The sequence below is a fragment of the Acinetobacter chinensis genome, assembly GCF_002165375.2.
GTDB lineage: Bacteria > Pseudomonadota > Gammaproteobacteria > Pseudomonadales > Moraxellaceae > Acinetobacter > Acinetobacter chinensis.
Genome location: NZ_CP032134.1, coordinates 1,557,131 through 1,787,816, shown reverse-complemented (window position 1 = coordinate 1,787,816; position 230,686 = coordinate 1,557,131). Strand labels below are relative to the sequence as shown.

Annotated in this window: 226 protein-coding genes, 1 tRNA gene and 8 pseudogenes (1 of these 235 only partly in view); 94 read left to right on the top strand and 141 right to left on the bottom strand. The window is 40.2% G+C overall.

Translation table 11 applies throughout. From position 1 onward, the window contains the following. The first annotated feature begins 516 nt into the window (after positions 1-516). On the top strand, positions 517-1,572 hold the full coding sequence (locus CDG60_RS18545; protein WP_087514066.1) for a 3-deoxy-7-phosphoheptulonate synthase: 1,056 nt from the start codon (positions 517-519) through the stop codon (positions 1,570-1,572). After that, a pseudogene (locus CDG60_RS18540) lies at positions 1,566-2,360 on the top strand (PilT/PilU family type 4a pilus ATPase); the annotation flags it as partial. The gene CDG60_RS18545 and the pseudogene CDG60_RS18540, both read left to right, overlap by 7 nt. A 39-nt stretch (positions 2,361-2,399) precedes the next feature. Here CDG60_RS18540 and CDG60_RS09320 read toward each other — a convergent pair. Beyond that, on the bottom strand, positions 2,400-3,578 hold the full coding sequence (locus tag CDG60_RS09320) for an MFS transporter (protein ID WP_087514065.1): 1,179 nt from the start codon (positions 3,576-3,578) through the stop codon (positions 2,400-2,402). Positions 3,579-3,838: 260 nt separating this feature from the next. Here CDG60_RS09320 and CDG60_RS09315 point away from each other — a divergent pair, with 260 nt between their 5' ends. Beyond that, positions 3,839-4,168: a CREC-EF hand family protein gene (locus CDG60_RS09315; RefSeq protein WP_087514064.1), complete on the top strand. Its 330-nt coding sequence runs from the start codon at positions 3,839-3,841 to the stop codon at positions 4,166-4,168. 66 nt (positions 4,169-4,234) lie between these two features. Here the strand turns inward: CDG60_RS09315 and gcvH are convergent, their stop codons facing one another. The 11 genes from gcvH to plsB form a co-directional block, all read right to left on the bottom strand. Beyond that, positions 4,235-4,609: a glycine cleavage system protein GcvH gene (gene gcvH, locus CDG60_RS09310; RefSeq protein ID WP_087514063.1), complete on the bottom strand. Its 375-nt coding sequence runs from the start codon at positions 4,607-4,609 to the stop codon at positions 4,235-4,237. A gap of 88 nt (positions 4,610-4,697) precedes the next feature. Continuing rightward, positions 4,698-5,729, bottom strand: a complete 1,032-nt coding sequence (locus tag CDG60_RS09305) for an AraC family transcriptional regulator (RefSeq protein WP_087514062.1) — start codon at positions 5,727-5,729, stop codon at positions 4,698-4,700. A 143-nt stretch (positions 5,730-5,872) separates the two neighbouring features. After that, positions 5,873-6,322: a MaoC family dehydratase gene (locus CDG60_RS09300; RefSeq protein WP_087514061.1), complete on the bottom strand. Its 450-nt coding sequence runs from the start codon at positions 6,320-6,322 to the stop codon at positions 5,873-5,875. Then, positions 6,322-8,175 carry an ABC transporter ATP-binding protein gene (locus CDG60_RS09295; protein ID WP_087514060.1) on the bottom strand — a complete coding sequence of 618 codons (1,854 nt, stop codon included), beginning with the start codon at positions 8,173-8,175 and terminating at the stop codon, positions 6,322-6,324. The genes CDG60_RS09300 and CDG60_RS09295 overlap by 1 nt, the downstream gene beginning before the upstream one ends. A 249-nt stretch (positions 8,176-8,424) precedes the next feature. Continuing rightward, positions 8,425-9,696, bottom strand: a complete 1,272-nt coding sequence (locus CDG60_RS09290) for a mechanosensitive ion channel family protein (protein ID WP_171405446.1) — start codon at positions 9,694-9,696, stop codon at positions 8,425-8,427. Positions 9,697-9,852: 156 nt separating this feature from the next. Next, positions 9,853-10,389, bottom strand: coding sequence for a DUF2058 domain-containing protein (locus CDG60_RS09285; RefSeq protein ID WP_087514059.1), 537 nt, complete (start codon positions 10,387-10,389; stop codon positions 9,853-9,855). A 15-nt stretch (positions 10,390-10,404) separates the two neighbouring features. Beyond that, the gene (locus CDG60_RS09280) at positions 10,405-11,079 is read right to left on the bottom strand and encodes a YoaK family protein (protein ID WP_087514058.1); all 675 of its coding nucleotides are present in this window, start codon (positions 11,077-11,079) and stop codon (positions 10,405-10,407) included. Between the two features lie 42 nt (positions 11,080-11,121). After that, on the bottom strand, positions 11,122-12,318 hold the full coding sequence (gene sstT / locus CDG60_RS09275) for a serine/threonine transporter SstT (RefSeq protein ID WP_087514057.1): 1,197 nt from the start codon (positions 12,316-12,318) through the stop codon (positions 11,122-11,124). A gap of 211 nt (positions 12,319-12,529) precedes the next feature. Continuing rightward, the gene (sulP, locus tag CDG60_RS09270; protein WP_087514056.1) at positions 12,530-14,260 is read right to left on the bottom strand and encodes a SulP family inorganic anion transporter; all 1,731 of its coding nucleotides are present in this window, start codon (positions 14,258-14,260) and stop codon (positions 12,530-12,532) included. 103 nt (positions 14,261-14,363) lie between these two features. After that, positions 14,364-14,681, bottom strand: coding sequence for an ArsR/SmtB family transcription factor (locus CDG60_RS09265; protein WP_087514055.1), 318 nt, complete (start codon positions 14,679-14,681; stop codon positions 14,364-14,366). Positions 14,682-14,964: 283 nt separating this feature from the next. Continuing rightward, the gene (gene plsB / locus CDG60_RS09260; RefSeq protein ID WP_087514054.1) at positions 14,965-17,466 is read right to left on the bottom strand and encodes a glycerol-3-phosphate 1-O-acyltransferase PlsB; all 2,502 of its coding nucleotides are present in this window, start codon (positions 17,464-17,466) and stop codon (positions 14,965-14,967) included. Positions 17,467-17,754: 288 nt separating this feature from the next. Here plsB and cysK point away from each other — a divergent pair, with 288 nt between their 5' ends. The 3 genes from cysK (at position 17,755) to CDG60_RS09245 (ending at position 20,325) form a co-directional block, all read left to right on the top strand. Continuing rightward, entirely contained in the window at positions 17,755-18,753 is a 999-nt protein-coding gene (gene cysK, locus CDG60_RS09255) for a cysteine synthase A (protein WP_087514076.1), read from the top strand. A 148-nt stretch (positions 18,754-18,901) separates the two neighbouring features. Continuing rightward, positions 18,902-19,795 (top strand): LysR family transcriptional regulator, encoded by an 894-nt coding sequence (locus CDG60_RS09250; protein WP_087514053.1) that lies wholly within the window; start codon positions 18,902-18,904, stop codon positions 19,793-19,795. Between the two features lie 194 nt (positions 19,796-19,989). Then, positions 19,990-20,325 carry an immunity protein Imm33 domain-containing protein gene (locus tag CDG60_RS09245; RefSeq protein ID WP_087514052.1) on the top strand — a complete coding sequence of 112 codons (336 nt, stop codon included), beginning with the start codon at positions 19,990-19,992 and terminating at the stop codon, positions 20,323-20,325. Positions 20,326-20,405: 80 nt separating this feature from the next. On the opposite strand, the gene yddG is transcribed toward CDG60_RS09245, so the two are convergent. Beyond that, the gene (yddG, locus tag CDG60_RS09240) at positions 20,406-21,338 is read right to left on the bottom strand and encodes an aromatic amino acid DMT transporter YddG (protein ID WP_087514051.1); all 933 of its coding nucleotides are present in this window, start codon (positions 21,336-21,338) and stop codon (positions 20,406-20,408) included. Between the two features lie 524 nt (positions 21,339-21,862). Here yddG and CDG60_RS09235 point away from each other — a divergent pair. The 3 genes from CDG60_RS09235 (at position 21,863) to CDG60_RS09225 (ending at position 27,184) form a co-directional block, all read left to right on the top strand. Beyond that, complete coding sequence (locus CDG60_RS09235) at positions 21,863-24,865, top strand: peroxisomal multifunctional enzyme type 2 (RefSeq protein ID WP_087514050.1); 3,003 nt, start codon at positions 21,863-21,865, stop codon at positions 24,863-24,865. 98 nt (positions 24,866-24,963) lie between these two features. Further along, on the top strand, positions 24,964-26,145 hold the full coding sequence (locus tag CDG60_RS09230; protein ID WP_087514049.1) for a lipid-transfer protein: 1,182 nt from the start codon (positions 24,964-24,966) through the stop codon (positions 26,143-26,145). Positions 26,146-26,293: 148 nt separating this feature from the next. Next, positions 26,294-27,184: a metal-dependent hydrolase gene (locus CDG60_RS09225; RefSeq protein ID WP_087514048.1), complete on the top strand. Its 891-nt coding sequence runs from the start codon at positions 26,294-26,296 to the stop codon at positions 27,182-27,184. A 345-nt stretch (positions 27,185-27,529) separates the two neighbouring features. Here the strand turns inward: CDG60_RS09225 and CDG60_RS09220 are convergent, their stop codons facing one another. Both CDG60_RS09220 and CDG60_RS09215 read right to left on the bottom strand, forming a co-directional pair. Beyond that, positions 27,530-28,534, bottom strand: coding sequence for a fatty acid desaturase family protein (locus CDG60_RS09220; RefSeq protein WP_087514047.1), 1,005 nt, complete (start codon positions 28,532-28,534; stop codon positions 27,530-27,532). Positions 28,535-28,656: 122 nt separating this feature from the next. Further along, complete coding sequence (locus CDG60_RS09215) at positions 28,657-29,451, bottom strand: PaaX family transcriptional regulator (RefSeq protein WP_087514046.1); 795 nt, start codon at positions 29,449-29,451, stop codon at positions 28,657-28,659. A 416-nt stretch (positions 29,452-29,867) separates the two neighbouring features. On the opposite strand from CDG60_RS09215, the gene CDG60_RS09210 reads away from it, so the two are divergent. Further along, positions 29,868-32,072 (top strand): OsmC domain/YcaO domain-containing protein, encoded by a 2,205-nt coding sequence (locus tag CDG60_RS09210; protein WP_087514045.1) that lies wholly within the window; start codon positions 29,868-29,870, stop codon positions 32,070-32,072. A gap of 128 nt (positions 32,073-32,200) precedes the next feature. Here the strand turns inward: CDG60_RS09210 and CDG60_RS18295 are convergent, their stop codons facing one another. Further along, the gene (locus tag CDG60_RS18295) at positions 32,201-32,341 is read right to left on the bottom strand and encodes a hypothetical protein (protein ID WP_171405445.1); all 141 of its coding nucleotides are present in this window, start codon (positions 32,339-32,341) and stop codon (positions 32,201-32,203) included. Between the two features lie 221 nt (positions 32,342-32,562). Here CDG60_RS18295 and CDG60_RS09205 point away from each other — a divergent pair, with 221 nt between their 5' ends. Further along, complete coding sequence (locus CDG60_RS09205; protein ID WP_087514044.1) at positions 32,563-33,189, top strand: XRE family transcriptional regulator; 627 nt, start codon at positions 32,563-32,565, stop codon at positions 33,187-33,189. A 256-nt stretch (positions 33,190-33,445) separates the two neighbouring features. Here CDG60_RS09205 and CDG60_RS09200 read toward each other — a convergent pair whose 3' ends face one another. The 4 genes from CDG60_RS09200 to CDG60_RS09185 form a co-directional block, all read right to left on the bottom strand. Next, positions 33,446-34,168, bottom strand: a complete 723-nt coding sequence (locus tag CDG60_RS09200; RefSeq protein ID WP_087514043.1) for a pirin family protein — start codon at positions 34,166-34,168, stop codon at positions 33,446-33,448. A 194-nt stretch (positions 34,169-34,362) separates the two neighbouring features. Beyond that, positions 34,363-35,061 (bottom strand): DUF1826 domain-containing protein, encoded by a 699-nt coding sequence (locus tag CDG60_RS09195; RefSeq protein WP_087514042.1) that lies wholly within the window; start codon positions 35,059-35,061, stop codon positions 34,363-34,365. A 149-nt stretch (positions 35,062-35,210) separates the two neighbouring features. Next, positions 35,211-35,405: a helix-turn-helix domain-containing protein gene (locus tag CDG60_RS18610; protein ID WP_406565312.1), complete on the bottom strand. Its 195-nt coding sequence runs from the start codon at positions 35,403-35,405 to the stop codon at positions 35,211-35,213. Between the two features lie 386 nt (positions 35,406-35,791). Continuing rightward, a protein-coding gene (locus CDG60_RS09185; protein ID WP_223155595.1) for an IS3-like element ISAba14 family transposase occupies positions 35,792-36,924 on the bottom strand; the annotation gives its coding sequence in 2 pieces (ribosomal slippage) (positions 35,792-36,672 and positions 36,672-36,924; 1,134 coding nt in all). Between the two features lie 846 nt (positions 36,925-37,770). On the opposite strand from CDG60_RS09185, the gene CDG60_RS09180 reads away from it, so the two are divergent. Continuing rightward, on the top strand, positions 37,771-38,928 hold the full coding sequence (locus CDG60_RS09180) for an NADH-dependent flavin oxidoreductase (protein ID WP_087514459.1): 1,158 nt from the start codon (positions 37,771-37,773) through the stop codon (positions 38,926-38,928). Positions 38,929-39,189: 261 nt separating this feature from the next. Here CDG60_RS09180 and CDG60_RS09175 read toward each other — a convergent pair whose 3' ends face one another. Both CDG60_RS09175 and CDG60_RS09170 read right to left on the bottom strand, forming a co-directional pair. Then, a complete protein-coding gene (locus CDG60_RS09175) occupies positions 39,190-39,723 on the bottom strand; it encodes an NAD(P)H-dependent oxidoreductase (protein WP_227542948.1) in 534 nt (177 codons plus the stop codon). Between the two features lie 63 nt (positions 39,724-39,786). Further along, positions 39,787-40,686, bottom strand: coding sequence for a nuclear transport factor 2 family protein (locus CDG60_RS09170; RefSeq protein WP_087514456.1), 900 nt, complete (start codon positions 40,684-40,686; stop codon positions 39,787-39,789). Between the two features lie 192 nt (positions 40,687-40,878). Here CDG60_RS09170 and CDG60_RS09165 point away from each other — a divergent pair, with 192 nt between their 5' ends. After that, positions 40,879-41,793, top strand: coding sequence for a LysR family transcriptional regulator (locus CDG60_RS09165; protein WP_087514457.1), 915 nt, complete (start codon positions 40,879-40,881; stop codon positions 41,791-41,793). Positions 41,794-41,900: 107 nt separating this feature from the next. Here the strand turns inward: CDG60_RS09165 and CDG60_RS09160 are convergent, their stop codons facing one another. Beyond that, a complete protein-coding gene (locus CDG60_RS09160; RefSeq protein ID WP_087514458.1) occupies positions 41,901-42,872 on the bottom strand; it encodes an LLM class oxidoreductase in 972 nt (323 codons plus the stop codon). A gap of 286 nt (positions 42,873-43,158) precedes the next feature. Continuing rightward, a pseudogene (locus tag CDG60_RS18395) lies at positions 43,159-43,422 on the bottom strand (site-specific integrase); the annotation flags it as partial. Between the two features lie 117 nt (positions 43,423-43,539). On the opposite strand from CDG60_RS18395, the gene CDG60_RS09150 reads away from it, so the two are divergent. From CDG60_RS09150 to CDG60_RS09125, 6 genes are all read left to right on the top strand, one after another. Beyond that, positions 43,540-44,672, top strand: a protein-coding gene (locus CDG60_RS09150; protein ID WP_223155595.1) for an IS3-like element ISAba14 family transposase whose coding sequence is annotated in 2 segments (ribosomal slippage) — positions 43,540-43,792 and positions 43,792-44,672 — 1,134 coding nt in all. Because the reading frame shifts where the segments join, the coding sequence is not laid out codon by codon here. A gap of 570 nt (positions 44,673-45,242) precedes the next feature. After that, positions 45,243-46,375 (top strand): IS3-like element ISAba14 family transposase gene (locus tag CDG60_RS09145; RefSeq protein WP_223155595.1). Its coding sequence is split into 2 segments (ribosomal slippage): positions 45,243-45,495 and positions 45,495-46,375, totalling 1,134 coding nucleotides; the frame shifts between segments, so codons are not numbered across the junction. Positions 46,376-46,452: 77 nt separating this feature from the next. Then, entirely contained in the window at positions 46,453-51,594 is a 5,142-nt protein-coding gene (locus CDG60_RS09140; protein ID WP_087514362.1) for an AAA domain-containing protein, read from the top strand. Further along, entirely contained in the window at positions 51,591-53,015 is a 1,425-nt protein-coding gene (locus tag CDG60_RS09135; protein ID WP_087514361.1) for a hypothetical protein, read from the top strand. Before CDG60_RS09140 ends, CDG60_RS09135 begins: the two co-directional genes overlap by 4 nt. Before the next feature lie 633 nt (positions 53,016-53,648). Next, a complete protein-coding gene (locus CDG60_RS09130) occupies positions 53,649-55,523 on the top strand; it encodes an ATP-dependent nuclease (RefSeq protein WP_087514360.1) in 1,875 nt (624 codons plus the stop codon). Beyond that, positions 55,516-57,369 carry a UvrD-helicase domain-containing protein gene (locus CDG60_RS09125; RefSeq protein ID WP_087514359.1) on the top strand — a complete coding sequence of 618 codons (1,854 nt, stop codon included), beginning with the start codon at positions 55,516-55,518 and terminating at the stop codon, positions 57,367-57,369. The genes CDG60_RS09130 and CDG60_RS09125 overlap by 8 nt, the downstream gene beginning before the upstream one ends. Before the next feature lie 205 nt (positions 57,370-57,574). Here CDG60_RS09125 and CDG60_RS09120 read toward each other — a convergent pair whose 3' ends face one another. Both CDG60_RS09120 and CDG60_RS09115 read right to left on the bottom strand, forming a co-directional pair. Continuing rightward, positions 57,575-59,305 carry a hypothetical protein gene (locus tag CDG60_RS09120; RefSeq protein WP_087514358.1) on the bottom strand — a complete coding sequence of 577 codons (1,731 nt, stop codon included), beginning with the start codon at positions 59,303-59,305 and terminating at the stop codon, positions 57,575-57,577. 276 nt (positions 59,306-59,581) lie between these two features. Then, positions 59,582-60,358: a hypothetical protein gene (locus CDG60_RS09115; protein WP_087514357.1), complete on the bottom strand. Its 777-nt coding sequence runs from the start codon at positions 60,356-60,358 to the stop codon at positions 59,582-59,584. 281 nt (positions 60,359-60,639) lie between these two features. Between CDG60_RS09115 and relB the strand changes: the two genes are divergently transcribed. Continuing rightward, positions 60,640-60,825: a type II toxin-antitoxin system RelB family antitoxin gene (gene relB, locus CDG60_RS09110; protein WP_087514356.1), complete on the top strand. Its 186-nt coding sequence runs from the start codon at positions 60,640-60,642 to the stop codon at positions 60,823-60,825. A gap of 354 nt (positions 60,826-61,179) precedes the next feature. Here relB and CDG60_RS09105 read toward each other — a convergent pair whose 3' ends face one another. The 8 genes and pseudogenes from CDG60_RS09105 to CDG60_RS09070 all read right to left on the bottom strand — a co-directional run bounded on the left by CDG60_RS09105 (position 61,180) and on the right by CDG60_RS09070 (position 69,880). Continuing rightward, positions 61,180-61,617, bottom strand: coding sequence for a hypothetical protein (locus tag CDG60_RS09105; RefSeq protein ID WP_016656270.1), 438 nt, complete (start codon positions 61,615-61,617; stop codon positions 61,180-61,182). A 1-nt stretch (position 61,618) separates the two neighbouring features. After that, positions 61,619-62,701 (bottom strand): annotated as a pseudogene (locus CDG60_RS09100) (hypothetical protein); the annotation flags it as partial. 63 nt (positions 62,702-62,764) lie between these two features. Further along, a protein-coding gene (locus tag CDG60_RS09095; RefSeq protein WP_223155595.1) for an IS3-like element ISAba14 family transposase occupies positions 62,765-63,897 on the bottom strand; the annotation gives its coding sequence in 2 pieces (ribosomal slippage) (positions 62,765-63,645 and positions 63,645-63,897; 1,134 coding nt in all). Between the two features lie 84 nt (positions 63,898-63,981). Continuing rightward, positions 63,982-65,229, bottom strand: a pseudogene (locus CDG60_RS09090) (hypothetical protein); the annotation flags it as partial. Next, positions 65,219-66,802: a site-specific integrase gene (locus CDG60_RS09085; RefSeq protein WP_087514036.1), complete on the bottom strand. Its 1,584-nt coding sequence runs from the start codon at positions 66,800-66,802 to the stop codon at positions 65,219-65,221. The pseudogene CDG60_RS09090 and the gene CDG60_RS09085, both read right to left, overlap by 11 nt. Positions 66,803-66,805: 3 nt before the next feature. Further along, positions 66,806-68,143 carry a site-specific integrase gene (locus tag CDG60_RS09080; protein ID WP_087514035.1) on the bottom strand — a complete coding sequence of 446 codons (1,338 nt, stop codon included), beginning with the start codon at positions 68,141-68,143 and terminating at the stop codon, positions 66,806-66,808. Between the two features lie 169 nt (positions 68,144-68,312). Continuing rightward, positions 68,313-68,648 (bottom strand): hypothetical protein, encoded by a 336-nt coding sequence (locus CDG60_RS09075; RefSeq protein ID WP_087514034.1) that lies wholly within the window; start codon positions 68,646-68,648, stop codon positions 68,313-68,315. An 11-nt stretch (positions 68,649-68,659) separates the two neighbouring features. Further along, positions 68,660-69,880 carry a phage/plasmid replication protein, II/X family gene (locus CDG60_RS09070; protein ID WP_087514033.1) on the bottom strand — a complete coding sequence of 407 codons (1,221 nt, stop codon included), beginning with the start codon at positions 69,878-69,880 and terminating at the stop codon, positions 68,660-68,662. Positions 69,881-69,999: 119 nt separating this feature from the next. Here CDG60_RS09070 and CDG60_RS09065 point away from each other — a divergent pair, with 119 nt between their 5' ends. Next, complete coding sequence (locus CDG60_RS09065; protein WP_087514040.1) at positions 70,000-70,200, top strand: hypothetical protein; 201 nt, start codon at positions 70,000-70,002, stop codon at positions 70,198-70,200. A 230-nt stretch (positions 70,201-70,430) separates the two neighbouring features. On the opposite strand, the gene CDG60_RS09060 is transcribed toward CDG60_RS09065, so the two are convergent. Then, a complete protein-coding gene (locus tag CDG60_RS09060; RefSeq protein WP_087514034.1) occupies positions 70,431-70,766 on the bottom strand; it encodes a hypothetical protein in 336 nt (111 codons plus the stop codon). A gap of 11 nt (positions 70,767-70,777) precedes the next feature. After that, on the bottom strand, positions 70,778-71,998 hold the full coding sequence (locus CDG60_RS09055) for a phage/plasmid replication protein, II/X family (protein ID WP_087514033.1): 1,221 nt from the start codon (positions 71,996-71,998) through the stop codon (positions 70,778-70,780). Positions 71,999-72,117: 119 nt separating this feature from the next. Between CDG60_RS09055 and CDG60_RS09050 the strand changes: the two genes are divergently transcribed. Beyond that, on the top strand, positions 72,118-72,318 hold the full coding sequence (locus CDG60_RS09050; RefSeq protein WP_087514040.1) for a hypothetical protein: 201 nt from the start codon (positions 72,118-72,120) through the stop codon (positions 72,316-72,318). Between the two features lie 395 nt (positions 72,319-72,713). On the opposite strand, the gene CDG60_RS09045 is transcribed toward CDG60_RS09050, so the two are convergent. The 3 genes from CDG60_RS09045 to CDG60_RS09035 all read right to left on the bottom strand — a co-directional run bounded on the left by CDG60_RS09045 (position 72,714) and on the right by CDG60_RS09035 (position 77,055). Further along, positions 72,714-74,852 carry a TonB-dependent receptor domain-containing protein gene (locus CDG60_RS09045; RefSeq protein WP_087514032.1) on the bottom strand — a complete coding sequence of 713 codons (2,139 nt, stop codon included), beginning with the start codon at positions 74,850-74,852 and terminating at the stop codon, positions 72,714-72,716. A gap of 301 nt (positions 74,853-75,153) precedes the next feature. Next, positions 75,154-75,915, bottom strand: a complete 762-nt coding sequence (locus CDG60_RS09040) for an alpha/beta fold hydrolase (RefSeq protein WP_087514031.1) — start codon at positions 75,913-75,915, stop codon at positions 75,154-75,156. A 156-nt stretch (positions 75,916-76,071) separates the two neighbouring features. Beyond that, positions 76,072-77,055 carry a DUF6607 family protein gene (locus CDG60_RS09035; RefSeq protein ID WP_087514030.1) on the bottom strand — a complete coding sequence of 328 codons (984 nt, stop codon included), beginning with the start codon at positions 77,053-77,055 and terminating at the stop codon, positions 76,072-76,074. A 166-nt stretch (positions 77,056-77,221) separates the two neighbouring features. Here CDG60_RS09035 and CDG60_RS09030 point away from each other — a divergent pair, with 166 nt between their 5' ends. Then, on the top strand, positions 77,222-79,246 hold the full coding sequence (locus CDG60_RS09030; RefSeq protein ID WP_171405444.1) for a TonB-dependent receptor plug domain-containing protein: 2,025 nt from the start codon (positions 77,222-77,224) through the stop codon (positions 79,244-79,246). 43 nt (positions 79,247-79,289) lie between these two features. Continuing rightward, a complete protein-coding gene (locus CDG60_RS09025) occupies positions 79,290-80,516 on the top strand; it encodes an HmuY family protein (protein ID WP_087514029.1) in 1,227 nt (408 codons plus the stop codon). 85 nt (positions 80,517-80,601) lie between these two features. Here CDG60_RS09025 and CDG60_RS09020 read toward each other — a convergent pair whose 3' ends face one another. From CDG60_RS09020 to CDG60_RS09000, 5 genes are all read right to left on the bottom strand, one after another. Further along, the gene (locus CDG60_RS09020; RefSeq protein ID WP_087514028.1) at positions 80,602-81,483 is read right to left on the bottom strand and encodes an MBL fold metallo-hydrolase; all 882 of its coding nucleotides are present in this window, start codon (positions 81,481-81,483) and stop codon (positions 80,602-80,604) included. Then, a complete protein-coding gene (locus tag CDG60_RS09015; RefSeq protein ID WP_087514027.1) occupies positions 81,483-81,902 on the bottom strand; it encodes a DUF6691 family protein in 420 nt (139 codons plus the stop codon). The genes CDG60_RS09020 and CDG60_RS09015 overlap by 1 nt, the downstream gene beginning before the upstream one ends. A gap of 1 nt (position 81,903) precedes the next feature. Next, the gene (locus CDG60_RS09010) at positions 81,904-82,320 is read right to left on the bottom strand and encodes a YeeE/YedE family protein (RefSeq protein WP_087514026.1); all 417 of its coding nucleotides are present in this window, start codon (positions 82,318-82,320) and stop codon (positions 81,904-81,906) included. Between the two features lie 227 nt (positions 82,321-82,547). Then, the gene (locus CDG60_RS09005; protein WP_087514025.1) at positions 82,548-83,903 is read right to left on the bottom strand and encodes a sensor histidine kinase; all 1,356 of its coding nucleotides are present in this window, start codon (positions 83,901-83,903) and stop codon (positions 82,548-82,550) included. After that, positions 83,904-84,572, bottom strand: a complete 669-nt coding sequence (locus CDG60_RS09000; RefSeq protein ID WP_087514024.1) for a response regulator — start codon at positions 84,570-84,572, stop codon at positions 83,904-83,906. 105 nt (positions 84,573-84,677) lie between these two features. On the opposite strand from CDG60_RS09000, the gene CDG60_RS08995 reads away from it, so the two are divergent. The 4 genes from CDG60_RS08995 to CDG60_RS08980 all read left to right on the top strand — a co-directional run bounded on the left by CDG60_RS08995 (position 84,678) and on the right by CDG60_RS08980 (position 90,396). Beyond that, positions 84,678-86,684, top strand: a complete 2,007-nt coding sequence (locus tag CDG60_RS08995) for a protein-disulfide reductase DsbD (RefSeq protein WP_171405443.1) — start codon at positions 84,678-84,680, stop codon at positions 86,682-86,684. A 1-nt stretch (position 86,685) separates the two neighbouring features. Then, positions 86,686-87,519, top strand: coding sequence for a TlpA disulfide reductase family protein (locus tag CDG60_RS08990; protein WP_087514022.1), 834 nt, complete (start codon positions 86,686-86,688; stop codon positions 87,517-87,519). A gap of 1 nt (position 87,520) precedes the next feature. Further along, positions 87,521-88,282, top strand: a complete 762-nt coding sequence (gene dsbG / locus CDG60_RS08985) for a thiol:disulfide interchange protein DsbG (RefSeq protein WP_087514021.1) — start codon at positions 87,521-87,523, stop codon at positions 88,280-88,282. A 173-nt stretch (positions 88,283-88,455) separates the two neighbouring features. Next, positions 88,456-90,396, top strand: a complete 1,941-nt coding sequence (locus tag CDG60_RS08980; protein WP_087514020.1) for an esterase/lipase family protein — start codon at positions 88,456-88,458, stop codon at positions 90,394-90,396. Positions 90,397-90,499: 103 nt separating this feature from the next. Here CDG60_RS08980 and phnX read toward each other — a convergent pair whose 3' ends face one another. The 7 genes from phnX to CDG60_RS08945 all read right to left on the bottom strand — a co-directional run bounded on the left by phnX (position 90,500) and on the right by CDG60_RS08945 (position 98,624). Continuing rightward, positions 90,500-91,315, bottom strand: coding sequence for a phosphonoacetaldehyde hydrolase (gene phnX / locus CDG60_RS08975; RefSeq protein WP_087514019.1), 816 nt, complete (start codon positions 91,313-91,315; stop codon positions 90,500-90,502). A 39-nt stretch (positions 91,316-91,354) separates the two neighbouring features. Beyond that, the gene (gene phnW, locus CDG60_RS08970) at positions 91,355-92,467 is read right to left on the bottom strand and encodes a 2-aminoethylphosphonate--pyruvate transaminase (protein WP_087514018.1); all 1,113 of its coding nucleotides are present in this window, start codon (positions 92,465-92,467) and stop codon (positions 91,355-91,357) included. A gap of 68 nt (positions 92,468-92,535) precedes the next feature. Further along, positions 92,536-93,690 (bottom strand): TIGR03364 family FAD-dependent oxidoreductase, encoded by a 1,155-nt coding sequence (locus CDG60_RS08965; RefSeq protein WP_087514017.1) that lies wholly within the window; start codon positions 93,688-93,690, stop codon positions 92,536-92,538. Between the two features lie 123 nt (positions 93,691-93,813). Next, entirely contained in the window at positions 93,814-95,526 is a 1,713-nt protein-coding gene (locus tag CDG60_RS08960; protein WP_087514016.1) for a putative 2-aminoethylphosphonate ABC transporter permease subunit, read from the bottom strand. Beyond that, positions 95,520-96,713 carry an ABC transporter ATP-binding protein gene (locus CDG60_RS08955; RefSeq protein WP_087514015.1) on the bottom strand — a complete coding sequence of 398 codons (1,194 nt, stop codon included), beginning with the start codon at positions 96,711-96,713 and terminating at the stop codon, positions 95,520-95,522. The genes CDG60_RS08960 and CDG60_RS08955 overlap by 7 nt, the downstream gene beginning before the upstream one ends. Before the next feature lie 33 nt (positions 96,714-96,746). Beyond that, a complete protein-coding gene (locus CDG60_RS08950) occupies positions 96,747-97,730 on the bottom strand; it encodes a putative 2-aminoethylphosphonate ABC transporter substrate-binding protein (RefSeq protein ID WP_406565311.1) in 984 nt (327 codons plus the stop codon). A gap of 156 nt (positions 97,731-97,886) precedes the next feature. Next, on the bottom strand, positions 97,887-98,624 hold the full coding sequence (locus CDG60_RS08945) for a UTRA domain-containing protein (protein WP_087514013.1): 738 nt from the start codon (positions 98,622-98,624) through the stop codon (positions 97,887-97,889). Between the two features lie 263 nt (positions 98,625-98,887). Between CDG60_RS08945 and CDG60_RS08940 the strand changes: the two genes are divergently transcribed. After that, positions 98,888-99,670 carry an HD domain-containing protein gene (locus CDG60_RS08940; protein WP_087514012.1) on the top strand — a complete coding sequence of 261 codons (783 nt, stop codon included), beginning with the start codon at positions 98,888-98,890 and terminating at the stop codon, positions 99,668-99,670. After that, positions 99,667-100,494 carry an alpha/beta fold hydrolase gene (locus tag CDG60_RS08935; protein WP_087514011.1) on the top strand — a complete coding sequence of 276 codons (828 nt, stop codon included), beginning with the start codon at positions 99,667-99,669 and terminating at the stop codon, positions 100,492-100,494. The genes CDG60_RS08940 and CDG60_RS08935 overlap by 4 nt, the downstream gene beginning before the upstream one ends. Here CDG60_RS08935 and CDG60_RS08930 read toward each other — a convergent pair. Then, positions 100,485-101,384, bottom strand: coding sequence for a LysR family transcriptional regulator (locus CDG60_RS08930; RefSeq protein ID WP_087514010.1), 900 nt, complete (start codon positions 101,382-101,384; stop codon positions 100,485-100,487). The two genes, CDG60_RS08935 and CDG60_RS08930, sit on opposite strands and share 10 nt — an antisense overlap. Before the next feature lie 102 nt (positions 101,385-101,486). On the opposite strand from CDG60_RS08930, the gene CDG60_RS08925 reads away from it, so the two are divergent. Together CDG60_RS08925 and CDG60_RS08920 are read left to right on the top strand one after the other, a co-directional pair. Next, positions 101,487-101,933: a CidA/LrgA family protein gene (locus CDG60_RS08925; RefSeq protein WP_087514009.1), complete on the top strand. Its 447-nt coding sequence runs from the start codon at positions 101,487-101,489 to the stop codon at positions 101,931-101,933. Between the two features lies 1 nt (position 101,934). Continuing rightward, the gene (locus CDG60_RS08920; RefSeq protein ID WP_087514008.1) at positions 101,935-102,636 is read left to right on the top strand and encodes an LrgB family protein; all 702 of its coding nucleotides are present in this window, start codon (positions 101,935-101,937) and stop codon (positions 102,634-102,636) included. Positions 102,637-102,726: 90 nt separating this feature from the next. Here CDG60_RS08920 and CDG60_RS08915 read toward each other — a convergent pair whose 3' ends face one another. The 5 genes from CDG60_RS08915 to CDG60_RS08895 all read right to left on the bottom strand — a co-directional run bounded on the left by CDG60_RS08915 (position 102,727) and on the right by CDG60_RS08895 (position 106,481). Next, positions 102,727-103,485, bottom strand: a complete 759-nt coding sequence (locus CDG60_RS08915) for an adenosylcobinamide-GDP ribazoletransferase (protein ID WP_087514007.1) — start codon at positions 103,483-103,485, stop codon at positions 102,727-102,729. Beyond that, on the bottom strand, positions 103,482-104,111 hold the full coding sequence (locus CDG60_RS08910) for a histidine phosphatase family protein (protein ID WP_227542947.1): 630 nt from the start codon (positions 104,109-104,111) through the stop codon (positions 103,482-103,484). The genes CDG60_RS08915 and CDG60_RS08910 overlap by 4 nt, the downstream gene beginning before the upstream one ends. A 6-nt stretch (positions 104,112-104,117) precedes the next feature. Then, positions 104,118-105,182 carry a nicotinate-nucleotide--dimethylbenzimidazole phosphoribosyltransferase gene (gene cobT / locus CDG60_RS08905; protein ID WP_087514006.1) on the bottom strand — a complete coding sequence of 355 codons (1,065 nt, stop codon included), beginning with the start codon at positions 105,180-105,182 and terminating at the stop codon, positions 104,118-104,120. Positions 105,183-105,272: 90 nt separating this feature from the next. Then, positions 105,273-105,800, bottom strand: a complete 528-nt coding sequence (cobU, locus tag CDG60_RS08900) for a bifunctional adenosylcobinamide kinase/adenosylcobinamide-phosphate guanylyltransferase (RefSeq protein ID WP_087514005.1) — start codon at positions 105,798-105,800, stop codon at positions 105,273-105,275. A gap of 48 nt (positions 105,801-105,848) precedes the next feature. Next, the gene (locus CDG60_RS08895; RefSeq protein ID WP_087514004.1) at positions 105,849-106,481 is read right to left on the bottom strand and encodes a 2'-5' RNA ligase family protein; all 633 of its coding nucleotides are present in this window, start codon (positions 106,479-106,481) and stop codon (positions 105,849-105,851) included. Positions 106,482-107,332: 851 nt separating this feature from the next. On the opposite strand from CDG60_RS08895, the gene aroQ reads away from it, so the two are divergent. From aroQ to accC, 3 genes are read left to right on the top strand one after another with little or no spacing between them, the layout of a single operon-like run. Further along, positions 107,333-107,788, top strand: coding sequence for a type II 3-dehydroquinate dehydratase (gene aroQ / locus CDG60_RS08890; RefSeq protein WP_087514003.1), 456 nt, complete (start codon positions 107,333-107,335; stop codon positions 107,786-107,788). Positions 107,789-107,804: 16 nt separating this feature from the next. After that, positions 107,805-108,221 carry an acetyl-CoA carboxylase biotin carboxyl carrier protein gene (locus CDG60_RS08885; RefSeq protein ID WP_087514002.1) on the top strand — a complete coding sequence of 139 codons (417 nt, stop codon included), beginning with the start codon at positions 107,805-107,807 and terminating at the stop codon, positions 108,219-108,221. A 17-nt stretch (positions 108,222-108,238) separates the two neighbouring features. After that, positions 108,239-109,609: an acetyl-CoA carboxylase biotin carboxylase subunit gene (gene accC / locus CDG60_RS08880; RefSeq protein WP_087514001.1), complete on the top strand. Its 1,371-nt coding sequence runs from the start codon at positions 108,239-108,241 to the stop codon at positions 109,607-109,609. Between the two features lie 72 nt (positions 109,610-109,681). Here accC and CDG60_RS08875 read toward each other — a convergent pair whose 3' ends face one another. Further along, positions 109,682-110,155 (bottom strand): hypothetical protein, encoded by a 474-nt coding sequence (locus CDG60_RS08875; RefSeq protein ID WP_087514037.1) that lies wholly within the window; start codon positions 110,153-110,155, stop codon positions 109,682-109,684. A gap of 345 nt (positions 110,156-110,500) precedes the next feature. Between CDG60_RS08875 and CDG60_RS08870 the strand changes: the two genes are divergently transcribed. Beyond that, positions 110,501-111,853 (top strand): GGDEF domain-containing protein, encoded by a 1,353-nt coding sequence (locus CDG60_RS08870; protein WP_087514000.1) that lies wholly within the window; start codon positions 110,501-110,503, stop codon positions 111,851-111,853. A 44-nt stretch (positions 111,854-111,897) separates the two neighbouring features. Further along, positions 111,898-113,388 carry an amidase gene (locus CDG60_RS08865; protein WP_087513999.1) on the top strand — a complete coding sequence of 497 codons (1,491 nt, stop codon included), beginning with the start codon at positions 111,898-111,900 and terminating at the stop codon, positions 113,386-113,388. A gap of 29 nt (positions 113,389-113,417) precedes the next feature. Here the strand turns inward: CDG60_RS08865 and CDG60_RS08860 are convergent, their stop codons facing one another. Continuing rightward, on the bottom strand, positions 113,418-114,575 hold the full coding sequence (locus CDG60_RS08860) for an MFS transporter (protein ID WP_087513998.1): 1,158 nt from the start codon (positions 114,573-114,575) through the stop codon (positions 113,418-113,420). Positions 114,576-115,101: 526 nt separating this feature from the next. Further along, positions 115,102-115,455: a hypothetical protein gene (locus CDG60_RS08855; protein ID WP_160117019.1), complete on the bottom strand. Its 354-nt coding sequence runs from the start codon at positions 115,453-115,455 to the stop codon at positions 115,102-115,104. 324 nt (positions 115,456-115,779) lie between these two features. Between CDG60_RS08855 and CDG60_RS08850 the strand changes: the two genes are divergently transcribed. Then, a protein-coding gene (locus tag CDG60_RS08850; protein ID WP_223155595.1) for an IS3-like element ISAba14 family transposase occupies positions 115,780-116,912 on the top strand; the annotation gives its coding sequence in 2 pieces (ribosomal slippage) (positions 115,780-116,032 and positions 116,032-116,912; 1,134 coding nt in all). A 73-nt stretch (positions 116,913-116,985) separates the two neighbouring features. Here the strand turns inward: CDG60_RS08850 and CDG60_RS18170 are convergent. Both CDG60_RS18170 and CDG60_RS08840 read right to left on the bottom strand, forming a co-directional pair. After that, the gene (locus CDG60_RS18170; protein WP_160117017.1) at positions 116,986-117,135 is read right to left on the bottom strand and encodes a hypothetical protein; all 150 of its coding nucleotides are present in this window, start codon (positions 117,133-117,135) and stop codon (positions 116,986-116,988) included. Positions 117,136-117,977: 842 nt separating this feature from the next. Next, a pseudogene (locus CDG60_RS08840) lies at positions 117,978-118,304 on the bottom strand (aminoacyl-tRNA deacylase); the annotation flags it as partial. Positions 118,305-118,473: 169 nt separating this feature from the next. Between CDG60_RS08840 and CDG60_RS08835 the strand changes: the two are divergent. Next, positions 118,474-119,706, top strand: coding sequence for a tyrosine-type recombinase/integrase (locus CDG60_RS08835; RefSeq protein ID WP_087514430.1), 1,233 nt, complete (start codon positions 118,474-118,476; stop codon positions 119,704-119,706). A gap of 85 nt (positions 119,707-119,791) precedes the next feature. On the opposite strand, the gene CDG60_RS08830 is transcribed toward CDG60_RS08835, so the two are convergent. Then, entirely contained in the window at positions 119,792-121,192 is a 1,401-nt protein-coding gene (locus tag CDG60_RS08830) for an iron-containing redox enzyme family protein (protein ID WP_087514431.1), read from the bottom strand. Positions 121,193-121,598: 406 nt separating this feature from the next. Here CDG60_RS08830 and CDG60_RS18165 point away from each other — a divergent pair, with 406 nt between their 5' ends. From CDG60_RS18165 to CDG60_RS08815, 4 genes are all read left to right on the top strand, one after another. After that, positions 121,599-121,754, top strand: a complete 156-nt coding sequence (locus CDG60_RS18165; protein ID WP_160117015.1) for a hypothetical protein — start codon at positions 121,599-121,601, stop codon at positions 121,752-121,754. A 77-nt stretch (positions 121,755-121,831) separates the two neighbouring features. Then, positions 121,832-122,128, top strand: a complete 297-nt coding sequence (locus CDG60_RS08825) for a hypothetical protein (protein ID WP_087514432.1) — start codon at positions 121,832-121,834, stop codon at positions 122,126-122,128. Between the two features lie 67 nt (positions 122,129-122,195). Next, positions 122,196-122,861, top strand: coding sequence for a DUF421 domain-containing protein (locus tag CDG60_RS08820; protein WP_087514433.1), 666 nt, complete (start codon positions 122,196-122,198; stop codon positions 122,859-122,861). A gap of 107 nt (positions 122,862-122,968) precedes the next feature. Then, complete coding sequence (locus CDG60_RS08815; protein ID WP_087514438.1) at positions 122,969-123,607, top strand: SOS response-associated peptidase; 639 nt, start codon at positions 122,969-122,971, stop codon at positions 123,605-123,607. A gap of 8 nt (positions 123,608-123,615) precedes the next feature. Here the strand turns inward: CDG60_RS08815 and CDG60_RS08810 are convergent, their stop codons facing one another. Then, the gene (locus CDG60_RS08810; RefSeq protein ID WP_087514439.1) at positions 123,616-123,810 is read right to left on the bottom strand and encodes a hypothetical protein; all 195 of its coding nucleotides are present in this window, start codon (positions 123,808-123,810) and stop codon (positions 123,616-123,618) included. A gap of 313 nt (positions 123,811-124,123) precedes the next feature. On the opposite strand from CDG60_RS08810, the gene CDG60_RS08805 reads away from it, so the two are divergent. From CDG60_RS08805 to CDG60_RS08775, 7 genes and pseudogenes are all read left to right on the top strand, one after another. Further along, the gene (locus CDG60_RS08805) at positions 124,124-124,756 is read left to right on the top strand and encodes a LexA family protein (protein ID WP_087514434.1); all 633 of its coding nucleotides are present in this window, start codon (positions 124,124-124,126) and stop codon (positions 124,754-124,756) included. Then, positions 124,753-126,048: a Y-family DNA polymerase gene (locus tag CDG60_RS08800; protein ID WP_087514435.1), complete on the top strand. Its 1,296-nt coding sequence runs from the start codon at positions 124,753-124,755 to the stop codon at positions 126,046-126,048. The genes CDG60_RS08805 and CDG60_RS08800 overlap by 4 nt, the downstream gene beginning before the upstream one ends. Positions 126,049-126,061: 13 nt before the next feature. Next, a complete protein-coding gene (locus tag CDG60_RS08795; protein WP_087514436.1) occupies positions 126,062-126,271 on the top strand; it encodes an acyl-CoA thioesterase in 210 nt (69 codons plus the stop codon). A gap of 78 nt (positions 126,272-126,349) precedes the next feature. Beyond that, positions 126,350-126,904 (top strand): lipocalin family protein, encoded by a 555-nt coding sequence (locus tag CDG60_RS08790; protein ID WP_087514437.1) that lies wholly within the window; start codon positions 126,350-126,352, stop codon positions 126,902-126,904. Positions 126,905-127,276: 372 nt separating this feature from the next. Further along, positions 127,277-127,744 (top strand): annotated as a pseudogene (locus CDG60_RS08785) (catalase); the annotation flags it as partial. Between the two features lie 73 nt (positions 127,745-127,817). Next, positions 127,818-128,977 (top strand): IS3 family transposase gene (locus tag CDG60_RS08780; protein ID WP_087514482.1). Its coding sequence is split into 2 segments (ribosomal slippage): positions 127,818-128,052 and positions 128,052-128,977, totalling 1,161 coding nucleotides; the frame shifts between segments, so codons are not numbered across the junction. A 2-nt stretch (positions 128,978-128,979) separates the two neighbouring features. Further along, a pseudogene (locus CDG60_RS08775) lies at positions 128,980-130,545 on the top strand (catalase HPII); the annotation flags it as partial. A 21-nt stretch (positions 130,546-130,566) separates the two neighbouring features. Here CDG60_RS08775 and CDG60_RS08770 read toward each other — a convergent pair. The 34 genes from CDG60_RS08770 to CDG60_RS08605 all read right to left on the bottom strand — a co-directional run bounded on the left by CDG60_RS08770 (position 130,567) and on the right by CDG60_RS08605 (position 154,418). Beyond that, positions 130,567-131,151 (bottom strand): N-acetylmuramidase family protein, encoded by a 585-nt coding sequence (locus CDG60_RS08770; protein WP_087514471.1) that lies wholly within the window; start codon positions 131,149-131,151, stop codon positions 130,567-130,569. Further along, positions 131,132-131,392 (bottom strand): DUF7940 domain-containing protein, encoded by a 261-nt coding sequence (locus CDG60_RS08765; RefSeq protein WP_227542946.1) that lies wholly within the window; start codon positions 131,390-131,392, stop codon positions 131,132-131,134. Before CDG60_RS08765 ends, CDG60_RS08770 begins: the two co-directional genes overlap by 20 nt. Next, entirely contained in the window at positions 131,389-131,670 is a 282-nt protein-coding gene (locus tag CDG60_RS08760; protein ID WP_087514470.1) for a phage holin family protein, read from the bottom strand. The genes CDG60_RS08765 and CDG60_RS08760 overlap by 4 nt, the downstream gene beginning before the upstream one ends. Before the next feature lie 64 nt (positions 131,671-131,734). Beyond that, entirely contained in the window at positions 131,735-132,478 is a 744-nt protein-coding gene (locus tag CDG60_RS08755) for a hypothetical protein (RefSeq protein WP_119023827.1), read from the bottom strand. Continuing rightward, the gene (locus tag CDG60_RS08750) at positions 132,479-134,215 is read right to left on the bottom strand and encodes an SGNH/GDSL hydrolase family protein (protein WP_160117013.1); all 1,737 of its coding nucleotides are present in this window, start codon (positions 134,213-134,215) and stop codon (positions 132,479-132,481) included. 51 nt (positions 134,216-134,266) lie between these two features. Next, entirely contained in the window at positions 134,267-137,074 is a 2,808-nt protein-coding gene (locus CDG60_RS08745; RefSeq protein ID WP_087514327.1) for a host specificity factor TipJ family phage tail protein, read from the bottom strand. Further along, the gene (locus CDG60_RS08740) at positions 137,031-137,423 is read right to left on the bottom strand and encodes a hypothetical protein (protein ID WP_087514328.1); all 393 of its coding nucleotides are present in this window, start codon (positions 137,421-137,423) and stop codon (positions 137,031-137,033) included. The genes CDG60_RS08745 and CDG60_RS08740 overlap by 44 nt, the downstream gene beginning before the upstream one ends. Beyond that, positions 137,423-137,920 (bottom strand): DUF1833 family protein, encoded by a 498-nt coding sequence (locus CDG60_RS08735; RefSeq protein ID WP_087514329.1) that lies wholly within the window; start codon positions 137,918-137,920, stop codon positions 137,423-137,425. Before CDG60_RS08735 ends, CDG60_RS08740 begins: the two co-directional genes overlap by 1 nt. Continuing rightward, complete coding sequence (locus CDG60_RS08730) at positions 137,908-138,384, bottom strand: hypothetical protein (protein WP_147387780.1); 477 nt, start codon at positions 138,382-138,384, stop codon at positions 137,908-137,910. The genes CDG60_RS08735 and CDG60_RS08730 overlap by 13 nt, the downstream gene beginning before the upstream one ends. An 81-nt stretch (positions 138,385-138,465) precedes the next feature. Further along, the gene (locus CDG60_RS08725; RefSeq protein ID WP_147387779.1) at positions 138,466-138,963 is read right to left on the bottom strand and encodes a hypothetical protein; all 498 of its coding nucleotides are present in this window, start codon (positions 138,961-138,963) and stop codon (positions 138,466-138,468) included. A gap of 251 nt (positions 138,964-139,214) precedes the next feature. Beyond that, positions 139,215-142,142 carry a tape measure protein gene (locus CDG60_RS08720; RefSeq protein ID WP_087514332.1) on the bottom strand — a complete coding sequence of 976 codons (2,928 nt, stop codon included), beginning with the start codon at positions 142,140-142,142 and terminating at the stop codon, positions 139,215-139,217. Positions 142,143-142,196: 54 nt separating this feature from the next. Beyond that, a complete protein-coding gene (locus CDG60_RS18605) occupies positions 142,197-142,337 on the bottom strand; it encodes a hypothetical protein (protein ID WP_394373891.1) in 141 nt (46 codons plus the stop codon). Between the two features lie 92 nt (positions 142,338-142,429). Beyond that, positions 142,430-142,867, bottom strand: coding sequence for a phage tail assembly chaperone family protein, TAC (locus tag CDG60_RS08710; protein ID WP_087514334.1), 438 nt, complete (start codon positions 142,865-142,867; stop codon positions 142,430-142,432). 1 nt (position 142,868) lies between these two features. Then, positions 142,869-143,348 carry a phage tail tube protein gene (locus CDG60_RS08705; RefSeq protein ID WP_087514335.1) on the bottom strand — a complete coding sequence of 160 codons (480 nt, stop codon included), beginning with the start codon at positions 143,346-143,348 and terminating at the stop codon, positions 142,869-142,871. A 78-nt stretch (positions 143,349-143,426) separates the two neighbouring features. Next, positions 143,427-143,786 carry a DUF3168 domain-containing protein gene (gene gp17, locus CDG60_RS08700; RefSeq protein ID WP_087514336.1) on the bottom strand — a complete coding sequence of 120 codons (360 nt, stop codon included), beginning with the start codon at positions 143,784-143,786 and terminating at the stop codon, positions 143,427-143,429. Beyond that, positions 143,783-144,238, bottom strand: coding sequence for an HK97-gp10 family putative phage morphogenesis protein (locus CDG60_RS08695; RefSeq protein WP_087514337.1), 456 nt, complete (start codon positions 144,236-144,238; stop codon positions 143,783-143,785). Before CDG60_RS08695 ends, gp17 begins: the two co-directional genes overlap by 4 nt. Before the next feature lie 3 nt (positions 144,239-144,241). After that, positions 144,242-144,574 (bottom strand): phage head closure protein, encoded by a 333-nt coding sequence (locus CDG60_RS08690; protein ID WP_087514338.1) that lies wholly within the window; start codon positions 144,572-144,574, stop codon positions 144,242-144,244. 3 nt (positions 144,575-144,577) lie between these two features. Then, positions 144,578-144,898 carry a head-tail connector protein gene (locus CDG60_RS08685; protein ID WP_087514339.1) on the bottom strand — a complete coding sequence of 107 codons (321 nt, stop codon included), beginning with the start codon at positions 144,896-144,898 and terminating at the stop codon, positions 144,578-144,580. Beyond that, positions 144,855-145,058, bottom strand: a complete 204-nt coding sequence (locus CDG60_RS08680; protein ID WP_087514340.1) for a hypothetical protein — start codon at positions 145,056-145,058, stop codon at positions 144,855-144,857. The genes CDG60_RS08685 and CDG60_RS08680 overlap by 44 nt, the downstream gene beginning before the upstream one ends. A 53-nt stretch (positions 145,059-145,111) precedes the next feature. Next, positions 145,112-146,311: a phage major capsid protein gene (locus CDG60_RS08675; RefSeq protein WP_087514341.1), complete on the bottom strand. Its 1,200-nt coding sequence runs from the start codon at positions 146,309-146,311 to the stop codon at positions 145,112-145,114. A 6-nt stretch (positions 146,312-146,317) separates the two neighbouring features. Beyond that, a complete protein-coding gene (locus CDG60_RS08670) occupies positions 146,318-146,983 on the bottom strand; it encodes an HK97 family phage prohead protease (RefSeq protein ID WP_087514342.1) in 666 nt (221 codons plus the stop codon). Further along, complete coding sequence (locus tag CDG60_RS08665) at positions 146,964-148,190, bottom strand: phage portal protein (RefSeq protein ID WP_087514343.1); 1,227 nt, start codon at positions 148,188-148,190, stop codon at positions 146,964-146,966. Before CDG60_RS08665 ends, CDG60_RS08670 begins: the two co-directional genes overlap by 20 nt. Beyond that, positions 148,190-149,911, bottom strand: coding sequence for a terminase large subunit (locus CDG60_RS08660; protein WP_087514344.1), 1,722 nt, complete (start codon positions 149,909-149,911; stop codon positions 148,190-148,192). Before CDG60_RS08660 ends, CDG60_RS08665 begins: the two co-directional genes overlap by 1 nt. Before the next feature lie 12 nt (positions 149,912-149,923). Continuing rightward, positions 149,924-150,370 (bottom strand): phage terminase small subunit P27 family, encoded by a 447-nt coding sequence (locus tag CDG60_RS08655; RefSeq protein WP_087514345.1) that lies wholly within the window; start codon positions 150,368-150,370, stop codon positions 149,924-149,926. 75 nt (positions 150,371-150,445) lie between these two features. Beyond that, positions 150,446-150,814, bottom strand: a complete 369-nt coding sequence (locus tag CDG60_RS08650) for an HNH endonuclease (protein ID WP_087514346.1) — start codon at positions 150,812-150,814, stop codon at positions 150,446-150,448. A gap of 3 nt (positions 150,815-150,817) precedes the next feature. Then, positions 150,818-151,033: a hypothetical protein gene (locus CDG60_RS08645; RefSeq protein ID WP_087514347.1), complete on the bottom strand. Its 216-nt coding sequence runs from the start codon at positions 151,031-151,033 to the stop codon at positions 150,818-150,820. Between the two features lie 119 nt (positions 151,034-151,152). After that, positions 151,153-151,509: a hypothetical protein gene (locus CDG60_RS08640; RefSeq protein ID WP_087514348.1), complete on the bottom strand. Its 357-nt coding sequence runs from the start codon at positions 151,507-151,509 to the stop codon at positions 151,153-151,155. A gap of 197 nt (positions 151,510-151,706) precedes the next feature. Continuing rightward, entirely contained in the window at positions 151,707-151,925 is a 219-nt protein-coding gene (locus CDG60_RS08635; protein WP_087514349.1) for a hypothetical protein, read from the bottom strand. Positions 151,926-152,229: 304 nt separating this feature from the next. Next, positions 152,230-152,511 carry a hypothetical protein gene (locus CDG60_RS08630; protein WP_087514350.1) on the bottom strand — a complete coding sequence of 94 codons (282 nt, stop codon included), beginning with the start codon at positions 152,509-152,511 and terminating at the stop codon, positions 152,230-152,232. A gap of 191 nt (positions 152,512-152,702) precedes the next feature. Then, a complete protein-coding gene (locus tag CDG60_RS08625) occupies positions 152,703-152,999 on the bottom strand; it encodes a hypothetical protein (protein ID WP_160117011.1) in 297 nt (98 codons plus the stop codon). Positions 153,000-153,128: 129 nt separating this feature from the next. After that, positions 153,129-153,470 carry a hypothetical protein gene (locus CDG60_RS08620; RefSeq protein ID WP_087514352.1) on the bottom strand — a complete coding sequence of 114 codons (342 nt, stop codon included), beginning with the start codon at positions 153,468-153,470 and terminating at the stop codon, positions 153,129-153,131. Between the two features lie 170 nt (positions 153,471-153,640). Then, positions 153,641-153,853 (bottom strand): hypothetical protein, encoded by a 213-nt coding sequence (locus CDG60_RS08615; RefSeq protein ID WP_087514353.1) that lies wholly within the window; start codon positions 153,851-153,853, stop codon positions 153,641-153,643. Positions 153,854-153,856: 3 nt separating this feature from the next. Continuing rightward, entirely contained in the window at positions 153,857-154,072 is a 216-nt protein-coding gene (locus CDG60_RS08610; RefSeq protein ID WP_087514354.1) for a cold-shock protein, read from the bottom strand. A gap of 124 nt (positions 154,073-154,196) precedes the next feature. Then, positions 154,197-154,418, bottom strand: a complete 222-nt coding sequence (locus CDG60_RS08605; protein ID WP_087514355.1) for a transposase — start codon at positions 154,416-154,418, stop codon at positions 154,197-154,199. Positions 154,419-154,889: 471 nt separating this feature from the next. Between CDG60_RS08605 and CDG60_RS08600 the strand changes: the two genes are divergently transcribed. Next, positions 154,890-155,915: an IS30-like element ISAba125 family transposase gene (locus CDG60_RS08600; RefSeq protein WP_010326927.1), complete on the top strand. Its 1,026-nt coding sequence runs from the start codon at positions 154,890-154,892 to the stop codon at positions 155,913-155,915. Between the two features lie 117 nt (positions 155,916-156,032). Here CDG60_RS08600 and CDG60_RS08595 read toward each other — a convergent pair. The 10 genes from CDG60_RS08595 to CDG60_RS08550 all read right to left on the bottom strand — a co-directional run bounded on the left by CDG60_RS08595 (position 156,033) and on the right by CDG60_RS08550 (position 160,299). Continuing rightward, positions 156,033-156,109: transfer RNA gene (locus CDG60_RS08595), tRNA-Met, on the bottom strand. Positions 156,110-156,201: 92 nt separating this feature from the next. Beyond that, positions 156,202-156,495, bottom strand: coding sequence for a hypothetical protein (locus CDG60_RS08590; RefSeq protein WP_087514387.1), 294 nt, complete (start codon positions 156,493-156,495; stop codon positions 156,202-156,204). A gap of 277 nt (positions 156,496-156,772) precedes the next feature. Then, complete coding sequence (locus CDG60_RS08585) at positions 156,773-157,027, bottom strand: hypothetical protein (protein WP_087514388.1); 255 nt, start codon at positions 157,025-157,027, stop codon at positions 156,773-156,775. A gap of 151 nt (positions 157,028-157,178) precedes the next feature. Continuing rightward, entirely contained in the window at positions 157,179-157,592 is a 414-nt protein-coding gene (locus CDG60_RS08580; RefSeq protein ID WP_087514389.1) for an antiterminator Q family protein, read from the bottom strand. 10 nt (positions 157,593-157,602) lie between these two features. Continuing rightward, positions 157,603-158,016, bottom strand: a complete 414-nt coding sequence (locus CDG60_RS08575; protein ID WP_087514390.1) for a hypothetical protein — start codon at positions 158,014-158,016, stop codon at positions 157,603-157,605. After that, positions 158,013-158,966: a helix-turn-helix domain-containing protein gene (locus CDG60_RS08570; protein WP_087514391.1), complete on the bottom strand. Its 954-nt coding sequence runs from the start codon at positions 158,964-158,966 to the stop codon at positions 158,013-158,015. The genes CDG60_RS08575 and CDG60_RS08570 overlap by 4 nt, the downstream gene beginning before the upstream one ends. After that, positions 158,963-159,259 carry a hypothetical protein gene (locus CDG60_RS08565; RefSeq protein WP_087514392.1) on the bottom strand — a complete coding sequence of 99 codons (297 nt, stop codon included), beginning with the start codon at positions 159,257-159,259 and terminating at the stop codon, positions 158,963-158,965. The genes CDG60_RS08570 and CDG60_RS08565 overlap by 4 nt, the downstream gene beginning before the upstream one ends. After that, a complete protein-coding gene (locus CDG60_RS08560) occupies positions 159,256-159,513 on the bottom strand; it encodes a hypothetical protein (RefSeq protein ID WP_087514393.1) in 258 nt (85 codons plus the stop codon). The genes CDG60_RS08565 and CDG60_RS08560 overlap by 4 nt, the downstream gene beginning before the upstream one ends. A gap of 47 nt (positions 159,514-159,560) precedes the next feature. After that, entirely contained in the window at positions 159,561-160,061 is a 501-nt protein-coding gene (locus CDG60_RS08555; protein ID WP_087514394.1) for a phage regulatory CII family protein, read from the bottom strand. A 58-nt stretch (positions 160,062-160,119) separates the two neighbouring features. Further along, complete coding sequence (locus tag CDG60_RS08550; RefSeq protein ID WP_087514395.1) at positions 160,120-160,299, bottom strand: Cro/CI family transcriptional regulator; 180 nt, start codon at positions 160,297-160,299, stop codon at positions 160,120-160,122. A gap of 75 nt (positions 160,300-160,374) precedes the next feature. Here CDG60_RS08550 and CDG60_RS08545 point away from each other — a divergent pair, with 75 nt between their 5' ends. The 6 genes from CDG60_RS08545 to CDG60_RS08525 all read left to right on the top strand — a co-directional run bounded on the left by CDG60_RS08545 (position 160,375) and on the right by CDG60_RS08525 (position 163,113). After that, positions 160,375-161,052, top strand: a complete 678-nt coding sequence (locus tag CDG60_RS08545; protein WP_087514396.1) for a LexA family protein — start codon at positions 160,375-160,377, stop codon at positions 161,050-161,052. A gap of 84 nt (positions 161,053-161,136) precedes the next feature. Further along, on the top strand, positions 161,137-161,619 hold the full coding sequence (locus tag CDG60_RS18160; protein WP_160117009.1) for a hypothetical protein: 483 nt from the start codon (positions 161,137-161,139) through the stop codon (positions 161,617-161,619). A gap of 476 nt (positions 161,620-162,095) precedes the next feature. Further along, complete coding sequence (locus CDG60_RS08535; RefSeq protein ID WP_087514398.1) at positions 162,096-162,338, top strand: hypothetical protein; 243 nt, start codon at positions 162,096-162,098, stop codon at positions 162,336-162,338. After that, the gene (locus CDG60_RS08530; protein ID WP_087514399.1) at positions 162,335-162,619 is read left to right on the top strand and encodes a hypothetical protein; all 285 of its coding nucleotides are present in this window, start codon (positions 162,335-162,337) and stop codon (positions 162,617-162,619) included. The genes CDG60_RS08535 and CDG60_RS08530 overlap by 4 nt, the downstream gene beginning before the upstream one ends. Next, positions 162,616-162,759 (top strand): hypothetical protein, encoded by a 144-nt coding sequence (locus tag CDG60_RS18290; protein ID WP_171405441.1) that lies wholly within the window; start codon positions 162,616-162,618, stop codon positions 162,757-162,759. Before CDG60_RS08530 ends, CDG60_RS18290 begins: the two co-directional genes overlap by 4 nt. A 66-nt stretch (positions 162,760-162,825) precedes the next feature. Continuing rightward, on the top strand, positions 162,826-163,113 hold the full coding sequence (locus CDG60_RS08525; protein WP_087514400.1) for a DNA-binding protein: 288 nt from the start codon (positions 162,826-162,828) through the stop codon (positions 163,111-163,113). Here CDG60_RS08525 and CDG60_RS08520 read toward each other — a convergent pair. Then, on the bottom strand, positions 163,110-164,129 hold the full coding sequence (locus CDG60_RS08520; RefSeq protein WP_087514401.1) for a tyrosine-type recombinase/integrase: 1,020 nt from the start codon (positions 164,127-164,129) through the stop codon (positions 163,110-163,112). The two genes, CDG60_RS08525 and CDG60_RS08520, sit on opposite strands and share 4 nt — an antisense overlap. A 277-nt stretch (positions 164,130-164,406) precedes the next feature. Here CDG60_RS08520 and tusD point away from each other — a divergent pair, with 277 nt between their 5' ends. From tusD to CDG60_RS08500, 4 genes are read left to right on the top strand one after another with little or no spacing between them, the layout of a single operon-like run. Next, a complete protein-coding gene (gene tusD / locus CDG60_RS08515; protein ID WP_087514402.1) occupies positions 164,407-164,775 on the top strand; it encodes a sulfurtransferase complex subunit TusD in 369 nt (122 codons plus the stop codon). Between the two features lie 44 nt (positions 164,776-164,819). After that, positions 164,820-165,170 (top strand): hypothetical protein, encoded by a 351-nt coding sequence (locus CDG60_RS08510; RefSeq protein ID WP_087514403.1) that lies wholly within the window; start codon positions 164,820-164,822, stop codon positions 165,168-165,170. A 17-nt stretch (positions 165,171-165,187) separates the two neighbouring features. After that, the gene (locus CDG60_RS08505; protein ID WP_087514404.1) at positions 165,188-165,472 is read left to right on the top strand and encodes a DsrH/TusB family sulfur metabolism protein; all 285 of its coding nucleotides are present in this window, start codon (positions 165,188-165,190) and stop codon (positions 165,470-165,472) included. Positions 165,473-165,481: 9 nt separating this feature from the next. Next, positions 165,482-165,793 carry a TusE/DsrC/DsvC family sulfur relay protein gene (locus CDG60_RS08500; protein WP_087514405.1) on the top strand — a complete coding sequence of 104 codons (312 nt, stop codon included), beginning with the start codon at positions 165,482-165,484 and terminating at the stop codon, positions 165,791-165,793. A 17-nt stretch (positions 165,794-165,810) separates the two neighbouring features. On the opposite strand, the gene CDG60_RS08495 is transcribed toward CDG60_RS08500, so the two are convergent. The 3 genes from CDG60_RS08495 to prpB all read right to left on the bottom strand — a co-directional run bounded on the left by CDG60_RS08495 (position 165,811) and on the right by prpB (position 168,780). Then, on the bottom strand, positions 165,811-166,293 hold the full coding sequence (locus CDG60_RS08495; RefSeq protein WP_087514406.1) for a winged helix-turn-helix transcriptional regulator: 483 nt from the start codon (positions 166,291-166,293) through the stop codon (positions 165,811-165,813). A gap of 463 nt (positions 166,294-166,756) precedes the next feature. Next, a complete protein-coding gene (gene prpC / locus CDG60_RS08490; protein ID WP_087514407.1) occupies positions 166,757-167,893 on the bottom strand; it encodes a bifunctional 2-methylcitrate synthase/citrate synthase in 1,137 nt (378 codons plus the stop codon). A 2-nt stretch (positions 167,894-167,895) separates the two neighbouring features. Next, positions 167,896-168,780: a methylisocitrate lyase gene (gene prpB / locus CDG60_RS08485; protein WP_087514408.1), complete on the bottom strand. Its 885-nt coding sequence runs from the start codon at positions 168,778-168,780 to the stop codon at positions 167,896-167,898. Between the two features lie 252 nt (positions 168,781-169,032). Here prpB and CDG60_RS08480 point away from each other — a divergent pair. Then, positions 169,033-169,341, top strand: a pseudogene (locus tag CDG60_RS08480) (TetR/AcrR family transcriptional regulator); the annotation flags it as partial. A gap of 59 nt (positions 169,342-169,400) precedes the next feature. On the opposite strand, the gene CDG60_RS08475 reads toward CDG60_RS08480, so the two are convergent. After that, positions 169,401-170,533, bottom strand: a protein-coding gene (locus CDG60_RS08475; protein ID WP_223155595.1) for an IS3-like element ISAba14 family transposase whose coding sequence is annotated in 2 segments (ribosomal slippage) — positions 169,401-170,281 and positions 170,281-170,533 — 1,134 coding nt in all. Because the reading frame shifts where the segments join, the coding sequence is not laid out codon by codon here. Between the two features lie 156 nt (positions 170,534-170,689). Between CDG60_RS08475 and CDG60_RS18600 the strand changes: the two genes are divergently transcribed. The 4 genes from CDG60_RS18600 to CDG60_RS08455 all read left to right on the top strand — a co-directional run bounded on the left by CDG60_RS18600 (position 170,690) and on the right by CDG60_RS08455 (position 173,354). After that, entirely contained in the window at positions 170,690-170,965 is a 276-nt protein-coding gene (locus tag CDG60_RS18600; protein WP_406565301.1) for a TetR/AcrR family transcriptional regulator C-terminal domain-containing protein, read from the top strand. Positions 170,966-171,085: 120 nt separating this feature from the next. Beyond that, the gene (gene argF, locus CDG60_RS08465) at positions 171,086-172,006 is read left to right on the top strand and encodes an ornithine carbamoyltransferase (protein ID WP_087511688.1); all 921 of its coding nucleotides are present in this window, start codon (positions 171,086-171,088) and stop codon (positions 172,004-172,006) included. Between the two features lie 60 nt (positions 172,007-172,066). Further along, on the top strand, positions 172,067-172,834 hold the full coding sequence (locus tag CDG60_RS08460; protein WP_087511733.1) for an NAD-dependent epimerase/dehydratase family protein: 768 nt from the start codon (positions 172,067-172,069) through the stop codon (positions 172,832-172,834). 46 nt (positions 172,835-172,880) lie between these two features. Next, positions 172,881-173,354: a hypothetical protein gene (locus tag CDG60_RS08455; RefSeq protein ID WP_087511687.1), complete on the top strand. Its 474-nt coding sequence runs from the start codon at positions 172,881-172,883 to the stop codon at positions 173,352-173,354. Between the two features lie 45 nt (positions 173,355-173,399). Here CDG60_RS08455 and CDG60_RS08450 read toward each other — a convergent pair whose 3' ends face one another. The 7 genes from CDG60_RS08450 to rpiA all read right to left on the bottom strand — a co-directional run bounded on the left by CDG60_RS08450 (position 173,400) and on the right by rpiA (position 180,480). Then, positions 173,400-173,753 carry a YnfA family protein gene (locus tag CDG60_RS08450; protein ID WP_087511686.1) on the bottom strand — a complete coding sequence of 118 codons (354 nt, stop codon included), beginning with the start codon at positions 173,751-173,753 and terminating at the stop codon, positions 173,400-173,402. A gap of 87 nt (positions 173,754-173,840) precedes the next feature. Next, positions 173,841-176,117, bottom strand: coding sequence for an ATP-dependent Clp protease ATP-binding subunit ClpA (clpA, locus tag CDG60_RS08445; RefSeq protein WP_087511685.1), 2,277 nt, complete (start codon positions 176,115-176,117; stop codon positions 173,841-173,843). A gap of 9 nt (positions 176,118-176,126) precedes the next feature. After that, complete coding sequence (gene clpS, locus CDG60_RS08440; protein WP_087511684.1) at positions 176,127-176,540, bottom strand: ATP-dependent Clp protease adapter ClpS; 414 nt, start codon at positions 176,538-176,540, stop codon at positions 176,127-176,129. Between the two features lie 17 nt (positions 176,541-176,557). After that, on the bottom strand, positions 176,558-177,307 hold the full coding sequence (locus CDG60_RS08435; RefSeq protein ID WP_087511732.1) for a DUF6776 family protein: 750 nt from the start codon (positions 177,305-177,307) through the stop codon (positions 176,558-176,560). A gap of 80 nt (positions 177,308-177,387) precedes the next feature. Further along, positions 177,388-178,437: an N-acetyl-gamma-glutamyl-phosphate reductase gene (gene argC / locus CDG60_RS08430; protein WP_087511683.1), complete on the bottom strand. Its 1,050-nt coding sequence runs from the start codon at positions 178,435-178,437 to the stop codon at positions 177,388-177,390. Positions 178,438-178,963: 526 nt separating this feature from the next. Beyond that, positions 178,964-179,638, bottom strand: a complete 675-nt coding sequence (locus CDG60_RS08425) for a YgjP family zinc-dependent metalloprotease (protein WP_087511682.1) — start codon at positions 179,636-179,638, stop codon at positions 178,964-178,966. Between the two features lie 170 nt (positions 179,639-179,808). After that, positions 179,809-180,480, bottom strand: a complete 672-nt coding sequence (gene rpiA / locus CDG60_RS08420) for a ribose-5-phosphate isomerase RpiA (RefSeq protein WP_087511681.1) — start codon at positions 180,478-180,480, stop codon at positions 179,809-179,811. 115 nt (positions 180,481-180,595) lie between these two features. On the opposite strand from rpiA, the gene ilvA reads away from it, so the two are divergent. Together ilvA and CDG60_RS08410 are read left to right on the top strand one after the other, a co-directional pair. After that, positions 180,596-182,134 carry a threonine ammonia-lyase, biosynthetic gene (gene ilvA, locus CDG60_RS08415; RefSeq protein WP_087511680.1) on the top strand — a complete coding sequence of 513 codons (1,539 nt, stop codon included), beginning with the start codon at positions 180,596-180,598 and terminating at the stop codon, positions 182,132-182,134. 122 nt (positions 182,135-182,256) lie between these two features. Beyond that, on the top strand, positions 182,257-182,640 hold the full coding sequence (locus tag CDG60_RS08410; protein WP_087511679.1) for a hypothetical protein: 384 nt from the start codon (positions 182,257-182,259) through the stop codon (positions 182,638-182,640). 283 nt (positions 182,641-182,923) lie between these two features. Here CDG60_RS08410 and CDG60_RS08405 read toward each other — a convergent pair whose 3' ends face one another. Then, positions 182,924-183,466, bottom strand: a complete 543-nt coding sequence (locus CDG60_RS08405) for a hypothetical protein (protein ID WP_087511678.1) — start codon at positions 183,464-183,466, stop codon at positions 182,924-182,926. 206 nt (positions 183,467-183,672) lie between these two features. Here CDG60_RS08405 and CDG60_RS08400 point away from each other — a divergent pair, with 206 nt between their 5' ends. Beyond that, positions 183,673-184,323 carry a potassium channel family protein gene (locus tag CDG60_RS08400; RefSeq protein ID WP_087511677.1) on the top strand — a complete coding sequence of 217 codons (651 nt, stop codon included), beginning with the start codon at positions 183,673-183,675 and terminating at the stop codon, positions 184,321-184,323. A 10-nt stretch (positions 184,324-184,333) separates the two neighbouring features. Next, entirely contained in the window at positions 184,334-185,686 is a 1,353-nt protein-coding gene (locus CDG60_RS08395; RefSeq protein ID WP_087511676.1) for a TrkH family potassium uptake protein, read from the top strand. 84 nt (positions 185,687-185,770) lie between these two features. Here the strand turns inward: CDG60_RS08395 and CDG60_RS08390 are convergent, their stop codons facing one another. From CDG60_RS08390 to CDG60_RS08365, 6 genes are all read right to left on the bottom strand, one after another. Further along, entirely contained in the window at positions 185,771-186,898 is a 1,128-nt protein-coding gene (locus tag CDG60_RS08390) for a phospholipase A (protein WP_087511675.1), read from the bottom strand. 22 nt (positions 186,899-186,920) lie between these two features. Continuing rightward, the gene (locus tag CDG60_RS08385) at positions 186,921-189,860 is read right to left on the bottom strand and encodes an insulinase family protein (RefSeq protein ID WP_087511674.1); all 2,940 of its coding nucleotides are present in this window, start codon (positions 189,858-189,860) and stop codon (positions 186,921-186,923) included. A 146-nt stretch (positions 189,861-190,006) separates the two neighbouring features. After that, entirely contained in the window at positions 190,007-190,228 is a 222-nt protein-coding gene (locus CDG60_RS08380) for a hypothetical protein (protein ID WP_087511673.1), read from the bottom strand. 177 nt (positions 190,229-190,405) lie between these two features. Continuing rightward, positions 190,406-191,179: a COG4705 family protein gene (locus tag CDG60_RS08375; RefSeq protein WP_087511672.1), complete on the bottom strand. Its 774-nt coding sequence runs from the start codon at positions 191,177-191,179 to the stop codon at positions 190,406-190,408. 201 nt (positions 191,180-191,380) lie between these two features. After that, the gene (locus tag CDG60_RS08370; RefSeq protein ID WP_087511671.1) at positions 191,381-191,800 is read right to left on the bottom strand and encodes a nucleotide triphosphate diphosphatase NUDT15; all 420 of its coding nucleotides are present in this window, start codon (positions 191,798-191,800) and stop codon (positions 191,381-191,383) included. Positions 191,801-191,847: 47 nt separating this feature from the next. After that, positions 191,848-192,297: a GNAT family N-acetyltransferase gene (locus CDG60_RS08365; RefSeq protein ID WP_087511670.1), complete on the bottom strand. Its 450-nt coding sequence runs from the start codon at positions 192,295-192,297 to the stop codon at positions 191,848-191,850. A gap of 137 nt (positions 192,298-192,434) precedes the next feature. On the opposite strand from CDG60_RS08365, the gene CDG60_RS08360 reads away from it, so the two are divergent. From CDG60_RS08360 to CDG60_RS08320, 9 genes are all read left to right on the top strand, one after another. Further along, positions 192,435-193,439 carry an adenosine kinase gene (locus tag CDG60_RS08360; protein WP_087511669.1) on the top strand — a complete coding sequence of 335 codons (1,005 nt, stop codon included), beginning with the start codon at positions 192,435-192,437 and terminating at the stop codon, positions 193,437-193,439. Between the two features lie 15 nt (positions 193,440-193,454). Next, positions 193,455-193,760 (top strand): Rieske (2Fe-2S) protein, encoded by a 306-nt coding sequence (locus CDG60_RS08355; protein WP_171405495.1) that lies wholly within the window; start codon positions 193,455-193,457, stop codon positions 193,758-193,760. 23 nt (positions 193,761-193,783) lie between these two features. After that, positions 193,784-194,401: an OB-fold-containig protein gene (locus CDG60_RS08350; protein WP_087511667.1), complete on the top strand. Its 618-nt coding sequence runs from the start codon at positions 193,784-193,786 to the stop codon at positions 194,399-194,401. Positions 194,402-195,065: 664 nt separating this feature from the next. Further along, positions 195,066-195,257, top strand: coding sequence for a cytochrome oxidase putative small subunit CydP (cydP, locus tag CDG60_RS08345; RefSeq protein WP_087511666.1), 192 nt, complete (start codon positions 195,066-195,068; stop codon positions 195,255-195,257). Then, complete coding sequence (locus tag CDG60_RS08340) at positions 195,257-196,843, top strand: cytochrome ubiquinol oxidase subunit I (protein ID WP_087511665.1); 1,587 nt, start codon at positions 195,257-195,259, stop codon at positions 196,841-196,843. Before cydP ends, CDG60_RS08340 begins: the two co-directional genes overlap by 1 nt. Next, positions 196,840-197,985, top strand: coding sequence for a cytochrome d ubiquinol oxidase subunit II (cydB, locus tag CDG60_RS08335; RefSeq protein ID WP_087511664.1), 1,146 nt, complete (start codon positions 196,840-196,842; stop codon positions 197,983-197,985). Before CDG60_RS08340 ends, cydB begins: the two co-directional genes overlap by 4 nt. A gap of 23 nt (positions 197,986-198,008) precedes the next feature. Then, positions 198,009-198,110 carry a cytochrome bd-I oxidase subunit CydX gene (cydX, locus tag CDG60_RS08330; RefSeq protein ID WP_087511731.1) on the top strand — a complete coding sequence of 34 codons (102 nt, stop codon included), beginning with the start codon at positions 198,009-198,011 and terminating at the stop codon, positions 198,108-198,110. 3 nt (positions 198,111-198,113) lie between these two features. Beyond that, on the top strand, positions 198,114-198,410 hold the full coding sequence (locus CDG60_RS08325; RefSeq protein ID WP_087511663.1) for a cyd operon YbgE family protein: 297 nt from the start codon (positions 198,114-198,116) through the stop codon (positions 198,408-198,410). A gap of 201 nt (positions 198,411-198,611) precedes the next feature. After that, entirely contained in the window at positions 198,612-199,145 is a 534-nt protein-coding gene (locus CDG60_RS08320; RefSeq protein ID WP_087511662.1) for a hypothetical protein, read from the top strand. A gap of 201 nt (positions 199,146-199,346) precedes the next feature. Here CDG60_RS08320 and CDG60_RS08315 read toward each other — a convergent pair whose 3' ends face one another. Continuing rightward, positions 199,347-200,870, bottom strand: a complete 1,524-nt coding sequence (locus tag CDG60_RS08315; RefSeq protein WP_087511661.1) for a TerC family protein — start codon at positions 200,868-200,870, stop codon at positions 199,347-199,349. A gap of 884 nt (positions 200,871-201,754) precedes the next feature. On the opposite strand from CDG60_RS08315, the gene CDG60_RS08310 reads away from it, so the two are divergent. Continuing rightward, positions 201,755-202,219: a MarR family winged helix-turn-helix transcriptional regulator gene (locus CDG60_RS08310; protein ID WP_087511660.1), complete on the top strand. Its 465-nt coding sequence runs from the start codon at positions 201,755-201,757 to the stop codon at positions 202,217-202,219. Between the two features lie 291 nt (positions 202,220-202,510). On the opposite strand, the gene CDG60_RS08305 is transcribed toward CDG60_RS08310, so the two are convergent. Continuing rightward, positions 202,511-204,673, bottom strand: coding sequence for a malate synthase G (locus tag CDG60_RS08305; RefSeq protein ID WP_087511659.1), 2,163 nt, complete (start codon positions 204,671-204,673; stop codon positions 202,511-202,513). 453 nt (positions 204,674-205,126) lie between these two features. Between CDG60_RS08305 and CDG60_RS08300 the strand changes: the two genes are divergently transcribed. Beyond that, positions 205,127-205,828 (top strand): glycosyltransferase family 2 protein, encoded by a 702-nt coding sequence (locus CDG60_RS08300; RefSeq protein WP_160117005.1) that lies wholly within the window; start codon positions 205,127-205,129, stop codon positions 205,826-205,828. Positions 205,829-205,901: 73 nt separating this feature from the next. Here the strand turns inward: CDG60_RS08300 and zapE are convergent, their stop codons facing one another. Continuing rightward, positions 205,902-207,053, bottom strand: a complete 1,152-nt coding sequence (gene zapE / locus CDG60_RS08295) for a cell division protein ZapE (RefSeq protein WP_087511657.1) — start codon at positions 207,051-207,053, stop codon at positions 205,902-205,904. Between the two features lie 83 nt (positions 207,054-207,136). Continuing rightward, complete coding sequence (locus tag CDG60_RS08290; protein ID WP_087511656.1) at positions 207,137-208,144, bottom strand: AraC family transcriptional regulator; 1,008 nt, start codon at positions 208,142-208,144, stop codon at positions 207,137-207,139. A 155-nt stretch (positions 208,145-208,299) separates the two neighbouring features. Here CDG60_RS08290 and CDG60_RS08285 point away from each other — a divergent pair, with 155 nt between their 5' ends. Further along, positions 208,300-209,808, top strand: a complete 1,509-nt coding sequence (locus CDG60_RS08285; protein WP_087511655.1) for a flavin-containing monooxygenase — start codon at positions 208,300-208,302, stop codon at positions 209,806-209,808. A 47-nt stretch (positions 209,809-209,855) separates the two neighbouring features. Next, positions 209,856-210,764, top strand: coding sequence for a LysO family transporter (locus CDG60_RS08280; protein ID WP_087511654.1), 909 nt, complete (start codon positions 209,856-209,858; stop codon positions 210,762-210,764). Positions 210,765-210,843: 79 nt separating this feature from the next. On the opposite strand, the gene pyrF is transcribed toward CDG60_RS08280, so the two are convergent. Continuing rightward, positions 210,844-211,524, bottom strand: a complete 681-nt coding sequence (gene pyrF, locus CDG60_RS08275) for an orotidine-5'-phosphate decarboxylase (RefSeq protein WP_087511730.1) — start codon at positions 211,522-211,524, stop codon at positions 210,844-210,846. Between the two features lie 518 nt (positions 211,525-212,042). Here pyrF and CDG60_RS08270 point away from each other — a divergent pair. Then, positions 212,043-212,285 (top strand): hypothetical protein, encoded by a 243-nt coding sequence (locus CDG60_RS08270; RefSeq protein ID WP_087511653.1) that lies wholly within the window; start codon positions 212,043-212,045, stop codon positions 212,283-212,285. A gap of 111 nt (positions 212,286-212,396) precedes the next feature. On the opposite strand, the gene CDG60_RS08265 is transcribed toward CDG60_RS08270, so the two are convergent. Next, entirely contained in the window at positions 212,397-212,855 is a 459-nt protein-coding gene (locus CDG60_RS08265; RefSeq protein WP_087511652.1) for a hypothetical protein, read from the bottom strand. A 118-nt stretch (positions 212,856-212,973) separates the two neighbouring features. Between CDG60_RS08265 and CDG60_RS08260 the strand changes: the two genes are divergently transcribed. Next, positions 212,974-213,837 carry an alpha/beta hydrolase family protein gene (locus tag CDG60_RS08260; RefSeq protein ID WP_087511729.1) on the top strand — a complete coding sequence of 288 codons (864 nt, stop codon included), beginning with the start codon at positions 212,974-212,976 and terminating at the stop codon, positions 213,835-213,837. An 83-nt stretch (positions 213,838-213,920) separates the two neighbouring features. Here the strand turns inward: CDG60_RS08260 and CDG60_RS08255 are convergent, their stop codons facing one another. The 5 genes from CDG60_RS08255 to CDG60_RS08235 all read right to left on the bottom strand — a co-directional run bounded on the left by CDG60_RS08255 (position 213,921) and on the right by CDG60_RS08235 (position 217,769). Then, positions 213,921-214,460 carry a GNAT family N-acetyltransferase gene (locus tag CDG60_RS08255; protein ID WP_087511651.1) on the bottom strand — a complete coding sequence of 180 codons (540 nt, stop codon included), beginning with the start codon at positions 214,458-214,460 and terminating at the stop codon, positions 213,921-213,923. Positions 214,461-214,548: 88 nt separating this feature from the next. After that, on the bottom strand, positions 214,549-215,643 hold the full coding sequence (gene aroC / locus CDG60_RS08250; RefSeq protein WP_087511650.1) for a chorismate synthase: 1,095 nt from the start codon (positions 215,641-215,643) through the stop codon (positions 214,549-214,551). A gap of 12 nt (positions 215,644-215,655) precedes the next feature. Then, complete coding sequence (gene prmB / locus CDG60_RS08245; RefSeq protein ID WP_087511649.1) at positions 215,656-216,666, bottom strand: 50S ribosomal protein L3 N(5)-glutamine methyltransferase; 1,011 nt, start codon at positions 216,664-216,666, stop codon at positions 215,656-215,658. Positions 216,667-216,753: 87 nt separating this feature from the next. Further along, positions 216,754-217,134: a lysozyme inhibitor LprI family protein gene (locus CDG60_RS08240; protein ID WP_087511648.1), complete on the bottom strand. Its 381-nt coding sequence runs from the start codon at positions 217,132-217,134 to the stop codon at positions 216,754-216,756. A gap of 248 nt (positions 217,135-217,382) precedes the next feature. Further along, positions 217,383-217,769: a hypothetical protein gene (locus tag CDG60_RS08235; protein WP_087511647.1), complete on the bottom strand. Its 387-nt coding sequence runs from the start codon at positions 217,767-217,769 to the stop codon at positions 217,383-217,385. A 144-nt stretch (positions 217,770-217,913) separates the two neighbouring features. Between CDG60_RS08235 and CDG60_RS08230 the strand changes: the two genes are divergently transcribed. The 5 genes from CDG60_RS08230 (at position 217,914) to CDG60_RS08210 (ending at position 223,097) form a co-directional block, all read left to right on the top strand. Further along, positions 217,914-218,219, top strand: a complete 306-nt coding sequence (locus CDG60_RS08230; protein WP_087511646.1) for a hypothetical protein — start codon at positions 217,914-217,916, stop codon at positions 218,217-218,219. 145 nt (positions 218,220-218,364) lie between these two features. Beyond that, on the top strand, positions 218,365-219,738 hold the full coding sequence (locus CDG60_RS08225; protein ID WP_087511645.1) for an ABC1 kinase family protein: 1,374 nt from the start codon (positions 218,365-218,367) through the stop codon (positions 219,736-219,738). Positions 219,739-219,958: 220 nt separating this feature from the next. Then, entirely contained in the window at positions 219,959-221,254 is a 1,296-nt protein-coding gene (locus CDG60_RS08220) for an acyl-CoA dehydrogenase family protein (RefSeq protein WP_087511644.1), read from the top strand. Between the two features lie 30 nt (positions 221,255-221,284). Next, positions 221,285-222,484 (top strand): acyl-CoA dehydrogenase family protein, encoded by a 1,200-nt coding sequence (locus CDG60_RS08215; RefSeq protein WP_087511643.1) that lies wholly within the window; start codon positions 221,285-221,287, stop codon positions 222,482-222,484. A gap of 127 nt (positions 222,485-222,611) precedes the next feature. Beyond that, on the top strand, positions 222,612-223,097 hold the full coding sequence (locus tag CDG60_RS08210; protein ID WP_087511728.1) for a GNAT family N-acetyltransferase: 486 nt from the start codon (positions 222,612-222,614) through the stop codon (positions 223,095-223,097). 25 nt (positions 223,098-223,122) lie between these two features. Here CDG60_RS08210 and CDG60_RS08205 read toward each other — a convergent pair whose 3' ends face one another. Then, positions 223,123-224,022 carry a LysR family transcriptional regulator gene (locus CDG60_RS08205; protein ID WP_087511642.1) on the bottom strand — a complete coding sequence of 300 codons (900 nt, stop codon included), beginning with the start codon at positions 224,020-224,022 and terminating at the stop codon, positions 223,123-223,125. A gap of 111 nt (positions 224,023-224,133) precedes the next feature. Here CDG60_RS08205 and CDG60_RS08200 point away from each other — a divergent pair, with 111 nt between their 5' ends. After that, positions 224,134-224,784 (top strand): NAD(P)-dependent oxidoreductase, encoded by a 651-nt coding sequence (locus CDG60_RS08200; protein ID WP_087511641.1) that lies wholly within the window; start codon positions 224,134-224,136, stop codon positions 224,782-224,784. 71 nt (positions 224,785-224,855) lie between these two features. Here CDG60_RS08200 and CDG60_RS08195 read toward each other — a convergent pair whose 3' ends face one another. Next, the gene (locus CDG60_RS08195; RefSeq protein ID WP_087511640.1) at positions 224,856-226,082 is read right to left on the bottom strand and encodes an alkane 1-monooxygenase; all 1,227 of its coding nucleotides are present in this window, start codon (positions 226,080-226,082) and stop codon (positions 224,856-224,858) included. A 192-nt stretch (positions 226,083-226,274) separates the two neighbouring features. Here CDG60_RS08195 and CDG60_RS08190 point away from each other — a divergent pair, with 192 nt between their 5' ends. Beyond that, entirely contained in the window at positions 226,275-227,207 is a 933-nt protein-coding gene (locus CDG60_RS08190; RefSeq protein WP_087511639.1) for an AraC family transcriptional regulator, read from the top strand. A 1-nt stretch (position 227,208) separates the two neighbouring features. Here CDG60_RS08190 and lpxB read toward each other — a convergent pair whose 3' ends face one another. Further along, positions 227,209-228,387, bottom strand: a complete 1,179-nt coding sequence (gene lpxB / locus CDG60_RS08185; protein ID WP_087511638.1) for a lipid-A-disaccharide synthase — start codon at positions 228,385-228,387, stop codon at positions 227,209-227,211. Positions 228,388-228,741: 354 nt separating this feature from the next. Between lpxB and CDG60_RS08180 the strand changes: the two genes are divergently transcribed. After that, complete coding sequence (locus tag CDG60_RS08180; protein ID WP_087511637.1) at positions 228,742-229,623, top strand: sulfite exporter TauE/SafE family protein; 882 nt, start codon at positions 228,742-228,744, stop codon at positions 229,621-229,623. 129 nt (positions 229,624-229,752) lie between these two features. Next, on the top strand, positions 229,753-230,686 hold the 5' portion of the coding sequence (locus tag CDG60_RS08175; RefSeq protein WP_087511636.1) for a 3-deoxy-7-phosphoheptulonate synthase. Its footprint extends 158 nt past the window's final position; only the first 934 of its 1,092 coding nucleotides appear in the window; the start codon lies at positions 229,753-229,755; its stop codon lies beyond the right edge, outside the window.

The following is a 230,686-nucleotide window of genomic DNA, read 5'->3' as shown; positions in this document are numbered from 1 at the left end:
ATGAATAAATATGCAGTTGCATCCATTTTTTGATAGACATCCACTTAAATCAGATTCTATGTATGCTGATGCAAAAATAAACTGAGCTGAATCACATTATCCTGCGCTTCAGGAACAGATAAATTACGGCTTTTTTTACAAAAGCTATTGTCAAGCTTCGAAAGAGAGCGTATTTTGTTTTTTAACACTTAATATTTTTGTAGAAGCAGAAATGAAAGCGCATTCAGTACAGGTATCTTATTACTTTTGGCAATTTAAATAGTTGCCTGGATGTGTTCGGGCAATGAAAAGTTGCCCACCAGTTAATACCTGATCGGCAACCCTGATCAGGTTTTTTTATGCTTCTTATTTACAGATCTCTGGAGATTATCATGAACAAATTTAACTATTCATACTTTAGCAATGTTTACTGGTTTTACTTTAGTCAGGTGATGACTCTTATCAAGCAATCGAACAGACCCATAACGCTCAAATAAAAGTTCGGACTGCGACAGCAACAGTCCAAAGGAAAAATCAATGAACGCATTAAATACATCACTGAAACATACAGATAATTCAGAACTGACATTAAGCCTGCCACAACAATTAAAGGCAAAATTTTCTTTATCTCCAGAAATTGCACATCAAATCAAAGAACAGCGCGAGACAATTCAGAATATTCTTAATGGAACTGATCCACGACTGCTTGTGGTGACAGGCCCATGTTCAATTCATGACGAAAAATCAGCCCTCGAGTACGCAGGGCATCTACAGAAATTACAGCAGCTGGTAGGTGATCAGATCTATCTTGTGATGCGTGCTTATATCGAAAAACCAAGAACCACTGTGGGCTGGAAAGGGTTTATGTACGATCCAGAACTGAACGGTTCTTCTGACTTACAACAGGGACTGGAGCGTTCAAGATCACTGTATTTAAAAATTGCTGCACTGGGGTTGCCACTGGCAAGTGAAATTCTGAGCCCTATGGCAACGGCATATTTTGACGATCTGCTGGCATGGGGAGCAATTGGTGCCCGTACCAGTGAGTCGCAGATTCATCGTGAAATTTCCAGTCACATGGATTTCAGTATTGGATTCAAAAATGGTACTGATGGTTCAGTTCAGATTGCACTGGATGCCATTGAATCTGCTTCCCGTCCGCATCAGTTTCTGGGGATGAGTCAAAGTGGTTTACCTTCAGTACTCCAGTCTAAGGGAAACCCTAAAGCGCACCTGATTTTACGTGGCTCCAATAAAGGAACCAATTTCCATCTGGCAGATATCAGGCAGATTAAAGATTCAATAAAAGGTGAAATGCCGGCTCTGGTTGTGGACTGCAGTCATGGAAACAGCAGTAAAAATCCAATGCTGCAGCCGGATGTCCTTAGAACAGTGATCAGTGAACGTCATCAGACCCAGGTTCGAGGGGTTATGATCGAAAGTCATCTGGTTGATGGAAATCAGAAAATTTCTTGTGATATGGTCTACGGTCAGTCTGTAACTGATGGATGCCTGGGTTGGGATAAAACCAGTGCGGTACTGATTGAGGCTGCGGAACAGTTAAGAATGGATTTGCTGAAACACAGTGCCTGATTCTGGTGGTGGGTGGAACAGGCTCAGGTAAATCAACGTCGCTTGCTGCAATGATTGACCATCGGAATGAAAACTCAGCAGGACATATTATTACTGTTGAAGATCCAGTCGAATATGTCCATAAACATAAAAAATCCATGATTACGCACCGTGAAGTCGGGGTCGATTGTCACTCATGGCACAATGCACTGAAAAATACTTTAAGACAGGCACCCGATGTGATTCTGATCGGAGAAATCCGAGATACAGAAACCATGGAACACGCCATTGCCTTTGCTGAAACAGGGCATCTGTGTTTAGGGACTTTACATGCCAATAATGCCAATCAGGCTCTGGACCGGATTATTAACTTTTTCCCTGAGGAGCGTAAAAACCAGCTGCTGATGGATCTGTCCTCAAATATGAAAGCTATTATTTCACAGCGGTTGATTCGGACACAGGATGGTCGGGGCAGACGTGCAGCCGTAGAAATACTGCTGAATACACCTTTGATAGCAGATAACATTCTGAAAGGGCAGTTTCATGCACTGAAAGAGATTATGACCAAATCCCGTGAACTGGGCATGCAGACTTTTGATCAGGCATTATTTGATTTATACAATGATTCTTCAATTTCCTATGAGGAAGCAGTGCGTAATGCCGACTCAATGAATGAACTGAGGCTTCAGATTAAACTGCGTTCAACCCGACAGGATCAGGCTGTGCCTGGTAGTGCAGCAGTATTTTCGGTAAAATCTGAAGAAGCTGAAACAGCAGAAGATACAGGCTCTGCACAGCCTGCATCATAATATCTTTGCAGGAGCGGCAGTTCTGCACTCCTGCAGATTTCATACAGCTTTGGGTGCAACGATATATCTGTAAAACAGCAGACTGCCTGCTGTAAGCAGTGCACACAACAGATAAGCAAAACTGTAACCCTGAGCTGCAATAATAACTCCCAGCAATATAGAACCTAGAGCAATACCGATATCATAAAACGTGAAAAAAGTGGATGTTGCATGTCCAATGCGGTGCTTAGGTGCACGCTGGATTGCCAGTGTCTGTAAACAGGGCTGCACAGAACCAAAACCTATACCAATAAATACTGCAGCGATCATTAAGCCTGTCAAAGTGTTGATCTGGCTTAAAACAGCCAGTCCAATAGAAAAGAGTATAAGTGCAGGATAAATCACATAATGTGGACCTTTATTATCGTACAGTTTTCCTGTCAGCGGTCTGAGGCTCATCATTGAAACAGCAAAAACAATAAAGAACAGACTGGCATAAGACAGCAGGTTTTTAGATGCGGTAAAAGTCGAAATAAAGGACATAATACTTGCATAGGAAAATGAAACGATCATGGCAAGTGCCGCAACAGAAAGTGATTTCTTCTCTATAAAATCATTGATGCTTAATGACTTTTTCTCAGTAACAACTGGTCGTTGATGCTGTTCATTCTGGACAGGAATCATAAAGCAGAAAACATATCCCAAACATACAATAGCTGCCAGTATTGCTGCAACAGACAGATAGGAAAGTGGTTGAATTAAGGTCAGACCAATCAGTGGACCTAGGACAATCCCTAAATTGATGGACATGACAAAATAGCCCATACCTTCACCTTTACGCTGCTCAGGGATAAAATCATTGACGATTGGAACCACCACTGTAGTCAGTATGCTGAACCAGATGCCATGTAAAAAACGGATCACCAGTAGGGCTGTTAAATTATCTGCAAACAGATAAGCGACTGAAAACAGGCAGAAGAATCCTTCAGCAATAAATAAGGTTTTTTTCCTGCCAAATTTTTCAATAATCAGACCACTGAAAGGACGTACAGCAATGGATGAAACCATAAACAGCGTCATCGCAAGCCCTGCCTGTGTCAGTGAGCCATTCAGATCATTTACAATATAAACAGGCAAAACCGTTGTCTGAGCAAAGTAAAATATGAATAAAAACAGGTTGTTTGTCAGGCACAGAATAAAAGACTTATTCCATAGTGACAGCGTATTTTCCACAGACATAATATTTCCACATTGAGTAAAACAGCGGTCGCTTTTATCTGTACTGGCTTTTAATGATGTTTTTATATTTATTTCAGAATATAGCTTTGCTGCATATATGTTTAAATTTTAACTCAAATTACGTGAAATATAAAATAAATATTTGCTTTGGGTCAATGTACTGATATTAAGGGAAACATAATTCAAATGGTTTTAGCCGCTAAATTATTATACTGATAGTGAAATCATAGACAGTTTTACGCTGCTTACAGGATATTGAGATGAAAATAATCAGTTTAGTGGTGGGATTACTATGTTTTCAGGCATCAGCGGTATTTGCCTGTGAGCCTGCTGAAATCGGCTGGACGGCGCTTTTTAAGCAGTACGATATGAATAAAAATAAAATGTTTGAATGGTCTGAGTTTAAAAAAATTCAGGATTTTTTACCCTATGAATGGCCTGATAATCCTGAGTTCAAAGGAGAAGATGGACGTCGCAAGTTATTTCAGCTCATGGATAAAAATAAGGATGAACAACTTGATCAGACCGAGCTGTATGAAGTGTATACGTATCTGGAAAACCCATGTGCTGGGTGGCCATGGACTTCGTAAATGTTATAAAAATGAAGGTGATAAAAAAATCAGCCATCAAGGCTGATTTTTCTTAAAACAGCGATCTTACAAACCTGCTTCATATTCTTCACTTGAAAGCAGTTTTTCAACATCAGCCATATTGTCCGGCTTAATTTTATAAATCCAGCCTTTGCCATAAGGTTCATCATTTACAAAATCAGGATCATCTTCAAGGGCAGTATTTACTTCAACAACTGTACCTGATACAGGGGCATGAATATCTGAAGCAGTTTTGACAGATTCAACGACACCTGACTGAGCACCTGCGCTAAGTTGCTGACCAACTTCTGGTGCTTCTACATAAACCAGGTCACCTAAAGCATCCTGTGCATGGTCAGAAATACCTGTTACAACCAGATCACCTTCAATTTTTACCCATTCATGAGTTGCAGCATACTTCAGTTCTGAAGGATGATTCATAATGACTCCTTAAATGCTTTGCATTATTTTTGCCAAGAGTTATACATGCTTTTGTTACAAAACAAAAGACTTTCGCCAGTCATAAAACTTATAAGTATGGATCTTTACGCCAGTTACTTGGGCTACGACCGCTCCAGCGCTTAAATGCACGACTGAAATTTGCGACATCACTGTAACCCAGTTCATCAGCAATTTGCTCAAGCGTATAATCAGTACGGGACAGTAAAGAGGTTGCATGACGGTAACGGACTTCATCCACGAGCGTGGAAAATGATGTGCCTTCAGCTGCCAGCTGACGTTTCAGTGTCCGGTCAGACATATGCAGACGGTCTGCAACATTTTCAATACTCAGATAATGCTGTTCAGAGTTGGTGAGAATATCGCGTACACGCATGGAAACACGGCGACGCTCTCCAAGAGCAGACAGTTCAGCCTCACACTGATTGATCGCAATCTGGCTTGCAATTGGGTCTGCATTGACCATTTTCAGTCCCAGATATTTTTTATCAAAACTGGCAAGCAGATGAGGTTGATCAAATAGCATATTGTAGCGGTTCTGAAACTTATCAATATATTTATCAAAGCCTTCAGGTTTGGGGAAATCGAAGTCGATATCACCATAAAGCTCATCAATGCCTGTCAGAGCCTTTGCCATGGTCATGATGCCAAAAGTCAGCCCCATCACGATTTCAGTTCTGAGAGGTTCAATTTCGACTTCACACTGCAGCTGCAGGGTTGCTTTTTCGCCAAATGTAGAAAAATACAGCTGCAAGAAGGGCATGCGTAACTGAATGAAGCGGTTGGCAAGTACCAAAGCATCTGTTATGTCACCAGCAGTCATAATGGCATAGCCAATAAACCCATGAATGGAAATCCGCATCTGAGTTCCGATATGAAAACCCAGAGTAGCTTCACCTGTCATTCTTAAGGCATGTTTGATCAGTTCATTAGCAACAGTGGTTGGAATCCTGAAATCAGGCTCAGCAAGTTGTTCACTTGTGAAATTAAAAGGGGAAAACAGGGTTTCATCGTTATATCCCCAGCGGGAAACAATATCAAGAAGTAATAAGCCATAAACTCCAGGTATACCCTGATCCTGGCGAGGGGAAACTGCTTTCATGCGCGATCCGTTGCAATCAATTTTTTCTAATATGCTCATGTTTATACTGACATGAATCAATGACGTATTTCTTTAAAATTGTTTGACAATATCAGGAGCTAAACGAAAGTAGTATATCCTGATACCGCTATATTCTAACAGGATTATTCGGGTTTAAAGTCTTTTTTAAATACAACAATTTTAGTTGTGGAAATCAAAAGGACGTCATCATGCTGATTTTTAGCCTGAGTCACATAACTGACAATTGCACGGTCAGTACGGGTCTTTGAGGGTGTGATGGCTGTAATTTCAACTTCAACATGAATCCGGTCACCCGGACGGGTCGGTCGTGGCCAGCGCAGGGAAGATTCTGAGCCAATCAGACCATAGGCAACAGGAAAACATTCTGTCCAGAGACGCATGGTTACTGCAGAGGTATGCCAGCCACTTGCTGCAATGCCCTGAAAAACAGGATGTGATTTTGCCTGTTCTTCATCGGTATGGAAAACCTGAGGATCATATGCACCGGCAAACTGTTTTATTTCCTGCAATGACATTTCATATTCACGGCTTTTGAAATGATCCCCAACTTTAAGGTCTTCTAAATACAGCATTAATCAACTTCCTTTTTTTTAAGTGCCTGTTGTTCTATCAGAAATCCACCGGTCTGACGTTGCCATAACTGAGCATAGATCCCATTTAATGCAACAAGTTCATCATGCGTACCCTGTTCGGCAATTTTACCTTCATCCAGCACAATCAGCCGGTCCATCTGTGCAATTGTAGATAATCGGTGCGCGATAGCAATGACCGTTTTACCTTCCATCAGGTCGTCAAGGCTCGACTGAATTGCTGCTTCCACCTCTGAATCCAGTGCACTGGTCGCTTCATCTAAAATAAGAATGGGTGCATCTTTTAAAAATACACGGGCAATTGCGATACGCTGACGCTGACCACCTGAAAGTTTTACACCACGCTCACCGACATAGGCGTCATAACCCTGTTTACCACGTAAGTCAGTCAAAGCAGGAATAAATTCATCGGCTTTGGCTTTACGTACCGCAGCATACATTTCTTCATCTGTTGCATCGGGACGACCGTATTTAATATTTTCAGCCACAGAGCGGTGCAGCAAAGACGTATCCTGAGTAACCAGGGCAATATTTTTACGTAAACTGTCCTGGGTCACATCTTCAATATTTTGATTATCAATGGATATACGACCTTGGTTGATGGTATAAAAGTGTAGTAACAGCTGAATAAGAGTGGATTTACCTGCACCAGAACGTCCCACAATACCAATTTTTTCACCGGGATGAATATTCAGATTCAGATGATCAATCACATTTTTATCGTTATAGGCAAAAGTGACATCACTGAACTGAATATTGCCTGCTGTCACCTTTAATGGTTCTGCATCGGGCTTGTCCTGAATGCTGATGGCTTTACCCATGGTTGTCATACCATCCTGAATGGTTCCAACATTTTCAAACAGTGCAGAAGTCTGCCACATCATAAATTCAGCCATGCTGTTCAGTTTCAGAATCATGGCAGTTGTAGCAGCAATAACACCAATTGCAGCCTGACCGTTTAACCATAGCCATACAGCCGTTCCGAGTACTCCAAAGAAAAGTACCGCAGTCAGCAGATTAATACAGATCTCATACAGCGTGCCTAAACGCATCTGCTTGAAAACAGTGACCATGAACAGCTGCATGGACTCTTTGGCATACTGACTTTCACGACCAGCGTGTGCAAACAGTTTGACTGTCTGAATATTGGTATATGCATCCGTTACACGCCCAGTCATGACAGCACGGGCATCTGCCTGTTCTTTGGAAATACGCCCCAGACGTGGAATAAAAAACAGTGCTGCTGAAATAAAAAGAACCAGCCAGAGCAGTAATGGAACCAGCAGGACAGGGGAAATACTACCCAGCACCACACTGATCGTAATAAAGTAGATCACAACATAGGTCACCATGTCACCCAAAATGACCCAGAACTCACGGACCGCAAGGGAGGTCTGCATGACTTTTGCTGACAGACGTCCTGCAAAGTCATTATGGAAAAAATCAAGACTCTGCTGTAACAGTAAGTTATGAAAACGCCAGCGTAGGCGCATCGGGAAACTGCTGTATAAAATCTGATGTCTGACGACAGACTGCAGACTGGAAAACAGAATATTACCCAGCAGGAAAAGACTGAGTATAATCAGATTACTTTTATGATTTTCATAGAAGTTCTGTGGCGTGGACTGAGTTAACCAATCGACAAGGTGTCCAATCTGAGCAAAGAAAATCGCTTCGAAACTTGCCGTGGCTGCTGTCAGTAAAATCAGTAAAATCAGATAACGACGTACACCATATGCTGCTTGCCAGACAAATGGGAAAAATTTGACAGGCAATGGTTCATTTAAGCCTTTGGTGGGATATGGGTCAACCAGACGTTCAAACCATTGCAGCATAGTTTCTCACTTTTTTAACAGTCGTTTTGATCATGGAAAATTTGATCAGGAAATGTGGGAGTCAGGAGATTTTAAATCGCTGCTATTTTAGCATGTGCTTAAATCGTATTTCATCAATATAAGTACTTATATTTTTATCCGTGTACATTTACAGAAATGTATCGGAATTTAGCTGACATTTCATTTGTTCAATGTACAGATACAGGAAATGTCAGCAGTCTAAAAAAATCTATGCAGCCGTTTGATAAATCAACTGTTTATAGACGTTTTCTGAGTTTCTGAAAGAGCAGGCTGTGTCAATGCTTTCATATCAGAACCAGACGGTGCCTGATAGATTCTTAATCCAAACTCCGGAAGTATCGCAATCAGATGATCGAATATATCTGACTGAATGGCTTCATAATCTTTCCAGACCGTTGTATTTGCAAAGGCATAGATTTCAAGAGGCAACCCTTCGTTTGTAGGCTGCATCTGACGGATGATCAAAGACATATTATGAGCAATACCCGTATGCTGTCTTAAATAGAACTCTACATAGGCGCGGAACGTTCCAAGGTTGGTCAGTCTTCGCTGGTTATAGACTGACTGGTTGGAAAGCTGCTGATTGAACTGTTCAAGCTCTTCGGTTTTTGTATCCAGATATTGATCCAGTAACAGGAACTCTTTCAGTTTCTGCTGTTCATCTGTTGTCATAAAATGAATACTGCTTTGATCAATATAGATGGAACGCTTGATTCTCCGGGCACCGGCATTTGCCATACCACGCCAGTTTTTGAAGGTATCGGTCACCAGTTTATTGGTTGGAATCGTGGTAAATGTTTTATCAAAATTCTGCACAGTGATGGTATGTAATGACATATCAATGACATCACCATCTGCATTTAGGCTTGGCATTTCAATCCAGTCACCAATCCGGACCATGTCGTAAGAAGAAATCTGAACTGAAGCGACAAGGGATAAAATCGTGTTCTGAAAGACAAGCATGAGAACGGCAGCCATAGCACCGAAACCAGCCAGCAATGTGAAAACATCCTTTTTCAGGAATGTACCCAGAATCATCAGTCCACAGACAACAAAAATAATCAGTTTGACCAGCTGAAGATAACCTTTGATCGGTTTATTTCTGGACTTGGGATTACGCTGATAAATTAAATTGAAAACATTTAAGAATTCACTGATTGCCAGGGCAATGGTCAGGAAAATAAATGCCTGAGCACCCATCTGTACAAAAGTAACCACTTTTTCAGAGAGGTGCGGAACCGTTACAATACCATTCAGAATAACAATGGCAGGCACAATATTGGCGACCCGACGGATGACACTGTGCTGAGCAAATATGGAGTTATTAGACGGAGAAAACTTCGTGATCAGTTTACGTATGCCTCGTACAACAACCTGTTTTGCAATAAAGTTCGCTATAAACGCAAACAGAATCAGTATTCCTAGTGATGTCAGCATTTCCAGCCACGGGTACTGATCTGACCATTCCTGAATACGCTGTATGTATGCAAAATGATTCAAAACATTGCCTCAAGATATTTAAAACTGAGGTGAATTGTATAGATTTAACAAAAACAGATACTTAGGCTTAACATTTTATATACATTTTATAATCTAAGCTTACGCATTGGAGGTATGAAAAAACCGGCAGTAGCCGGCTTTCATTCACTGTCTCAATTACCACATCAGATCATCTGGAATGACATAAGCAGCATACGGATCTTCTTCATCGGTTACAGCTTCATTTTTCTCGGAATTATTGACGATAATAAATCCCTGCATTTTTTCATTGATACGGTCAGCAAGTGCTTTTGGCAGGAAACTGTATGATTCTTTATCTTTGGCTATGACCAGACTGCCAGATACGAGGGCATTGTAAATCTGCTGGTTGATGTAGACTTTTTTGATTTTATCTTCATCAATAAACTGATAGGTTGAATCACCGTTCGTTTCACGTATTTTGTGCTGATTAATCATCTGAACAATGGCAGCTTTGAGTTCTTTCTCATGCAGCGCTTTTTTCTTTTCAAGATCCAGTGCCTGATCTTTGGCTTGTTTTTCCTGCTGATCCTGCGCAATTTTTGCTTTTAGATCTGCTTCATTGCTCTGACCAGTGCGTTGCTCATGCTGTGCCTGTTTGCTCAGTTTTTTCGCTTTTTTATTATCGACCAGGCCCGCTTTTAATAACTGGGCTGCTAAAGCATTTTTGACCATAAGAGTTCCTGAAAATTACCTGTGTAGTTGCCGATAACGAAAATAGAGTATCCAGTATACCATGCTCATGGCCAGGCTCAGAGCGGCTGGTATAAGAAAAGAATTTAATTTTAATAAAGGATAGATGAATGATGCAATCAGTCCACCGGTTAAAAATCCGCTGAGAATCAGTAGATGCAGAATTATTCTGCGATTTTCAACTTTAAGACCACGAAGACGGTAGCCCATGGCCAGTCCTAAATCTGTCAGGACACCGGATAAATGGGTTGTACGTATGATCGTACCTTTGTAATGACTGACCATTGCATTCTGAACACCCATTGCCAGACATGACCAAAGCAGCGCATAACGTGGAAACCAGGGAAGGAACAGCCAACAGAGCAGTATGGAAAAAGCCACAAGGCTTAAGGGAATGCCGTAGCGACGTCCCAGGCTGAAATGGCTGTTTCCTAAAATAAACCCACTATAAAATGAACCAATGACATAGCATAAAATAACAAGGGTCAGATAAATAACAGTTTCAGAGCGCCATTCCAGGATTGCCATTGCAAGTACACTGACATTTCCGGTCATATGGGAAACGGACTGATGAAGTACGGTCACTAGTCCCAGTACGTTTATGATTCCTGCATTTATCGCAAGAAAAAATGCCCCGGCCTGAACCCAGAAGGGCAAAGATTGTAACGGCATAATGAATATACTGATAAAATTAAGAATTATCAGTATATTAACTTATTTTTTTAGGCCGCGGTCAACTGCTGCTGTAAACAAAACATCGGTAGATGAATTCAGAGCAGTTTCTGTTGAGTCCTGAAGCACACTGATAACCATACCGATAGCCACTACCTGCATCGCAATATCTGAAGAAATATTGAACAGACCACAAGCGACAGGAATCAGTAACAGCGAGCCTCCAGCAACGCCTGAAGCGCCACAGGCAGAAATAGTCGCGACGACAGACAGGAAAAGCATGGTTGTAAAATCAACATGAATGCCCAGAGTATGTGCAGCCGCTAGTGTCAGAACTGTAATGGTCACTGACGCACCTGCCATGTTAATGGTTGCACCCAGAGGAATCGCTACACTCGCTGTTGATTCATCAACACCCAGACGCTTTGCAAGATCAAGGTTTACTGGAATGTTTGCTGCTGAACTGCGGGTGAAAAATGCGGTAATACCACTTTCACGCAGACACTGAAACACCAGCGGATAAGGGTTGGCACGTGTGACTACAGCGACCAGGAATGGGTTGATTACAAGTGCGACAAAGAACATTGTTCCGAGGAGCACGGCAAGCAACTGAGCATAACTCTCCAGTGTTTTCAGACCTGCGTCTGCAAAAGTTACTGCAACCAGACCAAAGATACCAATTGGCGCAAAACTGATTACAACACGGATGACCTGATTGACTGCATTTGCAGTATCCGTCAGGAATGTCTTGGTTGTGTTGCTGGCATGACGGAAAGCAATCCCAAGAATCACCGCCCATGCAAGAATACCGATGAAGTTGGCTTCACCTATTGCAACAACAGGGTTAGCAACAAAACTGAGAAGCAGATTTTTCAGAATCTCAATTAAACTTCCTGGCGGTTGCAGTTCTGTATTTGCCGGCACATTCAGGAACAGCGTGCTTGGAAAACTGATACTTGCAATCACGGCACTGAGTGCAGCCAGGAACATACCAACAGCATACATCAGGATGATTGGACGAATGCGAGAAGTGTGTCCAACCTGAAAATTGGCAATGGAGGCAAGAACAAGTACAAAGACGAGTACGGGTGCAACGGATTTAAGTGCTTTGATGAACAGGTCACCCAGCAGACTTAAATAAGGTGCCACTTGTGGGAAAAAGATAGCAATACCTATACCCATGAAGATGGCGATAATGATTCGGGAGACCAGACTCAATCTCGCAAAAGCTGAAAACATAAAGATAGCCTTGCCTAATCTGAAAGTAAAAAATTAATACAAGCCTGCCATTTTATACCTAAAATTATGATCCTATTACATTTTATGAAGTCATAAAAATTAACTGATTATTTTTAAAGTTAATATTTTCAGCATTGAATTTATGACCTGGTGTATAAAACAGCAATCTGACTTGTAAGTACTGTGGGTGTCGGGTTTATTCAGCTGAATATTAATTCAGTTGTAAGTCCTGAGCAAGTTGCTGTACTGCCTGAAAATGTGAAAAATATACTTTTCCACTCAGGTTTTTCAGCAGATGTGAATGCTCCAGTTTATCCATGACCGGACCTTTAATTTCTGAAAAATGCAGCTGTATATCCAGGCGGGATAACTCTGTATTCAGATCTTCAAGCATTTCAAGGGCACTGAAATCAATGGAACTGATACTGGAACAGTTAATAACAACATGTTTCAGCTCCTTGTTCTGGCTCACTTCACTGATCAGAAATCCTTTTAAGGTATTCGCATTTAAGAAAGTCAGATTTTCATCAATACGCATGGACAGAACCTCATGGGAAGTCTGAACCTGGTGTCTGTTTACGTTACGGAAATACTGTGTGCCATCAATCAGTCCAATCACCGCGATATGTGGTCGACTGATTCGCCAGAGCAACAGAACAAACGTAGAGATAATGCCGATGATGAGTCCTGTTGAGATATCTATACAGATTACCCCGAAAAAGGTTACCCACATGGCAATCCCATCTGCTCTGGAATAACGCCACGTCTCTATAAAAGGCTTAAAGTCCACCAGTTTCCAGATGGAAACCATAATGGTTGCCGCTAAAACAGCAAGTGGCAACTGCTGAAAAAAACCGGTGAAATAGAGACTGACCACAATAATCAGCAGAGATGAAAAAACACCTGCCATTGGCGTTTTTGCACCAGAATCAGCATTTACAACTGTACGGGATAAGCTGCCGGTAACGGGAAAAGATGCCGTTACACCTGCGCCGATATTTGCAAGCCCTAATGCAATCAGTTCCTGATTACTGTTCAGATCACTGCGTTTCTGTAAGGCCGTTGCCTGAGCGATGGACAGTGATTCTACAAAGCTGATCATGGCGATCATTGCAGCTCCAGGCAGTAACTGTAAGACCATTTCAGTATTCCAGAACGGCATGGAAAAAGGTGGAAAACCAGAAGGGATTTCACCAACCGTTTTTATGCCATAACTTTGAAGATTCAGGAAATAGACCATTGCAATGGAAATACCAACCAAAGCTAATGGAAGGGCTTTTGCAATAAAAGCAGTATTACTGAATATTTTTTTGATAAATTGCAGACAAAACAGTTTAGGCACATAGATTAAAAAGAGGATGGAAGCTATGCCAAATAGAAGCGTATAGACATTTGTAAACTGAAAATATTCCCATAATGACAGTAAAAACTGAGGAATATTATTTGCTTCCAAAGGTACATCAAGTACAAATTTAACCTGACTCAATGCAATGAGCAGTGCTGATGCAATGATAAAGCTTTTGATGACAGGGTGGCTGATCAGCTGAATCAGAAAACCGAAACGGAAAACGCCAAGTAAAAAAGAAATCCCCCCGACCAGTAATGCCAGTAAACAGGCGGCTTCAATATAAACAGGTGAGCCTGGTTCATACAGTGGACTGAGAGTTGCAAAAACCATCATGGAAATAATGGCGACAGGACCGATGGAAAGTGTAGGACTCCCACCAATAAATGCATAAATAATCATAGGCAAAATACTGGCATATAACCCCGTAATCGGAGGCAATCCTGCCAGGATGGCATATGCCATACCTTGCGGAACAAGCATTGCAATGACAATCAATGCTGAGAGCATGTCCGCTCTGAACTTTAGAGGCGAGTAGTGGCGTAACCATTGCCAGGCTGGCAAAACGATGGAAAGGCGGGAATCCTGATCTGGCATACAAAAATCTAAATCACATTTTAAGATATATTATGCATAAAAAATGCTAAGAAATCCTGCCGTTGTTTAGATTTTATTCCATGTTTATGATTATAAAAATAATTTAAACAACAGGCTGTGGGCAGTAAAGCTCATATAAATGGTTCAGCACAGAGATGAGACGTTCATCTTTAATGGAGTAATAGATCTGTTTACCATCACGGCGGGTACTGACAACATCACTTTTACGCAACATCATGAGCTGCTGTGACAGAGTCGGTTGATTGATTCGTGTGATTTCTTCAATCTGAGAGACATTCAGTTCCTGCTGAGAAAGATGGCAAAGAATCAGCAAACGGTCTGTGTTGGCGAGTGATTTCAGTATTCCAACGACGGTTTCTGCAGATTTACGCATGGATGCGATTTCCAGCTCATTACTCATTTACAGGACTCTCTTTAATTTAGAACCGATATATCAGGTGTTTATACCTTTACAAAACATGCCGTTATATTCAGCCCGACTGAAAAAATGTTCAGTACAGCACATAAATATCTGTTCAGAAATGAACATAAAAATGAACGTCTGCTTAAGCGACACATTATAAAGCCAGATTATCTTAATGCACTGTTCAGACCGTACAAAATCAATTCTTTTTCATGAATGGATTTATAAGATAATCTGATATAAATAAGCATTTTTGAGAATGCTTATTTACAGGCAATATTTATTTCTTTGTCAGATCACTAAAATCTTTCAGCTCTTTTTCAGTAAAATTACTTGCTTCAGAAATAATCTGGCGGGTTTCAGCATTATACCAGCTGAAAATATGATAAGTAGTATCCAGCTGCTCAGAATTAATCTGCACCATATTATCCTGAACAGTGATTAATTTCCGTTCTTTCATAATACGGATAAAGCTTTTCAGGGTAGAGCTGTCAAAATAGAAACCTGAATGAATCCGCCCTGAAACATTCAGTTTTTTCAGCATGGACTTACACATTTTTTCCAGTGATTTTATATTAATCCCGGCATCAACAGCATACTTCCCAAGAAGATCAATCATGACGGTGAAGTTATTCATGGTCAATGTTGAAATCTCAGCCACAGAGTTCAGGATAAAAGCAGACTCCGTATCTGAAGCAGGGATCAGCTGATCATTCTGAACATGGATCAGACCAATGTCAGTCAGACTGTTCAGAGAAGCCTGAATCTGGATATTCAGTTCTGCTTGCGACCATTTCAGGAACATTTCTTCTTTAATAAAGGGATAGATGTTTTCAATATACTGAGTCAGTTCTTCATACTGAATATTTTTGTGAACGCTGATGATGGATGAAATAACCGAAGTCAGAATAAAACAGTGCAGAATATTATTACTGAAATAACTCAGCAGAACTTTCTGATTGGTGACGACTTTGATCCATGTTTCACCCTGATGATTATATCGTTCTATCTGTTTAAGTTTTAATACGTATTCAATTATTTCTGCTGCCGCAAGCTCAGTCATAATCATACGTTTGTCATAACAGAGCTGTTTTAACAGTGTTTTGTATTTCAGCAGATGCTGAACCAGAAGTGATTCAGACATTTCATTTTTTTCAGTGTTTAATAAAATCAAAGAAATAAGTGAGACAGGATTAATGACAACAGCTTTATTGATATTTTCCAGAATTTCAGATGAAACCTGATTTACGGTCTGAATAACTGGTTTTGGTAAGTCATCGGTTACTCTCAGCTTTAACTGATCCGCTGCATTTTCCTCAAGCACATCTTTCAGAAAAACCGGTTCTCCAAAATTGACATAGACCTGTCCAAATACTTTTTCAATTTTACGCATGGAACCAAGCAGACCGAACAGAGACTCAGCTTCCTTAGGCTTCCCACTGAGTTCATTCAAATAAGAAGATCCTTCGAGCAGTTTTTCATAACCAAAATAAGCAGGAATGAAAACCACTGGTTTAGTTGAGCCTCGTAAATGACTCTGGACGGTCATTGAGAGCATTCCTTTTTTAGGAGGCAACAACAGTCCTGTTCTTGAACGGCCACCTTCAATAAAGTACTCAAGCGGTGTATTTCTGGACAGAAGGCTGTGTAGATATTCTTTAAAAACGGAAGTGTAGAGCTCATTTCCACTGAATGTTCTACGGATAAAATACGCACCGGCTCCACGCATTAACTGTCCCACAACAGGCATATTCAGATTAATACCTGCTGCGATATGCGGCACCATCAGTCCACGTTTAAAAATCACATAAGACAGCAGTAAATAATCGATATGACTGCGGTGGCATGGTGTATAGACGACTTCATAGTCCTGAGCCAGTTCACGCACGGTATCGAAGTTATGAACTTCAATTCCGTCATACAGTTGTGTCCACAGTTTGGTTAGTGCAATTTCGGCAAAACGTAAAGTCGAATAGGAAAAGTCAGAAACGATTTCCATCAGATAACTTTTAGCTCTGTTTTCCGCTTCAAGCATACTGACTTTTTCTTCGATGCTTTCTTTTACAATTGCCTGACGTACAGCTTCAGTTTTTAACAGGCTGTTGATTAAATTGCGTCGGTCAGAAAGATCGGGACCCAGTATGGCTTCTTTGTATTTGTTGAAACTCGAGTTCAGTTCCTGAACCACGGGATGGGCAGGTGAAAAGTTCGGAAGGTGAGTTTTGGCATCCTCAACGAGCGTGCGCAACGATAGGGGTTTGTGAAATTCAATATAGTTTTCACGACCATAAAGTGAAATATTAATGGTCTGTTTCAGTTTTGACGGGGTAGACCATGCATCTGAAAAAAGAGCTTTGAACCATGAGTCTTCATACTCTGGCGCACGTCCCCAGAGTACAGTGACAGGAATAAGTTCAATTTCATATTCTGGATATTTATCCAGGTATTCAATCAGTCGGATGAGCTTTTCTGGATAATGATAAGCATTGGAAACAGGGTCAGTATCATTCAGAACCAGTATGGAGTCAGACTCATGTGACTGTTCAATATTGATTTCTGAAAATACTGAAGGCAATCCGCGTTTTTCAGCTTCCTTGTCAATCAGCACTGTATTACTCAGAGATGCATCCTGAAGCACATAACAGACACGTACTTTGTCAGACTGTTGTGCAAGGTTCTGTTCCAGGGCAGCTGTATTTCCCAGCACCTGGGGAGTCACAATTTTATCCAGTATTTTACGGGTTAAGTTCCGGTAGAGTTTACTGTAACTTTTATTAGACATTGTGTCCCCTGGTGATTTTCTCATTTGCCGATATTGTCAGGAATTCGATGTTACATTACAAACCTTTGTAAGACTAAATACTGCATCAAAGTTGTAAAAATTGCTTACATTTTATTCACTTCATAATGCTTTCACTGAAAAATGCCCTTAAAACTCGTCTGTTTTATTAGAGCAGTATAACTGTGAAATATTTTTCAATGGAAATTCGTATAAGAATGCTTTTACATCATTAATTAAACGGTATGATGTCTGAGTTCTGAAAATCAAAAATATTTTTAGGGAATGATTATGACGACTGATTCTGCTTTTCCAGCAACAGAAAATAAAGGCATTGCTGTATACAGTAATAATGCCGAGGCAATTGGTAATACACCACTGGTACGGATTAACCGTGTAATCACGGGTGGGGCAACTGTACTGGCAAAAATTGAAAGCCGTAACCCTGCTTTTTCAGTAAAGTGCCGTGTCGGTGCTGCTTTGGTGGAAGACGCTGAAAAACGTGGATTATTAAAGGCAGGCATGCATATTGTTGAGCCGACCAGCGGTAATACCGGTATTGCACTTGCCTTTGTTGCAGCTGCCAAAGGCTATGACATTACACTGACCATGCCTTCCAGCATGAGTATTGAACGTCGTAAAGTACTGAAAGCACTGGGAGCAAACCTGGTACTGACAGACCCTGCCAAAGGCATGAAAGGTGCTGTGGATGAAGCGGTCCGACTGGTGACCGAGCAGCCTGAAACTTATTATTTACCTCAGCAGTTTGAAAATCCTGCCAACCCTGAAATTCATGAACTGACTACGGGTCCAGAAATCTGGAATGCAACGGGCGGTAAAGTGGATATTCTGGTTTCAGGTGTGGGTACTGGTGGAACAATTTCGGGTATTTCACGTTATTTTAAAAAGGTGAAAAATCAGCCGTTATATTCTGTTGCAGTTGAACCGGCAGAGTCTGCCATTATCAGTCAGACCCGTCGTGGTGAAAGCATTACTCCAGGACCTCATAAAATCCAGGGGATTGGGGCGAACTTTATTCCAGGCAACCTGGCACTTGATCTTGTTGATGAAGTTATAGCAGTTCAAAGTCAGACAGCGATTGATTACGCACGCAAAACTGCGGTGCAGGAAGGAATACTGGTCGGTATTTCCAGCGGTGCAGCGATGGCTGCGGCGGCTGAACTTGCAGCACGTCCAGAAAATGCTGGTAAAACAATTGTTGTGATATTACCTGACAGTGGTGAGCGTTATTTATCCTCTGTTCTGTTTGAAGATATCTCAGCAGACTGATTACTGAACAGCATTGACTTACTTATAGTAAGTCAATGCTGTTTTTATAGTTAAAAAGAATAAATAGATACTTTTAAACATTGGAACTGTGATAAAAAGGGCAGATGATGGAAACACTGTCTTTAATGAAATAAGGGAAATAAATTTCGTGTTTGAACTGGACTGTAAATTACTCAGCATCTTTTTTTACGTCTATAAATATAAAAGCGTTTCAGTTGCCGCAGATCATCTGACCATGAGTCAGCCCACAGTCAGTAATATTCTGAATAAGATCCGTCAGCATTATAACGACCCGCTGTTTTTACGTATCGGTAATGAGATGATTCCAACAGAATTGTCCAAACAACTGTTTCCTCTGGTCAGTGAAGCACTGAGTAAAGTTGAAATTATCAATAATTTTACGATTGATTTTGATCAGTCCACATCACAGCAGCAGTTTACACTGGCAATGACCGATGTATCGCATCTGGTTCTTCTGCCCCGAATTACGCAATATCTGAAAAAATATGCTTCACATATCCGTCTGAATGTCCGTCCGATTACCTCTGAAACCAGTTATCAGATGGCAAATGGCGAAATTGATCTCGCGCTGGGGTTTTTACCACATCTTGAAAATGGCTTTTATCAGCAGAAACTTTTTGAACAGTATTATGTCGTAATTGCATCCAAAGACCATCCACGCCTGACAGGAAACAGCATCAGTGCAGAAGAATATTTAAGTGAGTCACATATTGATATTGATGCAGGAATGGGACATTACCACATTGAAAATGAGCTTTTAAACCTTGAGCTGAAGCGCAATATTCTGATGCGTCTGCCAAGCTATCTGGGCGTAGGACTGGTGGTTCAGGATACTGATGCAATTGCCACTGTGCCTTATTATCTGAGTGAAGTACTGTTGTCACGTGGCAATCTGAAAATATTTGAAGCCCCGATTTCATTTCCGACTTATTCGGTTAAACAGTACTGGCATATGTCCTGTCATCATAAAACCAGCCACCAGTGGCTCAGACATATGTTCCATGAAATATTAATGAAATAATCATTAACATTTCATTCTGCAAGGCTGAAAGTCGGAAACTCTCTAATGATGTTGTCTGACCTGACGCAGTAAATTTAATATCCTCATCACATTTATTCAGTAAACTGTACCGAGAAATGCTTTGAGATAAATTCTTGAGCAATTCAGCTCAACCACTTAGAATGACACAACTTTCAGCGCTATACGGAATACACATGGACAAAGATTTAATTGAAGAACAGCAACTTGTCTGTGAAGAATTTGATTCAAGCTATAATGCAGTAAAAGAGACAGATCTCGTTGCCATAGCCGTTCATACACTGAACAAAGAACCTGTTGTAGGACTACGTAAAGCGCTTGATCCACAGGACAATGTTGCCTGGTATATCTACGGTGGAGAACTTGAAGAAGGGGATGATTTTTTTGAAATCATTACTGTAAAAGAGCTTTTTGAGGTTTTCCCTGATGCACTTCCATACCTTGCACTGGCAGAAGGTTATCGTTTCATGATTGATTCAGATGACTACGAAGACGTCTGGAAAGCTGAATAAGTTTGTCTGATGCTCTATTAAATCATTAAAAAAGCCCTGAACTTTTTATAAGCTCAGGGCTTTTTTACAATGAAAGAGATTTAAAGTACTTTTCCATTAAACATATAAAAGAACTTATTCTTCAGCAATTGCCAGTTGGTTGAAATCCAGCAGAGCAATGAACCTGCTGTGACCAGTACCGCTCCATGCCAGAAATTGACCGTCAGTGCGGTCTGTAAAATAAACATGGAAATGACGGATGAGAAAATAGGACTGAAATAAGACAAAGCGACCAGTACGGTAATGTTGCCCTGAATAATGCCGATATTCCAGACGGCATAACCAAGTCCAGTCACAGTAGACAAAATAAGCAGATAACCCAGTGTACTGAAACTCATATTTGCAAGAGGGGTCAGGTCACCGATCAGCAGCATTTTTAACCAGAGGACAGCCGTGATTGCCAGAAAAAACAGGGTTATCGGATTGTGTCCATTACTGTATTTTTTGGTGATCACACAATACAGAGACCATAGTGCAGCACCAACAAATGCCAGCATATAGCTGACGGGATTGGCTTGTAAATTCTGTAAGACTGTTCCCCACTCAAAAGACCCTGACCCGCTTTGAATCAGTACAATTCCACTCATACTTATGCCCAGACCACACAGCACCAGTATGTTGAATTTCAGTTCTTTAAACAGAATAAGAAACAGAATGGTCATACTTGGCCAGAGATAATTGACCAGACTGACTTCAATCGCTTGTTGCGCAGTCTGCGCCAGTGCAATTGCATAGGAAAAACACAGCTCATACACGACAAAAAGCAGAGTCGCAAAAATCAGATATCCACGAGAAAGCAGTTTCAGATCGGGGATTTTGAACAGCACCAGTAAGATCAAAGCACTGATACTGTACATAAAGGTCACGGCCAGATCTGCACCAATGTCGAAACTTACTTTTTTTAATAACCCAACTATAGACGACCACTGTAAAATAGCACTGAAGCCAATAAGGGTCGCAAGATTTCTGGACATTTCACACTCTGGTGCAGAAGAAAGGAGATCAGCCTTTTACAGGCTATTGATGAATTATACTGCTTTAAAAAAACCTCAGAAGCAGAATAATATGCACAAATCGTAAATTCTGAATTTATGAATTATATTGAATGATCAAGTTTTATTACTAAAAATAATCAAAAATTAAAAAAGTTTAATGCTGTTTGATTCAGTTCAGATATTACTTTGAATATTGCATCAGAGCACCTGCAGATTTGCATAAAAATTCAGCTCCACCCTATAAATCACGCTTATTGCAATTGACGAAAAATTCATCCGATTTTAAAACAGATAAGGATAATTTAACGGCATATTTCACTGAGCTGAAATTTTATAAATCAGAAAAATGAACATGCAATGATGACCTGATAATGCATGGAAACCAGTGCCTGCACTTTTATTTTTAAACAGGCTTACAGTGAAAGTATTAAAAAAACAGGACGTCTGATTACTTTCATCAACATCAATTTTTATATGCATACAGATAAGTAAAAGGAATAAAAATGTCAGAATTACGTTTTGATGGACGTGTAGCCATTGTCACAGGTGCAGGTGGTGGCTTAGGACGACAACATGCACTGACCCTTGCAGCCCGAGGCTGTAAAGTCGTGGTGAATGACTTGGGCGGTGGCGCACATGGTTCAGGACAATCTTCTTCGGCTGCCGACAAAGTCGTGGAAGAAATTCGTACCGCAGGCGGTGAAGCAGTCGCCAATTATGACTCAGTGGAAAATGGTGAAGCTATTGTCCAAACAGCTTTAGATCATTTTGGTGCAGTGGATATTGTCATTAACAATGCAGGGATTTTACGGGATGTCAGTTTTGCCAAAATGACTGAGCAGGATTGGGATCTGATTATGCGAGTGCATTTGAATGGCTCGAAAAGTGTCTCACATGCAGCTTGGCCAATCATGCGTGAAAAAGGTTATGGTCGAATTATCATGACCACGTCGGCAGCAGGGATTTATGGAAATTTCGGGCAAGCCAATTATTGTGCTGCAAAATTGGGCATTCTTGGGTTAGCCAACTGTTTGGCAGAAGAAGGTCGCAGTAAAAACATTTTCGTCAATACCATTGCACCATTAGCAGCGTCACGTTTAACAGAAACGGTGATGCCACCTGATTTATTGGCTCTGCTAAAGCCTGAAGCGGTGAGCCCATTGGTGGCTTGGCTTGCCCATGAAGACTGTAAGGAAAATAAGGGCTTATTTGAAGTGGGCGCAGGTTTTGTTGCCAAACTGCGTTGGGAGCGTACAGAGGGCTATATGTTCCCAAACAAACGCCCATTTAATGTCGATGATGTAGCACGTCATTGGGATAAAATCACCGATTTCACAGAATCAACCCATCCAAATTCAACTACAGAATCATTCACGCCAATTTTGGACGGGATTAACCATCCAAACTTAGGTGGTAATGAATTCATTGACTTAGATGTTGCATCCAAAGCCAAGCTTGAGATCGAATCATCTTATGATGAACGTGATTTGTCGCTTTATGCATTGGGAATTGGTGCTGCGCAAAATCCATTGGACAGTTCAGAACTTGCCTATGTCTATGAACTGGGTAGTGAATTTCAAGCCTTTCCAACTTATGGTGTGATGCCACAAATGAATGCCATGTTGCAAATGGCAAAGCAAGGCGTGACGCTTCCGGGCATGAATTATGGTTTCGACCGTGTACTACATGGTGAGCAATATACTGAAATTAAACGACCTTTACCGCCAAACGCCAAATTACAGCATATATTTACCTTAAAAAATGCTTATGACAAAGACCCTAATGCAGTGGTCACTTTTGCGATTTCATCTAAAGATGAAAATGGTGAAGAACTGATTTATAACGAAATGACGGCATTTGTCCGAGGCGCAGGTGGTTGGGGCGGTGATCGTGGTGATTCAACAGAAATCAATGTTGCACCTGAGCGTGAACCTGATGCGGTGATTGAAGAAAAAACCGATGTGAATCAAACGCTGTTGTATCGTTTATCAGGCGATTGGAATCCTTTGCATGCTGATCCTGCATTTGCCAAAGCTTTTGGTTTTGATCGTCCAATTTTACATGGCTTATGTACTTTTGGTTTTAGTGGTCGCCATGTGATTAAAGCCTTTAGCAATAATGATGGACGTTATTTCAAAAGTATCAAAGTACGCTTTGCCAAGAGTGTCTATCCGGGCGATACCTTAGTCACTAAAATGTGGAAAGAATCGGATACCAAAATCATTTTTGAAACGTGGGTGAAAGAGCGTAATGAAGTGGTGATTAAGAATGCTGCCATTGAATTATATACAGAAATTCCTAAAGCCAAAGCAAAAACTGAGCAAGCATCTGTTCTGGCGGTACAGGCATCTAATGAACCTGATCGCTTGATTGCCAAAGATGTGTTTAAAGTCATTGCTGAACATGTCGCACAACATCCTGAATTAGTCGATAAAACCAAGACTTCATTCTTATTTAAACTCAAAAATCCTGATTCAATGTGGACGCTTGATCTGAAAAATGGTGCAGGTTCGTGTAAGCAAGGTGAGATTACCAATGCCGATGTGACACTTGAAATGGATGAGGAACATCTTGAAACGGTGGTGACAAGTTCATTGGCAGATGTGCAGAAGCTGTTCTTTGGCGGTCAGTTGAAAATTGGTGGCAATGTCATGGCGTCCAATAAATTGATCGTGTTGCAGGAAATTGATTCTAAATTATTTGTAGAAGCGAAAAATCAACGCTTAGCAAATGCAGGGAGTACAAGTTCGACTCCAAGTGATTCAGCTTCTACAGTGAATACTGAAATCACACTTGCTGATGTCTTTACAGTGGTCAATCAACATATTGCAAATACGGCAGGGATTGTTGATAAAACCAAAACTTCATTCCAGTTTAAACTGAAAAATCCTGAGTCTTTGTGGTTTATTGACCTGAAAAATGGTGCAGGCAGTGCTGGCGCAGGCGAAGTTGCCAATCCTGATGTGACCCTTGAAATGGATGAGGAGCATGTGCCAACGGTATTTAATGGTTCATTGGCAGATGTGCAAAAGTTGTTCTTTAGCGGTCAGTTAAAAATTGGTGGCAATGTGATGGCATCCAATAAATTGATTGTTCTGCAAGATATGGACAAAAAGTTGATTGATCAGGCACGTGATGCACGTGTGGCTTCGGAAGATACAACACAGGCTGCGGCAGCACCGACAAGTGCAACTAAAGTGGCGAAAGCGCCTGAAATTTTCACAGCATTACAGAATCGTTTAAAAGGTGAAAGTAATGCAAACCATACTTATCAATTTAACATTACTGAACCGAATGAGTCGTGGACGGTGAATTTAGCCAATGGCAGTGTGCAACAGGGCAGTGATGCCAAGGCTGATGTCACTTTGACATTGTCTGATCATCATTTGGCGGAGTTGGTGGCGAATCAGCGTGATATTCGTGACTTGTATCAGCATGGTGATGTAGTGGTGGATGGTGATATTCGTTTGGTGCATCAGATGCAGTTTTTGCAGAATTTGTCTTAATTGACATTGAACAGAAAATTGCTTCTTTATCCTGTTAAATCTAAATGATCTGAGTGATTAAAGAAGCTATATAAAATAAATCAAATCAGGATATTAAAATGAAAAGACGTGTCAATGTAATTGGTGTCGGCATGACCAAATTCGCCAAGCCAGGTGCGAGTGCTGAATATTATGAAATGGCAAAGGAAGCAGGGCAAAAAGCCTTACAGGATGCCAATATTCAATACAATGAAATCGAACAGGTTTTTGCAGGTTATGTTTATGGCGACTCTACCTGCGGACAACGAGCAGCCTATGAACTTGGCTTAACAGGTGTGCCGATCGTCAATGTCAATAATAACTGCTCTACAGGTTCAAGTGCTTTATTCCTTGCCCGTCAAGCCATTGAAGGTGGATTGGCTGAATGTGTACTTGCACTTGGTTTTGAGAAGATGGAAAAGGGCGCATTGGGTGCAAAATTCAATGATCGTGAACCACCGATGGGACAACATGCGCAAGTGATGTTAAATGTACAAGGCTTCAATTCCGCACCGCCTGCCGCACAAATGTTTGGTGGTGCAGGACGTGAATATCGTTGGAAATACGGCACGAAAAAAGAAACTTTTGGACAGATTGCAGTCAAAGCCCGTAAACATGCAAGCAACAATCCTTATGCCTTATTTGGTCAGATCTTATCTTTAGATGAAATCATGGCATCTGACAATGTCTTCGATCCATTGACTCGTTTCCAATGCTGTCCGCCAACCTGTGGAGCAGGCGCAGTGATTTTATGTTCTGACGAATTTGCCAAAAAACACGGTATTTCCAATCCTGTTTATATCGCAGCGCAGTCAATGACCACAGATTATGCATCAAGTTTTGAAGAGCAAAGCATGATCAAAATGGTTGGCTATGACATGACCAAACAAGCTGCAAATCAAGTCTATGAAGCCGCAGGTATTGGTGCGGAAGATGTCGATGTAATTGAATTACATGACTGTTTTACGGCTAATGAATTACTCACTTACGAAGCTTTGGGACTTTGTCCTGAGGGTGAAGCTGAAAAATTCATCTGGGATGCAGACAATACCTATGGCGGCAAATACGTCACCAACCCATCAGGTGGTTTGTTGTCAAAAGGGCATCCTTTGGGCGCTACAGGTTTGGCGCAATGTACTGAACTGGTATGGCAATTACGTGGTACAGCCGATCAGCGTCAGGTGGCAAATGCCCGAATTGCCCTACAGCATAACCTCGGCTTAGGTGGTGCGTGTGTGATTACCATGTATCGACGTGATTGATATTGATGTGACTGAATATGGCTTAAATGTAAAAAAAGAGATGCAATGACATATAAATGAGTCGAAATGACCTATGGAATTGTATTCAGCTAGGTACAATTTCAGTAAGGACATCATTTCAATGATAAACATGAAGGCAGGATAAATCATGGGTATTTTAAAAAAATTTATAAAGTCTGCGACTTATCATGAGCCACTACCGATTCGGCGTGATATTCGTTTTGATTTGCCGGCAGACCGTATTGCAGACTGGCATACTTCAGCTGGACCTATTTTTACAGCATTACTGAATACATTTTCAATCGTTTTACCTATCGGTGAACGTTTCTTCATTGATGCTGTCCGTGCGCATCGTGATCTAGTCGAAGATCCAGAACTGAAGAAAGCAGTGACTGCATTTATTGGTCAGGAAGCCATGCATGGTCGTGAGCACGAGGACTATAACAGAGCCCTGTTTGAGCGAAATTCAATTGCACCGCAGTTTGAAAGTTTCGTACTTGATGTTTTTGGTCTGATGAAAAAGCATTTACCTGCATCATACTGGTTAAGTGCAACGATTGCGCTTGAACATTTTACAGCGTTGCTTGCAGATTCAGTTTTACAGATCCCTGAATTATTTGAGGGTGCAGAAGAACATTATGCCAATATTTGGCGTTGGCATGCTTTCGAGGAAACTGAACATAAAGCAGTGGCTTACGATGTGTGGAATACGGCAATGGGTCAGGGCATCTATGCTTATTTATTGCGTAGCTTTGGTTTAGTGGCTGCAACGGTCGTGTTTTGGGGCTTTGTACTGCCTGTATTTACCAAAATCGTGATGGATGAGAAGAAACTGACTGATCTCTCAGCATGGCGTAAAGCGTACAGATATACCTTTGGTGAAGTTGGTGCTTTGCGTAAACAACTGGGCAATTATATTGATTATTTCCGCCCAAATTATCATCCATGGGATCATGATAACCGTGCACAAATGCTGGCTTTGCAGGATTTGATTTATGAGCTGGCTGATAAGACCAAAGCAGCCAAAGTTCTGTCATAAAACAGAAACTGATTCTGAGTGTATTTTTCTCCACGGATACACTCAGATTTATTTCAATCAGACCGCTGCTGTCATTACATGACACCTATGCATTTCTTTCTGATGATTAAAAAAATAATTTTTACTCATAATCTTCTCGTGATTTCTCTTTGCCAGTAACACTTCTATTGTGCAGTTTGTAGTAAGTACTCTGACACCACAACATCATCCGCTGATATTTATGACCTGGTTCAGCATAGCCACATTTTTGCAGTGAAATACCAATCACAAAAAACTGCCTTATTTCAGTGACAACTGAAATAAGGCAGCTTCTGAATATTTCCCAGAGTATTTACTGGGTCTGTGTTATGCAGTCGTTTCGGGTATTACGGCTTTCTTCTGTGACAAAGAATTAATCACTTCAACATAGGTGGGTGGGTGATCTACAAAGCCACGCTCACGAAGTACACGATGCATACGTGGTAATTTAAAATAAGGAACTGAAGCCATCAGATGATGTTCCTGATGAAAATTGACATGAATCGGGGCAACAAAAGAACGTGCGAGTAAACCTGCATGTGTTGTTCTGGTATTGGTCAGGGCTGAATGGCTGGTTTGCATTCCTGCGTGCTCAGCCATTGAACGGATTCGGATAAACAGCGGAAAAGGTACGGTATAGGCCAAAGGCCACAACGCATAGAGTCCAGGGTGTCCTGCACGCCATAAAGCTCCAAAAATCACAGCATTGCTGATTACGGCACCCGAACTGTTTTTGAATAAGGACAGTGCATAATCTTTTAGTGTTTTTCCATTCTGAGGAATACGTTTCTGATCATTGGATACCGTCCATTCAAGTATATCCAGATCCATCAGTAAGCGACCAAACAGAAATTTAACACCGGTCAATCCTGTCAAGTCACGGGTAAATTTGCGCAGCAGGGACTTCTTTGTCACAGGAAAACCTGCGACCAGACTCAGATCAGGATCTTCAGGTAAAGATGTTTTTGCGTGGTGTCGCATGTGATGCGCCCGATACTTATGTAAATCATTCCATATAGGACGGGCACAGAGCCAGTCAACTGCAACATCATTGAGCCATCTGGTTTTAAATAAGCTACTGTGAGATGCATCATGCATTAATATAGCAAGGCATAACTGCCGACCTGCGAGTATTGCCAGGGCAACCGCAATCATTAGCACTTTTGCCCAGATGGGGGCGTACTCCCAGTAATATGCCACCCCTGCAAATGTTGCTGCAATAATTGCCCATGTAGAGCCGACAGCCCATGCACCATGCAGATCTGATGCTGTAGTGAGTTCTTTAATTTCGTCCCTGCTGAATAATTCAGTCACACTGACACGGGTATTCATTTTTATAATCCATTTTATTGGTATTGATAATTAATATAACTCACTTTATTACATAGAAATAAATTTTATTTTTAAAAATGTAATAAAAAGTATTTACCTGATATAAGTTTTAAATCAGATATTTATAATACTTCTGTATTCAGTGAATGCCATATTTTTAAACCTGTCTGATCCAGTTCAATCACATTCTGAATAAACCGGTCACGCAGGTTCACATCAACAAATGCTTCAGGAAGCAGAGGATCAGTCATCAATAAAGCAATGGTCTCCCGCCCCAGTAAAAACGATTCTCTGGCTGCATCATTGATATTCAGATGAGGGTATTCAGCAAGCCATTTCTCAATAATGGTATTGTATTTAATATAATTTTTTTCAAATTTTGAGGTATCCCACAGCTTTGGAATGGACTGCTGTGTTTTTTCATCAAATGAATGAATCAATGCAATTTTAACGGTCGGCTCTACACCGGCGTTTACCAGTTCACGAAAAATATCACCCAGGGTCAGTGTTAAATTATCCGGACGGATGAAAACTCCCTGTTCCAGTTCTTTAAACCCAAACCGTTTCAATGCCCGTTCACGACTGCTCAGTGCTGTACGGTCAACCCGTCCCAGACTGTTACTGAAAACAGCAATGTACTGTTGTTGCCAGGGTCTGGTTTTTAAAATGCCTTGCTGTCGATTGACAATAATATCAGCCCAGTCATGAGACTGCTGTGCAAGCCGGTAAGTCCCTCGTGAAATTGCTTCAATTTTATGTTCATTACACAGGCGGGTTGTAGCAACCCGCATCTGATTCTCTGAAATATCAAATAACCGGGCAGCGGAGATGAGTTGTCTGATCGTAATAGGACGGTCTGATGCTGCAAGTAAAAGATCTATAACCAGGGTCTTTGCATTCAGTTTTAACGATGTCATGACAGAAAACTTTCCCTGAATGTTGAATTATGGATATTCGGATTAAAATATGGATCGTCTAATGTATCTGAAGTATGCAGAACTTTCATCTGTTCACCAGTGTATGTATGACGAAGAACAGGCTTTGAATAAAAATCCCAGTAATAGAAGTCAGAACCATTTAAAAAATAACAGTGAAGTACTGATAAAAGTCGTCCATTGATGTGAATAATTCGGTAAAATCACAGGTCATTATTTTCGAATCTGTTTTTAAGGGCATAATCAGTCTTTCAGCACTGTATTTTTCAACTTTAAAACATTGTTTTTCTTATTTATATATGTGTGTCCGATCAAAATCATAGTCTGGATATACATATTATTTCATTTTTATATTCCTTATTTCAGCAATGCTGAACAGGAATACTCAGGTGTCCCGCATGGAAATCAAGGTCAATTATCTCGATAATCTTCGTCAGGAAGCAAAATTCGATGATTTTACGGTCATTGCCGACCAACCCATCCGATACAAAGGGGATGGTTCAGCACCGGGTCCTTTTGATTATTTTCTTGCATCTTCAGCGCTGTGTGCAGCTTACTTTGTCAAAGTGTACTGTGCAGCCCGTGATATTCCAACAGACAATATCCGTCTGTCACAGAACAATATAGTAGACCCTGAAAACCGCTATAAACAGATTTTTAAAATTCAGGTTGAATTACCGGCTGATATTTCTGAAAAAGACCGTCAGGGAATCTTACGTTCCATCGACCGCTGTACTGTTAAAAAAGTCATTCAGACCGGTCCTGAGTTTATTATTGAAGAAGTTGAAAGTATTGATGCTGATGCTCAGGCATTGCTCATGCCGAGTCTTAAATCTGAAAATACAACGTATATTCCAGGCAAAGACCTGCCGCTGGAACAGACTATTGCCAATATGTCAGGTATTCTGGCAGGTTTGGGGATGAAAATTGAAATTGCCTCATGGCGAAATATTGTCCCCAATGTATGGTCATTGCATGTCCGTGATGCACAAGCGCCTATGTGCTTTACCAATGGTAAAGGGGCGACCAAGGAAAGTGCGCTTGCTTCAGCACTGGGTGAGTTTATTGAGCGTCTGAACTGTAACTTTTTCTACAATGATCAGTTCTGGGGAGAGGATATTGCCAATGCTGAATTTGTGCATTATCCAGATGAAAAATGGTTCAAACCAGGTCCAAAAGGTCAGTTACCTAAAGAAATACTGGATAAAAATACGCTCGCAATTTATAACCCTGAAAAAGAATTATTGGGCACGCATCTTTATGACACCAACTCAGGAAAAACTGAGCGTGGTATCTGCTCATTGCCTTTTGTGCGTCAGTCAGATGGAGAGACCGTTTACTTTCCATCCAATCTGATTGAAAACCTGTATTTAAGTAATGGTATGAGTGCCGGTAATACACTTGCTGAAGCTCAGGTACAATGTCTGTCTGAAATTTTTGAACGTGCTGTAAAACGTGAAATTCTCGAAGGTGAAATTACACTGCCTGACGTTCCACAGGAAGTACTGAACAAGTATCCAGGTATTGTGGCAGGCATCCAGGGACTGGAAGAACAGGGCTTTCCTGTTCTTGTAAAAGACGCCTCTCTGGGTGGAAAGTATCCGGTCATGTGCGTAACGCTGATGAACCCACGTACTGGTGGTGTATTTGCTTCTTTTGGAGCACATCCAAAACTTGAAGTGGCTCTGGAGCGCAGTCTGACAGAACTTCTGCAGGGTCGTAGTTTTGAAGGCCTGAATGATCTGCCAAAACCGACTTTCAGCAGCAATGCCGTTACTGAACCAAACAATTTTGTAGAACACTTTATTGATTCCAGCGGTGTAGTGTCATGGCGTTTCTTTAGCTCAGCGTCAGATTATGACTTTGTGGAATGGGACTTCAGCTCCAACGGTGAAGATGCCAATGCTCAGGAAGCGGAAGCTTTGTTCGGCATCCTCAAAGATATGGGCAAAGAAGTTTATATGGCTGTTTATAAACACCTGGGCGCAACAGCCTGTCGTATACTGGTACCAGGTTATTCTGAAATTTATCTGGTGGAAGATCTGATCTGGGATAACACCAATAAAGCTTTACTGTTCCGTGAAGATATCTTAAATCTGCATCGTCTGGATGAAGAACAGCTTGAAGCACTTGTTGAGCGACTGGAAGAGGTGGAGGTGGATGATTACACCGATATCGTCACCCTGATTGGTATTGAGTTTGATGACAATACTGTCTGGGGAAAGTTGACCATACTTGAATTAAAGTTACTCATTTACATGGCATTACAGGCATTTGAAGAAGCCAAAGAGCTGGTGGAACAGTTTCTTCAGTACAACACCAATACAGTGGAACGCGGATTGTTCTATCAGGCACTGAATGTCGTGCTGGAAGTTGAACTTGATGATGACCTGGATCTGAATGACTATGAATATAATTTCCGTCGCATGTTTGGCGATGAAAGAATGGACGCAGTCATTGGTTCTATGGACGGCAGTATCCGCTTCCATGGTTTGACCGAAACCAGTATGCAACTAGAAGGATTGGATCGTCATTTACGTTTGATAGACAGCTATAAAAAGCTGCATAAAGCACGTAAAAACTTTGTAAGTTCCAACCTTTAACTATCCATAAATGCTGCAAATCGACATTTGCAGTTCTCTTTACTGAAGTTCAGCTTCAGACAGGGTAAGGATTCAATTCAGGCAAATGTATAATTACGTTTGCCTTTTTTGATGGAAGTAGCTGATTACTATTCATGATGGATCGTCTGAGCTTTCAGTTGAGAGTTTTCCTGAGCCAGAATCTGATTGTCTGTTTCTGCCATATACCAGCCTGCAAAACTGAAAAAAGTGACAAAAAGTAACATTATAGAAATAGAATCTGATTTCATATTATTGCTCCATGTTCAGATATATGTAAATATGTTCAAATTATTGAGCAGAAACAAATTCAAGTGTTTAATTTAAGATCAAACTGTTCTTTAAACCTGGAGGTTTTACTTGAATCCATCCTGCTTGAGATATATGATTGCTCAATAATTTGAATATTTCAACAAAAATGTTCAAAATTTTGAACATAATTTTGTAAAGGGGTCGTGCTTTGAGTAAATTTATGCAACGTTTACGCTCAGAAATTGAAAGAATAGGCGTCAGTGAACTTGCTCGAAAGGCAGGAGTTGCAAGGAATTCACTCTATAACTGGAGCGAAAAAGGCAATATCCCCATGGATAAACTTTTTTTACTCGCAGAATATGGTGTGAATGTTGATTATATTCTGAATGGACAAAGTCAGGATGCGACCAGTTCTGTCATGGACGAATTTGGCTTGATTCCAGTCAGAGAGGATATAGAGGTATCTGCAGGTGCTGGTGCATTTGTGGGCATGGAAGACAGTTCTGCATACTGCATGGCTTTTAGAAAAGACTGGTTAAACAGCCGTGGACTGAAAGAAAAAGATTTATACGTCGTGTTTACCCGTGGCGACTCAATGGAACCTACCATCAGTGATCAGGATTCATTACTGGTCAATACTGCTGAAAAAATGCCTCATGATGGACATATTTATGTAATCCGGAGCCAGGATACGCTTTGGGTTAAACGGATTCAGAAATTGCTGAACGGCTCACTTTTACTGATTTCTGATAATAAAATCTATCCTCCAATGGAGCTGAACTTAAATGAAGCTTCAGATGTGGAAATTATTGGTAAAGTTGTCAGTTCGAGCAAAAACTTTTATTAAAAACCATGGCTTTACAGAAAAAATCAGAATGGTTTCTGACAGATATCCAGTATAGATGATGAAAAACCATGTGAAAGATTGCAGCATTTCCAGTGATATATAATGGATTTATCCATTCAAGCTGAAACTCAGAACATGAATCTTTCTCTACAATTACTGTATGGTAGTAATCAACAGTGCAGGGCAAGGTTGAATGCCCGTGGAGAGATTCAGATAAAAAAAGCATGAATGGATTCATTCATGCTTTTTCAGTCAGTTAAGCCATGCTTGGGATTTCTTCAGGGCGCATATCAAAAATCAGGATTTCTGCCTGATTACCCTGACTGAAGGAAAGCGTACCACCTTCGCGGATACGGGCAGCGTCACCTGTATTAAATGTTTTACCATTTACATCCACACTGCCTTTGGCTACGTGTAAATAAACATAGCGACCTTCAGGAATGACGAAATCCGCAGTTTCATGGCCATCAAACAGACCTGAATAAATATTGATATCCTGTTTAATGGCAAGTGTTTTTTCACCACCTTCAGGAGATATCATCAGATGAAATTTACCGCGTTTATCTTCAGGAGCAATATGAATCTGCTGATATCCCGGTGCTGTATTCACTTGATCAGGCACCACCCAGATCTGTAAGAAATGTACATTTTCCTGAGCAGAGTGATTAAACTCACTGTGTGCAACACCATGACCTGCACTCATCAGCTGAATATCACCAGGGACAATAACTGAACCTGTACCCATGGAATCTTTATGCTCCAGAGCACCTTCAAGCACATAGGAAATAATTTCCATGTTATGGTGTGGATGTGTACCAAAGCCTTTTGACGGTGCTACTGTATCGTCATTGATCACCAGCAGGTCAGAGAAACCGACCTGTTTTGGGTCCCAGTAATCAGCAAATGAAAATGTATGTTTTGATTGTAACCAGCCATGATGAGCTGCACCACGTGCATGAGATAAGCGCATATCAAACATTGTCATACTCCAGATTTAATTTTTTATCTGAGTTAATAGTATTGTTTTTAATTTACCGATGAAGCACCAGAAATGGGAAGCTTGGTGTGATTTTTAGAACGATACAGTTTCAACAGGCAGAGTGACAATTTTTACTGGAACCAGATATCTGACGATCATTCTCTCCATTATCTGGTGATGTTCATAAGGGAGCCTTAACAGATCAAAAGCAGTCTATATTCACCTATGGTTTCAACAGGTGCGCGATGGATGCAGGGTAAAACCTGTTGTATCGGATGATCAACAGCTAAACGCCACAGATGCCCATTACCTAAATTTAAAGGTTCGGCTGTAGGTTTGGGCTGATAGTGCAGATCAAAGAAGTATTCTTTCAAAAATGATTCAAATTCAGCTTCAGATCCATCATGCAGCTCTTTGAGTTTGTTTCTGATTTCTGGAATCAGAATTTTTTGCTCCACCTGATCATTTGGCAGGATATCACTTGCAGCTCCATGATAGGTGCATAAAAAAGTGTCGGTTTCTATGAGAGAACGATCTACATGATATGAATATACGTCCGTTGAAATAAAATCCAGTTCATCATCACGTTCATAGCATTTCAGAAGATTCAGGGAGGGAGATGCACCAAAGTCAGATAGCAGCTGAATATCCTGGAGAATAATTTCCCTAGCTGAATGACCGTTCTCAGAAAGTTGCAGCGCTAAAAGATCTTCAACTGAAACTTCAGTAATATTTTCTTTTAACTCCAGTTTACTGGTAATCTCATTAAAATCACCATGAAGATTTCTATGCCAGCAAATGGCATTAGTTTCACCCTGAAATTTTGAATTTACGAGTTCTGAAAAAGTTGAAACCTCTCTGATCTGTCGGTGATTTGAAAATGTAACTGTCATATCCAGGATAAAAATAAGCTTTCAATCATTATATACTTTTAACCCTGTATAAAAATGAAATCAGAAATTCATTTAAGTTTTTCCAGTGACTGTATTGGATATATTCCTTTTAGAAATAATCCAAAAATTTATTTATTGAAAAGATGGATTCAGGAAAGCTGAAGTTTCATAAACTGACTGGGATTTTTTTGCGTCACACGCTGAAAAGCACGGGTAAATGCCGCGACAGACTGGTATCCGACTTTTTCAGCACAATCAGCAATTGTTAAACCTTCAGCTAAAAACTGTTGCGCAAGCTGCACACGGTAATATAAAACAAACTGAGTTGCTGAAAACCCTGCAATACTGGTGAAATACCTGGCAAAGTTAGCTCTGGATATACCACAGACATACCAACTTTTCGCGAAATTCCTTTAACTTCTGATCTAACATTTTATATCCTTATTTTCAGGAGGTATTCGTTAAGATCAATCTAACTTCTGGATGCTTTAAGGTTTGGTATTAAAGTGACAGTCTTATGGTGAATCCGTGCCAAAATTGAGGTTGTGCAGGCAACTACAGCAGTCAGATCAGCACGATGAAATAGATCAGTTGAAACAGTTGTTCATCAGACTTGATCACCAGATCGAGAGGATGTAGTGGATATTGAGATTTATCTTTATATGGCTCAGAGGTGGTCCCACTTGTTTGAACAACTAAAAGCGTATTTATAAGTGATATTCCGCTCTAGTTAAGCCACCTTGTTTTGTTGGGGTAGCTGATCATAGTAAAACTCATTTGGTGTCATTTTGTCTAGACTCGAATGAGGTCGTTTCAAATTATAAAACTCAAAATATGCACTTAATTGCTTTTTCGCATCTGTGACACTGCTATAAGCTTTGAGATACACCTCTTCATATTTAACGCTCCGCCATAATCGTTCAACCATCACATTATCTACCCATCGACCTTTACCATCCATACTGATTTGAATGCCATTTGATTTCAATACATCAATAAATGCATCACTGGTAAACTGGCTGCCTTGGTCTGTATTAAATATTTCAGGTCGACCATATTTTTCAATCGCTTCATTTAAAGCCGAAATACAAAAATCCACCTCCATACTAATCGATACCCTATGCGCAAGTACCTTGCGGCTATGCCAATCAATCACAGCACATAAATAAACAAAGCCTTTTGCCATAGGGATATACGTTATATCCGTAGACCACACTTGATTACTGCGCTGAATAGCCAACCCTTTGAGCAGATATGGATATTTACGGTGAGCTTGATTAGCCTGGCTTAAATTTGGTTTGCAATATAACGCCTGAATACCCATTTTCTTCATTAAAGTACGTGTATGACGTCGTCCTATATGATGTCCTTGACGATTCAACAAATCACGCATCATACGACTGCCTGCAAAAGGATATTGCATATGTAATTCATCAATACATCGCATCAGCTTCAGATCTGATGCACTCACAGGTTTTGGGCGATAGTAATAACAACCACGGGAGACTTTCAGCAGCTTAGCTTGCTTAGATACTGAAATCTGAAGTGAGTCGTCGATTAACTTTTGTGGTTGAAGCGGCCCAGTTTCTTCAACACACCTTCTAAAAAATCAATTTCTAATGCCTGCTCACCGATTTTTGCATGTAGTTTTTTTAGATCGATGGGTGGTTCTGTTGGAGCTTTTGATTGATCGAAAGCTTGCGAGGAAGCTGAGATCAATTGATTTTTCCAGTCAATAATTTGGTTTTGATGAACATCAAACTCAGCACTCAATTCAGCAAGTGTTTTTTCTGCTTTAATCGCAGCAAGTGCTACCTTAGCTTTAAAATCATTTGAATGATTTCTTCTTGGTCTACGTGCCATAAAATACTCCATATATTGATGTTTATAACATCATTTGAGGAGCAGAATATCACTTATAGGAGTTGTTCAAATTTACGGATCCATCTCTCTCCAATTGTTTTACTTATTGGTTTTCTGTTTATTGCATGGCTTTATGATGACTATAATCCTTACTGAGCGCAGGATTTCGGCATAACGTATATTATGTTCATTTGCGTACTCGGCATCATGAATATAATTGTTCAGATTCATGATGCCGAGCTGTAGCAACAACTGAGGTTGTGCAGGCTACAGTCTTGGATATTCTATTTAACTTATGTTCACCTAAAATTTAGTTCATCATTTCACCTTTACATAATGATTAATTTTTTCAATATCTTACTTTAAGAATATTAATTTTTTTATTATGTTAAGTTCATGAACTTATTATAAGAATATGCAATAAGAAGTAGGGAATATTAGGCTTAAAGCAGGTTTGAATTAAGAAAAGAAAAACTTATGTCATTACACTACGTGTAAAATTCGCGATTCCATCTCTGAAGCGTGCATTCGTACAGCGTTTAATAATCTATTCTTCGCTATATAGCGAATAAAACCTATTGATAGTCATAATGTTCGCTATATAGCGAACTTATATATTGGTTAACAATATTTTCTAAATGATAAACAAACAGCGCGACTTTATGGCTGATCGTACTTTCATCTCAATTGAAGTAGTCTCCTACAATCTTAAATCTTAGTACGATTCGCAATAATTTATCAATTTTCTACCATTCGACTCGGTGCTCATTACGCCCCATATCGGGGAAGCTCATTCCCGAATTTTTAATCTAAGATGCATGAAATTCTCTTATGCTTGGATCAAAAATGAGTAATTATCGTTTTCTATCACCGATTACTTTGCCAAATGGCATCACGATTAAAAATAGAGTTGTACTTCCACCAATGACAGAACAAATGTCTTTTGAGGATGGGACAATTACACTAGAAGAAATTCAGTATATGCAACAACGAGCGGGTGGCGTTGGCTTACTCATTACGCCCGTTGCTTATATTAATAAAGAAGGAAAGGGCTTTGAAGGGCAACTGGGTGCAGATGATGATGATAAAATTAAAGGATTATCAAAATTAGCACATGCCATTAAAGCACGTGGTGCTAAAGCCATTCTGCAAATTTTTAGTGCGGGCAGAATGACAAATTCATATATCACGCGTGGCTTGCAACCTGTCAGTGCCAGTGCTGTTGCAGCACCACGTCAAGGTGCAGAAACACCACGTGAATTAAGTGCAGCAGAAGTATTAAATGTAATTCAAGATTTTGCGGAAGCAACTCGTCGAGCAATTTTAGCGGGTTTTGATGGTGTTGAATTACACGGCGCAAATACCTATTTATTACAACAGTTTTTTTCACCGCATTCAAACCGTCGTACAGATGAATGGGGCGGCTCTATTGAACAGCGTTTAAATTTTCCAATGACGGTTATTCAAGAAGTGATGAAAATTAAACAAAAATTTGCCACGCCAGAATTTATTGTCGGCTATCGATTATCTCCTGAAGAAGTTGAAGAACCGGGTATTTCACTCGATGACACCAAGTACTTAGTGGAAAAATTACAGCATACAGATCTTGATTATATCCATGTTTCAATGGGCAATGTATGGCGTACTTCAATGCGTGATCAATCAAATAAACAGCCGATTATTACTCAACTTAAAGCGGTCAGTACCGAAAAACCAATCATTGCTGTTGGAAATATACGTACGCCTCAAGAAGCAGAAACCGTAATGCAAAGCGGTATTGATCTTGTTGCTTTGGGCCATCAGTTAATTATTGATCCAAATTGGGTTGAAAAAGTCATGTCTAGACATGAGGAAACGATTCGTTATCAATTACATGTGGCTGATTTAGATGATCTAGGTGTAAAACCACCTTTTTTAGAATTTATTCGTGAAATGCCAGGCTTTGACATTCTTGGATTGGAAGATGAAACCAAACGAAAAATTGATAATGTGACTTATCTTTAAAATTGAAAAAGAAGCTGGTGATTCAACCAGCTTTTTTTTATTTTGAAAAGTTGCGCTTCACCTAAACTTAATATTCTTAAAGGAATTTCAGATATAAGCATCTACTAAGAACAAACAAATCAGCATATTTATGCTGTTATTTTCAATAAATTTACCCCATACCCATAACAAAAATTGAATAGGTATGAGGGAGATCCATACTTTAGGGTGATGTATTTTAAAGGCTTATTGTCATAACAAATCTAATGGGAGACATGAAAATTAATCTTTCATGGCAATAAGATGTTCTAACTCATCTATCGTTTGTTGAATACGTTCTTGCAAAACAGCAGTCGGTTGCGTGTGAATACAATCATTTGAGGTGACGTAAATTGATGTATTGGTCACCCATGTTTTGAAATAATTGAATAAAGGACGCAATTGGTAATCAATCATCAAAGAATGACGTTCCGAGCCACCTGTGGCAGATAATACAACGGGTTTATTTGCCAGTGTTTCAGGAGAAATCAGGTCAAATAAATGCTTAAACATACCGGGGAAACTGGCATTATAAGTTGGCACGCCCACCACTAAAATATCGGAATTTATGATTTCCTCAATAATATGTTTTGCCTCAAAATTCAATTCATTGGCTGATTGAGCCATCGGAAAAGATGGACCCAGATCAGATAAATTATAAATCACAAATTCCATATTTAACTTCTGTGAAATTTGCTGAGCGATTTCCGCAACAACACGGTAAGTGGAGGAAGGGAGTTTAAAATTACCAACAATACCAACAATTTTTTTCATCATATCTCTCAAAATTTAACAATCATCGTAGATGAAATATCTATATAGAAAGGTGCAAACACCGCATTAACCCTGACGAACCCAACCCGAAATATATTTCATGTCATGTATTTTCCACAGGGTGTCATCATCGCATTGCAGTTCAATTTGATAATGTGCGGCATATATTTTCTGCCCATCTTTGTCGGTACTTTGATTGGGAATGATGCGTCCAATAATCATATAAGCAGACTTGTGAGATGGATCTATTTCGATATGTAGCGGTTCACCATAATGTTGGATCGACGGCCAAGGCATTCTAAAAGCCTTTAAAGTTGAGATAATGTTTCTTTTTCCTTTTTGAATCCCCATTGGTGGGAGATCTGTGGTCGCATTTTCAGTGAAATTTTCGATATGTAGGCTTGTATCTGCTAAATCCAAAGCCCAAGCATAACGATACCAAGACTCAGCAATTTGAGTTTCCGCATCTTCATTGGACATCCAATCTTTTTGCCAAAGTGAATTAAATTCACTGCTGATCGTGGTCATCGGATCATTTGGTTTCCATAAGCTATCTAAAGGCAAAATCCAGTGGGACAATAATTCTTTATTACCATCTACCCAATTCAGTTGAATTTTTATATCTTGGATATATTCATTTTTAAGGGTAAATATGAGCATCCCACCAAAATATACTTCCTGATTTTTAGATGCTTGAGCATAGAAATAGCCACTGATTTTACTTGTTGAACCCGAAGATTTTTTCACTACATTGCTTAACTGAATATCAACATGATCATGTGATATAAAATCCTGCTTTAAAAATGAAATTAGATTTTCACGAGAAGTCACAACACCACGATAACTTGAGGAAAATGTGACAGATTCACTGATAAATTGTTCGGGTTGAATCATCGATTGACCTTTCCATAATTGAATAAATTGTTCAACTGAATGGAGTGCATGTGCAATTTGGGTTTTCATCATTAGACCTATTTGCTTGAATTTCTGAATACAGTGATATAAATCATTTCGGCACAAGGATAAGCCTGTGCTGAAATGTATTGATATGTACTGCTGATTAGTAAAAAAATAGAACAGATGATTAGAATAATGTAATATTTGTAGAATTAGATTCCTATATTAGGGGTGTTAATTTAACTAATCTATGGAAAAGTCATGGAAATCAATCGAATAGGTGATATTTCTGCCTTTGTTGCTTCGGTAAAATATGGCAGTTATACGCAAGCAGCAAAACATCTCCAATTATCTCGATCTGCGATTGGTAAAAGTATTGTTCGTTTAGAAGAACGACTTGGGGTTCGATTATTGAATCGCACCACGCGTAGCCTGAGTTTGACTGAAGAAGGGAAAATCCTTTTCGATTATTGTCGTCAAATTTTAGATGATTTGAGTGAAGTCGATAATGTCATGGCAACTCGACGAGTACAGCCGACAGGGACGCTCAAAATTACAGCACCGCATTCTTTTGGGCATCAATATATTTTGCCCGTACTGGATGCTTTCTTAAAAAAATGGACGGGGTTAAAGGCAGATATTTCATTTACCGACCGTTTTGTGGATGTGATTGAAGAAGGTTTTGATATTGGAATTCGTATCGGTGAACCTAAAGATGATTCACGAATTTTAACTCGAACCATTGCATGGCAAAAAATGCAAACTTGTGTTTCACCACAATATATTCAACTTCATGGTTGCCCTAAAACACCTGAAGAATTAGTCAATTTTGATACTATTTTCTTTAATGGTAGTGCAGGGCAAAGGAACTGGAGATATAAGACAGAAACTGGAATTTATGTATTTGAAGGACCAGAGAAAATGAAAATAGATAGCTCTGATGCTATTTTAGCCTCTGCAATTTCAAGTTTTGGTATTATTCAATTACCGACATATTTGACCCAAGAAGCGATTCAGAATCAGCTATTGATTCCAATTCTTTCAGAATTTTCTGTTGAACCTGAACCGATTCGTATTATTTTTCCAAGTAAGAAGCATTTATCTCCACGTGTACGCTTATTTATCGACTTTATTGTTGAATTGTGGAGTGAAAAATTACCTTGGGATGAAGCCTAAGCCAATATAGAAAATCAGAAAAAATCAGATCGATCTACAAAACTCAATTGAAAAAAGACTCCTTGTTTGAGGCAAACAAGGAGTTTGAAAAACAGAAAAGTGTTGAATTAATTATTATTAAAATGCGGAAGGACTTCTTCAATCAACTCTTGTAGCACTTCATTTGCAGGTCGACGCGTTGGTTTAAGATTCAGCGTAATATGCGCAACGCCATCTTGCTCTTGCTGCTTCCAAAATTCCATTAAGGTATTACGACCAGCTCTTAAGAAAATGTTGTGATGCAAACGTGCAGTTTCATTTGGATCTTCGCTTAAATCTAAGAAGTTCGCATAGCCAAATGGATGCCACGTTTTACCATCACCGAGTTCAGCAATTTCTTTGACGATTCCTTTTGAGCGTTTAGGATCGACACCATGCCAAATCCATGCATCGGATTGATTTGCAAACCAAGACATATCTTGACGTGCTCGACCAATGGTAATCATTGGAAGACGTTTAGATACAGGCTTCGGTACGAGATCAATATTTCCCGTCAATTGACCATGATATTCACTTTTCATTCGAGGAAATTTATTTTCATTTAATGTACGAATCATTTCCCAAGCTTCTCGGAAACGCTCAGCACGGTTATCAAAATCACAACCAAAAGCAGGATATTCTACAGGTCTGTCTCCGCTAGACATGCCTAGGATAAAACGACCATTGGAGAGTTGATCGACAGAAGCCGCTTGTTTCGCTGTTAATATGGGATTGCGTAATGGTGAAACAATTCCAGCAGTACCCAATGTGATATTTTGAGTTGCAGCAGCAAGAAAACCCAAATCTACGAATGGATCATAGATTTGTCCAACATCACCAAAATTCGGATCATAAAAGGGGACATCTCGAAGCCATAAAGCTGAAATACCACCTTGATCTGCCATTTGCGCTAATTCTAAATGGTCTTGCATATTGGGCATTGGGCCTTCTGGATATCCTTTAAATGGTGCAATTAATCCAAAGGTTAATTTATTAGGTTGGAATACACGGGTAAAAGCCGTGTTATTTGCCAGGTGTTCAGGTAGTAGCAACTTGTTCATCAAATTGTCCAGTGATTTTATTTAAACTGGGAAATATCTTAATGAGTTTATTGGGGAATGTGTTTCCCAAAACTTGGGATGGAATAAGTCAAAGTCAGTCTTTCTATGTGAATAATTGCATAATTTATGTGCTATTTATATGCAATTGACTATAAGATGGTGATTAGCGAAATTAGTGAGTACATACCCAAAATTTGGGATGTGTTGCGGTAGCGTAACTAAATATAAAACAAAGGATAAATATTCTAATGAAAAACCTTTTCAAACTCATATCTATATTCAGATTTGTATTTCTTAACCGAATAAGATTGCTATCAATTTTTTTATTATTTTCTAAATAAACAATGAAATTATCAATTTCAACTTGGATAATCTCAAAATTGTAGGATGTCGAATAAAAAGATTCACAAAAGGACGTGGTAAACTTTTCAAACCAAAATTTTATTGCGATTAAATCTGCATGCTGAGTAGAGATACTTTGAAATCTAAGAAATTTCATGGTGTACAACATAGGGTACAAACATGGACAAGATGAATCTAGATCAAATATAGAAAAGTTTGTGAAGTATTCTTAAGGTCAGAGATGGATCCGTAAATTTGAACAACTCCTATAAGTGATATTCTGCTCCTCAAATGATGTTATAAACATCAATATATGGAGTATTTTATGGCACGTAGACCAAGAAGAAATCATTCAAATGATTTTAAAGCTAAGGTAGCACTTGCTGCGATTAAAGCAGAAAAAACACTTGCTGAATTGAGTGCTGAGTTTGATGTTCATCAAAACCAAATTATTGACTGGAAAAATCAATTGATCTCAGCTTCCTCGCAAGCTTTCGATCAATCAAAAGCTCCAACAGAACCACCCATCGATCTAAAAAAACTACATGCAAAAATCGGTGAGCAGGCATTAGAAATTGATTTTTTAGAAGGTGTGTTGAAGAAACTGGGCCGCTTCAACCACAAAAGTTAATCGACGACTCACTTCAGATTTCAGTATCTAAGCAAGCTAAGCTGCTGAAAGTCTCCCGTGGTTGTTATTACTATCGCCCAAAACCTGTGAGTGCATCAGATCTGAAGCTGATGCGATGTATTGATGAATTACATATGCAATATCCTTTTGCAGGCAGTCGTATGATGCGTGATTTGTTGAATCGTCAAGGACATCATATAGGACGACGTCATACACGTACTTTAATGAAGAAAATGGGTATTCAGGCGTTATATTGCAAACCAAATTTAAGCCAGGCTAATCAAGCTCACCGTAAATATCCATATCTGCTCAAAGGGTTGGCTATTCAGCGCAGTAATCAAGTGTGGTCTACGGATATAACGTATATCCCTATGGCAAAAGGCTTTGTTTATTTATGTGCTGTGATTGATTGGCATAGCCGCAAGGTACTTGCGCATAGGGTATCGATTAGTATGGAGGTGGATTTTTGTATTTCGGCTTTAAATGAAGCGATTGAAAAATATGGTCGACCTGAAATATTTAATACAGACCAAGGCAGCCAGTTTACCAGTGATGCATTTATTGATGTATTGAAATCAAATGGCATTCAAATCAGTATGGATGGTAAAGGTCGATGGGTAGATAATGTGATGGTTGAACGATTATGGCGGAGCGTTAAATATGAAGAGGTGTATCTCAAAGCTTATAGCAGTGTCACAGATGCGAAAAAGCAATTAAGTGCATATTTTGAGTTTTATAATTTGAAACGACCTCATTCGAGTCTAGACAAAATGACACCAAATGAGTTTTACTATGATCAGCTACCCCAACAAAACAAGGTGGCTTAACTAGAGCGGAATATCACTTATAAATACGCTTTTAGTTGTTCAAACAAGTGGGACCACCTCTGTCAACATATCATATTTTATGATTGAACCACAAATTAGTTAAGTCATTGAATTCTAGTTTAAGAACGAAGTATATGAAGTTATTGTTAGGTGTATCGGATTTAACTTATGTTTACCTAAAGTCTACTTCATGATTAATTATATTGTTAAAATTCAATAAAATTAATAATTTATGTAATTATATACTTATATATAGGTTTGATTGGTTCATGAACCTGTCCTGTAATACAATATTTTCTAAAATTAAAGTCTACAAAAAGTTCTAAAGACTCTTCTTTTTTAGTGGTTACTGTCCGTACTTGATTTCTTAACATCCACGAAAAATAGCTGAATATTTAATTCTAAATACTGATAGAAAAATTTCTTTTAGCAATTTATAGTGACTTCATTGTAAGTATTTAATAAATTTCAACTTTGAGATTAGAGATGGATCCGTAAATTTGAACAACTCCTATAAGTGATATTCTGCTCCTCAAATGATGTTATAAACATCAATATATGGAGTATTTTATGGCACGTAGACCAAGAAGAAATCATTCAAATGATTTTAAAGCTAAGGTAGCACTTGCTGCGATTAAAGCAGAAAAAACACTTGCTGAATTGAGTGCTGAGTTTGATGTTCATCAAAACCAAATTATTGACTGGAAAAATCAATTGATCTCAGCTTCCTCGCAAGCTTTCGATCAATCAAAAGCTCCAACAGAACCACCCATCGATCTAAAAAAACTACATGCAAAAATCGGTGAGCAGGCATTAGAAATTGATTTTTTAGAAGGTGTGTTGAAGAAACTGGGCCGCTTCAACCACAAAAGTTAATCGACGACTCACTTCAGATTTCAGTATCTAAGCAAGCTAAGCTGCTGAAAGTCTCCCGTGGTTGTTATTACTATCGCCCAAAACCTGTGAGTGCATCAGATCTGAAGCTGATGCGATGTATTGATGAATTACATATGCAATATCCTTTTGCAGGCAGTCGTATGATGCGTGATTTGTTGAATCGTCAAGGACATCATATAGGACGACGTCATACACGTACTTTAATGAAGAAAATGGGTATTCAGGCGTTATATTGCAAACCAAATTTAAGCCAGGCTAATCAAGCTCACCGTAAATATCCATATCTGCTCAAAGGGTTGGCTATTCAGCGCAGTAATCAAGTGTGGTCTACGGATATAACGTATATCCCTATGGCAAAAGGCTTTGTTTATTTATGTGCTGTGATTGATTGGCATAGCCGCAAGGTACTTGCGCATAGGGTATCGATTAGTATGGAGGTGGATTTTTGTATTTCGGCTTTAAATGAAGCGATTGAAAAATATGGTCGACCTGAAATATTTAATACAGACCAAGGCAGCCAGTTTACCAGTGATGCATTTATTGATGTATTGAAATCAAATGGCATTCAAATCAGTATGGATGGTAAAGGTCGATGGGTAGATAATGTGATGGTTGAACGATTATGGCGGAGCGTTAAATATGAAGAGGTGTATCTCAAAGCTTATAGCAGTGTCACAGATGCGAAAAAGCAATTAAGTGCATATTTTGAGTTTTATAATTTGAAACGACCTCATTCGAGTCTAGACAAAATGACACCAAATGAGTTTTACTATGATCAGCTACCCCAACAAAACAAGGTGGCTTAACTAGAGCGGAATATCACTTATAAATACGCTTTTAGTTGTTCAAACAAGTGGGACCACCTCTATTTTAAGAGGGTATTTTGGACATAAAAATTTGGGAAGGCGGTCTTCAATCGCAAGAAATCATCGCTATCGAAAAAATTAGAGCTGCTTTTACTAAACAGGGCAAGATGTTTCCATGGAAAGGTTATGCGGGATTTCGCTTTACTAATTCAAAAGGTAAAGAAGGTGAATTCGATCTTGTTATTGTGACGCATTGCAATGTGATCATTGTTGAGCTTAAAGATTGGAATCATCAACCTGTTACTTCTGTTAATGGTCGTTGGTATAAAGGTGATCGCGATATGGGGACTTCTCCTGTATCAGTGACAAAGAACAAGGTATTTACATTACAGAACAAATTGGAAAAATATAAGAATAAATTTACAAACAAAGGGCGAGTACCATTCATTAAATATTTTGTTGTGATGACTGGTAATGCAGACTTTAGTCAGCTACAGGGTGTTGATAAAGAATTTACAATTTCACTGGATGACTTCTTAAAACTTGCCAATACATCTGAGTTCAACGATAAATTTCCGATAACCCACCCGATGCAACGTACGGTAAATAAAGATTTCGATATATTTGATGAATTATTTTTGGGAAATCAAACTAATGCTAGGTCATTGAATGTTGGTGGTTATACAGCTGCAGATACGATTTTTGATCATCCAAACGGCATTTATAAAGAATATTATGCAGTCACCAAAGGGCAATTTAAAAATGAAGCACTCCTTCGCTGGTGGGACTTTAGTAAAGTATCAGGGGTGAAAGGATTAACTCCAGATGGACGAGGACAAATAGTTTCAAGAGAGCGCAATGTTCTGCAATATTTAAAAACTCATAACCAAGAACTTTGGAACCATTGTTTGAGGTCATTGACCCCGTTTGACCAAGATGAGGTTACTACGACAAGTGCAGAATTATTTGAGTTTCCGACTAATCATTTTCGTTTTAACGAATTTATTGGTAAATATGCAAGTTTATATAGCGAAATAGATTTACTTGAAATTGCTAAGATCATAATGTCGCAATTTGAATCATTACATAAGGTAACAGTTGCACACCGTGATATTAATTCTCATAGTCTGTGGCTCTCTCAATCGAAATCAGTTGTAATCTCTAATTTGGCATGTGCGTATTTTAAACCTGCAGGAACAGTAGGCGATTATCGTGAGCAACTGGCTGTCGGTGCAATAGAAGCAGTCGGAACTGAAAGTGAGAATCCAAAATTCAACACACCCTTTGAGTCTGATGTTTATGCTTTGGCAATTATGCTTTGGCATCTGTTACATAAGGAGCGTATTTCAGAAGGCAGTCTACAGTCATTACAAAATAACTTAAAGAATAGTGCTGCGTTCTATGCTCCGGTACTTTATAACGCAATTTATAACAAGAGCTTTAAAGATGCCTCGGAATTTACTACAGCATTTCATGCGGCAGAGCCTAAGCGTGCTGAAATAATCACTTTCGATGCAAATTTAATAGAGCCATATCGCAATAGTATTAATCATTCTCGTCAATTTAAACCTGACGATGACATAGATTTCTTTGTTGAAACTGATGAAAAGGAAGTGTACTGCTCTAACGGATTGCTTGTTAAGGCCTGGCTCAACACTGGTGGTATTAACGCCTCCGATTTAGAAGGTTTTCAAATACATAAATTCATCAAGAAAATTGAAAAGCTAAAAGCTATCAATTCTCCGTATATTCCACGAATAGAAGACTTTGGAATTGCACAAAAATCTTCAAGTCTATTTCTTGTGACAGAATATCTTGCTGATAGCCAATCTTGGCGTCAGAAATATCAGCAATATGCGGATGTGAATTGTGACATAAGCAATGAAGAACGGTTAGCGGATATTGGGAAACTCATTTCAGCGATTGATGATTTACACGAAGCTCACGTATCACATGGTGATTTGCACGATGAGAACATTTTATTAGATAAAAATAGTGGGCAAATCTACCTGATTGATATACCAGATTTTAATTTATCTGGAGAAGAATCTAGAAATACTCAATATTCACCAGAGCAATACGATGTTGATGCTTATCAGCGTGATAATTATGCAGTGATGAAATTGGCGAGCGAGATTCTATGCTTTAATTTTGGTGAGGGATCAGAAAATTATCCAATATTGGCTGAAGCAATTCAGAATGAATTGAAAGATGAAGAATTTGGCTTCAAAGGAATTGCGAGATTTAAGCAAGCTTTTGATAGGTTAGGTCATAAATCCAAGAAAATTATTACTGTATATGATAATCGTGTGAGCGAAAGTTTTACGATTTATCCTGAAAATATGCAGATGTATGTTGGGATATCAGCTCGTACTGAGGGACATGAGCATATAGCGAGCTTAACGTTTAATGGAATTGGTGGCACATATTCATTGCAATATGATTCAAGTCGCGGTAACAGATCAATCTTTGGTGGTATGGCCCCTCGTAAAAAAGATTATCTATCAGCAAAAGAAAAAGAGAATAGCCAAGCAAGCTTAAATGTTGAGATACAGATCAAGGCATCTGATCAACGTAACTATACTGAGCTTGTCAATTTTCTTAATACACAAACCGACTTTATCGACATTGTAGACTCTGCGCTTAAAGAACATATAGCTAAACGACTACAAACAGATCAGAAAAAGAATGAAACACCATTATTTGAAAAAAATGATGCTTTTCAATTGCTTGAAGAAGGTATTCTTCCTGGGCTATCTATACAACCAATTGTTATTTCGAGCGATTCCCCTGAAAATCAGCGACAGGATATTCCTTTAAAACAGGCATCAAAAAAACTGGATACCCATAAATTATGGACTGCGATTTTAGATGCAGAAATTGATGCCTCACCATCAATTGAGCTTAAAGACACAGCATTTGTGAAAGACAATACTTTTATATGTCCTTACGATGCAGTAAAGGATCCTTTAGAAAGTTTTGATGATTCAGATACAGATAAGGTGTTTGCATTTATTAACAAAATAGACCACAAGGCTTTGAAGGCTGAGGGGAAAAAAATAGAAGATATTGAAAACAATGATGAATTAGCAAAAGAATTTACGAAAGAGTTTAAATTGGGTGAGGTGGATTTAAAGGCATCGAATCTTCATGAAGTACATATTACTAAGGTCAGAAATACTCGCTATCCTCCAGAAGAAGGGAGTGTGATTTATTTTCGCTCGATGCAAAGTAATGCATCATTAAGAAAACGTAAATACGCAATTGAACGTATTCTAAATAAACAGAGCATTATTTCAGATTTAGCTGAATTGTTTGATCCAGAATGTAAGCTAACAGCTAATTATTATGACATAAAAGTTAAAGATGAAGATTTCGATCGTTATAACCGAAAAGATGATCATGGCAATCAAATTAGTCTAAACCTTCAGCAAAAAAAAGCTTTTCAAAGATTGATCAATAGTGGTCCACTTTCATTGTTACAAGGTCCACCAGGCACAGGTAAAACTGAATTTATTGCAGCATTTGTACACTATTTGATTGAAAAGCAAAATGTAAAAAATATTCTTTTGGTGAGTCAGTCACATGAGGCAGTAAATAATGCTGCAGAGCGTATTCGTAAACACTGTGCTCGTTTGGAAACACCACTTGAAGTTGTTCGATTTAGTAATCGTGAAAACACAGTTTCAGATGGTTTAAAAGATGTGTTTTCAAAGGCAATCACCGCCCAAAAACGTGAACTCTTTTTAGCAGAGATGAAAACTCGTATTTCTTCTTTGGCTACAGCATTAGGTTTACAATCCGAAGTGATGGTCAAAGTGGTCGAGCTTGAACTTCAGCTATTTAAGCAAATCGATGATTTAATTCGTCTGAAAAAGATCTCTAATAATATTAATGAAGTTGAAAATTCAAACACACTGAATAAAACCATTGATTTCGACTTAGCTGCTCAAATCCGAGAACTTGAAGCATCAATTCGCAACCAAAGTGTCAATGAGTTCAATATAGAAATTTCATCTAATACCATAATAGATTTTGAACTAAAAAATCGCATTATAAAAGCATTAAGTACTAGATTTGGATTGAATATTCAGGAAACCCGAAGTGTTCTGGCATTAGCTAAAGTCACTAAAGAGATGATTGATACGCTCTCTGGAGACTATGTAAATTATGATGAATTTTATGCACGTTCTCGTCAGCTTGTGATTGGTACATGTGTTGGTATTGGTCAAGGTCATTTGAACATCCGTGAAAACACATATGACTGGGTCATTATTGATGAAGCAGCTCGTTCTCAATCGGGTGAGTTAGCTATAGCAATGCAATCAGGCAAGAGAGTGTTATTGGTAGGTGATCACCATCAACTCCCACCTAATTATTCTCCTGAGCAAAAAAATGTGATCGCGAGAAAACTAGGTATTTCACTGGCATATGGTAATTATGACGAAATAGATAATTTGCTCAAAAGTGATTTCGACAGAGCATTTAACTCAAGCTATGGCCAACAAGCTAGTGAATCTCTTTGGACACAATACCGAATGGCAACGCCTATCGGAAATATAGTTTCTGAAATTTTTTATAAAGGTAAATTAGAATCTTCGGGACGAACTATTTCCCAGCATTATGAGCAAACTGCTGATGTATTACGTTCAACTGTAACATGGGTGGATACATCTGATATGGGGCATGATGCCTTCCATTCAGAAGTTAAACAGAATAGAGGGAAGATTCGTAATAAAGAAGAAGCAAAAGCGATTATGACTATTTTAAAGCAGATTGCTGAAGATGAAGCTTTGATTAATTATCTTAACAGCGTTAGAAAAACTGATGCAGCTATAGGTGTTATTTGTATGTATGCAGAACAAAAGCGATATTTACAGCAATTGTTCAATCAGAATGCATGGCCAGAAGGTTTCAAAGATCTAGTCAACATTGATACTGTGGATAGTTATCAAGGCAAAGAAAATCGAATCATCATCGTTTCAATCACACGTTCTGACAAATCTAATACTCCTGGCTTCATGATTATGCCAAATCGAATTAATGTTGCATTGTCTCGTGCGATGGATAGATTGATTGTAGTTGGTAATAAGAATGTTTGGACTGGAAGGAATAGAGATCTGCCATTTGGAAAAGTGGTGAAGCATATGGAAGAAAAAGGAATTGATGAAGGCTACAGATTTGTCTTTTCTAAAACTTTGAAAGGAGAAATGGTATGAACGCACAATTGAAGTATCATGAAATTGATTTTTTAATACCATCACAAGAATTCATTGTGAATTTCTCCTATGTTTCAGGGAAAGGTTTATCCTTTATTCGAGAATATATACTCCGTCTGCTTAATATTGCACCAATGACTAAAATGCAAATCTCTGTGTATTTTGGATTAACTGAGATTGAAGCAACTGAAGCGATAGATGATTTAATTGAACAAGACTTTATTAAATTAAATGCTGATGGTCGTTTGGGTTTGACAGATTCAGCAAAGAAATTGTTTACTGATGTTGCATCAGATGTGAGTTTGACTTCGATTGAAGAAAGTACGGCTAAAATAAGATTTGAGTTAGCTACATTTTGTTTTTTCAAAAATGAAAAAAATGTCGGGATAAGAAATTGGGCTTGCGGTTTAAAAATAAATGCACCTCCAGAACATGAAGCATACGCAGCTGATCATGTGAGAACAAAATTTCAAGATGAGTTTTTTCAGATTGCGGAAAACAATTTCCTTCCAAATTCAGTACTCAAGGATAATCATCGACCTCATTTATACATGATTAATTCAGTAATTCCGACTTATAAAGGCCCATTAAGGATAAAAGTAGATTTTAAATTGGATCATAAAGGTGATCCCTTATTACTAGATAAATTTTCAGATTTGAGTCATTCAGATCAGATGCATTCACTACTCGCTGAACAAATAGATCAAATGAAGCGTGTCAGCAATGTAAAGGAAATTGTAAAAGCTCAGGGAATACTTGAAGATTGCTACACTTCACAATTCTTAAACGAGCAGGGACATATAACAAATTTAACTGATGTACAAGATGGTATCAATGGTGAGATATTTGATGGGGTAAATTACAATTTATTGGTTGGTCCAATTTACCAGCAAGAAAATTGGAAAGTATTAGAGAAAGAAATCCATACTATTTCGAAACGAGTGAAAGGATCTAATCAGGAAAATAATTCAACGAAAATCATTTGGATTGCACCATCAAATCCATTTTGGGGTATGACCTCAAAAATAGGGATTGCGTTTGAAACCTTGCAAGAGGCATTTAAGGATAATAAGGGGACACTATCAAAAGTATTCTTACCTATCAGGAATCAATATGATAAAAATACTGCTAAAAAGTGGTTAAATCATTTTAAACCCTATGCGAATATATTGAATGGTTTACGAGAAGGATTTTGTGATGGTAATGTTGAAATATTACTCATTAAAAATGAACTCGTTGCTATTAGTTACCATGTGAGTGATTCAGAGAGATTGCCTGTAAGTATGCCTATCGGTTTTTTCACAAAAGATTTTAATGTTGTCAATCACATAGATAAAATTGTGGACCAATATCTAAATGGTTATGCTTCGTATGATGAACCTAATAATTGCGGGCATCTCCAAAAAATTACAAGGCGTTAATAGTTTTTCATAATTCATAAATGCCACAAATGTGTGGCATTTATATAGTAATAATCTAAATATCATTTACCTAGTACTAAGTACATAGAAAGCGAGCAACTGGTGTAGGAAACTCATAACTTTACTAAGATATGTGTTGAAAACAATGCCAATGACAGTTTCAGTAATAAAAGTCTTGACAGTTCTGGAGGGTAATCATTACTCTATATCAATATTAATGAATTTATTGTCACTTATTATCTATTTAACTTATGTTTACCTGAAGTTTTATTCATAAGAATCCATATATTTATATTAATTAAATTGAATAACTTAGAGAATTAAAATTACAAGTTATAAATATTTGGTTCATGAACCTCGTTATGAATACATGATTTCCTACTAAAAAATATTAAGAATAGACTAAATTTGTCTAGGGGAGTGGTAGCAGTCCATTATCTAACTTAACGGTGTCTACAAAATTAGTAGCTATTCAGCCTAAAATCTTTGATTCACATCATTTCACGCAAAATACTGTCTTTTTTATATCGATAAAATCCAATGAATAACTCAATCTGAAGTTTTATTTACTTAGTCTTTTAGGAAGAAAATATGATATAAATTCCGTGTTTAATTAATACCTAGAGTAAAAGCATGTACTTACAAACCATAAAAATAAATAATTTTCGTATTTTTCAAAATTTTGAACTTGAGTTCAATAAGGGGCTAAACCTTCTAATAGGTGAAAATGACTCTGGCAAAACGGCTCTTATTGATGCGATCAGACTTGTACTAGATACAAACTCATCAGAGTGGACGAAATTTATACTTACTGATTTCCATGATGGGAAAAATATTCTCAATATTCAATTGAAATTTGCAGATCTTAGTATTGATGACCAAAGTATATTCCCAGAGCACATCACATATATCAAAAATACACAGCACCAATCTGAAGCATTTTTATACGTAAACCTAACCGCATCTATCAAACAATTAACCAATAAAGTTGGGCAATTTATTCAAACAGATATTAATTCTGGACAAAATGCTGAAGGACCTACCATAGAGAAAGCAGCTCGCATGTATCTTTCCACAACGTATTTAAAACCTTTACGTGATGTTGAAGGAGAATTATCAGCAGGTCGTGCATCTCGTTTATCTCAAATTTTAGCAAACCATGAAACATTAGGTGGAAATGATACGAATGTTGAGCGACTAATTCGTACTATGATTGCTGCAAATCAAGCAATAAAAGATGATGATGCGGTTCTAAATACAAGAGGCGAAATTCAAGATCTTTTAGATAAAATCACATTTCAAGATAAAAAATTCAACCCATCTTTAAATATGATTGGTAGTAAGGCATTCGATGACCTCAATGAAACAGAAAGGCATGCTCTTTTCCGAATAATTTTAGAAAGATTATCATTAGGTCTAGATCATACAGGTAGATCTCATGGTCTTGGATATAGCAACTTACTATTCATGGCAACAGAACTTATGTTGTTATCACAGAGTTCTGATGAATTTCCATTACTTCTCATAGAAGAACCAGAAGCTCACTTGCATCCACAACTTCAGATGAAGTTTCTTAAGTACTTAACTGAAAATAAACCAAATCTACAATGTATATTGTCTACCCATAGCCCTCACTTCGCATCTAAAGCACCTTTAGAAAATCTAATTATCATGAATAATGGAACTGCATTTCCTTTAAGAAAGGGGTGTACATTACTTGATTCAACTGATTATCCATTTTTAGAAAAATTTTTAGATGTTAGTAAAGCAAATATGTTTTTTGCTAAAGGTGTTTTAATTGTTGAGGGTGATGGCGAAAATATTCTTTTGCCTACTATCGCTGAGCTTCTAGATCGTTCTTTAGAAGATTATGGAGTTTCCTTAGTTAATGTTGGTAATCTTGCTTATAAACGCTATGCAAAGATCTATCGTAGAAATAATGGAACAGCAATACTTCCTATCAAAGTTGCATGTATTACAGATTTAGATATTTGGCCAATGAAAGCTGAGGAAAAAGATGAAAACCCATACGGATTTAAAAAGAGAAAACCTGATCTAGGTGGTCGGAAAAAAGGAAATATCAGATATTGGGAAGATTATTATGATGAAATTTCGCGTCTTATATACATAAATAATAAGAAAGAAATTGATGGAGATAATGTTAAAACTTTTGTCTCTAATGATTGGACCTTTGAATATTGCCTCTGTAAATATGGGCTCGCAGAGCATGTCTATTCCTCAATAAAAGAAACAGATGACCCCGAATTTTCATCTTTACCTACAGATGATGAAGAAAGGGCAATTCAAATATATGGCATGATTGAGCAAAAAAGCTCAGGGAAAACAGAAGCAACATATAAGTTAATGGGTTTATTAAAAACACAATATCAAGATAAACCCTTAGAACTTCAAAAAGTTCTCCCTTCTTATATTGTAGAAGCGATTGCACATGTAACAGAAGCCATACCTGCATTACCTGCAACTACGACTGGAGATACACATGATTAATATTACAGATGCGGATATTGATTTACTGGAAAGTGAAATGTCTCTTAAATTTGGTCATAGCCGTCGAGAAGCTTTAAGGAATTTTATTGATGTTCAAGCATGCCCTGGAGGGGGGAAAACAACATTAATTGCTGCCAAGCTTATTCTATTAGCAAAAAAATGGAATAATCCATATAAAGGCATTTGTGTTATTAGCCATACTAATGTTGCTAAAGATGAAATTATTGCTCGACTTGAGAAACATGAACAAGGCAGAACAATTTTATCCTACCCACACTTTATTGGAACCATCCAAGAATTTATTAATAGATACTTGGCTATACCATATTGCCGCCAGAATAATATATCTGTGAATCAAGTCGATGATGAGATTTGTACAAAAATTTTATCATTTCACATAACCCGAGGCACTAAAACTTATCTAAATAATAAACATGCAAGTATTTCTGATCTTCAATTTAAATTTATAAATAATGACTTAAATTTAAATGTTCCTGGGTTTACAAAAGAATCTACATCTTCATCCTATAAAAACCTATTCAGTGCAAAAAAAGTCTTAATAGACAAAGGTTTATTTTTCTATAGGGAAATGTATGAATTCGCAAGTGCGAATATATATGAGAATGCAGAAACAGCCTTATCTATAAGAAAAAGATTCCCTATTGTATTCATAGATGAAATGCAAGACACCAATAAATATCAAGATGATATATTAAGTATAATATTTGATCAAGATTCTAATCTTCAACGATTTGGGGATCCTGATCAAAGTATTTTCGAAAGTAGTAATGAACCTTTAAATACATCTTACAATGGAAGGAATCATCACAACATTACTGACTCTAATAGGTTTAACCAGACTATAGCCAATTTATCTTCTGGATTAAGTTATAATAGGTTAAGCTTAACATCAGCTATTACATCAAATTTTCAAAATACTATTTTTTTAATAGATAGTGCAAGTCAACATAAAGCTATTAATGCTTTCGCAAATCTATGCTCTAATCAGTTAACAGACTTTAAAAAAGATCCTATTAAAATTGTAGGTGCTATAGGAGCTAAAAATAACACCAATATATCTTTAGTTAATTACTTTCCAGAATTTAATAAATATAATTCATCATCAAATTATAGACCTGAAAGAATTATTTATTGTTTTAAACGAGATAATATTAATCAAAATTGGCATTCTAAAGAAATTTACAAATCCGTATTAGAAGGAATATGTTACTATGCAAAAATTAATAATAAAAAGATTACTATAGATACTGAAGAACAAGAGTTCAGCATTAATAGCATTAAAAAATACCTAAAAAAAGAATCAAAATTAAAAGATTTCAATAAATTATTTATATCTATATTAAGAGAAGAAAATTTAAATCAAGAATTTTGGGGTAGCTCAATTTCGCAAATGCTCCAGATTTTTAATCTAAATGGTTTATCAAAAATCCCAGAGTATCTTAGCTACGATGGACACCCCCCATCTGCACAAAGCAATAATGAAAATTGTGAACAAAATAAAATTTCTATTGAAATTAATAACAAAAATATAGAAATGGAAGTTGCAACTATACACAGCATTAAAGGTGAAACCCACGCTGCAACTCTGGTAGTTGAAACAACATTTGGAGGATCACATGATATTTCAAATGTATTCACTTACCTTGTACATCAACAACCTCCACAACCAAAACCACAGACAATTAAGTTTATGAAACAAATCTACGTCGCTATGACTCGCCCTAGACACCTTATTTGTTTGGCTGTACATAAAGATAAGATTGAAAACCATCTTTCTTTGGCTACACAAAAAGGTTGGAAAATAATTGATCTTACTGTGACTTAATTTTTTACTTTACCAAGCAATCACAGACTTGATTTTGGATTGATCATCAAGATAGTACTTAATATCATTATTTTAGTTTTTTCAATTAATTCGAAGTAGCAGCTACAGATATTGATTTCCATTAATGAGGTTTTTTCTTGGTTCACCCCAGTCATTCACACCTACACAATTTCAGTAGTAAATAGGTGTGTGGCTATAATCAAAACTATTCAGAAGTTGGCTCAGTAGGAGTTTCATTCAATGGTGGTAACAATATAGAATAGCAATTGATAGGTTGCTGTATGGAAATAAATTCGCTTTCGAACTTTCTTAGTGCTTGATGTTCAGGATAGCTTTCCACAGCCAAACTAACTAATTCCTTAGCTTTATCAAGGTCGTTATTAGCACGATACCTTTCCGCTAATTGGAGCAACATTCCAGATTCAAGAAGTTGAGGGCAACGGAAACTAAATTTATGGTCTCGTTCTTTGAAGTACTTCATTAAACAGGTATGATGATCTTCAATACTCCATTCTATTTCCATCTCTAGTATATTTCGAGTAACCAATACAGCAGAGCTTGGCTGGATTAAAAGATTTTCGTATCTTCCAATAAATTCTAGGCAATTTTCAATGCGGTCTCTTTCACCTACAAGACGATTATAAATGATGAATAGACAGAGGAAAGCAAGCTTATCTGCAATGTTGATTCTGTCAAAGTTGGTTTGCAATTCTGTCAACAAGTGGGATAAATCCGATAAAGGTTTATTTGAGTCATTTTCCCATAGGATTGCCAGTTGATTTAGAAAACCTTCAAATCGCTTGACCCCAGAACCTCTACTAAAATCGATTATATGTATCCAATATTGAGGTGCTAGGGAGACGGTCATTATATTACTACGTTCAAGGTTATAATTATAAGGTTCACTTGTAATAGTTTGCTGACGCATAATGAATTCAGTAATGATATGTCTTGCAAGTCGTGCTAAGCCTTGAATCGTTAACCATGTTTTATTATCGATTCTACAAGTGTCGGAATAGCCAGAATCACGATCTAAGGGTTTTGGTAGTTTTTGTGACGTATGTACGTATTTGGATCTAGCAAGATATGCATTGGACAATGCTGTAGGCAAATCAAAACGAGTTATCGGATGAGTTACAGCGTCAGATTCTTCTCTAAAGAATGAAGGTTTGATGTGGTTGATGGCAAAAGCTTGAAAACGTTTGCCTAACGATACATGTTCAATTCCTAAAATTGCATTACGTACACGTTCAGCAAGGGCTTCTTCAGCACCAGTTAAAGCCTCATCTATAATTCTTCTTTTTTTTTCCTCATAGTCATTCCACGTTGCTTGATGTCCATCAAATTCTTGAGCAAGAGATTCGATTGAAGCAACTAGAAGGGTATACGCTAGTTCAAAGTTATCTGCTATACGATGTATCCCAGTCACATAAGTTCGGATAGCATTCATTACTGTTAAGAATGTTTTGCGGTTCAAACCATGCAATTGCCGGGTGAAATTGATTAAGTGTTGTTTGTGGCTTTCCTGACAGTAGATGACTTTATCGAAGGTTTGATTTACTACTTTATTAGGGACAGTATGAGTGCTTGTGCCCATTTCATCACTGAGTAATCTTTCAATCAGTGAATAACTTGGTGAAGCTATGCAATTTAAAGCGAAGGAGAGTATAGCTGAGAAATCACTTATAAAAGATGCAATGCCATGGGAAGCCATAAAACCCGGTCCATCACTATCAGGAAGGGCTTCGATAAGCTCCGTGTATGTGAAAATTAGAACGTTCGAATTATGAAAGGTTGACGTTCCCTCAATTGATCCCGTATCAGTTTCAATATGATCTTCAGCCATAAGGTGTAAATTTGAGTAGATGACACCTTTTAACTTATTGTGATATTCGACATCTCTCGTAAAGAGTTTACCTGAACCAATTTGAAGCACTGATGATTTCCTATTGTTAGATAAATTTTTGAATGATCGAAATATTTTCGATAAAATCAAGTGAATATATGAATATTATTAGAATGAAGGTCGAGAAACAACTTCAATTCATCAAGCTGCTATAGTCATTTCCGTAGCTTAAAAGGATAGGTGAGGTTGAGCATGTAACCAAAAATGAATTTCAGAGACCTATTTCAATTGATGCAATTCACTCTCACCATCATGAGATAAGCAAATAACATCAGATATTTGTTCAATATAAAATGAGAATAAACTTTATTTATATTTAAGTAAGGTGAATTTACGCTTTTTAATCACTTTAAATGGCTTTTTATTGCTATTAATTGGTTGAGTAGTTGCTGTTTTCACAACTTTGGGAATAGCAATTGGAATATCTTGCTTAATCAGTTTAGCCTCTCCATTCTTAATTTTGACATAAATTTTATGTACAGTAGTATTATGCTCTTTGATTAATTCATTCTTACTCACGCATTCTTTATATAGCTTTCTGAATGATCTCACAAAATCTTTCACTGTAGATAAAAGTTCATCTTCATCTATATGTATATCTGTCAATGCTTGAGGTATAATTTCTTTTTTTATTTCAATAAAATGTAAAGGAAATTTTGCAACAATTTTAGGGGTGGCGAGGGTTATAAAATCATATCCATGATAGTGAATGATTGCATATTTTGTCTGTACTTTTGAAGGATGTTGGATGTAGCCTTGAACAACAACTTCCCCTTGATTTAACAGTTTGTTTAAATAGAAATCCTTGGTCTGATTTTCTACAAATGCAGTTTTTCTGTATAATTTAATTAAATCGTTGAGTTCTTGTTTTTTATTTTTGTCATTTTCCGTAATAAGCTCTAATTTTTGGCTCGATTGAATGAATAATGCATGATGATATTGTGCAAGTTTAGATGTCCAAATCAGAATTTGAGCAAGATTTTCAGGCATAGTAATAGGAATATTGCTCAAATCAAGTCTTTTCATAAGAGTAAGTTCCTCTTGATTAAACTCTTTTTGTAACAAACTTGTGTAAGTTAACATGATCGCACCCGTATTTTTGAATAACCCTTCATCTATAATTTTATCCTAAACAACCATATCCCTAAACTCATCTACAGATCTAACTTAGGACAGAATTTTTGCAATTTCTTAAGCCATTCTTTTAAATGTAACTAATTTTACTGATAGGCAGATATTGGTATAATGCTGAGGAGAGGCGGAAAATTATTGTTGTTAATGTCTCATAATGAAATTTATGCAATTGACGGGTGTCTTCTTAAAAGCCTGTTAAAGTATGTTTACCTGGTAAATGAGATAAGCACATGAATATCATTTTTGACCCTATTGTGTCTGAATTTGATAGTTCCGAACACGAAGCAGCATACAATGCATGGTTTAGAGCTAAAATAGAAAAAGCATGTGCTGACCCACGGTCAGCGATGCCACACGACCAAGTCGTTGCACGCCTAAAAAAGCGTCGTGAAAAACGAGAAGCAAAAGACTACTAGTTTCAAGAAGTACTCTGATTACCGCAAGATTTTCTGTGATTTACTCGATACTGGTGAGTCTTGGTATTAATCGAGTTTATCACTTGATGCGATGCAAGGAATTGAAATCTCAAGGTGGTTCATCAAGGTATTCAATGAACTTCTGACCTGTTGCCCAAGCCAATTTACGGTTAGGTATTATGAACTAACTCCTTTGATTAGCTCTAAAATTAGGAATCAATCAATCGCCAGGAATCGGCATTACTAACAACAATTGATCGAAGCTATTTAGAGCGATTTGAAGAGGGAGAGGTCAATGCTGCTATTGGAAAATTTTACCAAATCACACAAAGGTTTAATGTTGATCCAAAAATATTACTCCTGTGATAAATATTTTTTGAGAAGATGAGGAGCTAATAGATGATCCACTTTCAAGTTACTTCTAAGCTTTACTTCCTCAATGATATTTATAAGTGTTTCTGTATTCTGATTAAGCTGTGACTCTAAATCATCAATTTGTGTGCGTAGATTTTTATTGGTATCCGTAAGAGCCTGTCTTGTCTTTCTATTCACATAAAGTTGCTGCTCTTTAGTTTTCAGATGCAGTGGAGAAATTTGCTCAGATACATACAGCGATATAAGCTTCTTCCGCTCAACAGAACTCAAAGTACTTAGCCCACCTGATATATAGCCCTTAGCTGTTAGACGACTATGAAGAGCTTTATGCGAAATAGGAGATTTTTCAAAACCTTCAACCAACATCATTTGTAATTCTTGTTCAATGACTTCATCTAATTGCTTACCACGTAACATATCAGGCTTCCTTAGACTCAATTTTTTGTTGTTCGATGGCGAACAGTTCACTCAATGTAGTTGGTAACTTAGTAATCGCATCTCCATAAGGAAAAACGGGAATGGGAATTAAACTATTTTGTCTATCAAGTGCTTTTGTCTTTAAATTACTTAAATAAAGTATTTTTTGACGTAAATCCTCAAGCATTTCTCTATATGATAAATCATGAGCTACGATTTGCTCTATTTGTGCAAACTTATCTAGTAATTCATTCAAAGTATGTTGTAAGGCTTCTAATTCACCTTTACGGCCAGTTAAAGCAAAGTTTCCACATTGATCACCAGATTGGCATGCAAGACGTTTAGGGCAATCATGTACAGCGACTTCACGCATGCATCCACCAAAAGGCAAGGGGTGTAAACAAGCATGGCGTTGAACTAATGAGTTGGCTAATGATTGATCTTCGTTAACCAACTCGTTAAATGACTCTGCGATATCTTGAAAATATTCATCAAAGAAAGATTCCTTTACATAACTAGCTACTTCATTTTTGGAATCGAATGTCTGTAAATTCATCTTTAAATTATTTTCTAAATCCAATTGGTCTGAAAAGTACATTAATCCATCAATTTTAATAGAATCAATTGGATAGTCCGGCTTGAGTTCTTGTTTATCATTTTCATAAAGTACCAATTCATGTTTTTCTAGCAAACTAGCTGTGACTTTACGTTGTTTTAATGCCAAGTGTTGATAATATTGATTTTGCTTAATGTCTACACGCCCCATTAGCATTGCTTGAAGGTGTTCAGCTAAACCACTGAGAGCGAGAAAAGTATTGATGTTGTGCCGTGGAATATGACTTGTAAGCTTTGAATGTTCTGTTTCATTCTCAAGTAAATTATATTTTTCAAAAACAGACTTACTTAAGGAATTTCCAAAAAAACTATTTATTAATATCCCATTAAGAGGAATGATGTTTGTTTTATTGATGAAAGCTCTTTGTAGGGTAGCAGATCTAAACTCATGAATAAAAAGTAAATCTTCATAAGCGATTTTTTCCGTTTTTCCTTCATAATTAAAAACTTGATCGATAGGATATTCAGAATAGAGGTGGTCCCACTTGTTTGAACAACTAAAAGCGTATTTATAAGTGATATTCCGCTCTAGTTAAGCCACCTTGTTTTGTTGGGGTAGCTGATCATAGTAAAACTCATTTGGTGTCATTTTGTCTAGACTCGAATGAGGTCGTTTCAAATTATAAAACTCAAAATATGCACTTAATTGCTTTTTCGCATCTGTGACACTGCTATAAGCTTTGAGATACACCTCTTCATATTTAACGCTCCGCCATAATCGTTCAACCATCACATTATCTACCCATCGACCTTTACCATCCATACTGATTTGAATGCCATTTGATTTCAATACATCAATAAATGCATCACTGGTAAACTGGCTGCCTTGGTCTGTATTAAATATTTCAGGTCGACCATATTTTTCAATCGCTTCATTTAAAGCCGAAATACAAAAATCCACCTCCATACTAATCGATACCCTATGCGCAAGTACCTTGCGGCTATGCCAATCAATCACAGCACATAAATAAACAAAGCCTTTTGCCATAGGGATATACGTTATATCCGTAGACCACACTTGATTACTGCGCTGAATAGCCAACCCTTTGAGCAGATATGGATATTTACGGTGAGCTTGATTAGCCTGGCTTAAATTTGGTTTGCAATATAACGCCTGAATACCCATTTTCTTCATTAAAGTACGTGTATGACGTCGTCCTATATGATGTCCTTGACGATTCAACAAATCACGCATCATACGACTGCCTGCAAAAGGATATTGCATATGTAATTCATCAATACATCGCATCAGCTTCAGATCTGATGCACTCACAGGTTTTGGGCGATAGTAATAACAACCACGGGAGACTTTCAGCAGCTTAGCTTGCTTAGATACTGAAATCTGAAGTGAGTCGTCGATTAACTTTTGTGGTTGAAGCGGCCCAGTTTCTTCAACACACCTTCTAAAAAATCAATTTCTAATGCCTGCTCACCGATTTTTGCATGTAGTTTTTTTAGATCGATGGGTGGTTCTGTTGGAGCTTTTGATTGATCGAAAGCTTGCGAGGAAGCTGAGATCAATTGATTTTTCCAGTCAATAATTTGGTTTTGATGAACATCAAACTCAGCACTCAATTCAGCAAGTGTTTTTTCTGCTTTAATCGCAGCAAGTGCTACCTTAGCTTTAAAATCATTTGAATGATTTCTTCTTGGTCTACGTGCCATAAAATACTCCATATATTGATGTTTATAACATCATTTGAGGAGCAGAATATCACTTATAGGAGTTGTTCAAATTTACGGATCCATCTCTGAATCATAACTGGCCAGACTTTTCACAAATTCGTTAATTTCATTTTTCAAGTAATATTTCTTTACGTCTCTACCTTGTTTATATTCTTTCCACATTGGGATGTTCTTAAGAGTTTTTATTATGACTTCGCGCTTTCCAGCATGCCCCCTATAAGTATCTTTTACTCCAAAAACTGTATCTATAAGATCATCAATTTCAACATAATCTTCTGGAATATCGTCAATTTTTTTTGGTAAAAAATCTGAGCAATTTTTTGATCTAATATAATGAAGATGTTCTCTATATTCTTTGCTAAGTTCTAACACAGATTGAAATATTGTCTCAACTAAATTTGCAGACAAGGGCTCAACCCAATGTATTCTAAATCCAGCTCCTTTTGCCCCATGATATTGAATTCCCAAAGTGTATTGCTTTTTACCATCTAAAGTTAGATGTTCTTTGGTTACTGGATCAAGAATAGGTTGTTTGATCAATGCATCTGTTTTTAGAAGGATTGCTTCTGTTGAACGTAAACCAGTGACGATGAGTAGTAATAAAAGATTTAGAACAATCTTTTCACCATTTGTTTCACACAAATTAATTAAGGACACAATATTGATAAATGTACGAATTGAAATCAGTTTCTCTTTATCAAGATCATCTTCATCAAGTTCCAATTGATCTATTAAAGCTTTTGTTTTCTTGGCATTTGGGGTTCTATTCTGGCGGTTTATATATAGGTATTTTTGAGAAAATTCTAATGGTTGTTCAGTAAAACCGTAATGATTTAACATCTCCTGTAATCTAAGGTATGTACCAGCATGATCAGGAAGATTCGTTTTACTCGAATTTTCTGCCAAAATTTCAAAAGACTTATTTAATATTAATGTAGATAACTGACAGGGATGTATGCTCTCAATGTTTTCAGTATATAGTGCGCTGTACCAACGTTTTAAAATTAGAAATTCTGCATAAAGTTTCTGCGGAGATGCTTTAGAATTAGACTTTCGGTAACTAAGGATTAGTACTGATTTAATGAACTCTTGAAAAATTGGATCAATGATATTGTTTTCAATACCTTTTAATTTTTTAATCGTGCCAAAAGTAAAATGTGTTTTGCCACTTCTGGACAACAGCCATCCTGATCCAATCGTACCACCATACCAAGATGAATCATTCCAATTCCATTTAAAATTAGACTGTAATTTCTGATTAAAGTAATCTCTTTGCTCGTCAATAAAAACATTATATTTTTCAATGTTCATGAATATCATCCTTGTGTAATGCACAACGAGCTATTACAGATTCAATTTCGAATTTAGTTGACTCATGCACTCGAATCAATGGATTTCTAGACACACCAATCCCATCTGATAGCTTAATAAGATCATTGATTTCACTTTGTATGCTTTCTACAACATGATTATGGTTAGCATCTATAAAAGGATGAAAGTACATGCAACCATAGCAATTGCGAACTGGTTGAAATAAACACTTGTCTTCGTAGGAGCACCCACCAATATCGTAATGAATTTTGCTACCAATATTTCCTAACACTTTTTTCTGAAGCCAATCTTTCTTATAAACTAGTCTTCCAGTCAGGAGCATAGCGATCATTTGTCTATACAGAGAATTTTTACCAAGTGCCTGTGCTCTAATTTGAGCAAGCTCAGGAGTAGAAAAAATATAATGTCTAGCTGTCACAACAGAAGAATGACCTAAGATATAGGCAATTTCCTCAGCTGAAGAACCTGCCATTGCCAAACTATAGCCAACATGATGCCTAAAATCAGAAAAGGAGTACTTTTGCTGTATCATTTCACCAGAAAGAACAGCTTCTTTGTATGCTTTGGGAGCAAAATCAAATAATTGTGTATTAATAGCTTTTAAACAAAACCGTGCTGATCTTTTTCCCATGTCAAATAGTTTATCTTTAGGATTTAATTTAAATCTTTCGATATAAGTAAAAATAATCTCAGCGACTTCTTCTGGTAATTTTATTGCTATTTTTTCATGTACATATCTTGCTTGTTTTGCATAGGGTATTTGTACGCTGTAGCGATGAAAGTGATCTACAGGACGTGTAGTATCTATTTTTATATCGCCAGCAGATAACTTGGCCAATTGTACAGGTCTAAGACCAGTTACATACACCAAACCAAGTATTGATGAGTAAAGTAGTGTTCGTTTATCGATACCCTGAAAATCATCTTTGATAGCTTGGTTTAACTTGATAAAACCTTGTTGAATCATTGAAATTAAAGGGGAATCTATCGTATCTTCATATTCCTGATAGAATAAATTTGAATTAAATGACTTAGGTCTAGGAATAAATTCCAGTTCAAAATCATCCTCTATATCAAAGAGCGGAAAATCTTCTAGGACTAGAAGCTTCAATAGAAATTTAATATGAGAATAATCTTTGCTATAGTTCTTTTGTGGAGCAATTTCAATCAAAATGTTTTTTAAATTTTCATAACTAAATTTTAAATTATTTTTTTTCAAATAATTGATTAAAAAAATAAATGTATAAAATTTTGTGCTTAAAAAAGATGGTGTATTTTTCTGAATAAAGGCTATCAGAAAAAACTTAACCAACACAGTCTCACTTTCGGAAAATCTTGAAAAGTCTAAATTTTCTATCTGACCAGAATAATAAAATTGCCAAATATTATTTGTTGGATTGATGAACTTATCGTCAAATTTATCTGCAACTAAAAATTTAACAATTTTTGGTATTTTTTTACTCAGATTCTGAAGATCCATTATCTGTTGATCATTAAAAACTGATTCAGAATGTTGTTCCTGAAAATCTTCAAAAAGATCAAATTGCTCCATTATTTATATTTTCCATAATTCCTGTGATATACGTTGCAAATTCATAAGGTTAGCACTATCAACAACAAATCTTTTTGCATAATAACTTGGCATTATACTGTTAGCACCCCAGCCACCTAAGACACGTAGATCATCTAGTGCTTTTTGCATAATTTCATCATTGCTTTGATTTAATGGTGATGCACTTTCGTTTCGATATTTTTTTATAGCAAAAGCCAAAGTCATATATGCCCATGTATGACGACATACATGAGGAGTTAACTTCTGAATTGAGTCAATATTTGTATCATTAAAATATACAGGATGTGAAGCCCTAAAAGCTTGTTCTATCGTCTTAAAAATTGCATTGATTGATGAATAGCTTAGTGGAGAGTAGGGTGGTTTAAGTGATGTAAACAAGATGTCTGAATTGTTGAATTTCCTTATCTTTTCTATGTATAGCATCAAAAATTTATAATCCATACTATCTAGTTTTATAACTCTATAAGATTGCTCGTTTTTTATACTAGGCTTTCTCTGTCTAGAATCATATTCATCATCCGTATTAGTTATTATGAGACTATATGAGTCCGAATTGAGGGATTTTTTTATTGATCTTTTTGTAAGAAGCAATAGTTCACCAACCCGTAAACCGTAGTTCATCATAAGATGTACCATCAGAAAATTACGAAGTTGATGTGATTTAGTTGAGAATGGATTGTCTATATTTATATTAGCTGTCTGATCTGGGCGAATAATTTTATAAAGCACAGCTACCATTTCATTAGTTAAGCTTTTAAAGCTATGATTAATTTCACTTTTTACAGTTAAACTATGTTTGGAAAATTTACTAAAAATCCTTTTTTTGTTTAATAAGAACAAATCTATTTTTTTCCTGCGATTTGTTAACTCTTTGATTGTAATGTCCTGATAACGGATGTTCCAATATTCATCTAAAAGATACGCGAAATACTTAAACAATGATCTCAAACGCTGCGTAATAGTCATATAGTTAGCATCTATATTTGATCTAAGTCTAATCAAATTTGTTTCTAACTTTTTATTATTTTCCAAGAAAACAATAAAGTTATCGATTTCATTCAAAAAAATCTCAGGTTCATATTTGGAGGACAAAAATGATTCACAGAACAAGGTTGAATATTTCTGATACCAAAACCCATACCAAAACTTTAGTGCCAGCATATCTGATTGTTGTGTGGCAAAACTTTGAAATCTCAAGACAGTCGTAGAATAGAGTAAAGGATAGAGACAAGGTACTGTAGCTGAAGTATCAAACAATAGAACTATGTGATTTTGATTAGAATACTTTTTTGAAAGTTTAATTGTTTTTACGACAAACATTCTAAGTGCCAAGAACTTTATGAAGTAAATAGAATATAAACATAAGTGAACTGAATGTGAAATGTTATTTTATATAAGTGATTGATTTTAGGCTAAACGAAGAAGTCTATGAACAAAATATAACATACAACTAATTTAACATAATATACATTATACGCAATTGCGTATATTAAGCCTTTGTTTCTAAAGGCTTTTTCCCACAGCTAAAATCAAGTGCCACCAACTGAGCCACTGGAACTTTACGGCTAACGTCCAGTTTAAACAGCAACTGAGCTTCTGCAGGAAGCTTCTGAGCCTGATAATCGTGATAAAACTGAGCACCTTTAATCTTGTACTCAGTGGATTTCATGCCGTTTGCACCTTTCGCAATTTCCTCCTCAGTAAACGGCTGTAAAACAGTTACGACCGTATTACTGAATTCGACGTTGCCACGTTCACCAGTGAAGTTACCTTCTGATTTACGGATACCAGCAATCGTTAGGATCGGTTGATCAATTGCGCTCATTTATTTGCTCCTTAGGCTATTTTGTAATTAAACTGACTCAGAGGTTCTTCGTACCAATCTGGCAGTTGTTGATTGAAGTCGATTTCTACGAGCTTCATGAACGGAATGACGTTTGATGACTTCTCGTCGTGAAGGTTCTGCAAGTAAGCCTTTGAAAAGCCACACAAGCATAAATCTGCGATTAATCTGTGAAACGAAGTCTTTGAATATGTTGATTTAAGCTCTGAAATACCTTTTTCACGTATCAAGCAATACATAGCGAATAAATTTCTGACTTTAGTCGGTGAAACTTTGCCTGATTTAGTTAAAACAATTTCTGAACTCTCAATTGCGTTCAATACACTTCTATCGTCTGTTAATTTCATAGTTTGACCCCTCAAGGCATCAAAAATACTACTGGTAGCTTTAGTCCAAAGTGTTCTTAAAATATTTGGGTTATCACGTTGAAAATTGATTAATTCAAATAAATTTGTCGGTATGTTATTGCGTTCTAACCAACGTTTTTTTAACCGAGCCTCAAAACGAATACAGCCAACAGCCCAGTTAATTAATCGGATATCAGACATAATTTCTACAACACGCATTGCTGATTTATTATTCGATTTAGCAAGTTGTTTCTGTTCTTCAAATTGGTTTAGAAATTCAACATATTTCAGATAGCACTTAATGTTGATCAATCGTGAATGAATACCACCCCAATAAATCGTGTTATCCATCTGCTTTTTACTGAGCTGAGTCTGGCCATTACTGACACGTCTCATGAATTCATGAATCTTGGTTGCTGTGTGCTGATCTTTAACACGGGCTGAATACGTCACATCTATGTGTGAAACCCAGGCGTTACAAACATCAAGCATTCGCGAAAGCAAAGGATAAGCAACACTCAGATAACCGAGCATTTCAAAAGCACCCTGCTCTATATTGTCCGATCCAAACACGTTATGACCTTGTAACAGCTTTGCAGGTGATGCCTGAATCTGAACATAAGGCGCATAAGCTGAATCGAAATTAACTTTTAATGACATGCCTGTGAAATGCGTAGGAACTGACTCATAAGGATGAAATAAAGCTGAAGCAGAAATCTGCCCTTCATCATCTTTATGTACAGACCTTGATGCCAGGGGAATCTCTAATGTGTGTGGATCAACATCAATAAAAAAATAACGTCCTTCAGGATCTACAGAATAGAAACTGCTCTCGAACGGTATATTTATACGAAGATGATCTAACATAGCCAATTGTCCACATGCATGCAAAAATGCATTGAGCTGAATTTACCACAACTATGCAAGCATGCACAATACATGCATGCAAAAATGCATGTATCATTTTCCATATAGTTCAAAATGGTATGAATGAAATGGTTAAAAGTGTTCGGATAAAAGATGAAGAACAAGAAATGCTTAGAAAAAAAGCAGTCGAGTTAAATAAAATATTGATTCAGAAAGGACAGCAGCCACTAAGAGATAGTGAAATCATTCATATTCTTATAGATGAAGGCTTAGAGCTATTGGAAGTAAGCAACAGCGGTACAGTGAAAATTATTAAATGACGGAAAATTCCCAAATTTGGGACTAGAGTCCACCACCAAAAGACGTGGACTCCCCTCCGACTGCGATTTCGTATAATAGAGATTGATGTTAAATGCGTCATTGCGCGCTTGAAAGCATAGCGACTTTGACAAAACAAAAAGGCTATGTTATTGATTAACATATCCTTTTTGTTTGTGTCTAAAGTGTGACGCAAATAACATAATCTGAACATTATACGCAATTGCGTATATTAAGCCTTTGTTTCTAAAGGCTTTTTCCCACAGCTAAAATCAAGTGCCACCAACTGAGCCACTGGAACTTTACGGCTAACGTCCAGTTTAAACAGCAACTGAGCTTCTGCAGGAAGCTTCTGAGCCTGATAATCGTGATAAAACTGAGCACCTTTAATCTTGTACTCAGTGGATTTCATGCCGTTTGCACCTTTCGCAATTTCCTCCTCAGTAAACGGCTGTAAAACAGTTACGACCGTATTACTGAATTCGACGTTGCCACGTTCACCAGTGAAGTTACCTTCTGATTTACGGATACCAGCAATCGTTAGGATCGGTTGATCAATTGCGCTCATTTATTTGCTCCTTAGGCTATTTTGTAATTAAACTGACTCAGAGGTTCTTCGTACCAATCTGGCAGTTGTTGATTGAAGTCGATTTCTACGAGCTTCATGAACGGAATGACGTTTGATGACTTCTCGTCGTGAAGGTTCTGCAAGTAAGCCTTTGAAAAGCCACACAAGCATAAATCTGCGATTAATCTGTGAAACGAAGTCTTTGAATATGTTGATTTAAGCTCTGAAATACCTTTTTCACGTATCAAGCAATACATAGCGAATAAATTTCTGACTTTAGTCGGTGAAACTTTGCCTGATTTAGTTAAAACAATTTCTGAACTCTCAATTGCGTTCAATACACTTCTATCGTCTGTTAATTTCATAGTTTGACCCCTCAAGGCATCAAAAATACTACTGGTAGCTTTAGTCCAAAGTGTTCTTAAAATATTTGGGTTATCACGTTGAAAATTGATTAATTCAAATAAATTTGTCGGTATGTTATTGCGTTCTAACCAACGTTTTTTTAACCGAGCCTCAAAACGAATACAGCCAACAGCCCAGTTAATTAATCGGATATCAGACATAATTTCTACAACACGCATTGCTGATTTATTATTCGATTTAGCAAGTTGTTTCTGTTCTTCAAATTGGTTTAGAAATTCAACATATTTCAGATAGCACTTAATGTTGATCAATCGTGAATGAATACCACCCCAATAAATCGTGTTATCCATCTGCTTTTTACTGAGCTGAGTCTGGCCATTACTGACACGTCTCATGAATTCATGAATCTTGGTTGCTGTGTGCTGATCTTTAACACGGGCTGAATACGTCACATCTATGTGTGAAACCCAGGCGTTACAAACATCAAGCATTCGCGAAAGCAAAGGATAAGCAACACTCAGATAACCGAGCATTTCAAAAGCACCCTGCTCTATATTGTCCGATCCAAACACGTTATGACCTTGTAACAGCTTTGCAGGTGATGCCTGAATCTGAACATAAGGCGCATAAGCTGAATCGAAATTAACTTTTAATGACATGCCTGTGAAATGCGTAGGAACTGACTCATAAGGATGAAATAAAGCTGAAGCAGAAATCTGCCCTTCATCATCTTTATGTACAGACCTTGATGCCAGGGGAATCTCTAATGTGTGTGGATCAACATCAATAAAAAAATAACGTCCTTCAGGATCTACAGAATAGAAACTGCTCTCGAACGGTATATTTATACGAAGATGATCTAACATAGCCAATTGTCCACATGCATGCAAAAATGCATTGAGCTGAATTTACCACAACTATGCAAGCATGCACAATACATGCATGCAAAAATGCATGTATCATTTTCCATATAGTTCAAAATGGTATGAATGAAATGGTTAAAAGTGTTCGGATAAAAGATGAAGAACAAGAAATGCTTAGAAAAAAAGCAGTCGAGTTAAATAAAATATTGATTCAGAAAGGACAGCAGCCACTAAGAGATAGTGAAATCATTCATATTCTTATAGATGAAGGCTTAGAGCTATTGGAAGTAAGCAACAGCGGTACAGTGAAAATTATTAAATGACGGAAAATTCCCAAATTTGGGACTAGAGTCCACCACCAAAAGACGTGGACTCCCCTCCGACTGCGATTTCGTATAATAGAGATTGATGTTAAATGCGTCATTGCGCGCTTGAAAGCATAGCGACTTTGACAAAACAAAAAGGCTATGTTATTGATTAACATATCCTTTTTGTTTGTGTCTAAAGTGTGACGCAAATAACATAATCTGAACATTATACGCAATTGCGCATATTAAGCCTTTGTTTATAAAGGCTTTTTACCACAGCTAAAATCAAGTGCCACCAACTGAGCCACTGGAACTTTAAGGCTAACGTCGAGTTTAAACAGCAACTGAGCTTTATAATTAAGTTCAATCTGCAATCCATCCAAGCAGACAGGCTTTTAAAATGTCTAAAACTATTTGGTTACTCTTAAGCCTGCACTCCAGTTCAACCCATCCGCAGGTTCATAAAACCGCCCATTTGAATCATTGACTATAACTGAGCCAATATAATTTTCATCAAACAGATTATCTATACGAACAAATGTCCGCACTTTCCAGTCCTGTTCTTTCCAGGTATATCCTGCGTTTACACTGGCAACTGTAAATGATGGTGTAGACTCTTTATTTGTATCATTGACATAAATACGATCCATATATTGCAGATCAAAGCCCGCATCCAATCCTGTGTCAGGCTTCCAGCCTAAAGAAAAATAAGCCTGATTTTCAGCTACACCAGGTATTTTATTTCCCTTTTTGACAGTTTTATCCTGTGTTTTTCCCGGAATCTCTGCATCGAATTGTGCATCAAGCCAACTATAGCTCACACTGGCATTCAATGAATGCCATAGATTTTTATTCCATGAAAATTCAAAACCTTGTCTTTTGGTTTTATCTGCATTTTTAAATGTATTCCGACCGTTGTTTGCATTGGCAGACACAATATCGTCTTTCGTTTCAGTACTGAAAACTGCCGCAGTAATATCACCATAGACAGTATCTGACTTAACCCCAAACTCGAAATTGTCACTGACAGACGGTTTTAAGGCGAAGTTAATTCCTGAAGTCCCAACAGTTGGATATGCCATTTCAGTAAAAGTTGGTGTTTCAAATCCTTTCGCATAACTGATATATGAACTGAGTTTCTGAGTGATTGACCAGTTAAATGCAACTGATGGTAATACTTTCTGATAGTCAGTCTTACCGCTGTCATCATTGTTGTTTTTCTCAGGATTACTATCAGATTTAATATAATGATCACGTGATTCATAATGAACATTACTGTATCTTAATCCACCATCAACCCGTAAATTTTCTAAAAACTGCCAGGATGCGTGTAAATATGGATCAAGATTCCATAAGGTGTTGGTTTCATTTCTGCGCAAATCACCTTTCACACCAAAATTATGCTGACTGTTAAAGTTGTTATATCCCTGACGGTCTTCATACATAGCATCAAATGCAAGTCCTGCAATAAACTGAGTACCAGGTAAAGCATCCTTAAGTGTCCATCTCAAATCACTTCCATAAAAATCACGTTTAAAATCAATCACACCGCCTGCATGTCGGTTATCAAGCTGTGGTGCCTCTGGCATGGACTGATACTGTGTCACGTGACGCTGTCCATAGTATGCCATTGCATAAAGTGACTGAAGATCTGTCAGTTTTTTATCCAGGTGAATACCCAATTGGGTCTGATCTATCTCTTTTCGGACATTATATTTAGGATCAGCTATAGCCTGTTTCGGGTTCTCTTTCCACTGCTCATAAGTTAATCCCTGAGGATCATTTGCCTGAATATTAACGCTGTTTACAATAAAATTTATGATGGAATCATTCTGAGTTTTCCATGTCAGTTTAGCATTGCTCAATACTTTCTCTGCTTCACTGTGATCCCGAAAACCATCCGTATCAAAATAGGACGAACTGATGATATAAGATGGTTCACCCACCCGATCTGCTCCACCCTGTAAAATCAGGTCTGTCCTGTTTTTATGATGACTGCCTGCTGCGTAACCCAGTTCCAGAGAGTCTTTGCCCTGTCCTTGCTTTGTTGTTGCCAGGACTGTTCCACCCGATGAATTACCATAAAGAGAAGAAGAAGGTCCTCCCAGTACTTCAAGATGACTCAGACTACTCAGGTCAATATTGGAGGTCTGTCCCTGTCCATCAGGCATAGTTGCTGGAATTCCGTCCACATATAAACGAATCCCTCTGACACCAAATGTAGACCTGGCACCAAAACCACGCATGGAAATCTGTAGATCCTGGGCATAATTTTCACGATTATTCAGCTGTAATCCGGGTATACCTTTGAGTACTTCAGAAAGGTTGACACCCATGCTTTGCGTATTTTCAGGTGCATCAACACGATAAACAGATGCAGATGTATCAAGGAAACCTGTATCCGTTCTCGTTGCCTGGTATTTCAAAACCGGCAGCATATTTTCAGATGGAATATTTTTATCAGTGTCAGCATAGAGTTGTTGAGTGATACAGACCGTCAATAGCAACAGAGTCAGATGTTTTTCATGATTGAATCTTTTTCTTTGCATTTTGCTCTCCAGACGATGCCTTAACCAATGTAATATTTCCATACTGAATTTTAGAAAAATTTTGTGAAATATATCACCCTTTAATTTTATACCTCCTGCTTTATATGGAACAGTTGTTTTGAGTTATCAGTAAAATTTGTTTTTATTTATACAAATAATTTATAGAGTCATCACGCTATTATTCATCATGACTATTCCGAGAAGGCAAATAATAATCAGAAATAATATCTACGGGTATATCTGGATTTTCAGTACAGCTCTATTCTTCCTTTTAGCAGGAAGAAAGAGCCTGTAAACCGCATTATTGTAAATAGTTCTTAAGTGTCTGAATGACCTGTTCTGTTTTTTCGGCATGAAGCCAGTGCCCGGCTTGCTCAATCACCACTGTCTCTGCTTGTGGAAACTGCGCAGCTATAGCATCCCTATGTTCAGTTTTACTGATGTATGGAGAGTTTCCTCCCTTTAAAAATAATGCAGATGACTGCCATACAGAGATATCCTGCCAGCCGAGAATGTCCTGATAATGCTTAAATATTGCATCCAGATTAAATTGCCATCCTCCTTTTATGAAAGATTTCATTAGAAAAAGGATCACCATTTCTTCATTCAGATACTGTTTCATGATCTCAGTTGCCTGCTGACGGGTTTCTGGTGCGGCATTCTGAACTGCAAACAATGCTTTAAAAATCTGTTCATGGTGACTTTCATGATACGCAAATGGTGCCATATCCAGTACTGCAAGCTGCTCCATTCGAGTGCCGGCCAGTTCAGTCATTTTCATGGCAATTTTCCCACCCATGGAATGACCAATGGCAGAAAAGCGATCAATATTCAAAGAATCCAGCGTTTCAACAACATCTTTAGACATATCTGCATAACTGATGTCAGATGAATGTTCTGATTTACCATGATTTCTGACATCTATCTGAACAACGGTATTAGTCTCCTGAAAAGCGCGCGCAAGCATGCCAAGATTACTCAGACTGCCAAACAGACCATGAATAAAAACCAGTGTTTTCGCATCAGGCTGATCTGCCTTGTGAATGTTATGGTGAAGTATCATTTAAGCATCCATATCCAACTGTTATTGTATATATTGAATATGTCCCGATCTTTTATCAATTCAGATGTACTGTTTTTATGTGAATTTTATATATTTCAGAGCGATGGGATTTTAGAAACACCATCGCTCCTGTATTACATTATGGCATCCAGGTGATCAGTTCAGCTTTCCTTTCACCAGTTGCTGATTCAGAAGCTGATTTGTCTGAACCTGTAATTCTTCCGCTTTCAGATTTTTCCCAACATTCTGTTTCGCCTGATCATTAAAATAGCTGTAATGTGCTTTTTCACCATCTTCAGCATATTTTAAGGCAACAGATGCGTTCTGATCGAATGCTTTCTGCCAGCTTGCTTTCACAGCCTGCCAGTAATTTTTGTTTTTAGACCAGTAGTCATATGCCGGTTTAAAGTCATATCCCTTGATCTGGCTGTACTGGTTCACCCCCAGCTCACGCGCCAGTGTTGTTTTAGTTTTGGTGTCAAATTTGACATTATCCTGCTCATGTACCCATCCATTTGCACTTAATACATGACGGTTAACCCCAATAATGACATCATAATCATCGCGGGTAGTATGTTCACGCCGTGGCAGCGGACGATAGGTTTCAGCTGAAGTCCATGCTGTTACACCATTGTCAGTTGACCATTCCCCCAGCCCCGCATAACGTGGTGAATCATCAATCTGCCACACGGTTTGCAGCCATTTACCTTTACTCTGCTCAGGCGTCAGTGCAATGCTTCTCCATTCATAATTACCAGCATAAGACCACATTTTTTTCGGTTCAAATTCCCAGTCCTGTCTCCAGTGTTTCACCACATGCCCTTCATCCACCAGAATGTGCTGCAGTGAAATACGTGATGGCGTATTTTCAAGAACAATGACCGTTTCATGACCACTGCTCAGATCATTTTTTTTAATTTCATAACCCGGTTTCAGTGAATACAGCTCTTCAAAACGGAAGTTGACTTTATATTCCCCTGCCATTTTCAGAATGGCTTCTTTTGCCTGAGCCTGGCTTAACTGCTGATGAGTCGATGCCGGCAATACACTTTGCAGTTCTGCAGGCTGTAATTGCGCAAAAGCAGATGATGCCCCTATTACAGAACTCAGCATTAATCCATAAAGCAAAGTTGATTTCATTTTTTATCCTTCCAATACAACGTTACGATTCTTTGTTTTACTGTTTAAGTAACCATAAAAGGCTTACAAAACTCACGGAAATAAAACAAACCGACAAGTATTGTAAATTATTATGATAATCATTACTATTTGCAAACAGTAATTTTTATCATTTGGTTGCGGTTTAATGAATCATCATGTTGTGCGACAAGGAAAGCGTTCTGGTTTTAAACTTTCCCCTGTCGCTGTAGGTTTAGCCAGCTGTCTTTCTTTTTTTGTCATGGACACTTATGCCAGGGAAGTTCCGACCCTGGATACGATTGTGGTTACAGGTACGAGAACAGAAAAGCGTTTACTGGATACTCCTGTTCGCACAGAAGTCATTACCCAACAGGAACTTCAGAGAACAAATGCCATTACCCTGCGTGATGCTGTTGAAAATATTCCAGGGATTCAGCTCCGTGAAATTCATGGAAAGTCAGGATTTGAAGTTTCACTTCAGGGACTCAGCAGTGATCAGGTTCTGGTTCTGTTGAATGGACTGCCTTTAGCAGCAAGTACTGGATCTACAGTAGATCTGGATCAGTATCTTATTGGAGATATTGAACGCATTGAAGTGGTGAAAGGCGCAACATCAGCACAGTATGGTTCCTCTGCCATGGGCGGTGTGATCAATATCATTACAAAATCTGTTCAGGATGGACTGGCAGTTTCAGGTCAGGTCGATCTGGGTAGTTATGGCAAGCAGAATGCCAGTGGAAAATCTGTTTCAGTCAATAATCATCACGAAAAACTGCAGATTGATGCTTCAAATGGAGAATTTAAAGGTCGTATAGCGGCTGAACAGTTCAGAACAGATGGATTTTCTGAAAATCCTGACAACTATCCATTACGCGGAGATATTTCAAAGCGTCAGCAGATCAGTGTTTATGGTGCATGGCAACCTTCCGATCAGTTCATGGGCTGGATTGATCTGAACTATTATGATGAATCTGATGAACAAAAAAGTCTGAATTTTGTTCCTCCATTTTATCTTCAGCAGCATAAAACTGAAGATATTGAGAGACAGCGCATTTCCGCTGGAAGTCAGATAAAATTATCAGAAAAAATCAGTGTGGATCTGAAAGCACTGCATGAAAGCTATGATACTCAGTCACGTCAGACAACAGATGGTTATCTTTCTGCCCTGCGTAACTCTGAGCAGGAAAACAATCATTTTACAGCACAGATGGATCTGGCTGAGTGGTACAAACAGAAATGGCAGTTCGGTGTGGACTGGCATGAAGAAAAATTACAGCAAAGTAATAACGGTAAATTTGAAATGCAAGGCGGTGAAGTATCAAGAGACCGCTATGAACTTTTTGCTCAGAATGACATTCAGTGGAATGAACGCCTGAATGTTGTAGCCGGACTTCGTGTTCAGGATGATCAGGATTTTGGTTCTCATTCTGCATTTAAACTCAGTGCTAAATACCGTTTATTTGAAAATCAAAGTTTTTTAAGTGATTTAAGAGCGAGTTTTGGTCAGGGATATAGAGTTCCAAATTTAAAGGAAAGGTTTTATTCATTCGATCATAGTCACTTAGGCTATTACGTTATCGGTAATGAAAATCTGAAACCTGAATCTTCTGATTCCTATCAGATCGGGATTAATGCTGTTTCAAACAATAAATGGAATGCTGAGGTCAACTTTTTCCTGAATGATATTCAGGATCTGATCCAGACGGATTATCAGAATTCCACGATTGTGGATGGCATAACCCGCTATACCTATAACAATGTTGCAAAAGCCAAAACCCAGGGCGTTGAACTTTCAGCTGAATACCACATTACTCCAGACTGGAGTGTAACGGGTGGCTATACCTATACCGAAGCAAAAGATAAAACCACCGGACTTTTTATTACCCGTCGACCTGAACATATTGCACGCCTGGGCAGCAATTTCAGTCTGAATGATGCACTGAGTACCAGTCTCAGACTGCGTTATCAAAGTGATGAATATGCAGACAGTGCCAACCAGAACCAGTCCCCTGACTGGCTGACAGTTGATACTCAGTTTGACTATAAGTTCTCCCCTCGTATCAGTGTATTTGCAGGCATCGACAATATTTTTGATGAACAGCGGGACTTTGAATCCTCTACAGATTTCAGACCCATTGCAGGTCGCTACGTCTATACGGGCTTGCGCTTTAACTGGGACACCGATTTTTAACACCACACTTTAAATTCCATCAAATAATATCAAGGATATGCAAATGAAAACGTTTACCTTAAAAAAACTGGTAGCGCTCTGCACTGTTTCACTGTTTCTCACAGCATGCGGTGGCGGAGGTGGTGGTGATAGCTCTACGGGCAGTACAACTCCCCCTGCACAAAATACAGATCTGTTTACGGCTAAAGCTAAAAAATGGACGATCGTTCCAGCTGCAAATCAAAGTTACTGTTATGATATTGATACTCAGAAAGAAATTGATTGTACCGTAGCAGACTGGGATCTTAAATTTGCTATGGGTACCCGAACTCCTTCACTGTTTACCAACAGCGGTGTCAGTGGAAGTGGTTCAGGTGGCGCTCTTTACTCACCGTTCAATGCAACCTGGACTGATCTTTTAAAAGAAAAAGATGCGACTCAAGGTGGTGCAATTCCTGATGCTGCATGGATTAAAGATGCATACAGCAATGCTTTTATGGACACCACTTCTGGCAAAATGTCGAGTTTCTTTGAATATGATCTGTTTGGTGACCATCGTATGTCGCCAAATTTCAAAGTGTTTTTACTGACAACTGATAAAACTTCGACCAGTGTAACAGGGACTGCGGAAAAACCTGTATTTGCATTACAGATTGTCAATTATTATCAAGGCACAGCGTCGGGTTATATGACGCTTCGTTATATGGATACACGTACACAGGAAGTGAAAAATCTGACTGTAAATGCGACTTCAGCCTGGCAGTATATTGATTTAAGTACCGGCACTTACTCAGATAAAGCTAATGGTAACTGGCAGATTGCATTTAACCGCTACAATGTACAGCTGAATACGACTGCAGGCAGTCAGGTTTTTGCTCAACCGGCAGGTTTTTATGACGAAAATAATGCTGTTGTTCTTACGAAATTTAAAGACAGTAATGCATTCAGTGACACACTGACTGACCTAAAAAATGCAGTAAATGCTACGGGAATCAAATGGACCAGCAACAGTATTACGTCCTTACTGAATCCGACATTCCAGGGTACTTATCCTGCCAAGCTCAGTTATGGCTGGTATAACTACTATCCAACTTTACAGGCAGCGCAGGCAGATGGATTACAGGCAGCACATATGCTAAAAGCCAATCCTGACCAGGCGACGATCATTAAAGGAAATACTGGTAAAAGTTATGCACGGATGCACCTCGCTGATCTGAGTTATGCAGATCCTTCAAGCAATGCCAGTCAGACCACGTGGACCTTTGAATTTGATATTCAACCTGCGAAATAAATAAAAAGGGAACCGGCCAGGTTCCCTTTTTTTTCCATGCCAGACATTCATTCAGAAATGAATAACTGATCATGAGATATAAAAATTATTTTTCTGCTCTGAAGTAGTTCAGCGGTATTTTCAGATAAGAAATACCATTACTCTCAGGTGCAGGAAATTTACCTGCGTCCATATTGATCTGTATGGCTGGTAAAATCAGTTTAGGCATGGCCAGTGTTGCATCACGGCGGTTTCGCATTTCGACAAAACTGTGTTTATCAATCCCCTGATGCACATGAATATTGTTTTCTTTCTGCGTCTGAATGTCAGTTTCGCAGATAAATGTCTGCCGCCCTTCAGGCAGATAGTCATGACACAAAAATACCCGTGTCAAATCAGGTAAATGAAACAGTTCTTGAACTGAATCATACAGCATAGCCGCACTGCCCTTTGGAAAATCACATCGTGCAGTTCCATAGTCCGGCATAAACAGTGTATCACCTACAAACACGGCGTTACCGACCACATAGCTCAGACAGGCAGGTGTATGACCAGGCGTTGGAATGTTATAAGCATCCATCTGACCTATTTGAAAGTGCTCATGATCCTGAAATAAATAATCAAAAGACTGATGTGCATTAAAATACTTCGGATCAAGATGATAAATACCGCAGAAGGTTTCCTGAACAGTGGCAATGTGATGACTCATTGCAATTTTTCCACCCAGTTTCTCTTTGAGATACTGTGAAGCGGTCAGATGATCTGCATGCACATGAGTTTCCAGTATCCATTCAACGCTTAGGCTATTTTGTTGAATAAAACTGATGATTTTATCTGCCTGAACAGTCGAGACTGTTGCAGATGCAGCATCATAGTCAAGCACACTGTCAATGACAGCGCACTTTGCAGTCTGTTCATCCACAACGACATAACTGAAGGTATTGGTCTGCTCATCAAAAAAATACTGTACCCGTGGAATCACGCTCATTAACCTGCTCCTGCAACCTTACGGTGGATCAGCACACCTACAAACATAGCAACGATAAAATATAATGCCTTATAATGACCTAGACCGATCAGTGTAAACGCTGGTGCAGGACATATTCCCGCGATTCCCCACCCGATACCAAAAAGCAGACTGCCTGTAATCAGGCGTGAATCAATACGTGTATTTACAGGTAAATCAATTTTTTCACCGTATACAGTATGAGCCGATGGACTTCTCACCGCTTTCTGGAATGGAATAAAAGCTACAGCAATCGCTCCCATCATCACAAAAGCCAGGCTTGCATCCCACTGCCCAAAAATATCCAGGAAATCAATTACCTTTTGAGGATTGGACATTCCAGAAAGCATTAATCCTACAGAGAACAGCCCACCAAATAAAAAAGCAAAGACATTTTTCATTTTAGAATGCTCCTGTAATATGACGGACGATATACACTGCAACAAAACCTGCAAACATAAATGTCAGCGTAGCCACAATGGAGCGCACAGATAATCTGCTCATGCCGCAGATACCATGTCCACTGGTACAGCCAGATCCCAGACGGGTACCAAAACCCACCAGCAAGCCTGCGATAATCATCATGAGTGGACTGGCGGTCAGTACAATTTCTGGTTTTAGCACAGCACCATAAATGAACGGCACAGTAAACAGACCTGCAAGAAACCATAAAGCAGGCGTTTTAAAGATCGTCTGAGGATTCAGCACCTGACCGATCAGTCCACTGATACCCGCAATACGACCATTTACATACAGATAACCCGTCACCGCAATACCCAGTAACGAACCTCCCAGAAAGGCGAGCAAAAAGTCGTGCATAAGACAGAATCCAAAAACAATATATGTTTTTATAATATATAATATCAATTATTAATCAAGCCGAATTTTGCAACAGCCTGTTCCAACGTCATCAGGACTTGCAGAATATCCGACAGTGCTCGATCAGATACATCTCCATGATTTTAAGTTAAATATTTGAGAAAATAATGACTGTGTCATTACATTGAACTGCATGATTGCAGATCAGCAGCAATCTTCAGCTCAATTTATGCATTAAATTTTAATATCACCACTAACCCCTGAGGATCATTTTTTTTCAGAATCAGTTCATGTCCTGCCTGTTTCATCAGTTCATGTGTCAGTGCCAGTCCTATACCATGTCCCTGGCTCTGTGATGACTTTCTCCAGAAACGATGTGTCGCAACCCGCAATTCCTCATCTGACAGTCCGACACCGGTATCAGCAATATATAAACAGTCATTCTGCATATAGATCTGTATCGGCTCAAAACTTTGAGCATGTTTTATGCTGTTTTCCAGCACATTACGGATAATCATTGTCAGCGCATCTGAACTGAAACGTACATTCACCAGGCTTTCCCAGTTCACCTGAATGACTGGAAGCAGATCGGGGTTTCTGGAAAACTCGGTCATAACGGATTCAATCACCGTCTTCAGGCTGACCTGTTCCATATATAACTGAGGCTGATGCTCGGTCTGACTTAACAGCAACAACTGTTCAAGGAACTGTCGATAACGCTCAATGTTCTGTTCAGCTTCCTGCAGATTACTGATTAATCCTGCACTGCTATGTTCCTGAACAGCAATCATTCTGCTTAGCTGTACATGTGTTTTGATTGCTGTTAATGGACTTCTCAGCTCATGCGAAGCAAAAGCACTCAGATTTTTTTCATTTTCCAGACTGTCATGCAGGCGATGAACCAGATCGACCATGGCTGACACAAAAGGTTCGATTTCCTGAGGTAAATGACGGGTCTGCAACTGATGCAGGTACTGAAGCTCCTGATTGACCTTGCCATCCAATGAACTTAAGTGTGACGTGATCCGGTCGATAGGCTGAAACTCAAGTCGTATCATCCATAAAATCAGGGAAATACAGATGATCAGCGTCAACAGTAAAGGCAACAGAACTGAACTCAGCACTTCGTACAGCAACATGCTTCGGGTATGCATGCGTTCTGCGGAAACCACCTGGAGTTCTCCTTTCTGCAGAACGTAACTGCGCCATTCAACACCCTGATCTGTCCATGTGCTGAATCCCTGTTTACGGTGAATCATACTGTCAGGCGCACCACGGGTACGTGCAACAATCTCTTTACCAATCGTAACATCAGAACTGAAAATGGAAACTTCACAGGCAATCAGATTGTTCTGATTTATTTCTGAGACAGCAGGCTCGACTTCCTGTTTCAGCTGATCAAGTGGCATCTGATTCAGTAAACGGGCAACCATATGCGCAGAAGCTGAGAGTCTGTTATCCAGTGTCTGATTCATTTTTTTATTCAGACTGAGATAAAGCCACCCAAAGGCAATGATCCAGATCAATATAAAACTGAGAGTCACGGTCAGAACCAGACGCCATTTGAGGCTGTATCTTTTCATTCAGGCTCCATCGGCAGGTTTAAACAGGTAACCCACACCTCTGACGGTCTGAATAAAATCGGCACCGATTTTCTGTCTCAGATGAAAGACGTGTACATTCAGCGCATTGCTTTCAATATTTTCCTGAAACCCATAAACCTTATCAATCAGTTCTTCATTTTTAAGGACATGATTTGGATGCATCATCAGAACTTCAAGCAGTACATATTCACGGCGTGGCAAATTCAGTTCGATCTGATTCAAAAAGACCTGTTGAGATGCCCGATCCAGTTTTAATGCACCTGATTCAATCGTATTGGATGCATAACCACGATGACGCCGAGCCAGTGCATGTATCCGAGCAATCAGCTCTTCCAGTTCAAAAGGTTTGGTCAGATAGTCATCTGCACCATGATTTAAAGCCTCTACACATTGCTCAGTCTGGTTTCTTGCGGTCAGAACCAGTACTGGAACATGAATCTGCTTCTCGCGCCATTTTTTCAACAGAACCAGACCGTCCTGATCAGGCAATCCCAGATCAAGCAGACATAAATCCACGGCTGTATGCTGTATATAGTAATCTGCATCTTTTGCTGTACTGACATGCTCTACAGCTATTTTAAAATGCTCAAGCGTATTGCAGATACTTTTTGCAATAAAGGGATCATCTTCAACCAAAAGAACAAACATAGAAGCTCCTGTATCTGGCTCTATATTACAAACAAATACATGTGTTAATGTTCTCTTAATGCATTTCCAGGGATAATTGACCCAAATAAAATGAATTCAGGAATCATGAACCGTTCTTTTTACGCATCTGTTTCAGTTTTACTTTTGTCTGTATTCGGTATGCAGGCACAGGCTCAAAGTAATTTTCTCCCACCCGATCAGGCTTTTCACTTTTCAGCTCAGTCTGTCAGTGAAACTGAGGCTGAACTGTCCTGGGATGTAGCGCCACATTATTATCTTTATCATGATCAGTTCAAAGTCATGGTCGGGCAGAAACCTGTCAAACTGAAACTCCCTGCAGGTAAACAGAAAAATGACCCGACATTTGGACTGACCAATGTCCATTACAATCATGTCAGTATTCAGCTCAAAGTAAAACCGAATACAAGCTACCTTGTACTATGGCAAGGATGTTCTGAAGATGGTCTCTGTTATCCTCTGCAACGTAAAACCATTCAGACCGATGCGTCAGGACTGTTACCACAGCAGCAGTCATCTACGACAGCTAAACTACTGAATCAATCCCGCAATACTGAACTGTTCAATACCAGCCAAAATTCAATTGACCGTGTTGAAACCGATATTGTTCAGGATAAACCTGAACTAGCCATTCAGAAAAAACAGGCAACGGAACTGACAGACAGCTCGGATTCAATACAGGCTACCCCAGAAGCACTGACTGAAGTAACAGCTTCCGCAGCCAATGAAATAAAAGGTTCTGAAGCAACTGCTGAGTCAGAATCAACGGTTAATGCTGTGACTGAACAACAGACCGATGCATCTGTAAAACCTGTGGATAGTGAATTAAGAGATCAGCTGAATAATGATCAGCTGTTTTTCAGTTTCCTGAAACAGGATCAGTTGCTGGTTAATCTGCTCATATTTTTTATTTTAGGGATTCTGCTGGCATTTTTACCCTGTTCGTTACCCCTGATTCCTATTCTTTCAGGCATTATTCTTCAGAGAGCTTCAGGTTATAAAGCCGCGATTATTGCGCTGAGCTTTATTGTCAGTATGGCACTGGTTTATAGCCTTATGGGTATCGTGGTGGCAGAAATCGGTTACAGCTTCCAGCGATGGTTCCAGAGCCCAGTTGTGATTACACTGTTTGCTGTACTTTTTGTTATTTTTGCACTGAATCTGTTTGGGCTGTATCAGCTGACCCTGCCACAATCCATTATGCAGAAACTGGGTAATCTACAGAACCGACAGAAAGGCGGCAGTATTTTAAGTGCTGCGGTGATGGGCGCACTTTCAGCTCTGATTGTTGGACCATGTATGAGCGCACCGCTTGCAGGTGCCTTACTGTTCGTCTCTCAGTCCCACAGTGCCACTATGGGTGGGCTGTACCTGTTTATTATGGGTATGGGGATGGGACTTCCGCTGTTTATTGTCAGTGTATTTGGCTCACATCTATTGCCACAGCCTGGAATATGGATGGACCGTCTCAAAGCCTGCTTCGGTTTTATCATGCTGATGGTTGCCTTGTATTTCATCCGTCCAATGCTCAACCTTTCTGTTTATCATCTTCTGTTTGCTCTGCTGGCTATTGGACTATCTATATATCTGCTGCTGAGTATCCGGCATGTCAGTCATAAAACAGGCAAAGCCATTACTGTTGTCTGTGCTGTACTGACCCTTACAGCAGGTATCTGGCAGGCACGACTCGCACTCGATGAAACTCAGACTGCCTACCATACCGAAGAACTGCAGAAATGGCACAAAGTCTCAACTGAGCAGGAACTGCAAAATACAATCCTGCAACTGAAAAAACTGAATAAGCCGATTGTGATTGATGTCTATGCCGACTGGTGTGTCGCATGTCAGCCAATTGAGCAGCAGGTGTTTCCTCGGGCAGATGTTCAGCAGGCACTGAAAGATTTCAGTCTGATTAAACTGGATCTGACTCAGTACAATGCTTCTCAGGATAATATTCTGAAGAAATGGGAAATACTGGGTCCTCCAACCTTACTGATACTGGACTCACAGGCACAGGAAATCCGCCAGTTACGTCTGACCGGTACATTTTCAGCAAAACTGCTGATCAAACAGCTCCAGCAGGTAAATCACTGATATGTTCAGCGCTCAGGCTATACATCTCGGTATGTTTATCATTCCCTGGACATTCATTATCGGTCTTGTATCACTGCTGTTTTCACTATTGATTGCTGTCCGTATCAAAAACCGCTTTCAACTGAGTGAAGACCAGTGGACTCAGTTGAAAGACAGTATCTGGACTGCAATTCTTGTGGGCTTATGTACGGCACGCATCGGTTTTGTACTGCTGAACCATGATCTGTATCTTTCTCATCCCTTACAGATGATTCAGATACAGGACAAAGGCTTTAATGTCTGGATCGGTGCGGCTTGTGCCACTGGCTGGATGATCTGGAAAAACCGTCGTACATCACGTGCTTTTCTCATGATTTTTATGGCTGTACTCATTACATCAGTGACCGTCGGTCAATACGCCATTCATCAGGTACAGAAGCAGCAACAGCAGTTTCCACAGATCACACTGATGGGACTGGATCAGAAAAGCTACAGTCTGGATCAGTTCTATGGAAAACCTGTAGTCATCAACCTCTGGGCAAGCTGGTGTCCGCCATGTCACCGTGAAATGCCTGTCCTTGAAAAAGCACAGACTGACTACCCCGATGTACAGTTTGTCATGATCAACCAAAGCGAAAGTGCTCAGACCGTTCAGCAGTATCTACAGAAAAACCAGCTGAGTTTCCAGCACATGCTGATGGACCCTTCGGCTGAAACAGCCTATGAGACAGGCATGTACGGCTTACCCAGCACACTGTTCTACAACGCTCAGGGTGAACTGAAAGAAACACACATGGGTGAAATCAGTCCTGCGGTTCTCAGACAGAAGTTAAACAGTATTATTGAGGAGAAATAAAATGGAATTACTGTCCAGACGTTTAAAACAGTTGATCACAGTCAGCCTTTTCAGCACAGTTTCCTGTTACAGCCTTGCGGATACAACTACTATTCAGAAAAAACTGGAAAGTGAAGGCTATAAATTTATTCAACCGATTGATGCCCCTGCAGGAATGAAAGGCTGGGCAGGACACATGGATAAGAACCCATCTACTGTGTTTATTTCAAATGATGGAAAATATTATATTGTGGGTGATCTGTTTGACCGTGATGGCAACAACCTGACTGTCAATGCACTGGAAAAGCATGTCAAAAATGCCGTGCTGGATGAAGTCTGGGAAGACCTGGAAAAATCCACCTGGATTCAGGATGGAAAAACCTCTGCTCCTAAAACTGTTTATGTATTTTCTGATCCGAACTGCCCTTATTGCCACGCCTTCTGGCAACAGGCACGTCCATGGGTCAATTCTGGAAAAGTACAGTTAAAGCATATCCTGGTCGGTGTTATCCGCCCTGAAAGTAAAGGACAGTCTGCGACTTTACTGAACACTGCAGATGCTGATGAATATTTCAAAAAATTTAATGAAGCCAATGGCAAACTGAAGATCAAAGAAATGAAACCTGTTCCTGCAAAACTGTCAGAACAGCTCGATGCAAATACCGCTATGATGGACAAATATGGCTTCTTCGCAACGCCTGCCATTATCTGGAAAGACAGTCAGGGCGTCTTTAAAAGCCAGCAAGGTATGCCTAAAAATATTAAGGAAATTATGGAACAGTAATTTCCTCAGGAAAACAGTATCAGCTCCGTAAGAGAAAAAAAATATACCGCAGTTTTCTTACGGAGTCTGACCTTACTATACTTACAATAAAATCATAATGTTGCATAAATCACATAGTTTTTGTGTCATTCATACATTAAAGTACCTGAAAATTATATCGCTGTAGTCTGATCATGTTCGCATCTGCACATTTGCTCATCCGTTCACTTCAACTTTCACCTTTTATTCTGTTTACAGCCCTCTCTGGCTGTCAGATGGTTAATATCAAAGAAAATCCGCTCAGTAATTCCCTGACCAGTAAAACGGATCATATTCTGACATCACAGCACTTAAGTGAGACAACTTTGCAGTTTTTACATGCATATCAGCAAAAAGAATCGGGCTGTATCGCTCAGGCTGAACAATGTATAGAGGAACTGAACCAGCAGGCTGTGACTGACCTTGAAGCATATTATGCAGCAGCGTCTGAAGTTTTTCTTGCCAGAGCACTGACTCTGGATAAAAGTTCGGCATATCAGCAGAAAAGTGCAACTGATTCACGCTCTGGCTGCCTCAATGAACAGCTGAAATATCTTGATCAGAGCATCCGTTACAGTTATGTCTATCTGTTTAAAAGTACACACAGCCCTGAATCACGCCTTTTTGACCAGCGTCAGACACAGGTCAGAACATTTTATAATTATGCGCTGTCCAGACTCATCAGTGCGGTACACACACGGGATGGTTTTACCCAGTTGCCCAGTCAGTTTTCTATAAACAACCATATATATAGGATCAATACAGATCAGTATCCCTCGCTGAAAAGTACTGTGCTCGAAAGCCTGAAAAGCAGTTACAACATGAATTTTTCCGGTTTTTACAATATTAACCGTCAGGAAGGACTGGGGTCAGAGTTTGTAGCTGTCACGGCGACACAAAAGGACAATCAACTGAAACAGTTTGTAGTTGACCCTGAACGGTATTTCACTGTACTCCCCAATCCCAATATACACCCTGCACGTTTTCTTCCCATCAGTGCAGTGATCAAACCTGAAAATGAACAGCTCACGGCGCAGGAAATCCTGAATAATGCGCCATTGTCCATTCAGCTGATAGATCCATACCGTTTTAAGACAGCACAGATCAACAACACCGACTATACCGTCACAGCCAACTATTCTGTGCCCTATGGTTTGTGGCTTGCAGAAAGTAAAATGGGTTCAGTCGGTTACCGTTCACTGCTGAACCGTGAAGAAAAACTGTTGATGCCTCATCTGTTCATGACCGAACCATATCAGCCTGGTAAAAAAATCATCATTATGATTCATGGGCTGGCAAGCAGTCCTGAGACCTGGGTGACGCTCACCAATAACATTATGGGTGATCCCGTGTTACGGGATCACTATCAGGTGTGGCAGGTTTTTTACTCAACCAATATGCCTATTTTTGAAAACCGTTTTCAGATCAATGATCTGCTGAAACAGGCTTTTAAATCTGTTCAACCTGGTACTGAATCCGCCCACAATGCAGTCCTGATCGGTCACAGTATGGGCGGTATTATCAGTCGTCTGCTGATCAGTGATACAGATATAGCCATGCATGCCATTCCCATGATGAATTATGAACAGCATATCCAGCTCCAGCAGAATCCTGTAATCCGTGAAAGGTTCATCTTTAAACCCTTGTCCACTGTCAGTCGGGCGATTTTTATTGCCACACCACATCATGGCAGTGAATATGCAGACCGCTGGTATACTCAGCTGGTCCGTAAAGCGATTGGTCTTCCATTTAATTTTTCAGATGCGGTCAACAGAAAAATCGGCGGTCATAAAAATTCCACAGCAGGTCTGATCTTCAATGCACCATCAGATTTGAGTAATCATTCACGCTTCATGCAGTTAACCTCCCAGATCATGCCTTCTGGCAATATCCCTTTTCATTCCATTATGGGTAATCAGACGCACAGTACAGACCCTGATAAAATGAGCGATGGTATTGTTTCATATAACAGCTCACATCTTGCAGGTGCACAGTCTGAAAAAATAATCAAAGGTGGTCACTCCATCCATGAAAGCCCTGAAGCGGTGATGGAATTACGTCGAATTTTGAGAGAGCATCTGAAACAGCAACCATAGGACTGTTTTCATACCTAAAGACATGCTGAACAGACCCTGAAAAAAATAAGCACTCATGATTGAGTGCTTATTTCCATTGAAGATGAATTTCGGAGATCAGCCTTTAAGGTTTTTCACCATTTTGAAGTCGTTTTTCAATATCATCCAGTACAGCCGGTAAATCAGCAATGCTGTCGATGACATAATGAGCACCAGAAGCATTCATTTTTGCATAAGCCTTATCTTTCAGAACTTTCTGTTCTGCCTGCGGAAGCTGTTGCCATTCCTCAAAACTCAGACCGACTTCATTGCCACTGATCGCCAGTGCGACAGTCCAGCAGCCACCATTGAGCCCCTCCTCAATCCCCACAACGGTGTCATCCACTTTAACAACACCTTTGATATCTGAAACATCAAGTTCAATCAGATTCTTCCACAGCATCTCTGGGTATGGGCGTCCATGCTTCACATCTGACGCTGTAATAATACAGTCTGGCTGATACCCCTGTTCAGCAGCATCTTTCACCAACTGTCCGATCATCATTGAAGCATATCCGGTATTACTGCCAATTTTTGCGCCACGTTCACGGATGTTCTGAAATGTTTCCGTTGCACCAGGAATCAAAGCTGAGCATAAAGGAATGCTTTTTAACTGATATGGAATGAAATCCTGATAAAGACGGTCTATATCCTGTGTTGTAAAAGCAGTGCCATATACCGCTTTCCATGCTTCAGCAACACGGGGCATATTCAGTACAGCCGCAATATGATCACGTTTTTCTAGCCCCATCGGTGCTCTGGCTTCTTCAATACTGATGGCAACTTTGTTATCAGCAAAAAGTGCCATAAATGCCAGAATGGGTGCTCTTGAACCAAAATCAACAGTCGTTCCTGCCCAATCAAAAACCACTGCCTGAATACGTGTATTTGAAGTTGTCATATCTGTTCCTGAAAAATATTAAGAAAATGAATAAAGTTTTTATGCTGCACTGTATTGCTTCAGTGCACCGAGTAAACGACGGATATCTTCTGGATAAACCTCTCCGATATTTCCAATACGGAAGCAGTTCAGGTCTGTAACTTTTCCTGGATAAATCACAAAACCTGCCTGTTTCAGATTTTCATACAGATGCTGAAAGCTGAAATCTGCAGTATCTGGATATAAAAAGGTGGTAATGACTGGCGACTGCGGTGTTGTATTTTCAAGTACCAGCTGGAAACCCAGCGCTTGCATTCCTTCAGACAGCGTTTTCTGACTGGTCAGATAGCGCTGATATCTTGCCTGGACACCACCTTCCTGCTCCAGTTCAACCAGAGCCTGATAAAAAGCATGAACTACATGGGTTGGCGATGTGAAACGCCATTTACCATTGAACTGTTCCATGGTCTGCCACTGGTCATAGAGATCCAGACTGACCGATCTTGCCAGTCCTTTGCAGTTTTCCAGCACATCACGTTTAGCCAGGACAAAACCGAAACCGGGTACACCCTGTATGCATTTGTTTGCACTTGAAATCAGAAAATCTATTTCCAGCTCTGCAATATCCATCGGTACGCCACCAAAAGAGCTCATGGCATCCACAATCCATGTTTTTCCTGCAGCTTTAACCCGCTGACCAATTTCTGCGATCGGATTAAGCAGACCTGTGGTTGTCTCACAATGTACACATGCCACATGGGTCAATGCCGCATCTTCCAGTGCCTGCTCTATATCCTGCATGGAAGGAATTTCGGTTTCAGGACAGCGCAGTTCAACAACATCAATTTTCAGGCAACGTGCCATCTGAACCATTCGTGCACCATAGGCACCGTTATTGATAATCAGGATTTTGCCATCTGAAGGAATCACAGAGCCCAGTACGGATTCCACTGCAAAACTGCCGCTACCCTGCATCAGCACGGCGCTATATAGCTCTTTCTGTACAGTCGCCAGTCCAACCAGGCGCAGACGGATCTCCTGCACCAGCTGGTTATATTCTTTGTCCCACGTACACCAGTCTTTCTGCATTGCACGTCTGACACCCACAGATGTCGAAAGTGGTCCTGGAGTCAGCAGCAGATAATTGTTATTCAGTTCAGTTAATGCGTTCATATTTTCATCGCTTTGATTGGATTTAATACAGTATATATAAATCTGGTTTAAACCAGATTACAAGTCGTTTAAAAAATGTGCTTTTCGAGCATTTCTTTCATAAATCCTGCACCGGTGGTCATTCCTTTACCAGCAACAGCACTGATCAGGAAAATACCTGGCTCTGCTTCAGTCACACATGCTGGTTGTTCAGGATGTGTGAGGTAATAACCATTCCAGCGGAATTCAATCTGGGGCAAGGTCAGCCCGATTTTTGTCTGACAATAATCCTGTATGAAATGATTGATTTCTTCACGCTGGTAAAACTGTGGCATTTCTTCGACGGGATAATATTCATGACTGTCACCCAGGATAATCTGACCATACGCATTCTGTTTCAGCAGAATATGAATGCCGTAGTCTTTGACCAGTCCCTGTCTGGATTCATCGGTCAGTTCCGCATGACTGCTACAGATTTCAAAAGCGGGATAACGAGAAATGGACAGTCCCGAATAGACAGAAGCATTCAGATGCTGTTTAAAGGGCTGTGTCAGTGCCATCTGCAGACTACAGCGTAACAACCCCATATTCTGAAGAAGTTCTGGATAAAGTAACTGTGTCAGTTCACCATGACAGATCAGCACTTTTGCAGTCCTGTATGTTTCACCTGAAGCCAGATGAACCTCTTTTATACCGAGCCCCGCTGATGTTTTAACAACACAGGCATTACAGTGGATTTCAACACCGAACTGTTGTGCATACTGTAAAAGACGCTTTCCAATCAGCTGTGGTTCTACGGAATAATCTTCATGGAAAATCATTCCTCCCCGTATATCTGCCTGTGGGTTGATCCAGCCAAACTGCTGCAGTGTCTGCTCTCGGCTGAGCAGCTGAACAGGAATGTCATAATCAGGGGCTGACACTGCAAATTCGTTCAGCACCTGCCATTCAAGCTCTGTATTGGCCAGATACAGTCCATTTCGCTGTTGAAAGGAAATATCCGTCTGTGCCTGAATCCGCTGATAAAAGTCACGTGTACTCAGTGCGTGTTTATGCCATTCACCCTCAGGATGGGTCAGTGTGGATGTCCCGACCATGCCGAAATTGCGCCGTGTTGCACCGACTGGCTCTGCATCTTTTTCAAAGAGCTGAACTTTAAGCCCCTGTTCAGCAGCCTGAATGGCCGCCGAGAGTCCAAGAATACCAGCCCCGACAATAATCAGGTCTGAATCAAGTATTTTCATTGTGTCTCACCATATTCCGTAAGATTTTTCAGGGTGCAGCAGTCCCTGCTTTGAGGGAAAGCATGAAAAATATTTCAGGTAAATTTTGTAGGTTAAAAATTCAGTAATAAATTCTGTTCAGATTTACTGCGTGCTTTCCCGCCACCGCTGACTGGATTTCATAATTCTGGCGGTCAGCAGCCAGTGCAGCAGTTTTACCAGGCAGGATGTCATCAGGATCAGAATACTCATGGCAACTGCTGCAACGGTATCTCCGGCATCGTCCATATTCAGTACTGCCACAGCAGCAAGACTGGTATCAGGTGAATAAAGGAAAATAGCTGCGGACACGGTGGTCATGGCATTGACGAACAGATAAACCGATACATCACACACCGCAGGAAATGTCATCGGCAGATAAACTTTATGAAACATCGTCCACCGACTGCTGCCCAGGCTTTGAGCAGCCTGATCAAGCTGAAGCGGAATCTGTTTGACTGCACTGACCAGCGTCAGATGCGGCACGGTGTAATAGTGAATAATGGTCGAGATCACCAGCAGCGTCATGGTTCCATAGATAGCTGACAACGGACTTCCAGGTACATTGAAAAACAGAATATAAGCAATCCCAAGTACAAGTCCTGGTACAGCCAGCGGTAACAGGACCAGAATCTGCACATAATTTTTCAGAAAAGGATGCCCTTTAAAACGTTCAGTAAACAATGCCATTAGGAAAATAATCACTGTGCCTGCAACAGTCGTAAACAAAGCCAGTTTCAGAGAGTTGAAATAGCTGCTCCAGCCACCACCATCCACATAATCAAAACGGTAGTGATTCAGCGTCAAAGAAAGATCATAAGGCCAGTAGCGGATAAATGAAGCAATCACCGCTGTCAGAATAATCAGCACAATAAAACCGGCAACCATACAACAGAACGCTGTCAGTACTTTCTGAACTACAGGATGCTGTTTTATGGCATAGGGTTTAATCTGAAAATTCTGAAATCGTGCCTGACGACGGCTCTGATAACGGTCAAAAATAAATGCCAGAACTGCAGGACATAGCAATAGTAAGGAAATAACTGCTCCCATACTCATATTCTGCTGACCAATGATCTGTTTATAAACGTCCAGTGCCATCATATTGAATGAGCCACCAATCACTTTAGGAATTCCAAAATCCGTAATGACGTATGTAAAAGCCACCAGGCAGGCACTGACCAGTCCATAACGTACCGCAGGTAAAGTTACAGCCAGATGCGTCTGCCATGTATTTTTCCCCAGTGACATTGAGGCCTCCATCAGACGCTGATCAATACTGCGAAAAGCACTCATCAACAACATCACCATGGCAGGAAATAACCAGAAACAATAACTCAGTAAAATGCCGACCGGTCCATAAATTTCAGTATCACCAATAAATGATTTCAGTACGCCCTGTTGCCCGAACAGATAAACCAAAGCAAGCGAAGGCAGGATGGAGGGTGCGAGAATAGGCAGAAATGCCACTGTTTTAAAGAATGCTTTGCCTTTTACAGGTGTACAGCACAGCGTGAATGCATATACACCTGCCAGGGAAACTGTAATCAGTGTTGCAACACATGCAATCCAGATGGAATTGAATATGGAGGACAACAGTGCCGGATTTGAAAAATACGCCGTGAAATTATCCAGTCCTGTGTAATGTCCGACATCATTCAAAAAAGCACTTTTCAGTAATACCACCAGGGGCAGAATCAGACTGATGCTTAATAAAACAGCTCCTGTCAGCAGTACCAGGGTTGCACTCAGTGAATAACGCGGTCGTCGGTAGTGCTGACTTTTTAAAATGGCATCTGCAGTGTTCTGATTCAGCATAATGCACGCCCCTGCATATCAAATATATGCAGCGCACTGACCGGAACTCTGATCTTCATGGTTTCAGACAGCTGTTCAGCCTGATGGTTTTCAATATCGACCTGAATCAGCTCCTTATGATCATGCTGATTCAGCAATCCTGTACAGAATACACGGCGTTTAGCCCCCAAAAATTCACTGCTGACCAGTCGGACAGGGAAAACCAGATCATCTTTACTGGCTTCAGTATCCATACTCATCAGCTGAGCATTTTCAGGACGGAATGCAATTTCAAACTGATGACCATTTTCAAATGTCTTAGCTGCAACATGGCAGATAACGTCCTGATCGACCCTGAGCTGACTGTGTTTTTCAGCCTGAGCCTGCATGAAGTTCATACTACCAATAAACTGCGCAACAAACCGGGTCTGTGGTCGGTAATAAATATTGTGAGGCGTATCCATCTGTTCAATAATGCCTGCATTCATCACTGCAATACGGTCAGAGATACTCAGCGCTTCCTCCTGATCATGTGTCACCATAATGGCTGGCAGGTTCAACTGCTGCTGAATATTCCTGATTTTCTGACGCAGACTGATACGCACCAGTGCATCCAGTGCAGACAATGGTTCATCCAGCAGCAGAATATCTGGGCGAGGTGCAATTGCCCGAGCCAGTGCCACACGCTGCTGCTGCCCACCGGAGAGCTGATCTGGGTATTTGAATTTACAGTGACTCAGTTCAATCAATGCCAGTAATTCATCTACACGCTGTTCTGTCTGTTCACGCGTCCACTGTTTTTTATGCAATCCAAATGCAATATTTTCAGTAACAGTCAGGTTCGGAAACAGCGCATAGTTCTGGAACACAATTCCACATTTACGTTTTGCTGTCGTCTGCTGACTGATATCCTGCCCATGCTTCACGATCCGACCATAATCAGGGTGTTCAAGCCCCGCAATAATCCGCAGCAAAGTGGTTTTACCACAGCCCGATGGCCCCAGAAAGCTGACAAATTCACCTGCTTTCAGATCCAGATTGATATGCTCAAGTACAGTCGTCTGCCCAAATGACTTACGGACATCCACTACATCCAGCACACTGGCTGAAGACGATACTGAATAGGTTTTCAGTGTGGTGATCAGATGACCTGCTGAGGTCTGATTCTGATCAGAGATCCTGTTTTTTAAATGTGCCGGAATCTGCATGTTTTATCCATTCTGTTCTTTATAATCTGTTGTTCAGTGTTCAAACTTCTGTGACCACTGATTTAAAATTCGTTCACGGTTTTCTGCTGCCCAGTAAAAATCATTTTTTACCAGTCTTTGAGACAGATCTTTTGGAAAATCGGGATTGGTTGATGTGACTGCTTTATGCGCAACCATGGAAAAATTCTGTGCATATGCCTGATTGGCAGCCTGGCTTACCGTCCAGTCGATAAATTTCTGCGCACTGCTTAAATGTCGTGTGCCTTTGACTATTGCTGAGGCTTCCATTTCCCATCCCAGTCCTTCAGATGGATAAACGATTTCAAGCGGAGCACCGCGTGATCTGAGTTTAAAGCCTGGGTAACCGAATGAAATGCCTATGATGGTTTCGCCCTGGGCTGCCATCTTGCATGGCTTTGAACCTGAATGAACATACTGAGATACGTTTTTGTCCAGTGCGCTCATGTATTCCCACGCCTGTTTTTCACCAAAAATCTGCATCCATGCTGTCACATCCAGATAGCCTGTACCACTGGATGCCGGGTTCGGCATCACAATCAATCCTTTATAAACAGGATTGGTCAGGTCTTTCCAGCTGCGGGGTACAGGCAGATTCTTCTTTTTCAGTTCAATTGTATTGACACAGACTGCTGACTCCCATGCGGTCATCCCTGTCCATACGGGTACTGGTTCTGCACTGACAAAGTCTTTTTTCAGCTGATCTGAATGTGCGGGTTTATACGGTTCAAGCAGGTTTTTATCCTGCATGACCAGCAGACTGGTCAGTGCCAGCCCCATGATGACATCAGCCTGAGGATTTTTCTGTTCAGCAAGTAATCTTGCAGTAATTACACCCGTGGAATCACGTACCCATTTCACCCTTAATTCAGGATGTGCTTTTCTTAATTCCCACTGATAGCGTTTTAACTGTTCGGCTTCAACAGCCGTGTAGACTGTCAGCTGTTCCTGAGGCTGAGCACCTGAATTTGTTGTACATCCCGTTACAAGGGAAGTCATCAGTACTATTGAGCTCAGTACTGCCGCATATTTTTTATAACTCTGTCCATACTGGCGCATCTGCTGTTCCTGAAGAAAGCATCTTTGATAGCCAGTATTTCAACAAAGTATTATGACAATTTAATTAATCTGGTTTAAACCAGATTAATTATTTCTTCAGTTTGTTCCCTCTGCATCAAAATGCAGATCAAGTACATCATGCAGCCAGTATTCCTGATCCACATCTGTAATCACACCATCCTGGTCACGGTTCGTCCGGCAGATATATAAGCCCATTGAACCGATATTGACATGCAGGGCTTTAGCCTGCTGTTCTGAAAAAGCAGTCGGATAAAGACTGATATGAGCTCTGGTCAAATTACGCTGATACTGCTCTGCCATCAGGACTGTCACGGACTGAGCAAGATCATGTTCTGTCAGATCAGGAAACAGCTGGGCATTAATACGCAAATGCTCCACCACTACAGGTCTGCCATTAATACTTCTGCGCCGCCACACTGAATAAACAGGATCACCTGTACGGATACTGAGATGAACCGCATCCCAGGATGTTGCATCAACCGTTTCAACCGTCATCAGCTCAGTTGAAGGCACAGCACCCTGTTCCATCACATACTGATTAAAACTTTTGGTTGACTGTGGTTCATAAATAATTCTGGGCGCCCTGATATACCAGCCACGGCGGTCAAGCCGGTAAATAAACCCGTCCATTTCCAGTGCCAGTAATGCTTCACGTACAGCAACACGGGTTGTTGCAAACTGTTCTGAAAGTACACGTTCAGACGGCAGTTTTGAATTCCGTTCAAGCTGACCGGACTCGATTTCATGCGCGATGGCATCACGTATTGGAATGTATTTGGGTACCCGAGGAATGGATGAATGGGTTTCGCTCATTTGCCTGAATAAAATTGACCGTGTTCTTATCAATATACTGTAATTTTATGACAAGGTAATGTTTTTACTGAACATCAGGTTTCCACAACCGGTCAGTTCATCTGCGCAGATCAGTTTTATCATATTTCCCAGATCGCACTGCTGATGATTCATACCTGATTATCAATGTAAGATATTGATCATACAGCTTTAAATAAAAATATTTGCGCTACAGGAAAACTACCTATATTTTAGAGTAAATACTCTAAAATATAGAGGCAGCTATGATTGGTGATTATCAGTGGGTTCAAAAAACACAGGGTCGATTGACATTTAAAGAAAAATTCAGACTGATTCAAAGCATTCTTATGCCTGTTACCGTCAGTTTTATCCGATCAGGGATAACTTCCAGAAAACATTGCTCCGCACTGCGGATATCCGATATTGTCATTCCTGATTCAAATATTGTGAAAGAAGCTTTTCAGGAACTTGAATACGCTCAGAACCCATCCGTTACAGCTCATTCACTCAGAACCTATTTTATAGGTACAGCCATTGCACATCAAAAAAAATGGCAGTTTGATCAGGAAGACTTTGCTGTAGCCAGTTTTATGCATGATCTTGGACTGGTCAGCGAATTAAGCCTGCATGCCTGCCATTGCTTTACCCTTGAAAGTGCAAAACAAGCTGAAATTTTATGTCAGAAGCATAATTATTCAGAACAAAAGATCCAGAATATCTGTGATGCCATCTGCCTGCACATGAATGGTCATCTTGATGAAAATGATAAAACACTCAGTAAAGAAATCCTGATGTTACAGAAAGCAACCGCCTGTGATGTAACAGGTGCAAATCTGCATCTGATACCTGCAGCATTTACAGAGCAATTACTGGAACGCTATCCGCGAGATCATTTTCTCAGTGACTTTAAAACACTGATCCAACAGGAATCCACAAGGCATCCTCATTCCAGAACAGCACTGCTGAACAAAGCGGGGCTGGGGCTGATGATTCAGTTAAATCCACTAAACAGACATTCTCCCAACACTGAACAGGTTGAATCATGAACATACTGGCGCCTTTAACAACTGCATTTCACTTTAAACAGCTGGCAGAAATACCGGTACAGTTGTACAGCACATATCCAGACGGAGCTGTTGTTATTCTGCTCCCAGCTCTGGGCGTGCCTGTTGCGAAATATGATCTGTTTATTCAGCAACTGCTTTCGGTCAATATACAGGTCATCACGGCGGACTATCCTGGCTGTGGTCAGAACAGACCTGAGGTTTCCAGAACATTTGATTATGGCTATGCAGATCTGCTGAATTTTTTTATCCCTGAACTGTATAAGGCTGCCTGTTCTGTTTCCTCCAGACCACCTGTTTTACTGGGACACAGCCTGGGCGGACATCTTGCAACCCTCTATGCCCAACAACATGCTGTTCAGGTAATTGGAATAGCGACAGGAAATATCGGTTTAAAATACTGGGATCTGAAAGGTAAATTCAATATTCTCAAAGCAGCTGCCGCAATTAATACCATGATTTTGAAAGATGGTTATCTTGCAGGTTATAAAATTGGCTTTGGTTATAAAGAAGCCAGAACACTGATGCGGGACTGGTCCAGAACCATATTCACTGCCGGCTACCAACATATCACGGGCACTATAAACACACTTTCACCTGAGCAGGCTTTATTTATTCACCTGAACCAGGATGACTTTGCTCCACTCAGCTCCATGCTGGGTTTGAGTCGTTACTTTCAGAATCCTCAAGTAATCAGCCTTGACCTGAGCAGGACAGTAAAAGGTCATCAGCACAGTGCATGGATAAAACAGCCTGCTGAAGTTGTCAGAACAGTTCAGACATGGCTGAACCAGCTTCAGAAATGAATCCTGTCCAGATTGTTTTCTATAATCTGTAACCATGCCCGTGTGGCAGGACTCATGGCTACCGTCGTATTCCATGCCATACTTAAAGCCCAGTTCAAACCAGAGTTTTCCAGCTGACTGATGTTGAATTTTTCCTGATTTAACTGTTCACAGTAAATTTTAGGCAATAATGCTATTCCTACATTGGACTCGACCATTTTGGCGATAAAGTCCCACTGGCTGCTTTTACAGACAATCTCCAGTTCAAATCCAGCATGCTGAGCGGCAGAAATGATCATATTATTTAGTGTAAATGTATCGTCGTAGAGTAAAAAGGATTCCTCTTTCAGTTCAGCAAGCGACACTGATGTTCGCCCACGCCACTGTGAATCCTTTAATGACAGTAAGCACAGCGGTGAATCCATGATCTGAATCCCGCCCAGTTTTGGTTTTAAATGCCCAAGAATAATGCCAACATCCACTTTTTTTGCAAGAATGGCATCTTCTATTCCTGTTGCACCAACCTCAAAGAAGCTCAGCTCAACCTCTGGATACTGTTTATGAAACGTTGCAATCAATGTACTGAGCAGTACGGAACCCAGTGGTGGTAAACCCAGCCTGAGTTTACCCTGTTTCAGTGTACGGACTCTTGCAACCGTTTCCCTGATCTGTTGCTGCTCTTCAAGAATCACCAAGGCATGCTGATATATCTGTTCGCCAGTATAAGTCAGCTGTGTATCCCTTTTACGCCCTCCATCCCCCTTATGAAACAACGCCACATCCAGCTCATCTTCCAGCTGCCGGACTGCCTTACTCAGGGTTGGCTGTGTCAGATGCAGCAGATCTGCTGCACGGCTGAAACTGCCACACTGCACAATCTGGACAAAAATATTGAGGCTTTTGATATCCACGGCATATTATTCTATTAAGGCATAATTATTTTTTAATTATTCATAATCATTGCGTGCAGTCAACTTTAAAATACACTCAGTTTCACAAAATATGCTGTCATCATGTCCATAACATTCAGATCTTTAAACCAGTCCGTCCTACTGAAAATCATATTTCAACTCAGCCTGCTGATTTTTATCTGGTGGATTGGCTCTGTATTGCAAAAGCTTTTAAATATCCCTGTATCTGCAGGTGTGATTGGTCTGTTCCTTATGCTTTTCGCACTCCTGAGCGGAGTTTTTAAACTGCAATGGATAAAATCAGGTTCAGATTTCATTCTTGGAGAACTGGTTCTGTTTTTTATTCCCTGTGTTGTAGGACTGATCAAATACAAACACCTGTTTATGACTCAGGGCTGGCAAATGGTTGTTGCCGTTGTAATCGGTACGGTCACTGTGATGGTTTCCACTGCTTATGCCGTACATTTTGGCTTTAAACTCGAATCGCGCTTACAGGCACACCATAAGTCAACAACGCAGGATCATCAGCAGGAAATGGAAGTAAAATAATATGAGCACAACTGTTATTTCCATTTGCTTTGTCATTGCGACACTGGTGGGTTACATCCTTGTAAAAAAACTGCATCGTAAATATCCATATATGCTGCTGTCACCCGCCATGCTTGTCCCTTTTATCCTGATCATCATCCTGCTGCTGCTGCATATTTCCTACGAGACCTATATGCAGGAAAGCCAGTGGATTGTATGGATGCTTGGACCTGCAACTGTAGGCTTTGCCGTTCCAATTTATGAATACCGCAGTATTATCAGAAAACATGCCATATCCATCAGCCTCGGCGTTGTAGTCGGTATGCTGTCAGGAATCATCAGTGCCTACTGGCTGGCAAAACTGTTTAAATTTGATCTGGCGACCTCATACAGTCTGATGTCACGTTCGATCTCAACGCCTTTTGCAATGGAGCTGACAGCACATATCGGAGGCTCAGTGGAACTTGTGATTCTGTTTACCATGATTACCGGTATTGCCGGTGTAGCCCTGGCAGATCTGATCCTGAAGAAACTTCACCTCAATTCAAACTTTGCCCAGGGTGCTTCCCTTGGAAATGCAGCTCATGGCTTTGGTACCAGTAAAGCCTTTATGCGCCACAAGGAAGAAGGCGTTGTTGCATGCCTGTGTATGGTACTTTCGGGTATTTTTATGGTGATTACAGGATCTGTACTGATACATACTGTTATTCATCTGTTTGCCTGACACCATAAAAAAGGATCAGCCCTGCTGATCCTTTTCCGATTTTATTTACCCCTGACAGACACCCATCTGCTAATGGCTTACAGGCATTCATCAGATGATCTGTTTAGCTGTGAAATAAATACTGCCGATTACAAAAGCAAGTAAACTGGACATTTCTGTAATTTCAATTGCTGCGCCCACAGTATCTCCAGTAATCCCTCCAATCCGCTGAATAAATTTAAAACGCAGATAAATCAGCGTTGCAATAAAAACCACAGCGGTCAACAAACCCGACCACACAAAGAAACCACAGGCCAGCAGGCTGACTGTAAAAATCAACATTGCCCAGTATTTTGGAATATATTCGGCTATGGACGAACCCAGTCCCTGTTTACGCACATAGTCAGTCGTTAAAAACAGAAATAACGGTGCAAGTCGTCCAAGTACAGGAAACAGTATTAAAGCCGTGTAAAACTGCTTCTGTAGTAATAAATACAGTGCAGACCACTTTAACAGGCAGATAATCAGCAGGCTTAATACACCAATCGGACCACAGGCAGGGTCTTTCATGATTTTAAGTGTGCGTTCCTTATCACCAAAGCCACCCACCCAGGCATCAGCAGTATCCGCAAGTCCATCCAGGTGCAGTCCACCCGTCAACCAGATCCATAACACAAGAATGATTGTGGTTAACAGAACAACAGGCAGCGCATACAATACTGAAGCCACCGCGAACAGCAGCAGTCCTATTAATAGACCAATCACTGGATAAAATAACAGTGACCGACCATTCTGCCTGTGAGATGGCATCTGTTTTAGCTGAACAGGAAATACCGTTAAAAACTGAAGTGCAATTAAAAATGGAGTCATTCATGTGCCTCCAGTAATCTGAAATGATACTGATTAGACTGTTCATCCAGCAGCAACTGCATACTGCACAGCTGACCCAAAGGTGCAGTCATTTTAAGCAGATCGTCCAGCGGTTGCTGCAAAGCCAGACATTTTAAAAACTTAATGACACCGCCATGCGTCACAACCAGAGCCCTTGAAATATGCTGTCTTTGCATCTGCTGATAAATATCCTGCACCGCGTTTAAGACACGCTGCTGAAAATCGGCATATTTTTCTGCATTGGGTGGATAGTACATGCTCGGTTGTTGCCAGAAATTTGCCAGTAACTCAGCGTTCTGTTCATAAATATCCTGCGTAGAACGTCCTTCCCAGTCACCAAAATGCATTTCCTGTAACTGTGCATCCAGTATCAAAGGACTTTGTGTACGTGCCTGTAACTGTTCTGCAAAAGACTGACAACGCAACAGGTTGGATGAAAAGATCATCTGCCACGGACAGCTATCCGACGGGTTCCAGACGTGATCAACAGTCTGCCACATCTGTCTGAACCCGTTCTGGGTCAGTGCATCATCTGTAGAACCACGTAAAGTATGGCTTAAAGTCGTTTCGCCGTGACGTAACAGATCAATCTGCAGCTCCATCATTTAAACTTAAACCTTTTCACCCGTAACCGCTGCCTCTGCAAAGGTTGCCATATTGTTGTGCAGACTGCATGCCAGTTTTATGACCCCTAAGGCAGCACCTGCGCCACTGCCTTCACCCAAACGTAAGTTCAGCTGTAATAATGGACTGGCATTCAATTCTAACAGAATACGCTGATGACCATACTCCGCTGACTTGTGTCCAAACAGCATCCACTGACGAACCTCGGGATTCAGACGAACTGCTATCAATGCTGAAACGGAGCTGATAAAGCCATCAACAATGACAGGCAATCCCCGTTGCGCACAGCGGATATAAGCCCCTGTCATCGCTGCGATTTCCAGCCCACCTACAGCACATAAAGCTCTGAATGCATCATGCTCTGTACCATTTGCCACATAGTCCATATGCAGTTGAACCGCCTGATCAATCACCTGTTTTTTATGTGCCAGCTGCTCTGCACGAATCCCTGTACCCACACCCGTCAGTTGCTCTGCCAGTTCATTCAGCAGATAACATGCCACTGCTGAAGCCGCACAGGTATTTCCAATACCCATTTCACCCGCAATATAAATATCTGCATTCTGCTCAATGGCTTTTTCAGCACTGTCATATCCGAGCTGCATAGCCTGCGCACACTGTTCCTCAGTCATTGCCTTTGTTTCAGCAAAGTTTGCAGTACCATGTGCAATACAGTGACGCTCTACGCCTGTGTAGCTGTAAACATCACCCACTGAACCACAGTCTATCACCTGTAAAGTTGCGTTGTATTCCTTTGCAATCACACTGATACACGCACCGCCCGTTGCAAAGTTCTGAAGCATCTGACGGGTTACCGCCTGAGGATAGGCAGAAATATTTTCTTCCATCACACCATGATCACCTGCAAAGATACAGATCCACGGCGCATCCACACTGGGTTTCTGCACGTTTTGCAGACCTGCCAGCTGTACAGCAACATTTTCAAGCTCTGACAATGAACCTGTAGGTTTGGTGAGTTGTGACTGACGCTGTTCCGCCTGTGCTTTTGCATCCAGATTCGGCTGTTTCACGCTGTCTTGCCACCAGTTCATTGCATCTCTCCATTTCATTATTTACACGGTACAGATTCGATTGATCCGAATCTTAAATTAAAAATCTGTTAACCCTGATCACCAGGCAGATCAGACGGATGGACTTTGATCTTTTAAAACCATAGGAAAACCTGCAACACAGAAGATGACCTTATCTGCGATCTTCCCCAGTTGCTGATGCAGGCGTCCCGATTCATCCACAAACTTTCGGCTAAGCTCCCCCATAGGAATGACACCCAGTCCAGTTTCATTACTGACCAGCACCACCTCAGATTTCAATTCTGGTAGAGTCCGCAGTAAGAGTTCACACTGCTGATGCTGCAATGCATCATCTTCATGCATGAGTAAGTTACTCATCCATAAAGTCAGACAATCAATCAGAATCAGTTGCCCAGCCTGATCAATGCGCAACAGGGACTCCGCCAGAAAAAGTGGCTCTTCAATCAACTGCCAGTGCTCAGGTCTATGCTCCTGATGATGCTGAATCCGATCCTGCATTTCCTGATCATAAGCCTGTGCGGTGGCAATATAAATGACAGGTAGCTGTGAACTCTGTGCTGTCTGCTCTGCCAGACGACTTTTTCCTGAACGGGCACCACCCAGTATCAATTGCAACATTGTGCATTTCCCTGAATCAATAATTCTGTATTTAAAAGTAGATGCATATCAGATCAGTTCCATCAGCTGCTCTGGATAAAGCTGACCCTGTAAAATTTTAGCTTCATAGTGTCCAAAAGTCAGATGCTTAACGTCTATGTCAAAACTGCGCTGTGCAAGCTGATCAATTTCTGAATATACGATCTGACCCTCAATGGCGTCTGAATACAGCCCTAAAGTAATATGCGGACAGTAATCCAGAGCAGCTATTTCCTGGTATTGATCTGAAAACAGTGTTCTGATCTTACTTAGGCTATTGTGTTCATCAATGATCTCAACAAACAGCGCACTGTTGAAGCTGCGGATCTGCCCTGTTTTCAATCGGAATGATCTGATTTCCTGCTGTAACAACGACTGCATCTGTTGCTGAAAATCTGACTGGCTGAAGTCATCATCAAAGATTTTGTTCTGACTTAAGAAGCCACAGATAAACAACGTAATATGAAACTGCCGGATGTTTGGCTGAACAAGAAATTCTGCACATCTGTTTCTCAGTGCTGACAGATACAGCAACAGCTCAGGCTGCACTATTTCTATATACCATAGAGCATAATGCATCCGCCCTTTATGCCATTCAGGGTAATCATGCATCTGTGTTGGAATGGTCAGTTGATTGGCTTGCAGGAACACGGTCTTCAACATGCTGGGCTGAATAGCCTATTTAAACATGACCTGAGCAAAAGTGCTGAGCGAATACATGAACAAAACTCAGCTCTGAATGAAATTTATTCAATAATACAGGCATATCGTGTCTTATTTACCCACATAATCATTCCTGATTTGGCTGTAACTGGACGAAATACTATCTGATATTGCCTCAGCAATCCCTGCTTTTGAAGAAAGTACTTAATCCATAAAGTTTTAAATACTGACTTTCATATTTTCTGCCAACAACAAATGTTTAAATTTCAATCATCTTTAAATTTTCAGGATCTTTTTTTGAAGTAAAAAGCCAGTCAGAAAGTATTGAACATTTACATCTGTTCTGTACCCTCAGCCCCGGTGGTCATCAAAATGCCCTATGCGCTGACCATATTGGGGCTTTGGCATTGATCTTAAAATCATGTTTTATCCCGCTTTTGCATGACAGGAACAATAAAACTTTCATATTTATCGTATATTCTCTATAAATATAATCTTTTAAGTCACTTATACAAGATTCAGAGCTTATAAATTTTTATGGCTGTTATACTGAGTTTTTCTCTGACTTGAGAATAACCTTCAGGCTATTACAGTTTTCTTTACATAAATTCAATGAACAGTTTTGGTCAATTCATATTAAAATGTAAAAAAAAGTAAAGCTCCTTAAATTTGTAATTTTTTAACATTGTTATTTAGTTGCAAAATTTACATTATATATGCCTGTTCTGACACATGTATTCCGCGACAAATTAAAGAAACTATAAAAAAATTGCAGAAAAATGTGCCATAATTGGTAAACTTTGCAGACATCTTGCAAAGTTTCCTGCAAATTATAAACTGGAGTTAGCTGAATGAGTTCGACCATTCTGGTCATTCATGGACCGAATCTGAATTTACTGGGTATGCGCGAACCAGAAGTATATGGACATCTGACACTCGATGACATCAATCAGCAACTGAAACTACAGGCACAGCATTCTTCCATTACACTCGAAACTTTCCAGAGCAACTGGGAAGGCGCTGTTGTAGACCGAATTCATCAGGCACAGAAAGAAGGTGTGAAGTACATCATCATCAACCCTGCTGCCCTGACTCATACCTCTGTCGCAGTCCGTGATGCCCTGTTGGGCGTTGCCATACCATTTATTGAAGTCCATCTGTCCAACGTGCATGCACGTGAAGCATTCCGACATCATTCATATCTTTCAGATAAAGCCACTGGCGTTATATGTGGACTGGGTGCAAAAGGCTATTCAGCTGCACTCGATTTCGTCATCGAAAAAATTCAACCTTCCAAGCAATCATAATCAGGAATACTGTCTCATGGATATTCGTAAAATCAAGAAGCTCATCGATTTGATGATTGAATCTGACTTACAGGCGATCGAAGTTAAGGAAGGTGATCAGTCGATTGCTCTTACCCGTCGCAGTCCTATGGTTGCCGGTACTGTACCTGCTATGGCCGCTCCAGTTGCTGAAGCTCCTGTAGCTAAAACGCCACGTGGTGCAGTCGAAACTTCTCCAATGGTTGGTGTGTTCTATGCGGCTCCAAGCCCAGGTGAACCTACATTCATTAAAGTAGGTCAGACTGTTTCTGCAGGCGAAACACTCGGTATCATCGAAGCAATGAAAATCATGAACCCGATTGAGGCAACTCAAAGCGGTGTCATTGAAGAAATCCTGGTTAAAAATGGTGAAGTGATTCAGTTTGGTCAAGCACTGTTCCGCTATCGCGCCTAAGTCCACGGGGATCCACAATGTTGCAAAAAGTTTTAATTGCCAACCGCGGTGAAATTGCTTTACGTATCACCCGTGCGTGCAAAACTTTAGGAATCAAAACTGTAGGCATCTATTCAGATGCCGACAAAGACCTGATGCATTTACGTTTCTGTGATGAAGCCGTGTGTATTGGACCGGGTGCCAGCAGCGAAAGCTATCTGAATATTCCAGCCATTATTACTGCCGCAGAAATTACAGGTGCTGATGCCATTCACCCTGGTTATGGTTTTCTTTCAGAAAATGCTGAATTTGCTGAAATTGTAGAAAGTTCCGGTTTTATCTTTATTGGACCGCGTCCTGAACATATCCGTCTGATGGGGAACAAAGTTTCTGCAATTATGGCGATGCGTAAAGCTGGTGTTCCAACAGTTCCGGGTTCTGCTCATGCTGTCACACCAAACAATGCACTGGCTGAAGCAAAAGAAATTGGCTTCCCGCTGATTGTTAAAGCAGCAGCTGGTGGTGGTGGTCGTGGTATGCGTATTGTAGAGCGTGTTGATACACTGCTCGAGTCTGTACAGGCTGCACAGCGTGATGCTGAAATGTGGTTCGGTGATGATACCGTCTATATGGAACGCTTCCTTCAGAAGCCACGCCATGTGGAAGTTCAGGTACTAGGTGATGGTAATGGTCATGCCATTCATTTATTCGACCGTGACTGTTCTCTTCAGCGCCGCCATCAGAAAGTTCTCGAAGAAGCACCTGCTCCAGGTTTACCTGAACAGGCACGTGCAGATATTCTTGAAGCCTGTGTGAATGCCTGCAAACTGATGCAGTACCGTGGTGCAGGAACATTTGAGTTCCTGTTTGAAGAAGGTGAATTCTTCTTCATTGAAATGAATACCCGTGTTCAGGTTGAACATCCTGTTACTGAAATGGTTACCGGTATCGACATCATTGAACAGCAGCTCCTGATTGCAGCCGGTCTTGGTCTGAACCTTGTCCAGGAAGACATTGAGTGCAAAGGTCATGCTATGGAATGTCGTATCAATGCTGAAGATCCGACAACCTTTCTGCCTTCACCTGGTCTGATTGAACATTTCTATACACCAGGTGGTGCAGGTATCCGTCTTGATTCCCATATCTATCAGGGTTACAGCATTCCTCCATATTACGACTCCATGATTGCAAAACTGATTGCACATGGTAAAGATCGTGAAACCTGTATTGCTCGTTTAAAACAGGCACTGGACGAAATTATCCTGACCGGTATCAAAACCAATATTCCTTTGCATAAAGATCTGATTCTGAAAGATGAGAAGTTCTGTTCCCAGGCAATGGATATTCACTATCTGGAAAAGCATCTGTTAAAGCAGCTTGAAGGACACGAAGCCAAAGAAGCATCCTAAAGTTCATACTCATAAAAAAACCGCTTACTGAAGCGGTTTTTTTATTCTGAGCAGATAAATCATATTTTTTATTTACGGCAAAATTCTGTATAGCGTCGCAAAACATTGTTCGGCTTTATCATTGGTACAGAAATCAATCACCTGAGGGTTTTTCCATTTCACAAAATACTGTGAAATTTCACCACTCTGATCCTGTTGATATCCTGAGCAGTCTTTCTCATTATTGTCATATTTCACCTGTAGCACCAATGCAGGCAGTTTTGTAGTGGTATCTACAGAAGGCTGATAATCATAAATACCCGATGACCATTCTTCACCGCTTTTGATAATGACATCATTACTGCTTCTGAAATTATAATATTCCACACATTTATTATTCGAAGGAATCTGCATACCCCAAAGCCCGACAATCTCAGGTCGGGTGACAATTCTGATATTCCCCTGTGCTGCTGTCGCTTCAGTCTGCTCACCCGTTGTGCGGGGATCATTTGCTATAGCACCTGTACTTAACAGCATAACCAGAACCGTGAAACATATTTTTTTCATATATTCATTCAACAACATAATTGCTCTGCTTAAACTAACACATATTTCAAAAAAAAATCATGCAATAACGATTTCACAACACTCTAATTTTACAGGAAATCTTAAAATATACTGATGTACTGTTTCAGAATAAAGGTCATAAATTCTTGACGAAATGCATTGTGTGATGGACTTAACAAATTTATCATATATTGAATAATATGGTACTTGTCTTATCTATAATTAAAACAAACCAGAACCATAATTCTGCCATAGGGAATTCTTTTGTCAGACATACACAAGTATTTTAAAACATTTCATCTGAACCGGCAGTTCTACGCATATACAATCCTCTGCCTGGTCGTGATGCTCACCTGTCTGATGGGTATTCTATCTAGACCTGCAAATCTGCTTGCTTTTTTCTGGCCTGCAAATGCAGTACTGCTGGGTATCTTTCTTCGTCTGCCTCAACTGAACAATACCGGTGGCTGGCTTGGAGCATTTTCAGGATACATCCTGGCTGACCTGATCACTGGAAACTCTCTGGTTTTAACCCTTTTTCTGACGGTTTCAAACATCATCACAGTTTCGGTTTCTCTGTTTTTTATTTATCTGACCAGACTGAATTACCGTAATTATAATAAAGGGTTCACCTTTTTATATCTCTTTTCAATCTGCGCACTGGCAGGCTGTTTCGCTAGTGCTCTGTTTGCCGTGAACACCATCCCATACGCACCGAATACATTTATGTCACCGGACAGAAAATGGATAGATTTTGGCATGTGGTGGACAGGTGAAATCATCAACTGCATCACCATTCTCCCTTTAATTCTCGCTTTTCCTGCACGCGCCGAATTTCATCATTTTTTTACCAAAGATCTGCCAAAAATTTCTTTTGTTCATTTATTGCCTTTATTTGCGATCATTATTTCTGTGATCTTCACACATATATTTTTTGGTCCAGGTGCTTTGCTCTATCCTTTGGCTGCAATGATCTGGGCAGCATTAACCTATCGCCTGTTCAGCCTGACTATTGTGAACAGTATTGTCTGCCTGGTGACTTACCACAGTCTGACCAGCTTTTATTTATCTGAATCTTCGGATGCCTATTTCAGTACCGCTATCTCTGTCCGTATCGGTCTGTGCATGCTGGGGCTGGCTCCACTGGTGCTGGCAATCATCAGTTCCAACCGTCAGGAGCTTTATCAGCGCGTCTTATATATGGCAAATCATGACAGCCTGACCCAAGCCATGAACAGACATTCTTTTTTTGAGCAAGGCGAAAAACTGATTAAAAACAGCAAATCACAGCCTTTGACTGCAATTATGATGGACATTGACCATTTTAAAAAAATGAATGATCAGTATGGGCATCATACTGGCGACCTTGTTCTACAGAACTTTGCAGATCAGGTCAGAACCTGCCTGCGTTCTGAAGATCTTTTTGCCCGGATAGGTGGTGAAGAATTCATCATACTGCTCTCCTGTACAGAAGAATATCAGGCACATCAGATTGCAGAGCGGATACGTCAGGTCATTGAGTCCACACCCGTTCATCAACAGGGGAAACCCGACATCTACATCACAGTCAGTATTGGCGTTGCAAAACAGAATCCTGATGATCCGGTACTGCAACATCTGGTCAATACAGCAGATCAGGCACTTTATCAGGCTAAATCACAGGGTCGAAACCAGGTAATGATTGCTTCATTTCATTGAATCGCCTATAAATATTTTATCTATAAAATAAAATCAGGATGATGATGAAACTAAGCGAATATCTTTCATACGATGGACTGGGATTGGCTCAACTGATTGCCAGAAAAGAAGTCACATCCTCTGAACTGTTACAGCTTGCCTTACAGAGAGCCAATCAGGTTAACCCTACCTTGAACGCAATTACCATTCCAATGCACGAATATGCCCAGAACCGGAGTCAGCAGGAGCTTTCTGGAGCATTTGCAGGTGTCCCTTTTCTGGTGAAAGATCTCTTTCAGGAGTTTGCAGGTGTACCCTCCACATTTGGATGCAGTTTTTTTAAAAATATCAATTTCCATGCTGAACAGTATTCTGAAATCGTAAAACGCTGGGAAAATGCCGGTGTGGTCACACTGGGACGAACCAATACACCAGAGTTTGGAATTAAAGGCATCACTGAACCTGAAGCCTGGGGTAGCTGTAAAAACCCATGGAATATTAAACATAACAGTGGAGGTTCTTCGGGAGGCTCAGCTTCTGCTGTTGCAGCTGGCATTGTTCCTGTTGCAGGTGCTGGAGACGGTGGTGGATCAATCCGCATACCGGCATCCTACTGTGGTCTGTTCGGTTTAAAGCCAAGCCGTGGCAGAACGCCGTGGGGGCCGTCCATGAGTGAAGCCATGCATGGAGCTGCTGTACAGCATGTGCTGAGCAGAACTGTCCGTGACAGCGCTGCTATGCTTGATGCTGCACAAGGCCCTGAAAATGCATCATTATTTAAAATTGAAAAACCTGTGATGCCTTATCTTGATATTCTGGATAAGCCCCTGAAACCCCTGAAAATTGCGTTCAGTACAGTTTCTCCAATCGGAACTAAAGTATCAGCTGATGCCATCGCAGCAGTACAGCATACTGCCCGCCTGCTTGAGTCACTGGGACATACAGTGGTTGAAGATCAGCCCAAAATGGACGGCATGCAGTTGGCTAAGGATTTTATTACGACCTGGTTCAGTCATTTTTCTTTCACCATGCGTGAAATCATACAGAAACATGGTGCAAAACCCTCTGACTTTGAGCTTGATTCACAGGCACTCGCTGCATTTGGTGCTAAAACCAGCGCGCTCGACTACATTCACAACCTCGAAAACTGGGGTAAATATACAGCTCAGATGAATGATTTTTTTCAGAGCTACGACCTTTTCCTTACACCATCCACTGCAACCACAGCTCCAGAAAATGGTCAGATTCAGACACCAGGATGGCAAAAAACCATACTCAAAGGTCTGCTTAGACTGGACAAGGCTCACTTACTGGCTCAGGGTAAAATGGTGGATCAGATCGTTACTGAAAACCTGAAATGGGTACCTTTCACTCAACTGGCAAACATAACCGGCTTACCCGCAATGTCAGTCCCTTTATACTGGAATAAAGCAAATATGCCTTTAGGCTCACAGTTTATTGCGCCGTTTGCCCGTGAAGATGTCCTGTTACAGCTGGCATCCCAGCTTGAACGGGTTCAGCCGTGGTTTTACCGCTATAAAGAAATAAAACTCTGAAAACCTGATCTTGCAGACTGGTGACTGAATTAACCAGTCTGTAACTTTGATGGTAGCCAGTAAACAAACAGTAAACCTATAAATGCCGTACAACCCGCGATCATAAAGATCACATCACCAGACAGTGTGCTCCAGTATTTACCTGCAAGCACACTGCCACTTGCGACACCCAGTCCCCACATTGTACTGTACAGCGCCTGACCACGTCCTTGCTGACCCGCTGTAAAATTCTGAAAAATCACCCGCATTGCAATCATATGAAATAAACCAAAACTGAATGCATGCATACTCTGAGAGATCAACTGAGCAATAAAACTGTCTGGATAAAGACCTGCCAGAATAAAACGGAATGCCGTCATCAGCAGGCAGATGATAGTCAACATTCTCCAGCTGTATTTATTTAGAAATAAAGTCGCATAAGCAAACATAACAATTTCAGCAATCACACCAACAGACCAGAGAAAACCGATCTGAGTTGTACTGAAACCATTCATTTTCAGATAATTGCTGTAAAAACTGTAAAATGGAGCCTGTGCAAACAGCATAATAAATTCAATCAGGAAAAAAGCAGCGACTACAGGTCTTTTTAAAACAGGCCATAAAGGTTCAAGTCGTTTCTGGGATAATGGTGCAGCATGTGGCTCTTTGACTGTAAACGACCATAGAAAAGCCGTAAAAGCGATACACAACAGCATGACTGGCAGCATTGTAATATCAATAATTTCAAGCAATGCGCCTATACTGAAAACACCTACAATAAAACCTATTGATCCCCACTTACGGACCTTTCCATATAATTCAGCTCTGCGATCCGCTAACCAGAATAAAGTCACACCTTCAAACTGCGCCAGAATCGCATTCTGGAAAAAGCTGAAAATCAGCATGAGTAATGCAATAGACTGAAAATCATTGGGAATAATAAAAATCATCAACCATATTATTGCTTCCATCCATGTAGCAATCCGTACAAGCAACATCCGTTTACCTGTTTTATCAGCCACCCATCCCCAGATAAAAGGAGCAAAAAACCGTGTAATAATGGCAATTGATGAAAGAATACCAATCTGTTCGAAATTAAAACCTTGATGTTGCAGGTATAAACTCCAATACGGCATGAACGTGCCAACGATTGAATAATAAAAAAAGTAGAAGCCACTTAACCTGTACTGTATTGGAAAAGATTGCATATGGTTGCTTACTCTTGCATTTTCAAAGCGTTATAAATTTAAAAGCTTGCATATAATTGCATACTTTTGGCATCAATTGTATTTCATCAGTCTACAAAAAATTTATAAAACCTACATATAATAAAAACCTTAAAAATATGATGCCACAAATTATGAGATAGTTATTTATTTCCTTTATTTATATTCGTCACCATATAAAAATCAAATACTTTCTATACATAATTTTTTACCCTTTGACATCAACTAAAGTACGAACATAAAGACTAATTTCCTGACCATCTGTAAATGAAAGCATTACAGGCAAAACACTTACACCACTTTTGCAAATAACTTTTCGATTTTCTGTCAGTACAATTTTCTGCCCGGCAACCTTTTCTAAAGCTGTTTTGATTTTTTAATGTACGGAGTTCCTACTGTAATTCTCAGCAAATTAAGTGTATACATGAAAATAGCCCTAAATATATTAGAGCTATTATTTCAAATCAATTTATTAAAATTTATAAAAGTTCCAATTGAGTTTTAATTTTTATTCAACTTGTTTTTCAGGTAAATCATATAACCAGGATGGGAAAGCATCACGTTCATAGTAATGAATTATTAGTTCACAAAATGTCTCATCACTCATAATATATTCATCAGCCATTTCAGCCAGCATCTTAATATCTACAACATCCAGAATTATTTTATAACCCTGGTCTGAGTACTTCTGTGGGAGTGGAGATTCCAGATCAAGCTGAATATAAAAAGTTTCACATTCAAAAAAGTTATCCGGTTTTGAAATAAGATATACAGATTCATCAGACTCCAAAATATCTTCTACTTTTCCACAATCACCAAGATCACCAGTTTTAAATAGATCCATCGCTTCTATAAAATTCATAATTACTTTCTCCAATTAAAAAAAACTAATAGGTTTTACCCCATTCTGCAAAACCGCCACTATGTTGTATGGTGGAAAAAGTATTGAATAAGTTTTATTGTACTTTTTTGGAACAAATATCTTTATCCCTTTTCTTCAAATAATTAAAATCAAAACAAATTGAGCCATTACATTCAATTTTTAGATTTTAATTCTACTTCCGTTAAAGACATATCCTATAAACCTTCTTTGATATTAGAGATGGATCCGTAAATTTGAACAACTCCTATAAGTGATATTCTGCTCCTCAAATGATGTTATAAACATCAATATATGGAGTATTTTATGGCACGTAGACCAAGAAGAAATCATTCAAATGATTTTAAAGCTAAGGTAGCACTTGCTGCGATTAAAGCAGAAAAAACACTTGCTGAATTGAGTGCTGAGTTTGATGTTCATCAAAACCAAATTATTGACTGGAAAAATCAATTGATCTCAGCTTCCTCGCAAGCTTTCGATCAATCAAAAGCTCCAACAGAACCACCCATCGATCTAAAAAAACTACATGCAAAAATCGGTGAGCAGGCATTAGAAATTGATTTTTTAGAAGGTGTGTTGAAGAAACTGGGCCGCTTCAACCACAAAAGTTAATCGACGACTCACTTCAGATTTCAGTATCTAAGCAAGCTAAGCTGCTGAAAGTCTCCCGTGGTTGTTATTACTATCGCCCAAAACCTGTGAGTGCATCAGATCTGAAGCTGATGCGATGTATTGATGAATTACATATGCAATATCCTTTTGCAGGCAGTCGTATGATGCGTGATTTGTTGAATCGTCAAGGACATCATATAGGACGACGTCATACACGTACTTTAATGAAGAAAATGGGTATTCAGGCGTTATATTGCAAACCAAATTTAAGCCAGGCTAATCAAGCTCACCGTAAATATCCATATCTGCTCAAAGGGTTGGCTATTCAGCGCAGTAATCAAGTGTGGTCTACGGATATAACGTATATCCCTATGGCAAAAGGCTTTGTTTATTTATGTGCTGTGATTGATTGGCATAGCCGCAAGGTACTTGCGCATAGGGTATCGATTAGTATGGAGGTGGATTTTTGTATTTCGGCTTTAAATGAAGCGATTGAAAAATATGGTCGACCTGAAATATTTAATACAGACCAAGGCAGCCAGTTTACCAGTGATGCATTTATTGATGTATTGAAATCAAATGGCATTCAAATCAGTATGGATGGTAAAGGTCGATGGGTAGATAATGTGATGGTTGAACGATTATGGCGGAGCGTTAAATATGAAGAGGTGTATCTCAAAGCTTATAGCAGTGTCACAGATGCGAAAAAGCAATTAAGTGCATATTTTGAGTTTTATAATTTGAAACGACCTCATTCGAGTCTAGACAAAATGACACCAAATGAGTTTTACTATGATCAGCTACCCCAACAAAACAAGGTGGCTTAACTAGAGCGGAATATCACTTATAAATACGCTTTTAGTTGTTCAAACAAGTGGGACCACCTCTATTTTATTAAATTTATACATCCTGTTTTTCAGGTAAATCATATAACCAGGATGGGAAAGCATCACGTTCATAGTAATAAATTATTAGTTCACAAAATGTCTCATCACTCATAATATATTCATCAGCCATTTCAGCCAGCATCTTAATATCTTGAATATCCAAAATTTTGTCATACCCTTGTTCTGAGTACTTCTGTGGAATTCGATAATCTTCACCAAGTGGAACAAAAAAGCTTCACATCCCAAATAGTTATCCGGTTTCAAAATGAGTTCGACTATGTAATCTTCAGACTCCAAAATATCTTCTACTTTTCCAAAATCACCAAGATCACCAGTTTTAAATAGATCCATCGCTTCTATAAAATTCATAATTACTTTCTCCAATTAAAAAAACTGATAGGTTTTACCCCATTCTGCAAAACCGCCACTATGTTGTATGGTGGAAAAAGTATTCAATAAGTTTTTTATTGTATTTTTTTTGGAACAAATTTCAGCATCCACTTTCTGTCATTTACATGATGAAAATCAAACCAATTGAGCCTTTACATTCAATTTTTAAATTTTAATTCTGCTTCCGCTAAAGACATATTCAGTCAATCTCCGTTTAGCGATTCTGAATTATTTTCTTAGAACAAAAACTTTCCTCCTTGCTCGAAATGACAACTCCGATCAGGAACAGCAGAAAAGTTTGAAGTTGTAACGGACAGAGCCTGTCTGATGATACTAAAGAATATGTAATCATGGACAAATATATTTTTGTAAATATCGGCGCAATCAGATGAAAGAATGTCTGAAAAACTACAGAATATAAACTCCTTACACCTGAGATGCATGAACAAGGAACAGGGGTGTTCACAACCGCATGAGCGGCTAAAAAAGCTCCCTGGTTGAGCTCATATATTCAGACAACCTTATTAGGTATGGACTCGAATCACAAAGCCACTACATTGTTGACTTTACATTTATAAGCAATATTTTTATACGTAACTGAAATAAAAATACAGTTTATACATCGATAATATCAGAAAAATTTGCACCCAGAACCTTAGCTAAATCACAAGGATTTATTCCGATATCCAGACCACGCTTACCGCCACTGACATAAATTTTCGCTAATTTTTCTGCTGATGCATCAATTACAGTTTTTAAACGCTTTTTTTGCCCAACAGGACTGATTCCCCCGACCAGATAGCCGGTAAGCCTTTCAGCATCTTTAGGATCGGCCATATGCAGTTTTTTACACCCCAAAGCATTTGCAACTTTCTTCAAATTCAACTGATGATTTACAGGTAATACAGCAACATAATAATTCTTATCATCAGAAAACATTAGTATTGAAATCTTTACAAATCTAGCTAAATTTATAAAACATACATATTATTTGTAATCAATATCTTATCAAATTAAAACAAATATAGGTGAATTGTGCAAAATCATTTTTTGTGAGTACAATTGTGAGTACAAACTCAATTACTCACTACTTTATTTAAGTTACTCACAAATGCTAACCGATACTAAAATTAAAAGCCTTAAACCCCGTGAAAAGACCTACAGAATAGCTGACCACAATGGACTTTGTATTGAGGTCCGACCTAGTGGAACCAAACTTTGGCGCTTTCGCTATCGGTTTAATGGTAAGGCTTCAATGCTGAGTCTTGGAGAATACCCTCTTGTAGGCTTAGCAGATGCGCGTAAAGCTCGCGATCAGGCCAAGATTCTTCTTGATGATGGTATTAATCCATCTCAGAATCGAAAACAAGAGAAAATTGAAGCTCAATACCTCAGTGTAAACACATTTAAACTGGTTGCAAATGAATATATCGCAGAGATCCTGGTCAACAGGTCAAGTGGGTATATCAGTAAGTTTGAGAAAGCTTTAGAGCTGGATGTATTTCCGGTAATTGGTGATAAGAATGTGAAAGATGTGACATCTGCAGATATTTTGCACATTGTTAGATCAACAGTGAAACGTGTAAGAGAAACAGGTAAGAGAGGAAGTGGTGAAGTTACTGCATTAAATAATCAAAAATTTATTGGTTCTGTCATGCGTTATGCAATTGCAACTTTAAGAGCAGATAATGACCCGACATATGCTGTGCGAGGCGCTATTGTCCGCCCTGAAATCGAACATGCACGACCTCTAACAAAAGAAGAGCAAAAGCTTTTTAGATCTGGGCTCGATGTATTTAAGGGATCAAATACAGTAAGAAACGCTTTACTCACGATGGCTTACACTATGCTTCGCTCAATTGAAATTCGTCGTATGAAGTGGGCTTATGTAGATTTTGAATCCAAAGTAATTAATTTCCCTGTTTCAACTCGCAGCAATAACCAGGAAAGAACGACTAAAAAAAATCGACTGCACTTAGTTCCCATGTCCAGTCAATTGTTTAATTTACTAAAAATGCAACTCATAGAGTCTGGTAATAAAGAATATGTATTCCCTGGGGTTTATGGGAAAAATGATGGTGTAATAGGTAATACTACATTAAACGTCGCCCTTAAAAACATGGGGCTGAAAACGGTCACAGCTCATGACTTTCGAGCAACAGCATCAACAATCCTAAACGAGCATGATTTTGATGAGAATTGGATTGAAAAACAATTGGCTCATGCTGATCAGAACAAAACAAGAGCATCCTACAATCATGCTAAATATTTAGAACAACGTAGGGATATGCTTCAACAATGGGCTGATATAGTAGATGGGTGGAAAACCGAGAGCTCATGCTAAGCTTTCAATCAACTTTCTCCACCCAATCTTTTAAATCCAAGTCTCTGCAATTACATACTCATTGCCTATAGAGTTTAAAATTTAATTAATTTCGTGTTGCTAAATAAGGATATAGAATTTCAACATATTTCCTAGAGCTCCATAATCCAATTTCCTGACTGTGATAGTGAGGTGAAAGGTAGAGTACCAACTTAGAAAGTTGATCTTTAATATTATTTATACCTAATATGTCATGCTGCAATGATTCTAAATTATTTGGATGACTACTTTGAATGCAGTCCATATCAAGAAATTTTTCTATTAATTGGGGTTTAACCTGATATGAAAATTTATCTGACTCTGTTCCAGCGATCCAATCATAAATAAAAGCTTTTTCAATATCCGAAAACACTCCTGACATTTTGCCATCGTCGTTAAGCATATTCCAGAATCTACTATTTGATGGATCCTCATTCAGCCTGATCCATCCATTATCTTTTAACACTTGAACAAACAAGGATACATTTTCATTATCAGATAGCCATTCATTTGTCGTTTTATTCGCAATTACACATCTGTTATTGTGCATATGCCTGCCTATAATCGCTTTTTTTTGTAATATATTCAAAACCATGGCTTCTGTATCCAAATTCTGAATTATAGTATTTGAGCTAAGTCCAGCATCATTAAGAGCAAACCCTGCTTTTAATTTTTTCATAAACTCATATTCATCATCATATCTTCTACTAATTTTTTGTATTGATTCCAATGCCAGTTTGGCATGGCCATTATCATAATTATCTATAGTGATATGAAGATTAAAATACCTCGAATCAATGCCTAATTCTTTCAGCTCATAATTTGTAATCAAAAGATGAAGGGGTAACTGCTCATAACCCAGGTTAAATCCTAGAATTTCTGGAATAAATTCTGAAGATGCATATGCTAACGCGAGTTGAACGGCAGCTTGATGATAATATTCATCGCCCAAGTTTACTAAAAATTGATTAAGTCCGTGTGAAGTAAGTAAGTTTTCAAAAAGGCATACGTGGTTTTTTGCTCTTATACCTAATCCAAGCTCTTCAAGATAGATTTGTATCAAGCCTCTATATTCCTGGTCATTCCAATGTTTGGTTAGACTATAGAGCCAGGAGCCGTCCACCCTCTTAACAGGTGCGACCTTGTATAGAAATTCATAGGCCTCACTAACAGTTTGAAAAAATTCCCGTTTCCCACCATTTCTTCTGCGCTCAAGATAATTACTATAATTAAGGCATTGAGAATTATGGTTTTGTGATATCCATCTCTCCAAGTCAACAAGCCTTTCAGGAAAATTCAGGTCGTTATTCTTATACTTAGGAATTTCATTACTGATTATCTTGTCAGCCCTAAGTGTTTTTTCAATTTCATTAACATCATAATCTAAAAAAAAGTTTACAATATCTTGATATTGCTCATTATCTCTTGAGATTAAATTTAAGATTCTCTCTTTTACGGCATTTGTCATTTTTCATTCTCACGCTGTAAATTAGATTAATACAATACAGTATTAATTTTAAGTTACTGTAAGAGTTAGATTTAAAGTTGTCAAAGAACGTAACATGATAGTAAGTGCAAAAAAGAGATGACCACCACACTTTATTTATTAATAAAAATAAAAGTCATACCATTGAGTATCAAAGTGACACTTTTAACTACTCCCTAAACAATCATATTTACAGTATTATTTTATTGTTAATAATAAATTAAAATATTTCATTTAAAATCAATAAATATTTCAAATATTTTACGAAATATTACCAATTATAAAAAATGTAACATGTTAAAAATTTAATGAAAATAAATTCATGCTAATAATAAATACATCTGCTAAATGCTGAGTAGATTAAATAAATAATTCGAGGTGAGAAATCATGTCAAATCGTTATCAAAATCCGAAACAGCAAAAATATTTTAAAAATCTTAATTTAGAGGATTATAAAGATAAATCCTCTAAAAAATCTCAAAAAACTGTTCATGAAAAATGCAGAAACAATTTACGTGTAGAAACTGCCAGGCAGTTATATTAATCCATCCTCTCACAATTATTTCATTTAATTATTAAGTTTAAGTATTTAAATTACCTAACTTAATATAGGAGAAAACCATGACAACTTATGATCATCAAAATGAAAATCCGATCAAACATGATTGGCGTAAAGATTTCGCAAACCGTCCATACTATGGAGATATACAGCGAGAAATACCTGATGTCGACTATGATCGTGACTTACGTTCAGCATATGAATTAGGTCAACATGCTCGTAATGAACGTGGTGTTGATGCACGTTTCGAAGACTCTGAAAGTGATATTAAGTTGAAATGGGAAGAAATCAAAGCGGAATCCCGTCTCAAATGGGAACAGGCGAAACATGCCATAAAAGATGCCTGGGAAAAACTTTAATAAATTATCCTTTGATATCAGATCATATTAATCCTGATATGATCTGATTTTTTATTTGAGTATAAATATGAATTTGACAGATATATTCCTTAGCGATATTTCTTTAGATTTTGTATTAGAAATAGTAATTAGATGCTTTGTAATGTATGTTCTAATTATTATTGTACTCAGATTATCTGGTAAAAGAGGTGTAAAACAATTATCTATTTTTGAGATTGCTATCATATTAAGTTTAGGATCAGCTGCGGGTGATCCAATGTTTTATAAAGAGATACCACTCATATATGCATTTATTGTATTTACAGTAATAATTTTACTTTATCGATTAACCACATATATGATGATGAAGTCAGAAAGATTAGAAATAATTCTAGAAGGCAAGCCAATGTATATTGTCAAAAATGGTCTTTTGATTATTGATGACATTAAAGAAGAAAAGTATTCCTATGATGAATTTTTTGCTGAACTAAGGCAAAATAAAGTCGAGCAATTAGGACAGGTTAAAGTTGCATTATTGGAAACAGATGGCTCATTAAGTGTTATACAGTTTTCGAAAAATAATATTCAGTGGGGTTTGCCAATATTCCCTGATCTTTACCATAAAGCAAAATCTCTTAAATACAATTATAATTATTCATGTATGGCTTGCGCATATACAGCAAAAATCAATTCCTTAGATGATCATTGTCCAAGATGCAACAAATCCATTTGGGCTGAATCATTACTTCACTGATTACACCTATGATTACAATAGATAGTCTTATTTGGTTATTACCCTCTGTTAATATACTTATTAAATCTCAATGTTTCAGATTCAATGTATACCGGACAAAAAATATCATGTGCTCAAACTATAAATTTCCATCTATAAAACAGCTTAGACTTTTAGATGTGAATGTTGATCAGTTTGATATCGAGCTGAAAGATCATGTGTACCCTGCTTACCACGCACCTGTGATAATGCGTGGCTTTGATCTCGACGTTGCAAAATTTGGAATGTTGCCAACTTGGGCAAATGACTTTAAGTTCAGCAATCACACATACAACGCACGTACTGAAACCATCGCTGAAAAGCCAAGTTTTCGACATGCCTGGAAGTTCAGTAAGTTCTGCCTTGTGCCGGTTATTGAGTTTTATGAACCGAAATATATCAACGGAAAGCCGCACTGGTACACGATAAGGCGCGAAGATTATGAGCCTTTCACAGTTGCCGGCATCTACGAAGATGCAGTCATTCGTAATTCAAAAGTCAGATCCTTCTCAATGCTGACGATCAATGCAGATCGGCATCCTTTCATGAAACAATTTCACGCTCCGGCAGATGAAAAACGTTCAATAATTGTGATACCCGAACAGTATCGAAAAGACTGGCTGAATGCAGACCATGAACACGCTCATGAATATTTTTTCGAAATGCAGAATGATTACGTGACCTATCCAAGAGAAAGCCCTGTAAATTTACAGGGCTCTCTGCTATGAAGATTCAACTATTTTTGTTGGTTCTTCTGTTGACTTGATTGCTGATTTTGCTGTTTCTGTTGGTCAGATTGTTGGTTCTGCTGACGCTGATTGTCATTTTGCTGGTTTTGTTGGTTCTGCTGACGCTGGTTGTCATTTTGTTGGTTCTGTTGGTTCTGCTGACGTTGGTTGTCATTTTGTTGGTTCTGCTGTTGATTAGTCATTTTCATACCCTTCCTATTAAATTTGGATATGCCGTACTAATTACGACCTTGTTTACGTTACGCCAATCCCTGTGTTTTAAAAGAAAAAGGATGTTTCTAAACTGGTCAATGTAATACCTTATTTAACTATTGCATGATTAATAGTCAATTATATATTTCAGACTTCACAGTTTTTACTGTCTGTTAATTGTTTTGTACTTAAACTCACACGACTTATTTTGACGCACTATTGATTATCCACAACTTATAAATTTGAATTTATTTTGAGCAGATTTTACAATCTTGAATAATGTAACTTAATTCAAGATAGCTCATGAATAATCAAAATCATGGTGGTTCCCGTCCAGGTGCCGGGCGAAAGAAAAGTTCGGATGAAGCAACAAAAGTTGTGCGCATTCCTGAATCACGTGTTATTGAAATCAAAGAATATTTGAAGAATAACCCGAAGATTAAAGAATCAGATCTCAATAAGATCATCCCCATTGGCATCCGCACAAAAGCCTCAATTCCTGTCGCATTATCTAAAATTGCCGCAGGGTTTCCGTCGCCTGCCCAAGATTACATTGATAAATCAATCGATATGAATGAGCATCTGATCCACAACGCTGATGCAACATTCATTGTGGAAGTTGAGTCGCTCTCAATGAAAGATGCCGGTATAGGAATTGGTGATGAACTGATTGTTGACCGCTCTTACACAGCCTCACATGGAGATATCATCGTTGCATATATAGACAACGAGTTCACTGTTAAGCGATTGATGATCACGATGAAGATGCAACGTTCAGAATTTGAAGATCTCAAACTCCTAGATCCTGACATTGTTTTCAGTGAGCTGCCAGAATCATGGCTCAAACCGGAAAACACAGATTACAAACCTATTTACCCTCAAACTGAAATGATCATTTGGGGAGTGGTGACGAAAGTCATCAAAAATATCAAATGAAGCACAATGAAAAAGTCTTTGCTCTGATTGATATCAATAACTGTTATGTCAGCTGTGAGCGTTTCTTCAATCCGAGTTTAAATAATGTGCCAGTGATTGTTCTTTCAAACAATGACGGCTGCGCTGTCGCTCGTAGCAACGAGTCGAAGCAGATCGGTATCAAAATGGGTGTGCCGCTATTCCAGATTCAAGATATTGTTAAGCAGCATCGTGTTGAGGTTCTTTCGAGTAACTATGCTCTTTATGCTGAAATGTCACGTCGGTTTCATTCAATACTCGCGACATACGTTGCCCCACATGAGCAAGAAATTTACTCGATCGATGAGTGTTTTTTAGACCTCACAAGCTTCAAAAATAATTACGATCTGACTGAGTATTGCCAGAAAATGAGACAACAGATTCAGAAATGGATAGGCCTGCCAGTGTCGATTGGTATTGGTCGATCAAAGACGGAGGCAAAAATCGGCAATCACATGGCCAAGAAAGGCAAAAGGTTTAATGGTGTTTGTGATTTGGTTGGTATGAACCCAAAGCATAGGGACTACTTTTGGTCTATTGTGGAAGTGGGTGAAGTCTGGGGGGTTGGGCGAAAACAGAATAAGAAATTAAATGAAATGGGAATAAAGACAGTCCTGGATCTCTCAAAGTCCAATCCCGCAATTATTGGAAAACTCTTTACTGTGTGCATGCAAAGGACAGTCATGGAGCTCAACGGCATTTCATGTATGCCAATCGACGACCAACCGCAGCCAAAGAAACAGGTCATTGCCAGTCGTTCATTTGGTGAAAGAATCACTGAGCTTGAAGACTTAAAAGAAGCTATGTCGAAGTATGTGCAAGACGCCCTGAGCCGTATGAGAAATGAAAGATTATTATGTGGAACTATTGTGGCTTTTGTTCAGTCAAGCCCATTTGATCCATCTGCACCCTATTACAGTAAATCCAAAGCATACCAGTTTTCAGAACCCACTGATTACGTCTTAGAACTTGTTGAAATTGCTTATTCACTGCTGCAGAAAATTTATAAACCAGGTGTGAAGTACAAGAAATGCGGGATATTTTTTACTGATCTGATTGAAGAAAGTAAGTACATACCGGACCTCCTGTCTGACCATGAATTGCGCGTAAAGAATAAGGAATTGATGCAGACTTTTGAGTCCATACAACAGAAATTTGGCAAGACCAAAATCGCAGTTGGACCTTGCTATTTTAGTAACAGAAAGTGGTCAATGAACCGTGATATGTTGTCAAAAAACTATTTTACGAAAGAAGGCTTTATTAAAGTCATTTAACCGGAGTTAAGTAATGCCACATCGCTATAAACGTAAAATCAGAAAGCTTCAAAACTCTGACTGGTCAACTGAACAGGATATTTTTCTTATCGAAAATAATCATTTAAGCATAGAAGAATTGGTGAAAATTTTACCTTTTAATGATGAAGAAATAGTTGATAGAAAAAATGTTTTGGGATTGATAAGAAGAGAGATTTCTTTAAGAAAAATACATGATATATAAGCGCTCTTACAATAAGACATAACAATACATTTTTTAAATCAATATATTAAGAAAGTTATTAAATTAAAGAGTATTGTTATGAAAAACAAATTGAAGATTCTATATCTTGTAGTTGGTGTTTCATTTTCAAGCATAGCGGCAGTAACGCATGCGAATGAACGCAGTACTCCAACTGTTAATACTGTAGACCTGAATAAATATTTAGGAACATGGCATGAAATTGCCAGAAAGCCTTTATATTTTCAGAAAAAGTGTGATTACAATGTAACCGCAACCTATACCTTAAATGAAAATAAAACTGTCAAAGTTGATAACAGGTGCTTTAGTGCAGATGGAAAATTACAACAGTCTATTGGTGAAGCTAAAGTTAAAAACCCTCCATCAAACTCAAAGTTAAAAGTGAGCTTCCTACCTAAGGCGATACGTTGGTTACCTGTGGGGCAAGGAGACTACTGGATCCTTAAACTTGATGATGATTATCAGACAGCTCTGGTTGGAACACCAAACAAAAAATATCTGTGGCTACTGAGTCGCACCGCAAATCCTGAGAAAGCCACAGTTAATGAATATTTAAAATATGCTGAATCACTAGGGTATGATCTGAGCAATTTAATTACGACAAAGCAAAAATAATCGCAAAATAAGTCCTCCTCGGAGGGCTTATTTCTAAACACTACAATGTTAATTATCTATGTGTGAACGTAAGTATTCTATCTACTTTGTTGCCCTTCCATTGCAATCCCTGATATCAGTGAAGTTTTCCTATATGCTGAATATTCAATCGCATTTATATAGTCAAAATAACTCTATTTAGCACCCTACATCAGAACATAAAACAAACAATTAATTACTTTAAAATTAGCATAAAACTTTATTGTTTGTATTAGTTTTCTATATTAGCAAAACCTTATATTGACTATTTAATAAACAACATCAGACAAAAGGAAGTAGCTTGTGAAAAAATTCAATAATCTTAAAATTGATCAGTTTGAAAAAGAAGCATACATAGACCCTAAAGGAAAAACACTGACTTCGTCTTTAGGTGTACCTGTAACCGACAATCAAAACAGCTTAAAAATAAATCAGACAGGTCCCACTCTCTTAGAAGATTTTCTCTTGCGAGATAAATTAATTCATTTTGATCGTGAGCGCATTCCTGAGCGTGTTGTACATGCTCGTGGGGTTGGAGCCCATGGTTATTTTGAGGCTTATGAAGGTAATGAAAAATGGACTAAAGCTAAATTTCTAACCGACACTCAAAAACCAACACCAATCTTTGCCAGAATTTCTACAGTGCAAGGTGGACGTGGCTCAGCTGATGTTGTTCGAGACGTGCGAGGATTTTCTATTAAGTTTTATACTGAAGATGGAAACTACGATTTAGTAGGTAATAACATACCTGTATTTTTTATTCAGGATGCAATTAAATTTCCTGACTTTGTTCATGCTGTTAAGCCTGAAGATCATAATGAATGATCCTAGACAAAATAATGGACAGCACGTCCCTCTAAAGATAACGTAACTTTAATCTTTGGAGATTCAAGAAATGGCTAAACGTTTTAGTCCCGAATTTAAACAGCAAGCGATTGATTATGCACTTTCAAACTCACACGAGTCTGTAGCTGCAATCGCCCAGAAATTAGGTGTGGGTTATTCAACATTAGATAAATGGATTCGTGAAACCAATCCGGCAGGTTCAAGCAAACGTCAACTTTCACCAGAACAACAGCGGATCGTGGAATTAGAGAAAGAAGTCAAACAGCTCAAGGAAGCCAATGACATCTTAAAAAAAGCGCATGTGTACTTTCTAACAGATCATGCCAAGAAAAGTACACGGTAATTCAAGATCTAGATATGAATGAAGTCACCGTATCTTCTGCCTGTAAATACCTAGGTGTCAGCACTTCAGGCTATTATGCCTGGCGAAAACGTCAAGCCAATACGGCACAGAAATATAATGACTTAAAAGCCGTATATTGGCAGCATCATGCACGATTGGGTGCACCTTCATTAGTACATGACATGCATGATTTAGGTTACAACATGAGCGAACGTACTATTGGAAGGATGCTAAAAAAGCTTGGTTTACGTAGCAGGATTGCACGTAAATACAAGCATACGACTGATTCAACCCATCGTTTGCCTACAGCACCCAACTTGTTGGATCGCCAATTTACAGTTACTCAGCCTAATAAAGTCTGGACAACAGACATTACCTATATCCGCACTAAAGAAGGTTGGTTGTATTTATGTGTGATGCTAGATTTATTTAGCCGTCGTATCGTGGGGTGGCAAACCAGCCATCGAATAGACCGCCAGTTGGTGTGTGATACGTTTAACTATGCAATGGCTCGTCAGGGTTATCCAACTGGTGTTATGGTTCATTCGGACCAAGGCTCACAGTACTGTAGTCGTGATTTTAGAGCGCTGTTACTGAAAAATGATTGTACTCAGAGTATGTCTAGACGTGGAAACTGTTGGGATAATGCAGTGACTGAAAGCTTCTTTCATACATTAAAAGGTCATGTGGTACATGGCAGTGTGTTTTCGACTCGAAAAGAAGCGAATGCTGTCTTGTTTGACTATATTGAAATTTATTACAATCGAGTCAGAAGACATTCTGCAAACGGCTGGTTAAGTCCAGAAGCCTTTGAACAGAAATATATTAAAAGTTTAGAGGGGCTGGTTGTCCACGATACTGTCTAGGATCAGAAGTCCCTACAGGTCAATCCGCTCATGACACCTTTTGGGATTTTATTTCTTTAAATACCGAAACATCTCATATGTCAACCTGGGTGATGTCAGATCGTGCTATTCCTAGAAATTTAAGATCAATTCAAGGCTTTGGCGTTCACACTTTTAGATTAATTAACAAAGAAAATCAGACACATTTGGTTAAATTTCATTGGATACCTAAACAAGGTGTGGCTCAAGTAGTTTGGGATGAAGCATTGAAACTCAATGGTAAAGATCCAGACTTCCATCGACGCGATCTATGGGATGCTATTGAGCGAGGCAATTACCCTGAATGGGAACTTGGAGCACAAATCTTCACTGAAGAAGAAGCAGCTCAATGGGACTTTGATGTATTGGATGCAACAAAACTAGTACCTGAAGAGCTTGTTCCAATTACACCATTGGGTAAATTTACCCTAAATCGAAATACAGATGATTTCTTTGCTGAAACTGAGCAAGTTGCTTTCAGTCCCGCAAATATTGTTTCGGGTATAGATTTTAGTAATGATCCTTTGCTGCAAGGACGTTTATTTAGCTATACAGATACACATTTGCACCGCTTAGGTACAGCAAATTTTAATCAAATTCCTATTAATAAGCCTGTCTGCCCTTTCCATACAAATCGACGCGGCGGATACGCAAACCATGAAGTCTATAAAGGCAAAGCGAATTATGAGCCCAACTCAGTAGATGGGAATTACCCAAGAGAATCTACTGATGATTCGCATGCTTTTCGGACCTATCCTGAAGAAATTCAAGGTAGCAAGTTAAGAATTAGGCCAGAAAGCTTTGCTGATCACTTCTCGCAAGCCACTATGCACTACCTAAGTCTTGCTAAGCATGAACAACAGCACATGAAGGACGCATATGCATTTGAACTTTCAAAAGTTAAAGCTGTAGAAATTAGAGAAAGGGTTATAAATGAGGTGCTAGCCAATATTGATTTGGATCTGGCGAAATTTGTTGCGAATGAATTGGGGTTAGATGCTCCATCCAAACAAAGTAAATCGGTTAAGAAAGCTGCTATCGCCAAATCTGAACATTTAAGTACATTGGCTTACCCTGCGGCTGATATTAAGCAACGTAAAATTGCTCTGTTGGTACACAATGGCGCTAATTCTTCTTCTATCGATACAATCAAGAATTGGGGCGAAACAGAAAATGCTGTAGTAGAAGTATTAGCCCCAAATGCAGCGCCTGTTAAATCTAGCGATGGTAAAGAAATTGTAGTTGATGGACGTCAAAATGGCGAACCGTCAGTTACCTACGATGCTGTTGTTGTCATTGATGGTGATAATTTAAATGAGTTCTTTAATGATGGTGTAGCTACACATTATGTTTTGGAAACATTTAAGCATCTTAAACCTATCGTTTTATTGGGTGAAAAAGAGGCTTTAATTAAAGAACTGAAACTCACCCAAGATGATGCACTTATTACTTCTCAGAGTTTTAAAGATGTCAGTGATAAGTTTAAAAAAGCGATTCAGAATCACCGCTATTGGGACCGTGAAGATAGAGTTTCTTCTATTCCTGCTTAATATGATATAAGAAAAAAGCCCTCAAATGAGGGCTTTTTTATATGCATTTGCCAGTTTCACATCATAACTGTTCTTTGCATATGCAATCCCATTGTAGCCACGTGCAAATGACTTCCAGTCCTTATGCTTCAATGCGTTAACCAGGTTATTCACCTTAATATAGCGGCACATGGCTTCAAGCTGTGAAGCTTCATCTTTATACATTGAATTGATAAATGCCTGCAAAGACTTATAGCCAAGTTCTGCCCAGTGATAGCCCATCACCTGCCCGATACCCCAGCTGCCTGATTCTAGTGCTGAAGTCCGATGGAATTGAGCTGCGGCATTTAAACGACCATGCTGAGCTGAATACAGCCCATAACCACCTGCAGTTTTATTACATAAATCAGGGCGTTTAACCATCATTTCATTCAGGATCTCTGTCTGCTTATTTGCAATCAAACGCTGACGCATAACATGTCGTTCAAACAAAATGACAGGTGTGCCATCAGCATTAAACCCTGAGCCTTTACACTCCACTTCAATGACTGCTTTAAGTGCTGCTACTTCAATGCCAAGGTCAGCAGCCTGTGACTGTATCTGATCGTCAGTCAGTTTTTTCATGATCTTCCCCATGCAATTCAGGTTGCTTTTTCAATCGCGCAAGTACCATTGCAACACCCACAAAGCATCCAATAACTTCTTTCCACTGATCAGGAATATAATTTTTCATTTCCTGAGGAATCAGGTTCCACACGCTGACAAACTGATCACAGAATAAAATCAGGGCATAAAAAATGGCGCTTAATGCGCCAATTTGTACTGATTTGAGTTTATAACTTTGTTTCCAATCATCTATTAATTTCATTTGATACTCCACGTGTTTGCCTGACGCTTAAGCCAGGATTCAATAAATGTACTTCCTAAAATCCCAAGCGCTGATGCAATGGCAATCAGTGCAAGAGGATTGATATCAGGAACCTGCAATACAATAGCCCCTGCTATTGTTGATGTAGCAGCTCCAAGAATTGTTCTGCCCAGTGCTAAACGCCATGTGAGCTTTTCATCAGATACAAGTAGTTTGGCAAAACCAATACAAGCCCCCATAGCGATGATAAGCAGTAAATTTTTCTCATGCTCTTGCATGAATCCCCCCTATTTTTCAGCAATAAAAAAAGCATCCTTTCGGATGCCCTGGAATCTGAACACGTTAGATCTGAATACCTTTGAGCTGTATCAGTTCAGAACGTATCTGTGCTGCCCATGTTTCAAGTTCCGCTTTAGTGAAACCTTTGCTGTACAGGCAGGCATAAACCACATCGGTATCTGCAACCCAGCCCAGTGGTGATGACTTCACTGAATAGCCAACTCCAACTGGATTGTCTGTAATATTCACGAGGTCAGGAATTGCCCTTGAAAGGAAAATATCCCGACCTCCCTGCAGATTGGCATATTCCTGACTGTAGGATGTAGCACTGTTTTTCGTTGCTGAATATACAAGCAGGACATATTCACCGTTAACGTTGGTACTCTGCTGACCGAATGCCAGTCCAACACCACCAGGAACACCTGCATATACATCTCCACGGGATGACATCGTGGTTCCATGCTCCTTACCATCTGCAGCCTGGGTTTTATCAACGAAGTCTCCCATCAGAAAGCCCATCCCTGGAGTTTTCTGAGCAACGACCAGAAAGGTAAAGCTTTCAGGCTTCAGTATTCCCGTGTTGATATAGTTTGTCTGATTGAACTTAAGCCCATGTTGTCCCTGCACCGGCGATCCCATCATTTCAGAATACAGACCTGTTGCAAAATTATATGCACCATGATCTTTCAGGGCATAGCCGGCAGCGAGTCCATCCTTAACCAGTGAGGGTAAAAGCATGAGATCTGTCAGCCGTTTGTACTGGGGACCCGATGGCAGTACTGCATTAATTTTCAGATAACCGTTCATTTAAAGCTCCAGAAATGATTTATATATTTTTTTTGCAAGGCGGTATGCGCCTGCCTGGCTGACATGCAGGTTGTCATTCCACTGACCCTGTGCGTTTTCAGATTCAAAGCCTGCCCAGTCGTCATACATGTTGTAGTACTCCGCTCTGATCTGTGGTGCTAAAAGAAAGACCATTTCAGTGAAATCCACGAGGGGTATTGGTGGAGTGGCCACACTGGACTGTGCCGGTGCAACGACAATGCAGGCACAGCCGGGTGATGCACTTCGGTACCCATTGATGATCCGGGCAATACCATTGGCGAAATCAGCAGTTGAATGCCCTCGCCTGTAATCATTTGTGCCCAGCATGATAATGACTACATCAGCACCAATAAATTCTGATAAATTGGCCTGAGCACCGGGTGAAATTTTCAGATAATCACGACCGGTACAGTTCCCGTTACCCAGCTTATTGACTTCGACACCTGCACCTGTAGTTTTCCGCATGTGCATACCCCAGAAACAGATTTCACCACTTTTCACGGTCAGTACCACGGATGAAGTCCCGGACAGGTTAATCATCAGTCTCTGTGCAGCATCTGCTGTAACCTCAGTCTCAGCGGATCCATTGACTGAATAACTGAACACACCACCCGTATTTCCAAAAAACACACTCAGCTTATTTCCTTTACTCAGATTTCCAAGTGTAATTTTTGAGCCTGCTGTACTGCTGGTTCGGGTAAATCCATCGGGACCACAGCCATAGGGAAATGCAGCAGCACCATTGTCCATGTCGTTAATGGTCCATCCACTGGAATAAGTGATCGTAATGCCATCCAGCATATTCCGTTCAGCTCCCAGATTGATCCAGCCTGAACCTGCTTCACCATATTCAGCTCTCAGCAGTTTGATCAGTTCACCTGTAATCACACTGTGCTCTGTCCAGCTGTCACCTGTAATGGCCACCCGGAGCTGCTGAGCTGCACCGGTTTTAATTTTTGCTGCTTTGGCTTTCCACTGAAACAGTGATGTTCCATCTGATACGATGGGTCTGAGACTGACGACACTGGTCAGATATTTGGTCTGAAGATAGCGTCTGTTCAGCAGTTCGACCGCTTCATCAGACAGCCCTGCAAAACCCAGTTTGCCATCTTTAATCCATACCGGAATATTTCCATCACGATCCACTGCCATAGGAACAAGTGAACCTGAAGATGCTTTTCCGATAACAACACTGTCAGCAAAATCCAGAGCACCTTCTTCAAGCCATACAGGAATATACCCTTCAGCATCCACAGCCAGTGGAATAATGCGGCTTGAAACTGCTGTTCCAACACGGTTATCCGTATATTTATTGGCATTGATTACAGCGGTCGCAGCTTTCTGGTCTGCTTCTGCCGATGCTGCAATTATCACTTCATCATCCAGCTCCTGAGCTTTGGATACCGCCTTATCAAACTCACTCAGCCCCGTATCTATCCAGACCGTTCCATTCCAGTACCAGATTTTGCTGGTATCCATTGCTTTAGCAGCTTTCTTGGCTACTGTAGGTCTGGAGGTTTTCAGTGCGGCTTCCGTCTGAAACGGTTCAAAACCACCTGTGTCCATCAGCAGACGGATATATCCAGCCATGGTCAGTGACTGACGGCCAAGCCTGGAGGTGATCACTTTTTCAGTATCTTCATCATTATTGAAACTCTGAATATGCTGGCAGTCCTGGATTGTTTCCTGCACCGTTTTTACGATTTCGTTTGTCATATTTCACCCATAAAAAAACCCGCTGAATGCGGGTGTATGGTTAAGCCTGTTTTAAACAAGATTTTTGATATGGTCCTTATCATTTGCGTAATAACGACTGTCATAGTTGATTGCGGTAATCTGACTCTCAAACTGCCCGGATGAACTCTTTTCAGTAATCAGGAAAGCTTCACTGTCATTTTCTGATTTCAGTGTGACTGAATACTTTGAGCACCCATATCCTGTGATTAATGGCATGACAGGCATTCGTTCAAGCACCAGCTCAAACTCACTGTTACCCTGTGTTACGCGCATGGTTTCAACAGATCTGTTCACCAGCTGCAGGTGAATGACATACTGAAGATCTGCATCAAGACGTACGGGCTGAGATATCCTGATCTGCTGTCCTGACCACTCAGTAATATCACCATTTGAAATCACCTGAGCTATACGGTCGTCTGCAACAGCAATCCGGTCATTCAGGGTAACCAGATCAGCTTCACCGTATGCCGTAAACTGCACAGTCTTTCGATGAAACTGAATTCTGTTCCATGTCCGGTGTGCGATGAAATGCGCCTGCAGGTGGTTTGTTACACCTTTCAGTTCAACTTTTTTGGGATTTGAAATCAGATCACTGGGCAGTTTCAGACGTTTTTCAGTCCAGTTGTCAGCAGGATCCACCCATACCACTTCCACACCATCAAAATCACGGTTGATTCCAAAGTTCCTGGTCCGTGTCTCTGAATAAGGTTTTTTATTCCTGTGGTTGAACAGAATACAGGAGTCTGGATTTTCAGATTCAAACTGCAAGTAGATATGATCACTTTCACGGCGGGCTGAGGATCCAACACATAACGCGATCTGAGCAAGGGTTTCTTCATAAGAAGTATTGCTCTGGTCAAAGGTATAATTGAATTCAGTCGCCTTGTCCGTCCCAAAATATTCTGCAATCTGCCTTGAGGTTTCATACAGGCCGGCCGTATCGAGTGTTGTTATTTCTCTCCGACCGATCAGCTTATCCGTATGAAGTGAACACACAATATCTGCAAAGTCTGATGAAGCATGAGCCATTGGTGATTTACTTCCATCTGCATAACTGTGAACCTTACGGGCAGCCGTACAGTTCAGTTGTCTTTCCTTCACTGAAAGAGCACCATCCGTGGCAACAGTTCTTGAACGGATCAGTGTAACTTCAGGGTAGTTCAGTTTCTTTAAGCGGGAACAGGCATAGATGGATTTCAGCTTCAGATCATTCACTCTTGAAGTCTTACTGGACACCCAGACATCACCACCTTTTCTGACTCTGATACGGACACCATGAACAAATGCAGCAGGCAGAGCAAAAATCTGTGAAAGCCCGAATCCGTATGTTTTGAGATCCCAGCTGGTAAAGTGATGTTCATATACCTGTCCGACCGGAGCACCTGTCACATCAGTTTCCTGATACTCCACTGCATAAACCACGTTATAACTGTAGTTTTTGCCGTTAGTCCCGACTGAATACATCCCTTTAGGGAAATAAAAATTAAGAATCAGCTGATCAATTTCATCATGGTTGATATAAAACCATCCGAGCCAGTTATCCGTGGGTTTAGAAAGCTCAATCACGGCTTCTGTGATCTGTCTCCCCTGAAGTTTGTCCCATTCAGGCTGTAAAGCTGAGGGAATACTGAGCACCAAATATTCAGAAGTCACATTCAGTATGGTCGAATAAGTCCCTGTAATACTGATTGAAGCCGTATTGGCTGTAAGCAGTGATGATATCGTGGCATGACTGTCACTGCTGAGCCTGAGCCAGTTCGGATTGATGTCTTCATAATCTTTAAGAACAACCTCATAAGCAGCACCATCCTGTGAAATACTTTCAACATCATAGAGACCTGCAAGATCAATCATACCGTTCACAGCATCATCCACCAGTAAAGTATTAATCTGAATTTTTCTGAAATTTACTGCATCCGGAATATCGTTAGATACCGTAACTGTCAGTATTCCTGTTTTCTTAACAGCTGAATGACCGGAAAGCACTTCATCCTTACTCAGCAGTGGCTCTGCATCCACAATAACGGACTCACCTACTGTGAATTTTGCATTCAGTCCGCCCCCGACCAGGTAGAGTCTGTTCGGGTATTGCGGGTACATGGTTCCTTCCACGGCGGTATCAATGACGGGTTGTGACCATGCTTCCAGTGTCTGTCCTGTTACTGCTGAAGATTTCTTAGCTACCAGTGGTGCCTGGCTGAATCCCTGTCCTATCTGTACCTGAGGTACACCTGTCAGCGACTGTCCTGGGCTGTAAACCGAAGCAGCAAACCCATCAATAGTTGCACCATAAGTCTCTCCATCCCTGATATCTGAAATCTCAAACTCTCCACGCCCGATACACATCAGGCATTCCTCAATCTCTGTCCCATCTTCCCGATAGTAAAGAACAGGAGGAGCAATCAGATCAGGTATGGATTTCACTTTTCCAAAGATATCTGGCACACGTGCATTGATCCTTTCACGGTTCATACGGCTGGACAGTTCATTATTGCCTGACTTCTGATTCAGCTGAGGTGTTTCAGGCATATTCATATAGGTATAAACCGCCATACCTACGGACAGTACCAGTGAGACTACAGCCAGAATTGTTGCAGGTTCACCGGCACAGCAGACAATATCAAAATCATGCTGTGTGGACAGCATCTGAAGACCTGCTGCATCCACATGATTTGCAGGTGTCACATCATTCTGCTGACATGCAGGGCGTAAAAAAATCCGTGCTTGCGGATATTTCTTTCTGACTTCTTCAAATACTTTCAGAACACTGTCTGATCTGACATGCAGGATGCCGTCATTCGCATCCAGCGGATTGGTGATGATACGCAGTCGGCTCATAATATCGGATCCGTTTATAAAATTTTCTCACTGAAATCACCGGCAGAAAATGCACACCCATCTCTGTCAGATGCAGGACACAGCCCTGATAAAACAGACCCACATGAGATCTGCCCTTTTTATTAGTCATCAGTACAATTGAACCATTGATGGGAACAGGTACCTTTCTGTTATGGGTTGCAGTATGCCGTGAAGTCCGTAATGACTCATGCAGATTGCCAGTCAGTCCTACAAAACTGTCTGAATAATTCTGAGCAAAAAGATACTCAGCTGCTTCAATCACAAAATGGACACAATGATAAGTCTCAGCGTCATACTGCCTGTCGAGCAGCACATCTATACTTTTCATCAGAAGAATGCCTTTAAACTTGGAAATTCATCCACGGTGTAACGCATGCCGGTACCATTTGAATTGGCTTTGGATGTGGCGGCCCTGAATGTTGTTCCCTGATAATCACTGCTTTCATCATCCACAAACAGACCATTGATCACCCATAGTGGATCATTCAGATCCTCTGAAGAATATGCTCTGTAGATCAGCACAGGACGTTCACGACTGTCTGCATCTTCAAGCATTTTCAGCAGACTGGGTACATGCTCCCCAAGATCACCCACGGTCACCGATATGGACTGATCAAGATCATTTGCAGCACCGCCTTTTTTGATCTGCAGGGGCATGAATGTATAGAAAGCAGACTCACCATTTTCATGGATTACAGTTACACCATCCGTATGATTCAGTACATACCTTAAAGGCTGACTCCATAAGCTGTGGCTGATTTCAATACATTCCAGCATGACAGCCGATGGAGAAGCATCAAGATAAAATTCATTCAGTTCTGCCATATGCCCCTCACTGTTCCAGGTACAGACTCATTCGCCAGTTTCTCCAGCAGGAGTTTAGCCTGAGGGTTCATACCTGAATTCCAGTAATCAATAATCATATCGTCAATATCCGCAGGTCTGTGCAATGGCTTCACCCAGATCTGAAATCCATACTGCACAATCTTTCCGCTTCTGGTCTGTTCAACCGGTGGCGAACCCACGGCGAAACGACATTCGTGTTCTTCCAGCGCATAGGCATCTGTCTGGATTGCCCAGAGCCAGTTTTCAGGTTCACGTTGTTTTTTACGCCAGAATGCCCACAGATAATCTCTTTCAAGGGATGTTCTACAAAGCACAGAAGCCGTCACTCTGTGTACGGATCCTATAAAAGTACCCATCTGCCTGGGCATTCCACCCAGTAACTGCTGTTCAAGCAACCTATCACCTGGTACAAAACCATATCCCGACTGGAGTGGACACAGCATGAATTTATCCATAATTCTGACCCATTAAAAAACCTCCCGAAGGAGGTCTGCTTTTAAATTCGTGAAATCGACTGATACTGTTCAGTACATTTCCTGTTTCGCTTTATGATAGCGGGTAAGAGCCGTATACAGCTTTTCATCACGCACATCATACTTACTGTCTCCATCCATCATGTTTATGCTGGCTTTCATACCAAGTGTAAAGCTGGGCTGACCAGCATCAACCATCCGTACATATTCATTCAGTACATTATCTTTACCATTATCCATAGTACCGTACAGGTATACATCCTTCAGTTCAGGAGATCTGTGATCGTTATTAAGTCTATATAAATACCTGCATTTATACTTTCCTGTCAGATCATTATCTTTATTTTTGTTCATACCATAGTTGATTACGATCAGCATTTCCCTGAATCGACTTCCATTATTGATCACTGTTTCCATAATCTTGCCATCTTCAATGATCTGATCACCAAATATTTTATAAACATTATCAATCGTCGGTCTCCCAACATACACAGCAACATTATTGATATGAGCAGTCTGCATGGAGGTATTCAGACGGCTACTGCACATCTCATACCCCGTATTGATTACTTTTTTTTGCAAACCTGTAGTGTTCTCAGTACATCCACAAAGACAGATAATCATTGTTAAAAATAATATTTTTTTCATTTTAAAGTACCAGTAAATTTCACACAAAATATCAATTTCGTGACATGTTTAACATTATACTTTTTATTAATATTTTTTGAGTCAGATCTGATCCTGATATACATATCGGGTTCAGATCTGACTGCAATTATTTTCTTTCCTGGTTCAGAAACTCACCGTCTTACTCCTGCTGTTGTATTTGCTCTCAGTTGCTTACTTTCAAATGAGTTTGGATTACTCAGTTGAATCCATGACTGCTTTGCTTCCTGTTGAGCCACCTTCTGCACAATATCAATAGTCACTGAACCGTCACTTCCATGCGACTGTTCTGCGGTGTAACCCTGAGGGACGTTGATATTAATATTCACACCATCAGGCCTTTTATTCGCAAGATAGCTGGTCAGATCCTTGTTCTGTTGTGGATTCAGTACACGTTCACCTCCATCGAGCAACCAGGTGCCTTCTTTGGGTACATTCGCAATACCATCATGTGCCATACCTGTCAGTGCAACTCCCTGAATCGCTGACATCAGATCATTGGTCTGTATGACCGTTGCAGCTGCAGCTCCAATTTTCTGCAGTAAAGTGACATTGGATGGATCATTCCATGCAGCAAGCACAGCCCCTTTTGCATTCAGTAAGGCACTTGAGAAAACAAAACCTTTCTGAAGTGCAAAGGCAAGTCTGTAGGAGGCTGATGATTTTTCTCCATAACTCTCCAGTAATGAACCCATCATCCCAAACATTGCACCATAGCCCGCTAAAGTGGCAGCCTGGGATTGATCCCTTACATCCTGCAGATTCTGCTCATACTGAACATCAAGTGCATTTTTCTGAGTCAGATATTCTTCATGTGCCTGTAAAAGTGCTGCATAACGTTCGTCATCTGAAGTGTAGACATCATTGGTCATAATGTTCTGTTCAACCGATGTTCTACTGTTCTGCAAGTCAAGCTGTGCTTTACTCCTGTCTCTCGCCAGACTCCATTCAGCAAAGTCCTGCGGCGACATGCTGGCCTTAGCCATAATGTCTTCCGAATTCCCAGAAAGACCCTGAATCTGAGCATTCATGCTCTGCACAGCATTAAGTTGTTCAAACTGCTTCTGCAACTGAACTTTTCTGAACTCTTCCAGGTCTTGCTGATACACAGCCTTTTGCAGTTCAAGGTATTTCTGCCGGCTGGTATCATCTACGCTATATGCTTCTTCAATCTCCCTGATTGCCTCTGAGTTATCCAGTTCAATTTTCTGAAGATCCGTGGCATACATCCTGTAAATACTGTTCCGACGTTTATTCAGGTCTTCAGCCAGGCGCAACATTTCATCATTGCCTTTACCAATCAGATCCACTTCACCCTGAACGTCTTTCCATGCCAGTTTTGTACTTTTTCCAAGTACTGAAACATGAAGATGACCACCTGTAGCCCGTTTCGATGGATCCTTATACTCATTCAGGATTTTGACTGAATACCCGTAGCGTCTCGCAACATCCTCAAGGACTTTGACAGCGCTTTCAGCTTCTTTGGCATTCTTCAGTGTAAAGTCAAATGCATTACCAGTAGCATGCCTGCTGTTTGTTCCCTTGTGATAACGATCATTGAAAGCAGTAAAACGGTTGAGTGAATTGCCCAGTGCAGAATTCGCCAGTTGTGCAAATTCAGCGGTATAACCTCTGATCTGACCACCGCCCACAGATTCAGATGATTTGATATTCAAACCGCGTAAATGTGAATTGGAGACCAGTCCATTTCCCAGACCATCAAGCAGCTTTTTCTGTTTCTCAAGCTCTCTGTTGGTTTTTGCCACACCTGCAGTCGCAACAGCTGCTCCCGATTTAGCCTGAATTTTATAACGTGCTAAAGCATCTTCAGCACTGGTGTTGCCTTTTTTCTGAGTAGCGATAAATTCGTTATATTTTTTCTCCGCTGCACCAAAGCCTTTTGTAATGGCATCTGTACGGGCAATCGTTTCAGCATCAATTGCCCTCATAGAGTCTTCCCATGCCATCTGTTTGGAAGCATTTGAGGATCTTTTATTAAACGGATCCGAAATCATGTCCACACCTGCAGCAACAGAAACACTGGCTTTCTGTACCCATGATCTGAGCGTAGTCCAGGTGTTTCCAAGTGCATTCAGTTCTGCAATAGTGGCTCGCCATTTTTCTACCAGAAAATCTGAAGTCAGTCCGAATGAATCTGCAATACTTTTCATTTCAGAACGGGCATCACCACCAAAGATACTGAATGCCACACCAAATCCTGCCAGCCCTGCTTCAATTGCACCAGAAGATATCAATGCTGTGAGGCCCTGTATTCCATCACTGGCAAGATCAACACCGTCCCGCATCAATTCCCCCACACCTGCGCTTGAAATCGCAAGGTACAGATCTTTCCAGCTGTCTTCCATATTGGCAATGGAACCATCCAGAGAATCCATCCGTTTGGCCATTGATCCTGCAAATTCATTTTCCCCGATTTTCATCAGGTACTCTTCAATTGAATCCGCACTGTTTTTTACAGTAGTGGTTGTTCCCTGAAAGGTAAAAGCAACGTCTTCGCCCTGTTTACTTGCCTTAACACCAAATTCTTTCAGTCGTTCAAACTCTCCAGTGGAAGCATCCGCTACAGCTTCAATAAACTGCATCAGGTCTTTACCCATTGCAGCTGCAGTATTTCCGTATGATCTTAACGCCCGCTCTGATGGGGTCAGTCCCAGATTGACCAGTTTGGTAAAGCCTTCAACTGCCTGATCCATACTGTAAGGCGTTTCTTTTGCAAACTGTGAAAGTGCAGCATAAGCAACTTTGGCATTCTCAGCAGACTTCGTTGCCGTTTCCAGCCCCGCAATCTGAACATCATAAGCCCGCTGAGCACCCATTACTTTATCCAGCGTGATATATGAGGCTGCTACACCAGCAATCGTCCCCGCGAGCCCAGCCACCATTGGCACTGCTTTCTGTGCCAGATTGCCTAAATCTGAAAATCCTTGCCCAATTTTTGAAGCAGATGATTTTACCTTTTTCTCTGCTCTGTCCAGTGGTTCAGTGAACTGGCCAATCCGAGCAATCAGATCCAGTGTTAATGTTCCCAGTTTGCTGCTCACATAAACCTCCAGGCATAAAAAAACCGCCTGAGAGGCGGTTGTAATGTTTCATTTTCAGCTCCAGGCTGCTTTATTTCTGATTGATTTCAGACGTTCCTGTTCAAAACTGGTTTCAGGCTGATCTTCATTCGGCATAAAGGATAGAGCTTCCACACTCTCAGGATCTTTGACTTTAAAAAGAGTATAGTGAGCCATCCAGTTACCGAACCCCTGCTCAACTCTCCGCCCTACAAATAAAGAGCCTCTGCGTTTGCGATAGGCTCTCCATAAATTAAGCTCTGGCTGACTCAGATTTCTTCTTGCTTCTGCAATGGTTCGTCCGCCGATTCCGTTGATGACGAGCTCACACCAGAATTCGTCATCTGCTTCGAGATCCAGTACTTTCCCGAAAAATCGAGCACCGCATCTGCTGCTTTATACATAGCATCCAGTAACTCAGTTGAGACACTTCCTGTATCCTGCACTTTGGGAAAGAAACGTTTGCCTTCACTTTCATATACCGAATGAAAAACGATAGCTTTGGTCAGCTGATCCACGGTAGCAGTGTGTTTCTCATTTAGCCCCCAGACATCTATGGCATTGACCTTTTCATCATGAGAAAGAATTTTAATAAAAACTTCCCCCTCAAACTCACCTCCATCAGCTCCACGGAACCTGATGGTCTTTTCCACGAGTGAACCAACCCCAAGGGCTGTCTGTGCAGTTTTTAATGTAAGTTTTGTCATGTTATAAACCTACTCTGAATTCGTCAGTTACTTTCGACTGACGCTTAAATGGAATAGTATGGTTATTCAGTGCATCAAGTCCGATTACAACTGAATTTTTACGTAGAATTGCCGTACACCATGACCAGGTTCTGTCCTCAGGCAGCTCTACAATTCCACCTGTAAGTGTTGGAATACTGACACCATCACCCCATCCCACATATATTCCAACCAGCTCCTTTCTGTCAGCCAGATCCAGTGCAATGACATGGGTCGCATTATTAGGGTCTGTGTTGATTTTCAGACTGCCTTCACCTGGTGTACTCAGTCCATAATCGTTCGTTCTCACCTCTACTTCTTCCAGACAGGTATTATCCACCTCAGCAGCAGTGTCATCACCGAAGATCAGCTCCGAAATACATGCCATTTTTGTCAGGGTTGGTACTGTACCGTGCAAAATCCATACATTAGTACCATTCCCTAAAACACCTTTTTTCGCCATGAGTATTCACTCCTCAAATTTCAGGCATAAAAAAACCTGCAAAATGCAGGGTCAAATATCTGGTTTCATCACTGTTTATTAGCGATCAAGCCACCAGTTCGCATCAAATCCACGTCCAAAAATGGTTTGATCACCCATTTTTTCACAATGGTTTGGATGCAGATTTGTGATTGTACAAAGCGGATCCAGCACACTGCTGACTGCTTTTCTGATATCTGAAGCTCTTGTAGCCTGTGTGTCGTAAACAACAAGCTGAAATGTCAGATGATCAATTTGTGGGGAACAATCAATATTATGCTCAGGTATACCTCCAACAGTTGACCAGACAACATAAGGAAATATTGTCCCAGCAGGAGCAACATCCTCATAAATACGGTTCTGTAATGTGCTGTTCACAGGTGAAGAAAATAAAACCTCTACTACAGGAAGAATATTCATGACAAAACCTTTTCAATTTCTTCGTTAAGCACACGCACAAATGTATCCGTCACTTGCCGAGTATTATTTGATAATGCTGGACGCATAAACGGCACCGATGGACTGTTCACGCTTCCATATTCAATCCAGCGCCAGTGTCTGGTATCACCACCGCTTAAACGGGGAGGAACAGGATTAGAGAATGAGGCACCACCTCTTACACCGATCCGCATTATTTCAGAACCTGAATTCCGGGAACGGCCTGATGCCACGCCAATATTTTTCCATATTTTTTCGCGGGTCTCAGGATCATCAATTGCTTTAGCATTTTGCCTGGCAGCATCTTTAACCACATTGGCTGCCTGCCTGAGCGCCTTTCGAACAAGTGACTTAACTTTTTTAGGGTTATTGAGTGCTTTCAACTTCTTCTCAATGTCATTCAAGCCCTGAATATCAAACTGAGTACTGGACATCGCTTACTCCACGACTTTAAGCTCAAACGTGGCATATGTTTCAGCATCGTCATTATCTGGCTTTGCAGGTGAAATAACCTGAAAAACATAACCACCCCATAAAACACGCATCAGTGTCGTAATATCTGAACGTTTCCGGATGATCAGCCTCGCATTTATCTCTGTTCCAGCTGCTCTGGCTGTTAAAGTGTCCTTTACAGAGAGAAATTCAACCTTAGCCCAGAGTTTCCGTACATCAGTCCAGACTGGATCCAGTTCATTGTTGTATCCATCCCGCTCAGACCTGTATTCCTGGAGTGTAATGCGGTGTCGGAGTTTACCCGCCTGTATTCCCATAAGTCACCCCACATTGATAAAACGATGTCTGCGCCAGAGCCATTCAGTCGCAAATGGGAGATTCTGTGAGTTACCCGTAGTTTCTCTGTTCTGATACCAGTGGCCAATTAATAATTTAGCTCCCTGGATAATGGCCATATTGATATGTATCCCATGCTTAACATCAGCCGGAATTTCCATAAGTTCAGGAAACAGCTGCCTGTTTGTTGATTCCTCAAATGCGATAAATGAAGCATCAATTAAAGCCTGAATATCCGAATCTTCATCATCATGGTCAATTTTAAGGTGTAGTTTTGCCTGTTCCAGCGTTAGAAACTGATTCATTCTGCTTTCCTTTGGCCTTTAATGTTGCAACCTTCAGCTGGTTTACAGCCACTTCTGCAACCCGCTCATCCACATCATGCTCACCAGCTTCAAAAGTGATGACCTTGTTGCCGTTTTCCACGGCGACTTCAAATAACTCTCTGACTGTAATTACCGGCATATCTTTCTCCTGAAAATATGCCTCAGGAAAGAGGCATATTTTTGACTGTTGATTTAAGCTGCAAGGGTCAGGACTTTGATGGCATTGCTGTCCAGCAACATACCGCCCGTCCGTTTGGTCGTGTAGAAACCTACATATGGCTTATTGGTGTACGGATCACGTAATACTCGTGTTCCCATTCGATCAACAATCAGATAGCCACGCTTGAAGTTGCCAAATAAGACTGCATTTGCATCTGCCACGGCTTCTGGCATGTCTTCATTTTCTTCAATGCCATAACCTAGCAATGTGGATGGTTGCCCCAACTGCAGACCAGGCTGCCATAAGTAATTTCCTTCGCTGTCTTTGAACTTACGGACTTTTGCCTGTGTCAGATTGGTCATCATGAACAGAGCACCGTTTCGGTGACCTTTTTTCAGGGAATAGATCAGGTCAATCAGATTATCACCGCTGAAACCACCAGCCAGCCCCGAATTGATTTTCTGGATTTTTCCAAAGTCACGCTCTTTATCCACTTCATCAGTCAGTGTATGAGCAAGAATACCTTTCGGTTTCTTTACACCATCACCCAGCAGGAATGCCTGACCTTCCTTTTCAGCAAACTCACGGGCAACTTCTGTTGAAATCCAGTTTTCAACATTGAAGAACACATCATCAAGAGAAGTCTGTGTAGCCTGAGGGTTCGCATAAATTTCCCCCATGGTCGCCTGCAGCTGTGCAAGTGTCGGTGTCCCTGTCGCAGGACGTAAATCCGTTTCACCGACCCAGCCTGACCCCGAACCACCCAGATTGACCAGTTTTTTATAGTCAGGTGAACCCACTGTGATCTGTGAGCAGACACTTCGCATTGGACTTTCATTTCTGAGAAGCTCAAGCAGTGTCCGATCCAGTTCTTCCGGTACTGCATAGCCACCATCAGGACTGGTCGTGGTCTGAACCGCTTTAACTTCAAGCTCAGTTAAGCCATCTTCCACACCTTTACGCATGAACTGATAGAAAGCCGTTTTATGGGCATCCACTTCCGCACCAGCCGCTACACCAGGGCGTTTGGCTGCCTTGATTTCCTTTTCAAGTTCTTCTTTCAGGCTATCCAGTTCACCCAGTTTTTCATTCAGCTTATCTGTCTTTTCTTCAAGTGCCTGCTTTTCAGACTTGATTGCTTCAAGTTCTTTATCATTTGATTTTTTAAAATCCTCAAATGCGCCCTTTAACTCTTTAGCGACTTCGCCAATATCTTTTTCATCAATAGCCATGAGTATTTAACCTCTTAAAAATGCTGTTAAGTCTTTAAATGATTGAAGTGCCTCATCCTGACTTTCAGCATCCCGCTGAGAATCCAGTGCACAGTAGCCTTTAGCCATAAAAGCTTTGGCCTGTTTTCGTGAAAAACCCATAACATCGCGCAATGCTTTTTCCACAGTGGTCGGTGATGGAATATCACCTTTCTGAAGTGCTGTTTTCACTTCAGTAATCTTTGCATCTGTATTTGCTGGAAAAGTCACAATGGACACCTCCCACAGATCAATTTCTTTGAGGTAGTACAGGTCTTCCTGTTTATGGTATTCAGCATCCACGACCATGTAGCCGATAGACATGCCTTTGACACTGCCTGCTTTCATATGAGCATGAGCACGTTTGGCAAGAGGATCTTCTTCAATAAGAAGTTTTCCGCGTACAAACAGTCCGTGATCATCCTCTTTCATCTCAGTGAATGGACCAATCGGTTCGGACATCTTGTGCTGCCATAACACAGGAGGCAGGTCATTTCTTTTTGACCATGATTCAAGCGTACTTTTGAATGCACCCTTTACAACCACATCTCCATAGCTGTCCACCACATCAAAAACGGATGCATATCCTTCAAATTCACCCGTATCAGATACACTTTTAATGTTCAGCGGGACGTTAAGATACTTTATCTGCATCACCATCCTCCTCAGGTTTGGTTGTCATATTCATTGGTGTCAGATAGATGTCGCCACCTTCACGTGGGTTCATATCTTCAAGCTCCCTGCAGTCATTCGGACTCAGCCATCCCCACTGAATCCCTTTTCCATAGGATTCATAACGGGTCTTCAGGTCACCTCTGAGTAAGGCTCCTGCATTGAATTTGGCATAATGTGTTTTGCGGTCTTTTTCATTGAGCAGTCCCACCCGGATCCGGGACTCAATACGGGTCATATAGGGCACCAGTGAATAGTTCACAAAGCTCATGCCCATATGTTCAATATTGTTCAGTGTCATTTTGTCCATAGCCGCCACAAGATGTGGTGGAACTCTGTATAAGCCACAGATTTCTGCTTTCTGATATTCACGTGTTTCCAGAAACTGTGAGTCTTCCAGATTCAGTGCTGTCGGTTTCCATTTCAGCCCCTGTTCAAGAATCATCGGCTTGTAGGTATTGGCGAGACCTGTGTAATTTTCCTCAAATTCTTTTTTCAGACGGGAAAATGCAACATCAGTCAGAGATTCATCCGTTTCAAGAACACCTGATGTCACAGCACCGTTCTTGAACAGTGTTGCTCCATGTTCTTCAGTATCCAGACCAAGGGCTATACTTTTTCGCGCATAGGCAACCGGGTTCAGGCCTGTAAGCCCATCCAGGGTGAATAACCGCACATGCCATATTTCTGCCTGTGTCAGTGTCCTCAACCCACCATTTTTAAAGTTCACTTCATACTCCACAGTCCAGTCATCCCGCAGTTTTGGCGTAACCGAAGATGGATCCAGAGGAAGCAGTTCAACCACCTGCCCCAGGGCATACACTTTATAAGCATAGAAATTGCCCCGTAAGCACAGACAGACCATCAGAAGCTCCCAGAACTCCTGTGCTGTCATATAGTCATTCGGTGCAATGCTCAGCAGCTCATAAAGCTTGTGTTCAGCAGCTGGATGTTTGAACTTCCCTGTCTGCTTATACAACCTGCATGGCAACATACCGAGTGATTCAGAAAGTACCCGTACACAGGAAAAGACAATTGCAAGCTGCATTGCCCTCAATGGTGTAATCGCCTGTCCTGTTCCGGTCACAAACTCAGCACCGAAAATACGCGCCAGGTCATCAGGTCCTGAAATAATCAGGGGAGTGAACTTGAAACCAAGCCACTCCCCAATTTTTGCTTTAATACTCATTAGAGTCTTCGAACCCCGTATTTTTCAATGTGCTTCGATAAGTCGTCCTCTTCAGGATCACTTGTTAAGATCAGTACACGGTTGATGCCCATAAGTACGGCCACTGCACCGTCAATTTTCTTGAACCTCTTTTCCTTATCAGGGAATTCCGTGTCATTTTTTCCTGTTTTGGATACAACATTACCAATCATCCAGGAAAGCACGGGATTACCATCATGGTGAAACCGACCTGCAGCTATAGCAGCTTCAAGTTCTTTCATTGCCGGTGAAAAGACTTTGGTGATTTTCGGTACCTTGATAGAGGTATAACCCGCTTCATCCACCTGTTTGGAAATCTGAAAGCCACCCCATTCGTCATAAGGAACTTCCTTGACGGACAGATGTTCTGCATCATTGATAATGTCTTCAGCAATTTCATTCAGATCATTCTCAAATCCATCACAGACATTCAGCAGTTCAAGCTTCATCCATTTCTGATAACGCTCCACCACCTGCTTTTCCTCACCGTTATAGACGGTGTCATAAGGAAGATAAAACTGAGGTGAAATACAGTAGTAATGAATCTTTCCCTCAATAATTCTGTAGAACAGGTTAATCCGTGCAGCAATATCAATCTTTGAAGACAGATCTACACAGATCATGCAGGCATCATTTCTGAAGTCATCAACTTTCAGCGTGGTGTCTTTGCACTTGTTCCACTGCTCCATATTGAAATAAGCCGACTTAGCGGACACCCAAACATTCAGATGCTTTGTCTTGAAGGCATTCTGCTTTGCAGCATTCTGTATGGCACGGCGTTGCTGCGATTCCAGATAGTCTGAATAAACAGAAACCCCATAATTGGGGTTCGCTTTTCTCAATACATCTGGATCAGTCCAGTCATCATCGTCATCTATCGTCCATATAAAGCCAAACAGCTCATCATCAGGAACAGTACCGAGTAACATCTCCTGAATCCGCACCCTCAGGTCATAACACGGACCTTCGATATTGAATCCTGCTGTAGTAATCGTAAAAATAAGCGGCTGTCTTCTGGAACCCATACCTGTCTGCATGGTGTCATAGAGTGCAGAAGTCGGATGTTCATGAAATTCATCCACAACAGCACAGTGCGGTGACTGACCATCCGGTGGATCACCGATAATGGTTTCAAAAACAGATCCATCTTCCGGGATTTCAAGACTGCCCGCATTAATCTGTATACCTGCAGCTTCAACAAAGTCAGGGGAACGGATTGCCATCAGCCTGGCAGGCTTAAATACTTCCCATGCCTGTTTCTCTGTCGTCGCACCTGCATAAACCTCTGAGCCGAACTCACCATCATTGGCAAACATATTCAGAGCAACACCTGCAGCAATGGCAGACTTACCATTTTTACGAGGCACTTCCCAGTAGCTTTCGCGGAAGCGTCTGTATCCATCTTTTTTACGCACCCAGCCAAAAGTGCAGGCAATTCCAAATTTCTGCCACGGCTCCAGGTCAATGGTGAGCCGTTTCATTGCCCATTCACCCTTGGTATGTGGCAAAAGTTCAATGAATGCGATCTTTTTTTCAGCTAATTTAGGGTCAAATTTGTATAAAAAATCCCGATTTTTCTGTTTTTTCAGGTCATTTAAGTGTCTTTCGCAGGCTAATTTCACCCATTTACACGCAGGAATTTTGTCTGAGACGACTTGCTTAGCCCATTTATTTGCAATGTCCACATTAGGGAAAGCTGTCATTTCTACCCCAGTTTACATGTTGAGCACCTTTGCAAACGCATTTTCCTTTGGCTTACCTCCAGTGCCTGTCAGACGGTTACGGGAGGCAGGATCAAGACCAAGCATTGCACCAAATGAGGCCATTTGTTTTGATGCTTCGTTTACAGCGGTGAGCGCTGGATTTTTAATTCGTCCACTATCTGTCTGAATGGAAACTCCATATAAAACAACTTCATTCTGTGCCTCCCTTAGGTTGTGGTAAGCCATACAGAACATCTCAATATTGTGCAGATCTGTCAGTTTAAGAACCTTTCTTTTTAGCAGTTCCGGGACAATTGAATTCCACATAACCACTGCCTGATCCATGGTGTTCATATACTCAGGAACATCAATATTGAATACATTTTCGAAATCTGTATCACCAGTTGGCTTAACTTTAGGCTTTCGACCAACACCAGTGACTGCCTTAACTCCACCCATTTGTCAAGACCCTCAACTTTTAATTTCGCTTGCGTAAAAATGTATCTAGGAGGGCGGTCATGTAGCTGAAAAGTCTTAACTTTTTGACCTCCCCCTCCCTTTCTCACAGGCTGTTTTGAACTTATGACACGGCGAGCACAGTGCCTGCAGATTACTCTGATCATCTGTACCGCCGTGAGCCTTGGATACAATGTGATCCACGTCAGTCGCTTCAGTCGTTCTGCCATCCGCACGGCATATCACACATAAATATTCATCACGCTTCAGGATCTGTTCACGAAGCTTACGCCATACATGACCATAACCACGCTGAGTGGTTGAGCCTGATCTGTCCTGTCTTCTGTTCCAGTTACTGCGCTTTGATGCATGCTTATCACAATAACCATTCTGTGCCTGTGAGTTCACCACACCTGAGCAGTTGTATTCTCTGCAGGGTCGTGCCATGGTTCAGTCCTCATCATCAAGATACCGTTCTGACCTTTGATCGCCAAGGTCAAGATGATCAAGCATTTCATTGATCTGTGCTGCCTGCTCCAGGTTTACCTGTATCAGCTGGCTGTTCTGTTCGATCAGTGTGTTCTGATTCTGAATAAGCTGATTGTTCTGACTGATCAGCTGTGAGATGAGCAATAACATCTCTGAGCCTTTTTCTACTGTATTCATACATAACTCTCATTTTTTCACGGCGTTCTTCACACCCTTTGCAGGACATAGTGGTGCTCCACACTTGAATTGCGGGCAATAAAAAACCCTGCATTTGCAGGGTTCTTTTCTTAGTTCTTTCAGGAGAAATCAAGCGCTTTCTCAAAGTGCTTCAATTCATGTCGCGCCATGGCCAGGTTTGATCTCTGACGATCAAGCACAACATAAAGGAATAAGGCATCGTTAGATTCCAATGGTCTTATCAAATGATACTGCTTACCCAAAGTAATCAGGATATCTTCAATTTGATCCTGAAGCCCTAAGGTAGCAGCCGTTTTTCTCTTTGCTCGAATGACTTCAGTATTACCGGCAGCTGCAAGCTCAAGATTCAATCCCGAACCCTGTTCTGCCAGGATTAATCCACTTTCACTGTCAACAAGAGCACCAACAACAAAACCGTCTATATTATTTAAAGTTTCCAGGCTGATTTTCGCCATTTTAATTTCCCCTTTAATACTTATTACAATGGGTGTCATGAAATGCAAATTTATAACAAATAATCATATTTGTTATAAATTTAAATCTACCACATGACAAAAAAATGTAAATGTATTAACACCTGATTTTTAATTAAATTTTTATGACATATCAAGTGATTTTTAAAACAAGCAAAAAAACTCAACTTTAGACGAACTTAATTTTTTAATTCCTGTACATACTTTTCAACCAGGTCAGTAGCTTCCCAAAGTTTCAGATCTTTTAAAACCCAGAAAAAATATACATCCCTTCCTACAAGGAAAGATCGTCTGCAGTATTCGGATCTCTTACCCTTTATAACTTCCCCGGCACTAAAAGACTGCTTATCAAAATCAACAACCTTACCTGCGAGGTCACCACCAATACATACTTTCATATCTGGAACCTGAAGATTTAATTAAACAGGACTATAACATAAATAAAAGTTTACCAAAGGGTAAAGTTTATAAATTTAAATTTATTGGAATATAAAGATTTTTAATGAATTCTTCATATTTTTATTAGAAACTGTTTTTATTTCTGTAAATTTCCATCCCATTAAAAAAAGCCCCATAGATATCTACGGAGCTTCGCCTTTATCATTTGCGCTGATACAAGGTGCTGTTAAGCGGTTGAAATTATACAGACTTTACCAAAAGATGTATACCGCATGTATGTTCAAGGAAAATTCATGTGATTCATTATCTTTTTTTGATATACAACTCATTGTAAGCCCAGGTTAAAAATGCAGCATTGTCTGAGAAATTTGGTATGAAATTTAGTGCAATAGTTCTGATGCCACCAAAATCTCCATGTAAGAGGTGTTTTCTGGGCTCTACAAAGAAAGATGAATCACTTCCCATGTGGAGACATTTGAAATAGATAACAGCCTTATCAAAGTTAGATAACTCTCTAAAGCCAGGCTTTTCATTAACAAAATAATAGATTTGAGCTAAAGAACGCTTTTCGACAGGAGAAGTCATAAATAATCTTCTTGTATGTTATTTATTATTGTTATCTCACTGAAATTAGGTAAATTCAATCATAAAATCAGCATTAAAATTGATCAAAAGTTCAAATTCAATCTTTTTCTTCAATGGAAATATTCACTGTCAAAAGACAAAATAATTCTGGATTATAAGACAAAATACCTTAACATCCAGAATTATAAGGTTCAGTTGTACTTCATCTCAGGTAAATTAAAGATATCCAGTGTTGGCTCAGGAACAGGGGTGCTCTTTGGAACCTGTTTGTAGTCTTTTTTATTGTCACGGATCGGACAGCCTTTTTGCCCCCACTTCACTACAACACCATCATCAATCTGAAATGCATAGCTACATCCGACAATCGTAAAAGGGTTTTGCTTTTCAAATATCCATATTTCTGAATTTGATCTGATCGTTCCCCTTTTATCTGGGTTACCTAACTTAGCAGTTAACTCCTGCTTTGATAAACCAACATACGAGCTCATTTGATCCCGATTTGTTTCATATCTGCTGGCACTACCGGATACTGTTCCAGTAGGTGATAGAACACAGCCAGACAACCCCATTGTCAATAAAAGCACCATTATACTTTTCATATATTTCAACCATTAATACTATTTAGAAACTGTATAACAAACATTCATGCTGCCCTGTTCCTGCTTAAAACAATTCCATTGACCTTTTTTATACTTTTTGGCTGAAAGAACATCTTCAGGAGTTGTACCCAGATAGTGCTTACAATTACCACCACATGTAGTTGATTGCTCTATCAGGTATTCTTTTTGAGCAAATTCCAGATAAATAAAGCCACCACCTGAACCTACCCCTCGCTGGATCGCACAGGATTGAGCATTTTTCTCATCAACTGTAAAACACTGGCCTGAGTAATGTGTAATGTCATAAGCAAAACCTGACCCAGACAACACGATAAGTGTCAGTGGTAAAATCCATTTCATTTGTAGCATATCCCTATAAAACAAAACCCCGCAAATGCGAGGTTTATCCAGTGGACCACAATAACTCCGTCCACTACGAAAGGAATATGCCATATCCCTTGTACAGGGTCAAGCTTCTCCCTTACTTGAAGTATTGTAGTAGCCATATTTAAATTACAGTTAATAAACAATCAAGATAACTTAAAAACTTTCCCAGTTTTATTGCTATGGAAATGAAGATCCAAGCTAGGCTTAATTATTTCATCATCTATATTTATGCAGCGAATACAATCACCAAAACTATTAGGCTCATCATTTGATCTTTCACACATTGCGTCAACTGTGTATACAGCACCGTGTTGATCAACCACATTTACCAGCACTTTTTCTAATGAAGTATTCATAATTTAATTATCAATCGCGACAATTTCACTTGCCTGTAAGCCGCGCTGTCCTTTAGAAACTAAAAACTGAACACGTTGACCTTCGGCTAATGTTTTGAAGCCATTTGATATAATTTGAGAAAAATGAGCAAAAACTTCATTGCCGTTATCTCCCTCAATAAAACCAAACCCTTTTGTATCATTGAACCACTTAACAGTGCCAGTTGATAAATTAGACATATATTTTCCCTTGTAGATTATTGTGATTGAGAAAAAGCTGAAATACCTTAAGTTTAATAAAATTAAAAAAACAAAAAATAAAATAAAACTCTTACTCTATGATGAATTGAATAATACTGAATAATTAAGAATACAATTTATAAAGCTTATTCAGTTCAGTATAAAAAGATTTGCCATCTAAATTCAGTTCAATTTTTTTGCCTGACTCAAGTTGAACCTGTTTTGTAACCTCAACCCAAGTTATGCCAGTCATTGTGCTTTGAACTTTATTTAAAGGGATGATGTTTACTCGTATAACATCGCCATTAGGAGCTGCGGCGGTTGTCCAGCCATTTTTAATGTTCATTTAATTACCCATATAATGAGCTTTTGTAAACAACAAAGTATTTAAAGATAAAAACCAATAGTAAGTTGAGGATAATTCACTCAAAAAGATATTTAAACTTATGAAATTTACAGTAGCTGTGAAATCAATAAAAAGATATAAAAATTAAATTAGTATCTTGAGAAGATAGTTTAAAGGAAACCCACAAATAGCAGCAGGCCTCCCTTGATCGGCATGATGCGAATTCATGCTATGCGTTAACTGTTTGAATTCGGTGCGAACACCTGATATTTGAAGGGAATACGCAATTCCTATAACAACTCAAACACTACCGTTCCGCTTACGGATTCGATCAAACCCACTATAACAGATCCTTACCTTATAACCTATTTAAATCTAAATTTAATTATTATATAAGAAAAAATCATTAATAATCTGGGCAGAGTAAAACTTGAAGTGCGACATAAACCACCTAATTAATTTAAAGGGTTTATGGAGTATATAAAATTGTCATACCATCATCTTAACTTTGAAGATCGTACTGCATTAATGCTTGAGTCAAGAAAAGAAGGCTTTTCAGCCAGAAAATTTGCTGAACTCATTAAAAGACATCCTAGTACGATCTATCGTGAGCTTAAAAGAAATAGCATCAATGACGTTTATCAAGCTCGATATGCTTCTGATAACACCTTCGCTAGACGTAGACGTGGTCACAGAAAACTCAAAATCGATTCAATCCTCTGGAAATTTATTGTTGAAGCGATCCGTTGTTTATGGTCTCCTCAGCAAATAGCAAAACGTTTAAAGACATTTCCTGATTTGGATCAAACAATGAATGTAAGCCATACAACGATTTATTCAACGATACGAGCATTACCAAAGGGTGAGTTGAAAAAAGACTTATTATCCTGTCTGCGTCATGAAAATAAAAAGCGAAAAGCTAACGGTGAACCTAAAAAAGATTCTATATTACAGGATATTAAAACTATTCATGAGCGCCCAGCCGAAGTTCAAGAAAGAAAAATACCGGGTCATTGGGAAGCTGATTTAATTAAAGGTAAAGACAATAAAAGTTCGATAGCAACACTTATTGAACGAAATACACGGCTCTGTATCTTGGCAACATTACCTGATGCAAAGGCAGAATCAGTGCGCAAGGCTTTAACTGAAGCTCTGAAATATTTACCTGCAGAACTGCGTAAAACGTTGACCTATGACCGTGGACGCGAGATGGCAGAACATAAAATACTTGAAGAAGATTTAGGCATAGATGTATATTTCTGTGACCCACATTCACCCTGGCAAAAAGGCACATGCGAAAATATGAATGGTTTAATTAGGCAATATTTACCTAAAGGGATTGATTTAAATCAGGCAGATCAGCATTATTTAAATCAAGTTGCCATGTCACTGAATACTCGTCCTAGAAAAGCGTTAGATTGGCTTACACCATTAGAGAAATTTGCTCAGCTTGTTGATTATCATAAGACTTTTCAAACTGTCGCACCTCATGTTTGAATTCGCCCAGCATGAAAAAACATATCAATTAAACTTCTACAAGTAAAATCAATCGGCATAAAAAAAACCCAGAAAGCATTGAGCAATCTGAGTTATAAACTTTAAATCTTTTTTCGTTGGTAGCGGGAGCTGGATTTGAACCAACGACCTTCGGGTTATGAGCCCGACGAGCTACCAGACTGCTCCATCCCGCATCAACGAAGTGACTTTATACGCTTTAAATCATTACATAGCAAATTTAATTTCAAATATTAAGACCGATGGTAAACTTTATATCAATAATTATCTAAATATGACCACTATTAGATTCGGTTACAAAAGTTGGATGTAAATCTCTATATCTTTGTAATCTGATTTTTTCACTCTTCAAAAAGGATTCTGGTTCTTCAGACCATAATGATTTTCTTGAATCAAGGCCTGAATGAATTAGTGCCCAATCCGAAATATTCCCATATATAAATGTATTATCTGCAAATATAAATTTAGCTCTTCCTTCTGCATTAACTAAATATACCTTATGCGTAGGTAGTGAACCAAATGTACTGAACTGAGTGTAAATATATTTATGAGATTCTGACATGGAAAAAACTACCTTTGTTTTATTTCCATTATAGCATTTTAAGCATTAAAATAAGCCCACATTTCTGTGAGCTTTAAATACTATGTGGATCACAAGAAATTATCTCCATACAGCAGGCATACTGCCATATCGTGACATACCAACCAAACAACTGTGCCAGCTTCAACTCGACCTGACAATTACAGGCTTTGGTGTGGTCTTATCAACTGAATAAAAAAATACCCAGCGTTCTGTTATGACTGGGTATATAAACTTTACATCCACGAAGAGCTTGATTTTAAAGATGAGTATCGCTCTTGCTTGAGCTTTTGATTTCAAGCTGATAAGAATCCTGCGTCACCTTAATTTTAATATTTTTGTATTTCCTTTTATTTGGATCCATTGCCGAACCAGTCACTTCATCTGAAAACTTACGATCATTCATTAGTTCTCCATAAGCTTTATAGCTTATTAATATTTTTTCAGGCTTTTTACCCTGTGATTGAATTTCTTTCAGGGAATTGTCTAAATTTTTAACATTAATAAGAGGCATACAGGGGAAATCTCAAAAATAATGATTATCCCCAATTTATGTGAAGCATTAAAGACAAAAGCCCACCATTTGGCGAGCTTTTATATTATATTGGTGCAGGTCATAACAACTTGCCACCATACACTAAATTTATACAAACATGGCTGCCAAGTCAACCACATAAGGCTTCAATTTTTCCATCCAAATAAGCTAAGCCCTTTTCTGCTTCAGAACGCACTTTTGCTCGACTGCATCCATGTGTATTTGCAATGGTCTGATCAGACCAGTTATTTTCAAACTTTAAAATCAAAAACCAAGCCCGCTCTGCTAAATACTCCCTTTTATCATTATGCATTTTCGCAAGCAATTGGCTGACCTCTACAGCTTCTGAATCTGAAATTTCACATGGCATTGATGTTTTGCTTGCCCTGATTCTTGTAGTGTCATTCTTTTCAATCAGCATTGCCAAAGGGTTAGCTGATACCACTGATTTAGCGGATCGTACCCAAATACCATATTGTTCAAGCCACTGATGGGCTGAACGCTTTGACCAATCCATTACTTCAATTTCTGCTGCCACATTCATCCCCATCTCCTTATTTCATCCCATGGATCAGCATGCCTGCATCACGCTGTTCCTGATTGGATCTGCCCCGCCATCCTGTAATTCTGTTGAAATCCTCAGCATTCAGTTTTGACCGTACAGGTTTAACCAGTACAACAGCCAGACCAAGTGACTGAGCCATCTCTGCCAGAAGTTTCCCTGTAGCATGGTTCTCTCCGACGTTCTTCGCTATGCGCTCTCCTGCGCTTTTGGATTGTTTGCTGTATCCATGAAAATTGGATTTCCTGTTCAGCCATCCTGCTTCAATCACAACTTTCCTGATCAGATCCTGCTGAGTTCTGAATAGCTCAACGGTTTCAGCAAAATTCAGGTTTTTCAGTTCCAGTGTTTTTCCAAGTATGGCCACTCCTGATTTTTCAAGATCTGGATCTATTCCGATAATCATGACGCTTCTCCCAGCAGTACGCCTTCATACCCGACCTGTCTCAGGTATGGTTCCCATTTTTTAGCCTGAACAGGGTTTCCAAGTTTCATCGCAATTTTTGAAACCAGTTTGTCGTAGGTATCACCAGGATCACTGAACTTGCCTGCAAACTCGCCGTGGTGAGCAAGTTTCTGAGCGAACAGGACAATCTGCTTGATCGTGAGTTCCTGAGGAATCTTCGCAGCAGGTGAACCTGATGATGCTGTCCCTGCAGGTTTTGAGTACTTGGTTCTGTATGCGTTCAGCAGCCAGTCAGCAAAGTGGAAGTTCATCAGAGAATCACAGAGATTCTTTCCTGCGTTGTAATTTTCAAATGCCCGCTTTTCCCTGTCCCCCCATGTGGCAGTCAGGATGCATTCGACATCCACGTCGGGATCGGCAAGAACAATTTCCTCACGAAGTGTTTTTAGGCAAATCCAGTCTTTTTTGTTTTTAGATTCTAATGGTAGATTCTTTGGTAGATTCTGTGTCCCGTTAACGGCACTATTCAAAGTACCGTTATTGGCACTATTCAAAGTGCCGTTAACGGAATGATTCCGTTTTTGGTACTGTTCCGCTGTTGGTACTGTTTCAGACAAATTTTTATCCTGTAACAGTTCCGTTTCCGGCACTGTTTCCCTGCCTTTTACACCTTTGAGTTTGTAGACTTTGACACGGCGGGTTGCTCCCTTTCTTTCACCGGTATCTGCAATCAGATTATCTTTCTGAAGTTCTGCAATGATCTTCAGAACAGTTTTGCGTTCAAGTCCTGTGTCCTTTTCCAGACGCTGCATACTTGGATAGCAGGTATGATCTTCACCGGCTCTGTCAGCAAGTGAAAGCAGAACCAGACGTTTAAGCGGTATACGGGCACCACCCTGTTTTTCTTTCAGGATTACTCTCCATGCCCATGTAGTGGCATCAAGGCTCATGGCTTCTCTCCTTTTGGTTTCACATACCCACCAAATGAAATAACTCTGTCAGCTCTGATCAGACTGGTGATTACCTGTTCTGCCAACCAGATCGTTATCTTCAATCTGGAGGCAATCTTCTGAGACAGTTCAATCCGAGTCACTGCCGCATTCTTCTCGTCATAGCCTTTGCTTCTAAGATTGCTCTTTTTACGTTCATAAACCTCAATGAGCAACCTTAATGTCGGCTCATAGAAAGACTGAATCTGTGCCTGATGACGATGATCAGCCTGTTTTCGAAAATGACTGTTCATGTAACCTCCGCTAAAGCTTGTTCAACCTTGGTTAAGCGACGTTTTGCATTTAATTCAGCAACTGTTGCTGTGCGAATATTCACGCCTTCACTGAAACGGTTCTCCTGATCAGCGATCATTACTCGTTCACCAAATACACCAACTACAGTCCGTAGCTCAGATGTCATATGTGGTTTTTTATAAACAACAACATCACCGACGATAAAATCCTGTTGATTGTCTTTACTATTTTGTTGTGCTACAGTTGATTCCATATTCAATGCTCCTAAGTTTTGAATTACTAAAAGCCTGATTGCCGAGATCAGGCTTTTTCTTTTTTAATTGCCGTTAGATAGTTAGCAGCCTGAGTCTCAAGTGACTTTCTTAGGCTCCGAAGATCTTCTTCAAGCTTTTCTAAAGTATTGGCTGTATCAGCCAGTTCAGATGGTGTAATCACCCCGTCAGCCCAGGCATCAAGCACGTGCTGATTGACCTGACCACTTCCGACATTGAAGTTCAGCAATGATTCAATCACCCCAATCTGACGTGCGTTACATAGCGTATGCTCTGAAGGAATAAGCATGTATCCGATTTCATGCGCCCATACTTTCAGCACGGCGGGATTGCGGGTGTAATAAAGAATCTGCTCAAACTTTCTTAAGCTCGGCAGATGATTCGGCATATTCACGTTTGCATAGTTGCTGATGGTGTTCTGAACATCACCAACAACCTGTGCAATATCAGAAGTTGAGATCCCGTCTGTATTTCGGATCATTTGAAACAGACCGTTCTGAGCCTCTTTACTTATTGTTTTCTCTGTCATGTGTGAATCCTTGAAGTTTTTCACGTTTATTTTGTTTTCTGAAAGTTCAATAATTCGTTTAAGTGGCTTGATGCTTAATTGGTTCCTTACCATTCGCCAAATCACGAATTTGATATTCACGCGCTAAAGGAATTTTATTTTCAGGCCATTGGTAAACTGCTGATGGCTCTATTCCCAAAAGATTAGCCAGTCCAACACCATTGACCTTGAGCAACTTAAAGGCCTCTTGTTTGGTCATTTCACCACCTATTAATAAGATTTCTTAGTATTTAATCAAAGAAATCTTATAAAAGCAATATGTAAGATAACTTATATGGAAAACAAAACTATTGGTCAGCGCATCCGTGCGCTTAGACGTTCGAAAAAATTAACTCAAGCGCAATTAGCAAAGATTGCAGGAGTAAGTTCGCCTGCCGTAACAGAGTGGGAGAAAGACAGCTACTTACCTAAAGCTGCGTCACTTGAGGCAATGGCAAATGAGTTTGATGTTTCAACTGAATATATTTTGACAGGTAAAGGTGACTCGCCTGGTACTTCGTCAAATGTAGCTCCTGTAACCAAACGACTATTGCCTGTACTGTCATGGGTTCAGGCTGGCTCAATGACCTCGGTTGAGGAAATAAATCCAGTAGAAGTAGCTGAATGGTTGCCACCTTTAAGCTCAGATGATCCTGAAGATTGTTTTTATTTAAAAGTGATGGGTGTCAGTAATTATCCAACATACATTGAAGGTGACTACATCTTAATAAACCCTAATTTTAGTGTTTCTGATTTACTTTCAGGCGACCTTATTGTTGTAAGAAATAATGCAGATGCGACTTTTAAGAAATTAGTAATTGAAAGTGATGATCGTCGATATCTGCAGGCACTTAATCCTAACTTCCAACCAAATATCATTGAATTTGAAGATGGCATGGAACTCGTAGGGCTTGTGATTGATGCTTTTAGGCCATTAGGTGGTTCACGATCAAAGCGAGTCCGAAAGAGTTAAAAATATCCCAGCCAGTTCAGGTTAAAATTTATTATTTATAAAAAAACTTTCCACCCCTTAAAAACAGATCAGCGGAGATAAGAATTGATTACCAAAGAAATTTTCATAAAAATACTAAGGCTAACCCGTGATGAACAATCAAATGGCTCATCACTGTATCTTGACGATTTAACAGAACAGTTCAGTGAAGATCAAATTAAATATAACGTACAGTATTTAATAACACATGGATTAATCATCAGGGACTGTACAAATTTAGATGATATCTTTGGATATGCCGAATTAACAGCAAAAGGTTTTGACTATCTTGAAAAAAATGGTGGATTGACATGCGAACTTAACAAAAAACTCAACACTGTTTTTATAAAAATTGATGAAGAGCAATTCAAAGCACTGCTTATTTCCAAGGTTGAGGCATCAAACTTAACAGTAGATCAAAAGAGCTCTGTTATTTCAGAGATAAATAATTTACCGTCTGATCTAATAACACACCTTGCAACAAAATTACTTGATGCTGGTCTAGAGAATCTACCGAACGCACTCCAATCAATCGGAATCGGTCTTTAAAAGGTTCATTCCGCTCACTTACCACACGCTTAAATTCTAAATATGTATGTTTATTTAAACCCAATATAAATTCATCCTGAGGCATTTCTGCATAAACTATAAGATCATCACAGAAAAAGGAAAAACCTTTAATTTCTATACCACCATCTTTATTCCTGCCTGTACCAATGCTGACAGCCTTATAGCCGACCTCTACAGTCTTAATAAGTTTTGTAGTTCCCTCTCTATCGAGAAATTCTTTGTTCACATAGTTTTCTGAAGACTGCCACTTTACATTCATTGTAAGACCCATCCTGATTTTTCAAGAAACCTCCACGATATTAAAGCATGTAATAAGTTTTCTAAAAAATAATAACAATTTTTCTTACAAAAGTATTGACCATTAAAATAAGTTTTCTTATATTAAGCTTGTAAACAATAAAAAAGCACCCCTGCCTTCGAACTCATGGGTGCTTTGCCTTAACAGCGAGATAATTATGCGAAAAATACACCCAAAAAGTCAAACAACTCAGATCCTTTATCAGCAACCCTCTGCACCAGCAAAACTGGACTGGAGAGATATCCTGTCCACCACACTGAAAAACATCTGTGCCGGTGCAATTGTGGCTGTTTGCTTCTTCAGCATTGCCCTGCTCAGTTTACGCGGCTGTACGGATGAAATGGAACATCAGACAGCAATGACCGTTAAATATCAGCTCAGTATGGGAGCAGAAAAATGAAATCATTTGAACTTGAATTTGAAGGTACACCTGAACAGGTTGCTGAGCAGATTTTCAGAAAGATCATTGCCCCTGTACACGGCGAACTCAGCAAGAATCATTCAATCATTGCAGAACAGTTTGCACTCTGCATCTGCGGAAATGCCATTGGATGCTTCCTGTCCTCATGTAAGCTACCACCCAAAGCCACAGCAGACCTGTTAATCAGGATGATTAATGAAATGGCCAATGGAATTGAATCCACTGCAGCATTTCAGACAGCGACTGAGGTGATTTCATGAAATTCACATACTCAACCATTACCCGGACACTTCATGTGTTCGGGATAAAGATGGATCATATTTTTCATAACGTAAATGCAAGTGAAGTTGAACATCTGATCACTGATGCAAAATTCAAAGAAGCCACCTGGAGATCATGATGAATTCCATCACAGAATTAAAAAGGCTCCATGAAAAAACAGACCACATGAGACTGGAGGATTGAAATGGGAGCATTACAGAAATACGTGATTGTAGTTGAATCCAGTGCACCACCACATGTTGTACTTGGCCAAAATATCGGTGGCGGGATTGTTAAAGAATTAAAAGAAATTGAGGTTGAACTTGTTTCGGCTTCAAAGTTGGCTGAAAAATATGATCTTTGCGCTGCAACCATTCGGGATAAGCTTTCCAGTATAAATCAGGGTACTCAAGGGAAAGCTCTATATGACCCACGTCGGGCGCATGAATTACTGACAGCAAAAAGCAAAAGAGGCAGACCGAGAGTTAATTAACTCTCGCTGTCATTGAACATCTCAACCAGATCCTGTGCATCCGGATTATAGTAAGTATTAATCAATATCCCTATTGTCTTGTGTCCGGTAATTTTCGCCAGAACCTCTACAGGCAGCTTTCGGATCCTGACCATTCTTGTGATAGCTTCATGCCTCGAATCATGAAAGTTAATATGTTTCAGACCTGCTCTCTTTTTTGCTCTTACCCAGGTTGTACAGCAGATATCCTTACTCAGTGGAACAAGTTCATCCGCATCAGCCGGTAACAATGAAAGTAACCGTTTTGCCTCTCTGGATAATGGTACGCTCCTAGACTCACCATTCTTAGTCATAGGCAAATAAATAAAGCCCTCTCTTAAGTCAGCCTTTCTCATCGCCAGGATTTCACCCTGCCGCATTGCCGTTTCAATCGCAAACAGAAATGCCCAGGCAACGTAATGCTTTGACTTAACCGGTGTAGTATCACCATTCCACTCAAGAGCTTTAAGCAATATCTGCTGATCTTCCAGTGTGATTCTCTGATTTCTTGATTTTTCCTTACCAGGCATCTGAACTGAATGCCAGACATTCGACTCAATTAAAAAGAGTTCTTTCATTGCATAGGTAAAAATAGCTGAATAAATTGCATGCTCATTTCTGACTGTAGCAACCTTAACTACTTTTTTTCGGTTATTTCTCCACTCCACAATATCTGCAGGTTTAAAATCATAGATAGATTTTTCAGCAATATTTGGTGCAATCCGCTCAAGGTTTTTTATTTTGAGTATAATTGTCCGAGCGGACCGCATATGTCTACCATGTTCCTGATAGTATTTCTCACAGAGTTGACTGAATGGGTATGCCGGTTTGATACCGTTATCCAGATCTGCCTTACCGGTTTTCAGTTCCAGAAGTTTCAGTGATGCCCAGTGCTCACATTCTTTTGGTGTATCTCTTGTAGCTGAGTAACGTCTGTTCTGAAACGTGACTGTGATCCGCCAACTGGACCCGCGTTGAATTGCTTTTGGTAGCTTCATTTCTGGTGTAGATCTGGTGCAGATTTGCTTTTATTTTAACTTAAATTTAGAAAAAAAGTACAAAATGCGCTCAATTATGCACCAGTTTTAAAGCATGATTTTTTCAACCTGGATTTATTTTTATTTATAATACATTGTTTTTACTGGTTTATTTTTTAAAATATTTATTAAATAAATCTTAAGGTAGTAAATTGTCACCTAAAATCATTGTATACTGTCTCTTCTTATCAAAGTCTTGTCGTCACTGTAAAAGTGACACTCTTTTGTGTGAAATTCAATGAGTACTTTATTACTGATTACAGCTGCTCCTACTTCCATTCATGCCTGGCATGCGCTTGGTCTTGCACAGTCACTCAAAGAAAAAAATGAAGAATTCAGAGTCTTCTTTTATCAGGATGGTGTCCATGTTGCCAACAGTCTGAACTGGGTGCCTGATGACCAGCGAAATCTGACAGCTGAATGGCTGAAACTGGATATCCACCTGCCGGTGTGTGTCAGTGCTGCGCTCAGCAGAGGAATAACAGATGCTGAAAATGCACAACGCCATCAACTCAGTCTGCACAATTTAAGCCTGGGTTTTGAGTTAACTGGACTGGGTGAACTTGCTGATGCTGTCGAATCTGCACAGCGACTGATTCAATTCTAAGCCGTCTCTTTTATGAAATATGTTGTTTTTCAAAGGTGAATTGTGTGAAATCTGTTCTTGTTATTCTGACCCATTCAAATCTGAACAGTCTTCAGGTACATGAAAGCCTGTCTGCTGCAATGGTACTGGCAACCTTTGGCAGCCAGGTAAAGATTCTGTTACAGGATGCTGCGCTCAGCCTGCTCAGAACAGACCTGGAGTTCAACTCACTTCAGCACGCCTTTAAAGTTGCCTCTGGAATGGTGGAAAGCTTCGAATTTTATGACCTTACACCTGTCTATATTGAAAGCAAAGACAGACTTTCACCCTTTGTCAGCCAGAGTCAGCAGGAAATTGAATTTATCGAATTTAATCATGATTTTATTCAACAGTTTGATCATGTCCTTTATTGGTAATTTTTCAGGAAACTTTAATGACATCTCCAGTTCTGTACCTGATTCAGTCTGATTATAGCAACACAGCGAATATGCTGAATAAAGTCCTGCAACTTTATACATCAGACGACAGTGTTGTACTGATGGGCGAAGCTATACTTTTCTCAGACCAAGCGGTTCTGAAACAGCTCAAAAAAATTTACATTCTGGAAAATGATGCAGAAATCTTCTGTGACCGTCAGACAACTGATCTTAATATTTTAAATTATTCTGAATTTGCTGATCTGTGTCTTCAGTACAAACAGTGCATTACACTTAAATAAAGGTTTTTTATGAAATTAGAACTCGATCAGGATGGTCATCTGATTGATCATACCGTCTGGGATAAGACAGTCGCTCAGGAACTGGCTGACAGTCTGAATCTTGAACTCAGTGAATGGCATATCGAAATTCTGATGGCTGTACGACAGTTCTATCAACAGTTTGGACATTCACCTGCGACCCGCCCTCTGATTAAATTTCTCATGAAAACAATTGGTCCTGAGATTGATAATGCAGTTTTACAGGAACGCTTCAACACCGGACTTGTTGCACGGCATTTAAGCAGACTTGCTGGAATTCCTAAGCCTGCAAACTGCTTATAGAAACATGATCATGCTGTTCACGCCTGTTTATCATGGCTCGCTACGAACTGATGATACACCTGAGTAAATACGGGTTTAACCTGTCTTGCGTGAACAGGTTCACCACATTCTGAACAGACAACCACCGGGCTGAATGAATGATTACAACTTTTATGGATGAAATCGACAGGTCGACCCTTTCCTTCATCCATCCATTTATCCCCCCAGGCTGCCATCCCCAGTAATACCGGATACAGCTCAAGTCCTTTTTCACTCAGGCGATATTCAAATCTTTCCTGTCTGTCCATATATGGTGTTCTGACCAGGATTTCATATTCAACTAGTCTTTTCAGGCGGTCTGACAGTACATGCCTAGTCACGCCCAGATTCTGCTGAAAATCATCAAAACGTCGAATACCCATAAAAGCATTGCGTAATATCAGCATTGTCCAGCGGTCACCAATCACCGAAAGTGTCCGTGCAATCGAACACGGCTGGTCACCCACATCATCCCATTTCATTTATATCGTCAGTGCCATTTTGCAGATGATTTAAAACTAAAGGAATTTTGCAGGTTTGCAAAGTGTTGATGAAAGATATTTCAAAAAAACAGAATTAAACAATACAACTCACAACATCCTGAAGTTGAAAATATTGATCATTCAAAAAAAGAAAAGCCACTGATTCAGTGGCTATAAAGGATCATCAATGCTCAGTTGATGTATTAAAGTCAGATACATCAAACCAGGGAAAATCTGCTGTATCTGACTTTAATATGGCTATCATATAAAGAAACGTTTATCATTTTCAGACATTTTTATGTCATTTCCTGACAATCAGTCTTTTCAACTTTATACTCGGTATAAAATATAACTATCTCACTGAAAAGCATTTTATTTTTAGATGGTTAAAATTTTTTTATATATTTAAAAGACAAAAAAATAAAGCCTCAAGTGAGGCTTTATTTACATCTTGAATGATAGTTTATGCAGCTGAACGTTCTGCAATCGGCACAACTTTACGCAGTTCAGGACCAGTATAATCCGCACTTGGACGAATAATACGGTTATCTGCACGCTGTTCCATCACATGCGCTGCCCAACCTGTCACACGGCTCATCACGAAGATTGGTGTGAACAGTTTGGTTGCGATATCCATAAAGTGGTATGCAGACGCATGGAAAAAGTCTGCGTTACAGAACAGTTTCTTCTCACGCCACATCACTTCTTCACAACGTACTGACACTGGATAAAGAACTGTATCACCAACGTCTTTTGCTAATTTTTCAGACCAGATTTTGATGATGCCGTTACGTGGATCGTTGTCTTTGTAGATCGCATGACCGAAGCCCATGATCTTTTCTTTACGTTCCAGTTTACCCAGCATTTCACGCTCAGCTTCTTCAGGAGACGTCCAGTTTTCGATCATTTCCATTGCAGCTTCGTTTGCACCGCCATGAAGTGGACCACGAAGTGAACCAATTGCACCTGTGATACATGAATGCATATCAGATAAGGTCGATGCACATACACGCGCTGTGAATGTCGATGCGTTAAATTCATGCTCAGCATAAAGAATCAGTGATACATTCATCACTTGCTCATGCAGTTCATTTGGTTTTTCACCACGAAGTAAGTGAAGGAACTGAGCACCGATTGAATCATCATCTGTGTTTTCTTCGATACGTACGCCATCATGACTGAAACGGTACCAGTAGCAAATGATTGCAGGTAAAGTCGCTAAAATACGGTCCGCAACATCCTGCTGCTCATCAAATGATTTTTCAGTTTCGATGTTACCGAGCATGGATACACCTGTACGCATCACGTCCATTGGGTGTGAATCCGCAGGAATGCGCTCAAGTACTTCTTTCAATGCCTGTGGTAACTGGCGAAGCGATTTTAATTTTGCTTTATATGCTGCAAGCTGTTCAGTCGTTGGTAATTCACCAAAGAAAATTAAGTATGCAACTTCTTCGAACTGGCAGTTCTCTGCAAGATCCTGAACATCATAACCGCGGTAAGTTAAGCCTGCGCCACTTTTACCAACAGTTGATAATGCAGTTTTACCTGCAACCTGACCACGCAATCCTGCGCCTGTGAGTACTTTTCCTTCAGCCATTTTTATTTTCCTTCTGTGAACAGTTTGTCTAATGTATTTTCAAAAGTATGATAATCGAGGAATTCGTAAAGTTCTTTACGCTGCTGCATAATGTCCAGCACATTGACCTGCGTACCGTTTTCACGGATTGAACGGAATACTTCAAGTGCAGCTTTCTGCATTGCACGTGTTGCAGACAATGGATAAAGCACCATTGAAATGCCCTGTTCGCCCAGTTCCTGAGTAGTGTAATAAGGTGTATCACCAAACTCAGTAATGTTCGCCAGTACCGGCACACCAACAGCATCGCAGACTGTTTTATACATCGTGATATCAGTCATCGCTTCAGCAAAGATTGCATCTGCACCCGCTTCCACACATGCACACGCACGGTCAATTACAGCCTGTAAACCTTCTTTCTGCAGTGCATCGGTACGTGCCATCACCACAAAGTTGGAATCAGTTTTTGCATCTACCGCAGCTTTGATACGATCAACCATTTCCTGCTGGGAAACGATCTCTTTATTTGGACGGTGACCACAACGTTTCTGTGCCACCTGATCTTCAATATGCACAGCAGCAGCACCGGCAGCAATCATTTGCTTCACAGTACGTGCAATATTGAATGCACCACCCCAGCCTGTGTCTATGTCTACAAGTAATGGTGTATCTACACGTTCTGTAATACGACGGACATCTTCCAGTACGTTGTCAAGACTGGTCATGCCTAAATCAGGTAGACCATAAGAATAGTTTGCGACCCCGGCACCTGAAACATAAATAGCTTTGTAACCTACCTGCTTCGCCATCATTGCTGCATAAGCATTGACCGTGCCAATAATTTGTAATGGTTTTTCCACTTCCAGCGCTTGTCTGAATCGCAAACCTGCAGACGATTGTTCTGTCATATTCCCTTCCACAGTTATCACTTCAATTTATTGAGGCTTGAGTATATCCATAAAATTTTATCGAGCTATGACTTTTTAGAATCTATACTCTAAAACTTTAGTCAAATATTCAACAAATATATATTGTTATTTCGGAGTTTCATATTTGTGAGTAAATGATTCAGATTGCTTTAATTTCAGGAAATGTGTACATACATTTGCTATAATTGCAATTGTTTTCATTCAGCTTCTATCCGTAAAGTCCTATTGAATATGTCTACAACTCAACCAGAAACCATTAACACCACTCGTGATCAGCCGCAGACCCGGCGCGGTCATGAACGTTGCCTTGCTCTTTTGCTCAGCGCCAACGAACTGTTTCTGGAGCGTGGTTATGACGCTGTATCACTTGATGATATTGTCAATCATGCAGGTGGTTCAAAAGCATCCATCTACAAGTTTTTTGGCAATAAAGAAGGCTTATTTACTGCGATCTGCGATTACAGACGTGAACAGTTCTTTACTGACATCTGCCGACCGTTCAACTGCGAACTGGATGATTTACGACAGTACCTGATTCAGAGGTGGTCCCACTTGTTTGAACAACTAAAAGCGTATTTATAAGTGATATTCCGCTCTAGTTAAGCCACCTTGTTTTGTTGGGGTAGCTGATCATAGTAAAACTCATTTGGTGTCATTTTGTCTAGACTCGAATGAGGTCGTTTCAAATTATAAAACTCAAAATATGCACTTAATTGCTTTTTCGCATCTGTGACACTGCTATAAGCTTTGAGATACACCTCTTCATATTTAACGCTCCGCCATAATCGTTCAACCATCACATTATCTACCCATCGACCTTTACCATCCATACTGATTTGAATGCCATTTGATTTCAATACATCAATAAATGCATCACTGGTAAACTGGCTGCCTTGGTCTGTATTAAATATTTCAGGTCGACCATATTTTTCAATCGCTTCATTTAAAGCCGAAATACAAAAATCCACCTCCATACTAATCGATACCCTATGCGCAAGTACCTTGCGGCTATGCCAATCAATCACAGCACATAAATAAACAAAGCCTTTTGCCATAGGGATATACGTTATATCCGTAGACCACACTTGATTACTGCGCTGAATAGCCAACCCTTTGAGCAGATATGGATATTTACGGTGAGCTTGATTAGCCTGGCTTAAATTTGGTTTGCAATATAACGCCTGAATACCCATTTTCTTCATTAAAGTACGTGTATGACGTCGTCCTATATGATGTCCTTGACGATTCAACAAATCACGCATCATACGACTGCCTGCAAAAGGATATTGCATATGTAATTCATCAATACATCGCATCAGCTTCAGATCTGATGCACTCACAGGTTTTGGGCGATAGTAATAACAACCACGGGAGACTTTCAGCAGCTTAGCTTGCTTAGATACTGAAATCTGAAGTGAGTCGTCGATTAACTTTTGTGGTTGAAGCGGCCCAGTTTCTTCAACACACCTTCTAAAAAATCAATTTCTAATGCCTGCTCACCGATTTTTGCATGTAGTTTTTTTAGATCGATGGGTGGTTCTGTTGGAGCTTTTGATTGATCGAAAGCTTGCGAGGAAGCTGAGATCAATTGATTTTTCCAGTCAATAATTTGGTTTTGATGAACATCAAACTCAGCACTCAATTCAGCAAGTGTTTTTTCTGCTTTAATCGCAGCAAGTGCTACCTTAGCTTTAAAATCATTTGAATGATTTCTTCTTGGTCTACGTGCCATAAAATACTCCATATATTGATGTTTATAACATCATTTGAGGAGCAGAATATCACTTATAGGAGTTGTTCAAATTTACGGATCCATCTCTTTCAGACACTGATTAACTTTCAAAGACATATTGTATTACCTCAAAATGCAGCATTTCTTCGTCTGATTTTGGAACAGGCACAGCGAAACCCAGCACTTGCAGACTATATTATTGAACAGGGTCCCAAGCATATTCAGTGTTCAATTTCCAATGCACTGACTCAGGCACACGATGCAGGTCTCATTAACTGTCCTCGACCTGATTTTTCGGCTCAGTTTTATTTTGGTATTATCCGTGAGCTGGAATGGCGTATTCTGATGAATATGAAAGTTGATGAAGATGAACAGGAAACCATCAACTATATCCATTACTGCGTGGACAGGTTCCTCGACGGTCATCAATAGGTCTAATTTTTTTTGCATTTTTCTGTTCATATAGTATATTTACCGATTCCTTTTTTTCCATTAACCAACCAACAACTAATTGTTGTTCTTTTCTGATTCAGCAATTATTGTGGAGTAACCATGGCTCTACGTCACTTCCTTACTTTACGCGATTTATCAACCCTGGAACTGAACCAGATTCTGCAACGCGCAATCGAACTCAAGCGCAAACAGCATAACAATGAAGTGTTTCAGCCATTTGTTGGTAAAGTGATGGGTATGATTTTTGAAAAATCGAGCACCCGCACGCGAGTATCGTTTGAAGCAGGCATGAGCCAGTTTGGTGGCAGTGCTATTTTCCTTTCTTCACGTGATACCCAGCTGGGTCGCGGTGAACCGATTGAAGATTCAGCACGTGTGATTTCAAGCATGCTGGATATCGTCATGATCCGTACCTTTGGTCATGACATTGTTGAACGTTTTGCTTCCTACTCAAAAGTTCCTGTTATCAATGCTCTGACTGATGACCATCATCCTTGCCAGCTGCTTGCAGATATGCAGACATTCATTGAACACCGTGGTTCAATTGAAGGTAAAACCGTTGCATGGATTGGTGACGGCAACAATATGTGTAATTCATATGTTGAAGCAGCACATATGTGGGGCTTTACCCTGAAAATCGCATCACCAAAAGGCTATGAGCCAAAACCTGAGTTTCTCTCCGAATTTGCTCACTGTGTTGAACTGGTGGACTCTGCCGAAGATGCTGCAGTCAATGCTGACCTGATTGTCACTGATGTCTGGGCAAGCATGGGACAGGAAGAAGAACAGAAAATCCGTGAAAAAGCATTTGCCGACTATCAGGTCAATGAAAAACTGATGGATCTTGCTCATCCTGACTGTCTGTTCATGCATTGCTTACCAGCACACCGTGGTGAAGAAATTTCTGAAAATCTGCTCGACCACAAAAATGCTGTTGTCTGGGATGAAGCAGAAAACCGCTTACACGCACAGAAAGCACTGGTTGAATTTCTGATCAATGAGAATCTGAAAAAAGATTAATTGCAATTTGCCTGTACAGATTATATTTTTTATAAAATTAAGATCTGTACAGGCAATATTTTGAATAAACACGATAATAATAAATCCAGTCACACCAGACCCATCATTTTCGTCGCTGGTGCTACAGGCGCAGTTGGTTTTAAACTCTGTTTAATACTGAAACAACATGGCTATCAGGTATACGGTACCACCCGCTCCATCAATAAAGCATGTTTTTTAGAAGCAATCGATGTTGTCCCTGTCGTTGTAGATGTCTTTAATAAAAATCAACTCATTAATCAAATTCAGACAATCTCGCCTCAGATTATTATTCACCAACTGACTGACTTACCACATGGTTTAAAACCTGAACATATGCATGAAGCACGTAAGCGTAATGCGAAAATTCGTGAAACAGGTACTGCCCATTTAATTGAAGCTGCACAAAGTATTCCATGTCAAAAATTTATTGCCCAAAGTATTGCCTTTGCTCATGAACCATCAGCATCAAAAATAAATGAAGATAGCCCATTAGCCATCAGTTCAGACAATGAAATTATTAAATATAATGCTTTGAATATCTCAGATATGGAATCCAGAATTCACCAAAGCCAGCTGAACCATGTGATTCTTCGCTACGGTAAGCTCTATGGTCCTGCCACAGGCTGCAATAAAGCATCAGAAGGCTCAATCCATGTTGATGTGGCTGCTCATGCAGCTTATCTTGCAATCAACAATGGTTCAGGCACGTATCTGATTGTTGAAGAAGATCAGACTTACAGTTCCGAAAAAGCAAAAATTGAACTGGATTTAGATACATTCTATCGCTGGAAAACACAACACATCTGACTGAATTTGCGTATAATTAATCCATAATTTTAATAAGTGATTTATCATGCATTTACAAAAAATATTACTGGGGCTGATTACTCTTTGCATTTCTGCATATACAGCTGCCGTACCTACAGAACTGGATCATTATCTGATCCAGAAACAGATTACTGACTCAAAGCATGTCATAAAAAATGCAGATGCACTGAATGAAATACTGGATGTCATCAGTGATGAAGATTCCCGAACAATGCCTTATCAGATTGATCAAAACACTATTATTGAAGATATGCGTGTGTTTGCAGACCATACTGATTTTACAGGTCTGATTACATCATCCGACTTTACTCAGTTTGCTGCAGATATCGGTCAAACAGAAGTGAAAAAGCTGATACATCAGAATATGCTGCAAAACTGCAATCAGTTTTTTGAGCATGAATTTCAGAAACGAAATCCCTACTATGTTCAACTGACACTGACTTCAGACAAGCAGACTTTCATCAGTAAACTTAAAAATACTGAATGTCAGTTCAAATAACTGTGTCAGACAGGTATCAGGTACTGTTTTCAACAAATAAGGGACTTACCTGATCAACCCATTGGGCTGTAAAATAATAATTGCAGCCCCGGTCAACACCACCATACCGCCCATAATATCCCATCGGCTTAACTCAACCTGATCGACAAATCTCAGCCATATCAATGCGGTAAAAATATAGATACCACCATAGGCTGCATAAATCCGCCCAGATGCTGCCGGATGCAAAGTCAACAGCCAGACAAATACGCCAAGTGCAATAACTGTAGGTAACCAGAACCAGTGACTTTTGCCCTGATTTAAAATCAGATAAGGAAAATAACAGCCCAGTATTTCCGCAACAGCTGTCACCATAAATAATGCAAAAGTACTCAAAACCTTTGTTAAATCAATGTCCATTCAAATTCCAGGGATCACCAGTATTAAAGTTCTTCATAAATAAAAACCCGTGATGTACACGGGTCTCTATCTTAAGTTTATGACCAGTTAAGCAGGTTCAGCTGTCTCATCTTCAAACACTTCAAGCTTAAGACCAACAGCCCTGCCATCTTCTTTCTTCACAGAAACAGCAACATTTCCACCATGTTCTGCCAGCTCACCAAACAGAATCATCTCTGCCAGTGGCTTTTTCAGATGCTCCTGAATCAATCGTTGCATTGGCCGGGCACCCATCAGGCGGTCATAACCATTTTCAGCCATCCATTCACGTGCATCCTGATCCACCTCCAGAATAACCCGTTTCTCATCCAGCTGCGCCTGAAGCTCGGTCAGGAATTTATCCACGACATTTTCAATGATCGTCACTGGCAATGCCTTGAACTGAATCACCCCATCTAGGCGGTTACGGAATTCAGGAGAAAATGCTTTTTTCATTGCATCCTGATTGTCCAGACTGTTGTCCTGTTCCATAAAGCCAATGCTGACTCGTGAAATACTTTCTGCACCAATATTGGTGGTCAGTACAATCACCACATTACGGAAATCAGACTTACGTCCATTGTTGTCGGTCAGCGAACCATGATCCATGATCTGCAGAAGCAGATTGAAAACATCTGGATGTGCTTTTTCAATTTCATCCAGCAACAACACACAATGTGGGTTTTTATGGATTGCGTCAGTCAGTAAACCACCCTGATCAAAACCAACATAACCAGGAGGTGCACCGATCAAACGGGAAACTGCATGACGCTCCATGTACTCAGACATATCAAAACGTACGAGCTCAACACCCATCAATTTTGCAAGCTGCTTGGTCACTTCTGTTTTACCAACCCCTGTAGGACCGGCAAATACAAAACTTCCGACAGGCTTATCTGGAGATTTCAGTCCTGCACGTGACAGCTTAATAGCCGATGAAAGCGCTTCAATCGCTTCATCCTGTCCAAACACCACACGTTTCAGATCACGCTCAAGATGTTCAAGGACTGTTTTATCGTCTTTAGAAACAGTTTTCGGCGGAATACGGGCAATTTTTGAAACGATATCTTCAATATTTTCAACCGTAATCAGTGTATCGTCCTGTTCTGCCTTGAGACGACGCTGTGCGCCAGCTTCATCAATGACGTCAATCGCCTTATCAGGCAGAAAACGGTCATTAATAAATTTTGCTGACAGTTCTACAGCTGAAACCAAAGCTTTATCATCATATTTCACATGATGAAACTCTTCGAAACGCGATTTCAGACCACGCAGAATATCAATGGATTCGGAAAGTGAAGGCTCATTGACATCAATTTTCTGGAAACGGCGTGAAAGTGCATGATCCTTTTCAAATACCTGACGGTATTCCTGGAAAGTGGTTGAACCAATGCAACGCAGTGTGCCGTTTGCCAGAGCAGGTTTGATTAAGTTGGAAGCATCCATAGTGCTGCCCATACTTGAACCCGCACCAATAATCATATGAATTTCATCAATAAAAAGAATAGCTTCTGGTTTCTTTTTCAATGCGTTCAGCAACTGTTTCAGGCGTTTTTCAAAATCACCGCGGTATTTGGTGCCTGCGACCAGCGCACCAATATCCAGGCTGTAGACTTCTGCGTTCAACAGCGGTTTTGGAGCTTTACCGTTTACAATTAACCATGCCAGACCTTCCGCAATAGAGGTTTTACCCACACCGGGATCACCGACCAGCAATGGATTGTTTTTACGTCGACGGCATAAAATCTGCGCGGCACGTTCAATCTCTTTCTCACGACCAATCAGTGGATCCGCTTTGCCTTTCTGGGCTTCGGTATTCAGATTTGTTGTATAAAGCTCCAGAGGACCTGCGCTCGCAGACGATGCAGACTCTCCGTCCAGTTCTTCAACTTCTTCTTCAGCCTGCACTTCTTCCTTGCGTGTTCCGTGTGACAGATACTGAGTCAGCGTCAAACGGTTAATCTGATGACGTTTGAGCAGATAAACCGCAAATGAATCCCGCTCCGAATACATGGCAACCAGAATGTCCGCACCTTCAACCATGCGATCGCCACCACTGGATTGCACATGGAAAATTGCTCTTTGCAGGATACGATCAAAACTTTCTGTAGGATGTGGGTTCTGTTCGCTGTTTTCACCCAGTTTAGGTGTGTGTTGTTCTACGTATTCTTCCAGCTCTTTGCGAAGCACAATAATGTCTGCTCCGCATGCTTTCAGTGCATTGACCGCAGAATCATTATCCAGCAATGCCAGTAATAAATGTTCAACCGTTAGAAACTCATGTCTCTTCTGACGAGCCATGCTGACAGCCAAACGTAATGATACTTCCAATTGACGACTGAGCATGCAACCCCCTTAATTTTTTGGCTCAATCTGACAAAGTAATGGATGACCTTGTGATCGAGCGTAATTATTGACCTGGTTCGCTTTCGTTTCCGCGATGTCTCTTGGATATACGCCTGCAACACCTTTTCCTTCATAATGTACTGTTAGCATTACTTGAGTAGCCTGGTCAAGATTCATTGCAAAGTATTGTTGTAAAATTTCAATTACAAAGTCCATTGGCGTGTAATCATCGTTCATTAAAAGAACAGCGTACATCGGTGGACGTTTCAGTTCCGGTGGAGCTGTCTGTACTGCAATTTCCCCCTGATCCTCATCCTGAGGTACGTCACTCATACGTGGGCTGAGATGCCAATCCACGTAGCCAGACTGATGAAAGGCATTTTTTACTTCGTTCAGGCAGGTTTGACGTCTAAGTGTTCTCATAAGTTTCTGTTTCGTATTTATTGAGCATTTGCTTCTGCTTGAGGTATCTCAGCAATAAATGCGGATGGTGCTTCCACTGCTGCGCCACGGGCCCAGCTGAAGCGTTTGATCACAGGTGTTGCACCTGTGAGACGTACTTCAATGAACTGAGGGACAAAACCTTTCGGCATCGTCCATCGGCCGGTCAGTCGCTCATAATCTTCAAAATTGAACTGATTATCTTCCAGTGGCACCACCAGCACCTCTGTTCCACGGATCAGGCGGATTTCAACAGAACCTGAAGCACGGCGTTTGCCTGGACTGACCTGTACCAGATCCACCTGATATTCATAAGCATTTTCAGGCAGGGATTTCACACCCAGATTCTGCACAGTCAGACTCAATCCACCACGCTGACGCAGCACTTCCCGATAAGTTAAGCTCATACTGTCATTCTGTGCTTTATCTTCACGTGCCTGATTCAGTGCCTTATACAGATCATTTGAATTACTGACAGCAACATCACGCTCCTGTACAGCCGTGTTCAGGCTTTTATTCAGACCTTCCAGGCTTGCTTTCTGCTTCTGAACTACATCGACCAGCTGCTCAGCATCTGCATCAAAACCAACGACTGTTAACCCCTGACGATGTCCAACCGTATATCCAAGCACACCACTGCCAAGCACAAGAATGGCTGCACCAATTGCTAAAGGTGTATTTTTACTCAGAAAAGGCTGTTTCTTATGCTCAGTCTGTTGTGACGTGATATTTGAGTCTGTATTTTGCATCGTCATCTCTGATCATTGCTGAAGTCAATGACACACATTTAACTCCAAAGCTAAATGTGTGTGAAGTTGAAAATCGTTTTTTATGGTAATAATCCAATGCCCTGAAGACCTGCATCTTCTGCAAAGCCAAACATCAGGTTCATATTCTGCACTGCCTGTCCTGCCGCACCTTTGACCAGATTATCCTGAACAGAAAGTACAACCAGTTTCTTCGGCTGAGGTTTATACAATGCGATGCGCAGCTGGTTGGCACCACGTACTGAACGTGTTTCAGGTGAGCTGCCTGCTGGCATTACATCTACAAAAAGTTCCTCTGCATAGAACTGTTCATACAGATCCTGCAGATCGACTGCATCACCTGCATCTGTCAGATCAACATATATGGTGCTGAGCATGCCACGAATCATCGGAACAAGATGTGGCACAAATAAAATATGATTAAATACTCCTTTCTGACCTGAAATATTTTCCAGCGCTTCTACAATTTCAGGGTGATGACGATGTCCTGCAACGCCATACGCCTTGAAATTATCCGCATTTTCAGAATAGATCATACCCAGGCTAGCTTTACGTCCTGCACCTGATACCCCAGACTTCGCATCAATAATAATACTTTCAGGTTTCACCAGTGTTTCAGCCTGGTTGAACAGCGGCGCAAGTCCAAGCTGAACTGTAGTCGGATAACAGCCAGGATTACCAATCACCTGTGCTTTTTTAATTTTTTCGCGGTTGAGTTCGGACAGACCATAAACCGCATCTTTTAAAACATCCGGGCAGGCATGCTGCATGCCATACCATTTTTCAAACTGTTCCAGATCCTGCAGACGGAAGTCAGCAGCAAGATCAACCACTTTGGCATTTGCTGCAAGCAATTCTTCTGCATGCTTCATAGCAACACCATGTGGTGTTGCAAAAAATACAACATCACACTTTTTCAGTTCGTCAATATTCAGATCTGAGTAGCAAAGGTCAGTATGTCCACGCAGGCTTGGGAACATATCATCCACACGGCGTCCATTTTCGGTACGTGATGTCAGTACATTGACCTGTACATCTGGATGACGCAGCAACAAACGTAGCAATTCAACGCCTGTATACCCTGTTCCACCAACAATACCCACTGAAATCACGTGCTTTACCTCTATAATTTAAGTATCCATTTTCAGCCCCATAGTATGACAGGAAGTTCTGATTTTCTGAACTGTTTTACCTGGGATTAAATTTTTATTTATGTTTTGTCTGTACTTAATCAATATTCAGTTTTATCACTTCAGATGATGAGGATACCTGGTCATATTTAAAGACTGGAATTGCTTAGGCTATTTTTCACAACATCCGGCACGCACGCCAAACTCTGTGATCTATAAAATTTCATTTCATGGTTAAAAAGCACAAAAAACAAGGCTTTCAAACAGATTAAAATTTGTTTATTATCATAAGTATATATTAAAAATCAAATCCACCTCATGCTTCCTGTTATTGCTGCTATCATTATCCTTTTTATTATTTATCATTACAGGCTATATCTTGCTGATGCATACTCAGCCGAGTATTTTCTCTTTTTGATCCTTGCTTTTATTGTATTCTGCCTGATCAGAAACAGTCGGTTTTTACACTGAAAAAACTCCTGAGAAAAACATACTCCACCTTATCAGATCAATGCCACCACCACGGCATCACACCACTTTTTAAAATTTTCCGATGATTTTTATAATCTAAATCATGCTTTTCAACTTCTGACCAGAATGCAGGACTGTGATCAAAATAACGTGTATGTGCCAGCTCATGTACACAGACATAGCGTGCAACAGCCTGATCACACAGTACTAAAGCACTGTTCAGCATAATATCATGGCGAGCTGTACAACTTCCCCATCGTGTTTTAGGCTGACGAACCGAACAGTCAGCAAACCTTAAACCGGTCTGATAACTCACCTGCTGTAAATAAACAGGTAAATGATATTTTGCATAAGCAATCACAAATGCTTTTAAATAACGTGCCGGTTCACGGTCACTGATGAAAAGCTGATGATTCTTTTCATCCAGTACATAAGAGTTTTTCTGAGTCTGATAAACAATCTGTAAAGGCTGTACTGAATTAAACAGCTTTAATGCCAAAGGCAGTTCTTTATCAAGCTGCCCTGCTTGTTCCTGCTGTTTTTGCCAGGTTTCAATCATCCATTGTTCAGACTGTTTTAAAAAATCCTGAATCTGACGTTTGGTGCAGAACTTAGGCACAGTTAATTTTATTTGAGTTAGTTCAACACGTAAGCGTAATCGAGTTGCTCGTGCATGATGGGTGATCTGAATTTCGGGGAGGTTTGGGGTCATTTTGTGCTTTTATTGAAATTTTTATAAAAACTCAGAAAATGGAACTTAAATCAGTTTTCAAAAAAGTATCGGGAGTCCCTTCTCCCTTGGGGAGAAGGCTAGGATGAGGGGCTTTAAAAAAATTACCTCTCCCTAACCCTCTCCTGAAAGGAGAGGGAACTTACAACAGATTAAACCGCTGTACGCTCTTCAATACCATTATCAGTCGCAACAACAGCAATATCCGCTTTATTAATGGCGAAAATACCATTACAGACCACACCTGGAATATCATTCAAGGTTTTTTCCAGCTCTAAAGCATTTAAAATATTCAGGTTATGTACATCCAGGATCACATTACCATTGTCAGTGACAACACCTTCACGATAAACAGGATCGCCACCTAAAGCTACAATTTTACGCGCCACAGCAGAACGTGCCATTGGGATCACTTCTACTGGAAGCGGGAAATCATGACCTAACTGCTCTACCCACTTAGAATCATCTACAATACATACAAACTTTTTCGCAATCGAAGCCACAATTTTTTCACGGGTCAAAGCAGCACCGCCACCTTTGATCATGTGCATGTGACGGTCAATTTCATCTGCGCCATCAACATAGGCATCCAGACCACCAACATGGTTCATATCTACCACTTCAATGCCAAGTTTTTTAAGACGTTGGGCAGTCGCTTCAGAACTTGCCACAGCCGCTTCAAGCTGTAACTCAGGTAAAAGCTCAATCAGGAAATTTACAGTACTGCCTGTACCCACTCCTAAAATGCCCCCTTTTGGTAAGTGTTTTAAAGCAGCTTGGGCTGCTGCTTGTTTTTTCTCATCCTGGGTTGCATAAAGGCTCATGACATCTCTCAATAAATATTCAATTTACTGCACATTTTGCATAATTTTAAAACGCAAAGGTACAGTGGTTTGTTACAATGGATGCTCATTTTAAACTGTTAGATGGAAAATTAACATGCTGTCTCGTTTGGTTCGACAAATATTACAGGCAACGGTCTATGACGTTGCGATCGAAACCCCACTCGAAGCAGCGCCACGAATTAGTGAAAAACTAAACAACAACATTCGCTTCAAACGCGAAGACTTACAACCTGTCTTTTCTTTCAAACTGCGCGGTGCATACAACCGTATCAGTCAATTACCGAAATCTCAGTTGGAACGTGGCGTTATTACTGCTTCTGCGGGTAACCATGCTCAGGGCGTGGCATTATCCGGTCAAAAGTTAGGTATTCGCGCCATTATTGTGATGCCCAAAACCACACCTGATATTAAAGTTCAGGCAGTAAAACGCTTAGGTGGTGAAGTTGTACTGCACGGCGACTCTTTTGATGTAGCCAATAAATACGCCATTCAACGTGCTGCTGACGAAGGCATGACCTTTATTCCACCGTATGATGATGAACTGGTGATGGCGGGTCAAGGTACCATTGCCAATGAAATTTTACGTCAATGGCGTGATGTTGATTATGTATTCGTTGCTGTCGGTGGTGGCGGTTTAATCGCAGGTGTCGCAGCTTACTTAGGTGATGTTGCACCACATGTTAAAGTCATTCCTGTGGAATATGACGAGTCTGCTTGTTTAAAAGCGGCATTTGAAGCCAATGAGCGCGTTATTCTTCCATCTGTTGGCTTATTTGCTGATGGTACGGCTGTTGCGCAAATCGGTGAAAAACCATTTGAAGTCATTCGCTTACAAAAATCTGATAACTCAGGACCAATCGTTGAACGTGACGTTGTACTGGTCAATACTGATGAAATCTGCGCTGCCATCAAAGATACTTATGATGAATGCCGCAGCATCGTTGAACCATCGGGTGCGATGGCTCTGGCAGGTATTAAAAAATATGTTGAAGAACACGGCTTAGAAAATAAAAATATGGTGTCAATTGTTTGTGGTGCAAACATGAACTTTGACCGTTTACGTTACATTGCTGAACGTACTGAACTCGGTGAGCGTAAAGAAGCGATTTTTGCAGTCACCATTCCTGAAGAAAAAGGTTCATTCCTGAACTTCTGCCGTGCTTTACAAGGTCGTAATATCACTGAATTTAACTACCGCGCAAGCAGTTCTTCAGCAGCTCAGGTTTTTGTGGGTATCAGCTTAAAAGCTGGTGAAAAAGAACGCCATGACATTCATGAGCTTCTCAAAGCACATTATGATGTTGATGATCTGTCTGATGACGAAGTTGCAAAACTGCATATCCGTTATCTGGTAGGTGGTCATGCAGACCTTGAAAATGAACGTCTGTTCCGTGTCGAATTCCCTGAACGTCCAGGTGCGTTACTGACATTCCTGGAGCGTCTGGGTCCAACACACAACATTACCCTGTTCCATTACCGTAACCACGGTGCTGCGGAAGGTCGTGTGCTGGTTGGCTTAGAGGCTGAAGATGCTCAGCAGAACCCAGATGGTCTGGTTGAAACACTGAAAAGCATCACTTATCCATATGTTGAAATCACCAATAACTTAGGCTATCAGCGTTTCCTGAAGTAAAGTTAAAATTATTGATCAATAAAAATAGCCTGTAACATTTACAGGCTATTTTTTAGTTTAGCTTAATTATAATCAAACCATAAAATCGAATAATCCATAAATTTCAAAAACCAGGATTCCACATGAAAAGTTGGGCTAAGTTTATTTTTATTCCTCTGATCAGTTATAGCCTTTTCAGTATAATCACAACACTTTTCGGTTTTCAGCCATCCATTGATTCCATCACATCAATCCTTGTACTTTTATTCTCTTTGATCGCACTGATCATCATTTTGCCATATGCGATGTTACGTCTCGCCCCCAAAGCCCCTTATCTCGCAACATTTTGTTATATGAGTGTATTATGGGGAATTTTTTGTGCTGTTCGATATTATTTTCTTCAGCAATCATTCGTTCAGGATATGCAGCCTTTCATCTGGAGTGGATTAGTGATCATGCTGCTGGCAATGGGTTTTTATTTCTTCTTTCAAGACCCACGTTTTAAAACACAATATCGCCGTGAATAGTGTAAAAAAATCAGAAAATGCATCTTCAGCCCAAGGTGCATCATGCATCATTCTGAGAAGCTAAACTTAACAAATTACCATCATCGTTTAATGTTTTATTAAACAGATCAACCCGTTGATTGAAGAATTTTTACTTTGGTACTGACACAGGCAACCTGATTAATTTAAAACCAAAAATAAACCACTGAAAAATACAATAAATATTCAATAATATCACTTTCTTCAGTTTCAATGACTGTAGAAACACTTTAGCTGCTCAAATAAAAAACCGACCATCTTAATTTCAAATCGTTCCTGAACAATCCAGTACAGCATAATGTTCAATTGAAATATCTTCTGATTTAAACTGCTTTTCAAAATGTTTAATGAACTTTTCAATCCGCACTTCATCATCAGGCACAACAATCCAGTAATAACTGTCTGCATATATCAGCAACATTTCATAGCCAATGGATTTGGCCGACTTTAAAATTTCTTCAAAAACCACATCATAAATCTGATCGTTTAAATTGTAATAATGACCAATGATCTGTTTATATTTTTCATAATGTTCCTGCAAAGGCTTCACTTTCTCAGCAATCACTGTCTGTATCAGTGCAGTGTTCACTCGCTTACACTGAAACACAGCACTTTGCTGAATACCGTTGTCCAGATAATCCAGTAAGTCAATCCGCATCAGATACAAGGGTTGTTGCTCACCACTTACCAGCTGTCCCCACACATAGAAATTTTCAAAACTGAACCGTTCTTTTTTTGGAGGTATTTTCTGATCCTGAAATTCAGGAAACCATTTCTGCATGATTTTATATATTTTTTTATCATCCATTTTTATTATTCCATGATCATTTTCTGAACTTTATAAGAATAAACAGCCATTATGTCATTCAGATGAAATCCTCTCTGCCTGAATATCCGTAAATTCACACTTTGCCAGCGAACAGGCTTCTAAAATCCCCACAAAAAAAGATATGATGAAGGCTGTGAAATAAGTCTGTCTGGATTCATTCAGACGTCATGATGAAAGGAAACTGAATGGCTCAATTTGCGGTTATTGGTCTTGGGAGTTTTGGTGCAACAGTTGCCACTGAACTTGCAGCATTGAATCACGATGTGATTGGAATAGACAGCAACAAAAAATTTGTGGAAAGCATTTCCGATACAATTACTCATGCGGTGATTGCAGATGCAACCGATGAGCGGGTTCTGGATGAACTGAATGTCAAAAACTGTGATGCTGTAGTGGTCGCTATTGGTGATGACATTGAAGCCAGTATTTTATGTGTGCTGCATTTGAAAAATCTGGGCATTGAAAAAATTATGGTGAAAGCCAAATCCAAAGCACACCATATGATACTTTCACACCTTGGGATTACTAAAATTATTCACCCAGAAGAAGATATGGGTATCCGGATTGCACAGTCATTGAGCTACCCTATGGTGCGTCGCTATATGGCACTGAACAATAACCGTTATATTGTAAAAGCTGAAATCACGACTACTTTAAAAGGTGCTCAGTTTCAGGCATTGATGGATAACAGTCCCGAAATCAAATCCCTCATGCTGCAACGTGGCTCACATGTGATTTACGAGATTGCACCAGGAACCATCCTTCAGGAAAAAGATATTCTGATCATTGAGGGACCTTTAGAGTCGCTCCGACAGCTTTCCTCACGTTTTTTATGATCAGATCATTATGAAACTATATAAAAAAGAACTGATTAACCGAACACATAACAGTATTAATTTAAGCCCTCCCAGCCTGCTTGCACTGGGATTTCTCAGTTTCATCATACTTGGAACAGTTCTGCTTAAACTGCCCTTTGCAAACTACGGGCATCTGAGCTGGATGGATGCCCTGTTTACCGCAACGTCAGCCGTGACCATCACCGGTTTGTCCGTTGTAAACCTGGGTGACTCTCTGACAGTTTTTGGCAAGATCGTCGTAATGGCTCTGATCCAGTGTGGCGGACTGGGTTTTATGACTTTTGCCATACTGGCCGCACTCAGTCTTTCGCCTAAAATTGGGCTGAAACAGCAGATGATGGCACAGGAAATTATTGGGCAGACCAGCTTATCCCGGGTTTCCTTTACCATAAAGGGGGTACTGTACTATTCCCTGTTTTTTGAAGCCATTGGCACAACGATTCTGACCATTGCCTGGATGCAGGAATACACTTTTCCCAAAGCCTTTTTTTATGCTGCTTTTTACAGCGTTTCTGCATTTAACAACGGTGGTTTTTCACTGTTTCCAAACAGTCTGATGAGTTTCTCAGGTCATTATTTCATTACATTCACCATCAGTATGCTTTATATCATTGGTGGGATTGGTTTTATTGTACTGATGGACATTAAACGAAACCGCAGCTGGAAAAAACTCAGTGCCAACAGTAAATTAATACTCTCAACAATTGCGGGACTGAATCTGTTTGCGTTTATTGTCATCTGGGCACTGGAAGCAGCCAATCCACATACACTCGCTTCCATGAGTATCGGAGATCAGGCACTGAATGCCTGGTTCCATGCAACCGTTCCGCGTTCATCCGGTTTTAACAGTATTGATGTTGGACAGATGAGTGATGCCGCTTCTTTGGTGACTATGCTGCTGATGTTTATTGGGGGCGGTTCTTTAAGTACCGCAGGCGGTATCAAAGTTGGGACATTTATTATTGTTGTGCTGAGTGTGATTACTTTTTTACGTCGTTCAGATGAAATCCGTGTTTTTAATCATTCAGTTTCAGAAAAAACCACTTTTAAAGCCCTGGCGGTAATTTCCATCACAAGTATGCTGATTTTTATTGGTTTTTTCAGTTTATTATTACTGGAACCAAAACATAGATTTTTAGATCTGATGTTTGAAGCCGTTTCTGCCGCCTGTACGGTTGGGCTTTCCCGTGGAATTACAGGTGATTTACAGCCTGCAAGCCTGGTGATTCTGATGTTGTTGATGTTTGCAGGTCGACTGGGACCACTGACCTTAGCTTATCTGATTGCAACACCAAGAAAGAGCCGCTTAAAGCACCCTCAGACTGACATTCAGATTGGATAATCTTCCTGAGACTCAAAACATTCTGGGCAATAAAAAACCACAGTCAATGTGGTTTTTTATTGATAAAACTACTGATCAACCGACTTAGAACCAGTTCATCAAAGAAACACCCAAGCCCACATAAGTTGCTCGATGATTGTAATCAATCAGGCTTTCACCATAACCATCAAACAGCTGGAAATGCCCACGAAGTTTACCGCTGATTGGGAATGCCCAGTCAAACTGAGCTGCACCATGAGCATCATCCCCACCTTTTAATGAATGTCTGAGCATTAATGAAAACTCATGCTCATTCCACCGATAAAAGGCGGTCATGTCACCACGACCCACATAATCTTTGATGTCTGGGTTGTTGTCGTCTTTGAAATCTTCTTCCATGCGATACCAGGGTCTCAGCATTAAAGCAAAATTATTACGCTCAAAGCCCAGATTCAGCATAACCCTGTTCCAGCTGCGTGAAAGCGGATCTGAACGACCATTGGACTGATGGTTTAAAGTCAGTCCAAGCAGACGGGCATTTAAGCCTAAGACTTCGTAATTGGTTCTGAATACCAGGCTCGCTTCAGGCTCATAATTTGTTTCGCGAAACGGTCTGGATTCATCCGAGTTATAAACCTGCCAGCGTGAAGACTGTGTATAGCCAACCCAGACATCGCCATTATTACCAAAAAGATTTTCAACCGCTTTGGTTTTCAGGGACAGCTGGAATTTAGCTTCCATAGATTTCAGATTTTGCTCCTGATCAACCGTGTTGGTTGGATTAGGACTATGAGGTAACTCATTTTTATCATTGGTCCAGAATGCAGGAAGCAAATAAACTGGCTGATAAGCTCGAATATTCCAGGTTCCCAGCTTACTTTCAGGAGAAAGCTCCCACCGCTTGTCCAGCAGTGAAGTATTCGGATCAATTTTCGGTCCTTCAACTGCAAAAAGATTGTCCACACCATGGCGGATTTTTTCCTTCACCGTTTCAGGCTGCGTCGGTGCAGGTTTGATATCCAATGCAGCTTCGCGCTCCGAAACAAGCTGTGGGCGTATCGGATCTGGTACTTTAAACAGCGCATCGTAACAAGCCAGGCGATCTGGATTTGAATCCAAAGCAGCACAGGCTGCAGCACTTGCAGGCTGCTCCTGTGCATAAGCAGTTGATGCTGTACCGAGTAAACAGATACTCAGATTTAAAGCAGTACGTCCAAAACGGGTGAATGCCATGGTGGAATCCTTGGTTTTTGTTTTAATTGACCTGTTTGATTTCAAAACCAAGTGCCGCCAGTTCTTCACGTCTGGCAAATGGCGCAACAACAGATTTACATGGTGTCTGTTTCAGTAAATAGACATCAGCAACCCGTTTTAAATCTTCAAGCGTAACTGAAAGCAATCTTTCACGAAGCTGATTTCTGAACGCAGGTGTACGTGAATGCAATAATGCATAGCAAGCTGTAATCGCTTCACCGGCTGGAGAACCTGGTTTATCCATACTTGCAATTAAACCCAGAATCGCTTCTTCAAGCTGATAATCCTGCTGTTCAGTATTTAACAGCCACTGTACACTGGCTTCAAAATCTTTAAACGTTTCTGCCATACGGGGATCGCGATAGCTGTAGAAACGGAAAGAACATGCATTTCCATCATAGCTTGCACCACCACCATAAGCGCCACCTTTTTCACGGATCGCACTGTGCAGATATCCGTTACGCAGATAAGCTGCCAGCACCATCAATGCCGCAGAATCAGGGTGAGAAACTTCCACTGCCGGATATGCTGATGCACAGAACTGAACATTGGTCTGAATCAGCCATGCTTCATCTTTATCTGTATTTTCTGTCTGAACTGCCAGTAACTGAGGCTGTTCTTTTAGAATATCGACTTTATCCCATACATTCTGAACTTCCTCAACCAGCTGTTCAGACATCTGTTCTTCACACACCAGCAGAAACTGTTTCTGTGCCTGAAGCAGTTTCAGATGCACTGCTTTCAGCTCATTGATCAGAGCGTCATAAGCTGTTTCATCATTTTCAACTGAAGACACCAGTGTGCTCATCCAGTTCAGTGCACCCAGACCTGTATTCTGATAATCACGCTGTGCCAGTGCACTGTGATTACGTGAAGCAACCTGCATCGCATAGCTGTGACCAGACCCTGAAATACGGGACTGCCAACGTGTTTTACGCTGTTGCAGCAGCTCTATGATTCGATCTTTTTCATCAAAACGCAGTTTCTCAAAGGTCAGTTTAAGCAAACGGATTGCTTCAAAATTATTCACCAGTGATTTGGTGGTCAGTGTCATCCACGCACTGATCTGACCTTTGTCATCCACACGTGAACGTAATGAAGCTCCCATTCCCAGACCACCACTGACAGCGGTCTGAAGCTGTTGCAGTTCAAGATAGTTATACTCACCTGCGCCTACTTCACCAAACAGAATGGAAAGCAGATTGAAATAGGGTGACTGCACCACTTCCTGAGGAATTTTAATCAACACCTGCTGATAATAAATACCGTTGGTTCCAGCATGGTACAGATTTAAAGGCATATCCATGCTGTTACTGATAATTTCACGCAACTGCCCCTGTACAATCTGAAGCGCAGCCGGTACATCTTCAAGTCCAACCTTTGGTAACAGATTCATGTCATCAGGGGTATCCTGACGGATTTTCAGAGCTTCAGTCTGAGCCTGGATTTCAGCCTTATCTGCTTCTGTCAGTTTCTCACCAATCGCTGCAAGACGGGCTTTTTCTTCCTCTGCATCTTTTACAGATTTTGTTGCATCAGGGACCAGTGTCATCTGTACACGGTGTGGGTTGTCAATCAGATGCTCTTTGATCAGGCTGGACAGCCACATCGGATCTTTCAGCTCTTCTTTGACTTCTGCAATTGCAGTATCCACATCCCATACATGAACCGGATCATTGTGGTGAATTGTACTCGCCAGACCATTTAAAATCAGTGTCAGTCCATAAGGTGTACCATCACCATTGATTTCACGCTGATGCAGTTCGATCTGATGCAGAATTGCATCAATCATTTCGGCATCAACCGGTTTTGAAGCCACATCTTCCAGAATTTTAAACACGCCGTTTTTAAATTCCTGAGCATGTTCTGGATTTGAACCCTGAACACCACAGAAGAATGTCATTTCATAGTTGGAATCATCCACACCCAGGATTGGACCCGTAGACTGTGCATAGCCACAGGTTTCAAGGTACTGACGTAATGGTGATGCTGAATCCTCCAGCAGAATACCTTCCACCAGGCGCATGCCCAGACGGAGTTTGATATCACTTGCCTGCGGTAACAGCCACGAAATAATATGATAGGTCTTATCTGTTAAATCTTCAGCATCCACCGCATAGCTTTCTGTCACTTCAAGTGGTGCTGTCAGACGCTGTTCAGCTTTGGAGTAAAGTGTTTCACCTTTTTCAAAACGGGACAATGCCAGCGTTTCAAACTGCTCCTGCAGATGATATGCCGTCTGATTACCAAACGTCATGAACACCGCATTACTTGGATGATAATGCGACTTATAGAAAGCCACTAACTCATCGTAAGTTAAATCAGGAATATCTTTTGGATCACCACCTGAGTTGTAGTGATACGTCGTTTTCGGAAACAGATGATGAGCTAGCTGATGATACAGCTGATCTGAAGGAGAACTCATCGCCCCTTTCATTTCATTGAACACCACACCTTTATAAACCGGTTCACCATTTTCAAGCTCAATACGGATACCTTCCTGAGCAAAATCCAGAGGATTCAGGTTGGCTGCAAAAGCGGCATCCATATACACTTCAAGTAAGTTCTGGAAGTCTTTTTTATTCTGTGTCGCAAATGGATAGGCTGTCCAGTCCGCTGCGGTAAACGCATTCATAAATGTATTCAATGAACGACGGATCATTAAGAAGAATGGGTCACGTACAGGGAATTTTTCTGAACCACACAATGCCGTGTGTTCAAGAATATGTGCCTCACCTTTGGAATCCATAGGCTGAGTACGGAATGCAACCAGAAAAACATTTTCATCATGTTCTGTTGCTAAATGGTAGTGCATTGCACCAGTCACTTTATGTTTATATTCAGACACTGAAATGTCTAAAGCTTCTACATGGTGTTGACGTACCAGCTGAAACGCAGGATGTACAGTTTGGGCTAAGGTTTCAGTGACATCTACAGTCATGCGATCTCCAGTAATTTGATACTTTTCTATAGGCTTCAAGTATAACCCAAACTCAGACAAATGCGATTCATTCCTGGTATTAATTCAGATCTTAACCGTTGGATTTAGCGATTGTTTATATCGGTCATTTTTTGATGATAAACAGATTATTTTTCTTGCTGATATTTTGAAGAATTCTCACGGATACATGCTTTTAACTGTTCTGCATTCATGTCTTCGATGGCAACCAGTGCATCATATAAAAACTGCGGATCATCATTCACTGTTCCTTCCAGTCGCAGATCAATCCGAACCTGAATACCATATTCAGCAATTTCGAACAGCTCGTCTTCACCTAAACGCTCCAGAATTTCGTTCTGATCTGTCATCGTGGTTTCTTTTATTTAGTGAAAACCCATCATTAGCATGGTCATGGCAAAAACAATATTCAGTTTTGTAACCCCAGAAAACACTGAGCAGATATTCAGCAATAAAAAAGTGATGGTCAAAATCAGTGACCATCACCGTCAAACGAAGTTCAGAAGTTTTGAGTTAAGGCTTTCTGATCAATGACTTTTAGCTTCTGCAACTTTTTGTCCATTGACCCGACCGGAGATATAAATACAGATCAGAATTGCAATCATCAATACAGCCGAAGCAGCAAACCGACTCAATGCCAGACCACCGTGATCAATCGGTTTATCAAGAAAGTCGCCGACTACGGCACCTAAAGGACGTGTTAAAACAAATGCTGTCCAGAACAACAGAACACGCGATGTTCTGGTAAAGAAATACAATACAGTCACAATCAACAGCAACACTACATACAGCATGATTCCGCCTGTATAGCCCAGCCCTCCTGTATCGGATGACCAGTCCCCTAATGCCGTACCCAGTGTCTGTGAAAATGTAATAGTGATCCAGTAAAACAGCTCTGCCCTGGGCTTTTGAATATGTGGAGAAATTGAGCCTTCAACCCTATACCAGCTGTATAGTGATAACAGTACCAGGCTGAGTAATAAGCTACTCCCTCCGAGATAACCAATCCCAAGAGAACGATCGACAAAATCGGCTAAAGTCGTACCAACGGTGGTACTGGCGATAATCGTGAACCAATATAAATAGGGGCGATATGTTTCTGCACGAATCTGGAAAATGACAAAGGCAATAAATACAAAGGCAAAAATAAAGGTACTGACCAGATATCCTAAATTCAGTGACATTGAAACAGCGTCACCTGCCGTTTCACCGAATGTCGTTGCAAAGATTTTAGTAATCCAGAATAACAGCGTTACTTGCGGAACTTTAGACAGCAGTTCATTTAAATCATTTTGCTTCATGGCTTAGATCAGCAATCATTTCAATGAAGCTATATTTACCGACCAGACTTAAAGCAAAATTAAACCGTGACAATCATCACAAATATATTGAGAAATAGAATGCTGTATAGAAGTAATACAAAGTGGTGAATTTCTTAGGCTGTTTTTAACAGATTATTTTAATGGATAGACAGCAAACTGTTTATTTACCGTTTGCTGCATCTAGTACTGCAACATAGCTTCAGTTTCCGGAAATAAAGGACATGGCAATTCATTTAAATCAAACCACTGCCATGACTCAAAGATATGTGGTTCTGTGACTTTTAAATCCGCTTTTATTTCATCTGATTGCAGTTGAATATACAGCCCTGTGGTCATATTCACGCGTGGATTTTCACGATTGAGGAGCACTATAAATGGTTTAAGTAAATCAGAACTCAGACTTAGATGTGTCTCTTCGAATATTTCACGTGCTGCTGACTGCTCCAGACTTTCCTGTGCGTCAATTTTACCACCGGGAAAACACCATGATGGTGTCTCACCGGATTTAATGCGGTGCCCCAGCAACACGCGGTTTTCACAATCCAGAATCATGATACCCACACCTATAATCGGGAATAAAACACTGGATTCATTCATCATGATTTCATATCTCAAAACATTTGACGATCGGGACTGAAAATTTTTACCTAAACCAGATATTTAAAATAGTTGTAGTTCGGATGATTTTCGACAAATACATAGTTCTGTTTCTGATAAAAATGTGCTGCAGATTTGATTTCAGTATTCAGACACAATGCAGAGAAATCTTTTCGGGCTTTTTGTTCCAGATGCTGTAACAGCTGCTTACCCACACCATGTTTACGGTATTCAGGAAGTACATAAAAACGGCGGACGCGACCGATACGGTTTTCCACATCATTTTCATTCCACTGCTGATTCAGACCACCACATGCGATCAGTTTATGATCATCATAAACAAAAAGTAAAAATTCGCCGTGCTGATCAAAACGGTTTTTACCACTTTTGAATTCTTCAATCAGTCTTTCTACAAAATTAAAGCCTTCTTTGGTTGCCTGTTGTGCAAGCTCACCAATCTGTCCTGGCAATTCCTCTGCTGTTTTGATCTCAATATTCATCTAAAATCCTTGAACCCTGTATTCGCCATATTTTCCACAAAAACACTTAAGCATATATTGAATTTTATTCACAAATCTACAGCAATACTGAGCATTGGTGTAAACTAAATGCTTTATTTTGAAATGTGAACGGAAACATGGCAACTGTTGATCTTTTTGCAATTGGCAATGCGCTGATTGACCAGGAATTTAAAGTATCTGATGACTTCCTACTTCAACAAAACCTGCAAAAAGGGACCATGCAACTGACTGATGGTGACAGTCAGGCTCATTTATATAACAAACTCAAAGAAACACAACTATACAAAGGTCAGGCTTCAGGTGGATCTGCTGCAAATACTACAGTTGCATTCACTGCTCTGGGTGGAACTGCATTTTATGGTTGCCGTGTAGGCAATGATGATCTGGGAAAAATTTACCTGGACGGCTTAAATGACGCAGGCATTCAGACTGCTGAAAAATCTGTAAGCGAAGGTGTAACAGGAACCTGCATGGTACTGGTCAGCCCTGATTCTGAACGGACGATGCATACCTATCTTGGCATTACAGCTGAACTGACAGATCAGCAGATTGATTTCACAGCATTGAAAACAGCTGAGTGGCTGTATATTGAAGGTTATCTGTCCACCAGCGACTCAGCTCGCCAGGCTGTCAAACAGGCTCGCCAGATTGCCCGTGAAAACAACGTAAAAATTGCGCTGACACTTTCAGACCCTGCTATGGTTCAGTATGCACGCGCAGGACTGGATGAACTGCTCGATGATGGTGTGGATTTACTGTTCTGTAATCAGCAGGAAGCGCTGATGTACACAGAATCTGACAACATTGAACAGGCTTTAGCTAAATTGCAGCTAAAAAGTAAATACACTGTCATTACATTAAGTTCAGAAGGTGCATTAATTTCTGATACAGAACACAGCTTTCAGGTTCCTGGTCGTCAGGTGACTGCTGTAGATGCAAATGGTGCAGGTGATGCTTTTGCAGGTGCTTTCCTCTATGCTCTGAATCAGGGCGAAAGCCTGAAAGCTGCCGCAGAACTGGCGGTACTTATTTCCAGTGAAGTTGTTTCACAGTTTGGTCCCCGACTTGATATAAAATCATACGCAACACTGTTGGAAAATTTTCAAAAGGAATGCGCATAAATGAATAGAATTGCAATGATGGAAGAAATTCCAGAGCGTGAAGCCCGCGCCTTTGACACAGATGATGGCAGAACAATTTTCATCACGCAGCGTGATGGTGCATTTTTTGCCTACAACAATGTCTGCCCACACCTGCAGACTGAACTTGAATTTCTGGAAAATCAGTTCCTTGACCGTGATGGTGAATACATCGAGTGTTCAACTCACGGAGCGCTGTTCAATGTGGAGTCAGGTGAATGCATTTCAGGTCCCTGCCTGGGCGAGTCTCTTGAAAAGGTTGAAATAACCGTGCATTCTGATGGCGGTATTTACCTGACCTAAGAAAAACAACTGGATTTGACACCATGCTGGATTTTTTCAACAATCACGACTTAATGCCGTTTCATTTAAGCCTGATACTTCTTGTTGTACTCAGCATGGTGGAAACCATTGGTTATTATTTTAAAGCTCAGCCCAGTAAGATTTTCAACCGGCTTTTCCCTGGTGAAATTGTCAGCTCCCCTTTGCTGAATGTTAAATTTTCCAAAACTCTGATTCTTGTCTTTCTGTTAATGAATTTCAGCTTTGCAGGTTACTTTTTAGAGTTCCTGGTCTTTTCTCAGAAACAGCACTTTATCTCCTCCTATTACCTGATTTTACCTGCCCTGATTATTGCGATCTTCTTTACTGTATTTATGATTCATTGTCTGGATCAGGTGATCAAACCGGATCAGATTCATAAACAGGCTGATCTCCTGGGGCGTCTGGCGACCATTTCCAGTGGAAATGCCCGCCCTGGTTTCTCCGCTCAGGCTCGTGTGCGGGATGAGTTTGGTCAGTTGCACTATGTCCAGGTCGAACCTGAATTTGGTGAACTGGAGTTTCAGGCTCAGATTATCCTGATACGCCAGAGAAAATCACACTACATTGCTAAGCGGATCTCAAGATCCAACTCACTTTTTCAAAGCGACAGTCTGCTTTGATCTGATCAATCCATCAGATTGCATCTGTTTATACGCACATGTCCCATTTGCTTTAAATGACATAAAGTAGAGCTGAATGCTTTTCTCAGGCATATCACTCCGCCTGAGCAATAACAGCGAAGTTACAGAACAGAATCAGAAGCCCTCTTCAATACACTTTATAAATCAATCAGAACAAGTCTCACAGCCCGACAGCGGCTCATACATTGTATCCAGATCATGCTGAGTGCCACTCAACAGAAGATACTGATCAGTAAAGACTGGATAGCACTGAACCCTATTTTCAATCCATCAGCCTAAGCCGCCTATATCAGTTTCAATATTTTTTAGATCTCACTCATATTCTGTACCCAAGCCGTTTAACGGGTTTTAATCCATTAATTCCGACTAAAACAATCCACTTTAAAACACAATACCAACCAAAAAAGTTAAGTTTAAAATAAGAAATCACAAGTATTTTAGTCAGAATTATTTTATATAAATACAACTGTTTTAGTCAGAAAATAATAGTTAATTTTTAGTTTATTTTTTAACTTGAAATCTAAACAAATAATTGTTTTTTATGTATTTAATAATATATTTTTATTTTAAGTGTATTAGCTATTTCCTTTTTGTATGAATTTGTTTAATAATATCTCATAAGTTTTAAAATAGGCTTGTCTACATGAGCTTAATACCCAAAGATTTAAACCGTCGCTTCATTCGTGAAATAACAGTCATTTTAATTATTAAGGTTGTTATTTTACTGACGATCAAACATATCTGGTTCGACGCGCCCACTATTCCCAAAAATTTTGATAACCAAGTTGCTGAGCGTATTGCCGGCAGTCCTTCCCAAATCAAGGAGACACGTTGATGATTTCTGAAAGCGTGGTCGATCTCTCGCGGTTCCAGTTCGCTATGACCGCGATGTATCACTTTATTTTTGTTCCACTGACTTTAGGTCTTGCCTTTATTCTTGCCATCATGGAAACCACATACGTGATTTCAGGCAAAGAAATCTATAAAGACATGACTAAATTCTGGGGAAAACTTTTCGGTATTAACTTCGCTTTAGGTGTTACTACCGGTTTGACCATGGAATTCCAGTTCGGTACCAACTGGGCATATTACTCACATTATGTCGGTGATATTTTCGGAGCTCCCCTGGCAATTGAAGGCCTGATGGCATTCTTCCTTGAGTCCACCTTTATTGGTCTGTTTTTCTTTGGTTGGGATCGCTTATCCAAAGTCCAGCATCTTGCAGTAACGTGGCTGGTGGCACTCGGCTCAAACATGTCTGCTTTATGGATTCTGGTTGCAAACGGCTGGATGCAGAACCCTGTTGGATCAAAGTTCAACTATGAAACCATGCGTATGGAAATGGTGGACTTTGGTGCACTGATTTTCAACCCTGTCGCACAGGTTAAGTTTGTACACACTGTTTCTGCAGGTTATGTCACAGGTGCAATTTTCGTCCTTGCAATTTCCAGCTTCTATCTGCTGAAAAAACGTGATGTTCCTTTTGCACGCCGCTCTTTTGCTATCGCAGCAATTTTTGGTCTTGCATCTACATTATCCGTCATTTTACTCGGTGATGAATCAGGTTATGAAATTGGTGACGTTCAGAAAACCAAACTGGCTGCAATTGAAGCTGAATGGGATACACATCCTGCTCCAGCGGCATTTACACTGTTCGGTGTTCCTAACGAAGAAACCATGACAACTGATTATGCAGTCAAAATTCCTTATGTGATGGGTCTGATTGCAACGCGTTCAACTGACACTCAGGTTATGGGTATCAAGGATCTCATTTCAGAACACGAAGGTCGTATCCGTAACGGTATGGTTGCATACTCACAGCTGGAAAAACTGCGTGCCGGTGATACATCAGCTGAACTGAAAGCTGCATTTGAAGAATCTCAGAAAGACCTCGGATACGGCTTACTGCTGAAGAAATATACGCCGAATGTTGTAGATGCTACTGATGCTCACATCAAATCTGCTGCAAAGGACACCATTCCGCATGTTCCAAGTCTGTTCTGGGCATTCCGTGCAATGGTTGCTTCAGGCTTCCTCATGTTGCTTCTGTTCATTATTGCAACTGTTGCTGTGGCAAAACGTAATGCAGAAAACAAACCGTGGTTACTTAAATTTGCGCTGTTCTCTTTACCGTTACCGTGGGTTGCTGCACAGACAGGCTGGTACGTTGCAGAAGTTGGTCGTCAGCCTTGGACTATCGGTGAAGTTCTGCCTACACACCTTTCAGCATCAAGCTTAAGTACTGGTGATGTGATGGGCTCTATTGCTGCCCTGGCAACTTTCTATACTGTTCTGCTGATTATTGAAATGTACCTGATGATTAAATTCTCTCGTCTGGGTCCAAGTTCACTGCATACCGGTAAATATCATTTCGAAAAACTTGAAGCACAAAACAATGCGACTGAGGAGGCTCAATCATGATCGAATATGAACTTCTCAAAATTATCTGGTGGGTACTTGTTGGCGTACTGCTGATTGGTTTTGCTCTGACCGATGGTTTCGATATGGGCTCGATGGCAATCATGCCATTCGTTGGAAAAAATGACGAAGAACGCCGTGCAGCAATCAACACGATTGCTCCACACTGGGACGGTAACCAGGTCTGGTTTATTACCGCTGGTGGCGCACTGTTCGCAGCATGGCCAATGGTTTATGCAACTGCATTCTCAGGCATGTACTGGGCACTGTTACTGGTCTTGTTTGCCCTCTTCCTCAGACCTGTAGGCTTTGACTACCGCTCCAAACTTGAAAATACGAAATGGCGTACTTCATGGGACTGGGGTCTGTGTGTCGGTGGTGCTGTACCTGCACTGGTTTTCGGTGTTGCATTCGGAAACATGTTCCTGGGTGTTCCGTTTACCCTGGATGAAACAGTCCGCTCACATTACACAGGCAGTTTCTTTGCCCTGCTCAACCCGTTTGCGCTCATTTGCGGTATTGTCAGCCTGTCCATGCTATGTGCTCATGGTGGTGCATGGTTAATGCTTCGTACTGATGGTGATCTTCGTCAACGCTCAGCAAAAGCAACTCAGATCATGGGTATTGTTTTCCTGGTCTGCTTCCTTGCGGCAGGTGCATGGCTCTATTTTGGCAATATCCAGGGATACACACTGGTTACTCCATTTGACACCAATGGTGCTGCCAACCCATTTGCAAAACAGGTATTAACTGATGCAAACCCAGGCTGGATGAACAACTACACTACTTACCCTGTAACAATCATTGCACCTGTTATGGCAATTCTGGGCGCACTGATCATTATTCTTGCAGGTGGTAAAAATAAAGCAGGTCTTGCTTTCACTGGCAGTAGCCTGGCAGTGACCGGTGCAATTCTGACTGCAGGTTTTGCCCTGTTCCCATTCCTGATGCCATCAAGCATCAACCCTGTTGTAAGTCTGACTATGTGGGATGCTGTTTCCAGTAAAAATACACTGGTTGTAATGACTGTTGCGGCATGTATTTTCGTTCCACTCATTCTACTGTACACAACATGGTGCTACTATAAAATGTGGGGCGTTATTACTAAAAAACATATTCAGGAAAATACGCATAGCCTGTACTAAGGGCTATGCACGGAGAACGTATTATGTGGTATTTCGCTTGGATTCTCGGTATTTTGATGGCATGTTTCGCAGGTGTACTCAGCGCACTGTATATTGAACATCATCATGATATGGATGAGGAATAAAAGATGACTGAAGCAGCAATGAACCAGGAAACAAAATCGCCAAATAAAATAGCAATGGCCATCTCTTTTCTGTTGGCATTGCCACTTGCAGCTGTCTTACTGGTACACCCGGCAGCAATGCTGGATGCCAATGGTGCATACAGCCACCGTGCAATGATGCTGATCATGATAGGAATATCTGGAGGCTTTATACACGGTGTAGGTTTTATACCCCGTTTCAGTCTATGGAAATGGTTATTCAGTCCTTTGGTTTCATGGCCTTTGATGATCTGGGGCTATTACACCTGGTTTTTAAGTTAAGTGCTGTTAATCACTTAAAATGAAAACTGAAAATAAAGGGCGCATTTTTATGTGCCCTTTATTTTTCATAAATAAAAAAGCACCCTTCATCTTAAATTGAAAAATAACTTTGTGACACACTTTACATAAAGTTAAAAATGTAAGATAGTAAGCACAATTAAAACAACTTGTTAAATACAATAAACGAACAGGAACAACATAATGAAATTATTCTATATTGCAGCAGCTGCTCTGCCTTTAGCACTGTCAGGATGTATTGTCACTTCAAGCAAGCCAACGGGCAAGTACGCTCAGATTGCAAACAGCAGCTTTGAAATGTCAGCCGACCCGACCAAAGTACTTACACGTGGTCAGGTGACCTGTGAACCAGGTTTAATCTGTCCAGAACTTTCAGTCGACTGGAAACAGACTGCTGACCAGCTTTATAAAATCAACATTGATATTTATGACAAAGAAAAATATGACATTCAAAAGTTTCTTTTCATCATTGATGGGCAGAACTACCCTTATATTCCTGAATTTTCCACAAAATACCGTACTGTCCCAGAATCTACAGTCATTGATTCTTCAAACTATGTTTCCGTTCCTTTCAGCTTCCTCAAACGACTGAAAGATGCAGAAAATGTTCAGTTGAAACTTTCCACCAACAAAGGTGAAATAACCAATTACCTTCTGAATAACGGCAAACAATCCAATGCCTACAAACTTTTTATTCGCCGTATGAATAAAACCTGAGTCGAAGTTACTCAATATTTCCATTATGACTAAAAAAAACAGGTAATTCCAGTTACCTGTTTTTTTGATCCAGTTAAAAGATTCATCAACGATATAAACTGCCCATATAAAAGAATACAGGCATATTATCTCTGACAGATTTAACTGCTAAAAATAAAAAAGCCCTGTATGAACAGAGCTTTTTTATAATACAAACCAGAATTAACGGTATTTAATTATTACAGTCTTGATTCTGTTTCCATCAAGTTCCGTCACTTCAAAATGTACACCATTAAAATCCAGCTGTGTGCCCACTTCTACAGTGCCGTGAGTTTTTTCCAGGATCAATCCAGCCACACTGATATAACCTTCATCTTCCTCAACCAGATCCAGCATACCCAGTTCAAGCTCAAGCTGATAAATATCCAGCATGCCTGTCGCTTTCCAGGTTTCATCATCAATCCTGACCAGGTCCAGCTGTTCGTCAGCATCAGGGAATTCCCCTGCAATTGCTTCAAACACATCCAGTGGCGATATAAGCCCCTGAACATTACCAAACTCATCGCTGACCATAACCAATGAACCTTTGGAGGTTCTCAGAGTGTTAATCGCATCAATCACTTTCATTTTTTCGAAAATGTAGATCGGGCGCTGTCGTTTGATCAGATCTTTTAAGCCTTCACTGTCATCAACCACATCCAGCAACTCTTTCGCACGGACAATACTGATCACCTTATCCAGACTACCTCTGCAGACAGGAAACAGACTGTGCGGAACAGCCAGTACCTGTTCACGGATCTGCTCTGGAGAATCCTCCAGATTCACCCATGAAATCTGGTTTCTTGGGGTCATAATAGATGCAACAGAACGCTCAGCCAGTGTCAGAACACCACCAATCATATAACGCTCTTCATCAGCAAAGGCTTCCTGAGCTTCTCCAGCGCGAACGTCATAATCATCTTCAACCTTCCCACCCATCAGTCTCAGAATCGAATCTGCAGTACGGTGACGTAAAGGTATTTTAGATTCATGCTTTTCAACATTGCGTTTAGAGAACTGGTTGAAAGCCTCAATTACAATGGCAACACCAATACCTGAGTAGATGTATCCTTTAGGAATATGGAAACCAAAACCTTCGGCTATCAAACTGATACCAATCAGCAACAGGAAACTCAGACACAGAATAACCACTGTTGGATGTCGGTTTACAAATGTCGTTAATGGTTTGGAAGCTATCAGCATCACGACCATTGCAACGATCATCGCTGCCATCATGACATAAATATTGTCAACCATACCGATGGCTGTAATCACCGAGTCCAGTGAAAAGACAGCATCAAGAATCACAATCTGAGCAACAACTGCCGTAAAACCGGCATAAACCACATTACTAGTGACTTTAACTTCAGGCTTCCCTTCCATTTTTTCATGTAACTCAGTTACAGCCTTATAGACCAGGAACAGACCACCAAATAAGAGAATCAGATCCCGACCGGAAAAAGTCCAGTCAAATACGGAGATCAGTGGTTTGGTTAATGTAACCAACCAGGAAATTGCAAATAACAGCCCCAGACGCATGATCAAAGCTAAAGATAAGCCAATGACCCGAGCTTTATCACGTTGTTCAGGTGGAAGTTTATCAGCAAGAATAGCGATGAATACTAAGTTATCAATACCCAGTACAATTTCAAGAACAATAAGAGTAAGAAGACCAATCCAGATACCAGGGTCCATTAAGAATTCCATGAATTCAGACCTCCAGACAGATTGTTGAAAGAAAAGATATTAAGACCTGCGCACGGCGACGGATCCATGTTTTTAACCTATGTAAATGCGTTACTTTTATTATGCATAAACTACGCTATTTGTAATTATTTTTTTTGAAGCTTTTTTGCAACAGCGATCAAAAAGTCACAGCATTCCTACTCAGAATTTCAAAATAACGCTCCAAAACATAAACCCTTTCAGAAATGCACATATAACGATCTATTGATGCATGCCTATAGAAATGTACTGAGCAGTCATATCATTTTCTGATCACTTATATTTCATATACTCCCCGATTAACATTCTGTTAATTATAAATTTTAATAAAAAAATCACACCAAAAGTTTATTGATTATTCCATCATACGATCTCCTTTTTATAAAAAAACTTTGAAAACCATATGTTTATTTTTTATTTTTTTTATTAAGATAGCGCCCAAACATAAATTGCCGCGGCAATTTCTTAGAGAGACACAGAAAATATAAATGACAAATCCATATTAAAATAATGTAAGGATTATTTGAAAATTATGAATAAAAAACTTCATACCAAAATACAGAATAACGTTCATTTGAACATGAAAAATAGTTCTGGGGCCGAAAGTCATATTTTACTTTCCGCCAGTTTTATTTTCAATTTCAATATGATTCATGAAAAGTGCTTTTATTCAAAATATTGAATAATACTTTTTAATAAATTACGCAATCACAAAAACCAGGTATTTTTAATAAAAAAATTATGGGGTTAAAATAATTCCAAGTATATTTATAATAAACAGACCAACTATATTGCATATACCATAAGTTTTCACATAAAATGTGAAACAATAATTAAATTACAATTAGAACGATGCGGGGAATTGCATGTCCAAGAAGTATTCTAAGTTTCTACCATCCACAGACGACTTTAACCTTGAAAATTTTCCATTTTACTGGATCACTCAAGTGCACTCTCAATATGTGCAAAATGTTGACTCTGTTCTGAAAAAATATGGTGTCGACAACTCCCGTCGCCGTATTTTAATTGCTCTGGCGTCAAAACCCGATGCAAGTGTTTCAGATCTGTCTGAGATGGTGGTCTCTAAAATGTCCACTACCACTAAGATTGTCTATCGTCTCAAAGACGAGGGACTTGTAGAAACCTACTCCTGTGAGGATGATGCTCGGATTACCCGTGTACTACTCACAACAAAAGGAAAAGAAATGACAGACAAGATTAATGATTTAACCAGTGTCGTACTGGAGCAGTCATTTGATGGTCTGACTCCTCTTCAGATAGAAAAGATGATTGACAGTTTACGTCAGATTTTTAATAACCTGGCTCGCTGATAATAATCAGAAAAAACCGGAAAACACCTGGGGTGGGTGTCTTCCGGTTTTTTCATCTATAAAATAAATATCAGATTTCTGTTTTTAATTATTAATACTGTGTGTAATCGAATAATAAATTACATCATCAATAAAATATGATTACCCGATATAAAATTTTTACCACAAAGTAAAACAAAACCAATGATAATAATCAGTATTTAAACAACAACTCAAAACCTAGCAACAACAGAAAATATTGATAAAAAAAAGCCCCCGAAGGAGCTTTCTTTTACGGTTTACAAGCTGGAATTAATCGCCTGTATAACCTTTTAATTTTAAACGGTAAGCGTGCAGTAGCGGCTCTGTATAACCCGATGGCTGTTCACCACCTTTGAATACCAGATCATACGCTGCCTGGTAAGCATAGCCATCAAAACCTGGCGCCATAGGCGTATACAGTGGATCGCTCGCATTCTGCTCATCCACAATCTTCGCCATACGCTGCATCACTTCTTCAACCTGCTCTTTAGTCACGATACCATGACGTAACCAGTTCGCAACGTGTTGTGAAGAAATACGTAGCGTAGCACGGTCTTCCATTAAACCAACGTTGTTGATGTCTGGAACTTTAGAACAACCTACACCTAAGTCAACCCAACGAACGACATAACCCAGGATACCCTGAAGGTTATTTTCAAGCTCTTTGGTTTTCTCTTCAGCAGTCCAGTTTGTATCTGTTGCTAAAGGAGGTGTTAACAGATCATCCAATGGCAATGCATCAGTTTTTAACAGTTCGAGCTGACGTGCAGAAACGTTGCACTGATGGTAATGGATCGCGTGAATCACAGCACCTGACGGAGATGGAACCCATGCACAGCTTGCGCCCGCTTCTGGATGTTCAATCTTGGTTTTGTACATGTCTAAAAGCATGTCTGGTTTTGGCCACATGCCTTTACCAATCTGTGCTTTACCACGCAAACCAGATTGTAAACCAACCATAACGTTACGGTTTTCGTAAGCTGGGAACCAGATCTGAGCTTTCACTTCGCCTTTACGAACGAATGGGCCAGCTTCCATGAAGGTATGAATTTCATCACCTGTACGGTCCATGAAACCTGTATTGATGAAGATCGTACGATCTTTCGCTTGCGCGATACAGTTTTTCAGGTTCACAGAAGTACGACGTTCTTCATCCATGATTCCGATTTTCAAAGTTTTTGCAGGTAAGCCTAAAGCTTTTTCTGAACGTTCGAATAATTCAACTGCAAAAGCAACTTCTTCTGGACCATGCATTTTTGGTTTAACGATGTACATAGAACCTTTACGGGAGTTCTTGTTTTCGTTTTCGCCTTTGATGTCAGCAAACGTCAGCAACGGAGTGATGAGTGCATCCATGATACCTTCGTAGATTTCAGCACCATCTACAAGGATCGCAGGGTTAGTCATCAAGTGACCCACGTTACGAAGCAGCATTAATGAACGGCCGTGAAGTTTAGTTTCACCACCGATCAGGTTTTTGTGAGTACGGTCTTTATTCAGCGTACGAGTAACAGTTTTACCGTTCTTCTCGATAGACTCTTCAAGCGTACCTTTCATCAGACCCAACCAGTTACGGTAGCCTTCAACTTTCTCTTCAGCATCTACTGCTGCGATTGAGTCTTCGAGATCCTGAATGGTCGTTACAGCAGCTTCAAGAACAAGGTCTTTTACGCCAGCTGCGTCAGTTTTACCGATTGGGCTGTTTGCATCCACTTCGATAATGACGTGTAAACCATTATTCAACAGTACAACTTCTACAGGTGCAGCTTCATCACCGTTAAAGCCAACAAACTGAGCTTCTTTAGCAAGCGTCGTTGTTGAACCGTCTTTTAAGCTGACAACCAGTTTTTTGCCTTCAACCGCATATTTGGTTGCATCAGCATGTGAACCATTTGCCAATGGGAAAGTTTCATTTAAGAAATTTTTAGCAAATGCGATTACTTTATCGCCACGTACTGGGTTATAGCCCTTACCTTTTTCCGCGCCACCATCTTCTGGGATCACGTCAAAACCGTAAAGTGCATCGTATAGAGAACCCCAACGAGCGTTTGCAGCGTTTAAGCAGTAACGTGCATTACGCACAGGTACCACCAGCTGTGCACCAGCCAATAATGCGATTTCTTCGTCTACATTTTCTGTGCTGATCTGGAAATCTTCTACTTCTGGTAATAAGTAGCCAATTTCTGTAAGGAAAGCTTTGTAAGCCCCTAATTCAAATTTGTTGTTGCGGTGCCATTCATCAATTTTAGCCTGAAGATCATCACGCTTTGCTAAAAGCGCTTTGTTCTTAGGGCTAAGATCAACAACGACTTGCTCAAAGTTTTTCCAGTATTGTTCACTGTCCAAACCAGAACCTGGCAGTGCTTCATTTTCGATGAAATCGTAAAGTTCTTTAGCAATCGCTAACTTGCCTTTTTGAATACGTGCAGTCATTGTCTTTCCTGATATTGCTACTTTTTATAACAAGAGATTCTAGTATACCGATTTATACTCAACTGAATAGCATTATCACATTGCTAAATAGTGATCATTTTAAACAGGATAAATGCATTCATCATGAAATTAAATGAAGATCACCAATGCGACAATATAAACAGCGTGAATACCTTATCTACAGTGTATAAAATTTTTGTATTGTCGAAATTAGACTTAAGTTCAGAGTTCTGTATTAAAACCGAACAAACGCCTTTCCCTTTGATCCCAACTTAAAGATTAAGCCATGAATCCATCTGAATGTCGATAATTTCAACAGATAATTCATGCATGAAAATTGAAGATATTTGTATTCGTTTTATCCGTGATTATTCGTATACTGAGCTGATCATTATTAAAAAAACATGACAACTGAATCATGCGGATTCTTCTATGCACAGCTCAGATAAAACAATGAAAGTCGCAATTGTCACCCCTACATATTTACGTGATTCATTTCTGACTCAGACATTGCAGTACGTCCTGCAACAGTCAGCACCCTGGGAAATCCACTGGTTCATACTGGATGATTCACCTGAATCTTCAAGACATGCTGACACCTTTGAAAACTACTCACAGATCCATTATGAATGGTTGAATGAAAAAATTCCTTTAGGGAAAAAGCGCAACCTGCTGAATGAACAGGCGGTACTCTGGGGAGCTGATATTATCTGCAGTATGGATGATGATGACTGGTATGGTCCTGACTATGTAAAGGAAATGTCCGAACTTCTGTGTTCTTCCGATGAGATTCTTTTTACCGGTTCCGGTGACGATTATTACCTGAATATCAGTAATGGTGACATACTGAAAATACCCGCAGTGCGTGAATATACCAGCTGCAACGGTGTCCTCTGCTATAAAGCAGAAGCATTGAAAGGCAGAAAATATTCAGACGACGCAAAATTTGCAGAGGAACACAGTTTTCTGAATGGTGTTAAAGTTTATCAGCACCCTGATATACAGAAACTGCATCTGGCATTGGCACATCCGAACAATACCGTAACCAAAAAAAATTACTGTCGAAATGAAACATACAGAACCGAATTAAGCCTGAATGATTTCCCGATGCAGCAAGCAGATCGTCTTTTTTATCTGAATTTAATCAACAATTGAACCACTTTATTATTTTCATAAAAAAGCCGACATGATGTCGGCTTATGGCTTTCTCAAATCCATTCAGGATTTATCATTCAACTTTCAGCTCGTCTGCACTCGAATGAATCTGACGATGTGCAGAATTCAGATATTCATCTGACTGCATTTCCAGCAGACGCGAACGGGTACGTTCAATTTCAAAAGCAAGCTTATCACCCTGATAGATATCAATGATTGAATCTTCAGAAGTCAGCAAAAGTTTTACACCACGATCATAAAATTCATCGACCAGATAAATAAAACGGCGCGTCCCTTCTGACAGATAATCAGTCAGATGAGGCACATTACTGACCAGAACAGTATTATAGATATTTGCAATTTCAATAAAGTCAGCTGGACTGCGTGGCTTCAGACACAGTTCTGAATATTCGCACCACAGCACATCTTCAGTATGGCTGATTGTTTCAACAATACGGTTATTGATAATAATCGGCTCCTGTGACTGAGCCTGAGTTCTGGTTAATGCGGTATAACGCTGAGACAGCCACAGTTTGTTTTCATGCGTCAGTGGTGATTTGAACAGTTGAGCCTGTTTCAGCACACGCAGACGGTAATCCACACCTGCATCCACATTCAGCACAACACAGTGTTTATTGACCATTTCGATGGCCGGCATGAAACGATCCCGGTGAATACCGTTTTTATACAGTCCATCTGGTGCAATATTGGACGTCGCAATCAAGGTAATGCCACGTGTGAACAGTTTCTGAAAAAGGTCACTCAGAATCATGGCATCCGTGACATTGGATACAAAAAATTCATCAAAACAGATAATCACTGCTTCTTTATAAATCTGATCCGCAACCAGATCCAGCGGATTTCTCTGACCAGACAGTTTATTCAGCTCTTTATGGACATACTGCATAAAGTGATGAAAATGCATCCGTGTTTTACGACGGAATGGAATGGACTCATAAAACTGATCCATCAGCCAGGTCTTTCCACGACCGACACCACCCCACATATACACACCCTGCGGAGCAGTCTGACGACGGAAACGGCGAAAAGCTTTCTTAGATGCTTTATAACGCTGAATCAGTTCCTGCCACACCCGATCCAGTTCATGCACAGCCTGCGCCTGAGCGTCATCAGGCATAAACTGTCCTGATGATAAAGCCTGCGCATAGCGTTCAGCAGGAGACAATGGTGTAAAAGCGGTATGAGGCGTGTTTAAATCTGACATATCTTTGAATACTATTTAGGGCTATACAAAGTATAGCGAAGTTTGAACCGTAATATATAAAACTTTGGGATATAGCACTTAGGCTATTTTGTATACTGCCTTGGGCTCTGACCAAACCAGCGTTTGAAGGCATGATTGAATGCCGCAGGTTCAGAATATCCAAGTAATTCTGCAATCATTTCTATTGAATACTCCTTATATTCCATCAGTTTCAGTGCTTTATGCTTAATCAGATCTTCACGGATCTGTTTATAGCTGCTGTTCAACTGCTGCAACTGATGACGCAATGTTCTTTCTGGAATCTGTAATGCCTGAGCCGTTTCAGCCATAGTTGGCATAACGCCCTGCTGCAGATCCAGATAGTCATGAATTCTTTGCACAAGACCTGCTGCCTGTATATCTGCACCGAGTTTTTGCAGTTCTGTCCGGCATTTGTCTTCATAGACGCGGAAAGTAATCTGATCAGCTGAAGGTATTTTCAGTTGAACAACATCATTTCTGAACCAGAAAGCGGCACTGGAACTACCAAAAACCAGATCAGCTCCATAATAAAATCTGTATTTCTGCAACATTTCCTGATTTGATGGTTCAGGAAATGGCAGTTCAATTCTGATCTGAGGAGCACTCAGACTCATCATCCGATACAAGTCCTGAATAAACTTATAGGTACCGGATATTTCACACTGAGCACGTAATTTACCCAATGGACTGATCAGATCTTCAGGGCTGTAACAAAGTGCAACATTATCACCCGAATGCTTCAGACTCAGCCTGCCTGTCAGGTGTGTCAATCCTTGATATTCGATTCCTTTATTCAGAACAGTTTCAATATTCTGACTGGTGACAAGCAACATAAGTAAAGGACCATAACCTGCCAATGCATAATGCTGACCAATTTCAAGCCCAGCTTCTGCGGCAACACCATCACCAATCACCCGAAACACATCTTTTTCAAGATCAGGATGAATAACTGCTGCTGGATCAAGTGCATCGGCATGAATACCAATACCCTCAAGCCTGGAATCAACATCTACACCTGCTTTTCGCATTCCCTGAATCAGATACAACAAGCCCAGAATTGATCGTTTCATAATCTGTTAAAAATCCAATACCTGATATTTTTTACTATATTCAGTCACAAATGCAAATTGCCGAATATATCAATTTTAATGTCATACACATCATATCATCCATTCCGCTTATATTTTATGCTGTGCCAAAATATGCATACCAGGAATACAATAATATGCGTGACGCTTCATTAATCCAGAACACTCAGAAAACAACTGTCGCTATTATCGGTGCAGGATTTGGCGGACTTGCGATGGCGATCCGCCTGATACAGTCCGGCATTCATGACTTTATTATTCTTGAAAAAGCCAGTGATGTGGGCGGAACCTGGCGTGAAAACCAGTATCCGGGAGCTGCATGTGATGTACAGTCACACATGTACTCTCTGTCGTTTGCACCGAAAACTGACTGGAGTAAGCGCTACGCTGAAGCACCGGAAATTTACTCTTATATTCAGAGCCTGATTCAGGATTTTGATCTGAATAAATACTGTCGCTTCAACAGTGAAGTTCTGTCTGCAACTTATGATGAAAAGCAGTGCGAATGGAAACTTGAACTGTCAGATGAGCAAACGCTGTCAGCTCAGTTTGTCGTTTTTGCTTCAGGACCTTTACATGTCCCTCAGATTCCACGTATTAAAGGCATTGAAAAATTCAAAGGCAAAGTATTCCACTCCTCCCAGTGGGATCATGAATACAGCCTGAAAGGTAAAAAAGTGGCTTCAATTGGTACCGGTGGCAGTGCCATCCAGTATATTCCTGAAATTGCTCCTGAAACTGATCAACTGTATGTATTTCAACGTACTGCTGCCTGGGTTATTCCACGCGATGAGCGCAGTTACAATGCCATGGATAAAAAACTTTTCAATCGCTTTGAATGGTTCCGAAAACTGCATCGCACACGTCTGTATTGGTCAAACGAGTCTCGTGTTGTCCCTATTGTAAAACCACAGATTATGAAATACGGGCAAAAACTGGCTGAAGCATTTATCAGATACCAGGTCAAAGATAAAGACACTGCCAGAAAACTGACACCTGATTATATTATGGGCTGTAAACGCATTCTGATTTCCAACAAATATTTCCCTGCTTTTAACCGTAAAAATGTCGAACTGATTACCGATGGTATTCTGGAAATGACTGAAAATGGTATCGTAACGCAGGATGGAAAAGAGCGAAAACTGGATTGCCTGATTTATGGCACAGGCTTCATTACTGACCCGCGCATTTACCTCAAATCTTTCAACTGTTACGGCATGGGTGGACTGGAACTTAAAGATGCATGGAAAGATGGTGCTGAAAGTTATTATGGTATCAGCACCAAAAACTTCCCAAATCTTTTCCAGCTGCTTGGACCCAATACAGTTCTTGGACATAATTCTGTTATTTTCATGATTGAATCTCAGGTCAACTATATTTTGCAGCTGATTCAGCTGGTTCACCGCAGTCATTGTGATGCCATTGTAGTTAAGGACGATGTACAGGCAGCATTTAACCATGACATCCAGGAACAGCTGAAAGGAACGGTCTGGCAGTCGGGTTGTGTCAGCTGGTATCAACAGGATGGTGGCAAAAATTTTGCACTCTGGCCAACCTATACCTGGAAATACTGGCTACGTACCCGCAGACTCAATCCAGCTGATTACAAATTAATGAATAAAACTGCTGGAAGTCGTGCAGCTTAAACATTTAGTTGTCATAATGAGCAGGTATTCAATAACCTGCTTTTTTTATGCAATCTCTGTGGCTTATTTTCCAATTACTGTTCTGTCTTTTTTTAGGTTTTATACTGGCAAGGAGACTTCCACAGTGGCTTGAAAAACTGGCGTTCAAAATACTCCCATATTTCACTTATATCCTCCTGATCGCAATTGCTGTAGAGTTTTCTCAGACCCTGCACAATATCAGCAGCCCCGGGCAGATTCTATCCAGCGCAGTCACCATTGCCCTGACCACATCACTGGGTGCAATTCTCTGCTGTTATGTGCTGTTTAAGAGTATTGGCTATAAACCCATGCAGGGCAAAGTATCTGCCGAACTGCTACTCGGATCATTGCTGAATATCAGCTATGCCTTTATTGCACTTGCAGCAGGTTATGGTCTGGCTGAACTTGCCAGCCTGTACAGCTTCCCATTGCATATCAGCACCTGGGATTTACTGCTTGTATATATGCTGTTGATTGGACTGGATCTAGCATACTCCCCACTTGACCGCTCATGGCTGAACTGGAAAATTTTACTGGTTCCCGTCGGTTGTATTATCGGCTCTATCATAGGCGCTCTGGCTGCATCACTTTTAATCAGTAATATCAGCATTCAGGATCTGATCATGCTTTCACAGGGTTATGGCTTCTACTCCATGACAGGTATTGTGGTTACTGAACTTAAAAATGCTCAGTTGGGCAGCATTGCCCTGATTAATGATCTGTTCAGAGAAATTTTCGCCATTCTGTTCATGTACATTATCGGCTGGAGATACCCACGTTCTGCCATTTCAGCAGCAGGTGCAACAGCTATGGATGTCACGTTACCTATGGTTAAACAAGCCTGCGGCAATGATTTTATTCCTCATGCCATGGTCAGCGGATTCATTCTTTCCGTGCTGGCACCAATCGTGGTGAGTGTACTGGCTGCCCTGTAAGCAATTAACAATACCTGTATCCATAAAAATAAAAAAGCCTTTCAAATGAAAGGCTTTTTTATATCACTTACATCACATTTTACAGTGTTGCAAGAATATCCTTAAGAGTCTGACCAGGATTTGCAGACTTAGTCACCGGACGTCCAATCACCAAGTGTGTTGAACCATCAAGCATCGCCTGTTTAGGTGTCACAATACGTTTCTGATCATCCGCATCTGAACCCTCAGGGCGAATCCCTGGAGTCACCAGTGAAAAATCTGCGCCAAGCTGTTCACGAAGCATTTTTGCTTCCTGTGCTGAGCAGACCACACCATCCAGCCCACTTTCTTTTGTCAGTTTTGCAAGACGCTGTACCTGTTCAAAAGGCTCAATATCCAGACCAATATCACGTAAATCTTCACGACCCATTGAAGTCAGAACAGTGACCGCAATTAACTGAGTCTGATAGTTGCCTGCTTTTAAACGTTCAACACAGGTTTCCATCATTTTGCGTCCACCAGAAGCATGAACATTAACCATCCACACACCCATATCTGCTGCTGCACAGACAGCCTGAGCGGTTGTATTCGGAATATCATGAAATTTAAGATCAAGGAAAACTTCAAAACCTCTGTTGTGCAATGCCTTCACAATTGAAGCACCTTCATGAGTAAACAGTTCTTTACCCACTTTTACACGACACAGTGATGGATCAAGCTGATCTGCGATAGCTAAAGCATCATTCTGGCTTTTTGCATCCAGGGCAACAATAATACTCACAATTCTTTTCCCATCACTCAAAAAATTTGGCACATTATACGTGCCGAACACAGGCACTGTAAAACAATGACTGCCAGTTCGTGCAGAAAAGATATACGCTCCTGTCTGATCTGATAAAAACAGCACCATAAAACTGCATGGCAGATTTACAGGCAAAATAATCTAAACAAAGAATAACTGCACTGATTTTCCCACATTTTAAATGTCCGTGTAAAAATTTCATTAAATTAGCAATTTATAAGACCAAAGATTAATATCCAGCCAATTCACAAAGCATAAAACTTAAGCTATAGTCTTTATGTGAACACGGAAATGTTTACTTTTACTTACATATATCACTAAAAAATGACTCATATTTTGTAAAAAATAAAGCAAACATACAGATTTTATGATGTAGCATACTTTTCTTACAAAATAATGACATCAACTATTGAAATACCTTTCAATAAGAAGTACAACAATAGTATGAAAACTGACTAAAACACTCAGTTTTAGTGATTACCACAGGAGGGATGGAGATGTTATCAATACATTTCAACAAGCAAGTCTTCATTAACGCTCTGAAGACAAATAAAAGTTTAATTATTTATTTGAGCACCACTTTTGGTCTTATGCTGATGATACTGATTCATGGGCTGATTCAAAGTAATCTCAAACCTGAATTTTTCCTTTATGCAGTTCTGGTCTCTTTTGCTTTTTATGCTTGGGACGTCGTTGACCATAAACATCGTAAACAGCAAAAAGCGCAATTAGCTGAATAAAAAGATGGATGATTTATCATCCATCTTCAAAAAAACAATAAAAATCGTTTTTTAATTAACCACCCTTCTTATCATTCCATTCAAACGTATTCATCATTCATTCTGCCTGCATTACAACAGTGTAATCGCTGATCCAAGTAACAGCATTCCTGTCGCACCAACCTCTGCCAGTACAAGTAACAGCATTGCAAAAGTCATCATCCATGTCGGCAGGTGAAACCGCCCCATCTGATGAGGTGTTCTGAACTGATTAGTCGTATCTTTGAGTAAGCCGTGTAATATATAGCTTAAAACTGAAAAGCTGAAAAAGATCAGATTCAGTACTACAAACACCAGATTCCATAATTCAGTCCAGACTGAAAAATAGCTTAATACTGCCAGAATCAGTGATGCAGGTGCATAAAGCAGACTGCTCCGATGTGCGATATCAACATAATAATGCGCTCTGGACTGTTCTGACTGCCTGATCTGTAAATATTTCCAGACACCTGTCAGCATCCCCACCCATAAAAATATCCCACTGAAAACGATAGCCAGTCTTATAGACAACGCCAGTTGTAATCCGTCCATATACCTTCCTTTTTATAATGATTTTTCCAGTCTGACTTTTCAGTCATTTACTTTTACAAGTTTCTTTTTGGAACTTGTGTAAAGTATCCATAAATTCCTCAACAGAACATACTGAATGATGACAAATCCAGAAATACTCCAAATCCGTTGCCAGGATAATTATATTTTAAGCGCTAACTATTATGCAGCAAGCACAGATGCTCCCCAGCAACCCTACCCCGTCCTGTTATGCCCCGCCACAGGTATCACCAAGGGTTTTTATCATGCATTTGCTGAATGGCTGAGCTTACAGGGTTTTAATGTACTAAGCTTTGACTTTAGGGGCATTGGTGAGTCACTTTATGGTCCAGTCAGTAAGTCTACAGCTTCAATCAGCCAGTGGGGACAGCTTGATATTCCTGCGGCTCAGAAGGTTTTACTGGAAAAAACCCACTCAGACAAAATCATACTGCTGGGACACAGTGCAGGCGGTCAGCTGCTGGGCATTAACCCTGACTATCAACAAGTCGCCAAAGTCATTGCTGTATCAGGCTCAACTGGTCATATCAAAGGACTGAAAGGTCAGACCCGCATTATGGCACCTATATTCTTTAAACTGGTTTTCCCTGCTGCACGTTACACCATTGGCTATGGACCAACCAAAGCTGTCGGTATGGGTGAAAATCTGCCCAAAGATGTTGCAAGAGAATGGGCGCAGTTCTGCAGCAAGCCAGGTTATGTCATGAATGCGATTGGAAAAACTGTCACTGAACATTATCATGACCAGATTACCATCCCTGTGACTGCTCTATGGTCAACTGACGATGAGATTGCAACCGAAGCCAATGTCAAAGATCTGCTCCGACTTTATCCAAATGCAGAAACCAGAATGATTGAGCTCAAACCGGAAGCATATAATCACAAAAGTATTGGACACATGCTGATGTTCCGTAAATCTCATCAGAACCTATGGAATGTCATCAAAGATCAGCTTGCCGTTTAAAATTTCAGTCATTCTGAAACTTTTCCAATCAATGCCAGGAGGACAGCTTACTTCTGGCATCTTTTTATTCATCAGAACGGTTTTTATTTTTCGACTGTTTTTTTCAACTGAAGCAACATGATGGACTGTAATGGAACACCTACATCTGCATGCACAGGATATTCTTCTGTAATACCTGTTTGTACATAGCCTCGGCGTGCATAGTATTCTATCAGTTCTGCCCTGACATCCAGGACATACATCTGAAATTCATTGATTGCATCAAACTCATTCAGCACTGTCTGCTCTGCAAATTCCAGCAGCACTTTTCCAAGCCCCGAGTTCTGCCTCCTCGGTTTTACACAGAAAGTCCCTATTTCCACGGCCTGATGAAGTTCCGTAATCCCAATACAACCAATTATGGAAACAGTTGCGTCATTTAGATACGCCTGTTCCATGACATAAAAGTGGTTACGGATATCGCCTGTAAAACTGTCCAGCTGCTGTTCATTAATCCTTGCACCATTGACCAGACCATATTCAGTTGTCCATGATGAGGATTCTTCTCTGTACGCCTGATTCAGCAGGTTTACGACTGCAGTTTTGTCCTGCTCAGCAAATTTTCTTATTTTAAAATCAGTCATTTTATTCCTTTAATTTCTGATTCATATTCTTTGCAAAAAAATACCGAGTCTCAGACCCGGTATTTTCAGCATACTGTTAAAGCATGGCTTATTTCGGCTCAATTGGTGCAAATGGAGCAACCACATCTGCATTCTGCGCACGATGACGCATGAAGTGATCCATCAGGACAATCGCCAGCATTGCTTCTGCAATAGGTGTTGCACGAACACCGACACAAGGATCATGACGACCTTTGGTCAGTACATCCGTATTTTCACGTTCAATACTGATGGTTTTTCCTGGCGTAGTGATAGATGCTGTCGGTTTAAGAGCAATCGCGACACGAATCGTCTGACCACTGGAAATACCGCCCAGAATCCCACCTGCATGATTGGCAAGGAAACCATCCGTGCTGAGTTCATCACGTGTTTCATGACCAAACTGTTCTGCAACCGCAAAGCCATCACCAATTTCCACACCTTTCACGGCGTTGATGGACATCATGGCATGCGCAATATCCGCATCCAGACGGTCAAAGACAGGTTCACCCCAACCTACCGGTACTTTTTCTGCCAGAATTTCCAGCTTCGCACCACAACTTGTACCCTGTTCACGCAGTGAAGTCACAAGGGCTTCAAAACGTGGTACTGCATCAGCATCACCACAGAAAAATGGGTTGTTTGACACTTCATTCCAGTCTAACTTTTCAGCTACTTCAGTACCGATCTGAGTGACATGACCACGAATGTCGATACCAAACTTTTCTGCCAGATATTTCTTGGCGATTGCACCAGCTGCAACACGCATAGCAGTTTCACGGGCACTTGAACGACCACCACCACGATAATCACGGAAACCGTATTTCTGTGTATAAGTATAGTCTGCATGACCTGGACGGAAAGTCTGAGCAATGTTGCCATAATCTTTAGATTTCTGGTCAGTATTGCGAATGAGCAAACCAATGGATGTACCGGTCGTTTTACCCTCAAACACACCTGAGATGATTTCCACTTCATCAGGCTCTTTGCGCTGAGTGGCAAATTTCGATGTTCCAGGTTTACGACGGTCCAGATCTTTCTGTAAATCTTCAGCACACAGTTCAAGCCCTGGCGGAACACCATCCACAATTGCCATTAAACCTGCACCATGAGATTCACCACAAGTCGTGACCCGGAAAAGCTGTCCTATGCTGTTACCTGCCATGTTCACGACTCCTTATGATTTAACTGACTGAATAAATAATTCACGGTATTTACGACACTGTTCAGCAGTCAGGGCAAAAATACCTGAACCACCTTTCTGGAACTGTAACCAGTAAAAATCAACCGTATTGAAATTCTGACGCATAGCCCATTCTGAGTTGCCCACTTCAATCACAATCAGACCATCTTCTGTCAGATAGTCTGCCGCCTGAGCCAGCATTTTACGTACCAGATCCAGACCATCCTGACCCGCTGCCAGTGCAAGCTCAGGTTCGTGGTGGAATTCTTCTGGCAGGTCTGCCATGTCTTCAGCATCTACGTACGGTGGATTGGATACGATTAAATCGTACTGATTTTCAGCAGGAACTTTTGTAAACAGATCCGACTCAAGCAATGCCACCTGATACTGTTTATTATGATGTTCAGCATTGATGGAAGCCACTTCCAGCGCTTCTTTTGAAATATCAGTTGCATCCACTTCAGCATCAGGGAAAGCATAAGCCAGTGCAATGGCAATACAGCCAGAGCCTGTACACATATCCAGAATACGCTGTGGCGTTTTAGGCTGAGCATTTTCAGGTAAATTATTCAGACCTTCGCGGGCTTCACCATTTTCATCCAGACAATATGGCGCAAAACGCAGATTAATCAGTTCTGCGACAGGTGAACGCGGAATCAGAACACGTTCGTCCACATAATAAGGTTTGTCACAGAAGTAAGCCAGATTCAGCAGATAAGATGTCGGAACTTTTTCATTGATACGACGTTCGAGTAACGCAAGGAACTCAGCTTTTTCACTTGGTAACAGTTTTGCATCCAGAATTTCAGCATCTGCTTTCCATTCAAGAGACATGGTCTGTAACACCAGTGCAGAACTTTCTGCAAAATAATCTTCAGTACCCTGACCCAGATGTGCATCGTATTGACGTAGAGCTGTAACACCGAAACGGATAAAGTCACGAATGGTTGTTAAATTTTCAGCGGCTTCCTGTAAATGTTCAGGGCTTATAGTCGGTCGATCCACTTAAGGCGTCTCCAGGGTAAATTTTTAAACGCCTTATGATACCTTGTTTTGACAGTTTTTATAACGTGCCTGTCACATTGAAACCAATTATTTGGCTGTTATAAATTTTGTCTGATAATAATCAGCCTGATTTACTGTCATTGCCAGTACACATTTGAGTTTCTGAACTTCAGCAAACTCATAAGAACTTTTGAAATAACATTGCTGCTGAACTCTGTTTTCCCACAACTTATGCTGCACCATGATGTTCTGCTGGTTACTGCCACTGTTACCTAAATAGTTTTTAAAAGTTTCCTTCAGTCTTTTTTCCTGCTCTTTGTATTCTTTCTCAGCGCATTTTTTGACTGTTGCATTATTACCATAAGAGGTATTCAGACAACGTGTATATTCTTTGGAAAAACCTTTTGCAGATGCAGAACCTGCTCCAAACACACAACACACCACGATCACTGGCATTAAAATTTTCATGGCTTCCCCTTGCCTTCATTAAATTACAGCTGATTAATTTTTTACATGAACAGATGCAGACAGACTGTCTGAGTGCAGGCCATACTTAAACTCCACCCGATCAATCAACACACCAGTGCTGTTTTGCAAGCAACATGAGCAACTGAATCATAATCAAAAAAAAGATTATTATTGTCCGTCAGTATTTAAATCGTCAGGCTCTGAAAAATCAATATAAATTCAGACCAATAATTAAAAATATGTGCTTTTTACAATAGATTCCAGCAGACTTCACTGGATCTGTTTAATGTTCGCACACACTCAAATGCAGTTGGATGCCACTGCTCATCTGCGATTATTTTACCCGACACGGCATCTCTCAGATAAGATTTTGCTTTCAGAATCTTCCCATGATTGATACTCACCTGAGCTGTGTCACACAGTTTTTCTGAAAGTTCATTTTCACAGGATTCAAATTTTACTGTGACCTGTGTCTGATCTGTCTCAATATTGACCTGTTTAGCGCCATTTACATATTTTTCCTCAATTGCGCAGGACTGATGGTTTTTAAAACCACTGAATGTACAGGTTTCTGCATGAGTCTGTGTTATGGCTGATAAAACTGTCACCGAACCCGCAAGGAGCCATTTTTTCATGATTATTCCCCTATATTCAAAACGGCTCATCATATCAGCAGATGTTCATGCAATTGCTTAACTATTCATGTTCTATACAATTCAGGCTTGATTTATGAGATAAAGATCACTATATATTCATCGACCTGTTAATGATTCATTTTTATGAGCTATAAACACAACAATCTGCTTGCTATTCGGCAGAATTACTGGAATGACAATACTTCCCCTGCAGTTATTGATGAAAAACAGTTTTTCCAGCACACCCTGATCGAACATGGCATATTTCAAAGTCCCTCTCAGGAGGATGCCCGTTACTTTTTTTTCAATCTTCCCAGTATCATTATTGTGAAAGGTTATGCACTGGGTTTTAAAAATCCAGCTGTCCAGCATATGATCACGAACTTCATTCAGGACAACAGACAGAACCTGATGAACAGACAGGAACTTAAAATTCAGTTCCGCATGTAAATGTACAGCGAACAACGCCAGTCTTTTTACTGACCTTAAATACACTGATATTTCGATAAGTTGAACTGTTTTAATACGGTAGGAACCTGTAATATCCGTTACAATTAATTTTCAGTCCTCATCGCGCTTTCAAGGATTTCCCTTCATGTCAGATCAGAACGATAAGCTTAAACAGCTCAAAACCTCCTCAATGGACCGCCGTTTATCCATTGCTAAGGCGTCCCTGTTAGCAGGTACCCGCTGGGCTGCATCAAGTGCGGGTTCAATCTTTTCCAGTGAAGAAGAAAAAGAAAAAAAACGTAAGAAAGCGATGAAGGAACAGGCAGACTATCTGGTTGCCGAAATAGGCAAACTGAAAGGCTCAATTGTAAAAATTGGTCAGATGATGGCACTGTATGGTGAGCATTTTCTACCCAAAGAAATTACAGATGCGCTGAACACGCTGAACAATCAGACTGTTGCACTTGCATGGCCTGCAATTAAACAGCAACTTGTCAGTCAGCTGGGATCGAAACTCGATGATCTGACCATTGATCATGAACCTCTCGGAACGGCATCGCTGGCACAGGTTCACCGCGCAACACGCAAATCTGACGGCATGGAACTGGTTCTCAAAATTCAGTATCCCGGTGTGGCTGCTGCCATTGATTCCGATATGAGTCTGTTCCGCAACATGCTGAAACTGACACGTATGGTTCCGCAGACCCGTGAGTTTGATCAGTGGTTTGATGAAGTCCGTGAAATGATGCACCGCGAAGTGGATTATGGCATAGAGGCTGCAACCACCCGCCGTTTTGCAGAGCGTCTGCGTAATGACAGCCGTTATGCAGTCCCGCAGATCATTGATGAATACTGCACTGATCAGGTGCTGTGCATGACCTTTGAACGTGGTGTACCGATTAACAGCCCTGTCATGCTGTCTCTACCTCAGGAACGCCGTAATGCACTGGGTGAGGCATCACTTGAAATTGCAGTCCGTGAGCTTTTTGAATGGGGTGAAATGCAGACTGACCCGAACTTTGGTAACTACCTGGTTCGACTGGGCAATGGCAATGATATTAAAGACAAAATTATTCTGCTCGACTTCGGTGCCATCCGTCAGTTTGATGAGCATCTGCTGACGGTTGCCCGCAACCTGATTAAAGCAGGTTACTATCATGATCCACAGTCTATGGTCAGTGCCATGACCGGTTATGATTTCTTTGATTCAATTCCGCAAAGCATTAAACCCGATATGGCGAAAGTGTTTTTATTGGCAACTGAAGCATTCAGCAGCCCTGAAAACAATAAAGAGCTTCCTGAAGGTGTGATGGACAATGAAAACCGCTATGACTGGAAAAAAAGTCAGTTACACAGCAGAGTGATGCAACAGGCTTCAAAATCCATGGCTTCACGCTATTTCAGTGTGCCGCCTAAAGAATTTATGTTCATCAGCCGCAAGTTTATTGGTGCATATACATTTATGACAGTGATAGATGCAAAAACCAATGTCCGCAACATGATTAAAGTTTTCATTTAATTCAGTCAGGCTGAGATGGCAAATGTCATCTCAGTCAATTCCACATTAAAACCGATTTTTTTTCAAAAAAATAATTCAATAAATAACAATATATTAATTAAAAATAAACCTCGCAGAATACCATTCATCACCGACAATCCAGCATGTCATTTCCGACATAGTTTTTCTGTTTCAGGCATGTCAGCATAAAAACACAAAACTCCATTCGCGGGAAATAAAAATGTCCAATATGGTAAACAAGGCTCAAGGACTTGGGCTGTCTTTTATTACAAAAATTGCAGGAAGCGATCTTCTGGATCAGTTCAAATTAAGAAAACTGGTTGAAAAGTCACTGTATCAGGGGTCAAAAGCTGGATTTAAAACACTGAGTAAAACTCAGAAAGTATTTAAATCAGATACAGGCGTCAAAAAACAACGTTTACCAAATCAGGAAAAGTCACTGTTTGACCTCAGTCTGACTGAAGAACAGCAGATGACCGTCGATGCCATGAGTCAGTTTGCATCTGAGGTGCTGTATCCACTGGCACATCAGGCCGATCATGATGAGTCTTTTCCTGTGGAGTTATGGCAGCACAGCACTGACCTGGGACTGAACTTCTATGCTTTGCCCGAAGCTCTGGGTGGGGTTGCATCAGAAAAAAACATTATCAGTAATATTTTAATTGCTGAGACTCTGGCGAAAGGTGATTTCAGTCTATCTGCAGGGCTTCTTTCAACGTTCAGCGTCATCAATGCCATTACACAGTGGGGTTCTGAACAGGTTCAGTCTACATTCCTTCCTGTATTTGCAGAAGATACGGATATTCTTGCGACTTTTGCTGTGCAGGAAAATACAGCCGCCTTTAACCCTTATAAGCTGAAAACCAAAGCCATCAGCACAGGAAATCACTATCTGCTCAATGGTGAAAAAACACTGGTTTTATTAGGTGCTACTGCCGATCTGCTGCTGGTTTCAGCTGAACTGAACGGACAGCCTCAGGTATTTGTGGTCAAACGTGATGAATCCATCACTGCCCGCAAAACTCCGGCAATGGGTCTAAAAGCAGCTGAAACAGTCAATCTGATGTTCAAAGACACACCTGCTGTTCTGCTGGGTGATGATGACTTTAACTACTCTGCTTTCCTTGATCTTGGAAACCTGATGTGGTGTGCACTGGCCGTTGGAACCTGCCAGGCTGTTAAAGAGTACTGTGTAAAATATGCCAATGAACGTACCGCATTTGGTGAACCTATTTCACACCGTCAGAGTGTTGCGTTCATGATTGCAGATATGTCCATTGAAATTGATGCCATGCATATGCTGATTTTAAATGCTGCAAGCCTGGCTGAAGCAGGAAAACCATTCCACCGTGAAGCATATCTCGCACGCCTGCTTTGTGCTGAAAAATCAATGAAAATCGGTACAGACGGGGTTCAGATTCTGGGTGGGCACGGTTTTACCAAAGAACATCCTGCAGAACGCTGGTATCGTGATTTACGTGCAACAGCTGTCATGCATTCTGCATTACATGCCTGACCATCAAAGAATAAATAAGGAATATTAATCATGAATTTACAGAATCCTAAAAAATTCAGAATGCTGGTCGATCAGGCTCACGAAACTGCACTGAATGTATTACGCCCGATTTCCCGTAAATACGACAAAGCTGAACATGCCTACCCAAAAGAACTGGATATGCTGGCTTCCCTGCTGGATGGTATGAATGATGGTGGTGATGGTCTGAATGCGGGAGCAGCCGTAAATAAACGTGGTGATACTGATACAAGCAATAAAAATGGCGTAAACATGTCCACGGCGCTTGGTGTCATTGAAATGTGCTACGGAGACACAGGTTTACTGCTGTCCATGCCACGTCAGGGACTCGGGAACTCTGCTATTGCAGCCGTTGCAAATGACGAACAGCTGGAACGCTTTAAAGGCACCTGGGCAGCAATGGCGATCACAGAACCAGGCTGTGGCTCAGACTCCGCAGCAATCCGTACAACTGCAACCAAAGATGGCGATGACTATATCTTAAATGGTGAAAAGATTTTTGTGACGTCTGGCGAACGTGCAGATTCTGTTGTCGTCTGGGCAACACTGGACAAAAAAGTGGGACGTGCTGCGATTAAATCTTTCGTTGTTCCGAAAGGTACGCCAGGCATGAAGGTCGAACGACTTGAACATAAACTGGGAATTAAAGCATCTGACACAGCTGCGATCAGCTTTATAGACTGCCGTGTTCCAGCCGCGAATCTGCTGGGTAATGCCGAAATTGATGTTGCTAAAGGCTTTGCAGGTGTGATGGAGACCTTTGATAACACCCGCCCGCTTGTTGCTGCTATGGCTGTCGGTTGCGCTAAAGCATCTCTTGAGCGCATCAAGGAAATCTTTAAAGATGAACTTGATCCTGATTACAGCACGCCATATTTACAGACGTCCAATATTGCAGCTCAGATTTACCGTATGGAAGCAGAATGGGAAGCAGCCCGTTTACTGACCTTACGCGCAACATGGATGGCAGATAACCGTAAGCCAAACTCAAAAGAGGCATCGATTGCCAAAGCCAAAGCAGGTCGAATTTGTAATGACATTACACTGAAGTGCGTTGAACTTGCGGCAAGTGTTGGTTACAACGAAGATGAATTACTTGAAAAATGGGCACGTGATTCCAAAATCCTGGATATTTTTGAAGGAACACAGCAGATTCAGCAACTGATTATTGCCCGTCGTGAACTGGGTAAATCATCCAGTGAGCTGAAATAACCCTTTTGCGATCTTTCAGATACACCTCCGAAAGATCACTGAATGATGTTTTAAATACTGAAGAAAGATGGATTTATATGATTTTTCATATTATAAAAGTCCATCTTTCTTTTTTAATTTTAAATACATGTATCAGCTTCGCCCCATTCAGTCACAGGATAATCCCGCATTGGCATCCATTATCCGTCAAGTTTCCCATGAGTTTGGACTGGCAGCTGAATCAGGTTTTGCCGTTGCAGACCCTGTTGTGGACAAGCTGTACAGTGTTTACCACCAGGCAAATGCCATTTACTGGGTAATTTCTGATGAATACGGAACAGTTTACGGCGGTGGCGGACTCTCTCCTTTACAGGGTGCAGAATCCATACTTGAAATTCAGAAAATGTATTTTCTACCTGAAATCAGAGGCAATGGCTTTGCTCAGAAGATACTGGAAAATGCTTTTGATTTTGCACGACAGCATGGTTTTAAATCCTGCTATCTAGAAACCACAGCAACTTTATGGCAAGCCGTCAAACTGTACGAAAAACTGGGCTTTCAACATCTGAAAGCACCTAAAGGCAATACCGGTCACAGTCATGCCTGTGAAATCTGGATGGAAAAAATCTTATAAATACTCCAGACAGACCTGCCCATTCTCAGTTTACAGCAGCATTCAGACAATTCTGAATCAGTTGAATCGCTTGTCTGACTTTTGCAGATTTTGAGTTTCGCTGAGGGGTGACAGCCCAGATATTCAGCTGTCCAACATGCCAGTCCGGTAAAATTCTGACCAGTTTCTGCTTCCTTACTGCATCATGAGCTTCAAATGTACTGAGCGCACATACGCCATAACCCTGTTCACACATCTGCTGTAAGATCAGAATATTATTGATACTGAATTTTGACCTGGTCTCAATTTTCCTGCTTTCAAGTGTGTTCATATTCCAGAAATGTTTCAGACCTGTTCCTAAGTGTCCATTCAACAGATTTAACCATTCAGACTGCTGTAAATCTTCAGGACTCTCAGGTTCTGCATTGGCTTTCAGCCATTCTGGTGAAACATACAGCCCCATCTGCATTTCAGAGATTTTGGAAGCAATAAAACTGGAATCAGGCATTTCTCCAACGCGGATTGCCAGATCTATACGCTGCTCGATCAGGTCGATATGCTCATCATCCACGTTCAGGCTCAGACTCAGGTCTGGAAACTGCTTTGCCCATGCTCCCAGTCCATCAGAAAGATAACGCGCAACCCCGACAGGAACAGCAAGTCGAAGCTCACCTACAGGCAGTTCAATTTCAGATTCAAGCAGGCTTTGCGCCTGCTCTGCGGCTGCACATAAATCCTGACAATAACGATAATAACGCTCTCCCAGTTCAGTTAAGGACAGCTTTCGGGTTGAACGGTGCAGCAGTGTAATTCCGCTGTGCTGCTCAAGAAAACGGATCTGTTGACTGACAGCTGAAGGAGACATATTCAGCAATCGTCCTGCTGCACTCATTGACCCCAGTTCAACAACTTTGGCAAAAATTGCCATACGTTTGTAATGATCCATCTTAAACTACAGCTTCAAAATGATTGTCTTAAAACCCTACTATTTTTAAATACTGTAATCAAATACTATTTTTCCATCGAAAGAATGAATCTGAATACAGTGAGGTAACTAATGAAAATTGCACTGATTGGCGGGACAGGATATGCAGGCTCAGCACTGCTTGAGGAACTGGTCAAACGTAACTATCAGGTAAAAGCCATTGTCCGTCAGGAAGGTCGTATTGCAGTAACTGAAAATATTCAGCCCACAGTCGCAGACGTGCTGAATAAAAAGCAGCTTGAACAGGCATTTGAAGATGTGGATGCGGTTATCAGTGCTTATAACCCAGGCTGGGACAATCCGAATATTTTCAACGATTTTATGCAGGGTTCACACAATATTCTGAATGCTGCTAAAGCCGCAGACGTTAAACGCTTACTGATTGTTGGCGGTGCAGGCAGTCTGTATATTGCACCGGGTGAACAGTTGATTGATTCACCGAGTTTTCCAAAAGAAATTTATAACGGTGCAAATGGTGCAAGAGTTCTGCTGGATGAACTTAAACAGGAACACGACCTGAACTGGACCATGATCAGCCCACCTATTGCATTTTCCATCCATCACCCAGGTACCCGGACAGGACAGTACCGACTGGGTACAGATTTTCCATTAATGGATGGTGATCAACCTGGTGCCATTTCAGCACCTGACCTTGCAGTCGCCCTGATTGATGAACTTGAAAAAGGACAGTTCATTAAAGAGCGCTTTACCGTAGCGTACTGATGAAAATCTTATGATTATTTGAACAATAAAATCAAAAAGCCCTGAATATCAGGGCTTTTTACTTTAAAAAATCAGTCTTTGGCAATATTTAAAAGTTTATCCACCACGCCAAATTTTTTAAAAATACGGGCACGGCGTTTTGGAAAAATATTTGCCTTGTTCAGATCACCTTTATAATGATCAAACACACGCTTATCCATCATCTTAAACCACAAAGACGGAATCAGAGCCGGCAGCAGCATGCTGGCATAACCACTTGGCAGTTCAGGCGCTTCATCAAAATGTCTGAGTGCCTGAAATGGGCGTGTCGGGTATGCGTGATGGTCTGAATGGCGCTGTAACTGATACAGGAACAGATTGGTCACAATATTATTATTGTTCCAGCTGTGTTCAGGCATCGTCCGTTCGTATTTTCCATTTTCATCCTGCTGACGCAGCAGTCCATAGTGTTCAATATAATTGATGATTTCAAATAAACCGATACTGTAAAAAGACTGTGCAAGCTGATAAGGCAAAATACCTTTTCCAAACAGTTTCAGCATACTGCCATGAAAAGCGGCCGTCATTCCCCACCCTTGCAGCAGCTCATTGTCCTTAGACCAGAACGAAAGCCCTTTACGTTTTAATCTACGGGTTTCAATTTCAATCGCAGATTTAAAGGAACCAATCACTGTACGGGGTAAAAACTCATAAAAAGTTTCACCCATTTTTGAGGATGCAGGATCTTCAGGTGTCGCTGCACGCTTATGATGCCCGTATGGATGTTCGATCCGGAAATGATTATATCCCGATGGTACCAGTGCCAGATGCGACAGAATATGATCCATCCGTTCTGATTTATGACTGAGTTCATGTGCGGTATTGATCGCGATACCATTGATCGCTCCCATGGAAATACCCAACAGTATCTTATCCAGCAAAGAGGTATTTTCACGGCTCACAAGCCAGCAGGCATAAACATTGGCAACGTACTGCAAAGGAATAAAGGTTTTCACCAGCCGCGCATAATACGGATCCTGTTCAAGCAGTCGAACATCTTCAGCTGTAGGGTTGTTCGAGTCTTTACCTATCACTGTATCTATCGCAGGAATAATAACGTGCAGTACAATTGGACCACCCAGCGCAAATACTTTTTTTAATTGCTTGGGTGCAAACTGATAACCTGCCAGAATTCCAATACCGATAACTGGTAATGATGGGCTGATTGCCCATAAATAACGTTTTTTATCAAGTGCCAACCCTGATTTTACAGGTGCTGCCAAAAGAGATTGCTGATCCATTTTTACTGGGGCATTCATTTTATTATCATCCCTATTCATTTCATTTTTATATATTTGACGATTAGGGCATGTGATAACAGTTGTAATCGTCCAGAAATCCTATGCAGAAGTCTTTGTCTTCATTAGACAGAAATTGTCCTGAAAACACATATTTACAAAGGTCATAATTTTACGCATGCTCAAATACGGAATAGACACAAGATTTGCACTATGGATGCCCTGAGTAAAATTTTTGAAGATATACATCTGAATAAGTCTGAATATATTTATTTAAACCTGTCCGGTGACTGGGCTTTCCGTTACCAGGAACAGGGTGCTATTGCAGCCTATATCGTACTCCAGGGAAAAATACATTTACAGCTGGATGATGGACAGAAGCGTCTGATTGAAGCTGGTGATCTGGTGCTGATTCCTTCAGGACAGTCTCACTATGGCTGTTCAGACCAGGAAAAAACGTTGCTTGAAGCCACAGACATTTCAACCTTATTTGATGAAAAACGACATAAAACCATCGAACTTGGAAATACTGATCTCAAGGAAAACAACTGTTTTATTATTGCGGTGCGTGGGCATATCGACTCAATCATGGCACGTCCATTATTTAATGCATTGCCTGCCTTTATGCACATACATCATATTACAGGCAGCTCTGCCCCCGAGTGGCTCCAGACAGGATTACATTTTCTTGCCATTGAAGCCCATCAGATCCGCCCTGGCAGAGATAAAATCCTCGACCATCTGGTCAGTATTTTAATGATTCAGTGTGTCCGGGATTTTATTACTCAGCTGAATGATGCCGGTAACTGGCTGAATGCGCTGACACACCCTGAGCTTTCCAGTGCACTGGCTGCCATTCATGGTCAGCCTGAAAAAGCCTGGACGGTTGAAAGTTTGGCAGAACAATGCTGTATGTCACGCTCAAAATTTGCAGGTTTATTCAGCCAGATTATTGGTGAAACACCACTTGCCTACTTACAGCAGCATCGGCTGCGCTTGGCTTCACAGATGCTGCGTCAGGGACAGCTGTCCATTCAGCAGATTGCACATAAGGTAGGATACTCATCCGAAACTGCATTCAGCCAGACATTTAAAAAACAGACCACACTGACGCCAACACAGTACCGACAGCATCATCAGTCCTGACTCAGCTGAATGACAGAATACTCAGAACTGCCTGTACCGGGTCTTCACTGTTTCCTGACAGTAACTGCTTATGCATGGTGATGTGCTGCATCACCTGAATCTGTGCAGTTTCCACATTCATCAGCTTTTCTATTTCAGCAGCAAGCTGGTCAGGTGTCGCATCTGACTGAATCAGTTCCTGAATGACTTTTTTTCCTGCAATGATGTTAGGCAAAGAATAATAAGGAATCTTTATCAGCATTTTTGCAATCACATACGTCAGCCAGTTCAGTTTGTAAAAAGTCACCATTGGTCTATGCAGCAGCATTGCCTCAAGTGTTGCAGTACCGGATGCCAGCGCCACAATATTTGATGCATTCATGACCTGACGTCCAATACGGGATTCAATATCTGTATTTTCCATAATACGGACACGGGATTTCAGAGCATCTGAATAACCCGTCAGCAATGCTTCAATCTGTTGTTTTCTAGCTTCATTGATTGCAGGAATCAGAAATTCATATTCAGGATATTTTTTATTAAGTATTTCTGCTGCGCCCAGAACAACAGGACCAAGTCGCTCAATTTCACCACGACGGCTACCAGGCAACAATGCTATATGCTTCTGTGACAGTTCCAGACCAAGTTCCTGTTTTGCTTCCAGCAGATCATTCTGTAAAGGCAGCTGTGATGCCAGAGGATGTCCGACAAATGCCGCAGGAACTCCCCATTTTCCATAAAATGCTTTTTCAAATGGAAACAGACACAGTACGAGGTCAATACTCGCCTTTATGCCATGTACACGCCCCTGACGCCATGCCCATACAGATGGACTGACATACTGAACTGTTTTTATAGGGAGATTTTTCTGTTTTAAACTTTTAGAAAGCCGTAAATTAAAATCCGGTGCATCAATACCAATAAAGACATCGACTGGATTCTGACTCCATGTCTCCACCAGCCCATCACGGACAGCAAACAGTTTTTTCAGGTCTTTGAGAACTTCAACAATACCCATGACCGAAAGAATATCCATCGGATAATAACTTTTAAAGCCTTCAGCGATCATTTGAGGACCACCAATTCCCTCAAACTCTGCTTCAATTCCCTGCTCACGAAAACGACGAATAAGTTTTGCTCCCAGTGTATCACCAGAAACTTCTCCCACCACCATTCCGATTTTCAGTTTTCTGTTCAGCAAGAGCCTTCGCCTCAAATTGTTTTGCAGGAATCATAACATAGCGCTTTTCAAAACTGCATAAAGTTTCCCTGTATGCTTACGATGCGTACTCTCATCGGCTTTTTCTACATCTACAGATGAATATGGTGAAGCAGCTGAATACTGTGTTTTTAAACGCTCAAAGGAAAATATCAAAACAATTCAGATGCTGCCGATCATTCCCCTCTGTTACAGCGTGAATAAGTTATTCCGAACTGTGCCACTAACCAACAAAAACTTTAGCATTTTTTTGAATAAGCAAATCAATAATCAAGACAACCACTTATATGAAATAGTCATAAGATATGCCTGTTTTCTGATATCTGGTTTTTTGTGATGTTTGGTCCTATTGAATTTATTCTGGCAGGCGTTCTGGTTGGTTTCTGTGTTGGGATTACTGGCGTAGGTGGTGGCTCATTAATGACGCCCATACTCATCAGTCTTTTCCGTATTGAGCCTCATATCGCGATTGGTACAGATCTGCTCTACGCTGCTATTTCAAAATTCTGTGGTTCTCTGGTGCATGCCAAAAAACTGAATATTGTGTGGCCTATTGTCTTATGGCTGGCACTGGGCAGTGTTCCTGCATCATTCATCACCCACTGGATTCTGGACAACTATCTGAGTCAGTCCACGCATTATAAAATGGTACTGACCACAGTACTTGGCTTTATGCTGACACTGACAGGGATTTCCATTATTTTCCGCTCTCAGATCGAACGCTTTTTTGCAAAATTCCGCAAAAGTGAGCTTTCTGAACAGCAGGAACAGGTCGAGTTCAACATCCAGGGCAAACAGACTTATGTTGTAATTATGGGCATCGTACTTGGAGTATTTGTCACCCTGTCTTCAGTTGGTGCTGGTGCTTTTGGTATTATGGCTTTGATTCTGATGTTCCCAAATCTGCCGATGATCCGTATTATCGGTTCAGATGTCGTACATGCAGTCTTACTGACTTCTGTAGCAGGATTTGCTCACATGACTTCGGGAAATGTCGATTTTCATCTGCTTGGATGGCTGTTACTGGGTTCAATTCCAGCGATTATTGTCGGCACACTGATCAGCTCACGTTTACCAGAAAAACTGATCCGTAAGATCCTGGGAATTACTCTGTTTGCTCTTGGAATTAACTTTATTTTACATCCAGTTAAAGCCAAACCTGTGGAAAAATCCCAGACTGTCATGACAGTGCAGATCAATCAGCAGCAGACAGTCTGATTCATAACTATTTATTATGAATACTGTGTAAGTATTTAATGATTTATTTATAGTAATAAATTGATCAAAACATGTTATATTCGGGCAACCGAAACACATCTGTACCACCTTCTAATACCAGTGACGGCGATGAATACAATACAGTCTACACCTATTACACAATCAGACATTGATGACGTGAATGTTCAAAGCATTCAGCCACTCGTAACTCCAGCAGAACTGAAAAAAGAGTTACCTCTGAATGAAAAAGCCTACCAAACTGTTCTGAAAGGTCGTGAAACCGTCCGAAATATCCTGGATGGCAATGATAAACGTATTTTTGTTGTCATTGGCCCCTGCTCTATTCACGACACTACAGCAGCGCATGAGTATGCAGACCGTCTGAAAGTACTGAGTGAAAAAATCAAAGGCACCATTTATGTCGTTATGCGCGTATATTTTGAAAAACCACGTACTACAGTGGGCTGGAAAGGTCTGATCAATGACCCGGACATGAATGACTCTTTCAATATTGAAAAAGGATTACGCCTGGGTCGTGAGCTTCTGTTGGAACTGAACGAAAAAGGTCTGCCATGTGCAACTGAAGCACTTGATCCAAACTCACCGCAGTATTATCAGGATCTGATTTCCTGGTCTGCTATTGGTGCACGTACTACTGAAAGCCAGACACACCGTGAAATGTCATCAGGACTTTCCTCTCCTGTCGGTTTCAAAAATGGTACTGACGGTGGCTTAACAGTTGCAACCAACGCAATGCAGTCTGTTAAACACGGTCACAGCTTCCTGGGCTTAAATAATGAAGGTCAGGTTTCTGTCATCCGTACCAACGGCAACCCTTATGCCCACGTTGTTCTTCGTGGTGGTAACGGTAAACCGAACTATGATGCAGGCTCTGTCGCAGAAGCAGAAAATGCTTTGGCTAAAGCAAAAGTCAGCACTAAAATCATGATTGACACCAGTCATGCTAACTCAAACAAAGATCCATACCTACAGCCTCTGGTACTGAAAAATATTACAGAACAGATTCTGGAAGGTAACAAATCCATTGTCGGTATTATGGTTG

Bases quoted from the DNA above. Each gene is read 5' to 3' on its own strand.
- CDG60_RS18545 (WP_087514066.1), top strand. From the start codon at position 517: ATGAACGCATTAAATACATCACTGAAACATACAGATAATTCAGAACTG.
- CDG60_RS09320 (WP_087514065.1), bottom strand. From the start codon at position 3,578: ATGTCTGTGGAAAATACGCTGTCACTATGGAATAAGTCTTTTATTCTG.
- CDG60_RS09315 (WP_087514064.1), top strand. From the start codon at position 3,839: ATGAAAATAATCAGTTTAGTGGTGGGATTACTATGTTTTCAGGCATCA.
- gcvH (WP_087514063.1), bottom strand. From the start codon at position 4,609: ATGAATCATCCTTCAGAACTGAAGTATGCTGCAACTCATGAATGGGTA.
- CDG60_RS09305 (WP_087514062.1), bottom strand. From the start codon at position 5,729: ATGAAAGCAGTTTCCCCTCGCCAGGATCAGGGTATACCTGGAGTTTAT.
- CDG60_RS09300 (WP_087514061.1), bottom strand. From the start codon at position 6,322: ATGCTGTATTTAGAAGACCTTAAAGTTGGGGATCATTTCAAAAGCCGT.
- CDG60_RS09295 (WP_087514060.1), bottom strand. From the start codon at position 8,175: ATGCTGCAATGGTTTGAACGTCTGGTTGACCCATATCCCACCAAAGGC.
- CDG60_RS09285 (WP_087514059.1), bottom strand. From the start codon at position 10,389: ATGGTCAAAAATGCTTTAGCAGCCCAGTTATTAAAAGCGGGCCTGGTC.
- CDG60_RS09280 (WP_087514058.1), bottom strand. From the start codon at position 11,079: ATGCCGTTACAATCTTTGCCCTTCTGGGTTCAGGCCGGGGCATTTTTT.
- sstT (WP_087514057.1), bottom strand. From the start codon at position 12,318: ATGTTTTCAGCTTTTGCGAGATTGAGTCTGGTCTCCCGAATCATTATC.
- sulP (WP_087514056.1), bottom strand. From the start codon at position 14,260: ATGCCAGATCAGGATTCCCGCCTTTCCATCGTTTTGCCAGCCTGGCAA.
- CDG60_RS09265 (WP_087514055.1), bottom strand. From the start codon at position 14,681: ATGAGTAATGAGCTGGAAATCGCATCCATGCGTAAATCTGCAGAAACC.
- plsB (WP_087514054.1), bottom strand. From the start codon at position 17,466: ATGTCTAATAAAAGTTACAGTAAACTCTACCGGAACTTAACCCGTAAA.
- cysK (WP_087514076.1), top strand. From the start codon at position 17,755: ATGACGACTGATTCTGCTTTTCCAGCAACAGAAAATAAAGGCATTGCT.
- CDG60_RS09245 (WP_087514052.1), top strand. From the start codon at position 19,990: ATGGACAAAGATTTAATTGAAGAACAGCAACTTGTCTGTGAAGAATTT.
- yddG (WP_087514051.1), bottom strand. From the start codon at position 21,338: ATGTCCAGAAATCTTGCGACCCTTATTGGCTTCAGTGCTATTTTACAG.
- CDG60_RS09235 (WP_087514050.1), top strand. From the start codon at position 21,863: ATGTCAGAATTACGTTTTGATGGACGTGTAGCCATTGTCACAGGTGCA.
- CDG60_RS09230 (WP_087514049.1), top strand. From the start codon at position 24,964: ATGAAAAGACGTGTCAATGTAATTGGTGTCGGCATGACCAAATTCGCC.
- CDG60_RS09225 (WP_087514048.1), top strand. From the start codon at position 26,294: ATGGGTATTTTAAAAAAATTTATAAAGTCTGCGACTTATCATGAGCCA.
- CDG60_RS09220 (WP_087514047.1), bottom strand. From the start codon at position 28,534: ATGAATACCCGTGTCAGTGTGACTGAATTATTCAGCAGGGACGAAATT.
- CDG60_RS09215 (WP_087514046.1), bottom strand. From the start codon at position 29,451: ATGACATCGTTAAAACTGAATGCAAAGACCCTGGTTATAGATCTTTTA.
- CDG60_RS09210 (WP_087514045.1), top strand. From the start codon at position 29,868: ATGGAAATCAAGGTCAATTATCTCGATAATCTTCGTCAGGAAGCAAAA.
- CDG60_RS18295 (WP_171405445.1), bottom strand. From the start codon at position 32,341: ATGAAATCAGATTCTATTTCTATAATGTTACTTTTTGTCACTTTTTTC.
- CDG60_RS09205 (WP_087514044.1), top strand. From the start codon at position 32,563: ATGCAACGTTTACGCTCAGAAATTGAAAGAATAGGCGTCAGTGAACTT.
- CDG60_RS09200 (WP_087514043.1), bottom strand. From the start codon at position 34,168: ATGTTTGATATGCGCTTATCTCATGCACGTGGTGCAGCTCATCATGGC.
- CDG60_RS09195 (WP_087514042.1), bottom strand. From the start codon at position 35,061: ATGACAGTTACATTTTCAAATCACCGACAGATCAGAGAGGTTTCAACT.
- CDG60_RS09180 (WP_087514459.1), top strand. From the start codon at position 37,771: ATGAGTAATTATCGTTTTCTATCACCGATTACTTTGCCAAATGGCATC.
- CDG60_RS09175 (WP_227542948.1), bottom strand. From the start codon at position 39,723: ATGATGAAAAAAATTGTTGGTATTGTTGGTAATTTTAAACTCCCTTCC.
- CDG60_RS09170 (WP_087514456.1), bottom strand. From the start codon at position 40,686: ATGATGAAAACCCAAATTGCACATGCACTCCATTCAGTTGAACAATTT.
- CDG60_RS09165 (WP_087514457.1), top strand. From the start codon at position 40,879: ATGGAAATCAATCGAATAGGTGATATTTCTGCCTTTGTTGCTTCGGTA.
- CDG60_RS09160 (WP_087514458.1), bottom strand. From the start codon at position 42,872: ATGAACAAGTTGCTACTACCTGAACACCTGGCAAATAACACGGCTTTT.
- CDG60_RS09135 (WP_087514361.1), top strand. From the start codon at position 51,591: ATGAACGCACAATTGAAGTATCATGAAATTGATTTTTTAATACCATCA.
- CDG60_RS09130 (WP_087514360.1), top strand. From the start codon at position 53,649: ATGTACTTACAAACCATAAAAATAAATAATTTTCGTATTTTTCAAAAT.
- CDG60_RS09125 (WP_087514359.1), top strand. From the start codon at position 55,516: ATGATTAATATTACAGATGCGGATATTGATTTACTGGAAAGTGAAATG.
- CDG60_RS09115 (WP_087514357.1), bottom strand. From the start codon at position 60,358: ATGTTAACTTACACAAGTTTGTTACAAAAAGAGTTTAATCAAGAGGAA.
- relB (WP_087514356.1), top strand. From the start codon at position 60,640: ATGAATATCATTTTTGACCCTATTGTGTCTGAATTTGATAGTTCCGAA.
- CDG60_RS09105 (WP_016656270.1), bottom strand. From the start codon at position 61,617: ATGTTACGTGGTAAGCAATTAGATGAAGTCATTGAACAAGAATTACAA.
- CDG60_RS09085 (WP_087514036.1), bottom strand. From the start codon at position 66,802: ATGGAGCAATTTGATCTTTTTGAAGATTTTCAGGAACAACATTCTGAA.
- CDG60_RS09080 (WP_087514035.1), bottom strand. From the start codon at position 68,143: ATGTTTGTCGTAAAAACAATTAAACTTTCAAAAAAGTATTCTAATCAA.
- CDG60_RS09075 (WP_087514034.1), bottom strand. From the start codon at position 68,648: ATGAGCGCAATTGATCAACCGATCCTAACGATTGCTGGTATCCGTAAA.
- CDG60_RS09070 (WP_087514033.1), bottom strand. From the start codon at position 69,880: ATGTTAGATCATCTTCGTATAAATATACCGTTCGAGAGCAGTTTCTAT.
- CDG60_RS09065 (WP_087514040.1), top strand. From the start codon at position 70,000: ATGAATGAAATGGTTAAAAGTGTTCGGATAAAAGATGAAGAACAAGAA.
- CDG60_RS09060 (WP_087514034.1), bottom strand. From the start codon at position 70,766: ATGAGCGCAATTGATCAACCGATCCTAACGATTGCTGGTATCCGTAAA.
- CDG60_RS09055 (WP_087514033.1), bottom strand. From the start codon at position 71,998: ATGTTAGATCATCTTCGTATAAATATACCGTTCGAGAGCAGTTTCTAT.
- CDG60_RS09050 (WP_087514040.1), top strand. From the start codon at position 72,118: ATGAATGAAATGGTTAAAAGTGTTCGGATAAAAGATGAAGAACAAGAA.
- CDG60_RS09045 (WP_087514032.1), bottom strand. From the start codon at position 74,852: ATGCAAAGAAAAAGATTCAATCATGAAAAACATCTGACTCTGTTGCTA.
- CDG60_RS09040 (WP_087514031.1), bottom strand. From the start codon at position 75,915: ATGATACTTCACCATAACATTCACAAGGCAGATCAGCCTGATGCGAAA.
- CDG60_RS09035 (WP_087514030.1), bottom strand. From the start codon at position 77,055: ATGAAATCAACTTTGCTTTATGGATTAATGCTGAGTTCTGTAATAGGG.
- CDG60_RS09030 (WP_171405444.1), top strand. From the start codon at position 77,222: ATGAATCATCATGTTGTGCGACAAGGAAAGCGTTCTGGTTTTAAACTT.
- CDG60_RS09025 (WP_087514029.1), top strand. From the start codon at position 79,290: ATGAAAACGTTTACCTTAAAAAAACTGGTAGCGCTCTGCACTGTTTCA.
- CDG60_RS09020 (WP_087514028.1), bottom strand. From the start codon at position 81,483: ATGAGCGTGATTCCACGGGTACAGTATTTTTTTGATGAGCAGACCAAT.
- CDG60_RS09015 (WP_087514027.1), bottom strand. From the start codon at position 81,902: ATGAAAAATGTCTTTGCTTTTTTATTTGGTGGGCTGTTCTCTGTAGGA.
- CDG60_RS09010 (WP_087514026.1), bottom strand. From the start codon at position 82,320: ATGCACGACTTTTTGCTCGCCTTTCTGGGAGGTTCGTTACTGGGTATT.
- CDG60_RS09005 (WP_087514025.1), bottom strand. From the start codon at position 83,903: ATGAAAAGATACAGCCTCAAATGGCGTCTGGTTCTGACCGTGACTCTC.
- CDG60_RS09000 (WP_087514024.1), bottom strand. From the start codon at position 84,572: ATGTTTGTTCTTTTGGTTGAAGATGATCCCTTTATTGCAAAAAGTATC.
- CDG60_RS08995 (WP_171405443.1), top strand. From the start codon at position 84,678: ATGAACCGTTCTTTTTACGCATCTGTTTCAGTTTTACTTTTGTCTGTA.
- CDG60_RS08990 (WP_087514022.1), top strand. From the start codon at position 86,686: ATGTTCAGCGCTCAGGCTATACATCTCGGTATGTTTATCATTCCCTGG.
- dsbG (WP_087514021.1), top strand. From the start codon at position 87,521: ATGGAATTACTGTCCAGACGTTTAAAACAGTTGATCACAGTCAGCCTT.
- CDG60_RS08980 (WP_087514020.1), top strand. From the start codon at position 88,456: ATGTTCGCATCTGCACATTTGCTCATCCGTTCACTTCAACTTTCACCT.
- phnX (WP_087514019.1), bottom strand. From the start codon at position 91,315: ATGACAACTTCAAATACACGTATTCAGGCAGTGGTTTTTGATTGGGCA.
- phnW (WP_087514018.1), bottom strand. From the start codon at position 92,467: ATGAACGCATTAACTGAACTGAATAACAATTATCTGCTGCTGACTCCA.
- CDG60_RS08965 (WP_087514017.1), bottom strand. From the start codon at position 93,690: ATGAAAATACTTGATTCAGACCTGATTATTGTCGGGGCTGGTATTCTT.
- CDG60_RS08960 (WP_087514016.1), bottom strand. From the start codon at position 95,526: ATGCTGAATCAGAACACTGCAGATGCCATTTTAAAAAGTCAGCACTAC.
- CDG60_RS08955 (WP_087514015.1), bottom strand. From the start codon at position 96,713: ATGCAGATTCCGGCACATTTAAAAAACAGGATCTCTGATCAGAATCAG.
- CDG60_RS08950 (WP_406565311.1), bottom strand. From the start codon at position 97,730: ATGACTTCCCTTGTAACGGGATGTACAACAAATTCAGGTGCTCAGCCT.
- CDG60_RS08945 (WP_087514013.1), bottom strand. From the start codon at position 98,624: ATGAGCGAAACCCATTCATCCATTCCTCGGGTACCCAAATACATTCCA.
- CDG60_RS08940 (WP_087514012.1), top strand. From the start codon at position 98,888: ATGATTGGTGATTATCAGTGGGTTCAAAAAACACAGGGTCGATTGACA.
- CDG60_RS08935 (WP_087514011.1), top strand. From the start codon at position 99,667: ATGAACATACTGGCGCCTTTAACAACTGCATTTCACTTTAAACAGCTG.
- CDG60_RS08925 (WP_087514009.1), top strand. From the start codon at position 101,487: ATGTCCATAACATTCAGATCTTTAAACCAGTCCGTCCTACTGAAAATC.
- CDG60_RS08920 (WP_087514008.1), top strand. From the start codon at position 101,935: ATGAGCACAACTGTTATTTCCATTTGCTTTGTCATTGCGACACTGGTG.
- CDG60_RS08915 (WP_087514007.1), bottom strand. From the start codon at position 103,485: ATGACTCCATTTTTAATTGCACTTCAGTTTTTAACGGTATTTCCTGTT.
- CDG60_RS08910 (WP_227542947.1), bottom strand. From the start codon at position 104,111: ATGATGGAGCTGCAGATTGATCTGTTACGTCACGGCGAAACGACTTTA.
- cobT (WP_087514006.1), bottom strand. From the start codon at position 105,182: ATGAACTGGTGGCAAGACAGCGTGAAACAGCCGAATCTGGATGCAAAA.
- cobU (WP_087514005.1), bottom strand. From the start codon at position 105,800: ATGTTGCAATTGATACTGGGTGGTGCCCGTTCAGGAAAAAGTCGTCTG.
- CDG60_RS08895 (WP_087514004.1), bottom strand. From the start codon at position 106,481: ATGTTGAAGACCGTGTTCCTGCAAGCCAATCAACTGACCATTCCAACA.
- aroQ (WP_087514003.1), top strand. From the start codon at position 107,333: ATGAGTTCGACCATTCTGGTCATTCATGGACCGAATCTGAATTTACTG.
- CDG60_RS08885 (WP_087514002.1), top strand. From the start codon at position 107,805: ATGGATATTCGTAAAATCAAGAAGCTCATCGATTTGATGATTGAATCT.
- accC (WP_087514001.1), top strand. From the start codon at position 108,239: ATGTTGCAAAAAGTTTTAATTGCCAACCGCGGTGAAATTGCTTTACGT.
- CDG60_RS08875 (WP_087514037.1), bottom strand. From the start codon at position 110,155: ATGAAAAAAATATGTTTCACGGTTCTGGTTATGCTGTTAAGTACAGGT.
- CDG60_RS08870 (WP_087514000.1), top strand. From the start codon at position 110,501: ATGCTCACCTGTCTGATGGGTATTCTATCTAGACCTGCAAATCTGCTT.
- CDG60_RS08865 (WP_087513999.1), top strand. From the start codon at position 111,898: ATGAAACTAAGCGAATATCTTTCATACGATGGACTGGGATTGGCTCAA.
- CDG60_RS08860 (WP_087513998.1), bottom strand. From the start codon at position 114,575: ATGCAATCTTTTCCAATACAGTACAGGTTAAGTGGCTTCTACTTTTTT.
- CDG60_RS08855 (WP_160117019.1), bottom strand. From the start codon at position 115,455: ATGAATTTTATAGAAGCGATGGATCTATTTAAAACTGGTGATCTTGGT.
- CDG60_RS08835 (WP_087514430.1), top strand. From the start codon at position 118,474: ATGCTAACCGATACTAAAATTAAAAGCCTTAAACCCCGTGAAAAGACC.
- CDG60_RS08830 (WP_087514431.1), bottom strand. From the start codon at position 121,192: ATGACAAATGCCGTAAAAGAGAGAATCTTAAATTTAATCTCAAGAGAT.
- CDG60_RS18165 (WP_160117015.1), top strand. From the start codon at position 121,599: ATGTCAAATCGTTATCAAAATCCGAAACAGCAAAAATATTTTAAAAAT.
- CDG60_RS08825 (WP_087514432.1), top strand. From the start codon at position 121,832: ATGACAACTTATGATCATCAAAATGAAAATCCGATCAAACATGATTGG.
- CDG60_RS08820 (WP_087514433.1), top strand. From the start codon at position 122,196: ATGAATTTGACAGATATATTCCTTAGCGATATTTCTTTAGATTTTGTA.
- CDG60_RS08815 (WP_087514438.1), top strand. From the start codon at position 122,969: ATGTGCTCAAACTATAAATTTCCATCTATAAAACAGCTTAGACTTTTA.
- CDG60_RS08810 (WP_087514439.1), bottom strand. From the start codon at position 123,810: ATGACTAATCAACAGCAGAACCAACAAAATGACAACCAACGTCAGCAG.
- CDG60_RS08805 (WP_087514434.1), top strand. From the start codon at position 124,124: ATGAATAATCAAAATCATGGTGGTTCCCGTCCAGGTGCCGGGCGAAAG.
- CDG60_RS08800 (WP_087514435.1), top strand. From the start codon at position 124,753: ATGAAGCACAATGAAAAAGTCTTTGCTCTGATTGATATCAATAACTGT.
- CDG60_RS08795 (WP_087514436.1), top strand. From the start codon at position 126,062: ATGCCACATCGCTATAAACGTAAAATCAGAAAGCTTCAAAACTCTGAC.
- CDG60_RS08790 (WP_087514437.1), top strand. From the start codon at position 126,350: ATGAAAAACAAATTGAAGATTCTATATCTTGTAGTTGGTGTTTCATTT.
- CDG60_RS08765 (WP_227542946.1), bottom strand. From the start codon at position 131,392: ATGAAATTAATAGATGATTGGAAACAAAGTTATAAACTCAAATCAGTA.
- CDG60_RS08760 (WP_087514470.1), bottom strand. From the start codon at position 131,670: ATGCAAGAGCATGAGAAAAATTTACTGCTTATCATCGCTATGGGGGCT.
- CDG60_RS08755 (WP_119023827.1), bottom strand. From the start codon at position 132,478: ATGAACGGTTATCTGAAAATTAATGCAGTACTGCCATCGGGTCCCCAG.
- CDG60_RS08750 (WP_160117013.1), bottom strand. From the start codon at position 134,215: ATGACAAACGAAATCGTAAAAACGGTGCAGGAAACAATCCAGGACTGC.
- CDG60_RS08745 (WP_087514327.1), bottom strand. From the start codon at position 137,074: ATGAGCCGACTGCGTATCATCACCAATCCGCTGGATGCGAATGACGGC.
- CDG60_RS08740 (WP_087514328.1), bottom strand. From the start codon at position 137,423: ATGAAAAGTATAGATGTGCTGCTCGACAGGCAGTATGACGCTGAGACT.
- CDG60_RS08735 (WP_087514329.1), bottom strand. From the start codon at position 137,920: ATGGCAGAACTGAATGAATTTTATCTTGATGCTTCTCCATCGGCTGTC.
- CDG60_RS08730 (WP_147387780.1), bottom strand. From the start codon at position 138,384: ATGCTGTGTCCACTCCAGTCGGGATATGGTTTTGTACCAGGTGATAGG.
- CDG60_RS08725 (WP_147387779.1), bottom strand. From the start codon at position 138,963: ATGTGCAGTAGCCGTCTGAATACCTCCATGCAGACTGCTCATATCAAT.
- CDG60_RS18605 (WP_394373891.1), bottom strand. From the start codon at position 142,337: ATGGCTCACTATACTCTTTTTAAAGTCAAAGATCCTGAGAGTGTGGAA.
- CDG60_RS08710 (WP_087514334.1), bottom strand. From the start codon at position 142,867: ATGACAAAACTTACATTAAAAACTGCACAGACAGCCCTTGGGGTTGGT.
- CDG60_RS08705 (WP_087514335.1), bottom strand. From the start codon at position 143,348: ATGGCGAAAAAAGGTGTTTTAGGGAATGGTACTAATGTATGGATTTTG.
- gp17 (WP_087514336.1), bottom strand. From the start codon at position 143,786: ATGAATATTCTTCCTGTAGTAGAGGTTTTATTTTCTTCACCTGTGAAC.
- CDG60_RS08695 (WP_087514337.1), bottom strand. From the start codon at position 144,238: ATGTCCAGTACTCAGTTTGATATTCAGGGCTTGAATGACATTGAGAAG.
- CDG60_RS08690 (WP_087514338.1), bottom strand. From the start codon at position 144,574: ATGGGAATACAGGCGGGTAAACTCCGACACCGCATTACACTCCAGGAA.
- CDG60_RS08685 (WP_087514339.1), bottom strand. From the start codon at position 144,898: ATGAATCAGTTTCTAACGCTGGAACAGGCAAAACTACACCTTAAAATT.
- CDG60_RS08680 (WP_087514340.1), bottom strand. From the start codon at position 145,058: ATGCCGGTAATTACAGTCAGAGAGTTATTTGAAGTCGCCGTGGAAAAC.
- CDG60_RS08675 (WP_087514341.1), bottom strand. From the start codon at position 146,311: ATGGCTATTGATGAAAAAGATATTGGCGAAGTCGCTAAAGAGTTAAAG.
- CDG60_RS08670 (WP_087514342.1), bottom strand. From the start codon at position 146,983: ATGCAGATAAAGTATCTTAACGTCCCGCTGAACATTAAAAGTGTATCT.
- CDG60_RS08665 (WP_087514343.1), bottom strand. From the start codon at position 148,190: ATGAGTATTAAAGCAAAAATTGGGGAGTGGCTTGGTTTCAAGTTCACT.
- CDG60_RS08660 (WP_087514344.1), bottom strand. From the start codon at position 149,911: ATGACAGCTTTCCCTAATGTGGACATTGCAAATAAATGGGCTAAGCAA.
- CDG60_RS08655 (WP_087514345.1), bottom strand. From the start codon at position 150,370: ATGGGTGGAGTTAAGGCAGTCACTGGTGTTGGTCGAAAGCCTAAAGTT.
- CDG60_RS08650 (WP_087514346.1), bottom strand. From the start codon at position 150,814: ATGGCACGACCCTGCAGAGAATACAACTGCTCAGGTGTGGTGAACTCA.
- CDG60_RS08645 (WP_087514347.1), bottom strand. From the start codon at position 151,033: ATGAATACAGTAGAAAAAGGCTCAGAGATGTTATTGCTCATCTCACAG.
- CDG60_RS08640 (WP_087514348.1), bottom strand. From the start codon at position 151,509: ATGGCGAAAATCAGCCTGGAAACTTTAAATAATATAGACGGTTTTGTT.
- CDG60_RS08635 (WP_087514349.1), bottom strand. From the start codon at position 151,925: ATGAAAGTATGTATTGGTGGTGACCTCGCAGGTAAGGTTGTTGATTTT.
- CDG60_RS08630 (WP_087514350.1), bottom strand. From the start codon at position 152,511: ATGACTTCTCCTGTCGAAAAGCGTTCTTTAGCTCAAATCTATTATTTT.
- CDG60_RS08625 (WP_160117011.1), bottom strand. From the start codon at position 152,999: ATGAGCTCGTATGTTGGTTTATCAAAGCAGGAGTTAACTGCTAAGTTA.
- CDG60_RS08620 (WP_087514352.1), bottom strand. From the start codon at position 153,470: ATGAAATGGATTTTACCACTGACACTTATCGTGTTGTCTGGGTCAGGT.
- CDG60_RS08615 (WP_087514353.1), bottom strand. From the start codon at position 153,853: ATGAATACTTCATTAGAAAAAGTGCTGGTAAATGTGGTTGATCAACAC.
- CDG60_RS08610 (WP_087514354.1), bottom strand. From the start codon at position 154,072: ATGTCTAATTTATCAACTGGCACTGTTAAGTGGTTCAATGATACAAAA.
- CDG60_RS08605 (WP_087514355.1), bottom strand. From the start codon at position 154,418: ATGAACATTAAAAATGGCTGGACAACCGCCGCAGCTCCTAATGGCGAT.
- CDG60_RS08600 (WP_010326927.1), top strand. From the start codon at position 154,890: ATGGAGTATATAAAATTGTCATACCATCATCTTAACTTTGAAGATCGT.
- CDG60_RS08590 (WP_087514387.1), bottom strand. From the start codon at position 156,495: ATGTCAGAATCTCATAAATATATTTACACTCAGTTCAGTACATTTGGT.
- CDG60_RS08585 (WP_087514388.1), bottom strand. From the start codon at position 157,027: ATGCCTCTTATTAATGTTAAAAATTTAGACAATTCCCTGAAAGAAATT.
- CDG60_RS08580 (WP_087514389.1), bottom strand. From the start codon at position 157,592: ATGAATGTGGCAGCAGAAATTGAAGTAATGGATTGGTCAAAGCGTTCA.
- CDG60_RS08575 (WP_087514390.1), bottom strand. From the start codon at position 158,016: ATGATTATCGGAATAGATCCAGATCTTGAAAAATCAGGAGTGGCCATA.
- CDG60_RS08570 (WP_087514391.1), bottom strand. From the start codon at position 158,966: ATGAGCCTTGATGCCACTACATGGGCATGGAGAGTAATCCTGAAAGAA.
- CDG60_RS08565 (WP_087514392.1), bottom strand. From the start codon at position 159,259: ATGAACAGTCATTTTCGAAAACAGGCTGATCATCGTCATCAGGCACAG.
- CDG60_RS08560 (WP_087514393.1), bottom strand. From the start codon at position 159,513: ATGGAATCAACTGTAGCACAACAAAATAGTAAAGACAATCAACAGGAT.
- CDG60_RS08555 (WP_087514394.1), bottom strand. From the start codon at position 160,061: ATGACAGAGAAAACAATAAGTAAAGAGGCTCAGAACGGTCTGTTTCAA.
- CDG60_RS08550 (WP_087514395.1), bottom strand. From the start codon at position 160,299: ATGACCAAACAAGAGGCCTTTAAGTTGCTCAAGGTCAATGGTGTTGGA.
- CDG60_RS08545 (WP_087514396.1), top strand. From the start codon at position 160,375: ATGGAAAACAAAACTATTGGTCAGCGCATCCGTGCGCTTAGACGTTCG.
- CDG60_RS08535 (WP_087514398.1), top strand. From the start codon at position 162,096: ATGCGAAAAATACACCCAAAAAGTCAAACAACTCAGATCCTTTATCAG.
- CDG60_RS08530 (WP_087514399.1), top strand. From the start codon at position 162,335: ATGAAATCATTTGAACTTGAATTTGAAGGTACACCTGAACAGGTTGCT.
- CDG60_RS18290 (WP_171405441.1), top strand. From the start codon at position 162,616: ATGAAATTCACATACTCAACCATTACCCGGACACTTCATGTGTTCGGG.
- CDG60_RS08525 (WP_087514400.1), top strand. From the start codon at position 162,826: ATGGGAGCATTACAGAAATACGTGATTGTAGTTGAATCCAGTGCACCA.
- CDG60_RS08520 (WP_087514401.1), bottom strand. From the start codon at position 164,129: ATGAAGCTACCAAAAGCAATTCAACGCGGGTCCAGTTGGCGGATCACA.
- tusD (WP_087514402.1), top strand. From the start codon at position 164,407: ATGAGTACTTTATTACTGATTACAGCTGCTCCTACTTCCATTCATGCC.
- CDG60_RS08505 (WP_087514404.1), top strand. From the start codon at position 165,188: ATGACATCTCCAGTTCTGTACCTGATTCAGTCTGATTATAGCAACACA.
- CDG60_RS08500 (WP_087514405.1), top strand. From the start codon at position 165,482: ATGAAATTAGAACTCGATCAGGATGGTCATCTGATTGATCATACCGTC.
- CDG60_RS08495 (WP_087514406.1), bottom strand. From the start codon at position 166,293: ATGAAATGGGATGATGTGGGTGACCAGCCGTGTTCGATTGCACGGACA.
- prpC (WP_087514407.1), bottom strand. From the start codon at position 167,893: ATGGCTGAAGGAAAAGTACTCACAGGCGCAGGATTGCGTGGTCAGGTT.
- prpB (WP_087514408.1), bottom strand. From the start codon at position 168,780: ATGACAGAACAATCGTCTGCAGGTTTGCGATTCAGACAAGCGCTGGAA.
- argF (WP_087511688.1), top strand. From the start codon at position 171,086: ATGGCTCTACGTCACTTCCTTACTTTACGCGATTTATCAACCCTGGAA.
- CDG60_RS08455 (WP_087511687.1), top strand. From the start codon at position 172,881: ATGCATTTACAAAAAATATTACTGGGGCTGATTACTCTTTGCATTTCT.
- CDG60_RS08450 (WP_087511686.1), bottom strand. From the start codon at position 173,753: ATGGACATTGATTTAACAAAGGTTTTGAGTACTTTTGCATTATTTATG.
- clpA (WP_087511685.1), bottom strand. From the start codon at position 176,117: ATGCTCAGTCGTCAATTGGAAGTATCATTACGTTTGGCTGTCAGCATG.
- clpS (WP_087511684.1), bottom strand. From the start codon at position 176,540: ATGAGAACACTTAGACGTCAAACCTGCCTGAACGAAGTAAAAAATGCC.
- CDG60_RS08435 (WP_087511732.1), bottom strand. From the start codon at position 177,307: ATGCAAAATACAGACTCAAATATCACGTCACAACAGACTGAGCATAAG.
- CDG60_RS08425 (WP_087511682.1), bottom strand. From the start codon at position 179,638: ATGACCCCAAACCTCCCCGAAATTCAGATCACCCATCATGCACGAGCA.
- rpiA (WP_087511681.1), bottom strand. From the start codon at position 180,480: ATGAGCCTTTATGCAACCCAGGATGAGAAAAAACAAGCAGCAGCCCAA.
- ilvA (WP_087511680.1), top strand. From the start codon at position 180,596: ATGCTGTCTCGTTTGGTTCGACAAATATTACAGGCAACGGTCTATGAC.
- CDG60_RS08410 (WP_087511679.1), top strand. From the start codon at position 182,257: ATGAAAAGTTGGGCTAAGTTTATTTTTATTCCTCTGATCAGTTATAGC.
- CDG60_RS08405 (WP_087511678.1), bottom strand. From the start codon at position 183,466: ATGGATGATAAAAAAATATATAAAATCATGCAGAAATGGTTTCCTGAA.
- CDG60_RS08400 (WP_087511677.1), top strand. From the start codon at position 183,673: ATGGCTCAATTTGCGGTTATTGGTCTTGGGAGTTTTGGTGCAACAGTT.
- CDG60_RS08395 (WP_087511676.1), top strand. From the start codon at position 184,334: ATGAAACTATATAAAAAAGAACTGATTAACCGAACACATAACAGTATT.
- CDG60_RS08390 (WP_087511675.1), bottom strand. From the start codon at position 186,898: ATGGCATTCACCCGTTTTGGACGTACTGCTTTAAATCTGAGTATCTGT.
- CDG60_RS08385 (WP_087511674.1), bottom strand. From the start codon at position 189,860: ATGACTGTAGATGTCACTGAAACCTTAGCCCAAACTGTACATCCTGCG.
- CDG60_RS08380 (WP_087511673.1), bottom strand. From the start codon at position 190,228: ATGACAGATCAGAACGAAATTCTGGAGCGTTTAGGTGAAGACGAGCTG.
- CDG60_RS08375 (WP_087511672.1), bottom strand. From the start codon at position 191,179: ATGAAGCAAAATGATTTAAATGAACTGCTGTCTAAAGTTCCGCAAGTA.
- CDG60_RS08370 (WP_087511671.1), bottom strand. From the start codon at position 191,800: ATGATGAATGAATCCAGTGTTTTATTCCCGATTATAGGTGTGGGTATC.
- CDG60_RS08365 (WP_087511670.1), bottom strand. From the start codon at position 192,297: ATGAATATTGAGATCAAAACAGCAGAGGAATTGCCAGGACAGATTGGT.
- CDG60_RS08360 (WP_087511669.1), top strand. From the start codon at position 192,435: ATGGCAACTGTTGATCTTTTTGCAATTGGCAATGCGCTGATTGACCAG.
- CDG60_RS08355 (WP_171405495.1), top strand. From the start codon at position 193,455: ATGATGGAAGAAATTCCAGAGCGTGAAGCCCGCGCCTTTGACACAGAT.
- CDG60_RS08350 (WP_087511667.1), top strand. From the start codon at position 193,784: ATGCTGGATTTTTTCAACAATCACGACTTAATGCCGTTTCATTTAAGC.
- cydP (WP_087511666.1), top strand. From the start codon at position 195,066: ATGAGCTTAATACCCAAAGATTTAAACCGTCGCTTCATTCGTGAAATA.
- CDG60_RS08340 (WP_087511665.1), top strand. From the start codon at position 195,257: ATGATTTCTGAAAGCGTGGTCGATCTCTCGCGGTTCCAGTTCGCTATG.
- cydB (WP_087511664.1), top strand. From the start codon at position 196,840: ATGATCGAATATGAACTTCTCAAAATTATCTGGTGGGTACTTGTTGGC.
- cydX (WP_087511731.1), top strand. From the start codon at position 198,009: ATGTGGTATTTCGCTTGGATTCTCGGTATTTTGATGGCATGTTTCGCA.
- CDG60_RS08325 (WP_087511663.1), top strand. From the start codon at position 198,114: ATGACTGAAGCAGCAATGAACCAGGAAACAAAATCGCCAAATAAAATA.
- CDG60_RS08320 (WP_087511662.1), top strand. From the start codon at position 198,612: ATGAAATTATTCTATATTGCAGCAGCTGCTCTGCCTTTAGCACTGTCA.
- CDG60_RS08315 (WP_087511661.1), bottom strand. From the start codon at position 200,870: ATGGAATTCTTAATGGACCCTGGTATCTGGATTGGTCTTCTTACTCTT.
- CDG60_RS08310 (WP_087511660.1), top strand. From the start codon at position 201,755: ATGTCCAAGAAGTATTCTAAGTTTCTACCATCCACAGACGACTTTAAC.
- CDG60_RS08305 (WP_087511659.1), bottom strand. From the start codon at position 204,673: ATGACTGCACGTATTCAAAAAGGCAAGTTAGCGATTGCTAAAGAACTT.
- CDG60_RS08300 (WP_160117005.1), top strand. From the start codon at position 205,127: ATGAAAGTCGCAATTGTCACCCCTACATATTTACGTGATTCATTTCTG.
- zapE (WP_087511657.1), bottom strand. From the start codon at position 207,053: ATGTCAGATTTAAACACGCCTCATACCGCTTTTACACCATTGTCTCCT.
- CDG60_RS08290 (WP_087511656.1), bottom strand. From the start codon at position 208,144: ATGAAACGATCAATTCTGGGCTTGTTGTATCTGATTCAGGGAATGCGA.
- CDG60_RS08285 (WP_087511655.1), top strand. From the start codon at position 208,300: ATGCGTGACGCTTCATTAATCCAGAACACTCAGAAAACAACTGTCGCT.
- CDG60_RS08280 (WP_087511654.1), top strand. From the start codon at position 209,856: ATGCAATCTCTGTGGCTTATTTTCCAATTACTGTTCTGTCTTTTTTTA.
- CDG60_RS08270 (WP_087511653.1), top strand. From the start codon at position 212,043: ATGTTATCAATACATTTCAACAAGCAAGTCTTCATTAACGCTCTGAAG.
- CDG60_RS08265 (WP_087511652.1), bottom strand. From the start codon at position 212,855: ATGGACGGATTACAACTGGCGTTGTCTATAAGACTGGCTATCGTTTTC.
- CDG60_RS08260 (WP_087511729.1), top strand. From the start codon at position 212,974: ATGACAAATCCAGAAATACTCCAAATCCGTTGCCAGGATAATTATATT.
- CDG60_RS08255 (WP_087511651.1), bottom strand. From the start codon at position 214,460: ATGACTGATTTTAAAATAAGAAAATTTGCTGAGCAGGACAAAACTGCA.
- aroC (WP_087511650.1), bottom strand. From the start codon at position 215,643: ATGGCAGGTAACAGCATAGGACAGCTTTTCCGGGTCACGACTTGTGGT.
- CDG60_RS08240 (WP_087511648.1), bottom strand. From the start codon at position 217,134: ATGAAAATTTTAATGCCAGTGATCGTGGTGTGTTGTGTGTTTGGAGCA.
- CDG60_RS08235 (WP_087511647.1), bottom strand. From the start codon at position 217,769: ATGAAAAAATGGCTCCTTGCGGGTTCGGTGACAGTTTTATCAGCCATA.
- CDG60_RS08230 (WP_087511646.1), top strand. From the start codon at position 217,914: ATGAGCTATAAACACAACAATCTGCTTGCTATTCGGCAGAATTACTGG.
- CDG60_RS08225 (WP_087511645.1), top strand. From the start codon at position 218,365: ATGTCAGATCAGAACGATAAGCTTAAACAGCTCAAAACCTCCTCAATG.
- CDG60_RS08220 (WP_087511644.1), top strand. From the start codon at position 219,959: ATGTCCAATATGGTAAACAAGGCTCAAGGACTTGGGCTGTCTTTTATT.
- CDG60_RS08215 (WP_087511643.1), top strand. From the start codon at position 221,285: ATGAATTTACAGAATCCTAAAAAATTCAGAATGCTGGTCGATCAGGCT.
- CDG60_RS08210 (WP_087511728.1), top strand. From the start codon at position 222,612: ATGTATCAGCTTCGCCCCATTCAGTCACAGGATAATCCCGCATTGGCA.
- CDG60_RS08205 (WP_087511642.1), bottom strand. From the start codon at position 224,022: ATGGATCATTACAAACGTATGGCAATTTTTGCCAAAGTTGTTGAACTG.
- CDG60_RS08200 (WP_087511641.1), top strand. From the start codon at position 224,134: ATGAAAATTGCACTGATTGGCGGGACAGGATATGCAGGCTCAGCACTG.
- CDG60_RS08195 (WP_087511640.1), bottom strand. From the start codon at position 226,082: ATGAATGCCCCAGTAAAAATGGATCAGCAATCTCTTTTGGCAGCACCT.
- CDG60_RS08190 (WP_087511639.1), top strand. From the start codon at position 226,275: ATGGATGCCCTGAGTAAAATTTTTGAAGATATACATCTGAATAAGTCT.
- CDG60_RS08180 (WP_087511637.1), top strand. From the start codon at position 228,742: ATGTTTGGTCCTATTGAATTTATTCTGGCAGGCGTTCTGGTTGGTTTC.